General features: G+C 67.7%; 214 protein-coding genes, 3 tRNA genes and 5 pseudogenes (2 of these 222 only partly in view). 111 read left to right on the top strand and 111 right to left on the bottom strand.

Annotated elements, in window-relative coordinates:
• The 3 genes in view from H0B43_RS18240 to H0B43_RS18230 are tightly spaced (at most 20 nt apart) and all read right to left on the bottom strand, a layout consistent with a single transcriptional unit that may run on beyond the window.
• Positions 1 to 886, bottom strand: partial view of an acyl-CoA dehydrogenase family protein gene (locus tag H0B43_RS18240; protein WP_185726645.1) — the 5' portion only. 314 nt of this gene lie to the left of the window's left edge; 886 of the gene's 1200 nt are visible here — the first part of the coding sequence; the start codon lies at positions 884 to 886; the stop codon falls past the left edge of the window.
• A gap of 20 nt (positions 887 to 906) precedes the next feature.
• Positions 907 to 2979 (bottom strand): acetate--CoA ligase family protein, encoded by a 2073-nt coding sequence (locus tag H0B43_RS18235; protein ID WP_185726646.1) that lies wholly within the window; start codon positions 2977 to 2979, stop codon positions 907 to 909.
• A complete protein-coding gene (locus H0B43_RS18230) occupies positions 2976 to 3809 on the bottom strand; it encodes an SDR family oxidoreductase (RefSeq protein WP_185726647.1) in 834 nt (277 codons plus the stop codon). Before H0B43_RS18230 ends, H0B43_RS18235 begins: the two co-directional genes overlap by 4 nt.
• 275 nt (positions 3810 to 4084) lie before the next feature.
• Between H0B43_RS18230 and H0B43_RS18225 the strand changes: the two genes are divergently transcribed.
• From H0B43_RS18225 to H0B43_RS18210, 4 genes are all read left to right on the top strand, one after another.
• Positions 4085 to 4693, top strand: a complete 609-nt coding sequence (locus H0B43_RS18225; RefSeq protein ID WP_185726648.1) for a TetR/AcrR family transcriptional regulator — start codon at positions 4085 to 4087, stop codon at positions 4691 to 4693.
• Between the two features lie 36 nt (positions 4694 to 4729).
• On the top strand, positions 4730 to 5641 hold the full coding sequence (locus H0B43_RS18220) for a DMT family transporter (RefSeq protein ID WP_185726649.1): 912 nt from the start codon (positions 4730 to 4732) through the stop codon (positions 5639 to 5641).
• A gap of 72 nt (positions 5642 to 5713) precedes the next feature.
• On the top strand, positions 5714 to 6355 hold the full coding sequence (locus tag H0B43_RS18215; protein WP_185726650.1) for a GntR family transcriptional regulator: 642 nt from the start codon (positions 5714 to 5716) through the stop codon (positions 6353 to 6355).
• Positions 6352 to 7590 carry an MFS transporter gene (locus H0B43_RS18210; protein WP_185726651.1) on the top strand — a complete coding sequence of 413 codons (1239 nt, stop codon included), beginning with the start codon at positions 6352 to 6354 and terminating at the stop codon, positions 7588 to 7590. The genes H0B43_RS18215 and H0B43_RS18210 overlap by 4 nt, the downstream gene beginning before the upstream one ends.
• Positions 7591 to 7599: 9 nt before the next feature.
• On the opposite strand, the gene H0B43_RS18205 is transcribed toward H0B43_RS18210, so the two are convergent.
• Positions 7600 to 8370 (bottom strand): IclR family transcriptional regulator, encoded by a 771-nt coding sequence (locus tag H0B43_RS18205; protein ID WP_185726652.1) that lies wholly within the window; start codon positions 8368 to 8370, stop codon positions 7600 to 7602.
• A 153-nt stretch (positions 8371 to 8523) separates the two neighbouring features.
• On the opposite strand from H0B43_RS18205, the gene H0B43_RS18200 reads away from it, so the two are divergent.
• From H0B43_RS18200 to dmpG, 3 genes are read left to right on the top strand one after another with little or no spacing between them, the layout of a single operon-like run.
• On the top strand, positions 8524 to 9354 hold the full coding sequence (locus H0B43_RS18200) for a 2-keto-4-pentenoate hydratase (protein WP_185726653.1): 831 nt from the start codon (positions 8524 to 8526) through the stop codon (positions 9352 to 9354).
• A gap of 5 nt (positions 9355 to 9359) precedes the next feature.
• Positions 9360 to 10343 carry an acetaldehyde dehydrogenase (acetylating) gene (locus H0B43_RS18195; protein ID WP_185726654.1) on the top strand — a complete coding sequence of 328 codons (984 nt, stop codon included), beginning with the start codon at positions 9360 to 9362 and terminating at the stop codon, positions 10341 to 10343.
• On the top strand, positions 10340 to 11368 hold the full coding sequence (dmpG, locus tag H0B43_RS18190) for a 4-hydroxy-2-oxovalerate aldolase (protein WP_185726655.1): 1029 nt from the start codon (positions 10340 to 10342) through the stop codon (positions 11366 to 11368). The genes H0B43_RS18195 and dmpG overlap by 4 nt, the downstream gene beginning before the upstream one ends.
• 180 nt (positions 11369 to 11548) lie before the next feature.
• Here the strand turns inward: dmpG and H0B43_RS18185 are convergent, their stop codons facing one another.
• Positions 11549 to 11875 (bottom strand): YtxH domain-containing protein, encoded by a 327-nt coding sequence (locus tag H0B43_RS18185; RefSeq protein WP_185726656.1) that lies wholly within the window; start codon positions 11873 to 11875, stop codon positions 11549 to 11551.
• A gap of 181 nt (positions 11876 to 12056) precedes the next feature.
• On the opposite strand from H0B43_RS18185, the gene H0B43_RS18180 reads away from it, so the two are divergent.
• Together H0B43_RS18180 and H0B43_RS18175 are read left to right on the top strand one after the other, a co-directional pair.
• On the top strand, positions 12057 to 12386 hold the full coding sequence (locus H0B43_RS18180; RefSeq protein ID WP_185726657.1) for a VOC family protein: 330 nt from the start codon (positions 12057 to 12059) through the stop codon (positions 12384 to 12386).
• A gap of 256 nt (positions 12387 to 12642) precedes the next feature.
• Positions 12643 to 13284, top strand: a complete 642-nt coding sequence (locus tag H0B43_RS18175; RefSeq protein WP_185726658.1) for a dihydrofolate reductase family protein — start codon at positions 12643 to 12645, stop codon at positions 13282 to 13284.
• A 313-nt stretch (positions 13285 to 13597) separates the two neighbouring features.
• Here the strand turns inward: H0B43_RS18175 and H0B43_RS18170 are convergent, their stop codons facing one another.
• Positions 13598 to 14245: a PAS and ANTAR domain-containing protein gene (locus tag H0B43_RS18170; protein ID WP_185726659.1), complete on the bottom strand. Its 648-nt coding sequence runs from the start codon at positions 14243 to 14245 to the stop codon at positions 13598 to 13600.
• Between the two features lie 202 nt (positions 14246 to 14447).
• On the opposite strand from H0B43_RS18170, the gene H0B43_RS18165 reads away from it, so the two are divergent.
• Positions 14448 to 14948, top strand: a complete 501-nt coding sequence (locus tag H0B43_RS18165; RefSeq protein ID WP_185726660.1) for a hemerythrin domain-containing protein — start codon at positions 14448 to 14450, stop codon at positions 14946 to 14948.
• Positions 14949 to 15016: 68 nt separating this feature from the next.
• Here the strand turns inward: H0B43_RS18165 and H0B43_RS18160 are convergent, their stop codons facing one another.
• On the bottom strand, positions 15017 to 17155 hold the full coding sequence (locus H0B43_RS18160) for a catalase (RefSeq protein WP_185726661.1): 2139 nt from the start codon (positions 17153 to 17155) through the stop codon (positions 15017 to 15019).
• A gap of 233 nt (positions 17156 to 17388) precedes the next feature.
• On the opposite strand from H0B43_RS18160, the gene H0B43_RS18155 reads away from it, so the two are divergent.
• The 3 genes from H0B43_RS18155 (at position 17389) to H0B43_RS18145 (ending at position 19210) form a co-directional block, all read left to right on the top strand.
• Entirely contained in the window at positions 17389 to 17838 is a 450-nt protein-coding gene (locus H0B43_RS18155; protein WP_185726662.1) for a hypothetical protein, read from the top strand.
• Between the two features lie 170 nt (positions 17839 to 18008).
• A complete protein-coding gene (locus H0B43_RS18150; RefSeq protein ID WP_185726663.1) occupies positions 18009 to 18482 on the top strand; it encodes a PAS domain-containing protein in 474 nt (157 codons plus the stop codon).
• 242 nt (positions 18483 to 18724) lie between these two features.
• Entirely contained in the window at positions 18725 to 19210 is a 486-nt protein-coding gene (locus tag H0B43_RS18145; RefSeq protein WP_185726664.1) for a hypothetical protein, read from the top strand.
• Between the two features lie 255 nt (positions 19211 to 19465).
• On the opposite strand, the gene H0B43_RS42865 is transcribed toward H0B43_RS18145, so the two are convergent.
• On the bottom strand, positions 19466 to 19729 hold the full coding sequence (locus H0B43_RS42865) for a hypothetical protein (RefSeq protein ID WP_312033707.1): 264 nt from the start codon (positions 19727 to 19729) through the stop codon (positions 19466 to 19468).
• 201 nt (positions 19730 to 19930) lie between these two features.
• Between H0B43_RS42865 and H0B43_RS18135 the strand changes: the two genes are divergently transcribed.
• The 5 genes from H0B43_RS18135 (at position 19931) to leuD (H0B43_RS18115) (ending at position 26079) form a co-directional block, all read left to right on the top strand.
• Complete coding sequence (locus tag H0B43_RS18135) at positions 19931 to 21073, top strand: sugar diacid recognition domain-containing protein (protein ID WP_185726665.1); 1143 nt, start codon at positions 19931 to 19933, stop codon at positions 21071 to 21073.
• 100 nt (positions 21074 to 21173) lie between these two features.
• Complete coding sequence (locus H0B43_RS18130; RefSeq protein ID WP_185726666.1) at positions 21174 to 22355, top strand: glycerate kinase; 1182 nt, start codon at positions 21174 to 21176, stop codon at positions 22353 to 22355.
• A gap of 302 nt (positions 22356 to 22657) precedes the next feature.
• On the top strand, positions 22658 to 24007 hold the full coding sequence (locus tag H0B43_RS18125; protein WP_185726667.1) for a 2-hydroxycarboxylate transporter family protein: 1350 nt from the start codon (positions 22658 to 22660) through the stop codon (positions 24005 to 24007).
• 43 nt (positions 24008 to 24050) lie between these two features.
• Positions 24051 to 25451 (top strand): 3-isopropylmalate dehydratase large subunit, encoded by a 1401-nt coding sequence (gene leuC / locus H0B43_RS18120; protein ID WP_185726668.1) that lies wholly within the window; start codon positions 24051 to 24053, stop codon positions 25449 to 25451.
• A gap of 28 nt (positions 25452 to 25479) precedes the next feature.
• Positions 25480 to 26079, top strand: a complete 600-nt coding sequence (leuD, locus tag H0B43_RS18115) for a 3-isopropylmalate dehydratase small subunit (protein WP_185726669.1) — start codon at positions 25480 to 25482, stop codon at positions 26077 to 26079.
• A 26-nt stretch (positions 26080 to 26105) separates the two neighbouring features.
• Here leuD (H0B43_RS18115) and H0B43_RS18110 read toward each other — a convergent pair whose 3' ends face one another.
• Positions 26106 to 26585 (bottom strand): Lrp/AsnC family transcriptional regulator, encoded by a 480-nt coding sequence (locus H0B43_RS18110; RefSeq protein ID WP_185726670.1) that lies wholly within the window; start codon positions 26583 to 26585, stop codon positions 26106 to 26108.
• Between the two features lie 138 nt (positions 26586 to 26723).
• On the opposite strand from H0B43_RS18110, the gene H0B43_RS18105 reads away from it, so the two are divergent.
• Complete coding sequence (locus H0B43_RS18105; protein ID WP_185726671.1) at positions 26724 to 27434, top strand: RraA family protein; 711 nt, start codon at positions 26724 to 26726, stop codon at positions 27432 to 27434.
• Between the two features lie 21 nt (positions 27435 to 27455).
• On the opposite strand, the gene leuS is transcribed toward H0B43_RS18105, so the two are convergent.
• Positions 27456 to 30320: a leucine--tRNA ligase gene (gene leuS, locus H0B43_RS18100; RefSeq protein ID WP_185726672.1), complete on the bottom strand. Its 2865-nt coding sequence runs from the start codon at positions 30318 to 30320 to the stop codon at positions 27456 to 27458.
• Positions 30321 to 30435: 115 nt separating this feature from the next.
• On the opposite strand from leuS, the gene H0B43_RS18095 reads away from it, so the two are divergent.
• Both H0B43_RS18095 and H0B43_RS18090 read left to right on the top strand, forming a co-directional pair.
• Complete coding sequence (locus tag H0B43_RS18095) at positions 30436 to 30837, top strand: SdpI family protein (protein WP_185726673.1); 402 nt, start codon at positions 30436 to 30438, stop codon at positions 30835 to 30837.
• Between the two features lie 21 nt (positions 30838 to 30858).
• Positions 30859 to 31830, top strand: coding sequence for a DUF1648 domain-containing protein (locus H0B43_RS18090; protein ID WP_185726674.1), 972 nt, complete (start codon positions 30859 to 30861; stop codon positions 31828 to 31830).
• Between the two features lie 29 nt (positions 31831 to 31859).
• Here H0B43_RS18090 and H0B43_RS18085 read toward each other — a convergent pair whose 3' ends face one another.
• Complete coding sequence (locus H0B43_RS18085; RefSeq protein WP_185726675.1) at positions 31860 to 32537, bottom strand: FadR/GntR family transcriptional regulator; 678 nt, start codon at positions 32535 to 32537, stop codon at positions 31860 to 31862.
• Between the two features lie 72 nt (positions 32538 to 32609).
• On the opposite strand from H0B43_RS18085, the gene H0B43_RS18080 reads away from it, so the two are divergent.
• Positions 32610 to 33863, top strand: a complete 1254-nt coding sequence (locus tag H0B43_RS18080) for an MFS transporter (RefSeq protein WP_185729914.1) — start codon at positions 32610 to 32612, stop codon at positions 33861 to 33863.
• Positions 33864 to 33951: 88 nt separating this feature from the next.
• Positions 33952 to 34728 (top strand): Mut7-C RNAse domain-containing protein, encoded by a 777-nt coding sequence (locus tag H0B43_RS18075; RefSeq protein ID WP_185726676.1) that lies wholly within the window; start codon positions 33952 to 33954, stop codon positions 34726 to 34728.
• Here the strand turns inward: H0B43_RS18075 and H0B43_RS18070 are convergent.
• The 3 genes from H0B43_RS18070 to H0B43_RS18060 form a co-directional block, all read right to left on the bottom strand.
• Positions 34716 to 34892, bottom strand: coding sequence for a hypothetical protein (locus tag H0B43_RS18070; protein ID WP_185726677.1), 177 nt, complete (start codon positions 34890 to 34892; stop codon positions 34716 to 34718). The genes H0B43_RS18075 and H0B43_RS18070 overlap by 13 nt on opposite strands.
• Positions 34893 to 34994: 102 nt before the next feature.
• Positions 34995 to 35600: a YqgE/AlgH family protein gene (locus H0B43_RS18065; protein WP_185726678.1), complete on the bottom strand. Its 606-nt coding sequence runs from the start codon at positions 35598 to 35600 to the stop codon at positions 34995 to 34997.
• Between the two features lie 77 nt (positions 35601 to 35677).
• Complete coding sequence (locus H0B43_RS18060; protein ID WP_185726679.1) at positions 35678 to 36391, bottom strand: TetR/AcrR family transcriptional regulator; 714 nt, start codon at positions 36389 to 36391, stop codon at positions 35678 to 35680.
• A 139-nt stretch (positions 36392 to 36530) separates the two neighbouring features.
• Between H0B43_RS18060 and H0B43_RS18055 the strand changes: the two genes are divergently transcribed.
• Positions 36531 to 37472: an NAD-dependent epimerase/dehydratase family protein gene (locus H0B43_RS18055; RefSeq protein ID WP_185726680.1), complete on the top strand. Its 942-nt coding sequence runs from the start codon at positions 36531 to 36533 to the stop codon at positions 37470 to 37472.
• 10 nt (positions 37473 to 37482) lie between these two features.
• Complete coding sequence (locus H0B43_RS18050; protein WP_185726681.1) at positions 37483 to 38781, top strand: MFS transporter; 1299 nt, start codon at positions 37483 to 37485, stop codon at positions 38779 to 38781.
• An 8-nt stretch (positions 38782 to 38789) separates the two neighbouring features.
• Here the strand turns inward: H0B43_RS18050 and H0B43_RS18045 are convergent, their stop codons facing one another.
• Positions 38790 to 39200 carry a PaaI family thioesterase gene (locus H0B43_RS18045; protein ID WP_185726682.1) on the bottom strand — a complete coding sequence of 137 codons (411 nt, stop codon included), beginning with the start codon at positions 39198 to 39200 and terminating at the stop codon, positions 38790 to 38792.
• A gap of 286 nt (positions 39201 to 39486) precedes the next feature.
• Here H0B43_RS18045 and H0B43_RS18040 point away from each other — a divergent pair, with 286 nt between their 5' ends.
• On the top strand, positions 39487 to 41001 hold the full coding sequence (locus H0B43_RS18040; protein ID WP_185729915.1) for a DUF4185 domain-containing protein: 1515 nt from the start codon (positions 39487 to 39489) through the stop codon (positions 40999 to 41001).
• Between the two features lie 19 nt (positions 41002 to 41020).
• Here the strand turns inward: H0B43_RS18040 and H0B43_RS18035 are convergent, their stop codons facing one another.
• From H0B43_RS18035 to H0B43_RS18010, 6 genes are all read right to left on the bottom strand, one after another.
• Positions 41021 to 42100 (bottom strand): ATP-binding cassette domain-containing protein, encoded by a 1080-nt coding sequence (locus H0B43_RS18035; RefSeq protein ID WP_185726683.1) that lies wholly within the window; start codon positions 42098 to 42100, stop codon positions 41021 to 41023.
• Entirely contained in the window at positions 42097 to 42903 is an 807-nt protein-coding gene (locus tag H0B43_RS18030; protein WP_185726684.1) for an ABC transporter permease, read from the bottom strand. Before H0B43_RS18030 ends, H0B43_RS18035 begins: the two co-directional genes overlap by 4 nt.
• Positions 42900 to 43709: a molybdate ABC transporter substrate-binding protein gene (gene modA / locus H0B43_RS18025; protein ID WP_185726685.1), complete on the bottom strand. Its 810-nt coding sequence runs from the start codon at positions 43707 to 43709 to the stop codon at positions 42900 to 42902. Before modA ends, H0B43_RS18030 begins: the two co-directional genes overlap by 4 nt.
• Positions 43706 to 44110 carry a TOBE domain-containing protein gene (locus tag H0B43_RS18020; RefSeq protein WP_185726686.1) on the bottom strand — a complete coding sequence of 135 codons (405 nt, stop codon included), beginning with the start codon at positions 44108 to 44110 and terminating at the stop codon, positions 43706 to 43708. Before H0B43_RS18020 ends, modA begins: the two co-directional genes overlap by 4 nt.
• A 107-nt stretch (positions 44111 to 44217) precedes the next feature.
• Positions 44218 to 48351, bottom strand: a complete 4134-nt coding sequence (locus tag H0B43_RS18015; RefSeq protein WP_185726687.1) for a bifunctional nitrate reductase/sulfite reductase flavoprotein subunit alpha — start codon at positions 48349 to 48351, stop codon at positions 44218 to 44220.
• A 205-nt stretch (positions 48352 to 48556) separates the two neighbouring features.
• Positions 48557 to 50008, bottom strand: coding sequence for a CCA tRNA nucleotidyltransferase (locus H0B43_RS18010; RefSeq protein WP_185726688.1), 1452 nt, complete (start codon positions 50006 to 50008; stop codon positions 48557 to 48559).
• A 149-nt stretch (positions 50009 to 50157) separates the two neighbouring features.
• Between H0B43_RS18010 and H0B43_RS18005 the strand changes: the two genes are divergently transcribed.
• The 5 genes from H0B43_RS18005 (at position 50158) to H0B43_RS17985 (ending at position 58599) form a co-directional block, all read left to right on the top strand.
• Positions 50158 to 50724 carry an NUDIX hydrolase gene (locus H0B43_RS18005; protein WP_185726689.1) on the top strand — a complete coding sequence of 189 codons (567 nt, stop codon included), beginning with the start codon at positions 50158 to 50160 and terminating at the stop codon, positions 50722 to 50724.
• A gap of 2 nt (positions 50725 to 50726) precedes the next feature.
• On the top strand, positions 50727 to 53123 hold the full coding sequence (locus H0B43_RS18000) for a DUF6049 family protein (RefSeq protein ID WP_185729916.1): 2397 nt from the start codon (positions 50727 to 50729) through the stop codon (positions 53121 to 53123).
• A gap of 113 nt (positions 53124 to 53236) precedes the next feature.
• Positions 53237 to 57115, top strand: a complete 3879-nt coding sequence (gene murJ / locus H0B43_RS17995) for a murein biosynthesis integral membrane protein MurJ (RefSeq protein ID WP_185729917.1) — start codon at positions 53237 to 53239, stop codon at positions 57113 to 57115.
• 47 nt (positions 57116 to 57162) lie between these two features.
• A complete protein-coding gene (gene sigM / locus H0B43_RS17990; RefSeq protein WP_185726690.1) occupies positions 57163 to 57744 on the top strand; it encodes an RNA polymerase sigma factor SigM in 582 nt (193 codons plus the stop codon).
• Positions 57745 to 57837: 93 nt separating this feature from the next.
• Positions 57838 to 58599, top strand: coding sequence for a hypothetical protein (locus tag H0B43_RS17985; RefSeq protein WP_185726691.1), 762 nt, complete (start codon positions 57838 to 57840; stop codon positions 58597 to 58599).
• Positions 58600 to 58602: 3 nt separating this feature from the next.
• Here the strand turns inward: H0B43_RS17985 and H0B43_RS17980 are convergent, their stop codons facing one another.
• Positions 58603 to 59172, bottom strand: a complete 570-nt coding sequence (locus tag H0B43_RS17980) for a TetR/AcrR family transcriptional regulator (protein ID WP_185726692.1) — start codon at positions 59170 to 59172, stop codon at positions 58603 to 58605.
• Between the two features lie 89 nt (positions 59173 to 59261).
• Between H0B43_RS17980 and H0B43_RS17975 the strand changes: the two genes are divergently transcribed.
• From H0B43_RS17975 to H0B43_RS17955, 5 genes are all read left to right on the top strand, one after another.
• Positions 59262 to 60233, top strand: coding sequence for an NAD-dependent epimerase/dehydratase family protein (locus tag H0B43_RS17975; RefSeq protein WP_185726693.1), 972 nt, complete (start codon positions 59262 to 59264; stop codon positions 60231 to 60233).
• Between the two features lie 52 nt (positions 60234 to 60285).
• Positions 60286 to 61473 (top strand): 4,4'-dithiodibutanoate disulfide reductase, encoded by a 1188-nt coding sequence (gene nox, locus H0B43_RS17970; RefSeq protein ID WP_185726694.1) that lies wholly within the window; start codon positions 60286 to 60288, stop codon positions 61471 to 61473.
• 110 nt (positions 61474 to 61583) lie between these two features.
• On the top strand, positions 61584 to 62567 hold the full coding sequence (gene trxB / locus H0B43_RS17965) for a thioredoxin-disulfide reductase (protein ID WP_185726695.1): 984 nt from the start codon (positions 61584 to 61586) through the stop codon (positions 62565 to 62567).
• A gap of 38 nt (positions 62568 to 62605) precedes the next feature.
• Positions 62606 to 62929 (top strand): thioredoxin, encoded by a 324-nt coding sequence (gene trxA / locus H0B43_RS17960; protein WP_005249122.1) that lies wholly within the window; start codon positions 62606 to 62608, stop codon positions 62927 to 62929.
• A gap of 155 nt (positions 62930 to 63084) precedes the next feature.
• Complete coding sequence (locus H0B43_RS17955; RefSeq protein WP_185726696.1) at positions 63085 to 64284, top strand: N-acetylmuramoyl-L-alanine amidase; 1200 nt, start codon at positions 63085 to 63087, stop codon at positions 64282 to 64284.
• 18 nt (positions 64285 to 64302) lie between these two features.
• Here H0B43_RS17955 and H0B43_RS17950 read toward each other — a convergent pair whose 3' ends face one another.
• The 10 genes from H0B43_RS17950 to rpmH form a co-directional block, all read right to left on the bottom strand.
• Positions 64303 to 65001, bottom strand: a complete 699-nt coding sequence (locus H0B43_RS17950; protein WP_185726697.1) for a GNAT family N-acetyltransferase — start codon at positions 64999 to 65001, stop codon at positions 64303 to 64305.
• Between the two features lie 157 nt (positions 65002 to 65158).
• On the bottom strand, positions 65159 to 66250 hold the full coding sequence (locus H0B43_RS17945; RefSeq protein ID WP_185726698.1) for a ParB/RepB/Spo0J family partition protein: 1092 nt from the start codon (positions 66248 to 66250) through the stop codon (positions 65159 to 65161).
• Positions 66247 to 67260, bottom strand: coding sequence for a ParA family protein (locus tag H0B43_RS17940; protein WP_185726699.1), 1014 nt, complete (start codon positions 67258 to 67260; stop codon positions 66247 to 66249). Before H0B43_RS17940 ends, H0B43_RS17945 begins: the two co-directional genes overlap by 4 nt.
• A gap of 68 nt (positions 67261 to 67328) precedes the next feature.
• Entirely contained in the window at positions 67329 to 68012 is a 684-nt protein-coding gene (gene rsmG / locus H0B43_RS17935; RefSeq protein WP_005249117.1) for a 16S rRNA (guanine(527)-N(7))-methyltransferase RsmG, read from the bottom strand.
• Positions 68013 to 68595: 583 nt separating this feature from the next.
• Positions 68596 to 68838, bottom strand: a complete 243-nt coding sequence (locus H0B43_RS17930) for a hypothetical protein (protein WP_397517460.1) — start codon at positions 68836 to 68838, stop codon at positions 68596 to 68598.
• A 657-nt stretch (positions 68839 to 69495) separates the two neighbouring features.
• Entirely contained in the window at positions 69496 to 70050 is a 555-nt protein-coding gene (locus tag H0B43_RS17925; RefSeq protein WP_185726700.1) for a protein jag, read from the bottom strand.
• A 19-nt stretch (positions 70051 to 70069) separates the two neighbouring features.
• A complete protein-coding gene (gene yidC, locus H0B43_RS17920; RefSeq protein ID WP_185726701.1) occupies positions 70070 to 71182 on the bottom strand; it encodes a membrane protein insertase YidC in 1113 nt (370 codons plus the stop codon).
• A 4-nt stretch (positions 71183 to 71186) separates the two neighbouring features.
• Positions 71187 to 71564 carry a membrane protein insertion efficiency factor YidD gene (gene yidD / locus H0B43_RS17915; protein ID WP_185726702.1) on the bottom strand — a complete coding sequence of 126 codons (378 nt, stop codon included), beginning with the start codon at positions 71562 to 71564 and terminating at the stop codon, positions 71187 to 71189.
• Positions 71561 to 71938 (bottom strand): ribonuclease P protein component, encoded by a 378-nt coding sequence (rnpA, locus tag H0B43_RS17910; protein WP_185726703.1) that lies wholly within the window; start codon positions 71936 to 71938, stop codon positions 71561 to 71563. The genes yidD and rnpA overlap by 4 nt, the downstream gene beginning before the upstream one ends.
• Positions 71939 to 71965: 27 nt before the next feature.
• On the bottom strand, positions 71966 to 72109 hold the full coding sequence (rpmH, locus tag H0B43_RS17905) for a 50S ribosomal protein L34 (RefSeq protein ID WP_005263481.1): 144 nt from the start codon (positions 72107 to 72109) through the stop codon (positions 71966 to 71968).
• A 737-nt stretch (positions 72110 to 72846) separates the two neighbouring features.
• Here rpmH and dnaA point away from each other — a divergent pair.
• From dnaA to H0B43_RS17800, 21 genes and pseudogenes are all read left to right on the top strand, one after another.
• The gene (gene dnaA, locus H0B43_RS17900) at positions 72847 to 74430 is read left to right on the top strand and encodes a chromosomal replication initiator protein DnaA (RefSeq protein WP_185726704.1); all 1584 of its coding nucleotides are present in this window, start codon (positions 72847 to 72849) and stop codon (positions 74428 to 74430) included.
• A gap of 683 nt (positions 74431 to 75113) precedes the next feature.
• Positions 75114 to 76298, top strand: coding sequence for a DNA polymerase III subunit beta (dnaN, locus tag H0B43_RS17895; RefSeq protein WP_185726705.1), 1185 nt, complete (start codon positions 75114 to 75116; stop codon positions 76296 to 76298).
• Between the two features lie 40 nt (positions 76299 to 76338).
• Positions 76339 to 77271 (top strand): annotated as a pseudogene (gene gnd / locus H0B43_RS17890) (phosphogluconate dehydrogenase (NAD(+)-dependent, decarboxylating)); the annotation flags it as partial.
• The gene (gene recF, locus H0B43_RS17885; protein WP_185726707.1) at positions 77272 to 78501 is read left to right on the top strand and encodes a DNA replication/repair protein RecF; all 1230 of its coding nucleotides are present in this window, start codon (positions 77272 to 77274) and stop codon (positions 78499 to 78501) included.
• Complete coding sequence (locus H0B43_RS17880) at positions 78491 to 79054, top strand: DUF721 family protein (RefSeq protein ID WP_185726708.1); 564 nt, start codon at positions 78491 to 78493, stop codon at positions 79052 to 79054. The genes recF and H0B43_RS17880 overlap by 11 nt, the downstream gene beginning before the upstream one ends.
• A gap of 126 nt (positions 79055 to 79180) precedes the next feature.
• On the top strand, positions 79181 to 80095 hold the full coding sequence (locus H0B43_RS17875; protein ID WP_185726709.1) for a metal-dependent hydrolase: 915 nt from the start codon (positions 79181 to 79183) through the stop codon (positions 80093 to 80095).
• Entirely contained in the window at positions 80092 to 81210 is a 1119-nt protein-coding gene (locus H0B43_RS17870; RefSeq protein WP_185726710.1) for a PDR/VanB family oxidoreductase, read from the top strand. Before H0B43_RS17875 ends, H0B43_RS17870 begins: the two co-directional genes overlap by 4 nt.
• 42 nt (positions 81211 to 81252) lie before the next feature.
• The gene (locus tag H0B43_RS17865; RefSeq protein ID WP_185726711.1) at positions 81253 to 82191 is read left to right on the top strand and encodes an alpha/beta fold hydrolase; all 939 of its coding nucleotides are present in this window, start codon (positions 81253 to 81255) and stop codon (positions 82189 to 82191) included.
• A gap of 197 nt (positions 82192 to 82388) precedes the next feature.
• Entirely contained in the window at positions 82389 to 84431 is a 2043-nt protein-coding gene (gyrB, locus tag H0B43_RS17860; RefSeq protein WP_185726712.1) for a DNA topoisomerase (ATP-hydrolyzing) subunit B, read from the top strand.
• A 412-nt stretch (positions 84432 to 84843) separates the two neighbouring features.
• Complete coding sequence (locus tag H0B43_RS17855; RefSeq protein WP_185726713.1) at positions 84844 to 87693, top strand: sensor histidine kinase; 2850 nt, start codon at positions 84844 to 84846, stop codon at positions 87691 to 87693.
• A complete protein-coding gene (locus H0B43_RS17850) occupies positions 87690 to 88106 on the top strand; it encodes a roadblock/LC7 domain-containing protein (protein WP_005249096.1) in 417 nt (138 codons plus the stop codon). Before H0B43_RS17855 ends, H0B43_RS17850 begins: the two co-directional genes overlap by 4 nt.
• 7 nt (positions 88107 to 88113) lie before the next feature.
• A complete protein-coding gene (locus H0B43_RS17845) occupies positions 88114 to 88488 on the top strand; it encodes a DUF742 domain-containing protein (RefSeq protein WP_185726714.1) in 375 nt (124 codons plus the stop codon).
• Positions 88489 to 88501: 13 nt separating this feature from the next.
• Positions 88502 to 89053, top strand: a complete 552-nt coding sequence (locus H0B43_RS17840; RefSeq protein WP_312033708.1) for an ATP/GTP-binding protein — start codon at positions 88502 to 88504, stop codon at positions 89051 to 89053.
• A 10-nt stretch (positions 89054 to 89063) separates the two neighbouring features.
• A complete protein-coding gene (locus H0B43_RS17835) occupies positions 89064 to 89906 on the top strand; it encodes an MHYT domain-containing protein (RefSeq protein ID WP_185726716.1) in 843 nt (280 codons plus the stop codon).
• Positions 89907 to 90056: 150 nt separating this feature from the next.
• A complete protein-coding gene (gene gyrA, locus H0B43_RS17830; RefSeq protein ID WP_185726717.1) occupies positions 90057 to 92579 on the top strand; it encodes a DNA gyrase subunit A in 2523 nt (840 codons plus the stop codon).
• Positions 92579 to 93967, top strand: coding sequence for a DUF3566 domain-containing protein (locus H0B43_RS42860; protein ID WP_312033709.1), 1389 nt, complete (start codon positions 92579 to 92581; stop codon positions 93965 to 93967). The genes gyrA and H0B43_RS42860 overlap by 1 nt, the downstream gene beginning before the upstream one ends.
• Positions 93968 to 94098: 131 nt before the next feature.
• Positions 94099 to 94172 (top strand) — tRNA-Ile (locus tag H0B43_RS17820).
• Positions 94173 to 94291: 119 nt separating this feature from the next.
• Positions 94292 to 94364 (top strand) — tRNA-Ala (locus H0B43_RS17815).
• A 95-nt stretch (positions 94365 to 94459) separates the two neighbouring features.
• Positions 94460 to 95293, top strand: coding sequence for a siderophore-interacting protein (locus H0B43_RS17810; protein ID WP_185726718.1), 834 nt, complete (start codon positions 94460 to 94462; stop codon positions 95291 to 95293).
• 19 nt (positions 95294 to 95312) lie between these two features.
• Complete coding sequence (locus tag H0B43_RS17805) at positions 95313 to 95903, top strand: chorismate mutase (RefSeq protein ID WP_185726719.1); 591 nt, start codon at positions 95313 to 95315, stop codon at positions 95901 to 95903.
• 50 nt (positions 95904 to 95953) lie between these two features.
• On the top strand, positions 95954 to 96925 hold the full coding sequence (locus H0B43_RS17800) for a helix-turn-helix domain-containing protein (protein ID WP_185726720.1): 972 nt from the start codon (positions 95954 to 95956) through the stop codon (positions 96923 to 96925).
• On the opposite strand, the gene H0B43_RS17795 is transcribed toward H0B43_RS17800, so the two are convergent.
• A complete protein-coding gene (locus H0B43_RS17795; RefSeq protein WP_185726721.1) occupies positions 96915 to 97379 on the bottom strand; it encodes a hypothetical protein in 465 nt (154 codons plus the stop codon). The genes H0B43_RS17800 and H0B43_RS17795 overlap by 11 nt on opposite strands.
• A gap of 168 nt (positions 97380 to 97547) precedes the next feature.
• Complete coding sequence (locus tag H0B43_RS17790; RefSeq protein WP_185726722.1) at positions 97548 to 98090, bottom strand: hypothetical protein; 543 nt, start codon at positions 98088 to 98090, stop codon at positions 97548 to 97550.
• 100 nt (positions 98091 to 98190) lie between these two features.
• Between H0B43_RS17790 and H0B43_RS17785 the strand changes: the two genes are divergently transcribed.
• Positions 98191 to 98718 (top strand): peptidylprolyl isomerase, encoded by a 528-nt coding sequence (locus H0B43_RS17785; RefSeq protein ID WP_029539740.1) that lies wholly within the window; start codon positions 98191 to 98193, stop codon positions 98716 to 98718.
• A gap of 13 nt (positions 98719 to 98731) precedes the next feature.
• Positions 98732 to 99649: a rhomboid family intramembrane serine protease gene (locus H0B43_RS17780; protein ID WP_185726723.1), complete on the top strand. Its 918-nt coding sequence runs from the start codon at positions 98732 to 98734 to the stop codon at positions 99647 to 99649.
• Here the strand turns inward: H0B43_RS17780 and H0B43_RS17775 are convergent.
• On the bottom strand, positions 99643 to 100101 hold the full coding sequence (locus tag H0B43_RS17775) for a PH domain-containing protein (RefSeq protein WP_185726724.1): 459 nt from the start codon (positions 100099 to 100101) through the stop codon (positions 99643 to 99645). The genes H0B43_RS17780 and H0B43_RS17775 overlap by 7 nt on opposite strands.
• Positions 100102 to 100168: 67 nt before the next feature.
• Positions 100169 to 100432 carry a cell division protein CrgA gene (crgA, locus tag H0B43_RS17770; protein WP_073366030.1) on the bottom strand — a complete coding sequence of 88 codons (264 nt, stop codon included), beginning with the start codon at positions 100430 to 100432 and terminating at the stop codon, positions 100169 to 100171.
• Positions 100433 to 100551: 119 nt separating this feature from the next.
• Between crgA and H0B43_RS17765 the strand changes: the two genes are divergently transcribed.
• Positions 100552 to 101253, top strand: coding sequence for a DUF881 domain-containing protein (locus tag H0B43_RS17765; RefSeq protein ID WP_185726725.1), 702 nt, complete (start codon positions 100552 to 100554; stop codon positions 101251 to 101253).
• A gap of 55 nt (positions 101254 to 101308) precedes the next feature.
• Positions 101309 to 101962: an aminodeoxychorismate/anthranilate synthase component II gene (locus H0B43_RS17760; RefSeq protein WP_185726726.1), complete on the top strand. Its 654-nt coding sequence runs from the start codon at positions 101309 to 101311 to the stop codon at positions 101960 to 101962.
• Between the two features lie 60 nt (positions 101963 to 102022).
• Here the strand turns inward: H0B43_RS17760 and pknB are convergent, their stop codons facing one another.
• The 7 genes from pknB to H0B43_RS17725 form a co-directional block, all read right to left on the bottom strand.
• The gene (pknB, locus tag H0B43_RS17755) at positions 102023 to 103942 is read right to left on the bottom strand and encodes a Stk1 family PASTA domain-containing Ser/Thr kinase (protein ID WP_185726727.1); all 1920 of its coding nucleotides are present in this window, start codon (positions 103940 to 103942) and stop codon (positions 102023 to 102025) included.
• Positions 103939 to 105324: a protein kinase domain-containing protein gene (locus H0B43_RS17750; protein ID WP_185726728.1), complete on the bottom strand. Its 1386-nt coding sequence runs from the start codon at positions 105322 to 105324 to the stop codon at positions 103939 to 103941. The genes pknB and H0B43_RS17750 overlap by 4 nt, the downstream gene beginning before the upstream one ends.
• A 2-nt stretch (positions 105325 to 105326) precedes the next feature.
• A complete protein-coding gene (locus H0B43_RS17745; RefSeq protein WP_185726729.1) occupies positions 105327 to 106814 on the bottom strand; it encodes a penicillin-binding transpeptidase domain-containing protein in 1488 nt (495 codons plus the stop codon).
• A complete protein-coding gene (locus H0B43_RS17740; RefSeq protein ID WP_185726730.1) occupies positions 106811 to 108265 on the bottom strand; it encodes an FtsW/RodA/SpoVE family cell cycle protein in 1455 nt (484 codons plus the stop codon). Before H0B43_RS17740 ends, H0B43_RS17745 begins: the two co-directional genes overlap by 4 nt.
• Complete coding sequence (locus H0B43_RS17735) at positions 108265 to 109731, bottom strand: protein phosphatase 2C domain-containing protein (RefSeq protein WP_185726731.1); 1467 nt, start codon at positions 109729 to 109731, stop codon at positions 108265 to 108267. Before H0B43_RS17735 ends, H0B43_RS17740 begins: the two co-directional genes overlap by 1 nt.
• The gene (locus H0B43_RS17730) at positions 109728 to 110192 is read right to left on the bottom strand and encodes an FHA domain-containing protein (RefSeq protein ID WP_005249074.1); all 465 of its coding nucleotides are present in this window, start codon (positions 110190 to 110192) and stop codon (positions 109728 to 109730) included. The genes H0B43_RS17735 and H0B43_RS17730 overlap by 4 nt, the downstream gene beginning before the upstream one ends.
• A gap of 256 nt (positions 110193 to 110448) precedes the next feature.
• Positions 110449 to 111729 (bottom strand): FhaA domain-containing protein, encoded by a 1281-nt coding sequence (locus H0B43_RS17725; protein ID WP_185726732.1) that lies wholly within the window; start codon positions 111727 to 111729, stop codon positions 110449 to 110451.
• Between the two features lie 256 nt (positions 111730 to 111985).
• Here H0B43_RS17725 and H0B43_RS17720 point away from each other — a divergent pair.
• The 5 genes from H0B43_RS17720 (at position 111986) to H0B43_RS17700 (ending at position 114761) form a co-directional block, all read left to right on the top strand.
• A tRNA-Leu gene (locus H0B43_RS17720) sits at positions 111986 to 112071 on the top strand.
• A 405-nt stretch (positions 112072 to 112476) separates the two neighbouring features.
• Positions 112477 to 112872, top strand: a complete 396-nt coding sequence (locus H0B43_RS17715) for a DUF6292 family protein (RefSeq protein WP_185726733.1) — start codon at positions 112477 to 112479, stop codon at positions 112870 to 112872.
• Between the two features lie 53 nt (positions 112873 to 112925).
• Positions 112926 to 113579, top strand: coding sequence for a hypothetical protein (locus tag H0B43_RS17710; RefSeq protein WP_185726734.1), 654 nt, complete (start codon positions 112926 to 112928; stop codon positions 113577 to 113579).
• Positions 113576 to 114037 carry an RDD family protein gene (locus tag H0B43_RS17705; RefSeq protein WP_185726735.1) on the top strand — a complete coding sequence of 154 codons (462 nt, stop codon included), beginning with the start codon at positions 113576 to 113578 and terminating at the stop codon, positions 114035 to 114037. Before H0B43_RS17710 ends, H0B43_RS17705 begins: the two co-directional genes overlap by 4 nt.
• Positions 114038 to 114077: 40 nt before the next feature.
• Positions 114078 to 114761: a helix-turn-helix domain-containing protein gene (locus tag H0B43_RS17700; protein WP_185726736.1), complete on the top strand. Its 684-nt coding sequence runs from the start codon at positions 114078 to 114080 to the stop codon at positions 114759 to 114761.
• On the opposite strand, the gene H0B43_RS17695 is transcribed toward H0B43_RS17700, so the two are convergent.
• A complete protein-coding gene (locus H0B43_RS17695; RefSeq protein ID WP_185726737.1) occupies positions 114751 to 115146 on the bottom strand; it encodes a VOC family protein in 396 nt (131 codons plus the stop codon). The genes H0B43_RS17700 and H0B43_RS17695 overlap by 11 nt on opposite strands.
• Positions 115147 to 115257: 111 nt before the next feature.
• Here H0B43_RS17695 and H0B43_RS17690 point away from each other — a divergent pair, with 111 nt between their 5' ends.
• A complete protein-coding gene (locus H0B43_RS17690; protein ID WP_185726738.1) occupies positions 115258 to 115653 on the top strand; it encodes an SRPBCC family protein in 396 nt (131 codons plus the stop codon).
• A 110-nt stretch (positions 115654 to 115763) separates the two neighbouring features.
• Here H0B43_RS17690 and H0B43_RS17685 read toward each other — a convergent pair whose 3' ends face one another.
• The 4 genes and pseudogenes from H0B43_RS17685 to H0B43_RS42855 form a co-directional block, all read right to left on the bottom strand.
• Positions 115764 to 116531 carry a hypothetical protein gene (locus tag H0B43_RS17685; protein WP_185726739.1) on the bottom strand — a complete coding sequence of 256 codons (768 nt, stop codon included), beginning with the start codon at positions 116529 to 116531 and terminating at the stop codon, positions 115764 to 115766.
• Entirely contained in the window at positions 116528 to 117193 is a 666-nt protein-coding gene (locus H0B43_RS17680) for a hypothetical protein (RefSeq protein ID WP_185726740.1), read from the bottom strand. The genes H0B43_RS17685 and H0B43_RS17680 overlap by 4 nt, the downstream gene beginning before the upstream one ends.
• A 70-nt stretch (positions 117194 to 117263) precedes the next feature.
• On the bottom strand, positions 117264 to 118124 hold the full coding sequence (locus tag H0B43_RS17675; protein ID WP_185726741.1) for a glycoprotein: 861 nt from the start codon (positions 118122 to 118124) through the stop codon (positions 117264 to 117266).
• A 305-nt stretch (positions 118125 to 118429) separates the two neighbouring features.
• Positions 118430 to 118575 (bottom strand): annotated as a pseudogene (locus H0B43_RS42855) (aromatic ring hydroxylase); the annotation flags it as partial.
• A 129-nt stretch (positions 118576 to 118704) separates the two neighbouring features.
• On the opposite strand from H0B43_RS42855, the gene H0B43_RS17670 reads away from it, so the two are divergent.
• From H0B43_RS17670 to H0B43_RS17650, 5 genes are all read left to right on the top strand, one after another.
• Complete coding sequence (locus H0B43_RS17670) at positions 118705 to 119253, top strand: TetR/AcrR family transcriptional regulator (protein ID WP_185726742.1); 549 nt, start codon at positions 118705 to 118707, stop codon at positions 119251 to 119253.
• A gap of 306 nt (positions 119254 to 119559) precedes the next feature.
• Entirely contained in the window at positions 119560 to 124188 is a 4629-nt protein-coding gene (gene gltB / locus H0B43_RS17665; RefSeq protein WP_185726743.1) for a glutamate synthase large subunit, read from the top strand.
• Entirely contained in the window at positions 124181 to 125632 is a 1452-nt protein-coding gene (locus H0B43_RS17660) for a glutamate synthase subunit beta (protein WP_185726744.1), read from the top strand. Before gltB ends, H0B43_RS17660 begins: the two co-directional genes overlap by 8 nt.
• A gap of 182 nt (positions 125633 to 125814) precedes the next feature.
• On the top strand, positions 125815 to 126729 hold the full coding sequence (locus tag H0B43_RS17655; protein ID WP_185729920.1) for a cutinase family protein: 915 nt from the start codon (positions 125815 to 125817) through the stop codon (positions 126727 to 126729).
• A gap of 22 nt (positions 126730 to 126751) precedes the next feature.
• Entirely contained in the window at positions 126752 to 127201 is a 450-nt protein-coding gene (locus tag H0B43_RS17650) for a thioesterase family protein (protein WP_185726745.1), read from the top strand.
• Between the two features lie 32 nt (positions 127202 to 127233).
• Here H0B43_RS17650 and H0B43_RS17645 read toward each other — a convergent pair whose 3' ends face one another.
• Complete coding sequence (locus H0B43_RS17645; protein ID WP_185726746.1) at positions 127234 to 127899, bottom strand: TetR/AcrR family transcriptional regulator; 666 nt, start codon at positions 127897 to 127899, stop codon at positions 127234 to 127236.
• Between the two features lie 141 nt (positions 127900 to 128040).
• Here H0B43_RS17645 and H0B43_RS17640 point away from each other — a divergent pair, with 141 nt between their 5' ends.
• Positions 128041 to 128880: an SDR family oxidoreductase gene (locus H0B43_RS17640; protein ID WP_185726747.1), complete on the top strand. Its 840-nt coding sequence runs from the start codon at positions 128041 to 128043 to the stop codon at positions 128878 to 128880.
• 9 nt (positions 128881 to 128889) lie between these two features.
• Here the strand turns inward: H0B43_RS17640 and H0B43_RS17635 are convergent, their stop codons facing one another.
• Entirely contained in the window at positions 128890 to 129798 is a 909-nt protein-coding gene (locus H0B43_RS17635) for an SDR family NAD(P)-dependent oxidoreductase (RefSeq protein ID WP_185726748.1), read from the bottom strand.
• Positions 129799 to 129829: 31 nt separating this feature from the next.
• Here H0B43_RS17635 and H0B43_RS17630 point away from each other — a divergent pair, with 31 nt between their 5' ends.
• From H0B43_RS17630 to H0B43_RS17610, 5 genes are all read left to right on the top strand, one after another.
• Positions 129830 to 130327 (top strand): hypothetical protein, encoded by a 498-nt coding sequence (locus H0B43_RS17630; protein WP_185726749.1) that lies wholly within the window; start codon positions 129830 to 129832, stop codon positions 130325 to 130327.
• Between the two features lie 61 nt (positions 130328 to 130388).
• Positions 130389 to 130682 (top strand): putative quinol monooxygenase, encoded by a 294-nt coding sequence (locus tag H0B43_RS17625; protein ID WP_185726750.1) that lies wholly within the window; start codon positions 130389 to 130391, stop codon positions 130680 to 130682.
• 11 nt (positions 130683 to 130693) lie between these two features.
• The gene (locus H0B43_RS17620; RefSeq protein ID WP_185726751.1) at positions 130694 to 131389 is read left to right on the top strand and encodes a dienelactone hydrolase family protein; all 696 of its coding nucleotides are present in this window, start codon (positions 130694 to 130696) and stop codon (positions 131387 to 131389) included.
• A gap of 134 nt (positions 131390 to 131523) precedes the next feature.
• Complete coding sequence (locus H0B43_RS17615; RefSeq protein WP_185726752.1) at positions 131524 to 132981, top strand: Hsp70 family protein; 1458 nt, start codon at positions 131524 to 131526, stop codon at positions 132979 to 132981.
• 78 nt (positions 132982 to 133059) lie between these two features.
• The gene (locus tag H0B43_RS17610) at positions 133060 to 134274 is read left to right on the top strand and encodes an Hsp70 family protein (protein WP_185726753.1); all 1215 of its coding nucleotides are present in this window, start codon (positions 133060 to 133062) and stop codon (positions 134272 to 134274) included.
• 7 nt (positions 134275 to 134281) lie between these two features.
• Here the strand turns inward: H0B43_RS17610 and H0B43_RS17605 are convergent, their stop codons facing one another.
• Genes H0B43_RS17605 through lysX form a run of 4 tightly spaced genes read right to left on the bottom strand, consistent with a single transcriptional unit; the run spans position 134282 to position 139741 of the window.
• Positions 134282 to 134881 carry a histidine phosphatase family protein gene (locus H0B43_RS17605; protein ID WP_185726754.1) on the bottom strand — a complete coding sequence of 200 codons (600 nt, stop codon included), beginning with the start codon at positions 134879 to 134881 and terminating at the stop codon, positions 134282 to 134284.
• 5 nt (positions 134882 to 134886) lie between these two features.
• Positions 134887 to 135705 carry an alpha/beta fold hydrolase gene (locus tag H0B43_RS17600; RefSeq protein WP_185729921.1) on the bottom strand — a complete coding sequence of 273 codons (819 nt, stop codon included), beginning with the start codon at positions 135703 to 135705 and terminating at the stop codon, positions 134887 to 134889.
• A gap of 14 nt (positions 135706 to 135719) precedes the next feature.
• Positions 135720 to 136400, bottom strand: a complete 681-nt coding sequence (locus tag H0B43_RS17595; RefSeq protein WP_185726755.1) for a DUF998 domain-containing protein — start codon at positions 136398 to 136400, stop codon at positions 135720 to 135722.
• Positions 136397 to 139741 carry a bifunctional lysylphosphatidylglycerol synthetase/lysine--tRNA ligase LysX gene (lysX, locus tag H0B43_RS17590; RefSeq protein ID WP_185726756.1) on the bottom strand — a complete coding sequence of 1115 codons (3345 nt, stop codon included), beginning with the start codon at positions 139739 to 139741 and terminating at the stop codon, positions 136397 to 136399. The genes H0B43_RS17595 and lysX overlap by 4 nt, the downstream gene beginning before the upstream one ends.
• A gap of 110 nt (positions 139742 to 139851) precedes the next feature.
• Between lysX and H0B43_RS17585 the strand changes: the two genes are divergently transcribed.
• A complete protein-coding gene (locus H0B43_RS17585) occupies positions 139852 to 140079 on the top strand; it encodes an RNA-binding S4 domain-containing protein (RefSeq protein ID WP_185726757.1) in 228 nt (75 codons plus the stop codon).
• On the opposite strand, the gene H0B43_RS17580 is transcribed toward H0B43_RS17585, so the two are convergent.
• From H0B43_RS17580 to H0B43_RS17570, 3 genes are all read right to left on the bottom strand, one after another.
• Positions 140070 to 141425 carry a dipeptidase gene (locus H0B43_RS17580; RefSeq protein WP_185726758.1) on the bottom strand — a complete coding sequence of 452 codons (1356 nt, stop codon included), beginning with the start codon at positions 141423 to 141425 and terminating at the stop codon, positions 140070 to 140072. The two genes, H0B43_RS17585 and H0B43_RS17580, sit on opposite strands and share 10 nt — an antisense overlap.
• Before the next feature lie 41 nt (positions 141426 to 141466).
• Complete coding sequence (locus H0B43_RS17575) at positions 141467 to 141646, bottom strand: hypothetical protein (RefSeq protein WP_185726759.1); 180 nt, start codon at positions 141644 to 141646, stop codon at positions 141467 to 141469.
• A gap of 103 nt (positions 141647 to 141749) precedes the next feature.
• Entirely contained in the window at positions 141750 to 143243 is a 1494-nt protein-coding gene (locus H0B43_RS17570) for an aldehyde dehydrogenase family protein (protein WP_185726760.1), read from the bottom strand.
• 318 nt (positions 143244 to 143561) lie between these two features.
• Between H0B43_RS17570 and H0B43_RS17565 the strand changes: the two are divergent.
• A pseudogene (locus H0B43_RS17565) lies at positions 143562 to 144383 on the top strand (helix-turn-helix domain-containing protein); the annotation flags it as partial.
• A 32-nt stretch (positions 144384 to 144415) separates the two neighbouring features.
• On the opposite strand, the gene H0B43_RS17560 reads toward H0B43_RS17565, so the two are convergent.
• Together H0B43_RS17560 and rraA are read right to left on the bottom strand one after the other, a co-directional pair.
• Entirely contained in the window at positions 144416 to 145669 is a 1254-nt protein-coding gene (locus H0B43_RS17560; RefSeq protein WP_185726761.1) for an acyl-CoA dehydrogenase family protein, read from the bottom strand.
• A gap of 270 nt (positions 145670 to 145939) precedes the next feature.
• A complete protein-coding gene (gene rraA / locus H0B43_RS17555) occupies positions 145940 to 146410 on the bottom strand; it encodes a ribonuclease E activity regulator RraA (protein WP_005563989.1) in 471 nt (156 codons plus the stop codon).
• A 41-nt stretch (positions 146411 to 146451) separates the two neighbouring features.
• Here rraA and H0B43_RS17550 point away from each other — a divergent pair, with 41 nt between their 5' ends.
• Both H0B43_RS17550 and H0B43_RS17545 read left to right on the top strand, forming a co-directional pair.
• Positions 146452 to 147297, top strand: coding sequence for an SDR family oxidoreductase (locus H0B43_RS17550; protein ID WP_185726762.1), 846 nt, complete (start codon positions 146452 to 146454; stop codon positions 147295 to 147297).
• A gap of 36 nt (positions 147298 to 147333) precedes the next feature.
• Positions 147334 to 148011, top strand: a complete 678-nt coding sequence (locus H0B43_RS17545; protein WP_185726763.1) for a TetR/AcrR family transcriptional regulator — start codon at positions 147334 to 147336, stop codon at positions 148009 to 148011.
• 30 nt (positions 148012 to 148041) lie between these two features.
• On the opposite strand, the gene H0B43_RS17540 is transcribed toward H0B43_RS17545, so the two are convergent.
• Together H0B43_RS17540 and H0B43_RS17535 are read right to left on the bottom strand one after the other, a co-directional pair.
• Positions 148042 to 148443, bottom strand: a complete 402-nt coding sequence (locus tag H0B43_RS17540) for a hypothetical protein (RefSeq protein ID WP_185726764.1) — start codon at positions 148441 to 148443, stop codon at positions 148042 to 148044.
• A gap of 134 nt (positions 148444 to 148577) precedes the next feature.
• Complete coding sequence (locus tag H0B43_RS17535; protein ID WP_185726765.1) at positions 148578 to 149483, bottom strand: oxygenase MpaB family protein; 906 nt, start codon at positions 149481 to 149483, stop codon at positions 148578 to 148580.
• A 115-nt stretch (positions 149484 to 149598) separates the two neighbouring features.
• On the opposite strand from H0B43_RS17535, the gene H0B43_RS17530 reads away from it, so the two are divergent.
• The gene (locus H0B43_RS17530; RefSeq protein WP_185726766.1) at positions 149599 to 150504 is read left to right on the top strand and encodes an IclR family transcriptional regulator; all 906 of its coding nucleotides are present in this window, start codon (positions 149599 to 149601) and stop codon (positions 150502 to 150504) included.
• Positions 150505 to 150514: 10 nt separating this feature from the next.
• Here the strand turns inward: H0B43_RS17530 and H0B43_RS17525 are convergent, their stop codons facing one another.
• The 7 genes from H0B43_RS17525 to H0B43_RS17495 all read right to left on the bottom strand — a co-directional run bounded on the left by H0B43_RS17525 (position 150515) and on the right by H0B43_RS17495 (position 159102).
• Positions 150515 to 152296 (bottom strand): acetyl/propionyl/methylcrotonyl-CoA carboxylase subunit alpha, encoded by a 1782-nt coding sequence (locus H0B43_RS17525; RefSeq protein WP_185726767.1) that lies wholly within the window; start codon positions 152294 to 152296, stop codon positions 150515 to 150517.
• Positions 152297 to 152321: 25 nt separating this feature from the next.
• On the bottom strand, positions 152322 to 152591 hold the full coding sequence (locus H0B43_RS17520; RefSeq protein ID WP_185726768.1) for an acyl-CoA carboxylase subunit epsilon: 270 nt from the start codon (positions 152589 to 152591) through the stop codon (positions 152322 to 152324).
• The gene (locus tag H0B43_RS17515; protein WP_185726769.1) at positions 152588 to 154210 is read right to left on the bottom strand and encodes an acyl-CoA carboxylase subunit beta; all 1623 of its coding nucleotides are present in this window, start codon (positions 154208 to 154210) and stop codon (positions 152588 to 152590) included. The genes H0B43_RS17520 and H0B43_RS17515 overlap by 4 nt, the downstream gene beginning before the upstream one ends.
• Before the next feature lie 164 nt (positions 154211 to 154374).
• Complete coding sequence (locus H0B43_RS17510) at positions 154375 to 154764, bottom strand: DUF5313 family protein (RefSeq protein ID WP_141476624.1); 390 nt, start codon at positions 154762 to 154764, stop codon at positions 154375 to 154377.
• Positions 154765 to 154813: 49 nt separating this feature from the next.
• Complete coding sequence (locus tag H0B43_RS17505) at positions 154814 to 155575, bottom strand: MerR family transcriptional regulator (protein ID WP_185726770.1); 762 nt, start codon at positions 155573 to 155575, stop codon at positions 154814 to 154816.
• Between the two features lie 39 nt (positions 155576 to 155614).
• The gene (locus H0B43_RS17500; protein ID WP_185726771.1) at positions 155615 to 157468 is read right to left on the bottom strand and encodes a long-chain fatty acid--CoA ligase; all 1854 of its coding nucleotides are present in this window, start codon (positions 157466 to 157468) and stop codon (positions 155615 to 155617) included.
• 332 nt (positions 157469 to 157800) lie between these two features.
• Entirely contained in the window at positions 157801 to 159102 is a 1302-nt protein-coding gene (locus H0B43_RS17495; protein ID WP_185726772.1) for an MFS transporter, read from the bottom strand.
• Positions 159103 to 159173: 71 nt separating this feature from the next.
• Here H0B43_RS17495 and H0B43_RS17490 point away from each other — a divergent pair, with 71 nt between their 5' ends.
• Positions 159174 to 160157, top strand: coding sequence for a GlxA family transcriptional regulator (locus H0B43_RS17490; RefSeq protein WP_185726773.1), 984 nt, complete (start codon positions 159174 to 159176; stop codon positions 160155 to 160157).
• Positions 160158 to 160165: 8 nt separating this feature from the next.
• Here H0B43_RS17490 and H0B43_RS17485 read toward each other — a convergent pair whose 3' ends face one another.
• Genes H0B43_RS17485 through H0B43_RS17470 form a run of 4 tightly spaced genes read right to left on the bottom strand, consistent with a single transcriptional unit; the run spans position 160166 to position 165916 of the window.
• Positions 160166 to 161869 carry a SulP family inorganic anion transporter gene (locus H0B43_RS17485; protein ID WP_185726774.1) on the bottom strand — a complete coding sequence of 568 codons (1704 nt, stop codon included), beginning with the start codon at positions 161867 to 161869 and terminating at the stop codon, positions 160166 to 160168.
• Positions 161853 to 164633: a cation-transporting P-type ATPase gene (locus H0B43_RS17480; RefSeq protein WP_185726775.1), complete on the bottom strand. Its 2781-nt coding sequence runs from the start codon at positions 164631 to 164633 to the stop codon at positions 161853 to 161855. The genes H0B43_RS17485 and H0B43_RS17480 overlap by 17 nt, the downstream gene beginning before the upstream one ends.
• Positions 164634 to 164661: 28 nt before the next feature.
• A complete protein-coding gene (gene ppk2, locus H0B43_RS17475; protein WP_185726776.1) occupies positions 164662 to 165498 on the bottom strand; it encodes a polyphosphate kinase 2 in 837 nt (278 codons plus the stop codon).
• 19 nt (positions 165499 to 165517) lie between these two features.
• Entirely contained in the window at positions 165518 to 165916 is a 399-nt protein-coding gene (locus H0B43_RS17470; protein WP_185726777.1) for a hypothetical protein, read from the bottom strand.
• 213 nt (positions 165917 to 166129) lie between these two features.
• Here H0B43_RS17470 and H0B43_RS17465 point away from each other — a divergent pair, with 213 nt between their 5' ends.
• From H0B43_RS17465 to H0B43_RS17450, 4 genes are all read left to right on the top strand, one after another.
• The gene (locus H0B43_RS17465) at positions 166130 to 166357 is read left to right on the top strand and encodes a three-helix bundle dimerization domain-containing protein (RefSeq protein ID WP_185726778.1); all 228 of its coding nucleotides are present in this window, start codon (positions 166130 to 166132) and stop codon (positions 166355 to 166357) included.
• A gap of 78 nt (positions 166358 to 166435) precedes the next feature.
• The gene (locus H0B43_RS17460) at positions 166436 to 166885 is read left to right on the top strand and encodes a DUF6325 family protein (protein ID WP_185726779.1); all 450 of its coding nucleotides are present in this window, start codon (positions 166436 to 166438) and stop codon (positions 166883 to 166885) included.
• A gap of 33 nt (positions 166886 to 166918) precedes the next feature.
• Positions 166919 to 167203, top strand: coding sequence for an SHOCT domain-containing protein (locus H0B43_RS17455; RefSeq protein WP_185726780.1), 285 nt, complete (start codon positions 166919 to 166921; stop codon positions 167201 to 167203).
• A 29-nt stretch (positions 167204 to 167232) separates the two neighbouring features.
• On the top strand, positions 167233 to 167610 hold the full coding sequence (locus H0B43_RS17450) for an SHOCT domain-containing protein (protein WP_185726781.1): 378 nt from the start codon (positions 167233 to 167235) through the stop codon (positions 167608 to 167610).
• Here H0B43_RS17450 and H0B43_RS17445 read toward each other — a convergent pair.
• Positions 167588 to 169015 carry a hypothetical protein gene (locus tag H0B43_RS17445; RefSeq protein ID WP_185726782.1) on the bottom strand — a complete coding sequence of 476 codons (1428 nt, stop codon included), beginning with the start codon at positions 169013 to 169015 and terminating at the stop codon, positions 167588 to 167590. The two genes, H0B43_RS17450 and H0B43_RS17445, sit on opposite strands and share 23 nt — an antisense overlap.
• Positions 169016 to 169022: 7 nt before the next feature.
• Positions 169023 to 169421, bottom strand: coding sequence for a hypothetical protein (locus tag H0B43_RS17440; protein ID WP_185726783.1), 399 nt, complete (start codon positions 169419 to 169421; stop codon positions 169023 to 169025).
• A gap of 171 nt (positions 169422 to 169592) precedes the next feature.
• Here H0B43_RS17440 and H0B43_RS17435 point away from each other — a divergent pair, with 171 nt between their 5' ends.
• Positions 169593 to 171305: an alpha/beta-hydrolase family protein gene (locus H0B43_RS17435; protein WP_185726784.1), complete on the top strand. Its 1713-nt coding sequence runs from the start codon at positions 169593 to 169595 to the stop codon at positions 171303 to 171305.
• A gap of 21 nt (positions 171306 to 171326) precedes the next feature.
• On the opposite strand, the gene H0B43_RS17430 is transcribed toward H0B43_RS17435, so the two are convergent.
• From H0B43_RS17430 to H0B43_RS17390, 9 genes are all read right to left on the bottom strand, one after another.
• Complete coding sequence (locus H0B43_RS17430; protein ID WP_185726785.1) at positions 171327 to 172157, bottom strand: alpha/beta fold hydrolase; 831 nt, start codon at positions 172155 to 172157, stop codon at positions 171327 to 171329.
• Positions 172154 to 172606 carry a MaoC family dehydratase gene (locus H0B43_RS17425; RefSeq protein WP_185726786.1) on the bottom strand — a complete coding sequence of 151 codons (453 nt, stop codon included), beginning with the start codon at positions 172604 to 172606 and terminating at the stop codon, positions 172154 to 172156. Before H0B43_RS17425 ends, H0B43_RS17430 begins: the two co-directional genes overlap by 4 nt.
• Positions 172607 to 172632: 26 nt before the next feature.
• Positions 172633 to 174330 carry an alpha/beta hydrolase gene (locus tag H0B43_RS17420; RefSeq protein ID WP_185726787.1) on the bottom strand — a complete coding sequence of 566 codons (1698 nt, stop codon included), beginning with the start codon at positions 174328 to 174330 and terminating at the stop codon, positions 172633 to 172635.
• A 16-nt stretch (positions 174331 to 174346) separates the two neighbouring features.
• The gene (locus H0B43_RS17415; protein ID WP_185726788.1) at positions 174347 to 175918 is read right to left on the bottom strand and encodes a long-chain fatty acid--CoA ligase; all 1572 of its coding nucleotides are present in this window, start codon (positions 175916 to 175918) and stop codon (positions 174347 to 174349) included.
• Between the two features lie 40 nt (positions 175919 to 175958).
• Entirely contained in the window at positions 175959 to 176564 is a 606-nt protein-coding gene (locus H0B43_RS17410; RefSeq protein WP_185726789.1) for an alpha/beta hydrolase, read from the bottom strand.
• A gap of 4 nt (positions 176565 to 176568) precedes the next feature.
• The gene (locus H0B43_RS17405) at positions 176569 to 177873 is read right to left on the bottom strand and encodes an MFS transporter (RefSeq protein ID WP_185726790.1); all 1305 of its coding nucleotides are present in this window, start codon (positions 177871 to 177873) and stop codon (positions 176569 to 176571) included.
• A gap of 126 nt (positions 177874 to 177999) precedes the next feature.
• Complete coding sequence (locus H0B43_RS17400; protein ID WP_185726791.1) at positions 178000 to 179052, bottom strand: 3-keto-5-aminohexanoate cleavage protein; 1053 nt, start codon at positions 179050 to 179052, stop codon at positions 178000 to 178002.
• Positions 179053 to 179078: 26 nt separating this feature from the next.
• A complete protein-coding gene (locus tag H0B43_RS17395; RefSeq protein ID WP_185726792.1) occupies positions 179079 to 179993 on the bottom strand; it encodes a TauD/TfdA family dioxygenase in 915 nt (304 codons plus the stop codon).
• A gap of 34 nt (positions 179994 to 180027) precedes the next feature.
• Positions 180028 to 181002, bottom strand: a complete 975-nt coding sequence (locus H0B43_RS17390; protein ID WP_185726793.1) for a quinone oxidoreductase — start codon at positions 181000 to 181002, stop codon at positions 180028 to 180030.
• Positions 181003 to 181141: 139 nt separating this feature from the next.
• On the opposite strand from H0B43_RS17390, the gene H0B43_RS17385 reads away from it, so the two are divergent.
• The gene (locus tag H0B43_RS17385) at positions 181142 to 182152 is read left to right on the top strand and encodes an AraC family transcriptional regulator (RefSeq protein WP_185726794.1); all 1011 of its coding nucleotides are present in this window, start codon (positions 181142 to 181144) and stop codon (positions 182150 to 182152) included.
• On the opposite strand, the gene H0B43_RS17380 is transcribed toward H0B43_RS17385, so the two are convergent.
• Both H0B43_RS17380 and H0B43_RS17375 read right to left on the bottom strand, forming a co-directional pair.
• Complete coding sequence (locus tag H0B43_RS17380; RefSeq protein ID WP_185726795.1) at positions 182128 to 182952, bottom strand: class II glutamine amidotransferase; 825 nt, start codon at positions 182950 to 182952, stop codon at positions 182128 to 182130. The genes H0B43_RS17385 and H0B43_RS17380 overlap by 25 nt on opposite strands.
• Positions 182953 to 182968: 16 nt before the next feature.
• Complete coding sequence (locus H0B43_RS17375) at positions 182969 to 183523, bottom strand: GNAT family N-acetyltransferase (RefSeq protein ID WP_185726796.1); 555 nt, start codon at positions 183521 to 183523, stop codon at positions 182969 to 182971.
• A 186-nt stretch (positions 183524 to 183709) separates the two neighbouring features.
• Between H0B43_RS17375 and H0B43_RS17370 the strand changes: the two genes are divergently transcribed.
• The 5 genes from H0B43_RS17370 (at position 183710) to H0B43_RS17350 (ending at position 189945) form a co-directional block, all read left to right on the top strand.
• The gene (locus H0B43_RS17370) at positions 183710 to 185071 is read left to right on the top strand and encodes an MFS transporter (protein ID WP_185726797.1); all 1362 of its coding nucleotides are present in this window, start codon (positions 183710 to 183712) and stop codon (positions 185069 to 185071) included.
• A 49-nt stretch (positions 185072 to 185120) separates the two neighbouring features.
• Positions 185121 to 186716 carry an aldehyde dehydrogenase (NADP(+)) gene (locus H0B43_RS17365; RefSeq protein WP_185726798.1) on the top strand — a complete coding sequence of 532 codons (1596 nt, stop codon included), beginning with the start codon at positions 185121 to 185123 and terminating at the stop codon, positions 186714 to 186716.
• A 25-nt stretch (positions 186717 to 186741) separates the two neighbouring features.
• Positions 186742 to 187677, top strand: coding sequence for a 5-dehydro-4-deoxyglucarate dehydratase (locus tag H0B43_RS17360; protein ID WP_185726799.1), 936 nt, complete (start codon positions 186742 to 186744; stop codon positions 187675 to 187677).
• The gene (locus H0B43_RS17355) at positions 187677 to 188948 is read left to right on the top strand and encodes a glucarate dehydratase family protein (RefSeq protein WP_185726800.1); all 1272 of its coding nucleotides are present in this window, start codon (positions 187677 to 187679) and stop codon (positions 188946 to 188948) included. Before H0B43_RS17360 ends, H0B43_RS17355 begins: the two co-directional genes overlap by 1 nt.
• A gap of 103 nt (positions 188949 to 189051) precedes the next feature.
• Positions 189052 to 189945 carry a LysR substrate-binding domain-containing protein gene (locus tag H0B43_RS17350; protein ID WP_185726801.1) on the top strand — a complete coding sequence of 298 codons (894 nt, stop codon included), beginning with the start codon at positions 189052 to 189054 and terminating at the stop codon, positions 189943 to 189945.
• A gap of 8 nt (positions 189946 to 189953) precedes the next feature.
• Here H0B43_RS17350 and H0B43_RS17345 read toward each other — a convergent pair whose 3' ends face one another.
• The 4 genes from H0B43_RS17345 to H0B43_RS17330 are packed head-to-tail and all read right to left on the bottom strand — an operon-like array spanning position 189954 to position 192782.
• Positions 189954 to 190172, bottom strand: a complete 219-nt coding sequence (locus H0B43_RS17345) for a three-helix bundle dimerization domain-containing protein (protein WP_185730163.1) — start codon at positions 190170 to 190172, stop codon at positions 189954 to 189956.
• A gap of 24 nt (positions 190173 to 190196) precedes the next feature.
• Positions 190197 to 190679, bottom strand: coding sequence for a carboxymuconolactone decarboxylase family protein (locus H0B43_RS17340; RefSeq protein WP_185726802.1), 483 nt, complete (start codon positions 190677 to 190679; stop codon positions 190197 to 190199).
• Positions 190663 to 191832 (bottom strand): hypothetical protein, encoded by a 1170-nt coding sequence (locus tag H0B43_RS17335; protein WP_252189767.1) that lies wholly within the window; start codon positions 191830 to 191832, stop codon positions 190663 to 190665. The genes H0B43_RS17340 and H0B43_RS17335 overlap by 17 nt, the downstream gene beginning before the upstream one ends.
• Positions 191832 to 192782 carry a metal-dependent hydrolase gene (locus tag H0B43_RS17330; protein ID WP_185726803.1) on the bottom strand — a complete coding sequence of 317 codons (951 nt, stop codon included), beginning with the start codon at positions 192780 to 192782 and terminating at the stop codon, positions 191832 to 191834. The genes H0B43_RS17335 and H0B43_RS17330 overlap by 1 nt, the downstream gene beginning before the upstream one ends.
• A 178-nt stretch (positions 192783 to 192960) precedes the next feature.
• Between H0B43_RS17330 and H0B43_RS17325 the strand changes: the two genes are divergently transcribed.
• Positions 192961 to 193560: a TetR/AcrR family transcriptional regulator gene (locus H0B43_RS17325; RefSeq protein WP_185950068.1), complete on the top strand. Its 600-nt coding sequence runs from the start codon at positions 192961 to 192963 to the stop codon at positions 193558 to 193560.
• Between the two features lie 55 nt (positions 193561 to 193615).
• Positions 193616 to 194089: a DUF1931 family protein gene (locus H0B43_RS17320; RefSeq protein ID WP_312033711.1), complete on the top strand. Its 474-nt coding sequence runs from the start codon at positions 193616 to 193618 to the stop codon at positions 194087 to 194089.
• A gap of 159 nt (positions 194090 to 194248) precedes the next feature.
• Here the strand turns inward: H0B43_RS17320 and H0B43_RS17315 are convergent, their stop codons facing one another.
• From H0B43_RS17315 to H0B43_RS17300, 4 genes are all read right to left on the bottom strand, one after another.
• Entirely contained in the window at positions 194249 to 194473 is a 225-nt protein-coding gene (locus H0B43_RS17315; RefSeq protein ID WP_185726804.1) for an anti-sigma factor, read from the bottom strand.
• Between the two features lie 3 nt (positions 194474 to 194476).
• Complete coding sequence (locus H0B43_RS17310) at positions 194477 to 195115, bottom strand: RNA polymerase sigma factor (protein WP_185726805.1); 639 nt, start codon at positions 195113 to 195115, stop codon at positions 194477 to 194479.
• 94 nt (positions 195116 to 195209) lie between these two features.
• Positions 195210 to 195581: a hypothetical protein gene (locus H0B43_RS17305; RefSeq protein ID WP_185726806.1), complete on the bottom strand. Its 372-nt coding sequence runs from the start codon at positions 195579 to 195581 to the stop codon at positions 195210 to 195212.
• Positions 195578 to 196165, bottom strand: a complete 588-nt coding sequence (locus tag H0B43_RS17300; protein ID WP_185726807.1) for a hemerythrin domain-containing protein — start codon at positions 196163 to 196165, stop codon at positions 195578 to 195580. Before H0B43_RS17300 ends, H0B43_RS17305 begins: the two co-directional genes overlap by 4 nt.
• A gap of 232 nt (positions 196166 to 196397) precedes the next feature.
• On the opposite strand from H0B43_RS17300, the gene H0B43_RS17295 reads away from it, so the two are divergent.
• Positions 196398 to 196613 carry a hypothetical protein gene (locus tag H0B43_RS17295; RefSeq protein ID WP_185726808.1) on the top strand — a complete coding sequence of 72 codons (216 nt, stop codon included), beginning with the start codon at positions 196398 to 196400 and terminating at the stop codon, positions 196611 to 196613.
• A 13-nt stretch (positions 196614 to 196626) separates the two neighbouring features.
• Here the strand turns inward: H0B43_RS17295 and H0B43_RS17290 are convergent, their stop codons facing one another.
• The 6 genes from H0B43_RS17290 to H0B43_RS17265 all read right to left on the bottom strand — a co-directional run bounded on the left by H0B43_RS17290 (position 196627) and on the right by H0B43_RS17265 (position 202464).
• Entirely contained in the window at positions 196627 to 197952 is a 1326-nt protein-coding gene (locus H0B43_RS17290) for an RNA polymerase sigma factor (RefSeq protein ID WP_185726809.1), read from the bottom strand.
• Complete coding sequence (locus H0B43_RS17285) at positions 197925 to 198347, bottom strand: YciI family protein (RefSeq protein ID WP_185726810.1); 423 nt, start codon at positions 198345 to 198347, stop codon at positions 197925 to 197927. Before H0B43_RS17285 ends, H0B43_RS17290 begins: the two co-directional genes overlap by 28 nt.
• 304 nt (positions 198348 to 198651) lie before the next feature.
• A complete protein-coding gene (locus tag H0B43_RS17280; RefSeq protein WP_312034018.1) occupies positions 198652 to 199011 on the bottom strand; it encodes a MerR family transcriptional regulator in 360 nt (119 codons plus the stop codon).
• 499 nt (positions 199012 to 199510) lie between these two features.
• Positions 199511 to 200074, bottom strand: a complete 564-nt coding sequence (locus tag H0B43_RS17275; RefSeq protein WP_185726812.1) for a dihydrofolate reductase family protein — start codon at positions 200072 to 200074, stop codon at positions 199511 to 199513.
• Between the two features lie 185 nt (positions 200075 to 200259).
• Positions 200260 to 201678 (bottom strand): SLC13 family permease, encoded by a 1419-nt coding sequence (locus tag H0B43_RS17270; protein ID WP_185726813.1) that lies wholly within the window; start codon positions 201676 to 201678, stop codon positions 200260 to 200262.
• A 312-nt stretch (positions 201679 to 201990) separates the two neighbouring features.
• Positions 201991 to 202464 carry an Lrp/AsnC family transcriptional regulator gene (locus H0B43_RS17265; protein WP_185726814.1) on the bottom strand — a complete coding sequence of 158 codons (474 nt, stop codon included), beginning with the start codon at positions 202462 to 202464 and terminating at the stop codon, positions 201991 to 201993.
• A 243-nt stretch (positions 202465 to 202707) separates the two neighbouring features.
• On the opposite strand from H0B43_RS17265, the gene leuC (H0B43_RS17260) reads away from it, so the two are divergent.
• The 6 genes and pseudogenes from leuC (H0B43_RS17260) to H0B43_RS17235 all read left to right on the top strand — a co-directional run bounded on the left by leuC (H0B43_RS17260) (position 202708) and on the right by H0B43_RS17235 (position 210091).
• Positions 202708 to 204111, top strand: a complete 1404-nt coding sequence (leuC, locus tag H0B43_RS17260) for a 3-isopropylmalate dehydratase large subunit (RefSeq protein WP_185726815.1) — start codon at positions 202708 to 202710, stop codon at positions 204109 to 204111.
• Positions 204112 to 204117: 6 nt separating this feature from the next.
• The gene (leuD, locus tag H0B43_RS17255) at positions 204118 to 204735 is read left to right on the top strand and encodes a 3-isopropylmalate dehydratase small subunit (RefSeq protein WP_185726816.1); all 618 of its coding nucleotides are present in this window, start codon (positions 204118 to 204120) and stop codon (positions 204733 to 204735) included.
• Positions 204728 to 205504, top strand: coding sequence for an RraA family protein (locus tag H0B43_RS17250; RefSeq protein ID WP_185726817.1), 777 nt, complete (start codon positions 204728 to 204730; stop codon positions 205502 to 205504). The genes leuD (H0B43_RS17255) and H0B43_RS17250 overlap by 8 nt, the downstream gene beginning before the upstream one ends.
• 44 nt (positions 205505 to 205548) lie before the next feature.
• Positions 205549 to 209058: an indolepyruvate ferredoxin oxidoreductase family protein gene (locus tag H0B43_RS17245; protein ID WP_185726818.1), complete on the top strand. Its 3510-nt coding sequence runs from the start codon at positions 205549 to 205551 to the stop codon at positions 209056 to 209058.
• A gap of 43 nt (positions 209059 to 209101) precedes the next feature.
• Positions 209102 to 209512 (top strand): annotated as a pseudogene (locus H0B43_RS17240) (acyl-CoA dehydrogenase family protein); the annotation flags it as partial.
• Between the two features lie 291 nt (positions 209513 to 209803).
• On the top strand, positions 209804 to 210091 hold the full coding sequence (locus H0B43_RS17235) for a hypothetical protein (RefSeq protein ID WP_185726819.1): 288 nt from the start codon (positions 209804 to 209806) through the stop codon (positions 210089 to 210091).
• A gap of 193 nt (positions 210092 to 210284) precedes the next feature.
• On the opposite strand, the gene H0B43_RS17230 is transcribed toward H0B43_RS17235, so the two are convergent.
• On the bottom strand, positions 210285 to 211790 hold the full coding sequence (locus H0B43_RS17230) for a diguanylate cyclase domain-containing protein (RefSeq protein ID WP_185726820.1): 1506 nt from the start codon (positions 211788 to 211790) through the stop codon (positions 210285 to 210287).
• A gap of 1153 nt (positions 211791 to 212943) precedes the next feature.
• Between H0B43_RS17230 and H0B43_RS17225 the strand changes: the two genes are divergently transcribed.
• The 4 genes from H0B43_RS17225 to H0B43_RS17210 all read left to right on the top strand — a co-directional run bounded on the left by H0B43_RS17225 (position 212944) and on the right by H0B43_RS17210 (position 216025).
• Entirely contained in the window at positions 212944 to 213576 is a 633-nt protein-coding gene (locus H0B43_RS17225) for a hypothetical protein (protein WP_185726821.1), read from the top strand.
• Between the two features lie 6 nt (positions 213577 to 213582).
• Positions 213583 to 214860, top strand: a complete 1278-nt coding sequence (locus H0B43_RS17220) for an SRPBCC family protein (RefSeq protein ID WP_185726822.1) — start codon at positions 213583 to 213585, stop codon at positions 214858 to 214860.
• Positions 214857 to 215273: a gas vesicle protein GvpJ gene (gene gvpJ, locus H0B43_RS17215; protein ID WP_185726823.1), complete on the top strand. Its 417-nt coding sequence runs from the start codon at positions 214857 to 214859 to the stop codon at positions 215271 to 215273. Before H0B43_RS17220 ends, gvpJ begins: the two co-directional genes overlap by 4 nt.
• 341 nt (positions 215274 to 215614) lie before the next feature.
• Entirely contained in the window at positions 215615 to 216025 is a 411-nt protein-coding gene (locus H0B43_RS17210) for a PAS domain-containing protein (protein WP_185726824.1), read from the top strand.
• Positions 216026 to 216085: 60 nt separating this feature from the next.
• Here the strand turns inward: H0B43_RS17210 and H0B43_RS17205 are convergent.
• Positions 216086 to 216223 (bottom strand): annotated as a pseudogene (locus tag H0B43_RS17205) (TetR family transcriptional regulator); the annotation flags it as partial.
• Between the two features lie 313 nt (positions 216224 to 216536).
• Positions 216537 to 216797 carry a hypothetical protein gene (locus H0B43_RS17200; protein ID WP_185726825.1) on the bottom strand — a complete coding sequence of 87 codons (261 nt, stop codon included), beginning with the start codon at positions 216795 to 216797 and terminating at the stop codon, positions 216537 to 216539.
• Between the two features lie 830 nt (positions 216798 to 217627).
• Between H0B43_RS17200 and H0B43_RS17195 the strand changes: the two genes are divergently transcribed.
• Both H0B43_RS17195 and H0B43_RS17190 read left to right on the top strand, forming a co-directional pair.
• A complete protein-coding gene (locus tag H0B43_RS17195) occupies positions 217628 to 217984 on the top strand; it encodes a hypothetical protein (protein WP_312033712.1) in 357 nt (118 codons plus the stop codon).
• A 168-nt stretch (positions 217985 to 218152) separates the two neighbouring features.
• Positions 218153 to 218341, top strand: coding sequence for a hypothetical protein (locus H0B43_RS17190; RefSeq protein ID WP_185726827.1), 189 nt, complete (start codon positions 218153 to 218155; stop codon positions 218339 to 218341).
• A 97-nt stretch (positions 218342 to 218438) separates the two neighbouring features.
• Here H0B43_RS17190 and H0B43_RS17185 read toward each other — a convergent pair whose 3' ends face one another.
• The 6 genes from H0B43_RS17185 to H0B43_RS17160 all read right to left on the bottom strand — a co-directional run bounded on the left by H0B43_RS17185 (position 218439) and on the right by H0B43_RS17160 (position 224272).
• Positions 218439 to 219620, bottom strand: a complete 1182-nt coding sequence (locus tag H0B43_RS17185; protein ID WP_185726828.1) for an MFS transporter — start codon at positions 219618 to 219620, stop codon at positions 218439 to 218441.
• On the bottom strand, positions 219617 to 219763 hold the full coding sequence (locus H0B43_RS17180) for a hypothetical protein (RefSeq protein ID WP_185726829.1): 147 nt from the start codon (positions 219761 to 219763) through the stop codon (positions 219617 to 219619). Before H0B43_RS17180 ends, H0B43_RS17185 begins: the two co-directional genes overlap by 4 nt.
• Before the next feature lie 23 nt (positions 219764 to 219786).
• Positions 219787 to 220341: a Chromate resistance protein ChrB gene (locus H0B43_RS17175; protein ID WP_397517461.1), complete on the bottom strand. Its 555-nt coding sequence runs from the start codon at positions 220339 to 220341 to the stop codon at positions 219787 to 219789.
• Positions 220342 to 220596: 255 nt separating this feature from the next.
• On the bottom strand, positions 220597 to 221649 hold the full coding sequence (locus tag H0B43_RS17170) for an ABC transporter ATP-binding protein (RefSeq protein WP_185726831.1): 1053 nt from the start codon (positions 221647 to 221649) through the stop codon (positions 220597 to 220599).
• Complete coding sequence (locus H0B43_RS17165; protein WP_185729923.1) at positions 221646 to 223160, bottom strand: iron ABC transporter permease; 1515 nt, start codon at positions 223158 to 223160, stop codon at positions 221646 to 221648. Before H0B43_RS17165 ends, H0B43_RS17170 begins: the two co-directional genes overlap by 4 nt.
• Before the next feature lie 71 nt (positions 223161 to 223231).
• Positions 223232 to 224272 carry an iron ABC transporter substrate-binding protein gene (locus H0B43_RS17160; RefSeq protein ID WP_185726832.1) on the bottom strand — a complete coding sequence of 347 codons (1041 nt, stop codon included), beginning with the start codon at positions 224270 to 224272 and terminating at the stop codon, positions 223232 to 223234.
• A gap of 254 nt (positions 224273 to 224526) precedes the next feature.
• Here H0B43_RS17160 and H0B43_RS17155 point away from each other — a divergent pair, with 254 nt between their 5' ends.
• Positions 224527 to 227151, top strand: coding sequence for an AMP-binding protein (locus H0B43_RS17155; protein WP_185726833.1), 2625 nt, complete (start codon positions 224527 to 224529; stop codon positions 227149 to 227151).
• Positions 227152 to 227206: 55 nt separating this feature from the next.
• Here H0B43_RS17155 and H0B43_RS17150 read toward each other — a convergent pair whose 3' ends face one another.
• The 3 genes in view from H0B43_RS17150 to H0B43_RS17140 are tightly spaced (at most 48 nt apart) and all read right to left on the bottom strand, a layout consistent with a single transcriptional unit that may run on beyond the window.
• Complete coding sequence (locus H0B43_RS17150; protein WP_185726834.1) at positions 227207 to 228613, bottom strand: FGGY-family carbohydrate kinase; 1407 nt, start codon at positions 228611 to 228613, stop codon at positions 227207 to 227209.
• A gap of 12 nt (positions 228614 to 228625) precedes the next feature.
• Complete coding sequence (locus H0B43_RS17145) at positions 228626 to 229960, bottom strand: TIGR03118 family protein (RefSeq protein WP_185726835.1); 1335 nt, start codon at positions 229958 to 229960, stop codon at positions 228626 to 228628.
• Between the two features lie 48 nt (positions 229961 to 230008).
• Positions 230009 to 230686: the 3' portion of a hypothetical protein gene (locus tag H0B43_RS17140; protein ID WP_185726836.1), read on the bottom strand. The gene runs 24 nt beyond the window's last position; the window shows 678 of its 702 coding nt (coding positions 25-702); its start codon lies off the right edge, out of view; it ends in the stop codon at positions 230009 to 230011.

Here is a 230686-nt window from a genome sequence, read left to right as displayed (position 1 = left end):
GGGTGAGCGCCCGGTTGGTGGTGATGTCGACGACGGAATCCGCGATCATGCCCTGGATCAGCTGACGGTTGATCAGCGGCTCGCCGCCCTGCACCCGCTCCCGGGCCCAGTCGACGGCCAGGGTCAGGGCCCGCTCGGCCGCACCGATCGTGCGGGCGCCGATCATCAGCCGCTCCTCCGTGAACCAGTCGCGGGTGAGGTCGTGGCCCTGCCCGATACCGCCGAGCACGGCGTCCGCGCCGACACGCACGTTCTCGAATGTGAACTCGGGGTGCTCGTACACGAAAGTGTGGGTGTAGCGCGGGATGTGCTTGATCTTCACACCCGGGGTGTCGACGTCGATCAGGAAGATCGTGGCGGCGTGATCGGGTTCGACGTTGGCGAGCACGATGAGGTAGTCGGCGACGTCACCGACCGTGACGAACCACTTCTCGCCGTTGATGATGTAGCCACCGTTGCCGTCGGGGGTTGCGGTGGTGCTCGCCGCGGAGAAGTCCGAACCGGCGTTGGCCTCGGAGATCGCGACGGCGTCGCGGCGATCACCGCGGGCACCGGGGATCAGGTAACGCTCCCGCTGCTCGGGCGTCGCGTGGGTCAGCGGGTTTGCCGGCCGCCACACCGTGTCCCACAGTGCGTTGGTGAGTTTGCCGAGTTCGTCCTGCACGACGGCCTGTTCGAGCACCGTCAATCCGGCTCCGCCGTATTCGACGGGGGTGTTGATCGCCTGCAGTCCCGCGGCGAGGACGGCCGCCTTGATGGTGGCGTGGGATTCGTCGGAAATTCCGTTGTTTCTTTCGCACTCGTCCTCGAACTGCATGATCGTGTCGGTCAGGGCGCGTGCGCGCTCCTTGAGGTCGGCGAGGCGGGGGCTGTATGCGAATTCCATGATGTGAGAACTTCCTTGTGTCAGTTGTTGTTCGATGAGCTGAGGACGATGCGCGCGTCGAGCCCGAGGGCTTGCTTCGGGGTGACGAGCAGCGGGTTGATCTCGAGTTCCGCGATTTCCGGGTGCGCGACGGCGACGGTCGTGATGGCGGCGACAGCGTCCGCCGCGGCGTCGAGGTCGATCGGTGGCCGGCCGCGAACCCCTCGGAGCAGGGCGGACGCCCGCAAGCTGTCGAGGAGACCGCGGGCGGTGTCCGCGTCGACGGGTGCCAGCGCGAACGCGACGTCGGCGAGGACCTCGGTGAAGATGCCACCGAGACCCACCATCGCGACGGGACCGAACCGCGGGTCGGTCTGGACACCCACGATGAGCTCGACCCCCTCGGTCAGGTCGGCCATCGCCTCGACACAGTAGGCGGGCGCTCCGAGTGAGGCGTCCATGCGGGTGAACGCGTCGGCGAGTTGGTCCGCCGACCCCAAACCCAGGGCCACTCCGCCGGAGTCGGACTTGTGCAGCAGACCCATCGCCTTCAACACCACCGGGAATCCCACGGTTTCGGCCGCCGTCACCGCTTCGGCACAATTCTGCACCAGTCGTGCGGCGGGAAATTCGACGCCGGCGTCGCGGAAGAGTTCCCGGGAATCCCAGTACGCGTCGCTGGTGACCCGCTCGGAGGGCACGCTGTCCGTACTCTCCTGACGTTGCGGCGCAGCGGTTTCGGCGATGACGCCCAGCGCGCCCGCGGCGTCCTCCACCGCACGGAAGACGGGGACACCGCTGTCGGCCAGGACACGTGCGGCGGCGCTGTCGGGATGCATGGTGTGCACCACCACCGGTTTGCCGTGGGCGCGGGCCGTCTTCGCCAGTGCGCGGGCGGTGTCGATCTCCGCTCGCGCGAGGTTCTCGCCGTAACTGCCGTAGCCGCCGAAGTATCCGGTGAGCAGGACGGAGTCGATGGCCGGGCTCCGCAGGATGGTGTCGAGAACCGACTCGAACGAGGTGATGTCCTGTTCTCCGGCGCCTGCGAGATCGACCGGGTTGGCGACCCCGGCGGACGGGGGCAGCAGGGCGCGCAGTGCGTCGCTGATGTCGGCGGTGAACTCCGGCACCGCGAGTCCCGCCGCCTCGACGACGTCGGATGCGACACCGGCGTGCCCGCCACCGTCCGCGACGACGCCGACCCGGCGCACGTCCGCGGGGCCGTAGCTGAGGAGGGTAGCCGCGACGTCGGCGAGTTGCCGCGGGCTCGATACCCGGTACACCCCGGCGGCCCGGCAGGCGGCGTCGATGACCGCGCTGTCGGAGGTCAGCGACCCCGTGTGCGACTGCGCCCCGCGGATGGAGGCCTCGCTGCCGCCCACCGTCAACAGCAGAACCGGTTTCCCGGCCCGGGTCGCCTGGGCGGCGGCATCGACGAACGCCCGCCCGTCGCCGAAGTCCTCGCAGTACACGGCGATGAGATCGGTGTCGTCGTGCTCGACGCAGGAGCGGATGAGGTCGGCGGCGCCGAGATCCGCCTGGTTGCCGAGCGAGGCGAACCGGGAGAATCCGTGTCCGCGGGCCTCGAGGAACTGGCTGAGTTCGAGCGCCATGTTGCCGCTCTGCGAGAGCAGCGCAACGCGTCCGGCGGGAAGCGGGTTCGAGGCGAGCGTCAACGCGGTGCCAGAGTCGAGCACGCCGAGGCAGTTCGGTCCGAGCAGCACGGCCCCGGCCGCCCGCACCCGCGCCACGACCCGCTCCTGCACGGCCCGTCCGGCGGCGCCCAGTTCGGCGAATCCGGCGGTGACGCCGACGATGGCGGTGGCGCCCGCGGCGAGCGCGTCGTCCACGGCCTCCTCGAATCCCTGTGCCGGGACGGTGATCACGACGAGGTCCACCCGTTCGTCGAGTTCGGCCAGACTCCGCAGGGAGGGGTGTCCCAGGATGCGGTCGCCGCGCCGGTTGACGAGATGGACCGCCCTCGTGCCCGTCATACGCAGGGCCTGGACGCTGAGCCAGTTGCCGTACTTGGTCTCGTCGTTGCTCGCCCCGAGGATGGCGACCGACCGGGGGTCGAACAGCGCGGTGAGGTCGCGGTCGGCGATCGTGCTCATTCCGTCACCTCGACCTTCGGCGCGGGATGTCCCGTGCCCCAGGCGTCGGCGCCGCCGTCGATCACCAGAGTGGTTCCGGTGACGTAACTTCCGGCCGGTGAGGCGAGGAACGTGACGACGCCCGACACGTCCTCGGCGGTGCCCAGCCGTCCCAACGGGACCGCGGACGTCCACTGGGCGCGGGCCTCCTCGGTGTAGTTCTCCTCCATGCCTTCCGTCGCGATGGTGCCGGGAGCGATGCAGATCGACCGGATTCCGTACCGGCTCCACTCCAGGGACAGTCCCGAGGCGAGGTTCTCGAGGGCCGCGCGCGCCGAGGTCGCATGGACCATCGAGGCGATTCCGCGACGCGGGGAGAACGCCATGAAGAAGATACATCCCGACCGCTGCGGAATCATCGCGCGGACGGCGACCTCCCGGGTGACCGCCCAGGTGGCGTCGACGGCCAGGCGGTGGACGGCGCGCCACCCCTTGCTCGTGATGTCCTCGGCCGGTGCCGCGAACTGTCCGCCGGCGTTGTTGACGAGAATGTCGATGCGGCCGAACGTCTCGAGGGCACGGTCGACCAGGGACGTCACCTGCTGTTCTTCGCGGATGTCCGCGGGCACGGCGAGCGCCCGGGCGCCCAGCGCCTCGATCTCGGCGGCGGTCTTGTCCAAGGGTTCGGACCGGCGACCGCTGATGACGACGTCGGCTCCGCACCGAGCCATGTCGAGTGCGATCGCGCGCCCTATCCCCGTGCCTCCACCGGTGACCAGCACTACCCGCCCGCGATGGACGTCGGGGCGCAGCACCTGCCCGGCGCCTCCACCTGGGTTCTCACATTCCATCGAGCGTTCGCCTCTCGTCGCTACCGTTCGACCACTCGGGTCTGACTGATGCATCAGTTATACCGTGACCGGGGCCACAGATGTCAAGGGTCGAGCGGAAAGCGATTCCGCATACACATTCCTCATTGCCGTTCGAAAGCGCTTTTAGCTGCTTTTATACCTCTACTTCCCGACCGTCGATTATTTCCGGGCAGATCGTTCTAGGTCTGACTGATGCGTCAGTTTGCGGCGTATGATTTGATGGGTCAGTCAGGACGACTACCGAAGGAGGGGCCGTGACCGCTCAACTCACCGAAGACGCGCGACGAACGGCGATACTCGACGCCGCGGCACAGCTGATTGCCGAGCGCGGATACCACTCGGTCCGCATCTCCGACATCGCCCAGGTCGTCGGCACCAGCACCGGGGCGGTGCACTACTACTTCCCCGGCAAGAGCGACGTCCTGACCGCCGCCCTCCGCCACGCCATCGACAACGCCTTCGACCGCCAGAGCCGCGAACTCAAGGCGATCGACAACGCCCACGAACGGCTTCTCCGCCTCATCGACATGCAGTTGCCCCGAGTCGGGCCGCTGCGCGACGAGTGGTCCATCTGGTTGCAGTTCTGGGCCGAGGCAACACTCCGACCGGAACTCCGCCCCTTCCACAACACGTACTACGCGCGCTGGCACGAAACCGTCGTCAAGATCGTCCGGCGTGGGCAACGGCAGGAGATCTTCCGCACCGACGTCGACCCGGAGACGATCGCCCAGCGGCTGACCGCGCTCACCGACGGAACCGCCATCCAGGTGCTCACCGGTGCACCGAACATGACCGTCGCCGCGATGAAAGAGGTTCTCGTGCAGTTCGTCCACGACGAGCTCATCGCGCCGCGCACATGGTGATCCTGCCTTCGCGGGTCGCCCGGCGCGGTCGGGTCCATGACGGTTAGCACCACCACACGGCACACGCGCGGCGGCAGCGCGGTCGCCTGGGGATGCGGTGCGGCCTCGGCGGTCGCCTACGGACTCACCCCCACGTTCGCCGCGATCGGCTACGCCGGCGGCGTGTCGCCGGCGGTCCTCGTCTGCCTTCGCAGCCTCGTCGGTGCCGCACTGCTGTTCCTTCTGGCCTCGTCCACCGGACGGCTGAGGGGCGTGACGTGGAATTCCGCCATCGGACTCTGCCTCGTCTGCGGCCCGCTCTTCGGCATCCAGTTGCTGTGCTTCTTCGCGGCAGTGCGTGTCACCGGCGCCCAGATCGCGGTCGTGATCGTCCACATCTACCCGCTGTTCGTGATGGCACTGGTATGGGTGGTCACCCGGAACAGGATCAACCGCGGTCAGCTCATGCTGGCCCTGGCGATGTCCGGCGGCATCGCACTCGTCGCGGGCGCCGGCACATCCGCGGTCGCCCTGAACGGGGCGATCCTCGCCCTCCTCAGCGCCGCCGGGTACGCCTTGTACCTGGTGGTCGGGGAACGGTGGGTGCACCAGGTCAGCCCAGCCGCCGCGGGCGCACTCGCATCACTCGGCGCCGGAATCGCCACCGGCGCGATCGCATTCGTCGACGGGCAGTCCTGGACGTTCGCACCCAGCGGCTGGGGCTCCATCCTGTTCCAGGGGCTACTCCTGATGCCCATCGGCATCGGCTGCTCCTTCATCGCCGTGCGCGCACTCGGATCGGCCTCCGTCGCCCTCCTCGGACTGCTCGAACCGGTCGTCGGAGTGCTCGCGGCACAGATCCTGCTGGGCGAGCAACTGTCGCCGGTGCAGTGGGCGGGCATGGCCGTCGTCCTCATCGCGTCCGCAGCCCTACCCTTCGTGCGCTCCGCGCCCGGGAGTACTTATTGACCGCCCGACCTCGATAAGGACTCACCCGGGGACTTGTATGCAAGCTTCCATGCAAGGCGTAGGGTGCCTGTCATGACGATGCAAACCGGGTCCGCCGCAGCCGAGCGGGCGTATGCCCACACGAAGAGCCAGATCCTCAGCGGCGATCTCGTCGGCGGCCAGTTGGTGAGCGAGGGCAACATCGGCGCTGAGCTGGGGATCAGTCGAACCCCGGTGCACGAGGCGTTTCTGCGGCTCGGCGCCGAGCAACTCCTCGACCTCGTCTCGCGCAAGGGTGCGATCGTCCGTCCGATGACGCCGACGGAGGCGGCGGACGTCCTCGCCATGCGGAAGGCCATCGAAGCGGCGTCGGCCGGGCAGGTGTTCGCCGCGGGCGGTCCCAACCAGCGCATCGCCGACCGGATCGCCGAGAACCTGAACAGTCAGGAGGCGCTCGTCGCCGCCGGCGACGTGGCCGGGTTCGTCGACGCCGACGACGACTTCCACGCGCTACTCATCGAGGCCTCCGGTAACCCGCTGGCACGACAGTTCTACGAGCAGCTTCGCGGACGGCAGCAGCGACTGCGGAACTTGCTGCTGCGCATCGATCCCGCCAACCTGGTGTCGTCGTTCACCGACCACCAGGAACTCGCAGCCTGCTTCACGAGTGGCGACGAGGACGGGTTCACCGCCGCACTGGTCGCCCATCTCAACCGGTATCAGGGCGCACTGTGAGCACACAGGAGATCACCGCGACCGTCGACAGCCCGACCCGGGCGCGTCCCTGGGTGCTCGTGTTCGGGACACTGTTCGTCTGCGCGTGGTCGGGCAACCAGTTCAGCCCGATGCTGTTGCTGTACCGCGACATCCAGCACTATTCGACGAGCACAGTGACCCTCTTCCTCGGCATCTACGTGGCCGGACTGGCGCCGGCGCTCGTGGTCGCCGGAGCGATTTCCGACCACAGCGGCCGACGGACGCCCATGTTCTACGCGGTCTGCTTCGGCCTCGCGGCGAGTGCGCTGCTCGCACTGGGAGAGTTCGGTTCCGCGCCGATCTACCTCGGCCGATTGTTCGCGGGCATGTCGGTCGGAACCGCGATGTCCGTCGGAACCAGTTGGCTCAAGGAAGTCTCGCAGATGCCCTACGACGTGGGGTCGGATGCCGGTGCCGGTGCCCGCCGCGCGTCGCTGGCCTTCACTCTCGGATCGGCGTCGGGCGCGTTGGTCGCCGGGACCATCGCGCAGTGGGGACCCGCGCCCACCGTGTTGCCCTATGCGATCCATGTCGCCGTTACGCTCCCGTTCCTCTGGCTCACCCGGCGACCGCCGGAAACGGTGCTCCCCTCGGCGCACCGACCGAGCCTGCGCACCCGCCTCCACGTTCCCTCGGTGTCACACCGGCGATTCCTGCGGATCGTGGTGGTCTGCGGGCCATGGCTTTTCGCCGCGTGCGCACTGTCCTACGGATACCTTCCGGTGTTACTGGCCGACGCCGCCGGTTCCCTCAGCCTGGCCTACGCCACAGGCCTCAGTGTCATCGCACTCGTGTCCAGCGCACTGATCCAGCCCGTCGCCAAAAGGATCGACTCCGTCTCCAGCGCACGTGGCACCGTCGTATCGCTCGTGACGCTCACCGCCGGACTGGTGGTGATGATGTTTGCGGTGGCAGCCGACCAACTGCTGGTCGGCGCACTCGCCGGCGTGGTCTTCGGTGCGGGTTTCGGGATCGGCCTCGTCTCCGGCCTGCTCGAAGTTCAGCGCATCGCCCCCGCAGCCGAGCTGGCCCGGCTCACCGGCGTCTTCTACGCCATCGCCTACCTCGGCTTCATCGTCCCGACGATCCTGGCAGCACTCACGCCGCCCTTCACCACGCTGGCACTGCTGGGTGTTCTCGTCATCCTGCTCGGCCTCTCCACGATCGCGGTGGTCGCCGGCTACCGCAAGCACCTCCCCATCGCGAAGCACTGAAGCCGGTTATCACTTCTCGGCGAGCAATCGCGACCGCCGGGCGAGGGTGACACCGATTCCCTCGGCGGCGGTGCGCACCGAACTGGTGTGGGCCTCGGGGCGGAAACGGTGGGACGGCCCGGTGACACTGATGGCGGCGACGACGTTCTCGCCGTCGCGGACCGGGGCGGCCACGCACACGATGCCGGTGGCGGATTCCTCGTATTCGTAGGCCACGCCCTCGGTCGCGATGCGGTCGAGTTGAGTGCGCAGCGGTCCGGGCAGGACGATGGTGCGCGGGGTGTAGCGGGGTAGCGGGGCGGCGAGCACCTGCTCCTGCAGCGCGTTGTCGGCATGCGCGACCAGCACCTTGCCGATCGCGGTGCAGTGCACCGGCATTCGACCTCCGATCCTCGACGGTGCGCTCGCCTGCCGGTGACCGCCGATCTTCGACAGGTACACGACCTCCGTCCCGTCGAGTACCCCCAGGTGCACCGTCTCGTGGGTGCGCACGTACAGATCTTCCATGAACGGGATGGCCACCTCGAGCAGGCTGCGCTCGACCGACGCCCGCATGCCCAGCTCGAACAGGGACCCTCCCAGCCGGTAGCCGGCGTCGGTCCGGTCCAGCATCCGCACGGCCACCATGTCGGCGAGGACGCGGTGCAGCGTGCCTTTGGGGATGGACGTCCGCCGGCACAGTTCGGCGAGTGACACGGCGGAGTCGTCGACGGTGAACGCGTGCAGCACCGACATCACCTTGCCCAGGACGGTTGTCCGGTCGAACTCCTGATCAGACACTGTGCATGCCACCTCCGTTGCCGCTGTTCCCGGCGATGCCGTCCACGATACGGGGCAACGTTCGACTCAGTGGAACGCGATGCTTGGCCCGCGATCGTCCGGCAGCGACAGTGGAACCACAGTCCGTTCCCCACGATCACATCGGGAAGTCAGATGAGCACACCTCAGGGCACCAGCGTGCCCCTCACGGCGCAGGCAGCCGCCGACGCGATCGCCGCCGCCGCCGAGCGGTTGAATGCCGCCGCCGGAACCCGCACACCGTGCGCGCCGATCCGCGACCTGATCGGGCCCGACGACGTCGCGGCCGCGTACGCCGTGCAGGAGCGGAACATCGCCGCCCGGATCGCGTCCGGTGCGAGCGTCGTCGGACGCAAGATCGGCCTCACCTCCCCGGCGGTCCAGCAGCAACTCGGCGTCGACCAACCGGACTTCGGTGTGCTGCTCGACGACATGCGCTGCGACGAGTCCACCCCGATCCCGCTGTCTCGGCTGCTGCAGCCGAAGGCCGAGGCCGAGATCGCGTTCGTCCTCGCCGACGACCTGGTGGACGGACCACTCGACGACGCCCAGATCCGCGCCGCCGTCGACTACGCGGTGGCCGCCCTCGAGATCGTCGACAGCCGAATCGCCGGATGGGACATCACGTTCGCCGACACGGTCGCCGACAACGGGTCGAGCGGACTGTTCGTTCTCGGCGCCGAACGTCGCACCCTCGACTCCTTCGACCCGGTCGCCACGCAGATGCAGATGTCGATCGACGGCACCGAGGTGTCCACCGGAACCGGGGCCGCCTGCCTCGGCGACCCCCTCCACGCGCTGGCCTGGCTCGCGCGCACCGCACGCGAGTTCGGCCAGCCCCTGCGCGCCGGCCAGGTGATCTTGTCCGGGGCGCTCGGACCGATGGCCGCGATCGCCACCGCAGGCACCGTCCGGGCCGACATCACCGGTCTCGGATCGGTCACCGCAACCTTCACCCAGGAGTGACAACCATGAGCGAGAGCCCCCGCAAGGTCACCGTCGCGGTGATCGGATCCGGCAACATCGGAACCGACCTGATGATCAAGGTGATCCGCCACTCCGACGTTCTGCAGATGGGCGCGATGGTGGGCATCGACCCCGACTCCGACGGGCTCGCCCGCGCCCGCCGGTTCGGCGTCCCCACCACCGCGGACGGCGTCCAGGGTCTGCTGGAGTTGCCGAACTTCGACGACATCGACGTGGTCTTCGACGCCACCTCCGCGAAGGCGCACACCGCCAACGCGGCCCTGCTCGAACCGCTCGGCAAACGGCTGATCGACCTCACCCCCGCCGCGATCGGCCCGTTCGTCGTCCCGGCGGTCAACCTCGACGAACACCGCACGGCCCCCAACGTCAACATGGTCACCTGCGGCGGTCAGGCCACCATCCCGATCGTCGCCGCCGTCTCCCGGGTGACACCGGTCGCGTACGCCGAGATCGTCGCGTCCATCGCATCGAAGTCGGCGGGTCCGGGCACCCGGGCGAACATCGACGAATTCACCGAAACCACATCGCATGCCATCGAATCCGTCGGCGGCGCCCACCGTGGCAAGGCCATCATCATCCTCAACCCCGCCGACCCGCCGCTGATCATGCGCGATACGGTCCTGTGCCTGATCTCGGACCCCGACCCGAGCACCCACGACGCGATCCGCGACTCGATCGGGGTGATGGTCGCGCACGTCGCGTCCTACGTGCCCGGCTACCGGCTCAAGCAGAACGTCCAGATCACGCCCGTCCCGGACGGCCAGCCCGTCCACACCCTGCTCGCCTCCGGTGACCCCGCCGCGCCCACCCACCAGGTGTCGGTGTTCCTCGAGGTCGAGGGAGCGGCGCACTATCTGCCGGCCTACGCCGGGAACCTCGACATCATGACGTCGGCCGCCGTGCGCTACGCCGAAAGCATCGCCGACACGATCGCCGCCCCGACGGCAGCACAGGGAGCAACCCGATGACCACCCAACTGTTCATCCAAGACGTCACCCTCCGCGACGGCATGCACGCGGTCCGCCACCGCATCACCCCCGACGATGTCGGAAAGATCGTCGCCGCCCTCGACGCCGCCGGTGTCGACGGCATCGAGGTCGCGCACGGCGACGGACTCGCCGGCGGTTCCCTCAACTACGGTCCCGGCAGCAACACCGACTGGGAATGGATCGAGGCCGCCGCCGCCAACCTCACCCACGCCCGGCTGACCACGCTGCTGCTGCCCGGCATCGGCACCATCGCGGAACTCGAGCAGGCCTACCGTCTGGGTGTGCGGTCCGTCCGCGTGGCCACCCACTGCACCGAGGCCGACGTCTCCGCCCAGCACATCGGGAAGGCCCGCGAGCTCGGCATGGACGTGTCCGGCTTCCTGATGATGAGCCACATGACCGGCCCGGCCGAACTCGCTGCGCAGGCCAAGCTGATGGAATCCTATGGCGCGCACTGCGTATATGTGACCGACTCCGGCGGCCGGTTGACCATGGACGGTGTCCGCGAACGGGTCCGCGCCTACCGCGGCGTGCTCGACGAGGCCACCGAGATCGGCATTCACGCCCACGAGAACCTGTCGCTGTCCGTCGCCAATTCCGTTGTCGCGGTGGAAGAAGGCGTCACCCGGGTCGACGCGTCCCTGGCCGGACACGGCGCCGGTGCGGGCAACTGCCCGATCGAACCGTTCATCGCCGTCGCCGATTTGCAGGGCTGGAAGCACAACAGCGACCTGTTCGCGCTGCAGGACGCCGCCGACGACCTCGTCCGGCCCCTGCAGGACCGGCCGGTCCGCGTCGACCGCGAAACCCTCACCCTCGGTTACGCCGGTGTCTACTCGTCCTTCCTCCGGCACGCCGAAACCGCATCCCAGCGATACGGCATCGACGTCCGCACCCTGCTCCTCGAAGTCGGCCGCCGCGGCCTCGTCGGCGGACAGGAAGACCTCATCGTCGACATCGCCCTCGACCTGATCGCCGCGAACCCAGGCGCCGCGGTGAGCTGAACGTCCGGATGCGGCTGGGCCGACGGCACTCTCGCGACAACGCCGACCTACATCGAATTCCCTAATTCACGTCGCCCGCCTACGCTGTCGCGAAGGAGTTCGTCGGCCAGTCCGTTACCGTAGAACTGGGCCGTATCGAGGTGGGTGATCCCGAGTTCCGCACGGCCTGGTTCGGCCGGCTCATCCCTGATCGAGGGTGTGCCGGCCATCCGGCGATGCCGGCGGAACGGGCACTGCCCCATTCTGCGGTGCTGCGGTGCCGGCGTCCGAGTGCGCGGCGGACCCGTGATGGGTGGCCTTCTTCGCCAGCTCCTCGACCTTGTGCTGCACCTCCGGGGCCTTCTCCTTCACGACGTGCGTCGCGCTGCTCACCTTCTCCTGCACGGCGGGGTTGTGCCAGAGCTCGAGGGACTGATCGCGCATCTTCTCGTAGCCCTGCCGACCGGTCCGCGAACCCACGACGAAACCCACGGCCACCCCGGCTGCGAAGGTCAGTGCTCTCACCATGACGTTGTCCTTTGTTCGATACGTTGACGGTCCTCCCACCGCGTGCCCAGTGCGGGCGCAGTGGAAACATCCGCCGGACCGATCAGGAATCGAGAAGCGCAGACCACCGGGGGCTTCTAACGTGATGGACATAGCCATCACGCGGTCGCCGATGCGACCGCTGTACCTGGAGGAGACGAACATGAGTGCCACCATCCGCAGCCTGGTGATCCCGGTGTCCGACCTGGACGGCGCCAAGGCCGTCTACACCGCGCTGCTCGGCGCGCCGCACACCGACCAGCCCTACTACGTCGGCTACAACGTCGACGGCTTCGAGGTCGCCTTGAATCCGGGCGACGAGAACGGCGGACCGGTGGCGTTCGCCGACGTCGACGACCTCGACGCCACGCGCGAAACCCTGCTCGCGGCGGGTGCGACCGAGCGCAGCGCCCCGCGCCAAGTGGCCCCCGGGGCGCGGGTCTGCGTTCTCGCCGACGCCGACGGCAACCCGATCGGACTGCGAGGAGTGTGACCGGGCTGCGTCGGGGTCTACGCCATCTCTTCTGGGGCTGCAGATCGCGCTGGAGGAACTCGGTGATCCCGAGGCGGACCGTCATCGCCGCGACAGGGCGGGGAGGTAGTGCCTCGGCCTCTGTGCCGCGCAGTTGCGGATTGTGGATGGTGTAGGTCATTCCTACCCTGGTGATTTCACCGCCACCGGCGATGAGTTTCGCGGACGCGGGGAGTCTGATCCTCTACATTGATCAACTGACGGGCGGGAGAATCGAGTGACACAACTACTGCGGGTACAGAACTTCTGCGTCTCGAGCGAAGGAATCGGTGCCGGTGAGCACCAGAGTCTCGAGAATCCGTTCGGCCTCGACCACAGCGAAATGTTCGCCTGGGCCGGCGCCACGGCCAGTTGGGCCATGCGCACCGACCCGGGCGGAAGCCGGGGGCTCGACGACTACTTCACCCGCGACTACCCACGCAATATCGGCGCCGAAATCATGGGCCGCAACAAGTTCGGGCCCTACCGCGGACCGTGGAAGGATCTCGACTGGCAGGGCTGGTGGGGAGACGAACCCCCGTTCCACACCCCGGTGTTCGTGATGACCCACCACACCCGCCCCTCCCTCACCCTGTCCGACACCACGTTCCACTTCGTCGACGGTGACCCTGCCACCGTCCTCCAACAGGCCCGGGAGGCGGCTGACGGCAAGGATGTCCGGCTCGGCGGCGGCGTCACCACCATCCGGCAATTCCTCGACGCCGATCTCGTCGACACCATGCACGTGGTGGTCTCACCGGTCACATACGGATCCGGTCTGCACCTGTGGGAGTCACCCGAGGAACTGCTCGACCGCTTCCACCTCGAGGTGATACCCAGCCCGAGCGGGGTAGTCCACCACCTGTTCTGGCACAAGTGAAATGGCATCCTCGACCGGGTGGTCAAGCAGGGTCCCATCTACCTGGTGGTCCGCGCATCTTTCCGACGATCGTGTTCAGGTAGGGATTATCCAGCTCGGCCGGCAGGCCGAGGTGAAATTCCCGGTCAGACTCGAAAATTCCGACGTAATCTCCTTCGGCCTCCAGCGAGATGATCGAATCGCTCAGCGTCTGGAACTCGGCTTTGCGGGGTTCGCCAGCTTGGCGGCCGCGACCTGACCCCTGGCCTAGATCTGTCCCGGCGCGATCTCACCTGTCACCATCCGCTGCCGGATGACCGCGAGCGCCCGTTGCCTAGTCCGGTTGCCGGGCTCGCTCGTGTGCGGTGAGGACGAGATGGTCGAATCGGGTGCGGAGACGGGTGTCGGGTTCGCAGTCGGTGAGGCCGCCGACGATCTGTTCGGCGATCACGCGGAGGCGGGTGTTGGTCTCCTGGGAACGCCAGACGAGGATGTCGAAGGCGCGGGCGGCAGGAATGCCGTAGGCGAGCATGAGGGCACCCTTCGCCTGTTCGATCACCGCCCGCGACTGGGCGAGTTCGGCGACGGCCTCGTCGACGGAGCCGTTGAGGTCGCTGCGGTACGAGTCGGTGATGTCGATGTAGAACCCGGTGGTACCGATCACCGTCCCGCTGTCGTCGAACATGCGATCGCCGACGACCACGACCTGCCGGACCTTTCCGCTGGTGTCGATGATGCGGTGCTTGCTGCTGAACGGTTCGGCGGCATTGACGGTGCGGTCCAGCACCCGGGCGACGTGGGGATGGTCTTCGGGGTGTTTGTGAGAGAGCAGCAGCTCGGTGGTGGGGGTGACCTCGCTGGGCCGGTAGCCGTGCATCTGGGCGACGGTGTCGGACCATTCCCAGCGTTGTCCGTCGAGGTAGAACCGGAAACTGCCTACCCGCTGCGGCTCACCGCCACCGAGAACCTGCTCTGAATCCACCCCAAATTTCTACCGCACCGTCACCCCGGGGGCGACTGTTGTCCCGATCCAGGTGCAGATCAGGGACCTTTGACGCGCAAGACGGGACCTTCGTCCCTACCGCCGGCACCGCACGGAGGACCATCGAAGCCGGATATTAGCGATGGGCGCGAGTGGGTAATGCGTAGTCACGTCTCCATTCGATCCCCCTTGTGAGGTACTCATGTCGACTGACGCGATCGTGCTCCTGAAAAGCGACCACAAAGAGATCCGAAAACTCTTCCGGGACTTCCGCGGTGCCGGGCCGAACGCCCGTGTGGAGAAAGGCCGCATCGTCGACGCCATCATCGAAGCCCTGACGGTGCACACCTACATCGAGAACGAGGGCATGTACCCGCAGGTGCGCGAACTGGCCCCGGACCTCGAGGACGACATTCTCGAATCCTACGAAGAGCACCACGTCGCCGACGTATTGGTCGTCGAGCTGGCAGGGATGACGCCGGACGACGAGCGATTCGACGCGAAGACGACGGTGCTGATCGAGAACGTCGAGCACCACATCGAGGAAGAAGAGCAGGACTGGTTTCCCAAGGTGCGAGAAGAGCTGGGGCGCAAACAGCTCCAGAAGATCGGCGAGCGCCTGCTCGAACTGAAGGAGAAGGCACCGACGTCTCCCGCCCAGCCGTCGGCGTTGAAGAAGACGGTCGACGCCGTCCTGCAGTAGGCAGACCCGCCGCCGAGCGTCCATGCGTCGACGGCGGCGGATCGCTTATGTCTGGTTCGCCGGGGATGTCACTCCTGGCGTGCCCAGACCCGGTGGGACTTCATCAGCGCGGTGACGCCGTCGAACAGTGCGGACGCCTCGTCGGCGATCACGACGCCGGGGGCGTCGGCCGGGATCCCGGCGACGTCGAGGAGGCCGCGACCGGCACCCCAACCTCCGATCGCCTTGCAGTGCCGGAATGCCTCCGTCAGGAGCACAAGCACCCGCGGGTCCGCCACCTGCGTCGCGACGAGGACGGCGTCGAACTCCACCGACCGCATGGTGAGGAACGTCCGCGACACCGGAACGGCACTCTTGCCCGACCCCAGTTCGCCTCCGTGCGGACCGATGACGAGCGGCACCATGCCGTCCTTGTCGATCTTCTCGACGGCGTCGGCCACCTCCGACAGATCCGACTCGTCGTCGGCGACGATGCCGATGATCCGACCGTCCAACGGCCATTCGGCGCCGACCTGCGACAGCGCCGGGCTGGGCGTCTGCGCCGCGTCATAGGCGACCGTCGGCTCCGGAGCCGGAAGGCCGAGTCCCTCGGCTACCGTCGCGCACAGGCCGGGGTCGATGTTCGCGACGACCCCGAGAGCGCGCTCTTTGATGGCCTGCTCATAACACTTTCCCAGCTCGAACGTGTACGCCTCCGCGACGTGGGACTGCTCGACGGGGGTGAGGCTGGCATAGAACAGGCGGGCCTGCGAGAAGTGATCATCATAACTGGCGGGCGCACCACGCAGCTTCGTGGACTCCGGCATCGGCACCGGCACCTCGACGAACGCCGTGTCCGCACCCGCCAGGAAGGGGCAGCCACCGTCCAGCGAGTTCGGCCGGTACGGGGCCACCCCGGGATGAACCCCGGTCTGGTGCATGCCGTCGCGCAGCATGTCGTTGACCTCGGCGTGAGGCCGGTTGATCGGGATCTGCCCGAAGTTGGGCCCACCGAGCCGGCTGATCTGAGTGTCCAGGTACGAGAAGAGCCGGGCCTGCAGCAGCGGGTCGTCGGTCACGTCGATTCCCGGAACGAGGTGTCCGGGATGGAATGCCACCTGCTCGGTCTCGGCGAAGAAGTTGGTCGGATTCGCATTCAGGGTCATGAGACCGAGCGGCTGCACGGGCGCCAGTTCCTCGGGCACGATCTTGGTCGGATCCAGCAGGTCGATGCCCTCGAACATCTGATCCGCGGTGTCCGGAAACGCCTGGATACCCAGTTCCCACTGTGGGTAGGCGCCGGACTCGATCGCGTCGGCGAGATCGCGGCGGTGGTAGTCGGGGTCCATGCCGTTGACGATCTGGGCTTCCTCCCACACCAGGGAGTGCACACCGAGCTTGGGCTTCCAGTGGAACTTCACGAGCGAACTCTCGCCCGCCGCGTTCACCATTCGAAAGGTGTTGACACCGAAGCCTTCCATCATCCGGTACGACCTGGGGATCCCGCGGTCGGACATGTTCCACAACGTGTGCGCAGTGGCCTCGGTGTGCAGCGACACGAAGTCCCAGAAGGTGTCGTGCGCACTCTGCGCCTGCGGGATCTCACGATCCGGGTGCGGCTTACCGGCGTGAATGATGTCGGGAAACTTGATGCCGTCCTGAATGAAGAACACCGGAATGTTGTTGCCTACCAGATCGAAAGTGCCCTCGGCGGTGTAGAACTTGGTCGCGAACCCGCGGGTGTCGCGGACGGCGTCGGCCGACCCACGCGAACCGAGCACGGTGGAGAACCGGACGAAGACCTGCGTCTCGACGTCCTTGGCGAGAAACGCCGCCTTGCTGACCGGTTCGGCGGAACCGTATCCGCGGAAGACGCCGTGAGCGGCCGCACCGCGCGCGTGCACCACCCGCTCCGGGATCCGCTCGTGATCGAAGTGGGTGATCTTCTCGCGAAGATGATGGTCCTGGAGCAGGGTCGGTCCCCGTTCGCCGGCCTTGAGCGAGTGATCGGTGTCGTACAGCCGCGCGCCCTGCGCCGTGGTGAGGCGTTCACCCTGCTGACCACGGGCCGTGTCCGGACCGTCGACAGGTTGCCCGGTCGCAGTGCTGAGCGCGGGGGCGCGCTGATCCGACTTGGGCGGCAACGGCTCGGTCGGTTCCGTGGGCTCGGCGACCGTCGGCGTGCCCGAACCGGGCGTTCCGGGAATGACAGGGTTCTTCTTCGACACGGCGTACTCCTCGCTGAAGATCTGTGGATTCGGCGCCGCATCGTTGCTGAACGGTCCGCACTTGTCGGAGTGCCCAATCGTTCGCACAACGAATCAGGTCCGGTTCGGCGCCGTGATGTCGCACCGATCGACAGACACTGTTTCGCATTCGCGTTCCAGGGCATAGCTACTGGAGATGTCAACGGCAACCGACGAAAGATCCGGCGTTCCGGTGCGTCGGTGAGGAGAAGATCATGACTACCGAACCAGGCAAGCAATTGCACGAGGAACCACAGTCCGAACGTGGACCCGAGGGCTCCCGGGACGCGGGACCGGATCAGGCCGGCGCAGGTCAGACCGACCGCGAGCCGGGATCTCTGGACCAGGAGGAGGTCCGCTCCACCACGGAAGCAGGAACGAATCCCGCGGCGGCTGCCGGCTCGTCGACTCCCGGCGACGCCGAGCCGGCGATTCCGCCGTACGAAGGCCGGACGACCAGCACGAAAGACGGACGCCCGGAGCACGATGAGCACGTGGATTCCGGCGGAATGCAGTCGCCGAAACCCGAGGAGACACCGCGTGGCGCGGTAGCGTCTCCAGCGGAGGAGAATCCCGCCGCAGGTGGCGCCTCGACCGGGGACAGCGACTCCGGAGTGGGACCCTCACACGAGGGTGGAGTCGGCAAGGCCGAAGACAAGAGGTGACATCCTGACGGGAACCTGCTCGCCGAGGGGTCACACGGAGGCGGCGACGCACCGCGCGGGTGGGCCCGGCAGCGTGCGCTCATTCGTCACCGCAGACGACGGTTAGGGACGTCGCCCCCGCGGGTATACGGCGCATGAGCAGTTCGCGCCGGCAACGAGGAGCACGTTCAGTGGAAGATCAGTTGGTGCACAACATGACCCATGCCCAGGTGATCGGGCCTCCCACCGTTCGCCCGATGGCGCCGGAGGAGCCGGAGACGTGGCGCAGCGAGATGCTGGACGCGTTGTTCGCGGTGTTGCCGCAGCCGCTATGCGTCTACGACGACCAGCGCCGCTTGCTCTTCGCCAACCCCGCGGCCGCCTCACTCGCCGGGTATCCCGTCGAGGAACTCGTCGGTCACTGCGAGTGGTTGTTGCTGCCGTCCGACACGCCCCGATGGCGGCGCTTCCTGCGGAATGCCCTCGAGGGTCACACCTCTCACGCTACGTTCTTCCGCCTACGTCACCGTGACGGGGCGTGGCTGTGGGTCCACGCCGAAGCATCGACGTTCACCGCCGGCGGCGCGCACCTGATCGCAGTGACGTGGAAGGACTGCACCGCCCACGTCTGCGAGGACCCACGGGCGATCTCCGCCGAAACGTGAGCACGGCACCCGGCACCGACGACGGTGGAAGCGCGCCGCTGAAAAACGGTGGTCGCGTGCCCCTCTGGGACCCGCGCCGGTTTCGGCAACCGAGCGGGCGGGCAATCTGGTCGCAAGATCGACTCGATCGCCGGCGGTCGAGTCGATCCAGGTTCCGCGCGTTCACCCCAGCAGCGCGCGGAACCGCCCACCTCCCGCGGTGCGCCTGTGTGAAGAGGGGCGCGGCGGGGAACTCTTCACTCATGGCTTCGACTGCCGGCAACCCGATGAGCCCCGCCGCGGTGGGTGGGCGTCTGACGTGGCTGATCGGCGAACGGGACAGCGCCGCGCTTGCCCACGAGGTGTCCGCGGTCAGCCTCGAGCCTCGTCCCGAGTCCGGCCGCCCCCGCTACGAGGACGTGCTGGCGTGGGTGATGGAGTCGATCGTCGAGGTGGTCGAGGCCCGGCTGGGCGCGGCGCCACCAGGGGAGACGTTCCTGCTGGAAGTCCGTCGCACCGACGGGGCCGCGGTGACCGCGGCGGAACTGCCCGCATCGGGGGAATGGGTGCTGGGGACCGCCGCAGCGTTCCTGGCCGACGACCCCGTCGCGGGACGGCATCGGCTCGCGGTGGCGGCGCGGCAGCTCGAGCCGTTGAGGCGGGCGGAGGCCCTCACCGACGCCCTGATCTGGCTGGATTTCCTTCTCGACGTCGACTTGCCCGATCCACCGGACGTCCCCACTCGCTGAGCGCGCACGTGTCGTCGCATCGTCTATGGAAAAGGGTTGTTGCGCACGCCGAAACGTTCCGTCCCCGGCGGTGGTGACGGCACCTGCCGCGACGAGCCGGTCGAGGTGTAGTTGTGCGGGCGTACACCAGGCGGTGGACCGTGGTGTCGCCCAATGCCTTTGGCTCGCCGAGAAAGTCGAGGAGCCGCTCCTCGCGGATGAACAGTGTGTCGCGGTATGCGGCCAGGCGTCCGCGGAACTCGTCGCTGCCCTCGATCACCCCCTTGTGGTGAAAGGTTCGTACCACCGCGCGTCGATGGTCGCCGCACGGTCGATCGACGCCAGGAAATCATCGATGCTGCTGCCCAGGTCGCCGTAAACTTCCCCGTATTCACCGCCGACTCGGCCCTCGTCGTCTCCGAGAACCGGACGGACCTCCACCACCCGGCGGATCGGCGACGACGGGTCGATGCCGGACCACAACCGGTCCGCGGCGTCACGGCGGGCCGGGAGGTCTGCCGGATCGGCGGCCGGCGGCATCCGCGGGCGCGGTGCGCACCACCACCACCATGAGGTCGGACTGAGATCCGTTGGTAATGAACGTGCGCCGCCGAGCGAACCGCGACAGGCTTGTTCACTGGCAATTTGTTGATTACGACGGATTCACTTTGAACATTTCCGCGGTGTGTCAAGGGTCGCTCTTTCGCGCCCCCTCGATCGAAGCGCGCCTAGTCTTACTGCATGACGTGGGCGGTGCAGGGCGGCGACGAGGACGAGTTCGCGTACGTGTTCACCAACGAACTCGCTCAGCGAGTGGTGGATCAGGTGAGCCCTCGACTGGCCTATAACGTCAATCTGATGGACCGCAAAGGCCGCATCATCGGGTCGGTCGACGGGTCGCGAATCGGCGCAGTGCATGCCGGCGCACTCCAGGCCATCCGGGATGGGCGGCCCGTCCTCGTCGACACCGACGAACAGTCTGCGGACGTCCGAGCCGGGATCAACATTCCTCTGACGCTCGACGGGCGGATCGTCGGAGCCGTGGGGGTCACGGGCGATCCCGGGGAGGTCGAGTCGGTGGGCAACGTCCTCGCGCTCACCGTCGAACTGTTGTTGCGGAACGAACAGCACCGGGACAGTTCGCGATGGCGGGAGACGGCCGTGCGCGAACTACTCCTCGGCCTGGTGAACGGCACCGTCACCGAGTCGGGGCTGCTGGAAGCGTTGCGCCACATCGGGTCACCGATGACACCGCCGTGGAACGTCATTGCGGTCGTCCCGGCGGCGGGTCGCGGGTCGTGGCCTCTGCCGTCGTCGACCTCGGTGGCCCTGCTTCGAAGGATCCAGGCAAGCTCCCACGTGATTGCGGCCGAGTTGCAGGGCGCGGTGTGGGTTCTGAGCGGGTCGGCGACAGACCGCGAGTTGGCCGCGACGTGGGAGCGGCTGCGTTCCGCCGACGTCCGTCTCGTCACCGGCAGGCGTGGCGCCTCGGCCCGCGAATTGTCGGTCGACGCCGCACGAATCGGCATACTCCTTGCCCGGGCGCACCTGCTGCCCGCCGACGACGAGATCGAACTGTCCGCGCTGGCACCCGAAATTGTTGTCGCACAGCAGTCACGAGACATATCGCACGACACCGTGGAGCGCGTCCTCACACCGCTGTCCGCGATTCTGCGGGACACCGCTCGCGCCTTCCTGGCGCAGAACCTGTCGATCGCGGCGACGGCGACTGCTCTCGGCGTGCACCGCAACACCCTGGTCCAGCGGCTCGATCGGATCGAGCAGCTGACCGGGTTGAACCTGCGCACCTTCGACCACGCCGTCGCCATGCGCCTGGCTCTCCTCGCAGCTGCGGTACTGGAAGATTCGCACCGCGAAGCCTGACCCACTATCCGATCTACACACTTCGATGGGCAAGAATCTTTAACAAAACTGTGCGCAATGCACATATTGCTTCGAGCGCAGGCGACCTACGCTTCAACTCATGCGAAAGCGCACATTCACCGTTGTCCTCGCTCCCGACTCGTTCAAGGGGAGCCTCTCCGCCGTCGAGGTCACGGCCGCGATGGCGGCCGGGGTCCGGCTCGCGCTCGGCGCCGATGTTCGGATCGTGGAGTGCCCTCTCGCCGACGGTGGCGAGGGCACCCTGCAGACGTTTCTCTCGGCGGGTAACGCCGCGCCCCGCCTGATCGACGCTCACGACGCCGCCGGGCGCCCGCGGCGTACCCGCTACGGGCTGTCGAACAACGGCACCATCGCGATCATCGAGGCCGCGGAGGCGAACGGTCTGCCGCACGTGGCGGACATTCCACCGGCGCCGATGCGGGCGGACACATACGGCGTCGGTGAAATCGCCTTAAGCGCAATGGAAGACGGGGTGGACGAGATCCTGCTGTGCATCGGAGGCAGCGCCACCACCGACGGGGGCACCGGGATGCTCCGCGCACTCGGTGTCCGATTCCTCGACGAAGACGGGCAGGATGTGGAAGCCGGCGGCGCCGGGCTCGGCCGCATCGTCGCGATCGACGAGTCACACCTTCACCCGCGGGCACGGTCGGTGCGCTGGCGCGTCGCGACCGACGTCGACAATCCGCTCTGCGGCGAGAACGGGGCCGCCGCGGTCTTCGGGCCGCAGAAGGGCGCCACGCCCGACCAGGTTCGCGCACTCGATTCCGGACTCGAACAATTGGCGGCCACCCTCCGCGCCAGCTACGGAACCGACGTCCTCACCGTGCGGGGTGCAGGGGCCGCCGGCGGTATGCCCGCCTGCCTGAGCGCACTCCTCGGCGCGGAGTTGGTGCCCGGGATCGACCTCGTCGCGGACACGGTGGGACTGCGGTCGCTGTGCGCCGACGCCGACCTGGTGATCACGGGAGAAGGTGCCTTCGACGCGCAGTCACTGCAGGGGAAGGTGGTGCAGGGCGTCGTGCGGCAGACCCCGACTGAATGCCCCGTCGTCGTGATCGCCGGCACCGTTCGCCTGCCCGCGGCCGTGATTCGTGCAGCGGGGGTCTCGGCCGCATTCTCCATCGCCCGGGGGCCTGCCGAACTCCAAGACCTGCTCGACAACACTTCCGAACTACTCCTCGACACCACCGCCCAGGTCGCCGGACTCGTCGGCAGTCGTTGGAAGGCGCCGCAAACCACTACCCCATGCCTTCTCTGACACTCCCGAAACGCACGCCGCCACGAACACGGCGCATCTCACCACGGCACCCCCGTCCCGGCGGATTCGTCAACGGGTGATCGCGACGAGTTTCGCCGAGCCAGGGTGAGAGGTCCGGGCCCGGACCATCTGTCCATCCTGGCGCGTAGAGTGCGTCCTAGACCGGACCATTGGTATGTAAATTTCGCTGCCTGTGGCCAGTCCGGCAATGCGGTAGCTAGCGTTCGTGGCCAGTGACGTGAGTCACTTTCCATACTTCCCGCGATCGGCGCAGCCCCGCCGACGCGGCGCAGGAGGCGAACGTGAAAATCAAGGATGCTGTGCAAGGCGCGGAGCCACGACCCGAAGCCCGGCCACCGTCGGAGCGCACGAGGATTCTGGCGATCCCGTGGCCGTGGTATCTCGCCCTGGTCGCAGTCGGACTCGGCGCCGTCTACACCGGTGCACTCCCGGAGAACATCTTCGGCGGCCTGGCGATCAGCATGATTGTCGGCTGCGGCCTGTTCTGGATCGGCGATCGAACTCCGGCGCTGTCCGCGATCGGCGGCGGACCGCTGTTGTGTGTGTTCCTCCCTGCCCTGGTGGTGCATTTCGGTCTGGTGCCGGACAGTTTCTCCACCATCGTCAAGGACTGGTTCACCGGGTACGGGTTCGTCGAGATCCTCGTCGCATCGATCATCGCCGGCAGCATCCTCGGCATGGACCGACGGTTCCTGATCAAGGCCGGTGGCCGGTTCTGCGCGGTGATCGTCGTGGCATTCGCCGTGGTCGTCACCGTCATCGGCGCTCTCGCCGCGGTCACCGGTTTCGGCTTCAAGACCGCGATCCTCGACGTCACCATCCCGATCATGGCCGGCGGCATCTCCGGTGGCGCAATCCCGTTGTCGCAGATGTACGCCGACACCATCGGCGGCGACGCCCAGCAGTACATCTCGGGCATCGTGCCACCGATCATCTGCGCGAACCTGCTGTGCATCGTGCTCGCCTCGGTGTACGCCAATCTGACCCGCCGCCGCACCAAGCTGTTCGTCGGATTCAACGGGCACGGTGAGATGTTGCGCATCAAGGCGACGGCCGAGCAGGTCGCCGCCGTGACCGAGAAGCGACCACTGACGGTCAGCGGCCTCGGCACCGGTCTACTGATGACCGGCGCGATCTACCTCGTCGGCGCGATGCTGCAGGCCGCGGTGCCGGCCGTGCACCTCTACGCGTGGGTCATCCTGCTCACCGCGGCGATCAAGTTGTCGGGCGCACTGCCGCGGGAGGTCGAGGAGTCGACCACCGAGTGGTACCAGTTCGTGGTGAAGTTGTGGGTGCCCGCGGCGCTGGTCGGCATCGGAGTGTCGTTGATCGACATCGATCAGATCGCCGAACTCGTCTCTCGCCCAGCATATCTCGCGTTCACCATCGCCACTGTCCTGATCACGGCACTGACGGCCGGGTTCGTGGGCTGGCTTCTGAAACTGTACTTCGTCGAATCCTCGATCACGGCCGGCCTGTGCATGACCGATCTCGGTGGATCGGGCGACATCGCCACACTCGGCACCACCCGGCGCATGCATCTGCTGCCGTTCGCGCAGATCACCTCCCGGCTCGGCGGCGGATTGGTGCTGCTGTCGGCGTCGGGTTTCCTGGCGTATTTCTACGGCTGAACCGCCGCCGTTCCCGCGTTCGACACAAGGAGAAGGAAGACTGATGGGTAAGACGCTGGCCGAAAAGGTATGGCACGCACACGTGGTCCGCCGCGAGGAGGGTGAACCGGACCTGCTGTACATCGACATGCACCTGCTGCACGAGGTGAACACACCGCAGGCCTTCGACGGGCTCCGGGCGAGCGGCCGGACGGTGCGCCGTCCCACCCTGACCCTGGGCACCGAGGACCACAACACCCCCACCGTCGCGGTGGACAAGGAGATCACCGATCCGGCGGCCCGCGAGCAGGTGTCGCTGATGCGCAAGAATTGCGCGGAGTTCGGCATCGAGTTGTTCCGCCTCGGCGAAGAGCACCAGGGGATCGTGCACGTCATCGGGCCGGAACTGGGCCTGTCCCATCCGGGTTCGACGATCGTGTGCTGCGATTCGCACACCGCGACGCAGGGTGCGTTCGGCGCCCTCGCCTTCGGGATCGGTACCAGCCAGGTCGAGCACGTGCTGGCGACGCAGACGCTGCCGATGGGGCGGCTGAAGAACATGGCCGTCACCGTGAACGGGTCTCTGCCCGAGGGGGTGACGGCGAAGGACCTGATTCTGGCGATCATCGCCCGGGTCGGCACCGCCGGCGGTCAGGGGCACATCATCGAGTACCGCGGTCAGGCGATCCGCGAACTGTCGATGGAGGGCCGGATGACGGTGTGCAACATGTCCGTCGAGGCCGGGTCGCGTGCCGGAATGATCGCCCCCGACGAGAAGACTTACGAGTATCTGCGCGGACGTCCCGCCGCCCCGACCGGGGACGCGTGGGACGCGGAGGTGGCCTACTGGCGCACCCTGTTCACCGACGACGACGCCGTGTTCGACAAGGAGATCGTCATCGACGCGTCCACCCTGACCCCCTTCGTGTCCTGGGGCACCACACCGGCGCAGAGCGCGCCGCTCGGTGATCCGGTTCCGCACCCGCACCAGTTCACCGACCCGGTCGAGCGCGCCGCGGTCGAGCGCGCCCAGACCTACATGGACGTCGCCCCCGGCCGCCCGGTTCGCGGACTGCCCGTCGATGTCGTCTTCATCGGATCGTGCACCAACAGCCGCATCGAGGACTTGCGGGAGGTAGCGCGCGTTCTCGACGGGAGGAAGGTCGCCCCCGGCGTCGAATTGATGATCGTGCCCGGGTCGATGAAGGTGCGGCAGCAAGCGATCGACGAGGGCTTGAGCGAGGTGTTCGAGGCCGCCGGGGCAGGACTGCGGTTCGCCGGGTGTTCGATGTGCGCGGCGTTGAACGAAGACCGCCTCACGCCCGGCCAGCGCGCCGCCTCGACGAACAACCGTAATTTCGAAGGCAGGCAGGGCAAGGGCTCCCGAACCCACATCGTCTCGCCCGCCGTCGCCGCCGCGACCGCGGTCGCCGGCCACCTCGCCGCACCTTCCGACCTGACCTGAACTGTCACACTCTTCGAATCGAGAACCCATGGAACCGTTCACCGTGCACACCGGTGTGGCCGCCCCGCTGCGCCGCACCGACGTCGACACCGATCAGATCATTCCCGTCCGCTTCCTCACGCACAGTTCCCGTACCGGGTTCGCGGACAAGCTCTTCCACGACTGGCGGGAGGAACCCGACTTCGTCCTCAACGACCCCGCCTGTGCGAACGCGACCATCCTGGTCGCCGGCCGTGACTTCGGCACCGGATCGTCGCGCGAGTACGCGGTGTGGGCGCTGCAGAACTACGGATTCCGGGCCGTCATCGCTCCCCGGTTCGGCGACATCTTTCGCGGCAACGCCCTCACCAACGGCCTTCTCACCGTGACCCTTCCGGCCGAGACCGTCGAACGCATCTGGTCGGCGCTCGACGACGACCCGCGGCAACCCGTCACCATCGACCTGATCGCACGGCAGGTGCGTGCCGGGGCCATCACGGCGTCGTTCGACCTCGACGACAACACCCGGTGGCGGTTGCTCGAAGGTCTCGACCACATCGACCTGACCCTGACGCACGCCGAGACGATCGCCGGCTACGAGCATCGGCGGCGCCCCGCGTTGCCGTCCACCACGCAACTCGTGCTCTGACGATCACGCGAGCGGCCGAGACCTCGTCAGGGCGCCTCGGCCCGCTTCTTTTCCAGCAGCGGCACGATGCGCGGGGCGATGCGGCGACTGAGCACCAGCTCGGACTGTGTCCGCAGCACCCCCTCGCCGGCGATCATCTCCTGCAACACCCGTTCGAAGTCCTCGTGATCGATCGCCACCACCCGGCACAGCAAATCACCCTGACCGGCAACGGAATTGACCTCGAGAACCTCGGGGATGGTGGCGAGATGCGCACAGGTGGCGTCCATCATCGCCTGCGCGATGTCCAGGTGCACGAACGCGAGGATGGAGTAGCCGAGCGCGGTCGGCTGCATCTGCGGCCGGTAACTGGTGATCACGCCGTCGCGGGAGAACTTGTCGAGCCGCGACTGCACGGTGCCCCGCGCCACGTTGAGCCGACGGGCGTACTCCCGGACACCCGCCTTGGGCTCCTCGACGATCAGTTTCAACAGGTCGAGATCCAGCTTGTCCAATTCGGTCGGCATCCGTGAACCACTCCGTCCCTGAAGCATGGTCATCGAATCCTAGCGAAACCCGACCGCCCCGCACCCGAATGCCGGCAAGGAAGTACCAGCGGCCCCACCTGCCCGCCCAGACATGACCACACACGAATGGAGATCACGATGTCCCGAACCGAGCGCGGATGCCTGCTCACGTCCCTGGCCACCGTCGCCGATGTGTCCTCGGCCGTCGCCGATGCCCTCGACCACCTCGGCTGCGGTGCTGCGATCGGCGCCGACATCCTGTCTCCCCTGCGGCGCGGGCAGCAGATCTGCGGACCGGCCGTGACGCTGCGCTACCGACGTCTGCCCGGGGAGATGGCCGACAACATGGTCGAGGGGTTCGGCGCCCGTTTGGGCGACCGCGACCTCTACGCCTCCGCGCGCCCGGGGGATGTCGCGGTCTTCGACTGCCCCGGCCCCGCGGACACCGCGGTAATGGGCGCCATCTCCGCGCACTGGGCGCAGCTCGCCGGCCTCGCCGGCTGCATTGTCGGTGGGGCGGTGCGCGATTCGGTGTCGATCGCCGACAGCGGCCTGCCGGTCTGGTCGACCGGCCGGGCCCCGCGAGCGGCACGATTCCGGTTCGTCACCGAATCGATCGGCGAACCGGTACGGCTGTCGGGGCATCTGGTCCACCCCGCCGACATCGTGGTCGCCGACGACGACGGCGTCTGCATCGTCCCCGCCGACGCACTCCCCGACGTCGTGCAGATCTGCGTCGAGGCCGACCGGATCGAACACGACCTGCTCACTCTGCTGCGGCGCAGTGACTCGATCGACGACGTGATGCACGCGATGCGTCAGCGGCCGACGACTGTGTTCGACCGCTGACGCCACTCGCCGGCGCCGGCCTCAGAGGACGATGTTGACCATCTTCCCGGGCACGACGATGACCTTGCGCGGGTCCTTGCCGTCGAGCAGCGCGACGATCTTGTCGTCGGCCAGGGCGATCTTCTCGATCTCCTCGCGCGGGGCGTCGGAGGCCACGGTCACGCGGCTGCGGACCTTGCCGTTGACCTGAATCGGGTACTCGACGGTGTCCTCGACGAGCCACTTCTCCTCCGCAACCGGGAACGGTCCGTGCGCCAGCGACTTCTCGTGCCCGAGCCGTGACCACAGTTCCTCCGCGAGGTGCGGGGCCAACGGTGCCAGCATCAGCACCAGCGGTTCCACCGCCGAGCGGGGAGCACCGGCGGGATACGCCTTGGTGAGATGGTTGGTGTACTCGATCAGCTTGGCCGCGGCGGTGTTGTCGCGCAGGGCCGTGTAGTCCTCACCGACTCCGGCGATCGCCTTGTTCAGCGCGCGCAGGGTGTCTTCCGTCGGGGCGTCGTCGGTGACGCGCAGGTCGCCGGACTCCTCGTCGACCACCACACGCCAGGCGCGCTGCAGGAAACGCTGCGCACCGACGACATCCTTGGTCGCCCACGGGCGGGACGTGTCCAGCGGGCCCATCGACATCTCGTACACGCGGAGTGTGTCGGCGCCGTACGCTTCGCAGATCTCGTCCGGCGAGACGGAGTTCTTGAGGCTCTTGCCCATCTTCCCGTACTCGCGGTTGACCTCGGCGCCCTGGTGGAAGAACTTGCCGTCCTTCTCCTCCACCTCGTCGGCGGGCACGTACACGCCGCGCGCATCGGTGTACGCGAACGCCTGGATGTAGCCCTGGTTGTACAGGCGGCGGTAAGGCTCGCTGGAGCTGACGTACCCGAGGTCGAACAGCACCTTGTGCCAGAACCGCGAATACAGCAGGTGCAGCACCGCATGCTCGACGCCACCGACGTACAGGTCTACGCCACCGGGATCGTTCGGACCGTGGATCTCCGGACGGGGGCCCGTCCAGTACTGCTCGTTCTCCTTGTCGCAGAACACGTCCGGGTTGGTGGGGTCGATGTAGCGCAGCTGGTACCACGAGCTGCCCGCCCACTGCGGCATCACGTTGGTGTCGCGGCGGTACGTCTGTAGTCCGTCACCGAGGTCGAGCTCGACGTTGACCCAGTCGACGGCCTTCGCCAACGGGGGAGAGGGCTCCGAGGACGCGTCGTCCGGATCGAACGACACGGGTGCGTAGTCCTCGACCTCCGGAAGCTCCACGGGCAGAGCCGAATCCGGCAGCGCGTGGGCGTTGCCGTCGGCGTCGTACACGATGGGGAACGGCTCGCCCCAGTAGCGCTGGCGCGCGAACAGCCAGTCGCGCAGCTTGTACTGGATGGTGCCCTTGCCGGTGCCGTCCGCCTCGAGGCGCTCGGTGATGGTCTTCTTCGCGTCGGCGACGGACATGCCGTTCAGGAAGTCGGAGTTCACGATCGTGCCGTCGCCGGTGTACGCATCCTTCGACAGGTCGCCGCCGGAGATCACCTCGACGATGTCGAGACCGAATTCGGTGGCGAACTCGTAGTCGCGGTGATCGTGACCCGGGACGGCCATGATGGCGCCCGTGCCGTAACCGGTGAGGACGTAGTCGGCGATGAACACCGGCAGCTTATGACCGTTCACCGGGTTCACGGCGTACGTGCCGAGGAAGACGCCCGTCTTCTCCTTGTATTCCTGACGCTCCAAATCCGACTTGGCGGCGATCGACTTCCGGTACGCCGCAACCGCTTCGGCGGGCGTCGCGGCGCCGCCGGTCCAGCGGGAATCCACACCCTCCGGCCACTCGGCCGCGACGATCTCGTCCACCAGTTCGTGCTCCGGCGCCAGCGTCACGTACGTCGCGCCGAACAGCGTGTCGGGCCGAGTCGTGAACACCTCGATCTGGTGAGCAGTGGACGTACCGTCGCCCCGCTCGACCGTTGCCTCGAACTTCACCTGCGCACCGTGCGAGCGCCCGATCCAGTTGCGCTGCATGGTCTTGACCTTCTCCGGCCAATCCAGGTACTCCAGGTCGTCCACCAACCGGTCCGAATACGCGGTGATGCGCATCATCCACTGCTGCAGGTGCTTACGGAACACCGGGAAGTTGCCGCGGTCGCTGCGACCGTCCGCGGTGACCTCTTCGTTCGCCAGCACGGTGCCCAGACCGGGGCACCAGTTGACCATCGAATCGGAGTGGTAGACGAGACGGTAGGAGTCGAGGACTGCTTCCTTCTCGGACACGGACAGCGACGCCCAGTCCCGTCCGTCCTCCACCGCGCGCTCACCCGAGACGAATTCCGCCTCGAGTTCCGAGATCCGCCGGGCCTTGCCTGCCGCCTCGTCGAACCACGCGTCGTGGATCTGCAGGAAGATCCACTGCGTCCAGTGGTAGAAGTCGGTGTCGGTGGTCGCGAATGTGCGGCGTTCGTCGTGGCCGAGCCCGAGACGGCGCAGCTGCCGCTTCATGTTGCCGATGTTGGCCTCGGTCGTGGTCCGCGGGTGCGTGCCCGTCTGCACCGCGTACTGCTCGGCCGGTAGACCGAACGCGTCGTAGCCGAGGGTGTGCAGCACGTTGTGGCCCTGCATGCGGTGGTAGCGGGCGAACACGTCGGTGGCGATGTAGCCGAGCGGGTGACCCACGTGCAGCCCAGTCCCCGACGGGTACGGGAACATGTCCTGCACGAACAGCTTGTCGGCGGGAACAGGACCGGCCAGCGGACCGACCGGGTTGGGCGCGTTGAACGTGCCCTCGTCGCTCCACCGGTCCTGCCAGCGCTGCTCGATCTGGCCGGCGAGCTCCGCGGTGTAGCGGTGCTGCGGGGTCGCGTCGGACGGGTTGGCGGGCTGCACGTGCTCGGTCACTGTGGTCGCTATCTACTTGGCTGACATTCTGAATTAGGGGGATACCGTCAACCAGGGTAGAGCCTCACCCCACCCGGGCTCACCTGCGCGTCCGGGTCCGCCGTATCCTGGTCCCGTGTTGATTGCCTCCGTCGTGCTGTTCGTGCTCGCCGTCGCTGTGTCCGGTGTCGCCGTTGCAGGCCTCGCCGAGCGCCTCCCGCGCAACCGGTGGGCGGGTGTCCGCACCCCCGAGACGATGCGCGACGATCAGACGTTTGCGCTGGCCAACAAGGTCGCAGGGCCCACCCTGCTCGCCGCGGCCGGACTCCTCGTCATCGGCGGAATCGCCGGAATCCTGATCGGCGGCGTCTTCGGCGTCGGCGCCGTTCTCGTCAGCGTGGTGGCCGCCGCACTCACCGCGGCGACGGGTGGATCGCTCGGCGCCCGCGCCGCTGCAGCCGTCCCCGCCCCCGACACCGGTGGCTGCGGCAGTTCCTGCGGTGCGTGCTCGCTGAAGGGCGCCTGCCAGCCGTCCTGACCGGCTGGTGACGGCCGTCCGGTGAACTCCTCGCGCGTCGTCGACCCCGCGGGCGCAGTGTTCGGTCTGCTGCTGCCGATCGTCGCCGCCCTCTCGGGAGTGGTCCTGACGACGATCTGGGAACCTCGCCTTCCGGCGGAGATCGCCACCCACTGGACCACCACCTCACCCGACGGCTTCGCCACCCCGATGTCCAGCGCCTGGACGTTCACCCTGGTGACGGTCCTGTTCGGCGGCGGATGCGCCGCGATCGCCGCGCTTGCCCAGGCGATGCTGATGATGCGCCGCACGATGCTCGTCGTCGGACTGTCGGTCGTCGGCCTGATCCTCACGGTGCAAGTGGCGATGCTCTACGTCCAACTCGACGTCACCGACCCCTCCGACACGGAACTCCCGTTGTGGTCCCTCGGCCTCGGCGTCGTGATCGGCGCCGTCGTCGGTCTGATCGGCGCCGCCCTGCTGCGCGACTTCCGCACCCGGGTCGCCGCCACCGACCCGCCCGACTCCCGGTTGCCGCGCGCAAGCGACCCGTCCGTCGTCGCGGACAGTGTGGGGTTCGGCACCGTCGGTTCGCTGGTGCTGCTGCTCCTGTTCGGCGGCGTGCCCGCTGTCGCGGTGTGTCTGCTCACCGGCGGATGGTGGCCGGTGGCGGTGTGCGTTCCGCTCGGACTGCTCGTCGTGAGTCTGCTCCGGTTCCGCGTCATCGTCGACGAGTCCGGCATCCGGGTGGTGAACATGGGCATGACCGCCCTCCGGTACGGCGTCGAAGAGATCGAGGGCGCCCGCGTCGACCTGATCAAGCCGTTCGACGACTTCGGCGGCTGGGGCCTGAAGGTGAAGGGCAGGCGCAACTACGGCGTCGTCACGAAGACCGGTCCCGCCGTGATCGTCACGACCGCATGCGGTGACCGGCTGACCGTCACCAGCCCTCGAGCCGAGGAGATGGCCGGTGCGCTCAACACGTTCGCGGACCGGCGGCTCCGCCGCCCGTGAGGGTTAGGAGTGCAGGGACTCGCAACCGCTCACGGGCCGGAGGCCTTGTGCACCGCCTCGAGTACGCGGTCGAGGTAGCCGAGGGACGCCCGGACGGCGGCCTCCTCGTCGCGCGCGGCGATCGCGTCGACGAGGACACGATGGTCGTCCGTGGTCAGCGACGGCGGGTGGATGCCCTCGGTGTAGTCGTAGGTGGCCCGGGTGGGTTCGAGGATGCCCGCGAACAGGTCGGACAGCACCGGGTTGTGCGCGGCCTCCACGACCCCGAGATGGAATGCGAGGTCGGCGTCCGCGAATCCGGACGGGTGATCCGCCGTCCGCTCCCGCTCGTCGAGTAGCGAGGACAGCGACCGCAGGTCGTCGTCGGTGCGGCGGGCGCACGCCAGCCGGACGGCCTCGGTCTCGAGGGCCCGCCGCACCTCGAACACGTTCAGCATCTCGGCGACCGCGACCTGCCGCCCGAGCAACCCGCCGATGTCGGTGCGCGCCCGCACGAACGTCCCCGACCCGCGCCGGATCTCGAGGATGCCGGTGGACGTGAGCGTCTTGATGGCCTCGCGCACGGTGTTGCGTCCGACCCCGAGCAGCGCCATCAGTTCGGGTTCGGTCGGGATCCGCGCGCCCACGGTCCAGTCGCCCTGGGCGATCCGGCCACGCATCCAGTCCAGGGACTGCTGATACGCGGATTCGCGCCGAACCACCGTCATGTACTCATCCTCACACCTCGTCGGCTCGCCGGGCGCGACCACCCCGTCTACACTACGTAGGACGTCCCATGTATTTGCTCCCCGAGGAGGCGACTCCACACGTCCGCGTCAACCGCTCACTCCGTCACCGCCCCGCCCGCCCTCACCCGCACGACCAGCCGGCACTTCCACGGCCTGAACTACCTCCTCGCCGTGCTGCTCCTCGGCGCGAACATCCCCACCGCGCTGTACGGCCTCTACCGCTCGGAATTCGGGTTCACCCCGCTGGTCCAGACGTTGATCTTCGCCGTCTACGTTGCGGGACTGCTGCCTGCGCTGCTGTTCTTCGGACCGCTGTCGGATGCGCTCGGCCGCCGCTTCGTCCTGCTAGCTGCGATCGCGTTCAGCTTTCTCGGTGCGGTGATCCTGGCGTTCGCGGACTCGACGATGTGGTTGTTCCTGGGCCGGGTCGCGCACGGCGTCGCCGTCGGTGCGTGCTCCGCCGCCGCATCGGCCGCCCTGCTCGAGCACGAACCGTCCCGCGACTTCCGGCGGGCCGGACTGGCCGCCACCCTCACAACCGCCTTCGGCGCCGCCCTCGGACCCCTGTTCGGCGGGGCGATCGCGCAGTACCTGCCGCACCCGTTGACCCTGCCCTACGTCGTCTTCGCGGTGCTGCTCGTGCCGGCGCTGATCATGACCCTCCTGCTCCCGACCACCACGCCGCGCGGTGCCCGGCCCACGCAGCTGTTCCAGATCCCGCACGTTCCGGCGCCGATCCGGCGGGTGTTCTGGCTGTCGTCCCTCGCCGTCGCTCTCGCGTGGGGTGCCGTCGGACTCTTCCAATCGGTGGTTCCGACGTGGATCGTGAGCCTGCTCGGCGTGAGCAACCTCGTGGTCGCGGGCGGTGCGGCGGCGTTGACCATGATCGCCTCGGTGACCGCGCAGATTCTCGCGAACCGACTCGCCGCGTCGACGTCGCTGTGGTGGGGTGTCGGGGCGGTCGGCGTCGGCATGCTCGGACTGCTGGTCGTCGACTTCCTGCCGTCGCTCGCACTGCTCTGCGTTGTCGCGGCGGTGATCGGCGCCGGGCACGGACTGTCGTTCGCCGGGGCCATGCGCGCGGTGAACGCGGCGACGACCGAACACGCGCCCGACGCGCACGGCGGCACCCTCGCCGCCTTCTTCACCGTGAACTACGTCGGTCTGGCGGTGCCGTCGATCTGCGCAGGCATTGCCATCACCCTTCAGGGCATACGTCTCGCGCTCCTCGAGTTGTCGGTGGTGGGGGCCGTTCTGTGCGCGGTCCTCGGCATTCTCGGAACCCGCCGGGCCCGCCACCCCTGAGCAATTGGGCTGCACCGCACGCGCACAGCGTCATTCGACGCGTGATCGCGCGGGGGCAGCCAGTACTGTGGTGTGAGGACGTGCACCCATGCCTCAGTCACTTCGCCGCTGCGAGTTCCGCTTCTACGAGGAGCTGAACGACTTCCTGCCGCCCGTGCGGCGCAAGCAGACCTTCGAGCACGAGTTCGACGGCACGCCGTCGGTGAAGGACCGCATCGAGGCGCTGGGCGTGCCGCACACCGAGGTGGATCTGATCCTCGTCGACCAGGTGTCGGTGGATTTCGGTCATCTCCTCCGCGGCGGCGAACGCGTCGCGGTGTACCCGACGTTCGAGCGTCTCGATCTGACCGGGGTCACGAAACTCCGTCCGCGGCCGTTGCGGGAACCGACATTCGTGCTCGACGTGAATCTCGGCCGCCTCGCCGGGTATTTGCGACTGCTCGGCTTCGACACCCGCTATCGCAACGACTTCGCCGACCTCGAACTGGTGGACATCTCCCTCGCCGAGCATCGCATCGTTCTGACCCGGGACCGGGGTGTGCTTAAACGGTCGGCGCTGACGCACGGCGCGTTCCTCCACGAAACCGACCCGCGCCGCCAGTTGCGGGAAGTGCTGGACCGCTTCGACCTTCGGTCGCGGATCGCCCCGTTCACACGGTGCGCGCGGTGCAACGGTCTGCTCGCGCCGGTGCCCCGGGACGAGGCGCTCGCCGAGGTGCCGCCGGGTGTCGCGCGGCACGGACAGGAGTTCAGCCGGTGCCGGGACTGTGCGCAGCTGTACTGGCCGGGGAGCCACCTACCGAGACTGCGTCGGCGGCTGTCGGAGGTCGGGGTGATGCTCGAGGTGGATTCTCAGGATGCGTGACGCAACTGCACACCGAACTCCGCCGAGCACGCACAGTCACCGAGTTCGTCGCAATCGATGATCAGGGCGTGCCGGACATCGGACAACTCGGTGCACGACTCGTCCGTGCACTCGGCTCCGTAAAGCGTGTGCACGATCAATGTTCCGTGACAGGTATCGATCACGTGTGCTGTCCTCCTCACTTCTCGATCCCCACTTCTGTTGATACCACCCGTCACCGACAGTCCCGGGACGTGCACGGGGTGTGTCGGGCAGTCGCGCGCGGTCTAGTTGCGCTCGACGTCGATCGGGTGGGTGGCGAGCAGGGCCAGGGGGAGCGGCTGACGACGCAGCACCTGCGCCCACACGTCGATGCGGGCCGGAGCGACGACGTCGGAGGCGAGCGCCGAGATGACGATCCAATCGTCGCGCTGGAGTTCCGAGTCGAGCTGACCGTACGTCCAGCCCGAGTAGCCGGCGAAGATCCGGACGCCTTCGACGAGCGGCGCGACGACCTCGGGATCCGAATCGAGGTCCACCATCACGACGCGACCGTGGACGCGGCGCAGACCGGCCACACCGTCGGCCTGGGCGCCGGTGCGCAGCGTCGCGAGGCACAGTGCGGCGTCACGCTTGACCGGTCCGCCGACGTACAGCGCGGGCGGGTGGGCGGCGAGCGGCGCCCACTGGGGCAGCACGTCGTACACCGCGGTTTCGCTGGGACGGTTGATGACCACGCCGAGGCTGCCGGCGTCATTGTGCTCGATCACATAGATCACTGTGCGACGGAATGCGGGTTCGACGAGATCTGTGGAGGAGACCAACAAGCTGCCGGGGCGGACCACCGGTTCCGTCGACGCCGTTCGATCCTCGGGTTCTTCTGCGTGCGCCACCAGAACATCATCCCACCGCCGCGGATGGCGATGTGACGGAGGACGCGACTGCGCCGTATCTGCCACTTACACCGCGGTCACCGTCCGTTCGCGGCTCTACATCGGGGGAGCCCCGCCGTGTCGGCCAGCACGGCGAGGTGGTGCTCGAACAATGCCGCGGGTGCGATGAACGTGTCGGCGCCGAATTGACCGAACACCTCGAAGTTCACCGCCCCGAACAGCGCCGACCAGACCAGCACGCCGCGCGCGAGCAGATGGTCGGGGATGGTGAGCCCGAGTTCGGCGCGGATCCGGCCGAGGTCTGCAGCGAGGCCGTCGTCGATGGGTTCCGCGGGATCCGCCTCCAGCCGGCCCGAGAGGTACGCGTTCTCGAAGATCCCGACGAGCGCGTAGATCACCCGGGTGCCCGGCGTGGTCGTCTGCTCCCCGGGCGCGTCGTAGCCGGGAACCGGGCTGCCGAACAGCAATCCGTATCGGGCGGGCTCACGCAACGCCCATTCGCGTACCGCGCGCCCGAGCGCCAGGAACTGCTCCCGCGGCTCGCCGGCGTCCGCCACCGCCGCCTCGGCCGCGTTGCCGAGTTCGTTGTAGCCGTCGACGAGCAGCAGCGTCAGCAGTTCGTCGCGGCTCTTGACGTACCGGTACACGGCGGACGACACCACGCCGAGGTCTCGCGCGACGGCCCTCAGCGACAGGGCGGCCGCGCCGACCGCGGCCAGTTGTTCGCGACCGATCCGGGTGATGTCCTGCAGCGTCTGCTCGCGCGCGCGTTCTCGTGGTGTTGCTGGCATGGGTCCAGGGTGGCAACGGCAGAGAGCGGTGTCAACAAACGAGAGCACTGCTCTTGACATCGGGCACGAAAGGGAGCATTCTCGAATCACACAGAGAGCAGTGCTCTCGAATCCAGAACCTCACCCAGCGGGAGAAGAAATGTCGAACATCGAAATCGTCACCGGAGCCGGACCCGTCGGCTGGACCGTCGCCCGGCAACTCGCCGAGCAGGGACGACAGGTGCGGATCCTCACCCGCTCGGGCAGCGGTCCCGACCACCCGCTGATCGAGCGACGGAAGGTCGACGTCTCGGACGCCGCCGCACTCCGTGACGCATTCGACGGAGCAGCCGCCGTCTACCACTGCACCCACGCCGCCTACAGTGCCGATGCATGGGAACGTGAACTCCCCGCCGCCGAGCAGACCGTCCTCGAGGCCGCCGGACACGTCGGCGCGGTCGTCGTCTTCCCCGAGAACCTCTACTCGTACGACGCGTCGCAGCAGCCGATGACCGAACACACCCCGCGCTCCGCCGACTCCGGCAAGCGCGGCATCCGCACCCGGCTACTGAAGGCGCGGGCCGAGTCCCCGACACCAACCGTGAGCGTCGTCGCGTCGGACTTCTTCGGGCCGCAGGTGCTGAACGCGCACGCCGGCGAGCGCATGGTGCCCGTCGTTCTCGCCGGCAAGACGATGCGCGTGCTCGGCTCCGCCGACCTGCCGCACTCGTTCACATACATTGCCGACTTCGCGGCCGCGATGATCGCCGCGGCCCACGACCCCACCCTGTGGAATTCGGTGCTGCACGCGCCGACCGGCCCGGCCGTCACCCAGCGGCAGATGGTCGAGGCGTACGCGCACGCCGCCGGCGTTCCGGTCCCGAAGGTGGGCACTCTGCCCGGCTGGGTGATCCGCGGCGGCGGACTCGTGCACCAGGGCAGCCGCGAACTCGCGGAGATGCTGTACCAGTTCGAGGAACCGTTCGTCATGGACTCGTCCGAGAGCGAGGCCCGGCTCGGACTGACCCCGACGCCGCTGGATCAGGCGGCAGAGGAGACCGTCCGGTGGTGGCAGGAAAGAACGGTCGCGGCCGCCGGATAGGGTCCTGTGAATGGCGAAGCAGCTCGGGGACCGGCGCGAGGCGTGGCGCAGAACGGCCTACACGCTCCGGCGGTCACCCGGGCTGGCCCGTCTCGCGACGGTCCGGTTAGCCAGCCAGCTGGGCGACGGCATGTTCCAGGCGGCGCTCGGCGGCGCGATCCTGTTCAACCCGGAACGGGAGACGGATCCCCTCGCGATCGCCGCCGGTTTCGCGGTACTGCTGCTCCCGTATTCGGTGATCGGCCCGTACGCCGGCGCACTCCTCGACCGCTGGGATCGCCGCGCCGTGCTGCTGTGGGCGAATGTGCTGCGCGGACTGCTCATTCTGGTGACCGCCGTGCTGCTCGCGACCGGGACCGGTGAGTCGGCGCTCCTCCTGCTCGCCCTCGCCGCCATCGGCGTGAGCCGTTTCGTTCTCGCGGGGGTCTCGGCCGCCCTACCGCGGGTGGTGCACCGATCCTGGCTCGTGGCCACCAATTCGGTGCTCGCCACCACGGGATCCGTCGTCGCCGCCCTCGGGGCGGCGACGTCCGTCGCGATCATCTCCTTCATCGGAGCCGGCGACCGCGGTTCCGGAATCGCCGTGGCCGCTGCCGCCGGCGGTTCCGCGGTCGCGGCATTCGCGGCCTCGCGATTCCACCATCGACTCCTCGGCCCGCACGCCGACGAGAAACCCGGATACGGGGCGGTTCGCGCCGTCGCCGCCGGACTGCGGAACGGGGCGGTCGCGGTGTGGCATTCCCCTGGTGTCACGACCGCGATGATCGGGATCGGAACGCACCGCATCGTTTTCGGCGTCAACACGCTGATCATGGTTCTGGTGCTCCGCGACACCGCCACCGTCAGCGCCCTGCCCGGCGGTCTCGCCGGCTTCGGCGTCGCCATCGGCGCCACCGCCGCAGGCATGCTGCTCGCCGCGATCTCGACACCGTTCCTGATCCCGCGGATCGGACGGTCCCGCACCATCATCGGTGGTCTGGTCCTCGCGCTCGTCGTGCAGTGCACGCTCGTCGCCACACTCACCCAGCTGTCGCTGCTGTGCGGCGCGCTGCTTCTCGGATTCGCCGGGCAGTCCATCAAACTGAGCGGCGACGCCGCGATGCAGATCGAGATCGAGGACGACCGCCGGGGTCAGGTGTTCGCGCTGCAGGACACCGTGTTCAACGTGGCCTTCATCGCGTCGATCGCCGCGGCGTCCCTCGTCGTCGCCCCGGACGGACGATCACTCGGGTTGGTGCTCATCGGCGGCGCAGCCTACGGCGTCGGGCTGGCCGGCGTCCTGCTCAACTCCCGACGCCGACCCGCCTGAGAACCGCGTTATTTCGCATCCGGCAGTGGAACGTTCTGCAGTCGGACCTGGCCGCGCGCCACTTCTTTGCCGGTGTCGGCCGCAGTGATCACCACCGACCACAGTTGCTGCACCCGTCCCTGCTGGATGGGCACCGCGACCACGTCGACCCGGCCCTCGGTGCGCGCCCGGAGGAAGTCGGTGCCGTTGTGCACTCCCACCGCGAACTGACCGCGGTCGGCGACGGCCGTGCTCGCCCCGATACTCGCGGCGGATTCGACCGCCGTCGTGTACACGCCGCCGTGGACGACGCCCCACGGTGTGTGGTGGTCTGCGGACAGGTCGATGTGGCCGACCACCTTCGTGCCCGACACCTCGTCGAGTTCCAGGCCGGCAGCGGCGACGAAAGCGCTCGCCGCTTCCCGGGTCAGATCGGTCATGGCGGATTCTCCTCGTCGAACACTCGGTTAGTTTGATTTGCCAACCCACCTTGCCCCGCTTCGGTCCCGGCGTCAATGGTCCCGGGCGGAGCGGAGCACGATCGGCCACACCGGCCCGGGGAAGTTCTGTTCTGCGACAGTGAGACCGCACTGTGACCGGACCGGCCGGGCTCGTGCACCGACGCCACCGTCGCCCGGTGTTATCTTCAACCCGAACATGCAGGTCGGTCCACCGTTACTCCGACCACCGATGTGGAGGGGTCCCGTGGTCGAAAAGTCATGGTCTGTGGCCGGAGTGCCGCTGTGCGTCGCAGCTGTCGTGGCCGCGACCATCGGTTTCGGCGCCGCACCCGCCGCGGCCGAAACCCTTCCGTGGCTGCCGGTGAACGCCTGCGGCGAGACCGGATTCAACCCGGCGAAGGAACCGCCGAGTCCGGGCGGCCCGCTGCTACCACCGGTCCCGCCGACGGTGAGCATCCCGATCCCGTACCCGGACTTCGTGCCCGTCCCCGTACCCGGACCCCGAGTCGAACAGACCCGCGTCGCCCAGGACCTTCCCGCCGACCCGTGCGCCGACCCGTGCCCGGACCTCACCGACGAAGTCGACGAACCGGAATCCGAGCCGGGATCCACGGGTTCCGCGGGATCTTCGGGTTCGTCCGGTTCGGCAGCGCTGCCCATCCCGAAGATCTCGATCGATCCGCGCCCCGAGACCATTCCCATCCCCGTCCCCGGCGGTCCGGGACCCGATCCGCAGCCGGCACCCCCGGTCGAGATCAACCCAGCCGAACGTGGTTTCCTCACCGCGTCGATGGAGAAGCCGGGGGTCGGCGACGTCCGGCTGGTGTCGCAGCTGACGGGACGTGGCTCCGAGAACCGCACCGACAAGCGCTGGCAGGTGGACGGCACCGACCTCGGCATCACCTGGGAGACGAAACCCGGCGAGGTGGCGGTCGCGTTCGGCGACACGTTCGGCAAGGACTGGGCGCCGCCGGGTGCGTTCGGCGAGGACTGGCGGAGCAACGTTCTCGGCCGGAGCACCGATACCGACCTGTCCGACGGCATGACCATCGACAGCATGGTCCAGGACAGCCCGTGCCACGCCGCCGAGATCATCGACAGCCGGCACATCAACAACTTCGAGACCACCACCATCCCCACGTCGGGATTCGCGATCGGTGACCGCCAGTACCTCAGCTACATGTCGGTGAAGCGCTGGAGCATGATTCCCGGCATGTGGTACACGAACTACGGGGGCATCGCCTACTCCGACGACGACGGGCAGACCTGGGTCAAGGATCAGCACGCCAAGTGGGACAACATCTTCGGCGCCCGATTCCAGGTGTCCGCCATGGTGCCGCACGGCGACTACGTGTACATGTTCGGCACCCCCAACGGGCGGATCGGCACCATCGGCCTGGCCCGGGTACCCGTCGACCAGGTCCTCAACACCACGTCGTACCAGTACTGGTCGGACGGCACGTGGACCCCCGTGTCCCGGAACCTCGCGACCCCCATCGTCGGAGGTGTCGCCAGCGAATTGTCGGTCCGCTACGACGCGGCCGCGGACAAGTGGCAGATGAGCTACCTCGAGCCCGTCGGCGGGTCGATCATCCTGCGGCAGTCGTCGAGCCCGCAGGGTGCGTGGTCCGACGGGGCGACGCTCGTCGACACGGCCGATTACCCGAAGGCGTACGGCGGCTTCATCCACCCGTGGTCGACGGACCAGGATCTGTATTTCACGATCTCGGAGTGGGACAGCTACAACGTCTACCTGATGCACGCGTCCCTGCACCCGTGAGTACTTGTTAACCGCGGGGTCAAGAAGTACGCACGGCATGGAGGGCGACCTCGGTGGCCTTGACGACGAAGAACACGTCCAGTCCCGGCACCAGATCGAGTTCGGCGACGGACGCCGCGGTCACGTCCGCACTCAGCTCCAGCCGGCCGCCCGCCTCGGCGGCGCGCACCCGGACGGTCGGCCCGCGCACCTCGATCTCCGAGACAGTCACCCGGAAGACGTTGCGCGGACTTCCTTCCGGGGACCGGCGGTGTACGGCCACCGAGTGCGGCGCGAACACAGCGACCGCCGGGGCGTCCGGCACGAAATCAGGGTCGGGCAGGCCGTGCATTCGAATACCGGTCTCGGTCTCGAAGCCGTCCTGTGCCCCGAAGACGGGGACCAGATTGAGACCCGCGATCCGGGCGGCGAACGCACTGCGCGGACGCGTCAACACCTCTCGCACCGAACCGGATTCGACCACCCGGCCGCCTTCGACGACGATCACCCGGTCGGCCAGCGCCAGCGCGTCGAGGACGTCGTGGGTGACCACGACCGCGGTCCGGTCGCCCTCGCGCAGCACCTGCCGGAGCAGCACGCGCAGCGCGGGGGCCGCCGCCACGTCGAGCGCCGACATGGGCTCGTCGAGCAGGAGCGCCTGGGGTTCCGCGGCGAGCGCGCGGGCGACCGCGACCCGCTGCGCCTGCCCCCCGGACAACTCGTGCGGACGACGGTCGGCGAACTGCGTCGCATCGACCGCGTCCAGCCACTTCTCGGCGATCGCCCGCGACTCCCGGCGCCCGCGGCCGGAGCTGCGCGGCGCGAAAGCCACATTGGCGGCCACCGTCAGATGCGGAAACAACAGCGCCTGCTGCGCGAGCAGCGCGATACCGCGTCGGTGCGGCGGCAGCGCGACACCGCGGGCGGTGTCGGTGAGTACGCGTCCATTCAGTTCGACCCGTCCGGCGTCGGGGCGCACCAGGCCCGCGACCACCGACAGCGCCGTCGACTTGCCGGCGCCGTTGGGTCCGAGGACGGCCAGCACCTCACCCTCGGCGAGGTCGAATCCCACCTCGACGCCACGTGCATCGACTTTCACTTCGACACTCAAGCCGGTCACAGCGCGGCCCTCGACGCCCAGCCCCGCGACCCAACCACGATGACCACGGCGACCACGACGAGCACCAGCGACAGCGCCACGGCGGCATCTGCGTCGGTCTCGCGCTGCAAATAGATTTCGAGCGGCAAGGTGCGCGTGACACCCTGCAGGCTGCCCGCGAACGTCAGCGTGGCCCCGAATTCGCCGAGCGCCCGGGCGAACGCCAGCACCGCCCCGGACACCAGTCCCGGCAGCACCAGCGGAAGCGTCACCCGGCGGAAGACGGTGGTGGGGCTCGCGCCGAGGGTCGCGGCGGCGTGCTCGTACCGCCGGCCTGCGGTCCGGAGCGACCCTTCGAGACTCACCACCAGGAACGGCAGCGCGACGAACGTCTGCGCGAGCACCACGGCCGTGGTGGTGAACGCGATGTGGATGTCCGCGACCTCGAGGTGCTGCCCGATGAGGCCCCGGCGGCCGAAGGTGTAGAGCAGGGCGATACCCCCGACCACCGGTGGGAGCACCAACGGCAGCAGCACGAATGAACGGAGTACGTTGAGCCCACGAAAACTGCTGCGGGACAGCACTGCTGCCATCGGCACACCCAGCAGGATGCACAGCGCCGTGCTCGCCGCGGCGGTACGCAGACTCAGTTCCAGTGCCGCGAGCGAGGATTCCGACGTGACCAGTGCGAAGAAGCGCGACCAGTCGACACTCGCAAGCATCGCGAACAGCGGCAGGACGACGAACAGGCCGCCCACCGCTGCCGGCACGAAGATCCAGCCCGGCAGGCCGGAGGGAACCTTGACACGCGGCGCCCGGATCACGGCTGGGCGAATCCGGCCTTCGCGAGCACGGCCTGACCCTCGGGTCCGGTGACGAGGTCGATGAAGCCCTGCGCCGCCTCCGGCTGCTTCGAGGCGGACAGCGCGGCGATCGGATAGGTGTTCACGGCCTGCGCGGCCTCCGGGAAGGCCACGGCCGTGACCTTGTCGCCTGCGCCGGAAGCGTCGGTGACGTAGACCAGTCCGGCGTCGGCCTGCCCGGCCGTCACCTTGTTCAGCACGTCGGTGACCGACGACTCCTCGCTGACGGGGGTGAGGTCGACGCCCGACGCGGTCTCGACCTTCTGCGTCGCGGAACCGCACGGAACCTGCGGGGCGCACGTGACGACCAGCGTCCCCTCACGGGTCAGATCCGCGAAGGACGTGATGCCCTTGGGGTTTCCGGGTGCCGTCACGATGGTCAGCGTGTTGGTCGCGAAGTTCACCGGGCTGCCCGCGACCAGTCCTGCGTCGACGACTTTCGTCATGTTGTTCGTGTCGGCCGACGCGAACACGTCGGCGGTGGCACCCTGGTCGAGTTGCGCGGCGAGGTCGGAGGACCCCGCGAAGCTGAACTTCACGTGGGATCCGGGGTGCGCGGTCTGGTACATCTCGCCGAGTTCGGTGAAGGTGTTCTTCAGCGACGCCGCGGCGAACACGGTGATGTCGCCGCCGTCGGCGGACGCCGACGGAGATTCCGCGGATCCGGATGCGGAGTTGTCGTCGTTGGATCCGCAACCGGTGACCAGGGCGAGACCGAGCGCGGCGGCCGCCAATCCGGTCGTGCCCCTGCGCCAGGACATCGTCATGAATCTCCTCCAGGTGTTTCGACGATCACCGTGGTCGACTTGACGACGGCTACCGCGACCTTCCCAGGCTCGAGCCCCAGGTCGCGGACGGCTTCACTGCTCATGAGCGACACCACGCGGAAGGGCCCGCACTGCATCTCGACCTGGGCCATCACCTTGTCCGTCACGACCGACGTGACGATGCCGGTGAACCGGTTGCGCGCCGAGGATTCGGACCCGAGCAGGTCCGGGGACTTGGCCGCGTTGGCGCGCGCGAAATCCGCGAGCGCGACACCGTCGATCACCTTGCGGCCCGACTCGTCCTTCTCCGCGGCAAGACTCCCGTTGTCGATCCAGCGCCGGACCGTGTCGTCGCTGACGCCGAGCAGTTCCGCGGCCTGGCGTATCCGAATACTCGTCACGCCGAAATCCTTGCCGGAAATGGCGTAAGGAGCCGCAAATACGTCATAGCCGACATACTAGGTCAGCAATTGCGGACCGATCAAGTGTAGATCTCCGCAGCTGCGGATCAGTACACGTCCCGGACGTAACGCTTGTCCGCGGAGAGTTGCTTCATGTACAACTCGGTGTCTTCTTCGTCCAGACGCCCGTGGGTGCGGACGACTTCACGAACCGTCTCGTCGACATCCTTGGCCATCCGGCTGGCGTCGCCGCACACGTACAGGGACGCACCCTCCTGCATCCAGCCCCACAGCTTGGCTCCGTGTTCGCGAATGCGGTCCTGCACGTAGATCTTCTGCCGCTGGTCCCGGGAGAACGCTGCATCGAGGTGCGTGAGGAATCCGTCGCGGTGCATAGCTTCCATCTCCTCGCGGTAGTAGAAGTCGGTGGCTTCGTGCTGCTCGCCGAAGAACATCCAATTCTTGCCTGTGTGACCCAATTCCCTTCGCTCGTGCAGGAATCCACGGAACGGCGCGATCCCGGTGCCGGGACCGACCATGATCATCGGTGCGTCGGCGACCTGCGGGGGACGGAAGTGCGCCGACTTCTGCACGAAGATCGGCACGTCGGCGTCGTCGCAGTGATCGGCGAGGAACGTCGAGCACACCCCGGAGCGGTTCCTGCCCTCGTGGTTGTAGCGCACCGCGGAGACGGTCAACTGGACCTCACCCGGATCGACCTTGGGGCTCGACGAGATCGAGTACAACCGCGGCTGGAGGCGCTTGAGGACGCCCAGCCACTCGTCCGCGTCGGCCTCGACCCCGTACTCCGCCAGCACATCCATCGACTGCCGGCCCCACAACCATTGCTGGAGCGCGATCTTGTTCTGCGGGCGCAGCAGCCGCGCCAACTCGGTGTCATGGGTGCGGCTCTGCACGAACCGCAGCAGCTCCGGGGTCACCTTGGTGATCTCGAGCTTCGTCCGCAGCGCCTCACGCAACGTCATCTCCGGCAGGTCGGGCAACGTGACCGGTGTGTCCGGGATCGATCGGGTGACCTTCAGCCACTCGTCGACGACGGTGTCGCTGTTGGTGGGCCAGACGCCGAGCGCGTCGCCGGCCTCGTAGGTGAATTCCGGATCGCTCACCTCGAAGCCGAACTGCCGCACGTCCTTCGACGATCCGGCCGCACTGAGCGGAATGTTCCTCGTCAACCGGGTGACCAACGGCGACTTCCGCGTGAACGTCGCCGCCTTCTTCGCTGCGGGCCGGACCGGCGCGGTGGCCGCGGCGGCGCCGTCGGTCGCACGCTCGCGGACCAGGTTCTCCACCTGGCTCAACCACTGCCGGGCCTTGTCCTCGTAGTCGGGTTCACAATCGACGCGCTCGATCAGGCGCTTCGCCTCGAGCTGCTCCAGCCGGGCATCGATCCGCTTGCCGTGCCCGCAGAAGTCGCCGTAGTTCGAGTCGCCGAAAGCCAGGACGGCGTACCGGGTCTGCGACAGCTTCGGTGCCTCGTCGCTGCTGAGCGCCGACCAGAAATTGCTGCCGTTGTCGGGGGCGTCGCCGTCACCGAACGTGCTGGTGATGATGAGGAGATCGCGGACGTCGGCGAGGCTCGCGACGTCGTAGTCGTCCATCCCTACCAGGCGGGTGCCGTGCCCGGCCGCTTGGAGATGTTCGGCGCATTCGGCGGCGAACTCCTCCGCGTTGCCGGTCTGCGACGCCCACACCACCACCACCGGTTGCTGGACCGATTCAGCGTTCGCCGGACTCCCGGACGGCACCACGGTGCCGTCCGGGACGTCGGCCCGGGAGAACAGGCCCGCCATCAGGCCGTCCAGCCACACCCTCTTCGATCCGGAGATCGGCGCGGTGCGCGGAAGGACCGGAACGCCCTGCAGTTCGGCGGATTGCAAACCGGCCAGCAGACCCGCGAGGTACGTGCGTTCGTGCTCGTCGAAACTGGGTGAGGCGGAATCGTCCAGTCCGAGAATGCGGCTCATCTCGGCGGCCGGCGAACCCTGCGCGAGGGCAAGCGCACCACCGGATTCCGATTCCCCGGCCGTCGACACGGGTGCCACCCGGGTCAGGGAGACGGCACACACCTTGAACTCCGGCTGGAAGGACGTGGGGTCGACGGCGTCGTTGGTGACGGCGTTGATGCTGAGGTATTCACCGAACGAGTCGTTCCAGTGGAACGGCGCGAAACAGCCTCCGGGCAGCACCCGGTCGCTGACGACCGCGGGAAGCACCGCGCGGCCGCGCCGGGACGCGACCTCCACCTTGTCGCCGTCGGAAATCGAAAGCTTCTGCGCATCGGCCGGATTGATCTCGACGAACGGGCCGGAGTTCAACTTGTTGAGCTTGGCGACCTTGCCGGTCTTCGTCATGGTGTGCCATTGGTGCTGCAGGCGCCCGGTGTTGAGGACCAGGGGGTAGTCGTCGTCGGGCATCTCCGCGGGCAGCATGTGCGGGCGCGGGAAGAAGACGGCCTTGCCGCTCGCGGTAGCGAACGCGAGGCGGGGGAGTGAACCGTCGGGAGCGGACAGCAGATTCTGGCTCACGCCGTCGTTGACGTAGCGGATCGGGTTGCGGTCGGTGCGGTTACCGGGTGGGCTCGGCCACTGCACCGGCGTCTCCCGCAGGCGGTCGTAGCTGACGCCGCGAAGGTCGTAGCCGGTCTTGGGATTCCAGGTGCGCTTGATCTCCTCGAACACGTCCTCCGAGGACTCGTAGGTGAACCCGTCCGCATACCCCATCTCGCAGGCGACGCGGGCGATGATCTGCCAGTCGGGCAGCGCCTGACCGACCGGGTCGACGGCCTGCTGCAGCAGGGTGAGGTTGCGCTCGGAGTTGATCATCACCGAATCCGACTCCGCCCAGAGTGCCCCGGGCAGCAGGATGTCGGCGTACCCGTTGGTCTCGGTGTCGAGGAAGACGTCCTGGGTGATCACGAGATCGGCGGCCTCGAGCCCTTCGATGACGGTCCGCCGGTTGGCTACGGTCGCAACGGGATTGGTGCAGATGATCCAGCAGGCCTTGATGTCGCCCGCCACCATGCGCTCGAACATGTCGACGGTGCCGGTGCCGACCTCGGTGCGGATGCTGCCTTCGGGCAGCTCCCACAGGCCCTCGATGAACGCCCGATCGTCGGCGGCGAGCACCGACCGCTGGCCCGGCAGACCGGGACCCATGTACCCCATTTCGCGGCCGCCCATGGCGTTCGGCTGACCGGTGAGGGAGAACGGGCCGCTGCCCGGACGGCAGATCGCCCCGGTGGCCAGGTGCAGGTTGCAGATCGCGTTGGTGTTCCACGTGCCGTGGGTGCTCTGGTTGAGGCCCATCGTCCAGCAGCTCATCCAGTTGTCGGCCTCACCGATCCACCGGGCGGCCTGCCGGATGTCGGATTCGGGGATGCCGGTGATCTCCGCGACCTTCTCGGGGGTGTACTCCTCGAGGAACTCCGGCATCACCTCCCAGCCCTCGGTGAACTCGGCGATGAACTCGGGATCGGTGTGCCCGTTCTGCACGAGCAGGTGCAGCAGGCCGTTGAGCAGTGCGAGGTCGGTGCCCGGGGCAATCTGCATGAACAGGCCGGCCTTGTCGGCGGTCGCGTTGCGGCGCGGATCGACGACGATCAGCTTGGCGCCGGCCTTGATCCGGTCCATCATCCGCAGGAACAGGATGGGGTGGCAGTCGGCCATGTTGGCGCCGATCACGAAGAACACGTCGGCCTTGTCGAAATCCTGATACGAGCCGGGCGGACCGTCAGCACCCAGCGACTGCTTGTAGCCGGTGCCCGCGCTGGCCATGCACAGCCGCGAGTTCGACTCGATCTGGTTGGTCCCGACGAAACCCTTCGCCAGTTTGGTGATCAGGTACTGCGCCTCGATGGACATCTGCCCGGAGACATAGAAGGACAGGGCGTCGGGGCCATGCTTGTCGAGTTGTTCCTTCAGGCGGCGGGCGGTCTCGCTGATGGCGGCGCCGACGTCCACCGCGGTGGGCGCCTCCCCGCGCTCGTCCCGCACGTACCCGGTTTCCATGCGGCCACCGGCCACGAGCATCTCCGCGCTCGTCGCACCCTTGGTGCAGAGCCGCCCGAAGTTGGTGGGATGGTCCTTGTCGCCGGATGCCCCGAGCACCCGGCGGGCATTCGTCTCGGGATCGATCCCGACCTCGAGCACCATGCCGCAGCCGACACCGCAGTACGAGCAGGCGGTCTTCACTGTGGAAGTCCCGGCTTTCTGCTGCTGCATCGACTCGCTCCTCACCTGCACGGTCGCCGCGTGTCCACCTGGCTCACGACCTGTATCAATGGTGCAGACCGGCGTGTTTCGTCGGGATTAACCCCCGTGAGCGTTCGATGACGTCTCTCGCACCCGGGGTGCGGCGCAGTGGTGAGTCCGTTCGGACGAGTCGATGATCGACGTGACCGTGGTCACACAATGATGGGCGGGCGAGTCACGCCTGCTGAGCGGCCCACCACGACAGCAGTTCGGCCTCGGCCTCGTCACGGCCCAGGGGGCCGCGATCGAGCCGGAGCTCCTTGAGGAACTTCCACGCCTTGCCGACGTCGGGTCCGGCCGGAATCCCGAGCAGCTCCATGATGGCGTTGCCGTCGAGGTCGGGGCGCACCCGCGCGAGGTCTTCCTGCTCGGCGAGCCGGGCGATCCGCTCCTCGATGTCGTCGTAGGTTGCCTGCAGCGCCGCCGCCCGGCGCTTGTTGCGGGTGGTGCAATCGGCGCGGACCAGCTTGTGGAGGCGCGGCAGCAGGGGACCGGCGTCCGTCACGTACCGGCGCACCGCGGAGTCGGTCCACTGCCCCTTGCCGTAGCCGTGGAACCGCAGGTGGAGGAACACGAGCTGCGAGACGTCGTCGACCATCTGCTTCGAGTACTTGAGGGCCCGCATCCGCTTGCGGACCATCTTCGCGCCCACCACCTCGTGGTGGTGGAAGCTCACACCGCCGCCCGGCTCGTTGCGCTTCGTGTCCGGTTTGCCGACGTCGTGCAGCAACGCCGCCCACCGCAACACCAGGTCGGGGTCGCCGTCCTCGAGGTCGACGGCCTGTTTCAGCACGGTCAGCGAATGCCAGTACACGTCCTTGTGCTGATGGTGCTCGTCGATTTCGAGCTTCATCTGCGGCACCTCGGGCAGCACGAAGTCGGCCAGGCCCGTCTCGCACATCACGTTCATCCCGTCGATCGGGAACTCGCCGAGAATCAGCTTGTCGAGTTCGGCCCGCACGCGCTCGGCCGTGATCCGCTCGATCTGCGGCGCCATGTCGACGATGGCCGCATGCACGCGCTCGTGCAGGCTGAACCCCAGCTGGGAGACGAACCGGGCGGCACGCAGCATGCGCAGCGGGTCGTCGTTGAACGAGTTCTCCGGCGCAGACGGCGTGTCCAGGACCCCGGCCAGCAGCGCGTTCATGCCGTTCAGGGGGTCGACGAAGTCCTGCGAACCGTCCGGGCCGATCCGCACGGCCATCGCGTTGACCGTGAAATCACGCCGCACCAGGTCGTCCTCGAGTTTCGTCCCGAACTGGACGACGGGATTGCGCGACACCCGGTCGTACGCGTCGGCCCGGTACGTCGTGATCTCGATCTGCTGACCCGCCTTCGCGGCGCTGATCGTCCCGAAATCGATGCCCGTGTCCCACTGGTTGTCGGCCCAGCCGGACAGCAGTTTCTGCACCTGCTCCGGCCGGGCGTCGGTGGTGAAGTCGAGGTCGGTGCCGAGGCGACCCAGGATCGCGTCCCGGACACTGCCCCCCACCAGGTACAACTCGTGACCGGCGGAAGCGAACTTCTCACCGAGCGGCGTCAGGACTTCGGACAGCTCGCGCAGCGTCACCGCGGCGCCGGCAAGCAGTCGCGTACGGCGCTCGTCGTCGAGAGAAGGGGCAGTCACGTCCAGGAAGCTTACCGAGGTGCGCAAATAGCCGGATACGCATACACGCTGTCACCTCGCAGTTCGGTTCACCACGAGACTGTCACGACGTGTCTCGGTTCGGGTGCGGCGTTCAGGTGGAAACGGTAAAGCCAACTACTATCGATGGGGTGTCTGCAGCCGAACGTGCGAACAGGAGTCGCCGCAACTCGCGGCGGCGCGGCGCCGTCGGCAAACCCGCGAAACCCCACATGAGGACGGTGCGGGAAACTTCCGCGGGCGGACTCGTCGTGAACGGTCTCGGCGGACCGCGGGAGAATCTGTGTGCCGCGCTGATCGGCCGTACCGATCGTCGCGGGCGGCTGCTGTGGTCGCTGCCGAAGGGGCACATCGAGCAGGGGGAGACCGCGGAACAGACCGCGATGCGCGAGGTCGAGGAAGAGACCGGCATCCAGGGCACCGTCCTCGCGTCGCTCGGCAGCATCGACTACTGGTTCGTCACCGAGGGCCGCCGCGTCCACAAGACCGTCCACCACTATCTGCTCAGATGCCTCGGTGGGGAACTGTCGGACGAAGACGTGGAAGTCACCGAGGTAGCGTGGGTGCCGCTCGCCGAGCTGGGATCACGCCTGGCCTACGCAGACGAACGGAAACTCGCAGAAATCGCCGGTGATTTGATCTCCAAGATGACGACCGCCCCCGACCTGAAGCTCCAGAAGGGGCCAGACGCCGGATGAGGATGGCTTTGCGTCGGGTAGGTGCCGTGACGTTGACCGCACTCGCGGTCGTTCTGGCTCCCACCAGCACCGTTGTGGCGACCGCCCAGGATCCCGTGCCGCCCGAGAGCGCCGGGACGCAGATGGTCGACGAGGACCCCGAGTTTCTCGCACTGCACATCGACAACGTCACGCCGTCCACTGTCACCACCACCAGCGACCCGTTCGTGACGGTCACGGGATCGGTGGAGAACATCGGCGACCGCACGGTCCGCGACGTCAGCGTGCGACTGCAACGCGCCCCCGCCGTCGCGAGCAGCGAGGGCCTCCGCACATCTCTGACCCTCGATCAGTCCCGATACGACACGGTCGGCATGTTCGACACGGTCGCGGGACGCCTCGACGAGGGGCAGAGCAAGCAGTTCACGCTGTCGCTGCCGCTCCGCTCCGATACCGACGTGTCCCTCGACATCACCGAACCGGGCGTGTACCCGCTGATGGTGAACGTGAACGGCACCCCCGAGTACGGCGGCGCCGCGCGCCTCGACGACGCCCGCTTCCTTCTGCCCGTGTTCGGCGTGCCCGGCAGCCCGGCCGTGCCCCCGGACATCTCCAGCCCGGTCGCCGTCACCATGTTGTGGCCGCTGGCCGACCGGCCGCGGCTCGCGGCGGGTGTCCCCGGCTCGGTCACCGAACCGGTCCGGCTCGTCGACGACGATCTCGCGACCTCACTGGCGGACGGGGGCCGGCTCGACGAACTGCTGGCCGCGGCCGAGTTCGCGACCCGGGAAAGCGTCGATCGCGACCACGCGCTGCGGGACAGTCTGTGCCTGGCGGTGGACCCCGACCTGCTGATCACCGTCGAGAACATGACCCGCGGTTACCTGGTGGTGGACGATCCGTCCGATCCCACCGGTTCCGTGCACGAGGGCGAGGGCAAGGCCGCCGCGTCCGCATGGCTCGACCGGGCCCGGACGCTGGCCGCGACCATGTGCACCACGTCGGTGCCGTTCGCACAGGCCGACCTGTCCGCGATCACCGAGATCGGGAACCCCGACCTCACCGCCACCGCGGTCGAGGCCCCCGCCGACATCGTCGACAATGTGCTCGGAGTCACGTCGCTGCGCAATTTCGTGTGGAGCGACGCGGGCGTGCTCGACGACGCGACGGCGCAGATGCTCCGCGGCGACGCGGCCACCACCACGCTCGTGGCCGCGAATTCCGTCGACACGACCACACGCCGCGACAGCGCCCATCTCATCGAGGCGACACCGCCCCCGGTTCCCGTCCCCGTCCCCGGTACCGGGGGAAGCACCCCAGCCGCCGCCGAGACGACCACGGCCGCCGGAAGCGTCGACGCCCTGCTGTTCGACCCGTCCGTCGGCACGGCACTCGCCGCCATGGGGACGACCCCGCAAACCCCGTCCTACACCCCCGAACGTGCCCGGTACGACCTGTCCGACGATTCGCAGACCGCGCGACTGCAAGACGCTCTCGGTGCGGTGTCCTGGTCTGCCCTCGAACCGGAAGCAGCGAAGGTCTCCGGCTCACCCCGTTCGCTGATGGTGGTGCCGCCGCAACTGTGGACGGCAGGCGCCGACGACGCGAAGACGCTGCTGTCGACGGTGTCCTCGCTGATGCGGTCGGGGCTGGCCACGTCCCGCCCGCTGCCCGCCCTGCTGGGGCGTCAACCCGGATCACCCGAGGTCGCGTCCCTGGACTACCCGGATCAGGCCGCCGAGGACGGCGTCCCCGCACACCTCCGCGACACCGCGACCACCCAGATGCCGCGCATCGAAGCGCTGAACGCCGCACTGGTCGACGACCCGCAGGCCCCCCTCACACCGGAACGGTTCACGGCGCCCCTGCGTGAGGACATCGTGCGGTCGATGAGCCTCGCGCACCGCCGTGACGACGAGCGACGGTCCGCGGAAGAGGCGGCCGACCTCCGCGCCGACGAAGTGGCCGAGACCATGGACGACATGTTCGCGGCCGTCACCGTCGTCTCGCCCGGCGGCGTGTACACGCTGGCGTCGGAACAGAGCCCGCTGCTGCTGGTGGCCCGGAACGACCTTCCGGTCGGGATCACGGTGCGCCTGCAGGTGGATGCGCCGTCGGGGATGACGATCACCGACATCGGCCCCACGACACTGCCCCCGCGCGGCAGCCGCACCCTCACCGTGCCCACCGAGGCCAACGACTCGCGCAAGCTCGTCATCGAATTCTCTCTGACCACCGCCGATGGACAGCAACTGGGAGAGCCGACCAGCGTGACGGTACGGTCCAACGCGTACGGGCAGGCGTTGGCGATACTGACAGCATGCGCGGGTGCTCTGTTGCTGTTCCTCGCCGGCCGCCGGCTGTGGCATCGATTCCGCGGCCAGCCGGATCCAGCTGACGAAGGGTACGAACGTTCATGACCGGGAACTTGCCCAGTAGGGGCCAGAGGCTTCCCGATCGCTCCCATCCCCGGGTCGCACCGTGGGAGCGGGACCACTGGGCTCGGGAGATCCGGCCGGACGAGGCGCCGACGGTGCAGTTCGCGGCCATCCGGGTCGACCCAACGCCGCCTCCGGTCCGGGACTCCGGGCCGTCGACCGCGCCGCAGAAGCAGAGCAACTCCCGCCTCCTCGCGTCCACCGGTTCGATCGCGGTCGCGACGCTCGTCAGCCGCATCACCGGATTCGCCAAACAGCTCCTGGTCCTGACGCTGCTGGGTGGCTCGGTCGCCAGCTCGTTCACGGTCGCCAGCCAGATTCCGAATATGATCTCCGAGCTCGTGCTGGGTGCCGTGCTCACCGCGATCGTCGTGCCCGTCCTGGTGCGCGCCGAGCGCGAGGACTCCGACCAGGGTGCGGCGTTCGTGCGGCGCCTGTTCACCGCGACGTGCGTGCTGCTGGGGACGGCGGCGCTCCTCGCGACCGCTGCGGCGCCGATACTCACCACCCACGTCTTCCTGTCGGCGGACGGCAAGGTGAACACGTCCCTCACCACAGCCCTGTCCTATCTGCTCCTGCCCGCGATCCTGTTCTACGGACTGTCGGCGCTGCTCACCGCCATTCTCAACACCCGGCAGGTGTTCAAACCCGGGGCCTGGGCGCCGGTGCTGAACAACGTCGTGATGCTCACGGTGCTGGTGATCTACTACGCGACCCCGGGGGAGATCACCCTCGACCCGGTGCGGATGAGCGACCCGAAACTGCTCGTTCTCGGCGTCGGCGTCACCCTCGGTGTCGTCGTGCAGGCGCTCAGCCTGGTGCCCGCCATCCGGCGCGAGGGCATCTCGCTGAAACCGCTGTGGGGCCTCGACGACCGGCTCAAGCAGTTCGGTGGCATGGCCGTCGCCATCATCCTGTACGTACTGATCAGCCAGGCCGGCATGATCGTCGCCACCCGCATCTCGTCCCACGCGGACGCGTCGGGTCCCGCGATCTACAACAACGCGTGGCTGCTGCTGCAGCTGCCGTACGGCGTGCTCGGCGTGACGGTGCTGACGGCGATCATGCCCCGGCTCAGCCGCAACGCCGCCGCCGACGACACCCCCGCCGTGGTCGACGACCTGTCGGTCGCCACCCGGCTGACGATGATCTCCCTCATCCCGATCATCACGTTCCTCACGTTCGCCGGCCCCGAGATCGGCCAGGCACTGTACGGGTACGGCAACTTCGGGTCCGGTGACGCCGAACGCCTCGGTGAGGCCGTCAGCTGGTCGGCCTTCACGCTCATTCCCTACTCCCTGGTGCTCATCCAGCTGCGCGTGTTCTACGCCCGCGAACAGGCGTGGACCCCCACGTGGATCGTCCTCGGCATCACCGTGGTGAAGATCGCGCTCTCGGCGCTCACCCCGATGATCGCCTCGAGCGACGACCAGGTGGTCATCCTGCTCGGCGCGGCCAACGGTCTCGGCTACATCACCGGCGCACTCGTCGGAGGCTGGCTGCTGCACCGCAGCCTCGGCAACCTGCAGATGGCGAACGTCGGGAAGACGGTGTGGGTGGTGGTGCTCGCGTCGATGGCGGGTGCGCTCGTCATGCTCGGCGCCGACCGCCTCCTCGGGCTCGACCGGCTCACCAGTTTGTTCGGCGGTCCGGGCTCCATGGTCCGGGTCATGATCAGCGGCGTCCTCATGCTCGCCGTCACCTTCGTGATCCTCTGGTTCGCGAAGGTCCCCGAGATCGTGTCCATCACCGTCGCCGTCACCCGCAAGGTTCGTGCCCTGCGTGGTCGCGGTGCGGCTCCGGAACCGGAGGTCGACCCGCTCGCCGACGCAGAAACAGAACTAATTCCCGTGGTCCGTGCCACACCGCCCGACGTCGGAGGACAGCCGCGTGGTATCGAACGACCCGGTGGACTCCCGTACCCTGGACACGAGCGGGTCGGATCGCCGCCCGGTACTGGTCGGAGTTGGGCATTCGAGAATGAAGGAGTGAGGGTGAGCGACGACGACGTGGCCGGCAGCAAGAGAGCCGGAGGTTCTACGGTGCAAGCGTCCGAACGCGATTCGGCCGCCACACCCGAAGGCGTCGACGCCCCGACCACCCGGATCTCGTCCGAGTCGGCCTCCACCGCCTCCGCGAAATCCGACAAGAAGGACGGTGCCGGCACCTCGCAGAAGAAGGACGGCGACACGTCCGCGAAGTCGGGCGACGCCCCGAAGTCGGGGCAGAGCAAGGACACCGGCGATCGCAACGGTGCCGATGCCGAGACGAAGGCCGTTCCGGCGACCGCGTCCGACGACGCCGGCGAGTCGCGCCGAGACAAACGTCACATGGGCGCCGCGCCCGCACGGGACCTCAGCTACGACACCGGCGTGATTCCGATCACACCTGCGCCCGGCCGCGAGCCCGGCGCAGGTCCCCGCCGTACTCCCCGTGGCCCCAAGCTCATTCCCGGCGCTTCGGTCGCCGGCGGCCGGTACCGACTGCTGACGCCGCACGGCGGTTCACGGGGTCTGCAGTTCTGGCAGGCACTCGACGTCAAGCTCGACCGCGAGGTCGCGCTCACGTTCGTGGACGCCGAACAACGTTCCACCTCGGCCGGTCCCGAAGGCCCGCAGGCCATTCTCTCGCGCACCCTGCGACTCGGCCGGATCAATTCGCCCGGTCTCGCCCGCGTCCTCGACGTGGTCCGCGGCAGCTCGGGCGGAATCGTCGTGGCCGAGTGGACCCCGGGCCGCTCGCTGCGGGAGATGGCCGACACCAAGCCTTCTCCGATCGGCGCCGCGAGCGCCATCCGCGCGCTCGCCGCCGCCGCCGAGACCGCACACCGCGCCGGTGGGGCACTGTCCATCGATCACCCCGACCGCGTCCGCATCAGCATCAACGGCGATGCCGTGCTGGCGTTCCCGGCCACGCTCGCCGACTCCGACTCGAGCACCGACGTGCGCGGGCTCGGCGCCATGCTCTACGCCCTCATCACCGCCCGCTGGCCGCTGGCCGACCCGTCCGCGCCGGCCGGTGACCCGTCCCCGCGCCCGGGCAGCGTCGGCGGCATGCGCCTGGCCGACCGCGACTCGAGCGGACAACCCATCGGGCCGCGAGTGATCCGGCCGGAGGTCCCGTTCGAGATCTCCGCGGTGGCGCTGCGCTCGCTCGAACCGAACGGTGGAATCCGCACGGCCGCCACCGTGCAGCACATTCTCGATCAAGCATCCGTCGTCAACGACAAGACGGAATTCATCCCCGCGCTGCGGCTCGGACAGCGGGGACCGGGCCCGTCCGGGCACGCTCTCGCCGACCCCGAAGCGCTGGAGGCGGAGAAGAAGAAGTCCAATCGGATGATCGCCGCGCTCGTGGGCCTCGCGATCGTCACGATCATCGTGCTGGCGTTGCTCGGCTTCTGGCTCGCGACGTTCCTCACCGGCAGCAGTTCCGACGCCCCGCTCACCGAGCAGGACTTCGGGCTCACCACCTCGGCCGAGGCGCCGTCCAATCCCGAGTCACCCGCGCCCGCGCCCGCCCCCGCCGCGAACGTCGCACCGGTCAAGCCCTCCGGAGCTACGGTGTTCTCGCCGCAGGGCACCCCCGACTCGGCCGCCAACGCCCGCCTCGCCGTCGACGGCAACACGTCGACGGTGTGGAGCACCGACTCGTATTTCCAGCCGTTTCCCGCCCTGAAGAACGGTGTGGGACTGATGGTCACACTGGACGAGCCGGCCACCCTGTCGAGCGTGTGGATCAATTCGCCGACACCGGGCACCAACGTCGAGATCCGCAGCGCCCCGTCGGAGAACCCGACCCTCGACCAGACGCAGGTGCTCGGTTCGAAGGTCCTCGGCAACGGCGTCACCGAGATCCCGGTGAAGTCGGAGGGACCCACCAAGAACGTCCTGGTGTGGATCACCGGCCTCAGTAATTCGGGTGGCAAGAATCAATCCTCCATCGCGGACATCGGTTTCAACGCCGCGACGTAGCCGGCACCCGATGCTCACCGACCGGCGAACTGAGCTAACATCCGCCGGTGCGAATCTTCCGGGGGGATTCCGAGGGTGAGCCCTCGGACGTCGACCTGTTGGCGGCGCACGTCGCCGGCGACAGGCACGCATTCGAGACACTTCTCGGACGCCATTACGACCATCTGTGGCACGTCGCCAAGCGCACCAGCTACACCGCCGAGGACGCCGCCGACGCGTTGCAGGAGGCGCTGCTGTCCGCGCATCGCAATGCGGGCTCGTTTCGCCGCGACGCCGCGGTCCGGAGCTGGCTCCATACGATCGTCGTCAACGCCTGCCTCGACCGCATCCGAAGGAACAAGGCGCGCCCCGCGGTGTCCCTCTCCGCGGAGGAGGACGACGAACCGCGCGACACCCGCGACTACGTCGCCGAGGTGGAGCTCAGCCTGGTGGTCGAACGCGCACTGGCGCAGCTCCCACCGGATCAGCGGACCGCGATCGTGGCCGTCGATCTCGAGGGCCGGTCGACGAGCGAGGCCGCCGCGCTCCTCGGGGTCCCGGAGGGCACCGTGAAAAGCCGCTGCGCCCGTGGCCGGAAGAAGCTGGCCGCCTCGCTCGAATATTTTCGGGTGGAGGGGAACCGATCATGACTCCGGGGCGTCAAACCCTAGTAGGAGTGGGGGAGTGTCTCGGCGTCCCCGACCACGATGACCCGGACCGCAAGAACTCGGTGAGGAGGTGCCATGGCCGACCGTGAACCCGAGGCGTTCGATGCCGAGCTGTTCGATGCCATGCTGCCCGCACCGCCTTACTCCGAGGACCTGCTGGCCGATCTCCACGCCGGGGTATTGCCGGACTCGGTCAGCGATCGACTGTGGCCGCTGGTCCGGAACGACCCGCAGGCCATGGCCGTCATCGACTCGCTCGACCGGGTCACCGATCAGCTCGGAGCGCTCGGCCGCGATCATTCCGTCTCCACTCCCATTCCCGACGACGTCGCCGACCGCATCCGTCGGGCGCTCGCCGCGGAACGGGACACCCCCACCACGCCCACCGTCGTGCCGCTCACCCGGCGACGGACGTGGGCGGCGGTGGCCGCAGGAACGTTCGCGGCGGCGGCAGCGGTCGTGGTGGCCGTCGCCGTCGTCACGCCGGACGGTCGGGCACCCGCGCCGCCGGTGGCCCTGCCCGGTTCCGAAACCACCTCGACGCCGGCGGTTCTGGATCTGGGTGCCGATCTCGATTCGGGACGCCTGTTGACCGTGATCGGTTCGCGGAAGCTCGGTCCGCTCGAGAACCCCGTGGCGCTCGCAGAATGTTTGCGCGCCAACGGTATCGAGCAGTCCCGTACGGTTCTGGGATCCGGCGAGGTTCGCCTCGACGGCGCCCCGGGGGTCCTGCTTCTGCTGGCGGGTCCGCAACCGCCGCAGATCACGGCTCTCGTGGTGGGCCGGGAGTGCAGCGCAGAGGATCCGGCGACGCTGGCCGTCACCGATATCGGTTGACGATCAGAGGTTTCCGTTCGCCGACCGCGCGACCGGCAGGAGCAGTTCGAGGATCTTCGCACGCAATTGCGGAGTGTCGTCCTCGACGGCGATCAGGCTCGTGAACAGTGCGGCGCCGGCGGCAAGCACCAGGACAGCGGTCGCCGTGTTCGACTCCTGAGACGGTTCGCTTCCGAACAACTGGGTACTGGGCCCGCTGAATCCCCGCCAGAGCGCGGTGCGGAGATCGTCGTGGTCCCGGATCGCGGCCAGCAGACCGGGTGTGGCCGCCCGCACCTCCGGGCGGGAGAAGAGTTCGGCACTGCCGGTCACCACCCAGCGGATCCAGCCTTCGCGATCGGTGCCCTCGAACGGTGTCAGGTCGGGTGTCACCCCGAGGATCGCATCGAGGACCAGGTGCGCCTTCGACGGCCACCGCCGGGTGATGGACGCCCTGCTCACCCCGGAGCGGGTTGCGATGGCCCGCATGCTCAATTGTTCCCAGCCCGCTTCCACGAGCATCGCGCGGGTGACCGCGAGGACGTCGGTGTCGATCCGCGGGTCGCGGGGGCGGCCGGTTCCGGTTGCATTCATCGGTTCGAATTGTGGGACAGAAGTGCCTTCCGCGCTATATCGTACCTATTACGAGACCAGTGGCATCGTAACTCGAACGGGACGGATATATGAAGATCGCGGTCACCGGCGGCACCGGATACGTCGGCGCCCACACCACGCTGGCGCTCCTCGCCGCCGGCCACACGGTTCGACTGCTGACGCTGCCCGACGACACCCCCGACGCTCTGCTCGCAGCGGCCGGGGCCGACGCCGCGCGGATCGAGCAGGTAACCGGCGACATCCGCGACGCCGTGGCGGTGGCTCGCCTCCTCGACGGCTGCGACGCCCTGCTCCACGCCGCAGGGGTGGTGGGCACCGACGATCGTCGCGAACAGCTGATGTGGGAGATCAACACCCAGGCCACCGCCGCGATCCTCACCCGCGCGGCCTTCCTCGGACTCGATCCGATCATCCACGTGGCGAGCTTCAGCGCGCTGTTTCCGTCACCCGACCCCGTCATCGGACCGGACAGTCCGACGGCGGCGGGACGCAGTGCGTACGGCCGCACCAAAGCTGCCGCCGACCGCATCGCCCGGGCACTCCAGGACGCCGGCGCGCCCGTCGTCATCACCTACCCGACCAGCGTCGTCGGCCCCGGCCTCGGCTCCACCACCGGTGTCACCGAACAGGGCTGGGGTGCGATCGTCGGCGGCGGGGTGGCACCGCGCTTCGACGGGGGCATGCAGATGATCGACGTGCGGGACGTGGCCGCCGTCCACGCCGCCGCGATGCGCCCCGGTCGAGGTCCACGCCGATACGTCTGCGGCGGCGAACTCGTCGAGTTCAACCAGCTCGTCGACATCCTGGAACAGTCCTCCGGCCGGCGTCTGCGTCGCATCCCGCTGTCCGGAGGAGCCTTTCGCACGCTCGGCCGCGTCGCCGACGTGATCGGCAAGCTCACCCCGCTCAGCGCCGGACTCAGCTACGAAGCCGCCTGGCTCCTCACCTCCGCCACCCCGACCGACGACTCCAGAACCCGGGAGGAACTGGGCCTCACCTGGCGTCCGGCCCGCGCCGCGCTGGCCGCAACCTTCGCCTGAGCCGCCACCCGTCCGAGTATCCACCACCCAACTCCACCGAAGGCAGACCACCATGACCGTTCCGGCACCGCGCCCCGGCATCTGGGAACCGGCTCGACTGGGCCCCCTGACCCTGCGCAACCGCATCGTGAAGGCAGCGACGTTCGAAGGTGTCATGCCGCGCGGCCGGGTCACCGACCAGCTCGTCGACTTCCACGCCGAGGTCGCTCGTGGCGGCGCAGCGCTGACCACCGTCGCGTACTGCGCGGTCTCACCCGGCGGACGCGTCCACGCGAACACCCTCGTGCTCGACCGCGCCCACGTGCCCGACCTCCGCCGGCTCACCGATGCCGTCCACGCCGAAGGGGGACTGGTCGCGGCGCAGATCGGTCATGCCGGACTGGTCGCGAACACTTTGTCCAACCGCGCGAAGACCCTCGCACCGTCCACCCGCCTCAGCCCACCCGCCATGGGCCTGGTGAAGGCTGCCACCAGGGACGAACTCGACCGGGTCACCGCCGACTACGAGGACGCGGCGCGCAATGCCGTCGACGCCGGCTTCGACGCCGTCGAGGTCCACCTCGGGCACAACTATCTCCTCAGCTCGTTCATGAGCCCGAACCTCAACAGGCGCAGGGACGAGTACGGCGGCAGCCTCGAGCGGCGGGCCGCCTTTCCCCGCCGAGTGATCGAGCGGGTGCGGCGCGCCGCCGGCGATTCGGTGGCCGTGACGGCGAAATTCAATATGACGGACGGTGTCCCGAAGGGGCTGTGGCTCGACGACAGCCTGCGCATCGCCCAGCTCCTCGAAGCGGATGGCCACCTCGACGCGTTGCAGCTCACCGGCGGCAGCTCGTTGCTCAACGGCATGTACTTCTTCCGGGGTGACGTCCCGATGGCGGAATTCGTTGCCTCCCAGCCGAAACTGGTCGGCTGGGGTCTGAAGGTATACGGGCCGCGTATCTTTCCGACCTATCCGTTCGAGGAAGCGTTCTTTCTCCCGATGGCCCGGCAGTTCCGCGCGGCGCTGTCGATGCCGCTCATCCTCCTCGGCGGCATCAACCGACTCGACACCATCGAGAACGCACTCGGCGAGGGTTTCGACTTCGTCGCGATGGCCCGGGCCCTGCTCCGCGACCCCGACCTCGTCAACAAGTTCCACGACCAGCACGTGCCCGAGGGACTCTGCATCCACTGCAACAAATGCATGCCCACCATCTACACGGGCACACACTGCGTCATCCGGGAGACTCTGCGCTGATCAGGGTGCCGAGAGGGGAGCGACCGGTATCACCTGCAGCCCGGGAACAACACCCTTTAGTCTGGTGTTGATCGATACGACTGAGCACCCCTCACTACCGGAAGGCCCGCATGACCACTCCATCGACGGTTCATGAACTCATCATCGTTGGTTCGGGACCTGCCGGATACACCGCTGCCGTCTACGCGGCGCGCGCGGAACTCGAACCGCTGCAGTTCGAGGGGACCCAGTTCGGTGGCGCCCTCATGACCACCACCGAGGTCGAGAACTTCCCCGGATTCCGTGAGGGAATCATGGGACCCGATCTGATGGACCAGATGCGCGAGCAGGCCAAGCGCTTCGGCACCGACATCCGCACCGAGGACGTCGAGGAGATCGACCTCACGGGCCCGATCAAGAAGGTCGTCGTGAACGGCGAGACCTTCCAGGCGCACGCCATCGTGCTCGCCATGGGTGCCGCGGCCCGTTACCTGGGGATTCCGGGTGAGGAGAAGTTGCTCGGCCGCGGCGTCAGCGCCTGCGCCACCTGTGACGGATTCTTCTTCAAGGATCAGGACATCGTCGTGGTCGGCGGCGGCGACTCCGCCATGGAGGAGGCCACCTTCCTCACCCGCTTCGCTCGCAGCGTCACCGTGGTGCACCGCCGCGAGGAGTTCCGTGCGTCCCGCATCATGCTCGAGCGCGCCAAGGCGAACGCGAAGATCCGGTTCGTGACCAACGCCGCGCCCGTCGAGGTGCTGGGGGAGACCAGCGTCACCGGCCTCGTGATCCGCGACACCGTCACCGGTGAGACGTCCACGCTGGACGTCACCGGCATGTTCGTCGCCATCGGACACGACCCGCGCAGCGAACTCGTCAAGGGTCAGGTCGACCTCGACGACGCCGGGTACGTGATCGTGCAGAATCCGACCACCGCCACCTCCGTGGACGGTGTCTTCGCCGCCGGCGACCTGGTGGATCACATCTACCAGCAGGCGGTCACCGCCGCAGGCACCGGATGTTCCGCGGCGATGGATGCCGAGCGCTGGCTGGCCGAGCGCGGCGACATCACCGCCAACACCGTGGCCGCCGCCGGTTTACCGGTCGACGCCTGAGCACCCCCACACACCCACCTCGAGTAAGGGAAATCCCCGTGTCGAATACCGTCACAATCACCGATGATTCGTTCCAGCAGGACGTCATTTCCAGCGACAAGCCCGTCCTCGTCGACTTCTGGGCCACCTGGTGCGGCCCGTGCAAGATGATCGCCCCCGTCCTGGAGGAGATCGCCGGTGAGCACAGCGACAAACTGACCATCGCGAAGCTCGACATCGACGCCAACCCGGGCGCCGCCCGCGACTTCCAGGTCATGTCGATTCCGACGCTGATCCTGTTCAAGGACGGCAAGCCGATCAACACGATCGTCGGCACCAAGGGCAAGGCTGCGCTGCTGAAAGAGCTCGCCGACGTTCTCTGATCGACACCCGAACACCCGGCGCGATTCCCGATTTTGTGGGAATCTCTGAGACAATCGATCGATGTGCTCCAGTCGCATCAGTTAGACCGACCGGGCACATCGATCGTTTTGTTTGTACCGAGACTCGTTTGAATCGGACTGAGAGGCCCCGAAACATGCACCGACTCCGTCACGGCGACACAGGTCCGGCCGTCGCTGAGATTCGGGGCACTCTGGCCAGTCTCGGATTCCTCCACAACGGTGTCGACGGCACCCGCCGCGAGAACATCAACGGTTCACACTGGATCGCCCCCGACGCAGTGTTCGATCATCATCTCGACAGCGCCGTGCGGGCCTTCCAACAGCAGCGTGGGCTTCTCGTCGACGGAATCGTGGGTCCCGCCACCTACCGGTCCATGAAAGAGGCGTCCTACCGTCTCGGGGCCCGAACGCTGATCTACCAGCTGTCCGCACCGCTCTACGGCGACGACGTCGCCACCCTGCAGACCCGCCTGCAGGACCTCGGCTTCTACGTGGGCCGCGTCGACGGATTCTTCGGACCGCAGACCCACGATTCACTGTCCTCGTTCCAGCGGGAGATCGGTATCGCCGCGGACGGCATCTGCGGTCCCGCCACCCTCCGGTCGCTCGAACTGCTCGGAACCCGCGTCACCGGTGGCTCGCCGCACGCCATGAGCGAGGAAGAGATGGTGCGCAGCTCCGGCCCCCAGCTGAGCGGCAAGCGGATCATCATCGACCCGGGTCTCGGCGGCGACACCTACGGCACCATCGTGCGTTCCCCGTACGGCACGATCTCGGAGTCGGACATCCTGTGGGATCTCGCCAGCCGCCTCGAGGGCCGCATGGCCGCAACCGGAATGGAAACGTTCCTCTCCCGTCCACACCACGCGAATCCCACGGACATCGAGCGTGCATCCACCTCCAACGCGTTCGATGCCGACCTGATGATCTCGTTGCGTTGCGACAGCAACGCCAGCCCGGCCGCGAACGGTGTCGCGAGCTTCCACTTCGGCAACTCACACGGTTCCACGTCGATGATCGGGCAGGTTCTCACCGGGTTCATCCAGCGCGAGATCGTGGCCCGCACCCCGCTGCAGGACTGCCGGACCCACGGCCGCACCTGGGATCTGTTGCGCCTGACCAATATGCCGACCGTGCAGATCGACCTCGGGTATCTCACCAACGACCTCGATGCCGCGGTGCTGTCCAACCCGCGGGCGCGTGACGCCATCGCCGAAGCGATCCTCATCTCCGTGAAGCGGCTGTACCTGCTCGGTCAGGACGATCAGCCCACCGGAACGTTCACTTTCGCCGAGCTGCTCGCCGAAGAGCTGTCGGCCTCGGAACGTTCCTGACCCACCCGCCGTGAGCGCTCAGTGCGCTCCGACGGGTGTGCGCTCCCCGATGTCGACCATGCTCACCGACGCGGTGTGAATCAGCCGCTCCAGCGCCGCCTCCACGTCTTCCTTCCACCCGTGATCCCGGTTCAGCTCGAGCCGTAGCCGGGGGAACCGGTGATGGGGTGCGACGATTTCGAAGCCGTTGTCCTCGAGGAAATCGGCAGGGATCATGCACTCCTCGGGGGAGCACTCGCGCGCCGCGGTGGCCGACGCCACCCCGTGCGTGTCGACCAGTCCCGACCCTTCGGTGTCGCGAATCCCGAACGCCTCGAGCGCACGGACACCGCGCCGAACCAGATCGGCCACCACGGCCTGGATCAACGTGGTTCCCAGATTCTGTTCCTCACCTGCCGGCTCGAGCCGGAGGCTGGTGAGGAGGACGGCGTCGGCACCGACCGGGGCGGTCGGGAGAAGTTGCGCGCGGGGCACCGTGCGCGGGGGAGCGTAGAGCGCGCTGCCGACGGGCTTGCCGTCCATGACGGCGACCTGTCCGCACGAGCCCCACTCGAGCATGACCATCGAGAGCCAAGCTTCCTTCTCGAACTCCTGGTCGCAGAAGCCGCGCGAGCTGTGGATGGCCGCCGGGTCCATTTCCCAGAAGACACAGCGACGGGCGTGGGCGGAGAGCTTGTCCAAGCCGTCGAGAGTGAGCGATGTGACGTGAGTCGACACGGGCTAGCTCAGCCTCCCAATGTCACTACCGCAGATCATGCGACATCCTCTGGTATTCAATGTTTTTCGCCCCCGATAGTTTCGCTGCAGTCGGTCCGCCGGCGATCACCGTCACAGTGACGGATCCTCCGCGGGTACTTCTACCTCTCTCAGGCGCTCACGAATCGGCCTTCTGTGCCTCCATCATTCCAACGATCCTCTGAAGATCGTCCACCGAACCGAACTCGACCACAATCTTTCCCTTGCGCTTGCCGAGGCTGACGGTGACCCGGGTGTCGAACGAATCCGAAAGTCGCTCGGCAACGTCCTGCAGACCCGGCATTTGGATCGGCTTGCGTCGTTGCGCGGGCTGCACCTGGTCGTCGCTGCGGTTGGCGAGCGTCACCGCTTCCTCCGTCGCGCGGACGGACATTCCCTCGGCGACGATCCGCGCCGCCATCACTTCCTGCGCGTCGGCCCCCGCCTCGAGCGACAACAGGGCGCGGGCGTGCCCGGCGGACAGGACGCCCGCCGCCACCCGTCGTTGCACCGGAATCGGCAACTTGAGCAGTCGGATCATGTTCGTGACGACGGGCCGCGAGCGACCGATCTTCGCGGCCAGTTCCTCGTGGGTCACCTCGAACTCCTCGAGCAGTTGCTGGTATGCCGCCGCCTCTTCGAGTGGGTTCAACTGGACGCGGTGGATGTTCTCCAGGAGGGCGTCGCGGAGCATGGCGTCGTCACCGGTCTCGCGGACGATCGCCGGGATCGTCTCGAGTTCGGCTTCCTGGCCGGCACGCCACCGACGCTCACCCATGACGAGCTGGAACTTGCCGCCGTCGATCGGGCGCACCACGATCGGCTGCATCAGACCGAACTCACGAATCGAGTGCACCAACTCGGCGAGAGCGTCCTCATCGAACACCTGGCGGGGCTGCTTGGGGTTCCGCTCGATCAGGTCGGGAGCAATCTCCCGATACACCGCTCCGGTGGGGGAGGGGAGGGGTTCCGCGCCATTGCCGGACGTTGTCGCGGCGCTGCTCTTGTCGCCCTTACCTTTGGACGACGTGTTTCCCGTGGACGCAGGCGCCGAGTCGTCGTCGGTCGCAGAGTCCGACGAGTTCGGTGCCGGAGCCGTCAGAACGTTGCGCCGATCCGCCCCGATGACGACGTCAGCGGCTGCGTTGCCCAGACCCGGTCCCGCGGCCGGCCCGGTAGGAATGAGCGCAGCCAGTCCACGGCCAAGTCCACCCTTACGCGTCTGACTCATCGCTGCTCCTGCTTCGTGGTCTTTGCGGTGCGTGCTGCGAGTTCACGTCCCGCGTCGAGGTAACTCATGGCGCCCCGTGATCCGGGGTCGTAGTCGAGCACGGTCATCCCGTACCCCGGAGCTTCGGACACCTTGACGCTGCGGGGGATCACAGCCCGGAGGACGGCGTCGCCGAAGTGCGTGCGAACCTCCTCGGCCACTTGATCGGCCAACTTGGTGCGCCCGTCGTACATCGTGAGCAGCACCGTCGACACGTGGAGTTCGGGATTCAGATGCGCCTGGACCAACTCGATATTCCGCAGCAGCTGTCCCACACCCTCGAGTGCGTAGTACTCGCACTGGATCGGAATCAGGACTTCCTTTGCCGCGACCATCGCGTTCACCGTGAGCAGTCCGAGCGAGGGTGGGCAGTCGATGAGGATGAAGTCCGCGTCCACCTCACCCAGAGCCTTCTCCGACAACGCGCCCTTGAGCCGTCCCTCGCGGGCGACCATGGACACCAATTCGATCTCGGCACCGGCGAGGTCGATGGTCGCCGGAATGCAGAAGAGCCGATCGCTGTGCGGGCTCTTCTGGATCGCCTCCGCGGCCGTCACTTCGCCGAGGAGGAGTTCGTAGCTGGAAGGCACGCCGGAGTGGTGCGCGACGCCCAATGCCGTGCTGGCATTGCCCTGCGGGTCGAGGTCGATCACCAGAACCGTGAGTCCCTGCACCGCGAGCGCGGACGCAAGATTGACCGCGCTGGTTGTCTTACCCACGCCGCCCTTCTGATTGGCGATCGTGAGGATGCGTCGCTCGGGTGGCTTCGGCAGCGTCACCGAATGCGGATGCAGCACCTGGCTAGCGCGATGCGCGGCGGCGCCGATCGGAGTCTCTGCCGCGGAGATTCCGTTGTAGGGGGCCGTGAATCCGTCGTCTCCGTTCTCGGAGCTCGTCGCCTGGTCGGATTGATGGTCGGTTTCACGTGAAACGGTTTCACGTGAAACGGCGGATTCAGGCCCACCCGACATTGACTACTCCTTCGATTGGGGATCGCTCGTTACTCGACATACTCATTCGCTATCCACCGTCCACATCGTCATCGACGCTGACGGCGTTTCGGTACCCGCTCTGCCCGAACGACAACGGTGGGGACGGGAAGCAGACCCACACCGCATTCCACGATATCCAGCTTGCCAGCACCCAACCGAGTCAGGGACGCGCGGTCACGGGAAATCTCTTCGGCGGCGCTCGAACCTTTCAATGCGAGCATTCTCCCATGCTCATGGATGAGGGGCAGCGACCACTTCGCCAACTTCTCCAGAGGGGCCACGGCGCGGGATGTCACGACGTCGGCGCCACCCGCCTCCTTGACGACACCCGACTCCTCGGCGCGCCCCCGCACGACGAGCACGTCAAGTCCGTTGGATTCGACGAACTCGGCGAGGTACACCGAGCGCCGCAGTAACGGTTCGACCAGGGTGATCCGAAGATCCGGCCGCGCAATCGCGAGGGGGATCCCCGGCAATCCAGCGCCGCTTCCCACGTCGACGACCGACTCACCTTCGGCGATCAATTCACCGACGACGGCACAGTTGAGGAGATGCCGCTCCCACAGACGCGGGACTTCCCGCGGACCGATCAACCCCCGCTCGACACCGTCCGTCGCCAACGACTTGTAGTAGCGCTCAGCAATGTCGAATCGTTCACCGAACACCTGGCGTGCCGCCGCTTGTTCGTCCCATTCGGCCGGCTCTCCACCATTCGGTTCCACGTGAAACATCCTCCCGCGAACAACGCGAAATCAACAAACACAGCTTCTCCATTATCCGCCCTCACTCCTGCGTATGTCCGCCAACTCGAACGCGCAACGCCGGAACAGTGTCGAGCCGCACCCTCTCGGTGGGGGAGGGGAGGGGAGGGGAGGGGAGGGACTGCGTCTATTCGCGCCACTCGCGGCCGCATCGGAATCGCTGCTCGGCGACGACCTCGCACACACGACCGGGGGTGATCTTGCGGATCGACGAGCGGGGGGTTGCCGTTCGGATGTTTCACGTGGAACACGCAATTCACTGTTTCACGTGGAACAAGCGGAGATGACCGACCGCGTCCCGAGCACACCCCCACGACGCGCTCCGAGGCCGACGACCTTCCGGCCACTGATAGCCGAGCCGAAGGCCTCCACCGCAAGGGCCCATCCACGCCCACTCCGTCGCTACCACTCGGTCGCCACCCTCCGACGAATCCCTGAATGCGCAATCATCACAGTGACGAAACTTCCTGGGGTAGTGGGGTGGGTGAACCTACAACCTAAAATCTTCGAAAACACTCGAAACGGCGGACTGAGACACCGCATTCGCCGTGCTTCAGACACCGGTGTCCGGAAAGGAGTGATGCTCGTGGGCAACGAGGCAACGACCATCTTCCTTCCGCAATCCCACCGTCAGCCGAAGCCGGTTCTCCGGATTGTCAGCGTGTTCCGCATCCATTCCACAGCGGCGGAGCACGTAGCCGAACGCGACGTCCTTGCCCGCAGTCACCTCCAACGAGACCATCTCGTTGTCGTCGGAGTGGTCCGCGAGAACCCCAGCCTTGTCACCACCGTGCACAGCCTCGAGCCACCGTTCGATCAGATTCCGAATCTGTCGTTCGCCCTCGTCGATCAGTCACTCCATCCCAGTCTGTGGCGCGGTTCGGTCCGTTCGATGTGCGGACTGGGGTGGTCGTCGAAACTCATCGTGCCAAGGCGGGGCCACGAGAGCGGGCGGTGTCTCACGACCTGGCGGACACAGATTTCGCCGACGGTCCGGCACCATGAACCGATGGTGTTGCGACGATTGTCGGTCCCTGCGTCTTGCGATCTTGCCCCGCCCACCGATCCTGGCGCGAGTCGACCAGCCGAGTGGATGTCGTCCGCGGACATCAACGCGGTCATCTCGAAGCGTGGCGTTGGCGAAGAAGTCTTCCAGGCGATGCCGACATGACCGCCATCCTCGACCGGATCGGGACGGGAAACTCCATCGGAACCTCGGCCAGGTGCCCGCGACATCGTCCTCACTCCAGAGCGATTTCTGGCTGCAACGATGGCGCCCTCGGGAAGTCGGAATCTCATTGCAGGCACCGAACTCTCGGTGGGGGAGGGGAGGGGTCTGTGTTTCACGTGAAACGAAAGTGGCCCGGAGTGACGGCACGTGACCGTGGTGACAAAAGAAGGCGGACTCCCGGATGTGAGTCCGGGAGTCCGCCTTTGGTGATGCCTCGGAGGATCAGTCCTTGATGACGACCACACGACGTGACGGCTCAGCGCCCTCACTCTCGCTGGACACGCCATCGACCTTCGCGACTGCGTCGTGGACGATCTTGCGCTCGAACGGCGTCATCGGAGCGAGCTCCTCGCGCTCACCGCTCTCGAGAACGCGGCGCGCTGCGGACGAACCCAGCTCGGTGAGTTCTGCTCGACGTCCGGCACGCCATCCGGCGATGTCGAGCATCAGACGACTGCGCTCACCCGTTGCCTGCTGAACGGCGAGGCGGGTCAGCTCCTGAAGCGCGTCCAGCACCTCACCCTTGCGCCCGACCAGCTTCGTGAGGTCGTCCCCACCGTCGATACTGACCACGGCGCGGTCACCCTCGACGTCCAGGTCGATATCGCCGTCGAAGTCGAGGACGTCGAGCAGCTGCTCCAGGTAGTCGCCGGCGATTTCCCCTTCCTCGATCAGGTAGTCGTCAGAATCGGAATCCACCTCGGTGTCCGGGTTCTGCGTCGTTGCAGTCACGTCTGTCTCATCTCCGTCCACTGCGATGTCAGGCTCAGTAGCCATGCTCGTTCTCTTTTCTGAATCAGCGCCGCTTGCGCTTGGGGGACTTTCCGCGGTTGGACTGGGGGCGGGCACCGGGCTTCGGCTTCGACGTACTCGACGCCGAACCGTCGCCGCTCACCTGATCGGAGGCGCTGTCTTCGACCACGCCCTCCACGATCTCGGGTTCACCGTCCGAGGAAGAACCGTCCGTTGCGGTCGCGGACTTCTTCTTTTTCTTGGCGAGATCCGGGCGCGCACCGGGCTTCGGAGCGTTGTCGGCTCGGCGTGCGATGGCAGCCTGCTTCTTCTCTTCCTCCTCCGCATCGATGCGGCGGAAGACGATGTGCTGCTGTCCGTAGGTCCAGATGTTGTTACTCACCCAGTACAGGAGGATCGCGATGGGGAGGAACGGGCCACCGACGAGGACACCGAGCGGGAAGACGTACAGCGCGAGCTTGTTCATGATCGCGGACTGCGGGTTGGCCGCGGCCTCGGGGCTCTGGCGGCCGACGGACGCGCGAGAGTTGAAGTGCGTCGCGATGCTGGCGATGACCATCAACGGAACCGCGACGACGGCAATGTTCAGGACCGTGGGAATGGGACCGTATGCGGCGAACGCATCGAGCTGCGCCTTCGGCATGGTGATCCAGGCCGAGATGGGGGCACCGAACAGTCGGGCACTCAGGAAGGACTGCACGTCCTCGACGCTGAAGAAGTAGTTCGGCGTGTTCGCGTTGGCCTCGACCGACATGCCGAGCTGACCGATACCGGTGCCGGTGCGGTTGAACGAGCGAAGCACATGAAACAGGCCGATGAAGACCGGCGCCTGCGCGAGAACTGGGAGGCAGCCCATGATCGGGTTGAACCCGTGCTCCTTCTGGAGCTTCTGCATCTCCGCAGCCTGGCGCTGACGGTCACCCGAATACTTCTTCTGCAGAGCCTTGATCTGCGGCTGAAGTTCCTGCATCTGGCGCGTCGTCCGAACCTGCTTGACGAACGGCTTGTACAGCACGGCACGCAGCGTGAACACGAGGAACACCACGGAGAGCGCCCACGTGATTCCGCTGTCCGGACCCAGAAAGGGAATGGCACCGAAGACCTTGTGCCAGACCCACAGGATCCCGGACACCGGATAGTAAATGAAGTCGAGCACGGCTCTATGTACTCCTCTGTTCGTCCACGTTCGCCGGACAGCAATGACGGCTACCCGCATGACGGTCCACGGTTGAATCCCGCCCACCGGGGACCGGGTCCCACCCACCAGGGTGCCAGGGGGCGCACTTCGCCAACCGAACCACCGTCAATACAAGACCTTTGATCGCCCCGTGGGTACGCAGGGCTTCCACCGCGTACTCGCTACAGGTCGGCATGAACCGGCAGGTCGGCAACCTCAGGGGCGACACATACGTCCGGTAGAGCTCGATGAGGAATATGAGGGTGCGCGCCGGTAGCGCACGGACCGACTTCCATGCGGATGCGGCCGAGGAGGTGCCCTCGGCCGTGTCGGCGCGCGACTCGTGGAGTGCGCTTTTCATGTGGAGTTACTCACGGGCGCAAGAAGGTCCAATCGATGGAGACCTGCACGGAGTTGCTTATCCAGGTCCCGGCTACTTGCAGTCGCGGCTCCCGGAAGAGCCCGAATCACCACATCGGTTCCCTGTGGAACGAGGTCCACCAGGTCGATGCAGATATGACGAAGCCGGCGTGCGACTCGATGTCGAATCACCGCCGGCCCGACAGCCTTACTCACAACCAGTCCGAATCGCGGACCGCCGCTACTCACCAGCTCATCTGCCTGTACCCGGTCGAATGCGTGCACAACCAGGTCGCGTCTTCCCATCCGCCGACCACGTCGCACAGTCAACGAAAAATCTGAATGACGACGCAATCGGTACGGCTCAGGCAACACCCCGAGCTCCCGAACCCAGTGTCGGGATCAGGCGGTGAGGGATTCGCGGCCCTTACGGCGACGCGCCGAAACGATTGCACGACCCGCACGGGTCCGCATACGAAGACGGAAGCCGTGAACGCGCGCGCGGCGTCGGTTGTTCGGCTGGAACGTCCGCTTGCCCTTGGCCACGGTCAACACTCCTCGAAGTTCATCGACGCCTCCCGGCGTCATGGATCTAACATTGACGAAAACTCAGGTGTTCATCCACAGGTGGGGATGAAACGCTTCCGAGACTGGACTCGAGCCAGCACGAAACCGCCACCTCACCACAGGGTGACTGTTCGAGAGTACTTACCACTCCCGGTCAGGTCAAACTCGCTCACCTGCGATTCCCCCGCGAATCGGTGGACCGACACGCCGAGGATCGACAAATGCTTGCACCCCACCTTCCAATGTGCCAAACCGCTGTGAGGTTGCCGACACTGTTGCTAGCGTCTATGCATGGTCTCGCCGATGAACCCTGATCGAGTGCCCAGCTCTCGACTTCAGCGTTCTCATCTGCACATTCACCACAATTCATCCACAGGGCACAGATGGTGTGCCGCTTCGGATCGCCACGAGGGTTGTTGACACCCTTCATCTCCCGGGTCCTCGAACCCGGGCATCCAGGTTTCTTAAGCATAGGTGCAGGTCAGCGCGCCCAATCTGGACTTTCCGTCACGCAACGGCGTCTCGACGGGGGACGTCTGCGCTTTGTCCACATCTGTGGATAATTGTGTGGAAACACAGTTCAGATGGCATATTCGTAGGTCCGTACGGGGTCCATCCTCAGGTCGGGGAGCTCCCAAATCCACCTCGACGACGGCACCGACATCTGGGCTCGGCACCACCGGCGCCGAGCCCGCGAAACACTGGGGAGGAACCACGTGAACGACGATCCGAATGCGCTCGCACGGATCTGGATCGACGTCGTCGCCGACCTCACATCCGATTCGCCCGGTGGCGACCTGCCGCCGTTGACGAGGGGACAGAAGGCGTGGTTGGCGCTCGTCAAACCGCTGACACTCGCCCAGGGCTTCGCGCTCCTGTCCGTGCCGTCGCCGTTCGCCCAGGAGGCGATCGAGCGGGATCTCCGTGAGCCGATCCTGCACGCGCTCGGCCGCCATCTCGGTGAGCAGGTGGAGGGCCTCGGTGTGCGCATCGCGGCCCCGGCCGACGACGAACCCGAATCCGAGCCCCCGAGCCGGGAGCACCGCCCCGAGCCCGAACCCATCCACACCCCACGCCATCTCGAGCCTTCCGTCACCAGTTCCGGTTCGTTCCGCCGGCGCCGATTCGGCGCCGAAGATCAGCCGTATACCGACACGACGGACTTCGAGGAGGTCGACGACGACAGCGAGGCCATCGCCAGCGTCCACGAATCCTGGCCGTCGTACTTCACGAAACCGCCCACGGGCCCGGCACCTGCAGCGACGGGGGGCAACAGCCTCAACGCGAAATACACTTTCGACACGTTCGTGATCGGCTCGTCCAACCGGTTCGCCCACGCCGCCGCCGTCGCGATCGCCGAAGCACCGGCACGCGCATACAACCCGCTGTTCGTGTGGGGAGCGTCCGGGCTCGGCAAGACGCACCTCCTGCACGCGGCCGGTCACTACGCGCAGCGCCTGTTCCCCGGCATGCGGGTGAAGTACGTCTCCACCGAGGAATTCACCAACGACTTCATCAACAGCCTTCGTGACGACCGCAAGGTGGCGTTCAAGCGCCGCTACCGCGAGACCGACGTGCTGCTCGTCGACGACATCCAGTTCATCGAGGGCAAGGAAGGTATTCAGGAGGAGTTCTTCCACACCTTCAACACCCTGCACAATGCGAACAAGCAGATCGTCGTGTCGTCCGACCGCCCGCCGAAGCAACTGGCGACTCTCGAGGAACGCCTGCGCACCAGGTTCGAATGGGGCCTGATCACGGACGTCCAGCCTCCCGAACTCGAGACCCGCATCGCGATCCTCAGCAAGAAGGCCCGAATGGACCGGCTCGAGGTGCCCGACGACGTCCTCGAGTTGATCGCCTCCCGGATCGAACGCAACATCCGGGAACTCGAGGGTGCCCTCATTCGAGTGACGGCCTTCGCGTCCCTGAACAGGCAACCCCTGGACCTCACGCTCGCCGAGGTGGTGCTGCGCGACCTGATGCCCGACTCGTCGAGTCTCGAGATCAATGCTGCGACGATCATGGCGGTCACCGCGGAGTACTTCAACATGTCCATCGACGACCTCTGCGGCCCCGGCAAGGCACGTCCGTTGGCGTCCGCCCGCCAGATCTCCATGTACCTGTGCCGTGAACTCACCGATCTGTCCCTGCCGAAGATCGGGCAGACATTCGGTCGCGACCACACCACTGTCATGTACGCGGACAAGAAGATTCGCAAGGAGATGACGGAACGGCGGAAGGTCTACGACCAGGTCCAGGAGTTGACGGCCCGGATCAAGCAGCGTTCCAAGAGGTAGTCGACGCCCACCCCCTCTCCTGTGCCCCTGGTAGCTCGCCTACCGGGGGCACAGGTCGTTTCCGGAGTCCTGCGCTCCGGCCCTCGCTGCGTGCGAGGCGTGCGGCCGGCGCCGGGGACGACTCGAGGGGTGCCTCGAGCCAGTCCTCGAGGGTGGGCTCGAGCGGGTCCTCGAGGTGCCGCTCGAGGGTCTACTCGAGGCGCGGACGAACCGCTGCCGACGCGACACACCGGTGCAACACGCCGACGCCGGGACCTGGGATAAAGCATGCACACCTGTGGATAAATGTGGGGATGAGGTGGAATCCCTGTGGACAGAACGTGCAGAACTTCGAACAACCTCGAGTAGTCCACATGGGGGGCGATTCGGTCCTCGAGTTTGTCCTCGAGAATTCCCCATTCCTCGAGCCGGACCGACCAGCGTCTACAGCCGTTAGTCCACAGATTCCACAGGACCTAATAGTACTTCTCGTTAATTCTTATAGAAAACTCTTTGAAAACAGGGTTGGGGATCGTGTCGGTTCACAGGCCTCCGTCGGAGACTCGAGGACGGGACCGTTCGGCTTTCAAGTTCGTCCTCGAGGGCATACGGTTATGCATCGCCGCTCTGTGAAAGACTGCAGTGCTGTGGTCACGGTCCGACCGTGGCGATCAACCGTGCCTACCGAGAGGAACAACCCGGCGATGGAGCTTGGAAGCCTGAAGTTTCGTGTCTCCCGGGAAGAATTCGCTGATTCAGTGGCATGGGTCGCTCGCAGTCTGCCGTCACGGCCTCCGGTGCCGGTTCTGGGCGGTGTCCTCCTGGACGCGACCGAACAGGGGTTGACGGTTTCCGGATTCGACTACGAGGTATCGGCGCAGGTCAGGGTCGCAGCCGAGGTCGGTAGCGCCGGTCAGGTCCTGGTTTCGGGCAAACTGCTCGCCGACATCACGAAGTCGCTCCCCAACAAGCCGGTCGACGTGAATCTCGAGGGCACCCGCGTCCTGATCACCTGTGGAAGCGCCAAGTTCTCGCTGCCCACGATGCCGGTCGAGGACTACCCCCAGCTTCCGCAGTTGCCGCAGCAGACCGGATCGATCCCTGCCGACGTGTTCTCCGAGGCGATCAGCCAGGTCGCCGTCGCGGCGGGCAAGGACGACACCCTCCCGATGCTCACGGGCATCCGCGTCGAGATCGAGCGCAACGCCATCGTCCTCGCGGCCACCGACCGGTTCCGGCTCGCGGTTCGTGAACTCGAGTGGTCGCCGGCGAGCCCCGACACCACCGCAGCTGTCCTCATCCCCGCGAAGACGCTCTCCGAAGCCGCGAAAACACTTGCAGGAGATGCCACTTCGCCGGTCGAGCTGGCTCTCGGTTCGGGTTCCGCGGTGGGCAACGACGGACTCCTGGGCATCGTCAACGACGGTCGCCGCACCACCACCCGCCTGCTGGACGCCGAATTCCCGAAGTTCCGGCAGCTGCTGCCGTCCGAGCACACAGCGCTGGCCACGGTGGAGATCGCACCGCTCGTCGAGGCCATCAAGCGTGTGGCCCTCGTTGCCGAGCGTGGCGCGCAGGTCCGTCTGCAGTTCTCCACCGAGGGACTTCTCCTGTCCGCCGGCGGCGACGACGCGGGTCGCGCCGAGGAAGGCCTGAACGCGGTCTTCCAGGGCGAGCCGCTCACCATCGCCTTCAACCCCGGCTACTTGATCGACGGACTGTCTTCGCTGCACAGCGAGCAGGTGCTGTTCGGTTTCACGACCCCCAGCCGCCCGGCCGTGCTGCGTCCGGCCACCGAGGACGAGATCGAACCCGACGACTCCGGTAGCTTCGCGGCCCCGGAGAGCGCGTACACGTACCTGCTGATGCCGGTGCGTCTGCCGGGCTGAGTATTCGCGGAAGCGAAACCAGCACTGCCGAACGAAATCTCACGAGTGGACGGAGATCACGATGCAGATCGGGTTGGTCGGGCTCGGAAAGATGGGATTCAACATGCGCGAGCGGTTGCGCGCGCACGGGCACGAGGTGGTCGGCTACGATCCTCGCCCCGAGGTCACGGATGTGGCCTCCCTGGCCGAGCTCGCGCAACGACTCGAGTTCCCGCGGGTCGTGTGGGTGATGGTTCCGGCGGGAAAGATCACCCATGACACGGTCACCGAGCTGGCGTCGGTGCTCGAGACCGGCGACCTGGTGATCGACGGCGGCAACTCGAGATATACCGACGACAAGGTTCACGGTGAACTGCTGGGTTCCCGCGGCATCGGCTACCTCGACTGCGGTGTGTCCGGCGGGGTCTGGGGACTCGAGAACGGCTACGGGCTGATGGTCGGTGGGTCGGATGCGGACGTCGAGCGTGCGCTGCCGATCTTCGACGCTCTCCGGCCCGAGGGTGAGCGGGCGGACGGATTCGCCCACGCCGGACCGATCGGCGCAGGTCACTACGCGAAGATGATCCACAACGGCATCGAGTACGGGCTGATGCAGGCGTACGCCGAGGGCTACGAACTGCTCGAGGCCGAAGACCTCGTCACGGACGTCCACGCGGTGCTGCGGGCATGGTCGAAGGGCACGGTGGTGCGGTCGTGGCTGCTGGACCTCCTCGTCAAGGCGCTGGGTGAAGACCCCGATTTCGCCGAGATCTCCGGGTACACAGACGATTCCGGTGAGGGCAGGTGGACGGTGCTCGAGGCGATCGACCATGCCGTGCCCGCACCGGTGATCTCGGCCGCGCTGTTCGCGCGGTTCGCGTCCCGCCAGGACGATTCGCCCGCGATGAAGGCCGTGTCGGCGCTGCGCAACCAGTTCGGTGGTCACGCCGTGAAGAAGGCAGCGGGCGAGGCAGAAGCCGGTTCTGGAACGTAGGTGTTCGTTCGCGCCGTCTCGCTCAGAGATTTTCGTTCCTGGGATGCGCTCGGTCTCGAGTTGCGCCCGGGATGCACCGTCTTCGTCGGACCCAACGGTCACGGCAAGACGAACGTGCTCGAGGCGCTCGGCTATCTGTCCACCCTGTCATCACACCGGGTGAGTTCGGACGCCCCCCTGATCAGGTCGGGCACCGGTCAGGCGTTCGCGGGGGCCACCGTGGTCAACGCCGGGCGGGAACTGACCGTCGACCTCGAGTTGAACGACGGCAAATCGAACCGGGCGCGGATCAATCAGTCGCCCACCCGGCGGCCGCGGGAGATCCTGGGGATTCTGCAGACGGTGCTGTTCGCGCCGGAGGATCTGTCGCTCGTCCGCGGTGATCCCGGTGATCGCCGGCGATATCTCGACGAACTCCTCACGTCCCGCATCCCGCGGATGGCGGCGGTGCGCGCCGACTACGACCGGGTGCTGCGGCAGCGGTCGGCGCTGCTCAAGACGGCGGGCGGCGCGCTGCGCAGATCCGCACGCGGCGGGCGGCCGAACGAGGACGGTGCGAGTGCCCTTGCCACACTGGAAGTCTGGGATGGACACCTCGCCGCGCACGGGGCGCAGCTGCTCGCCGGGCGATTGGGCCTCGTCTACGATTTGGCCCCCCATCTGGCGGAGTCGTACCAGTCGCTGGCACCCGAGTCGCGGCCCGCAAGCATCCGGTACCGCTCGAGTCTCGGCTCCTCGCTGCCGCCGGACTACACCGACCCGGCGCGGGTGCCGGAAGCGGGCGACATCGCATTCCTCGAGGAGCGGTTCCTGAACGAGCTGTCCGTGATGCGATCCAAGGAGATCGAGCGGGGTGTGTGTCTCGTCGGACCGCATCGCGACGACCTCGAACTGCACCTCGGCGACACCCCGGCCAAGGGGTTCGCGAGTCACGGGGAGTCGTGGTCGTTCGCGCTGTCGCTGCGGCTGGCGGGATTCGCGTTGCTGCGTTCGGACGGCAGCGATCCCGTGCTCATGCTCGACGACGTGTTCGCCGAACTCGACCGGCGACGCCGCCGCGCGCTCGCGAAGGTTGCGTTGGACGCCGAACAGGTGCTGATTACGGCAGCCGTGCCGGAAGATGTACCGGACGAACTCGACGCCGTGCGATTCGGCGTCGAGGCCCGCGACACCGATCGTGGACGGATCTCACGCATAGTGGAAGAGACGGAGGACCACCATGACGGATGATTCCGAGCCCACGACATCCGCGGGCACACCCGAGCCGGAAGTGAAGGGAATCGATCTCGCCCGACGTGCCCTCGAGGAGGCGCGGGCCGCGGCGAAGGCGAGCGGAAAATCCGTCGGGCAGGGCCGTCGGTCGGGCACCGGTGTCCGGGCGCTGCGCGCGCGGCGTCGGCGGGGCTGGTCCGGTCCCGGTCCGGACGACCGTGACCCCCAGCCGTTCGGTGCGCTGACCAGCGCGCTCGCGAAACAACGGGGCTGGTCTCCGAAGGTGTCGGAGGGCACTGTGCTCGGGCGGTGGGTGCAGGTGGTCGGCGAGGACATCGCCGCGCACGCGGAACCGACCGGCCTGCGGGACGGGATCCTGAGCGTGTCCGCGGAGTCGACGGCGTGGGCGACGCAGCTCCGGATGATGCAGTCGCAGATTCTCGCGAAGATCGCCGCGGCGGTCGGCGACGGGGTGGTGAAGTCATTGCGGATCACCGGCCCGACCGCTCCGAGCTGGCGAAAAGGGGAACGACACATCCGAGGGCGCGGTCCCCGGGACACCTACGGGTAGGCCGGAGCGGGCGTTCGGTCCCTAGTTTTGTCTATTACCCAGTGTTACAGTTACCCCGAGTTGTTCGAGTGAACTGTGCCACAACCCTTCGTCGTGGCGCAGCGGCCGGCACGAAGGAGTAATGAGATGTCCGCCCCGACTGCACCCCGGAACCGGAATGCGATCCCCGAACCCGAGCACATCCTGCTGCAGGCCAGGAACGTCGAGTTCGACTGGTCGAACCTCCCGATGCACTGGATCCCGGGCGACCCGTTCAGCACGCACGTCCTCAATGTTCTGCACCTTCTCCTGCCGGCGGGCGAGGAGTGGTTCGTCGAGACGTTCAAAGAGGCCCTGCCGCTGATCGAGGACGAGCAACTCCGCGACGACGTCGTCGGATTCATCGGCCAGGAGGCGATGCACTCCAACGCCCACACCGGGGTGCTCGTGCACCTGAAGGAGAAGGGTCTCGACCCGACGCCCTTCACCGAGCAGATGGAATGGACATTCTCCAAGATCCTCGGACCGCGTCCCCTCACCGGCCTCCGCGAGAAGAACTACCTGATCGAGCGGCTGGCGGTCATCGCCGCCATCGAGCACATCACCGCATTCCTCGGCGACTGGGTACTCAACGCCGACGGCCTCGACCGCGCCGGCATGCACCCGACGATGCTCGACCTGCTGCGCTGGCACGGCGCCGAGGAGGTGGAACACCGCTCCGTCGCCTACGACGTCATGCGGTACTTCGACAAGCGTGAGTCCCGGCGGATCCGCACCCAGGTGATCGTGACCCCGGTCATCGTGTGGCTGTGGGTGCGCGGCACCCGGTTCCTCATGCGCAACGATCCCGAGCTCGCCCAGTGGTCGGCGCATCGGCGCAAGCCGCACCTGACCGACTTCTTCGCGGCCGGGAAACGCGGCACCCTGCCGACCGCGCGGGAGCTCGCGAAGCGGATGTCCACGTACTTCACGCGCACCTACCACCCGAGCAACGAGGGGTCGACGGCGCAGGCCGTGAAGTACCTGGCGTCCTCGCCGGCTGCCCAGGCGGCGGAGCGGTGAAACTCTCACACGTGCGGGAGGCCTTGACCGGGCAGGGGCTGCCCCGCTACGACGGTCCCCCGGACATCAAGGGGCGGCCGCGCCCGGATCGTGCCATGCGCATCACCGAGGCCGTCGCCGCCAAGTACCTCCGGGTCCTCACCGCGTACGAATACGACCCGGTGGTGGCCGGACACAACCCCGATGTCGCGATGACCCTGGTTGTATCCCATCGTGACGTCGTCGCGTCGGACGAGAATGTCGTCCAGCTGCGGTTCGAGGCCGCGAACGGTGCGGAACTGCCTGCGTGGCATCCGGGTTCGCACCTCGACTTCCATCTGCCGTCGGGGCTGCGCCGTCAGTACTCGCTGTGCGGCGATCCGTCCGATCGCACGGGCTACAGCGTGGCCGTGCGGGGGATCCCGGACGGAGGCGGCGGATCCCTCGAGATGCATGCCCTCGCACCCGGGGCGTCGGTGACGGTTCGCGGCCCGCGCAACGGATTTCCGTTCGTGGGCGAGGGGAGTGCGCTCTTCATCGCGGGTGGCATCGGCATCACGCCGATCCTGGCGATGGTACGGGCGGCACGGGAACTGGGGATGGACTGGCAGTTCGTGTATTCCGGGCGGTCCCGGGAGTCGATGCCCTTCCTCGACGAGATCGAAACCTTCGATCGGTCAAGGGTTTTCATACGACCCGACGACGAGTACGGACTTCCGGCCGCCGACGAGTTGCTGGAGCGTGCCGTGGTGGGCGGCGCCGTCTACTGCTGCGGACCGACACCGATGCTCGAGTCGGTACGCCGCGCATTCCCCGGAAGCCCGTCCACCGCATTGCATTTCGAACGATTCGGGGCGCCACCGGTACTCGACGGCACCGAGTTCGAGGTACAGCTCGTGAGCACGGGCGAGGTGCTCACCGTGCCCGCCGACGAATCCGCCCTGACGGCGATCCGGAAGACGATGCCCGGCGTGGGGTATTCGTGCCAACAGGGGTTCTGCGGAACCTGCCGGGTGAAGGTGCTCTCCGGCACCCCGGATCACCGGGAGACGCGGCTCACCGACGCCGAGCAGGAGAACGAGATGCTCATCTGCGTGTCCCGCGCCGACAGCGGCCGTCTCGTGCTCGACCTGTAGTTCCCCTCGATTCCCGACACACCGAACGATCTGAGGACACCCATGACTCCCTCCGCATCCGGCACCGCCCGGCGAATCACCAACGGTTCCGTCGACCTCGCCGTCTTCGAGGACGGCAACCCCGCAGGCGAGACGATCGTGCTGGTGCACGGCTGGCCCGACACCCACGACCTGTGGAGCAGGGTGGTGCCGTTCTTGAGCGAGCGGTTCCGGGTGGTCAGTTTCGACAGTCGCGGCGCAGGCCAGAGCACGGTCCCGGTCCGGGTCGAGGACTATCGGCTGCCCGCGATGGCCGGCGATCTCTTCGCGGTGATCGACGCCGTGAGCCCGGGCGAACCGGTGCACGTGCTCGCCCACGACTGGGGGTCGGTAGAGGCGTGGGAAGCGGTGTGCGAGCCGGGGGCACGCGCGCGGATCGCGTCGTTCACGTCGGTGTCCGGGCCCAACCTCGATCATCTCGGCAAGTGGATGCGCCGCCGCTTCGCGGACCGCAGCTTCGGTGGGCCGCTCGCCCAGGCGGTGGCGTCGGGATACACCGTTCTCTTCCAGATCCCCGGCCTCGCGACACTGCCACTGCGGCTGTGGTTCTCGCGGCACTGGCCGGCGTTCCTGAAATTCTTCGACCGTCTCGACCCCGCGCTGGTGCGTCCGGCGCCGACGCTGGCGGACGACATGGTCAACGGTCTCAAGCTGTACCGCGCGAACATCCGGACGTGCCTGCGGAAGCCCCGCGACCGGTACACGGACGTTCCCGTCCAGCTGATCCTGAACCGGAACGACAAGGCGGTGCGGCCCGTCGGATACGAGGACACCGAGAAGTGGGCGCCCGACCTGCGGCGGCGGGAGGTCGACGCCGGCCACTGGTCACCGATTTCCCACGCCGAGGACATCGCGCAACTCGCGGCGGAGTTCGTGCTGGACATCGGGGAGCGGCGGGTGGCCGATCTCTCCGACGGCCAGTCCGAGAGCGCTTCAGCCTAGGTTTTCACTCCCCAGACGCCCTGAAAATTCGCCTACGGGGCGCTCAGGGGTGTCATAGCACGCTCCTGGGCCCGGCGTACCAGTAAGATGGCCGAGGTAACTAGCGGCAAGATTCCCGATTCTCGTCTCCCGCGTGCCCGACCAGGGCGGTGGGCGCCTGCGTCGGGCATTGGACGGAGAAGGAGAGCTACCCACCCGTGGCTGCCCAGAAGTCAGACAAAAGCACCTCCAGCAAGGACTACGGCGCTTCTTCCATCACCGTCCTCGAGGGACTCGAAGCCGTTCGTAAGCGACCGGGTATGTACATCGGTTCCACCGGTGAACGCGGTCTGCACCACCTGATCTGGGAAGTCGTCGACAACTCCGTCGACGAGGCCATGGCCGGATACGCCAGCAAGGTCGAGATCACGCTTCTCGAAGACGGTGGCGTCCAGGTCGTCGACGACGGTCGAGGCATCCCCGTCGGGATGCACGCCTCCGGTGTCCCCACCGTCGAGGTCGTCCTCACCCAGCTGCACGCCGGCGGCAAGTTCGACTCCGACTCCTACGCCGTGTCCGGCGGTCTGCACGGTGTCGGTATCTCCGTCGTCAACGCGCTGTCCACCCGGCTCGAGGTCGACATCAAGCGCGACGGATTCCGCTGGACCCAGACGTACACCGACTCCAAGCCGGGCGAACTCGTCAAGGGCGAAGCCACCAAGGAGACGGGCACGACGGTCCGGTTCTGGGCCGATCCGAACATCTTCGAGACCACCACGTACAGCTTCGAGACGGTCGCACGCCGACTCCAGGAGATGGCCTTCCTCAACAAGGGCCTGACGATCACCCTCACCGACGAGCGCGTCAGCGACGCCGAGGTCACCGAAGAGGTCGTCAGCCAGGTCGCGGATGCCCCGAAGACGGCCGAGGACGAGTCCGCCGCCGCGGATGCGCCGGCCGTGCACAAGGTGAAGACCCGCGTCTACCACTACCCGGGCGGTCTCGAGGACTACGTGCGGCACATCAACCGCACGAAGCAGCCGATCCACAACTCCGTCGTCGGTTTCACCGCGAAGGGCACCGGTCACGAACTCGAGATCGCGATGCAGTGGAACTCCGGCTACTCGGAGTCGGTCCACACGTTCGCGAACACGATCAACACCCACGAGGGCGGCACCCACGAAGAGGGCTTTCGCTCGGCTCTGACGGCGACGGTCAACAAGTACGCGCTCGACAAGAAGCTCCTCAAGGAGAAGGACCCGAAGCTCACCGGCGACGACATCCGTGAGGGTCTCGCGGCGATCATCTCCGTGAAGGTGGGTGAACCGCAGTTCGAGGGTCAGACGAAGACGAAGCTCGGAAATACCGAGGTCCGGTCGTTCGTCCAGAAGGCGAGCAACGAGCACCTGTCGCACTGGTTCGAGGCGAACCCGGCCGACGCGAAGACCATCGTGAACAAGGCCGTGTCGTCGGCACAGGCACGCGTCGCCGCCCGCAAGGCCCGCGAACTGGTGCGCCGCAAGAGCGCCACCGATCTCGGCGGTCTGCCCGGCAAGCTCGCCGACTGCCGGTCCAACGACCCGAGCAAGTCCGAGATCTACATCGTGGAGGGTGACTCCGCAGGCGGCTCGGCGAAGTCCGGCCGCGACTCGATGTACCAGGCGATCCTCCCGCTGCGCGGAAAGATCATCAACGTCGAGAAGGCGCGCATCGACCGTGTGCTGAAGAACACCGAAGTCCAGTCGATCATCACCGCGTTCGGCACGGGGATCCACGACGAATTCGACATCGCGAAGCTGCGGTACCACAAGATCGTGCTGATGGCCGACGCCGACGTCGACGGCCAGCACATCGCAACGCTGCTGCTCACGCTGCTGTTCCGGTTCATGCGGCCGCTGGTCGAGCACGGCCACGTGTACCTCGCGCAGCCGCCGCTGTACAAGCTGAAGTGGCAGCGCAGCGACCCGGAGTTCGCGTACTCCGACCGCGAGCGCGACGTTCTGGTCAAGGCCGGCCTCGAGTCGGGCAAGAAGATCAACAAGGACGACGGCATCCAGCGTTACAAAGGTCTCGGCGAGATGAACGCCAAGGAACTGTGGGAGACCACGATGGATCCGTCGGTGCGCGTCCTGCGTCTGGTGACGCTCGACGACGCCGCGGCAGCCGACGAACTGTTCAGCGTCCTCATGGGTGAGGACGTGGAGGCTCGGCGGAGTTTCATCACCCGCAACGCGAAGGATGTCCGCTTCCTGGACGTCTAGGTATCGCGCGCAAGAGAATACGGATTCGTGCAGCCACCGGTGGTCGGAAGACGCCGGTGGCTGTTCCCGTCCTCGGTGGATCCGCGGGCCGGGGAGCCCGCGAATCCGTCCTCGACTGTGAACCGCGATTCTGTGTAGCCTGGTCGGCTGATCCACCCCCGTCGGCGACGTATGGGATCAGTGGTGCGCATGTTACTCGAAAGTAAGGATCGGGGAATTTCTGTGGTAAGAACGTTCCCGATGAGGATGTGATGAACTCGTTACATTTCGACAACGGTGCGTCGGGCAGCGCGACTGATCGAACACTTTCCTCTGTCGACGCGTGTCGTCCCGGCCAGTACGTCTGCCGTGCCGTGGGCGTGGTCACGAGCACAGATCGGCGAGTTATGACTGGTTGGAAAGGAAGCGTGGGATGAGCGACGATTCGCCGCCCCGGGCAAAGTTCTGGGATATCGAGGGTTGGGGCCTGCGGTGGAAGGTCACCGCGGTTCTCGCAGTTCCCGTCACCGTCGCCATGGTGCTCGGCGGGCTCCGTGTGCAGGGCGAACTGAGCAACGCCGTCCACTTCACCGAGGCGGCCGACCAGATCGTCGTCGTCCCGGACATCGTGGCCCTCGAGGCCTCGATGGGCACCGTGACCAGTGGTTACGCCTCGGGCACCCTCACCAAGGACGACCGGGCGGACGCGGAATCCCTGATGGACGCCGTGTCCGAACAGGCCCGCAACCCCGAACTGGATCCGGCCGTCGCCAGCTCCATCAACCAGACCGTCTCGGACGGCCGGGCCCTGCTGAATCTGATGGATTCGCCGGGTGTCGCCACCGACCTGCTCGCCGAACGCCAGCGCGCGTTCGCCGCGGACTTCATCCGCGAGGTCGACGACATCGTGCGCCCCATCGAGGACAGTGAGGTCGTCGACAAGGGCTACCAGCTGACCAACGCGTGGCAGGCGCAGCGCCGCCTGTTCGACCAGGCCATGGGTCTCGTCATCGTGAAGGACGCCTACGCCGCTCCCGACGGACGGGAGAAGGCGCGGACGGGCAACATCCCCACGTCCGCCGTCGTCGCGGCCGCCGGCGCCGAGTCGAGCCTCCTCGACGTCCTCGACCGGTACTACCCGAAGGGCGATGCCCGCCTCGAGACGCTGAGAAACAACATCGCCGCCCGCAACGCCCTCATCGACCAGGGTCTGGCGGACGCGTCGCGCGGCGGGGTGCTGCCCATTCTGCAGCTGCGGTCCTCGCTCATCGCGAGCCGTGACGTCTATCAGGAGCTCACCAGCGAAGCGGCGAAGGACATCGCGTCCACCGTGCAGGTCCGCGCGGCCGAGACCCGGTCCGCCGCGCTGCGTGACACCGCGATCGTCCTCGGCACGCTGCTCGCGGCGCTCGTTCTCGCGCTCCTCGTGTCCCGTTCGCTGATCGGCCCGATCCGCCGCCTGCGCTACGGCGCGCTGAAGGCCGCCCGCCGCGACCTCCCGGACGCGATCGAGCAGATCAAGGCCAGCGACGATCCGCGGGCGCTGTCGTTCGAGCCGGTGGCCGTGCACTCCTCCGAGGAGATCGGCCAGCTCGCCCGCGCCGTGGACGACATCCACGGGCAGGCGCTCAAGCTCGCCGGTGAGCAGGCGCAACTCCGCCTGCAGATCAACGACATGTTCGAGACGCTCGCGCGGCGAAGCAAGTCGCTGGTGGACCAGCAGCTCGGCCTGATCGAGAATCTCGAGTTCGAGGAGAAGGACCCGAAGCGTCTCGAGAGTCTGTTCCGGCTCGACCACCTGGCCGCCCGTATGCGGCGGAACGGCGAGAACCTGCTGATTCTGGCCGGTACCCGCGTACGTCGGTCGCAGGCGGCGCCGATCCCGCTCGGTGACGTGCTGCGTGCGGCGATCTCCGAGGTCGAGGACTACCAGCGTGTGCAGATGGGCGCCACCCCCGAGGGTGCGCTCAGCGGAACGGTCGTCACCGACGTCGTCCACCTGCTTGCCGAACTGGTCGACAACTCGCTGCGCGCCTCGCCGCCCGACACGGCGGTGACGTTCAGCTTCGCCCGCGCCGTGGACGGGGGAGTGCTGCTCGAGATCGCGGACCGCGGCATCGGTATCCCGGCCGACGACATGCGGGCCGTCAACGAGCGCCTGGCGTCCGGTGGCGAGGTCGGTCCCGAGACCGCGCGTCATATGGGTCTGTTCGTCGTGAGCCGGCTCGCGAAGCGGCACGGCCTGACCGTGCGCCTGCGGTCGACGTTCGACACCGCGCGGAACCCCGGCGTGACCGTCAGCATTCATATTCCGAACGCGCTGATCGTCTCGCAGGCCGCCCGGCAGGACACTGGATCGCAGCGGAAGATCCCCGCGGCACCGGTTCGCACCGCCATCCCGGCGCCCGCGGCTCCCACGCCGCGGAAGGACAACGGGCAGCAGGCGACCCGCAACGGGCTGCCGGTCCGCACCCCGTCCACGCCGTCCGCACCGAGCCCAGCTCCCGCGAGTGCGGTGACCACGGCCTCCGGCACGAGCCTGCCCCGGCGTCAGCCCGGTGCCAGTGGCATCGCGGCCGGCGCAGGGTCGTCGGCAAGCACTCCGGCCGCGCAGTCCCTGGACACTGTCACCGTCCGAGGCTCCGGAGCGATGCCGAAGCTGCCCGTGCGGCGACCGCAGGCGACTCCGGACAAAGCTTCGGACAAAGCTTCGGACAAGGCATCGGCGGAATCGCAACCGCTGCATGCACCGCAGGCCCCGCGCAGCGAGAACCGCGCCGAGACGCGAAACGTGGAGCCGTCGGCGTCCCCGTCGCGGGACGGCGACGACCAGGCACCGGTGCGGCACCGCTACCGCACGAACTCGGTGAAGACCGCGTCGTTCTTCCAGTCGCGGATCGACCCGCCCCCAACCGAGGCGGCACCCCGCCCCGGCGGCGGCACCCCGATCTTCTCCGACATGGTGTCCGACTGGCTGACCGATCCGACCGGGGCCGAAGGCGCACCGGGTGTCTGGCACTCCGCCGGCGACGCCGGATGGTCCGCCGCGGAACGGATCAGTGAGACCCCGGTCGAGGTCGACCCCGAGATCGGTCTGCCGAAGCGGCGACCCGGCGACCGCCTGGTTCCCGGCACCGTGGAAGGCGCGCACAATACGGGGACACTGCGCCGCGTGCGTGACCCTGAGACAATTCGCGCCAATCTCAGTCGTCACCAGCAGGGCGTCCGAAACGGCAGGGCCACGAGGCTCGCGGAACGTAACAGCATTGAAGGAGACCGATGAACACCGCTCATGGATCCGACGTCACGCGTCCTCTCGACTGGTTGGTGTCGAACTTCGCCAGTGACGTCCCCGGTGTCTCCCACGCCGTCCTGGTATCCGCGGACGGTCTCCTGATGGCGGCCAGCGCCCACCTCCCGATCGACCGGGCCGAGCAGCTCGCCGCGGTCACGTCCGGGCTGGCCAGCCTCTCGGCCGGCGTGTCCCGGTTGTTCGAAGGCGGCGGAGTGCTGCAGTCGGTGGTCGAGATGCAGCACGGGTACCTGCTGCTCATGAGCGTCGGGGACGGCTCCCACCTCGCGACGCTCACCGACGCCGAGTGCGACATCGGGCAGGTCGGCTACGAGATGGCGATCCTGGTCGACCGTGTCGGCGCATCGGTGCAGGCCACGGCCCGCACCCCGCAGGGTCTCTGACCAGACCATGCCCATGGACGATCACCACTCGGAGCGGTCGGGCCCGAACATCGTGCGCCCGTACTCGCTCACGTCGGGCCGCACCCGGCCCGCGGTCGAGCTCGCGCTCGAGGCGTTGATTCAGGCACTCCCGCAGTCGGTGGACCGGCAGTGGGAGCTCGACGACGTCAACGCCGCGATCGTGGCGTTGTGTCAGCAGTCGCCTTCGGTCGCCGAGATCGCCGCCCGTGTGGGTGTGCCGCTCGGAGTGGCACGCGTCCTCGTCGCCGACCTCGTCGAGTCCGGGCATCTGCAGATCCTGGCCACCCTGAAGGAAGACTCGACCGACTCCGAACGTCGTGAACTCATCGAAAGGGTCCTCAGTGGACTTCGCGAAATCTGATCCCCGCAATCGGGTGACCTCGACCAAGATCGTGATAGCCGGCGGGTTCGGCGTCGGCAAGACCACGCTGGTCGGGGCTGTCTCCGAAATCGTCCCGCTGCGCACCGAGGCGCTCGTGACCAACGCCAGCGACGGCGTCGACAACCTGGCTGCCACCCCGCAGAAGGGCACGACCACCGTCGCGATGGACTTCGGTCGCATCAGCCTGGCCGACGACCTGGTGCTGTACCTGTTCGGCACCCCCGGCCAGCACCGGTTCTGGTTCATGTGGGACGACCTGATCCGCGGCGCGATCGGCGCGATCGTCCTGATCGACACCCGCCGGCTGGACGAGAGTTTCGCGGCGGTCGACTTCTTCGAGGCCCGGCAGTTGCCGTTCCTCGTCGCGATCAACGAATTCGACGACGCCCCCCGGTACCCCATCGAGGACATCCGCGCCGCCCTCGCGATCTCCGAGGACGTGCCGATCATCCCGATCGACGCGCGCGACCGGGAATCGGCGAAACGCGCTCTGGTGGCGATCACCGAATACGCACTGACCAGGCTCCACACGGCCGCGTACTGAGGATTCGAACATGTCGGACGACTTGCAGCACTTCTCCATGGGCACCTGGATCGCCGCCCTCGCCGCGGTCACGGCGTTCATCGGCGTCTTCGTCGGTATCGCCGCCGCCCGCAAGGCGGTGATCGCACCGAACCCGCGGCAGCGGTATCTCTGGCTGGGGTGGGGCGCGTTGTCGATCGGGGGTATCGGCGCCTGGCTGCCGCACTACATCGCGATGGTCGGGTTCGAGGTGTACGGCAGCGTGGTGCGTTACGACGTCCTGTGGATCGTGATCTCGTTCGTGGTGCCCGTCGCGGCCGCCGCGGTGGCGTTGCTGATGGTCAGCCCGCCGCCGACGAAACACCGGATGCCGAACTCGTCGGTGGAGATGGGCCGCCTCGCCGGCGGTGCGGTGCTCCTCGCCGTCGGTTTCGCCGGCATGCACCTCGCGATCGTCGCCTCCCTCGAGATCCAGGGCTCGGTGGACTCCGACCCCCTGTACACCGCCGCCGCGTCGCTGATCGGCCTGCTGGTGGGAGCCGGAATCATGTGGTCGATCTCGGCCCTCGAATCCCGCACGCTCCGTCTGATCGCATCGGTGGTCGTGGCGGTCGGACTGGTCGCCATGCATTACACCGGGGTGTTCGGGCTGAGCGCCACCGTCGACCCGGCCGTGGCGCGCCCGGACGGACTCGAGGTGTTCTCGATCCTGTTCCCCGTCTTCGTGCTCGGCATGCTCGTGGTGACCATCCCCATCACGGCGCTGCTGATGGCCCCCGACCGCGTGGCCGCCGAACTAGAGCTCGAGGCCGACATGCTCGCGGCGGAATCGCTCGCCGCCGAATCTCGGGGCAGAGAGCTCGAACTCCGGTAATCGGGCAACTCTCGAGGCACCGATTCCTCGGCGCACCCGAGTCCTTCCGCCTCACAGCTGACCTGCACCTATAGACTCGGGTGGTTGCGCGACGTCGTGCAGGACCGCTCGTCCGCGAGGAGACGTCAAGCCGAGTAGAAGAAGGAGCTCATGACTGACACAACGTTGCCGCCGGAGGGACCGGGGCACGACCGCATCGAGCCCGTCGACATTCAGCAGGAGATGCAGAGCAGCTACATCGATTACGCGATGAGCGTGATCGTGGGTCGTGCGCTGCCCGACGTGCGGGACGGCCTCAAGCCGGTGCACCGCCGTGTTCTGTACGCGATGTACGACAACGGGTACCGGCCCGACCGCGGTTATGTGAAGTCTGCGCGACCGGTCGCCGAGACGATGGGTAACTACCACCCGCACGGTGACTCCTCGATCTACGACACCCTCGTCCGCATGGCCCAGCCGTGGTCGCTGCGGTACCCGCTCGTCGACGGTCAGGGCAATTTCGGTTCCCGCGGCAATGACGGCGCCGCCGCCATGCGGTACACCGAGTGCCGGCTGACTCCGCTCGCCATGGAAATGCTCCGGGAGATCGACCACGAGACGGTCGATTTCACGCCGAACTACGACGGTCGTACACAGGAACCGTCAGTTCTCCCCAGCCGTATCCCCAACCTGTTGATCAATGGCTCCGGCGGCATCGCCGTCGGTATGGCCACCAACATCCCGCCGCACAACCTGGGTGAGGTCGCCGAGGCCATCTACTGGGCCCTCGACAACTGGGAAGCCGACGAGGAATCCACCCTCACCGCGGTCATGGAACGCGTGAAGGGTCCCGACTTCCCGACGCACGGCCTGATCGTCGGTGGTCAGGGCATCCACGATGCCTACACCACCGGACGCGGTTCGGTCCGCATGCGCGGCGTCGTGGAGATCGAGGAGGACGCCAAGGGGCGCACCACGATCGTCATCACCGAACTGCCGTACCAGGTGAACCCCGACAACCTGATCACGTCCATCGCCGAGCAGGTGCGGGACGCGAAGATCGCCGGCATCTCCGACATCCACGACGAGTCCTCGGACCGTGCGGGCATGCGCATCGTCGTCACCGTCAAGCGTGACGCGGTCGCGAAGGTCGTGCTCAACAACCTGTACAAGCACACGCAGCTGCAGACCAGCTTCGGTTGCAACATGCTGTCCATCGTCGACGGCGTGCCGCGCACCCTGCGCCTCGACCAGATGATCCGGCTCTACGTCGCCCACCAGGTCGAGGTCATCCGCAGGCGCACCGAGTACCTGCTTCGCAAGGCCGAGGAACGCGCTCACATCCTGCGCGGACTGGTCAAGGCGCTCGACGCCCTCGACGAGGTCATCGCCCTGATCCGGGCGTCGCAGACCGTCGACATCGCCCGTGCGGGCCTGATCGAGCTCCTCACGGTCGACGAGATCCAGGCCGACGCGATCCTGGCGATGCAGCTGCGTCGCCTCGCCGCTCTCGAGCGGCAGAAGATCATCGACGAACTCGCCGAGATCGAGCGGGAGATCGCCGACCTCAAGGACATCCTCGAGAAGCCGGAGCGTCAGCGCCGGATCGTCCGCGACGAGCTGAAGGAAATCGTCGACAAGCACGGCGACGACCGCCGCACCCGCATCATCGCGGCCGACGGTGACGTGGCCGACGAGGATCTGATCGCGCGCGAGGACGTGGTCGTCACGATCACCGAGACCGGCTACGCCAAGCGCACCAAGACCGACCTGTACCGCTCGCAGAAGCGCGGCGGCAAGGGTGTGCAGGGCGCCGGGCTGAAGCAGGACGACATCGTGTCGCACTTCTTCGTCAGCTCCACGCACGACTGGCTGCTGTTCTTCACGACGAAGGGCCGCGTGTACCGGGCCAAGGCCTACGAGCTGCCGGAAGCGAGCCGCACGGCGCGCGGGCAGCACGTGGCCAACCTGCTCGCGTTCCAGCCCGACGAGCGCATCCAGAGCGTCATCCAGATCAAGACGTACGAGGACGCCCCCTACCTCGTTCTCGCCACCCGCAACGGCCTGGTGAAGAAGTCGAAGCTCACCGACTTCGACTCGAACCGCAGCGGCGGCATCGTCGCGATCAACCTGCGCGGCGAGGACGAACTGGTGGGCGCGGTGCTCTGCTCCTCCGACGACGACCTGCTGCTCGTCTCTGCACAGGGACAGTCGATCCGGTTCTCCGCGACCGACGAGGCGCTGCGTCCGATGGGTCGCGCCACGTCCGGTGTCCAGGGCATGCGATTCAACGGCGACGACGAACTGCTGTCGCTGAACGTGGTGCGGGAAGGGACCTACCTGCTGGTGGCGACGTCGGGCGGCTACTCGAAGCGCACCGGCATGGAGGACTACCCGGTCCAGGGACGCGGCGGAAAGGGTGTGCTCACGATTCAATACGACAAGAAACGTGGCACCCTGGTCGGAGCGCTCATCGTGAACGACGACGACGAGCTCTACGCGATCACGTCGGGCGGTGGCGTCATCCGCACCGCCGCCAGGCAGGTCCGCAAGGCCGGTCGCCAGACCAAGGGCGTCCGTTTGATGAACCTCGGGGAAGGCGACAACCTGCTCGCGATCGCGCGCAATGCCGACGAACCGGACGAGACCGATGACAACGCCGAGAGCAGCGGCAAAGGAGCTAAGGAGTCCTAGTGAGCACTCCCAACCAGCCAGGCAGTGACCGGCCGAATCCGGGTTCCGCCGGGTCGACGACCGACAAGCAGGCCACCCGCACCCCGCAGAACGGGTCTGCGCGACCGAACCCGCAGCAGGGTTCGGCGCCGCAGGGGCCGCAGGCGTCCACCGGTCGTGGCCCCGCTCCGGCAGGGCCGGCTGCCCGGCCGGGCAGTGCTCCCGACGCGAGACCGGCCGATCCGGCCCGGTCTCCGTCGACGCCCCAGCACCAGGGTCCGCGCACGCAGACCCCGCAGGGCCGGCCGGTGCCGTCCCCGCAGCAGGGGCACGCTCCGACTCCACACACTCCCGGGCACCAGGGCCCGCCGCAGCAGGCTCCCGGTAACCGGGCGCCCGCGGGTGGTGCGCCCACCGAGTCCCGGGGAAATCAGGCGCCGCCGTGGCAGCGGGGAATGCAGCGGGAGCCGCAGACCAACCTGAAACGGCCGCTGCAGGGCGGGGCCAAGCAGGGCCCGCGCACGGAGGGTCAACCGAACCCGGCGGCCGCCGCGGGCACGGCTGCCGCGGCGGGTGCCGCCGGTGCTGCCGCAGCGAAGGCTGCCGGCGGTCCGGACGTCCAGACGGCGCCGACGCAGAAGTCGCCCAGCCAGGGCACTCGGAGTCAGCAGGGCACTCAGGGTCAGCGGCCGCAGGGCGCACCGAACGCCGGTGTCCCCACCCAGGCCGTGCCCACGCAGAAATCGCCCGCACAGAAGCCGGTGAACGGTCAGTCCGCGCCGAAGCAGGAGTCGCAGACCCGCCCGTCCTCGTCGGCCGCCACAACCGCTGTCGGTGCGGTCTCCGGCGCGGCTGCGGCCGGTGCCGTCACGCAGCGGGAATCCGCCAAGGCGAAGGCGTCCGCGATCGACGGACCCACCCGGCACATCAACCGCGACGTGCTTCCCAAGGACATGCCGGACCTCTCCGAGGCCAAGCATCCGCTGCCCGGGGCGGCGCCGACGGGACAGCAGCCCAAGGTGGCGGTGGCCCCGCAGCGGGTCGAGGAGGGCGAGGCGCTCCGCGCGACGGTGCAGGTCCGCAAGATCGACCCGTGGTCGACGCTGAAGATCTCGTCCGTCATCTCGGTGTCGCTGTTCTTCGTGTGGATGGTGGCCGTCGGCCTGCTGTACGTCGTTCTGGACGGGATGGGCGTGTGGGACCGGCTGAACAGTGCCTTCACCGACATCGTCGCCGAGTCGAGCTCTGACGGCCTCGTGACGGCCGGGCAGGTCTTCGGCTACGCCGCCGTAATCGGACTCGCGAACATGGTGTTGTTCACCGCACTCGCGACCATCGGCGCGTTCATCTACAACCTGTGTTCCGACCTCGTCGGTGGCGTCGAAGTGACGCTCGCGGATCGGGACTGAGCGCGGAAAAGCACGATGGCTGAGCTGGGAAAAGAGCGTCTCGCCGGACCGGTTTTGGTACTTGCCGGTCCGGTGGGGTAATCTTCCGACTCGGTTCAGGGAACTGTGTAAGGCGAGTTTCCAGACTTCAGGGGCCTATAGCTCAGGCGGTTAGAGCGCTTCGCTGATAACGAAGAGGTCGGAGGTTCAAGTCCTCCTAGGCCCACTCCTGTGCCGGTGAAAGGTCATTCGCATGAAGGTCCTCCTGTTCGTAGGAGCCGGAGTGCTGGTGGCAATCGGACTGACCAAGTTGCTGCGTGGCAACGAGGTGTGGCACGAGGTAACGGGGCCTTAGCTCAGTTGGTAGAGCGCTGCCTTTGCAAGGCAGATGTCAGGAGTTCGAATCTCCTAGGCTCCACAATTACGAATACAGAAACAGTGTGCCCCGGATTCGGAAGAGTCCGGGGCACACTGCTGCGTGGACCAGCTTTGAGTGAGGCTACCCTTACTTTCATGACCGCACTCGATCCCGGAGCCCGTGACCGTCTCGACCCGCGCAGGCGCGTCGAATCCCACCACCGGACGGGGGACGGAACCGCCCGAATCGGCTACCCGATCGGAGTTCGCACGGTCGCGGTCCGTGCCCGCGAGTACGTCACCCCCCGCATGCTGCGCCTGACGATCGGCGGCCCCGGCCTCGACGGTTTCCACACCTACCAGGCCGACGATCACGTCAAGATCGTGTTCCCCGATCCGGACGGCACCCGTCGCCTCCCGGTGGCGAACGACGCGATGATGCTCGACTGGCCGCGACCGCTCCCGACCACCCGGAAATACACCGCCCGACGCTATGACGCCGACGCCCGCGAACTCGACCTGGACTTCGTGCTGCACGACGGCGGGCTCGCATCCTCGTGGGCGACGACGGTCGAGCTCGGCGACGAGGTGACCATCGCCGGCCCGCCCGGCGCGAAGGCGTTCGCGCACACCTTCGACCACTACGTGTTCGCGGTCGATTCCACCGCGCTGCCGGCGGTCGCGCGATGGCTCGACGAGTCCCCGGCCGACGTCTCGGCGCACGTCGTGATCGAGACGGACGACGCCGTCGAGCACGCCTACCCGCTGGCCGCGCGCGAGAACGTGGACGTGACGTGGCTCGTCCGCGACGGCAGTGCGTCTGCCCTGGCGTCGACGGTGCAGTCGCTCGCGCTGCCCGAGGGCCGCGCGTTCCTGTTCGCGGCCGGTGAGGCGACCGAGATCAAGCCTTTGCGCGCGTGGAGCCGGGACCGGATGGAGTCGCTGTTCACCGGATACTGGAAACGCGGACTGGCCGGGCTGGACGACTGACCGGCCCTACACTCGCATCATGACCACGGTCCGGCCCGCACTCGTCCGTCGCGCGGCCGTCGCCGTCGTGTTGCTCGGGATACTGACGGCCGCAGGCACCGCACCCGCGAGCGCGGAAACCCGGCCACTGCAGCCGATCGCCCTGGCCGTGTCCCTTCGCCTCGCCACGGCGGACACGGTCGCCTCGGCCAAATGGGGCACGCCGTCGCCCATCGACGATCCCGCGCGCGAGGCACAGGTCCTGGGCGCGGTGACGGCGCAGGCGGCCGACGAGGGGCTGAGCACCGCGCGGGTGCAGCAGATCTTCCGGGACCAGATCGAGGCCAACAAGGACGTGCAGCGGGCGCTCTTCGCCTGGTGGACGGTCGCGCCCGGCGCGGCGCCGACGGTCCGGCCCGACCTGACGGAGGTTCGCCCGGTGATCGACCGGCAGAACACGGACATCCTCCTGCAGTTGCGCGAACAGGCGACCGTGCTCGCCGGTCCGGACTGCGTGCCGGCTCTCGTCGACGCCGGGCTCGCAGTGGCGGCCGAGCAGCGTCTCGACCCGCTGCATCAGGCCACGCTGGCGCGTGCGCTCGTGTCGATCTGCGGCGCGGTCCGCGCATGACTGGCCGTTTCGACATGGTTCGACAAGATGTCGCCATCTAGACTGGGGGCATGATCTCCACGGTCGCGACCCTCGTCCTCGACCGCGTCTCGATGTTCGAGTTCGGTGTGGTCTGCGAGGTGTTCGGAATCGACCGCACCCGGCACGGGGTTCCGCCGTTCGACTTCCGGATCTGCGGGGTACGGCCCGGCGAACCGCTCGCGTCGATCACGCCGGGACTGACGCTGACCGCCGACCACGGGCTCGACGGACTGCGCGGCGCGGACCTCGTGGTGGTCCCGCCGCCGGGTGTGACGTCCGGCTTCCCCGCCGAGGCGCTCGACGCAGTCCGCGGTGCCGCGGACGCGGACGCCATCGTCCTCAGCCTCTGCTCGGGGGTGTTCCTGCTCGGCGAGGCGGGACTGCTCGACGGACGCACCTGCACCACACACTGGGAGTACGTCGAGGAACTGGCCGCCCGCTACCCGGCCGCGACGGTCGACCCCGACGTCCTGTACGTCGACGAGGGTGCCCTGGTGACCAGTGCCGGGACCGCCGCTGGCATCGACGCCTGCCTGCACGTGGTGCGCCGCGAGCTCGGATCCACGGTGGCCAACACGATCGCGCGCCGGATGGTCGTCCCTCCGCAGCGCGACGGCGGACAGCGCCAGTTCATCGAGCAACCGGTGGTCGCGTGCACGTCGGACAGTCTGAGCGCGACGATGGCCTGGATGAGCGACAACCTCGAGCTGCCGCACACCGTGGACGAACTCGCGGCTCGCGCTTCGATGTCGACCCGCACCTTCGCACGCAAGTTCGCGGCCGAGACGGGCACCACTCCGGTGAAATGGCTGACGACGCAGCGGGTGCTCTACGCGCAACAGCTACTCGAGGGCACCGACCTCGGTCTCGAGGCGATCTCGAGACGCAGTGGATTCGGGTCCGGTGCCCTTCTCCGTCACCACTTCAACCGGGTCGTCGGGGTCGCGCCCGCAGACTATCGGCGCCGGTTCGGCTGCAACGCGGCCGAACTCACGCGATAAACGTTCCGATCGCCGGGTTCGCCTGGCAGATCGGGCTGCTGCCGAGATTGATCGAACCGAACGCCGTCGCCACCACGTTCCCGACGCCGGTGTTCACCGTCGCCGACAGGTAGGGGTAGACACCGCCGAGGTTGACGATTCCGGAACGTCCGCTGTCGGTGTTGACCCAGGCCACCGTGACCTGCGCGGCCGCGGGGAGCGGCGGCGCGGCGGGGTGTGATTCGAAGCGGATGTCACCGTCGGCGATCGGCGGCGAGGCCTCCGGGCCGGACTGCCCGGTGAGCGCGGTCAACGACATCAGGCTGCCCTGGTTCGGGCATCCGATGGTGAGGGCCGGTCCGCCGAACGGATGGGGTGGGTCGGCAGCGGCCGGGCCCGCGGTCAGCACCGCCGCCGTGGCGGCGACCGGGAGAGCGACGACGGCGATGCGATGGACGAGACGTCGGGCGGTCATGTCTGCTCCTCGGAACGGATCCTCGCGCGGGTGCGCATCTCACTGCGGGATACCCCTGGTACAACCCGGGAAACGAAGACACGACAAAGGGACGGAACGCGCGTGGACGCCGATCCTGCAGCCCCCGGCCGGCACGGCCCGCGCCGTGCCGGCCCGGGGAGTGAGAAATCAGCTGGATGCGAGGGGCTTCGTCGCCGTGGGCGGAGTGGGCTCCTGCGAGTTGGGGCTCTCACCGTCGCGCAGCGTCGGGGGAGCGGACGCGACGCGTGGCTGCTCACGGCGACGGCTCTTGAAGAAGACGGCTCCGCCGGCGACGGCGGCACCGACGAGGACGACGATCGCGATGCGGCGGCTCCTTCGCGCCTTCTTCTTCTCCTCGGCGTGCGTCACCGCCGAGGTCAGGGGACGAACGACGTCCTGGGCGACCTTCTTCACGGGTGCGGTGCGGGCGCGGGCGTACCCCTTCTTGGCCAGCGAGGCGCCCTGGCGGCCGAGATACACACTCACGCGCCCGGTGCCGCGGGCCGCGGCGAGGGCGCCCGCCCGCGCGTAGCGCAGGGCCTGACCGACTGCCTCGGATTCCTTCACCCGCGAGGCGGAATCCTCGACGTGGGCCAGCGCGGTCTCGACTCGTTCGGTGACCTGCTCCTGCAGGGCCTCGGCGCGTTCGGTCGGAAGCAGATTCGTGAGGGACTCCGTCGCTCGTGTCATGTCCCCACTTTGTCACAAGAACCGGGACCGCGAACCGATCCGAAGTACTCGAGTCACGGCGGCGGAACCATGCGGAACCGCACAATGGCAACATGGTGGTGTGACTTCACCTCATCAGACCGCAACCGCAACGCTGCACACCAACCGCGGCGACATCAAGATCGCGCTGTTCGGCAACCACGCGCCCAAGACCGTCGAGAACTTCGTCGGACTGGCCGACGGTTCGAAGGACTACAGCACCGCCAACGCGGGTGGCACCGACTCCGGACCGTTCTACGACGGCGCCATCTTCCACCGCGTCATCGACGGATTCATGATCCAGGGTGGCGACCCCACGGGCACCGGCGCCGGCGGCCCGGGCTACAAGTTCGGCGACGAGTTCCACCCGGAACTGCAGTTCGACCGCGCTTACATCCTGGCCATGGCGAACGCAGGCCCGGGAACGAACGGCTCGCAGTTCTTCATCACCACCGGCCCGACGCCGCACCTCAACCGTCGCCACACCATCTTCGGTGAGGTCGTCGACGAGGAGTCGAAGAAGGTCGTCGACGCCATCTCGACCACCGCCACGGACCGCGCGGACCGTCCGCTCGAGCCGGTCGTGATCAACAGCGTCACCATCGCGTAGGGAACCGCAGCACATGACCAACCCCGGCTGGGGCGGTGCCGCGAACGAGGGCACTCCGCCCCAGCCGCGGTGCGTCCGCCACCCCGATCGTCCCACCGCGCTGTCGTGCAACCGGTGCGGTCGTCCCGCGTGCCCGGAATGCCTGAGCGAAGCGGCGGTCGGCTACCAGTGCGTCGACTGCGTCGCGGCGGGTCAGCGTGACGTTCGCGCAGTCCGGAACGTCGCCGGTGCGGTGACCACCCAGCGTCCCGTGCCGCTGGTGACGTACCTTCTGATGGCCGCGAACGTCGGCATCTTCCTCATCACCGCGGCACAGTCCCGCAGCATCATGCAGAACCAGGCAGGGTCCACGCTGTTCGCCGACTGGGCGCTGTACCCGCCGGCGGTCGTGGGTGGGCAGGTGGTCCGCGTGCTCGGCAGCGGATTCCTCCACTTCGGCCTCATCCACCTGGCCGTCAACATGTTCGCGCTGTGGATCATCGGGCGCGACACCGAACTGGTCCTCGGGCGCGCTCGCTACGCCTGCGTGTACTTCGCGTCGATCCTCGGCGGTTCCGCAGCGGTGATGCTGTTCCAACTGGGCGCGGTCACCGCCGGTGCGTCGGGCGCGGTCTTCGGCCTCATGGGGGCGCAGGCCGTCATCCTCCTGCGGCTGCGACGCAGTCCGGCCCCGGTCATCTCGGTGATCGCCATCAACGTGATCATCAGCATTACCATCCCCGGCATCTCGCTGTGGGGACATCTCGGCGGTCTCGTCGCCGGCGCCGCCGCCACCGCGGGCATTCTCTACGGACCGCAGCTACTCGGCGCCGGAAACAACCGGGAGAAGGCCGTCACCATCGGGTGGGTCTGCCTCGGCGTGGTCATCCTGGTGCCGCTGGCCGTCATCGCGGCCCGCGTCCTACAGCTCCGCGCGAGCGTCGGCTACTGACCCCGCCCCACCAGACGATGCACCGCGAGGGCGTCGAACACGTCCTCCGGATTCGTGCCGAGATCCCAGCGGCCGAAGATCAGGAGGCGTTCGGCGCCGTCCACGGTGCGGACGTCGATCTCGAGCATCGGAACCCGGCGGCCCAACCGCGGATACCGCACGAGCCGGGCGCGATCGATCTCCGCGCGGGCGTAGCTGTGACGCCCCGACAGCCGGTGCACGACGATCCCGCCGGCCGCCCTGTCGACGGCCAGCCGCGGTCGCTGCCGCAGCGCCGACGCGGCCGTCAGCAGCAGTCCCAGCGCGGCGACACACACGAGGACGCGTCCCGCCGGTTCGGTCGACACCGCGAATCCCGCCACCCCCAAGGCCACTCCGCCCGCGGCCAGGGCGAGTACCGCGCCGAGGGGCGTCGACCATTCCAGCGGTGCCTCTTCAGCAGACATCAGCACTCGACCTGCGGCTATCCACAGGGGTTGTCCACATTGGGGATGAATGACATGGGTGTAATTGCGGTCGTCAACGCCAGCGCATCGTCATGACCAGACCGACCACCATGAAGCCGAATCCGATGAGGAAGTTGTAGGCGCCGAGGTTGTTCATCCACTCGAGCTGATCGGCGGCCAAGTAGTAGACGAGCAGCCACACCAGCCCGACCAGCATGAACCCGAGCATCACCGAGACATACAGGGTGCTCGAGGGGCCGGCCTTCACCTTCACCGGGGTGCGGCTCGCGGGGTTGATCGTGTAATCGGTCTTCTTACGGACCTTCGACTTCGGCATGACGTCCTCGTTCGTGCGGCTCTACGGGAATGTGGGCAGGTAGATTCGAAAACACCTGCGTGTGTACACGCTAACGTAGCCGCGATTCGCACGGCGAGGACGAGGGGACGGAAACACCGGTGACCAGGTCGATCTTCTGGCGGATCGCGGTGCTGGTGGTCTGCCTGGTGGCCGGTTTGCTGGCGGCCACCACCCGGCAGGTGTCGCACGGCAACGAGATCCGCGCCGGCGACTCGACCCGGTTGTCCGACCTGGTGCGCAACGCGCAATCCGAGACCGATCAGGTGGCCGAGACCCGCGACCAGCTGGCGGCGCAGGTCGAGTCGTTGCAGCAGGACGCCGCGGCCTCCGACAGCGGTGTCGCGCAGGCGCTCGCCGACTCGAAGGCGCTCGCCGCCGACGCCGGACTGACCCCGATGACCGGTCCCGGGGTCACCGTCACGCTCACCGACGCCCCCCGCGACGCGGACGGCAAGTATCCCGTCGACGCGTCGCCGGACGACCTCGTCGTTCACCAGCAGGACGTCCAGAGCGTGCTGAACGCCCTGTGGGTGGGCGGTGCCGAGGCGATCAGCATGCAGGACCAGCGGATCGTCAACACGTCGGCACCGCGGTGCATCGGCAACACCCTGCTGCTGCACGGCCGCACCTACAGCCCGCCGTACGTCATGTCGGCGATCGGTGATCCCGCGCGCCTCGAGGCGGCGCTCGCCAACGAACCCGGAATCCGGGTGTTCAAGCAGTACGCGACGCGGTTCGGGCTCGGCTACTCGGAGGCCGCGTCCGGCCAGTTGACCGTGCCCGGTTACGCGGGGCAATAGAGGAGAACGGTCCCCGGCGGTGCGGGACACGCGGCGGGCAGAATACCCTGCTCCCATGAGGATTCTCGTCGTCGACAACTACGACAGCTTCGTGTTCAACCTGGTCCAGTACCTCGGACAGCTGGGAACCCGCGCCGTGGTCTGGCGCAACGACGATCCGAACCTCACCGGGCCCGACGCCGTCGCGGCGGCAGCGGCCGACTTCGACGGCATCCTGCTGAGCCCCGGTCCCGGCACACCGCAGCGCGCCGGCGCGACGATGGACCTGGTCACGGCGTGCGCCGCAGCCAAGACACCGCTCCTCGGGGTGTGCCTCGGACACCAGGCGATCGGGGCCGCGTTCGGCGCCACCGTCGACCGGGCACCCGAACTCCTGCACGGCAAGACCAGCGTCGTGCACCACTCCGGCGAGGGCGTTCTCGCCGGTCTGCCCGACCCGTTCACGGCCACCCGCTACCACTCGCTGACCGTTCTGGAAGACACCATCGCCGACGAACTCGAGGTGACCGCCCACACCGACAGCGGCATCGTCATGGCGATGCGGCACCGGGAACTCCCCATCCACGGCGTGCAGTTCCACCCGGAGTCCGTGCTCACGGAGGGCGGTCACCGCATGCTGGCCAACTGGCTCACCGTATGCGGCGACGCCCCGAAGGAATCCCTCGTCGCCACCCTCGAAGCCGAGGTCGCGCAGGCACTGGGCGCGTAGCGCCCGTGCGCCTTTCTGGTAGTTCCAGCAACCAGAAAGGCGCACAGGCGGCGGAGCCGCCTACCGTGGGATGCCGAGCGCGCCGACACCGACCGAGACGACACCGTTCTTGGTGATCTCCGATCCCGGCGGCTGTTCCTGGCTGATGATCTTGCCGACCATCTCCGGGTCCAGCGTCGACGTCTGCGTCTGATTCAGCGACGCCGACGACCCGCTCCAGCCGGCGCTGCGCAGTTGGGCGAGTGCCTGCGACACCGTCTTGCCGGTGAGGTCGGGCATCTCGATGTTGTTGCCGTTGGACACCCGGATCTGGATGGTGTCGCCCTTGGCGGCGGTGGAGCCGCCGACGGGGTCGGTGGAGACGACCTGGCCCTTGGGTGCTCCGGAATCGATGTTCTGGATCTGCACCTTGAATCCGGCACCCTCGATGTTCGCCTGCGCGACCTCGACCTTCTGGCCGGTGACGTCGGGGATGCGGATCTGTTCCGGACCGGTGCCCAGGGTGATCGCGACCTCCGAATCGAGGGAGATGCTGGAGCCCGAGGTCGGGTTCTGATCGATCACCTTGTCGACGTCGGACGCGTCCGAGGGTGCGCGGGCGACGGCGGTGTCGAGCCGCAGACCGACGGCGTTCAGTTCCTGTTGCGCCTCCTGCTGGCTGAGGCCGGCGAGCCGCGGGACCTTCACCTGTTCGGGGCCCGAGGACACCTCGAGGGTGATCGTGCTGCCCTCGTCCACTTGCACGCCGCTGACGGGGCGGGTGGTGATGACGTTCCCGGTGGCCACCACGGCGTCCGGTTTCTGTTGCCGGGAGACGCGGAAGCCGAGGTTCTGCAGCGTCGTCTCGGCGTCGTCCGCGGCCTGGTTCGTGACGTCCGGCATGGTGACCTGATCGGCCTTCGATCCCGGGCCGACGGACCACAGGAACGCGCCGACGATGCCGACGACGATGAGGGCGCCCAGCGCCATCAGCGCCAGCCGCATCGGATTCTTCTTCTTGTCGGGTTCACCCGCGTCCGTCTTCGCCGCCGCGGTCGCGGACGTCGCGGGCGTGCGCCGGTAGTTTCCCGCGCCGGAGTCGACGGCACCGAGGATCGTGGTGCGGTCCTCGTCGCTCATGACCATCGGCGCGCTGGGGCGCTGCCCGCCGAGGACCCGGACCAGGTCGCTGCGCATGTCCGCGGCGGTCTGGTAGCGGTTGGCGGGGTTCTTGCTCATCGCCTTGAGGATCACCGAGTCGAGTTCGCGGGGAATGTCCGGGTTGACCACGGACGGCGTCTGTGGGTCCTCCCGGACGTGCTGGTACGCGACCGCGACCGGGGAGTCGCCCTTGAACGGCGGTTCCCCGGTGAGGATCTCGAACAGCACGCAGCCGAGCGAGTACACGTCGGAGCGGGCGTCGACCTGCTCGCCGCGGGCCTGCTCCGGTGACAGGTACTGGGCGGTGCCGATGACGGCCGCCGTCTGCGTCATGGGGCTGGACGCGTCGGAGATCGCCCGCGCGATGCCGAAGTCCATCACCTTCACCGCGCCCGCGCGGTTGATCATCACGTTGGCGGGCTTCACGTCGCGGTGCACGATGCCGTTGCGGTGGCTGAAGTCGAGCGCCGCGCACACGTCGGAGATGACTTCCATCGCACGGCGGGGCGCCATGGGACCTTCGCTGCGCACGATGTCCCGCAACGTGTCGCCGTCGACGTATTCCATGACGATGTACGGCAGCGGTCCCGCCTCGGTCTCCGCCTCGCCGGTGTCGTAGACGGCCACGATCGCCGGATGGTTCAGCGCCGCGGCGTTCTGCGCCTCGCGGCGGAACCGGAGGTAGAACGTGGGGTCGCGGGCGAGGTCGGCGCGCAGGACCTTGATCGCGACGTCACGGCTGAGCCGAACGTCGCGGGCGAGGTGGACCTCGGACATGCCACCGAAGCCGAGAATCTCACCCAGCTCGTAGCGTGAGGAGAGGTTGCGCGGTGTCGTCATGGCAGTCCTTGTGGGGTCGGAGTAACTGACTTCTCCGACGTGGTCGTCGTGGTCGTCGTGTGTGCGGTGGTGGTGGTCGTCGTGGTGGTCGTCGTCGGCTCTGTCGTCGTGGTGGTCGGCGGCGGGGTAGTGGTCGTCGTGGTGTACGGCGGCTCGCTGGTCGTGGTGTACGGCGGCTCGGTGGTCGTCGGTTCCTCGGTCGTGGTGGTCGTCGTCGGCCGTGGCGTCGTCGTGATCGTCCGCAGCGACGAGGTCACCGCGGGCACAGCCGGCGGTTCCTGCGTGTCACCGCCGTCGAACAGGACGAGCGCCAGCGCGATGATCGCCGCCAGCACGAGCAGACCGCCCGCACCCCAGGCCACAGCCTTCTGGCCGCTGGTCAGGCCACCCTTCTTGCCGTCGCCGTTCGAGTCGTCGGGAGGCACCTGCCCGGTGATCGGCCCCGCGTACGCAGTCTGCGACGGCGGGATCATTTGGGTGGCACCGGTCATCGGCGGCGGCAGCACCCGCGACGTTCCGGTCCCCACGCTGCCGGGAGGCGGCGGCCGCCGGCCGGCCCGGACCGCCGCGACCGCGTCGGCGAACTCGCCACCGCTGGCGTAGCGGGTGCTCGGATCCTTCGCGATGGTGATGTCGATGAGTTCACGGATGTTCGGTGGCAGGTCGTTCGGCAACGGCGCAGGTGCCTCCTGCACATGCTTCATCGCGACGGTGATCGCGCCGTCCCCGATGAAGGGGCGACGTCCCGACAGCGCCTCGTAGCCGACGATGCCCAGCGAGTACACGTCGCTGGCGGCCGTCGCATCCTGTCCGAGGGCCTGTTCGGGTGCGATGTACTGCGCGGTGCCCATCACCATGCCGGTGCGCGTGACCGGCGAGTTCTCGACGGCCTTGGCGATGCCGAAGTCGGTGATCTTCACCTGGCCGGTGGGGGTGATCAGGATGTTGCCGGGCTTCACGTCGCGGTGCACGACGCCGGCGTCGTGCGCGACCTGCAGCGCCCGCCCGGTCTGCTCGAGCATGTCCAGCGCGTGCGGCACGGCGAGCCGGCCGACCCGCGCGAGGACGGCGTTGAGCGGCTCCCCGTTGACGAGTTCCATCACCAGGTAGGCGGTGGAATCGCCGGTGGCGTCCCGCACCTCGCCGTAGTCGTAGATCCCGGCGATGCCCGAATGGTTCAGCTGGGCGGTGGTGCGCGCCTCGAAGCGGAAGCGTTCGACGAACTCGGGGTCCGACGAGAACTCGGACTTCAGCACCTTCACCGCGACACGTCGGTTGAGCCGGTTGTCCGTCGCCTCCCAGACCTGACCCATTCCGCCCGTGGCGATGAGCCGGATCAGGCGGTATCGATTGGCGATGAGCGCGCCGTTGTTCAGTGCCACAATCAGCCCCCTTGTAGTCCGGCTGCGATGACGGCACGGCCGATAGGTGCAGCCACCGAACCGCCGGTGGCGGCGAGTGCGCGATCGCCGCCGTCCTCGACGATGACCGCGATGGCGACGGTCGGGTTCTGGGCGGGTGCGAAACCGATGTACCAGGCGTGGGGCGGGGTGTTCCGGGGGTCGGTCCCGTGTTCGGCGGTGCCCGTCTTGGACGCGATCTGGACGCCGGGGATCTTGCCTTCACCGCTGGTGTTGTTCTCGGAACCGATCATCAGGTCGGTCAGGGTGGCCGCCACCTGGGACGACATCGCCTGGCCTTCGGACACCGGGTTGGTGGTCGCGAGGTTCGAGAGGTCCGGCCCCTGCAGTTCCGACACCAGTTGCGGTTGCATCCGCACCCCACCGTTGGCGACGGTAGCCGCGATCATCGCATTCTGCAGCGGAGTGAGTGCCACGTCCCGCTGGCCGATGCTGCTCTGGCCGAGTGCGGCGTCGTCGGGGATCGACCCGATGGTGCTGTTCGCGACGGGGAACGGGACGCCGGGCATCGGGCCCCCGACGCCGAGCGCGGTGGCCTCGTCGCTGACGGCGTCGGCACCGGTCTTGATGCCGAGTTCGACGAACGCCGTGTTGCAGGACCGCGCGAACGCCTCCCGCAGCGACGCGGTCGGTGCGGCGCCGCACGTGGAGCCGTTGTAGTTCTCGAGGGTCGTCGACGTGCCCGGAAGGGTGATCTGCGGGGCGGCGGTCAACTGGGTGTCGGGGGTGGTTCCGGCGGCGAGCGCTGCGGCGGTCACCACCACCTTGAACGTGGAGCCGGGCGGGTACGTCTGCGACACGGCACGGTTGATCAGCGGCTTCTCCGGGTCGGCGTTCAGCGCCTCCCACGCCTGGGTGGTCTCGGTGCCGTCGTGGCTGGCCAGCGAGTTGGGGTCGTAGCTCGGGGTGCTGACCATCGTCAGGATGCGTCCGGTGCTCGGTTCGATCGCCACGACCGAGCCGGTGTAGCCCTTCGCCGTCAGCTGGTCGTACGCCACCTGCTGCATGACCGGGTTGATGGTGGTCACCACGTTGCCGCCGCGCGGGTCGCGCCCCGAGACGAGGTCGAAGAAGCGGCGCCCGAACAGCCGGTTGTCGGATCCGTTGAGCACCGGGTCCTCGGAGCGTTCGAGTCCGGTGCTGCCGTACTGCATCGAGTAGAAACCGGTGACGGGTGCGTTGGCCAGCGGACTCGACGGCGCCGCCGGGTTGGGCGGGTACGCGCGCAGGTACTTGTAGCGGTCGTCGGTCGGGACGGACGCCGCAAGCACCTGCCCGGCGGCGGAGATCTGACCGCGCTGACGGGAGTACTCGTCGAGCAGGACCCGCGAGTTCCGCGGATCGGCCCGCAGGTTGTCCGCCTTGATGACCTGCACGTAGGTGGCGTTGGCGAGGAGGGCTACCACCATCACCATGACGGCGATCGCGACGCGACGCAGAGGTGTGTTCATGAGCGCGGCACCATCTCGGTGGGGGCGTCGGCGATGGGTGCGGGGCCCTTCTTCTTCGGGACGGCAGGCTCACGCGCTGCGTCGGAAATCTTGATCAGGATCGCGAGGAGAAGGTAGTTGGCGAGCAGTGACGACCCACCGTACGACATGAACGGCGTGGTCAGGCCCGTGAGGGGGATCAGCTTGGTGACGCCGCCGACCACCACGAACACCTGCACCGCGATCGTGAACGACAGACCGGCCGCGAGGAGTTTGCCGAAGCTGTCCCGGACGGCCAGCGCGGTGCGCAGACCACGGATGACGAGGATCAGGAACAGCATCAGCACGGCGGCGAGACCGATGAGACCGAGTTCCTCACCGATGGTGGCGACGATGAAGTCGGTCTTCGCGAACGGCACCTGCGCGGGCCGCCCGCTGCCGAGTCCCGTCCCGGCGACTCCGCCGGTCGCGAGCCCGAACAGCGACTGCGAGATCTGATAACCCGTGTTGTTGTAGTCCGCCAGCGGATCGAGCCAGGTGCTGACGCGGACCCGGACGTGGCCGAACAACTGGTACGCGAAGAAGAAGCCGATGCCGAGCAGACCGACACCGATGAGCAGCCACCCGACACGTTCGGTGGCGATGTAGAGCATCACCAGCACGGTGCTGAACAGCAGCAGCGAAGTGCCGAGATCTTTCTCCAGCACGAGCACACCCACCGACACCATCCAGGCGACGAGGATGGGTCCGAGGTCGCGGGCGCGGGGCAGGTCGATGCCGAACACGTGCTTGCCCGCGGTGGTGAACAGGTCACGCTTCGCGACGAGGACGGAGGCGAAGAAGATGATCAGCAGGATCTTCGCGAACTCGCCTGGCTGAATGCTGAAGCCGGGGAGCCGGATCCAGATCTTCGCGCCGTTCACCTCGGAGAAACTGGACGGCAGGATCGCCGGGATGGCCAGGAACACGAGTCCGGCGAGGCCCAGCGTGTAGCTGTAGCGGGCCAGGAGGCGGTAATCCTTGAGCAACACCAGCACGCCCACGAAACCGGCGATGGCCAGCGTCGTCCACAGCACCTGCTGGTTGGCGTCCGGCGACGGGACGGGCAGCCCGAAGTAGGCGGCGGACTGTGCGTCGGCGAGGTCGAGGCGATGGATCAGCACCAGTCCGAGGCCGTTGAGCAGCGCGACGATCGGCAGGATCAGGGGGTCGGCGTACGGCGCGAACCGGCGCACCGCGAGGTGCGCGATGAGGAACACCGCCGAGTAGGCGGCGGCGTACTTGGCGAGGTCCCAGGTGATGCTCTGTTCCTGGCTGGCCTCGACCAGCACCAGCGAGATCGTCGTGATCAGGATCGCGAAACCGATCAGGATCAGCTCGGTGCCCCGACGCGTCGACTGGACGGGGGCTGGCGCGAACCCGCCGGGTGGACTGGGAAACTGCGCCCCCGGTGATGCACTTGCGACCGACATCAGCTAGCCGTCCTGCAGTTCTGACCGGGAACCTGGGTCACGGTCGGCGCCGGGGTGGCGGTCGGGGTCTGGGGTGCAGGCGTCTCCGCTGCCGGCGGCACCGGAGCCGGGGCCGGGGGAGCGGGCGGCACTGTGGTCTCGGGTACGGGAGCGGGAGCCGGACTCGGCGCCGGGGTGGTCGTGGTGGCGGCTGCCTCGGTCTCGCACACGGGAAGCAGGTCGTTCTGGGCGAGCCGCGTCATCTGGTTGCGGACGTCGTCGAGCTTGCCCGAGGGCAGCCCGGCACGCACCTGCTCGCGGGCGGACGGCTGAAGGTCGTCGACCTCCAGGATGGTGCACCCGTTCGGTGACTCGGTCGGCGACATCAACGTCAGGTCGCCGGCATCGCTGACGCAGCCGACGAGATTCGCCTCCTGCAGCGAGTAACCCAGCACGGAGCCGGGAACGCCGCGCAGCACGGTGACGCGTTCGCCGTCGGCGCCGACGTAGTAGTTGTTGCGGACCAGAGTCCGCCCCACGAAGGCAGCGACGGCGACCACGACGATCAGACCGAGCGCGAGTGCCGCCCACCACATGCGGTGGCGCTTCTTCTTCGTCGGCGGTTCCTCGAGCTGCGGGACGACCCGTTTGGGGGTGGCGCGCGGCGGGCGCATCGCGGCCGCGCGACCCGCAGCCGTGTTGGGCGGCGGGGCGTCCTCTTCGTCGTCGGCGGAGGCGGCACCGGCGACGATGGGGTGGCTCTGCCCGTAATCGAGGTCGATGACGTCGGCCACGACGACCGTCACGTTGTCCGGGCCTCCGCTGCGCAGGGCGAGTTCGATGAGCCGGTCGGCGCACTCGTCCTGCGTGCCCTCACGCATGGTGTTCTCGATGGTCTCGTCGCTGACCACGTCCGACAGTCCGTCGGAGCACAGCAGGTAGCGGTCGCCGGCGCGGGCCTCGCGGACCGTCAGCGTCGGCTCGATCTCGTTGCCGGTGAGGGCGCGCATGATGAGGGACCGCTGCGGGTGCGTGTGCGCCTGCTCGGCGGTGATCCGTCCCTCGTCGACGAGGGACTGGACGAACGTGTCGTCGCGGGTGATCTGGGCGAGAGAGTCGTCGCGAAGCAGGTAGGCGCGGGAGTCACCGATGTGAACCAGCCCGAGCTTGTTGCCGGAGAACAGGATCGCGGTGAGCGTGGTACCCATGCCGTCGAGTTCGGGGTCTTCCTCGACGTGGTCGGCGATCGAGTCGTTGCCCTCGCGGGTGGCGGCCTCGAGTTTGCCGAGGAGGTCTTCGCCGGGCTCGTCGTCGTCGAGGTGTGCGAGGGCGGCGATCATCAACTGCGACGCGACCTCACCGGCCGCGTGACCGCCCATGCCGTCCGCGAGCGCCAGCAACCGGGCACCGGCGTAGACGGAATCCTCGTTGTTGGAACGAACAAGGCCACGATCGCTGCGGGCGGCATAACGCAGTACGAGGGTCACGGGCGCAACTCGATTACCGTTTTGCCGACGCGTACGGGAGTACCGAGCGGCACGCGGACAGATGTGGTGACCTTGGCGCGATCCAGGTACGTGCCGTTGGTCGAGCCGAGGTCTTCGACGTACCAGTCGGCGCCTCGCGGGGAGAGCCGAGCGTGGCGGGTGGAGGCGTAGTCGTCGGTGAGGACGAGGGTGGAGTCGTCGGCGCGGCCGATCAGGACGGGCTGGGTGCCGAGGGTGATGCGGGTGCCTGCGAGGCCGCCCTGCGTCACCACCAGATACTTGGCCGTCTTCGTCTTCCCCAGCGACGGCAGCACGTTGCCGCTGCGCGAATAGCGCGGGGGGACACGGACGCCGGAGCCGGCATAGATGTCGCCGCGCAACGCCCGCAGGACCGTCCACACGAACAGCCACAGCAGGAGCAGGAAACCTGCTCGTGTGAGTTGCAGAATCAAACCTTGCACGGCAGTCCACCTCCTTCTGTGGCCGGAACGATCGAAGCTCCGGCGGCTTTTTCTCGCAGCATCATATGGGCGACCCGCACCCTGCGATCAGGATACGGACAGCCCACAACGATACGGAGTCCACACCGTGTTACGTCCGACACGGGCTCCGACGCGATGTCGGTCCAGTATCGAAGGCGTCTCGGTTGTGTCTCGGCGACGGTGTTCGGGGTCGGGTCGTGGCGGAACCTGCTCTGGGTCCTATCTCGGTGGTGCCTCAGAGGATTCGGACCAGGATCTCCGAATGACCCGCCCGGATGATGTCTCCGTCGGCCAGCTGCCAATCCTGCACGGGAGCACCGTTGACGGTGGTTCCGTTGGTCGAGCCGAGGTCGGACAGCATCGCGACCTGCCCGTCCCAGCGGATGTCGATGTGGCGGCGAGACACACCGGTGTCGGGCAGACGGAACTGCGCCTCCTGGCCGCGGCCGATGATGTTGTTTCCCTCGCGCAGCTGGAAGTGGCGTCCGCTGCCGTCCTCGAGCTGCAGTGTGGCCGTGAACGTGTGGCCGTCCGGTGCGTACGCCTGCTGATAGCCGCCCTGGTCGTAGTCGGCGTAGCCCTGGTCGTACCCCTGCTGGTCGTAGCCGCCCTGCTGGTAGCCGCCGCGGTCGTATCCCTGGTCGTAGCCCTGCGGCTGCTGGTAGCCGGCTTCGGCATACGAGCCGTCCGGGTAGCGGGCGGGCGCCTGCTGGTCGTAGCCGGCCTGCTGGTAGTCCTGCTGGTAGCCGCCCTGCTGGTAGTCGTAGCCGGCGTCCGCGGGCTGGTCGTAGGGAGCCTGGGCACCCTGCCCGTACGCAGCGTCCTGCGGGTAGCCGCCGCGCTGGTCGTCGGCGTACGGCTGCTGGTCGTAGCCGCCCTGCTGGTAGCCGCCGCGGTCGTAACCGTTCTGGTAACCCTGCGGGTACCGCTGGTCCTGACCGGCATGGGCATGACCGTTGCGCGCGTACTGCGGGTCGGGCTTGCGATTGCCCGCTGGTTCGCGGCTGGGGTCGTAGCCTGAATTCTGCGTCATGGGGCCAGCTCCTGGATTCGACGTGACGGGTACAAACGGTGCCTGTGGTCGCGGTGCGGGACCGCGTGGCGGTTCGGGTCGCCCCGGCGCGGCCGCATCCGGGCGGCCGGCATCCGGATCCACCGAACCCCGGGTGCGGAACTGCCCGGTGTGCAGTGAAGGCGACGGTTCGAACGCGACATGAATGGGACCATACGTCTGCCAGCCCTGGTCGCGAATGAAGTCTTCGAGGTGTCGGGCGAAGGCCTTGACCGTCAGGTCTCTGTCGGCGGCAAGTTCTTCGTGGTCCGAATTGTTGATGGAGATGACATAGCTGTTCGGCGCGAGCAGGTGCCCGCCGTCCAACTGCTGGATCCGGTCGGAAGCTTCCTGCTGAAGCGCAGCCTCCACCTCCTGAGGCACCACGCCGCCGCCGAACACCCGGGCGAACGCGTCGCCGACGGCTCCCTGGAGTTTCCGTTCGAAACGTTGAACTATCCCCATCGGAACCTCCTCACGGTGCCTGGCTGCCGGGGCCTTCTGTCGTCGGTGTGCGGTGGCTGTGGCGAGACACGTTCGTGTCGCGGCACCTCCGTGCGTGTATCCCACGGTACTGTCATTGCCTCGGGCCACGACACGGGTCTACGCCTTTGCATGATATCGGTCTTTCCCTGAACGGGTGTTTTTGTGGCCTTTCCGCGCCCTGACCTGTACGAATCGTGATTTCTGACGTCCTCGTGTTAATGTTTCCGGGTCGCTCGGGCGAGTGGCGGAATGGCAGACGCGCTGGCTTCAGGTGCCAGTGTCCTTCGGGACGTGGGGGTTCAAGTCCCCCTTCGCCCACCACACGCGATTCTCCGGAATCGCGACATCGAGGCCACGAACTCGCAAGGGTTCGTGGCCTCGTTTCGTTGGCTGTGCCAGTGCCGACCGGGGGCGGATCGGATCGCAGTCGACAGTGACGTGCGTGACGATTCCCTCCTGCGGTCCGCAGGTCGTGAAGGCACCGGTCGAGATCCCGGGCCTGATCGGGGCGGTACCGAATTCTGTCAGCCGCCGTTGCCCGCAGGGTGGTCCATCCCCACCCCAGGGTGGCTACCGGGTGCATCGACGCTGCCCGACGATGAAATAGAAGCCTCGTCACCGACCCGGGACCCGTCCTCTCGGTGGTTCGTGACGAATGACTCGAGTGTGAACCTGACGTCCGGCTTCCTCTGCTGGGTTTCTGCGAACGTCGAGAGTGGGTTGTATATGAGCATCAGCCAGGTCCGGGCCACCAGCTCGGCGAACGTCGGTGAATATGTCGGCTCCGTCGCGGCGACGGTGGAGGCGCTGTCGGTCGACTGGTGGTGCACGCCCGCCTTCGACGCGGTGGTGACGCTCTCCGCCGAAATCCCCTACTACCGTGGTCGGAAAGCAGTTCTGGCCTGGAACCGCACCTTCGGATGGTCGCTCGGCGTGCACGGCCTAACCCCCGGCAACGTGCTGGTGGTCGAGGGACTCGGACTGGGACCGGCACCGGATCCCGTCCGGTGCTCCGATCGGGTCGCCGAACTGATCGCCGAACTCGCCGACTGGGCTCCCCAGCGGTCCGGCGATCGGCCGTCCCCGCGCATCGTGCACGGCCCGCACGCACCGACCGGGTAACCATATTCGGGAAGTCGTGCGGCCCCGGCGTCCACGGGCTTGGATGTCGAAGTATGGACGGCAGGAAAGCCCCCGATCCGCTGCGCCTCGCGGCCGGTGCCGCCGCGACAGCAGGCGGGGCCTTGCAGCGCGTGATCGGATTCGGCATCGACACGGCGCGACGCCTGCCGGGAGTCGACCCGTTCCTGATCACCCTGGAGGAGCGCGGCACCGAGACACTGCGCAGCGCCGACGAACTCGCGGATCGGGTGCTGCACGCGGTGCTGCGGAGGATTGTGCAGGTCGCCCTCCAGGAGGTGGATCTCACCGCGATCGTTCGTGATCACGTCGACCTCGACGTCGTCGCCGAGGGTATCGACATCCAGCGCATCATCGACCGGGTCGACGTGGACGCCATCGCCGCCCGCCTCGACATCCCGCAGATTCTCGATCGCGTGGACATCGACGCCGTCGCCGCGCGGGTGAACGTGGATGCGATCGTCGACCGGGTCGACGTGGATTCCGTCATCGGCCGGGTCGACCTGGTGGTTCTGGCGGACACCGTGATCGAGGGCGTCGACCTGCCGCGGATCATCCGCGAATCGACCGACTCGATGTCCAACGAGGCGGTTCGTGGGGTCCGGACCCAGGGCATGCAGGCCGACGACGCCGTCGCCGGGTTCGTCGGCAAGTTGTTCGGGCGCGGGCACGAACCGGACGATGCATGAGTGCGCCGGCGCACCGTGCGGCCGGGATCGTCACCCGGGGTCTGGCCACCGGCATCGACCTGGCGGTCGTCCTCGCCGCGATGGGCGGCATCTACGTCGGCGCCCTGTTCCTGCGCTTGTTGTTCTCGCCGCAGGAGTTCTCGTTTCCCGACGCCAACGCCGTGCTTTCCGTGACGTTGTTCATCGTCGTGTCGGTGGTGTACCTGACGGTGTGCTGGGCGGTGAGCGGCCGCACCGTCGGTGCCGTGACGATGGGGCTGCGGGTGGTCAGTCGCAACGGTGAACTGATCGGCTGGCCGCGCGCCCTCGTCCGGGCGGTGCTGTGCGTGATGTTCGGTTTCGGATTGCTGTGGGCGGCGGTCGACCGGCGTCGACGCTCACTGCAGGACATCCTGCTGCGAACCGTCGTCGTCTACGACTGGGAGCCGGATCTGCACGCGGGCGAGCCGGAGGTCTGACGCCGCGCCGAATGTCGTAGCGGCTGCCTAGCATGGGGTCATGTACACGGAGCGGCGGTCGGTGTTCCCCGGCGCTGTGCTGTGGCAGAAGACCGCGGCCGGGGGTGAGGCCGCCATCCTGCCCGACGGTTGCATGGACCTCATCTGGATGAACGGCGACGTCGTCGTGGCCGGCCCCGACTCGCGGCCGTATCTCATGCGCAGCCGGGAGGGCGACCGCTATGTCGGATTACGTTGCTCCCCAGGCACTCTGCCGGACCTCCTCGGGACACCGGCCGAGGAGTTGATCAATCAGCGGGTGCCACTCGACGAGGTGCTGACCGACCGCGCCACCACGGATCTCCTCGGCCGGATCGCCGTCGACGCCGATCCCGGCCGGGCGCTGGAGGAGTTCGCGAGGTCCCGCCTGCTCCTCGGACCGTCGCCGGACGGCAGGATTCCCGTGATCGTGCGCCTGCTGGAGCAGCAGGCATCCGTCCGGGAGGTGGCCGACCGGATCGGTCTCGGTGAGCGCCAACTGCACCGCCTCTGCCGACGGCAGTTCGGTTACGGACCGAAGATGCTGGCCCGGATCCTTCGACTGCAGTCGGCGCTGGGGCTGGCGGGTTCCGCCGTTCCCGCGGCGCAGGCCGCCGGCATGGCCGGGTTCGCCGATCAGGCCCATCTGATCCGGGAGGCCCACGAGCTGACGGGCCGCACGTTCGGTCAGCTGGTCACGGCGTGAGCGCGGCGAACAGGTCGACGGAGTTGCCGTCCGGATCGTCGACCGTGGCGTAACGCTGACCCCACGGTGCGTCCCACGGCTTCTTCTTGCCGGTGTAGCCCTCGCCCGTGATCTCGTCGAAGAGGCTGTCGACGGCGGCCGCGGTTCCGCAGTCGAAGGCGAGGGCGATGCAATGCCCGCCCGTGGGTTCGGTCCAGTCGGGTGTGAACGAGCGGATGGTGTCGACCGTGTCCCACAGGAGGCGGATTCCGCCGGGTAGCGCGAACTCGACATGGGGCGCCTGGTCGGCGTCGGCGGGAATGTCGAGGCCGAGTCGCCGGTAGAACGCGAGCGACGCGGGCAGATCGGCGACGACCAGTTCGATGGCACTGAATGTTGCGGTCATACCGAGAACGCTAACGACCGTCGGCCGACCCGCATTGAAGGTTTCGGACATCGAGCGCCGGAGTCCGATTTCTACAATCACCGGTCCGGCACGCCGGGGATGCTGGGAGGCATGACCACCGAATCAACCCATGTCAGTGTGTTCATCGCCCGGACCGCCGCCGACGTGTACGCCTACGCGAGCGACCCCGCCAACCTCCCCGCCTGGGCGGCGGGTCTGAGCACCACCATCACCCGGGACGGCGACCGCTGGCTCGCCGACTCCCCGATGGGGCAGGTTGCCGTGACCTTCGCACCCATCAACGACTACGGCGTCCTCGACCACGACGTCACCCTCCCCGGCGGCGACACCGTGTACAACCCCGTCCGCGTCATCCCCGACGGCGACCACAGCGAAGTCGTCTTCACCATCCGCCGCCGCGACGGCGTCACCGCCGAAGAATTCGCGCAAGACATAGCAGCCGTCGGTACCGACCTGCAGAAGCTGAAGGGATTGCTGGAGGGGTGAGAATTTGGTACCGGCCGTCGCGTTTGCGCGCCAGTCGCCGACAGTTTCCCCCACGACAGCCCCCGATGTCGAATGTCCTCCCCGGCCGGAAGGGTACTGGACGCGCTCGCTCAGACCCGATCCGGACGACCTTCGGCCACCGCCGACGCCGCGGCGGACACCCGTTCGTACGCCATCCGGGTCTGCGGTGCCAGCCGCGCGTGATCGATGACGATGCCCATGCCCAGATGTTCGTCGTAGGGGATGGTTTCGATGCCCCACACCTGTCCGCCCAGGTATTGGCGGAGCAGGTCGACGTCCACCTGCCAACCGGTGGCGTCCTGGTTCGACACGGTGACGTCGGTGCGGGCGAGTCCGGGTTCGCCGAGCGTGTCACCGATCGACTGCAATGTCGCGCGCAGACGATTGAACGCGTCCGCACGGCACGGCACCACGAGGACGATGGGCGACGGAGTGGACAGTAGTGGCGCGAGGTACGCGGCGCGCAATCGGTGACCCAGGTCGTGGACGGCGCTCCCGCCGCGCGCACGCAGTGCCCCTGTGAGAGCGTCGAATTCACGATCTGTCGCGGTCTGATTCCCGATGCGGTTCAGGATGCAGGTTCCGGCGCTCGTGCGGGAGCAGTACCCGTCGAACACGTCGTCCGCGACGGGCCCGGCGGCCACCACCTGCTCGAGCCCGCTCACGGAGAGCACGGCGTCGGCGCCGCGTTCGGCGATGTCGCCGCCGGCGGGTGTCGCGTCCACGGCCACGACCGCGCCGCCCCGCACCGCCGCGGTATTCGCGAGCCCGAGCGCCGTCGTGGTGGCCCCGGCACCTCCGCACGCCCCGAGGACGAGGATCGACATCGGAAGTGGTTGCAGCAGTGTATCGTTCACTTCGCGTCTCCAATGGATGTGATGTAGGTGCGACCGTCGCGCTCGGCGGTGGTCACCACCTGCTCGTACCGAGTCGTCGACCCGTCCGGACGCAGCTCCGACAGCGTCACCGCGTAGCGGGCCGGTGCGGTCTCGGTGATGGCGAGGCAGTGCTCGGTGCCCTCCGGCACCGAGTCGATGCCGCCCTGGATGGTGTCGGCCGATCCGACCGGCGCGTCGGGCGCGACCACCACGCGGGCCTTGGCGCCGCTGCGTTCGGCGTAGTAGGCGTGGTCGAAGGCGAGGATCGCGGCCACGCCGTCGGAAGTCCCGCCGGGACCGTTGCCGACGACCGTCGCGCCGTCCCGGGATTCGACGCACCAGCCCGAATCCGCGGCGGCGACAGGGGATCCCCCGGAGTGCGAGGTGGACACGGCGACCACACCGGCGACGACGGCGATCACCGCGGCGGCCGCTCCGGCGGCGGCGAATGTCTGTCTGCCGCGACCGTCGCGCAGCGGTGGGATGGAACCGGACTCGTCGCCCGGAGTCAGCCACGTCGGAGCGGGAGGTTGTTCGGGTGCCGCTGCGGGAACGGTCGACCCCGGTGCCGGCGCCGACGCGAAGGGCGGGAACCAGTGCGAGAAGCGGTCGAGGGGTGCCCTGTTCGGCGGTTCGGTCACGGTTGAATCCTCCACACCTCGCTCCCTCGCGCGGAGCCGAGCCTTGCGGGCTCCACGCGAGGGAATCGGATCACACGTGCAGCGTTGCCTGGCTGCGTACGTTGACGCCGCCGATCGTGGTGGACGCTGGACCGCTGTCGGTCGACTGCAGCTGCGGGAGCTGCGGTGCGGGCAGCGACGCGATCGTCTCGACGAGCTGTCCGAAGGCCGGGTACCGGTCGGCCGCAGCCGAGATCGCGGCGGCGACGGGTGTGACGTCGACGGGCGCAGACCAGTTCGTGGGGTGCTCGGCGTCGGAATCGGCCGAGAACGCGGAGACGGTCGCGGCCGTCGGCGAGGACGGGTCGACGGCGATGCCCGCGGTGCCGGTGGCTTCACCGACTCGCCAGCCGATGGTGCCGACGTATCCCTCGGGGTTGCCGTACTGACGACCGTTGACGGCCATCGGCACCGCCCCGACCAGGGTGTCGGCGGCAGCGTTCACCTCGACCACCGGCTTCGGCACGGGCAGGGCGGGGGCGACCGGTGCCTGGTGCGCCCTCGGCATGTCGTCGGGGTCGATCCACACGGTCGCGGGCTGCTCGGCGGGTGCGGACTCCGCCGCGAGTGCCGATTCCTGCGCCGGGTCGGTGGCGGCCGGAGCAGCAGGCACAGCCGCCTCGCCGCCCGGGACCGCCAGCGGAGCCTGCAGGGGAGCGGGCGTGGTCGGGGCCGGAGCCGAGGGGTCGGTGACGCCCGGCTGCGACGTGCTGGGCGGGGTGGACGGCGGCGTCGGGACCGTCACACCGGGCTGCGACGTGGTGGGGGCGGCCGAGGGGTCGGTGACGCCCGGCTGCGACGTCGACGGCTGCGTGGTCGGCGCGGCGTGTGCCGTCGCGGCACCGAGCAGTGCGGCGGCGGACACCGAAATCGCGGCTGCCAGAGCGTGCATGCGGATTCTCAAGTCGGAACTCCTGAAGTCGAACGGACAGGTGATCGAACGGACTGGTGCTGATGGCGCAAAAGCAGGAGTGATGCAGATCAGAGGCACCGAAAGAGAGAAGCGAGCACAACAGAATGCGTCCACCGACGAGGTGGATGTGATGCTCCCCCGATGAGATACGTCCGTGCTGGCGGCACACTGCCGCAGCCGTCATTCACCGCCCCCATGACCGCCCCCGGTTCTTTCTCGTCCCCCCTACCGCGGCAAAGTACCAGACGGCCAGGCGTTCCCGCGCGCCCGGATTCCCGTCAGGCCAGGTCGCCGTCGCGCGGTGTGATGCCGAAAAGTGCGTCCCTGTACCAGGTTTCACTCAGGCGTCGCGGTGACCGGGCACCCAGCCGCGCCACGCCGTCGCACCTGTGTACGCGGGCTCGAATGCCTCGCCGAACAGTTGCCTGCGGGCGTGCCGAACGAGATGGTTCCGTCGGCGAGTCCGCCGATGCCGCCGCCGAGGACTGCTGCGGATTGGGTCATGACTCCGACCGCACTACGCCTGTAGTGAAACTTACTACCGCTGTAGTGTGGGGAAATGGCGGGAAAACGGGAGCAGGTGCTCGACGCGGCCATCGCACTTCTCGGCACGAAGGGTGTGCGCGCCCTCACGCATCGCGGGGTCGACGACCTGGCGGGAATGCCACAGGGGTCCACGTCCAACTACTTCCGCAGTCGGGGGGCGCTCCTCGACGGGATCGTCGCCCGCCTCGCCGAACGCGACCGGGAGGACCGGCAGACGTTCGCGCACCTCCGGCCCGGCAACGCCGAGGCACTGGTCGAGGCGCTGGTCGCCTACGTGAGATCTTCCACCGGCCCCGACCGGACCCGCACCAGCGCGCGCTACGCATTGTTCGTGGAGGCCTCGGTGACGCCGGGCCTCGACGAGAAGATCGGTGACGCGCGTCGCACCCTCGTGGAATGGGGTGCTGGCATACTGGGGGTCGTGGGATCGAAGAACCCCGCCGCCGACGCCGTCGTCGTCACCGACTACCTGGACGGTGTGATCCTTCATCAACTCACCGTCCCGGATCTCGATTTCGATCCGACTGCGGGAATTACAGCGGTGCTCGGCGCGCTCACTTAACATGTACTCAGTGCAGTCGGACGAGGTCCGCCCTCGACAATGCCCAGTTCAGAGGGTAAATAGGCCAACCTAAGTTGTGTTTCGTCGGGGGTTCTGAATTATCGTTTTCGTTACACGTTGGACCCACGAATGTCCGACCCGACCGAAAAGCCACGTCGCCTGGTGCGAGGACCACACCCAGCGTGCTGCAAAAGGGCGATAGCCGATCGGTGGTGCCGAGCACGTCGTGACGGCACCTGCATTGCAAGTTGATGGCCATCAGCGCTGCTGGTCGTCGGTGCATCTTTTGGCATACGAAGGCTAGGTATGAAGCAACTTCCAGGCCCCCAGGGGCTGTATCACCCGTCGAACGAGCACGATTCCTGTGGTGTCGCGTTCGTCGTGGACATGAAGGGCCGCCGCAGCAGGGACATCGTCGAGAAGGCGATCACCGCTCTGGTGAACCTCGAGCACCGTGGGGCCGCGGGCTCCGAACCCAACACGGGTGACGGTGCCGGCATCCTCCTCCAGGTCCCGGACAAGTTCTTCCGCGCCGTGGTCGACTTCCCGCTGCCCGCAGCAGGCACCTACGCCACCGGCATCGCGTTCCTGCCGCAGAGCAAGGCCGACGCGCAGCGCGCCGCCGACGCCGTCGAGAAGATCGTCGAGAGCGAGGGCCTGAAGGTCCTCGGCTGGCGTGAGGTCGCGACCGACGACTCGTCGCTCGGCGCCCTGGCCCGCGACGCGATGCCGACGTTCCGGCAGATCTTCATCGGCAGCGAGAACGACGCCCTCACCGGACTCGACCTCGAGCGTCGCGCCTACGTCATCCGTAAGCGCACCGAGCACGAGCTGGGCAGCGAAGGCGCAGGCAAGGACGGTCCCGGTCGCGAGACCGTGTACTTCCCGAGCCTGTCGAGCCAGACGTTCGTCTACAAGGGCATGCTCACCACCCCCCAGCTCAAGGGTTTCTACCTGGACCTGCAGGACGAGCGCGTCGAGTCGGCCCTCGGCCTGGTGCACTCGCGCTTCTCCACCAACACGTTCCCGTCGTGGCCGCTGGCCCACCCGTTCCGGCGCGTGGCCCACAACGGTGAGATCAACACCGTCACCGGTAACGAGAACTGGATGCGTGCCCGTGAGGCGCTCATCGACAGCGACATCTTCGGTGTGGCCGGAGAGGTTGGGCCCGGCAAGGATCGGCGCAGCCAACTCGAGAAGATTTTCCCGGTCTGCACGAAGGGCGCCAGCGACACCGCGCGGTTCGACGAGGTGCTCGAGATGCTGCACCTCGGTGGCCGCAGCCTGCCGCACGCCGTGCTGATGATGATCCCGGAAGCCTGGGAACGGCACGAGAGCATGGACCCCGCCCGCCGGGCGTTCTACCAGTACCACTCGTCGCTGATGGAGCCGTGGGACGGACCGGCGTCGGTGTGCTTCACCGACGGCACCGTCATCGGGGCCGTCCTCGACCGCAACGGCCTGCGCCCCTCACGCCTCTGGGTGACCGAAGACGACCTCGTCGTCATGGCCTCCGAGGTCGGCGTCCTGCCGATCGACCCGGCGACCGTCGTGAAGAAGATCCGGCTGCAGCCCGGCCGCATGTTCCTCGTCGACACCGCCGAGGGCCGCATCATCAGCGACGACGAGATCAAGTCGGAACTGGCCTCCGAGCACCCCTACCAGGAGTGGCTCGACCAGGGTCTGACCCACATGAACGACCTGCCGGACCGCCCGTACACGTACATGTCGCACGAGCGCGTCGTTCTGCGTCAGCAGATGTTCGGTTACACCAACGAAGAGGTCAACCTCCTCGTCAAGCCGATGGCGATCTCCGGTGCCGAGGCGCTCGGCTCCATGGGTACCGACACCCCGATCGCCGTGCTGTCGTCGCGGTCGCGCATGCTGTTCGACTACTTTTCGCAGCTGTTCGCGCAGGTCACGAACCCGCCGCTCGACGCCATCCGCGAAGAGGTCGTCACCAGCCTGGGCGGCACCATCGGTCCCGAGCACGACCTGCTGCACCCCACCGCGGAGTCCTGCCGGCAGATCTTCCTGCCGCAGCCGATCTTGCACAACGACGACCTGTCGAAGCTCATTCACGTCAACGACGACGGCGAATTCCCGAACTTCCGCAGCGTCATCGTCCGCGGTCTCTACCCGGTCGCCGAGGGCGGAGCGGGCCTGCGCAAGGCCCTCGACGACGTCCGCTACCAGGTGTCGGAGGCTATCGCCGGCGGTGCGCGCCTCGTCGTCCTGTCCGACCGTGAGTCGAACGAGACGTACGCGCCCATCCCGTCGCTGCTGCTGACGTCGGCTGTGCACCATCATCTGGTGCGCGAGAAGACCCGCACGAAGGTCGGACTCATCGTGGAGTCCGGCGACGCCCGCGAGGTGCACCACATGGCGCTCCTCATCGGGTTCGGTGCGGCGGCGGTCAACCCGTACATGGCCTTCGAGACCGTCGACGAGGCCGTCCGCAACAACGAGTTGCAGGGCGTCTCTCTCGACAAGGCCATCCAGAACTACATCAAGGCCGCGGGCAAGGGTGTGCTCAAGGTGATGTCCAAGATGGGCATCTCCACTCTGGCGTCCTACACCGGCGCCCAGCTGTTCCAGGTCATCGGCCTGTCGCAGGACCTGGTGGACGAGTACTTCACCGGGCTGAACTCGAGCCTCGGCGGCATCGGTCTCGACCAGATCGCCGCCGACGTCGCGGTTCGGCACGCCAACGCGTACCTGGACCGTCCCGAGGAACGCGCGCACCGCGAGCTCGAGGTGGGCGGCGAGTACCAGTGGCGTCGTGAGGGCGAGTACCACCTGTTCAACCCGGACACGGTGTTCAAGCTGCAGCACTCCACGCGCACCGGACAGTACGAGGTGTTCAAGGAGTACACGAAGCTGGTCGACGACCAGTCCGAGCGTCTCGCGGCGCTGCGTGGCCTCTTCGAGTTCAAGAAGGGCGTGCGCGAGCCCGTCCCGCTGGACGAGGTCGAGCCCGCCACCGAGATCGTCAAGCGCTTCTCGACCGGTGCGATGAGCTACGGCTCGATCTCGGCCGAGGCGCACGAGACCCTCGCCATCGCCATGAACCGCCTCGGCGGTCGCTCCAACTCCGGTGAGGGCGGCGAGAACCCGGCCCGGTTCACCCCGGACGAGAACGGTGACTGGCGCCGGTCGGCGATCAAGCAGGTCGCGTCGGGACGCTTCGGTGTCACGTCGCACTACCTGACCAACTGCACCGACATCCAGATCAAGATGGCGCAGGGAGCCAAGCCCGGTGAGGGCGGCCAGCTGCCGGCGCACAAGGTGTACCCGTGGGTGGCCGAGGTCCGGCACTCCACGCCCGGCGTCGGGCTGATCTCGCCCCCGCCGCACCACGACATCTACTCGATCGAGGATCTCGCGCAGCTGATCCACGACCTGAAGAACGCAAACCCGCAGGCCCGGATCCACGTGAAGCTGGTGTCCGAGGTCGGCGTCGGCACCGTCGCCGCCGGTGTGTCCAAGGCACACGCGGACGTCGTGCTGATCTCCGGCCACGACGGTGGCACCGGCGCCACCCCGCTGACGTCGATGAAGCACGCGGGCGCCCCGTGGGAGCTCGGCCTCGCCGAGACCCAGCAGACGCTGCTGCTGAACGGTCTGCGCGACCGCATCGTCGTGCAGGTGGACGGCCAGCTCAAGACCGGCCGCGACGTCATGGTCGCCGCGCTGCTCGGTGGCGAGGAGTTCGGTTTCGCGACCGCTCCGCTGGTGGTGTCGGGTTGCATCATGATGCGGGTCTGCCACCTCGACACCTGCCCCGTGGGTGTCGCGACGCAGAACCCGGTGCTGCGCAAGCGGTTCACCGGCAAGCCGGAATTCGTGGAGAACTTCTTCCTCTTCATCGCCGAAGAGGTGCGCGAGCTCCTCGCCGAGCTCGGCTTCCGCACCCTCGACGAGGCCGTCGGGCAGGTGGACGTCCTCGACACCACGAAGGCGCTCGAGCACTGGAAGGGCAGCAAGGCCGGAAACCTCGACCTGTCGCCGATCCTGCACGAGACCGAGTCGGCGTTCATGGACCAGGACCTGCACTGCACGGGCACCCAGGACCACGGCCTCGACAAGGCGCTCGACCAGCAGCTGATCGTCTCGAGCCGCAACGCTCTCGACAAGGGCACCAAGGTCACGTTCGAGTCGCCGATCACCAACGTCAACCGCACGGTCGGCACCATGCTCGGCCATGAGGTGACGAAGGCGTACGGCGGCGAGGGCCTGCCGGACGACACCATCGACATCACGTTCACCGGTTCGGCCGGTAACAGCTTCGGTGCATTCGTTCCCAGGGGCATGACCCTGCGCCTGCACGGCGACGCCAACGACTTCGTCGGCAAGGGCCTGTCCGGTGGTCGCCTCGTGGTGCGTCCGCCGCTGGAGACCGCGCCCGGGTTCGTCGCCGAGGACAACATCATCGGCGGCAACGTGATCCTGTTCGGTGCCACGAGCGGTGAGGCGCTGCTCCGCGGTGTCGTGGGCGAGCGATTCGCGGTCCGCAACTCCGGTGCCACCGCGGTGGTCGAGGGAGTCGGCGACCACGGTTGCGAGTACATGACCGGCGGAAAGGTCGTCATCCTCGGTGCGACGGGACGTAACTTCGGTGCCGGCATGTCCGGTGGCGTGGCGTACGTCTACAACCCGGACAAGGTGTTCGAGGACAACCTCAACACGGAACTGGTGGATCTCGAGGACCTGACGGGTGACGATTTCACCTGGCTGAAGGCCGCCATCGAGCGTCACCGCGATGAGACCGGCTCCGAGGTTGCGACGCGCATCCTCTCCGACTGGTCCCAGCAGGTCAATCACTTCGCGAAGGTGATGCCTCGCGATTACAAGAAGGTGCTATTGGCCATCGAGGCCGCGAAGAAGGATGGAAAGAACGTGGACGAGGCAGTGATGGAGGCAGCTCGTGGGTGATCCAAGCGGCTTCCTGAAGCACACGTCGCGCGAACTTCCGGTTCGCCGGCCGGTGCCGTTGCGCCTGCTCGACTGGAAAGAGGTGTACGAGGAGTTCTCGTCGGACACCTTGAAGTCTCAGGCCAGTCGGTGCATGGACTGCGGTATCCCGTTCTGCCACAACGGCTGTCCGCTCGGGAACCTGATTCCCGAGTGGAACGACCTGGTGTACAAGGACCGGTGGCACGACGGCATCGAGCGTCTGCACGCCACCAACAACTTCCCGGAGTTCACCGGGCGGCTGTGCCCCGCACCCTGTGAGGCGTCGTGCGTCCTGGGCATCAACCAGGACCCCGTCACCATCAAGCAGGTCGAGGTCGAGCTCATCGACCGTGCCTTCGACGAAGGTTGGGTCAAGCCGGTGCACCCCACCCGGTCGACGGGCAAGAAGGTCGCCGTCGTCGGTTCCGGTCCCGCGGGTCTCGCTGCAGCGCAGCAGTTGACCCGCGCGGGCCACTTGGTCACCGTGTTCGAGCGGGCCGATCGCATCGGCGGGCTCCTGCGGTACGGCATCCCCGAGTTCAAGATGGAGAAGCGGCACATCGACCGTCGCCTCGACCAGATGAACTCCGAGGGCACCGTCTTCAAGACCGGTGTGAACGTGGGGGTCGACATCACCGCGGACGCACTGCGCGCGCAGTTCGACGCCGTGGTCCTGGCCGGCGGTGCCACCGAGGCCCGTGACCTCCCGATCCCCGGTCGTGACCTGGACGGTATCCATCAGGCGATGGAGTTCCTGCCGATCGCCAACCGCGTGCAGCTCGGTGACCTGGAGAAGCCGACCATCACCGCGGAGGGCAAGAAGGTCGTCATCATCGGCGGCGGCGACACCGGCGCGGATTGCCTCGGCACCTCGCACCGTCAGGGCGCCGAGAGCGTTCACCAGTTCGAGATCATGCCGAGACCTCCCGAGACCCGCGCCGAGCACACCCCGTGGCCGACGTACCCGCTGATGTACCGGGTCGCGTCCGCGCACGAGGAGGGCGGCGAACGCCTGTTCTCCGTGAACACGGAACGGTTCGTCGGCGCCGACGGCAAGGTGACCGCACTGAAGGCCCATGAGGTCGAGATGAAGTCGGGCCGCTTCGAGAAGGTCGAGGGCTCGGACTTCGAGCTCGAGGCCGACCTCGTGCTGCTGGCGATGGGCTTCGTCGGACCCGAGAAGCCGGGCCTGCTCACCGATCTCGGCGTCGACCTCAACGAGCGCGGCAACGTCGCCCGCTCCGCGAAGTGGGCCACCAACGTCGACGGCGTCTTCGTGGCCGGCGACATGGGACGTGGTCAGTCGCTGATCGTGTGGGCCATCGCCGAGGGTCGTTCCGCGGCCGCCGCGGTCGATGCGTACCTCGAAGGGGAGTCGGCTCTGCCGTCTCCGATCGAGACCACCACCGCCCCGCAGCGGTAGCTGTAACTGCTCGTACAATCCGCACCCCGGTAGGTTTTCCTACCGGGGTGCCGGTTTATCGTGCGGAGGTCACGTTCGGTCGGTAACGTTCATTTACCGATCGTGCATCTTTAGGTCACGTCGTTCTGGCAGCATCCCGTCTGCAGAACGGCGAAGGGGAGAACAGGGTTGAGGCCATGGCAATGAGACGGGTTATCGCATTCTTGACCGCAGTGGCTGCTGCGGCGGCCATCCCGGTGGTGTCGGGAGTTGTGGGCACGAGCGCAGTAGCGAACGCAGCGCCATGCCCGAGCCTGTACGTGGTAGCGATTCCGGGAACGTGGGAAACGTCCACCAAGGAGAATGTCAGGCCCACTCCGGGTCTGCTGTCCGCGGTGACGAACGGTCTGCCGTCGTCGATCCGCACCGACTACGTCACGTACGCGGCCACCGCGTTCCCGTGGGAGTCCGACGTGTACGGGCGCTCGAAGGCACAGGCGGTCACCAACGCGAAGGGCATGCTGTCGTCGATGGCGCAGCAGTGCCCCGACACGAAGCTCTCGATCATCGGCTACAGCCAGGGCGCCGACGCCGCGGGTGATCTCGCCGCGGAGATCGGCACCGGACTCGGTGTCGTCCCCGCCGACAAGATCGCCGCCGTCGGACTCGTCTCCGATCCGCGGCGCTCGCCGACCGACGCCCTCGTCGGACCGCCCGTCGCCGGCAGCGGCGCCGGTGGTCCCCGCATCGGTGGGTTCGGCTGGGTCAGCCAGAACACGCGCACGTTCTGCGCGTACGGCGACCTGTACTGCTCGACCCCCAAGGACGACTTCGTGACACGGTTCGCCGGTTTCCTCGCGCAGACGTCGGATCCGACGCCGTCCCTGTTCGGCCGCTACCAGGAAGAAGCCCTCGCGATCTGGAACGATCTCCTCGCGGTCGGCGGTGTGCCCACACTGATGGCTCAGCTGGACGAGCAGTCGAACGAGAAGCGCATCGACGAACTCGAGCAGTTCTACAAGTCGCAGGCTCACCAGGATTACACCAGCTACGCGGTCGACGGATCGGGCACGCCCGCCACGACCTGGCTGAGGAACTGGTTGCGCGACATCGCGTGAGTTCCACCGACGGCGGCAGGGGATGATGTCCATCGTGACCGACACCCCTGCCGCCTTCGTCGGCTACGACGCCTTCGTGACCGTCCGGTGGTCCGACATGGATGCCTTCCAGCACATCAACCACGCGCGGATGGTGACGCTGCTCGAAGAGGCCCGGATCGACTGGTTGCTCAGTGAGGGCAGCGAGAATTCGACGCTCATCACGAGCGCATTCATCGCCGACATCCATGTGAAGTACCGGGCGCAGTTGCGGCATTCCGACAGCCCCCTACGGGTCACCATGTGGATCGCCAAGCATCGCGCCGTCGACTTCACCATCGGCTACGAGGTCCGGAGTGCGCGGGCCGCGCTGACCGACCCGCCCGCGGTCACCGCGACCACTCAGATGGCCGTCGCGGACGTCGAGGCGCAGCGGCTCCGCCGGATCACCGCCGCCGAGCGCGAGTATCTGACCCGCTGGTCCCGCGCGTGAGTGGGAAAGCGTATTCCGGCACGCATTCCCACTCACCTGCGGAGGTCGTCGGGGGCAGGTAGGGGACTGTCGGGGTCGAGGACGGCGCCGCGGCTGCGCAGGGTGGTGTCGACCAGTGCCCATGCCCACGCGGCCAGCTGTTCGGTCAGCACTCCGGCGTCGGTGCCGCCCGGTCGTTCGATCCACTCGGCGGACACCGACTCGACCATCCCGATCAGCGCGGTGGCCAGGGGTGTCGCCGTGGCGGGGGAGCCGAGCGCGTCCAGATACGGGTGGAGCATGTCGGCGACCGCGGTGCTGATGGCCCGCCGCACCTCCTCGGTGGCCGGCGAGAACGACATCAGGTAGCGGTACAGGTTGGCGTGTTCGGTGAGCCAGTCGAGATGGGTGCGCGCGGCTCGGGTGAGGATCGTGTGCGGCGTGCCGTCGGTGGTGATCACCGGGGCGTATTCGATCAGCATCATCGCGGCGATCCGCCGGGCGACGGCGTTCCTGAGGTCGGTGCTGTCGTCGAAGTGGCGGTAGATGCGGGTGCGCGCGACCTGGGCGTAGACGGCCATCGTCGCGACCGACACGTCGGGACCTTCGTCGGCGATGGCGATGAGAGCCCGTTCGACGAACTCCGAGCGCCGCTTCTCGCGTTGCCCGCGCCAACGGGCAGCGCGCCCGTCACCGGCGTCTTGCTGGGGGTTCGTCATCGAAACGAATCGTAGTCTTCCCTGTCGCGACGTTTCCGTATGACGTCGGCAGTATGCGGTACAGCGATGTACCACACACTCTCGCTCGCCGGGACGACGAGCCTGCCGACCCGGCCGGCGCCGACCGAAGGAGAGCATGACGTGGGATTCTCGGTTGCGGGCAAGACAGTCCTGATCACCGGAGCGGCGATGGGGATGGGACGTCTGTTCGCCCGGCTCGCCGGCGCCGACCAGGCGCTGGCGGTGGTGTTGTGGGACATCGACGCCGACGCCCTCGATCGCACGGCGCAGGAACTGCGCGACACGGGGTGCACCGTCAGCGCGCAGGTGGTCGACGTCGCCGACCTCGACTCCGTCCGCGCGGCGGCCGCCGAGGTGCGCGGCGTGTTCGGTCGCCCCGACGTGCTGATCAACAACGCGGGTGTGGTGCGCGGCAAGTACTTCTGGGAACACGACCACGAGTCCGACACGAAATTCGTGATGGACGTCAACACGCTCGCGCCGATGTACGTGACCAACGAGTTCCTGCCCGCGATGATCGAGGACCGCGGCCGGGAGTGCCGCATCTTGAACATCGCCTCGGCCGCCGGGACGGTGGCGACGCCGAGAATGGCCGTGTACGCGGCGTCGAAGTGGGCTGTCCTGGGGTGGAGTGATTCGCTGCGACTCGAACTGGTCCAGGCCGGTCACGGGCACGTCAAGGTCACCACGGTGTGTCCGAGCTACATTTCCACCGGCATGTTCGACGGCGTGAAGAATCCGCTGTTCGCTCCGATCCTGAGCCCGGAAGAGGTCACGGCCCGGTCGTGGCGGGCGATGCAGCAGGGTAAGTCGCTGCTGATGCTGCCGCGGTCGCTGTACGTGTCGCGGGTCGCGAAAGCCGTCCTGCCGGTGCGCGCCTGGGACCGTCTCGCCGACCGGCTCGGCGTCTACCACAGCATGGACGCCTACACCGGCCGGGTGCAGGCCCCCACTCCCTGACGCTCCGGATCAGCCGAGGTCGAAGCGGGCGCCGAGCCGCATGCTGCCCGGGGCGAGGCGGCTCAGTGCGCGCCCGACCTTCGCCTCGGGCGTGACGGGAACGACGGCCTTGTTGGATCTGACCGCCTTCACGATCTGCGTCGCCACCCGATCCGGGGTGAAACCTCTTCTGCGGTAGAGCTTGTCGGCCCGGTTCCGCTTCTTCGCCTGCTCCTCCGGTGTGGTTCCGGCGAAGTCGGTGGCCTGGACGATGTTGGTGTGGACCAGCCCGGGACAGATGGCGCTGACGCCGATGCCGTGATTCACCAGTTCCGCTCGGAGACAGTCCGACAGCATGAACACGGCGGCTTTGCTCGTCGCATATGCGGTGAGTTGCTTCTGCGGTGTGAATGCGGCAGCGGACGACAGGTTGACGATGTGGCCGCCGGTTCCGCGGTCGATCATCTGCTGCGAGAACGCCCGGGACCCGTAGACGACACCCCAGAAGTTGACGTCCATCACCCGCTCGAAGTCCCTCTGCGGGGTCTTCGTGAACGTCCCCGAGTATCCGATCCCGGCGTTGTTGATCACGATGTCGGGGGTGCCGTGCTCGGACTGCACCTTCTTCGCGAAGCGCTGCACCTCGTCTTCCACCGAGACGTCCACCTGGTAGGCGTGGGAGCCGCCACCGAAGATGGCGACGGCGCCGCCGCCCTTCATCTGCGCTGAGTTGATGAGGTCCGCGGTCTGCTGCGCCGATTCGAGGTCGCGGTCGGCGATCACCACGACGGCACCTTCCGAGGCGAACGCCAGGGCCGTCTCGCGGCCGATCCCGCTGCCCCCGCCGGTGACGACGACGAGTGTGCCGTCGAGATCCCGCAGGCGGTGATGCTTCCGGGAACCGCTGCGCCAGCCTTTGACTTCGCCGAGAAGACTCATGTGACCATCTTGTCCGAGTACGGTCGATCGTGTGTTGATCTGGTACGTCAGTTATGGATCGAACATGGCGACGACGCGTCTGACCTGCTACCTGCGCGGCGGTCGCCCTGCCGGGGGCAACCTCGTGCACGCCGGTGCCCGCGACGGCAGCGCTCCCCGTGAGTCGATGCCGGTGGAGATCCCGGGCTCCGTGTTCTTCGCGGGAGAGTCGCGGATCTGGGGTGGCGGCCGCGCCTTCTACGATCCCGACGCGCCCGGCACCGTCGCCGCCCGCGCGTTCCTGGTGACCCAGGACCAGTTCGAGGACATCCACGCGCAGGAACCCGCCTGCTACGACCGTCTCGTCACGCTCGGATCCCGCGACGGGGTCCTCATGTGCACGTTCACCACCCGGGCCCGCGGTGACGTCGTCGCCCGGAACGCGCCCGCACCCGCCTATCTCGCGACCATCGCGGACGGTCTGCGGGAGGCGCACGGCTGGGACGAACCGAGAGTCGCCGATTATTTGACGCGACTTCGGGTTTCCTAGCCGACCCAACTGTGCTTACGTGAGACGGGCCACACGAGGTGGCGTTCACGAAAGGGAGTCGATGTCCGATCTGCATGTCGTAGCGACCATTCCTGCCAAGCCTGGCTCCGAGGACACCGTCCGCGACGGACTGGCCGCGTTGGGGGCGGAGAGCCGAAACGAAGAGGGCTGCATCTCGTACGAGGTGTTCGAATCCACCGCCGTCGCGGGAACCTTCGTTACCGTGGAGGTGTGGACCGGTCAGGACGCGCTCGACGCACACATGAAGTCGCCGCACTTCCAGGCCGCGCTCGGCACGTTCGGTGAGCACCTCGCCGGGGCACCGGCGATCCACACGCTGAAGTCGGTTTCCTAGAGTCGACGTTCGTGACCACACCACTCACCAGCATCGCACCTGAAGGTCCCGTCCGCGGGGGCGTCGTCGTCATCCAGGAGGCGTTCGGCGTCACCGAGCACATCGTCGACGTCTGCCGTCGTTTCGCCGCGGCCGGATATCACGCCGTCGCGCCGCACCTGTTCCACCGCAGCGGAGATCCGGTGCTGGACTACGACGACCTGCAGGCGGCGATGCCGCTGATGGGTGCGCTCACCGCCGCGGATATCGACGAGGACGTCGACGGGGCCGTCGCGGCTCTGTCGGCGGCCTCGATCGCCCCGCGGAACACCGCGGTCGTCGGGTTCTGCATGGGCGGGACCGTTGCGTTCCACACGGCGACGCGGCTCGACCTCGGCGCGGCGGTGAGTTTCTACGGCGGCGGCATCGCGAAGGGACGCTTCGGCTACCCGTCGCAACTCGATGTCGCAGGCCGGCTCGCGACACCGTGGCTCGGCCTGTTCGGCGACCGTGACAAGGGAATTCCGCCGGAGGACGTCGAGGAACTCCGCGGTGCAGTCGCCGGCGCCCGCGTGGACACCGAGATCGTCCGCTATCCCGCGGCCGAGCACGGCTTCCACTGCGACGACCGGCCCGCGGTGTACAACGAGGCGGCCGCGCGGGACGGATGGGCGCGAACCCTGCAGTGGTGTGACGCACATTTCGACGCCACTGCGGGATCCTCCTGACGGAGGCCTGATCGGCGCGAACGGTTCGGGCGGGAACCCGATGTGCGTCAGGGGAGAACGAGTGACAAGCGTCTGACGTGCCGTGCGGTCTGTTTCACGAGCGCGACCTGTGACCGAACCGTTATAGTCTGCTCATGACTTCAGTTCTCGGTGTATCGGTAGGCGCCAGCGCGGTGCGCTTCGCGCGCCACGACGCCGTGAGCCTCGACACGCCGATCTTCGAATCGCGGTCGGTGACCGCAACACTCGAACGGCCGGAGGAGCTGGCCGCCGAATCGATCGGGACGGTGCTCGCCGAGCGCGACGAGGTCGACGAGGTGCAGGCCATCGGTGTCGCGTACCAAGACGAGGCGCAGGCCGGTGCCGTGCAGGCCGCGATGGCCCGGCTGCAGATCGGCAACTTCCAGTTGGTCCCCGAGGTGACGGCCGCGCTCCAGATGCTCGAGATGTCCGGCGAGCTCGGCGACCACGCGACGCTCGTGTTCTACGACCTCGGCAGTTCGGGCCTCACCGTCACCGTGGTCGACCGGGACACCGGCATGGTGCTGAGCTCGGCGCGGTCGGATCAGATCAGCGGAGACCTCGTCGATCGACTGATCTGTGACAACCAACTCGAATTGCAGCGCTTCGCTCACCCCGCCGACGCGGCGGCCGCCCTCGCGCTCGCCGCGCGGTGCCGCGACGCGAAGGAGCAGCTGTCCACCCACGGCGCGGTGTGCATGCCGGGTGAGGGCGGGCTTCTCCTCCTGTCTCAGGACGGTTTCGATTCACTCATCGCCAGTCCCGTCGAAACGTCCGCGCGCCTGACCCGCGAGGTCATTCGCCGCTCGGGCCGCGTCCCCGACGCCGCCGTACTGATCGGTGGCGGCGCGCATATTCCGTTGGTCACGTCGGTGATGGAGTCCTGGCTCGACCTTCCGGTGATCGTGCCCGCGCAGCCCGAGCTGGTGGCGGCCGAGGGCGCTGCCCTGCTGGCCCGTCCGATGGCCGGGGAGTTCGTCGGCGCGGCGCCGCTGCTGCCCGACGAAGAGTTCGATGCTGAGCCGTTGCCCCAGCCGGATGTCGAATCCTGGGCGGACTCGCCGTCGGACGCGGCACCCCCGGCCCGGCGGCGCCGCGGCTTCGTCCTCGCCGGCGGTGCGGTGGCCGTGGTCGCCGCGATCGGTCTCGGAATCGGTGTCGGCACCGACCTCCTGCAGGGTTCGGACGAGGAGGCGCAGCCGGCCGCGACGCAGCAGGCCACGCAGGCGCCGAGCGTGCAGCGCGCAGCGCCCGCCAAGCCGACGACCGCTGCGGACGTGCCCCCGGCCGCGGATCTCGTCCCCTCCGCGGTCGAGGAGCAGCCGGTGATCCCGCCGCAGACCGAGGTGCGCGGCACGTATCAATCACAGATGCAGGCGCAGACGCAGAGTCCGGCTCGCGCGCCGGTCGTGCCCGGGACGCAGGATGCTGTTCCGTCCGATACGTCGGCTCCGACGACGACACCGGAACCCGCCCCACTCATACCGGGTCTGCCGCAGATTCAGCTGCCGACGATTCCTCCGCCCGCGCCGCTCCCCATGCCGGAGCTACCCCGGATACCAGGGCTCTGACGCCGCGCTTGTATAACGCCGACGGAAACGGCGAGGGTCCAACGCGCCGTTCGTGATCAAACCGTTATAGTTGGGCCCATGGTTTCAGTCCTCGGTGTATCGGTAGGCGCCAGCGCGGTGCGGGTGGCGTATCCGGACGACCGGGGGGCCGCCGTCCGAACATTTCCCGTGGATCCCGCGCACGAGCGGCCGGAGGATGTGGTCGCCGATTCCGTCGACACGGTGATTGCCGAGAACGCCGCCGACGACGTGCAGACCATCGGTGTCGCGTACCGGGATCAGGCTCAGGCCGCTGCCGTGGAGGCCGCGATCGCGGACTGCCGGCTGGTTCCCGAGGTGACGGCCGCGCTCCGGATGCTCGAGGCCTCCGGCGAACTCGGCGACCATTCGACCCTCCTGCTGTACGACCTCGGCAGTTCCGGCCTCACGGTCACCGTGGTCGACCGGGAAAGCGGAACGGTGTTCGGGTCGTCCCGGACGGACGAGATCGGCGGCGACCTCGTCGACCGCTTGATCCGCGACCATCAACTGCAGGGCAAACGCATCGCGGCGCCTGCCGACGAGGCCGGGGAGTCGGCGCTCGCTGCCCGGTGTCGCCGCGCCAAGGAGGAATTGTCCACCAACACCGCGGTCTGCGTCCCAGGTGACGGCGGTCTGCTCCTGCTGTCGCAGGACGTTCTCGAATCGCTCATCGTGCGCCCCGTCGAGGCCTCCGCCCGCCTGGCCCGCGAGGTGATCGCGTCGTCCGGGCACAGTCCCGACGTGGTGGTGTTGATCGGGGGCGGCGCACACATCCCGCTGGTCGCCTCGCTGATGGAATCGTGGCTCGCGCTACCGGTGATCGTGCCCGCGCAACCCGAACTGGTGGCCGCCGAGGGCGCCGCGCTGCTGGCGCAGGAGCACTCGGGAACTTCCGTGAAATTCGCCCGGCCCGTGCTCCGGGGTGGTGCGCTGGCCGGCGGTGCGTTGGCCGTCGTCGCCGTGATCGGTCTCGGCCTCGGGGTCGGCGGCAGTCTTATGCAGGGTTCCGACGGCGACGCACGCCCCGTCGCCACGCAGCCGAGCAATGTCGAGGTGTCGCCGTCGCCCGCGCGGCCGTCGGCGGCGACGCTGCAGCCGTCGGCAGCGGTGTCGGTCCCGGACGCGTCCCAGCAGGAGGTGAGCGCGCCGGAACCCGCTCCCGTGCCTGCCCCCGCGCCGCGCCCCCTCATTCCGGGGCTGCCGCAGATCCAGCTGCCGACACTCCCGCCGCCTCCGCCGCTGCCCCCGTTGCCGCGGATTCCCGGCCTCTAGCGACCGCTCATCGGCGCAGCATGTCCCGGACGTGACCGGTCTCGTTGACCGACGCCACCCGTCGTTCACCGTTGCGGGAGACGAGCACACGGGTGACGGACACGTACTCAATCGGGAACACGAGAGGCCGGTCGAGGCCGAGCACGTCCTGGAGGAAGACGTTGATGACGCCGCCGTGCGCGAACACCGCGACGGTGTCCTCGTGGCCGGATTCGTCGACGACGCGGCCGAGGGACTCGAACACGCGGGCCCGGAAGGCGTCGGCGTCGACGGACTTCGGGAACTCGCCGGCGCGGATGCGGGCGAACGCCTCCGGCGCCCGGGCCTCCGCCTCGTGGAACGGGATGTAGTGGTCGAGGTCGTAGTCGTACTCCGCGAGCCCGACGTATTCGGTGACGGGAAGGTTGAGTGCCTCCGCGACCGGCGCGGCCGTCTCGAGCGCGCGTCGTTGCGGGCTGCTGACGATCCGGGCGATGCGGTACGGGGCCAGCGCCGCGGGCAGGCGCTTGGCCTGGGCATGACCTTCTTCCGTCAGTGCCGGGTCCGCGCGCCCGTCGGACGCGGTGACGAGTTCGGGCAGCGCGTGGCGGATCAGTAGCAGTTGCACATCGATCAGCTTGCCAGCTCCCGTGCGAGGGCCGCGATCTGGCCGGGCTGATCGATCATCGCGTGGTGGTGGGCGGGGGACACCACCCGGAACGCAGCGCCCAGGAACTCCGCGAACTGTCGCTGCGTACGGATCCACGCCGAGCCCCACGGCGTGGCGCGTCCGGTGTGCGCGGCCGCGACGACGACGGGTGCCGTCAGAGTCGTGGTCTCGCGGAGCGCGGCCAGTTCCTGGGCCAGCGCCGGATACGACGCGTTCTCGACGATCGAGGATTCGAGGTATGCGGGTTCGCGGTAGATCCGTTCGATCCAGCGCCGGGTGTCCGGCGCGATCCCGTACGGGGGTGTCGAATGGTTCAGGATCCGGCGCACCGTGGGTCCGAGAAGCCGTTGCAGGCCCACCCGGCTCGCGAATCGGGCCACCCGGCGACCCGTGCCGACGCGCCACCGGGTCGGAATCACGCGGTGCGGCCGGGTCGTGACGGTGGCGTCGAGGAGGATCACTGCGGCGGTGCGCGCCGGGTACAGCCGGGCGAAGGCCTCGGCGTAGATGCCGCCGAGGGAGTGTCCGACCAGCACGGCCGGGGCGCTCACGTGCAGGGCATCGAGGACGCCGGCGATTCTCACGGCCTCGCCGCGGGCGGACGGCCGCTCGCCGGACGGTGGGCTGAGTCCGTACCCGGGCCGGTCGATCCGCACGACGAGGTTGGTCCCGGACAGTAGATCGACCACCTCGTTCCAGTCGAACCAGTTGCCGCCGAGGCCGCCGCAGAGGACGACGGGTGGTCCGTCGCCGTCGACCACCACGTGCACTCCCGCGGCCATTTCCCCAGGACGTTTCACGTGGAACCATCACTTTCCGGGGTGACGTGAATCACGGTGAGCGCCACGAAGATCAGCCACCCGGAAAAGGCGGCGAGCTGGACACGCTGCCCGAGCCCGAGCCAAGCGTCCTGCTGCCCGCGCAATCCAGCGGCCGTCAGCGTCCAGACCGTGCCGCCGATGAACACGAACGCAACGACTACCCCGGTCAGTTTCAACCAGATGGGCCAGCCGTAGCGGAACGCGGCCAGTAGGAACGCAAGCGTCGACACCACCGCTCCCGTCGACGCGGACGCGCTGGTGACGGCGTGCAGGTCATGGGTGAGCGGCAGGTCCCCGGCGTTCTCGCGGGTGGCGCACACGACGTCGGTGGTGGCGGCGCAACTCATCGGCAGACGAGAATCCGCGATCGTCGCGAGCGCGAACACGATCAGTGCGATCCACCCGACCGACGTCACCCAGCTGCGCGAGTACCGCGACAGTCCCAGCACCCCGGCGACGGCAACGATGCACCCGGTCACCAGGTCGCTGGTGCGGAACCAGAATCCGTACGGCTGATCCGCGGCGGCGAGTTCGCTCGCGAATCCGCGCAATGGATCGATGCCGGTGTCGAGGACGAACTCGAGCAGCCACGACGCGTACCCGACCGCACCGAGGATCAAGAGCGCCGCGACGGCCACCCGGCCGCGGGCGATCATTGCCTCGGCTTGGCCAGGGGGAAGGCGAGGGTTTCGCGGATGCTGCCGCCGGTGATGAGCATGACGACCCGGTCGACGCCCATACCGAGCCCACCGGTCGGGGGCATGGCGTGTTCGAGGGCCTGCAGGAAATCCTCGTCGAGTTCCATCGCCTCTTCGTCACCGCCGGCGGCGAGCATCGACTGCTCGGTGAGCCGGTTCCGCTGATCCACGGGGTCGGTGAGTTCGCTGTACGCGGTGCCGAGTTCGACGCCCCACGCGACGAGATCCCACTTCGCGGCGACCCCCGGAATGGTGGGGTGGGGACGTGTCAGTGGTGACATCGACGTCGGGAAGTTGGTGTAGAAGGTGGGGAATTCCGTGTAATCCTCGACGAGGTGCTCATACATTTCCTGCGCGACGGCACCCGCGTCCCAGGTGGACTGGTACGGGATCTCGTGTTCGTCGCACAGCCGCTGCAGTTCCGCGAGCGGTGTCTCGGGGGAGACGTCGACCCCGAGTTTCTCGGCGACCGCCTGATGCATCGTCTTCACGGGCCACTCGCCGGAGATGTCGACCTCCACCAGTGTGCCGTCGGGGCCGGGCCGCATGATGATCTCGCGTCCGTATGCGGCGACCGCCGCGGTCTGGATGAGTTCGCGGCACAGCACCATCATCTTCTCGTAGTCGCTGTGCGCCTCGTACGCCTCGAGGATGGTGAACTCCGGATTGTGCTTGAAATCGACGCCCTCGTTGCGGAAGACGCGGCCGATCTCGAAGACCTTCTCCATGCCGGCGACGCAGAGCCGCTTGAGGTACAGCTCGGGAGCGATCCGCAGGTAGAGGTCCAGGTTGTAGGCGTTGATGTGGGTGAGGAACGGGGCGGCGTTGGCGCCGCCGTGGACCTGCTGCAGGATCGGGGTCTCCACCTCGAGGAAACCGCGGCCGCCCAGCGAATCGCGCAGCGACTTCACGACGGCGCTGCGGGCCTCGAGCAGGCGCCGGGCGTCGGAGTTGATCGCGAGGTCGACGTACCGCTGCCGCACGCGAGTCTCCGGGTCGGACAGTCCCTTCCACTTGTCCGGCAGGGGGTGCAGGCATTTGCCGGTCATGCGCCATTCGTTGGCCAGCAGCGACAGCGCGCCCCGGCGGCTGTAGCCGATGACGCCGGCGACCTCGACGAGGTCGCCGAGGTCGAATTCGGCGGCGAACGCCCGGATGCGATCGGTTCCCACGCGCGCTTCGTCGACGAGGACCTGGATGTCGCCGGACCAGTCCCGGACCACCGCGAACACGACGCCGCCGTAGTCGCGGATCCGGAGCAGGCGGCCGGCGATGCGGACCGTCGTGCCCTCGGGGGATTCCACGGCCTCGGTCACCGTGTGGCTGGGTGGGAACGCGACCGGGTAGGGATCGATGCCCTGTTCGGCGAGACCGGCGAGTTTGTCGAGCCGGACGCGGACCTGCTCGGGGCGTTTCGGTCCGGTCGCCGTCGGTGCGAGGCCCTCGCCGGGTGCGCTGCCGTCGGAGTGCAGACCCTCGGCGGCGACGAGTGCGGCGGGAACCGCGGCGTGGTGGCCGGTGTGCTCGATGGCGTCGTGGGTCCCGGAGCGGCCGAACCGCGGCAGCGTCACGAATCCTTCCGCGACGGCCGAGGCGAAGCCGACGCGCAGCAGTTCCCGGTTGTCTTCGAAGCAGAGGAAGCGCGGCACCCACTCGGGCTGGTATTTCACGTTGGACCGGTAGAGCGCCTCGAGCTGCCACCAGCGGGAGAAGAAGACGAGGATCGAGCGCCAGATCCGCAGGATGGGTCCCGCTCCGATGCGGGAGCCCTCCTCGAAGACCGAGCGGAACACCGCGAAGTTCAGCGATACCTTGGTGATGCCGAATTGGTCGGAGGTGGTGGCCAGTTCGGACACCATCAGCTCCACCACCCCGTTGGGGGACGTCGGCTTGCGGCGCATCAGATCGAGGGAGACACCCGTCGGACCCCACGGGACGAGCGACAGGATGCCGTCGATCTCGCCGTTCTCGTCGATGGCCTCGACCAGCAGGCAGTCGCCGTCGAGTCGGTCGCCGAGCCGGCCGAGGGCCATGGAGAATCCGCGCTCGGTTTCGGTGTCCCGCCACGCGTCCGCGAGGCGGATGGCCTCGGCCATCTCGTCGGCGGGCACGTCGCGGTGCCTGCGGATCCGGACGGTGACGCCCTGGCGGCGGACGCGGGTGACGGCCTGGCGGACCTGCCGCATGTCGCGTCCGCTGAGGTTGAATTCGCGGGTGCGGAGGATGGCCTCGTCGCCGAGTTGGAGCACGGTGAGACCGGCCTTGTTGTAGGCCGTGGCCCCGGTTTCGCTGGCCCCCATCACGGCGGTGGCCCAACCGTATTGGGACGAGAGGGCCTGCCACGCCTCGATCGCGTGCGGCCACGCCTCGGGGTCGCCGATCGGATCACCGCTGGCGAGGCACACGCCGAGTTCGACGCGGTAGGTGATGGCCGCCTTCCCGCTGGGTGCGAAGACGACGGCCTTGTCGCGGCGGGTGGCGAAGTAGCCGAGGGAGTCGTCGGCGCCGTACTGCAACAGCAGTCCGCGCAGCGCCGATTCGTCGTTGCCGGTGAGGGCGTTGTGGGAGCGCTGGGCGCGGAACAGGGTGATGACGGCGGCCAGCAGGGCGAGGGCGCCGAACAGGCCGAGGAGGGTGTTGACGAATCCGTGTGGGCGTCCGCTGAACTGTTCGTTGTCGGCCGCGGCGAGGGCGGTCACGCGGTTGAGGGCCCACAGAAAGCGCTCGCCCTGCGGCAGAGTGCCGGGGAAGAGTTCGACGAGCCCCCACCCGACGAGGGTGCCGATGGCGAGTCCGACGACGAGCACGCCGAGGGCTTTCCAGCCCGCGCCGCGCCGGACCCGGGTGTAGAACTCGGGCCGGGCCGCGATGAGGATGCCGATCAGCACCACCTGAACCACGGCGGCGACCATCGCGTTCACGTTCCGGTCGGTGATGCTCACGATCACGTTGGTGATCAGGATCAGCGTCAGGTAGATCGTCAACAGCCACCAGGCGATGCGTTTGCGGCTCGCCAGCGCCGCGGCGAGTAGCGCGACCACCAGCGCCCAGGACAGGCTCGTGTCCGGAGCGTCGAAGTAGTACATGTCGACGTACTCTCGCGGCACGTGCACGTAGTAGCGCAGCACCGGCGAGATGCTCCACAGGAACACCAGCACCGAGAACACGCCCAGGGTCAGTCCCGCGATGTGGGGAACCTGGTGAAGGCGCCCGTTCTTCGATCCGAGGGCGGGGCGGGGCCGTGGTCCGGTGGCGACGGCCGCCTCGGACGCCTGGTGTGTCTCGGTGCTAGCTGACATCGAGTGTTTCCTTCCCGGCAAGAGATACGTACCGATCACGGGAGACAGATGTTCCAGTGTTCAGTGTGAGCCGTCGGGCCGCGATTTGGGTGGAGAGGGAAGATAGAGGCATGTCCGACATTCACGACGCCGTGCCGATCCGAGACGAATCCATTCGTCTCGGCCAATTCCTCAAGCTCGCCAACCTCATCGAGTCGGGGGCCGAGGCGAAGGAAGTGATCGCCGACGGACTGGTGTCGGTGAACGGTGAGGTCGAGGTGCGGCGGGGACGGCAACTGCGGGACGGGGACGTCGTGGAGATCGGCGGGATGACGGCGCGGGTGAGCGCTCAGGCCTGACGGTCCGCGGACGCGAACTTCCGCAGGAACAGTGCCTCGGCGACGGCGAGGTTCTCGATTTCGCGGGGATCCACACTCTCGTTGGGGGCGTGGATGAGGCAGTGCGGTTCCTCCACGCCGATCAGCGCGATCTCCGCTCTCGGGACGACGGCGGAGAAGACGTTGCACAGGGGGATGGAGCCGCCCTGTCCGGCGGTTCCGAGTTCCTTCCCGAACGCCTCTTCCATCGCCGCGCCGAGGGCGGCGTAACCGGGACCGTCGGTGGTCGCGCGGAACGGGGAGCCCACCGCCTCGCGTTCCACTTTCACCCGCGCGTTCCACGGGGCGGCGTTCTCGAGGTGCGCGGCGAGTGCGTCTTGCGCCTTCCGCGGGTCCGTGCCGGGCGGGACCCGCAGGTTGAGGCGGGCCGATGCGCGCGGCGAGATGGCGGCGGCCGATCCGACGACGGGCGGGCAGTCGATGCCGAGAATGGTCAGCGCCGGCCGCGCCCACACGGCGTCGGCGATCGAGGCAGAGCCTGCGAGGCGGACCCCGTCGAGCACACCAGCGTCCGCGCGGAACTGCGCCTCGGGGTAGTCGACACCCGTCCACGTCTGGTCCGAGTCGAGACCGTCGACGACGGTGTTGCCGTCCCGGTCCCGGAGGGTGGCGAGCATCTGGACGAGGGCGGCGAGAGCGTCGGGGGCGGGTCCGCCGAACATGCCGGAATGTACTTCCCCGGCCAGGGTCTCGACGTGGACCACGACGTTCGCGATGCCGCGGAGTGTGGTGGTGACGGTAGGCAGGCCGACCGCGGCGTTGCCGGTGTCGACGACGAGGATCATGTCGGCGTCGAAGAGTTCGGGCCTGGCCTCGACGAGGTTTTCGAGCCCGCCGGTGCCCATTTCCTCGGACCCTTCGGCGACGATCCTGATCCCGACGGGGAACGGGGTGCCGAGTGCACGCAGCGCCAGCAGGTGCATCACGATGTTGCCCTTGCAGTCGGCAGCGCCGCGCCCGTACCAGCGCCCGTCCCGCTCGGTGAGCGTGAAGGGGTCGGTGTGCCACAGCTTCTCGTCGCCGGGCGGTTGAACGTCGTAGTGGCAGTACAGCAGCACGGTGGGCGCGCCGTCCGGTGCGGGCTGATGCCCGACGACGGCGTGTGAACCGTCGGAGGTTTCGATCAGTTCGACCTGTCCGATCCCGGCTCCGAGGAACGCGTCCCGAACCCACTCGGCGGCGCGCACACACTCCTCCGGCGGGAACTGCCGCGGATCGGCCACCGACCGCATTGCCACCAACTCGGCGAGTTCGTCACGCGCCGTCGGCATCAGCCCGGCTACCTTGGAACGGATGTCGTCGGACATGTGCGCCTCCTCGGGGTTTCGCTAATTCTCGTCCACGAGTTTCAGATCGTCGACGGCGGACTCGAATTCCGCCGACTTCCCGGGCAGTACACGGCGATCACCAGGCGCCCGCTGCGCATCACACCCGTGGTGAGCGACGGTTTCTCGGCGGGCACTACCCAACTGATCGCGACGGCCGGAAGGATGAAGTTGCCGAGCACCAGACCCGTGGCCACGAGCATCGCGCGGGGGAACGGCTTACTCCGGATTATTGCGTCGGTATTCGGAGCCTCGCGGCGGTTCGGTACCGATGGATACCGAACCGCCGATCGGTGCGAGTCTCCGTCACTTCCTGAGGATCACGGTTTTCGTCTCGGTGTAGGCGTCGAGCACTGCGGCGCCGTGCTCACGACCCCAACCCGACTGCTTGTACCCGCCGAACGGCAGGGCCGGGTCGAGCACGTGGTAGCTGTTGATCCAGACGGTGCCGGCTTTGAGCTTCGCCGCCACGGTGTGCGCCTTCGACACGTCCGACGTCCAGACTCCGGCAGCGAGCCCGAAGTCGGTGTCGTTCGCGGCGCGGACGATGTCGTCGGCGTCGTCGAAGGGAATGGCGGTGACGACGGGCCCGAAGATCTCCTCACGCACGACCCGCATCCCGGGGGTGGTGTCGACGAGGACGGTGGGTTCGACGAAGTAGCCGATCTCGCCCTTACGTCGGCCGCCCGTCACCGCCGTGGCGCCTTCGGCGCGGCCGCTGTCGAGGTAGCCGAGCACGGTGTCGAGTTGCTTCTGTGACACCAACGGCCCCATCTGGGTGTCCGGGTCGAGGCTGTCGCCGACCTTCATCTCCGCTGCGATCCTTGCGACACCCTCCACGACCCGGTCGTACACCGTCGACTGCACGAACAACCGGGATCCGGCCTCGCAGGCCTCACCCTGGTTGAAGAAGATCGCCATCGCGGCGCCCTCGATCGCGGCGTCGATGTCGGCGTCGTCGAAAACGATATTCGGTGACTTGCCGCCGAGTTCGAGGGTCACCTTCTTCAAGTTGCCGCGGGCGGCACCGACGATGTGCCGACCCACCTCCGTGGAGCCGGTGAACGACACCTTGTCGACGCCGCGGTGGGCGGCAAGGGCGGCGCCGACGTTCTCGCCGTCACCTTGCACGATGTTCACCACCCCGTCCGGGACGCCGGCCTCGCGGAGCACTTCACCGAGAAGGGCTGCGCTGAGCGGGGTTTGCTCGGCGGGCTTGAGGATCACCGTGTTGCCGGCGGCGAGGGCAGGGCTCAGCTTCCACGCGGCCAGCAGCAGCGGAAAATTCCACGCGACGATGGCGGCGACGACGCCGACGGGCTCCCGGACCGTGTACGCGAGGTAGTCACCGGGTGCGGCGGCGGAGGTGACGGGAATCGTGGTGCCCTCGAGCTTGGTGGGCCAGCCGGCCATGTACCGGAACCAGTCCGCCGACAGCGGCACGTCGACCAGACGGGCGTAGGTCAGCGGTTTTCCGTTGTCGAGCGCCTCGACCAGCGCGAACTCCTCGACCCGCTCTTCCAGGAGGTCGCCGACCCGCCACAGGATCCTGCTCCGCTGCGCGGGTGTCATCCGACCCCACGGTCCCTCGAGCGCGCGTCGGGACGCGGCGACCGCCCGATCGACGTCCGGCGTCCCGCCGAACGCCACCTGCGTCAGCGGTTCGCCGGTGCAGGGGTTGTACGTGGTGAAGACCTCGCCTGAGGCCGCGGGCACCTGCAGGCCGTCGATCAGGTGCAGAACGGGTGCGCTCAGGAACGCGGATACCTCCGGCAACAGTGCCGTCGACGTGGTTGTCATGGTGGTACTCCTCGATGGTGTCGGATTTTCTGGGGCGGTGGGTGAATTGGTGTGAGGGGCGGCGCGGTGGGCCACCTCTCACGGTCTCGATCCATTGACAGGGGTGGGTGAAGGCGCAGAATCTAAGTCGTGCGTGCTGGTCCCGCGCACGTCCCGGCACCCGCGAACTCGGAGGACGATGTGCCCTATTGGTCTACCTCCAGCCTGAGTGCGCGCGATCAGGCCGGCTACTGGGGTGATGTGGTGTGCGAGGCGTTCACGCCGCTGTCTCCTCATCGGGGGCGTGCACAACTCGATCGCAGTGCTACTGCGGAGGGAATGCCGGGATGGGTGCGGTCGGAACCACTCGCCGAGACGAACTGCGCAGAAATTTCCTCCTGCACTCAACTGCTGACCCACGGGCGCGACGAGGTCCGCCGGACGCCGTTGGATGCGCTGTTCGTCAACCTGCAGCTGTCGGGGTCGTGCTACGGGGAACAGGACGGCCGCCGGTGCATCGTCCAGCCGGGTAGTTTCGCGGTATTCGACACCACCCGTCCGTACTCCCTCGAGTTCAGGGAGCCGGCGAACGACACCAGTTGGCGGGTCCTGTCTTTTCGGGTTCCCCGGGAACAGTGGAATTCGACTGTCCGTGTCGACGACGCGACGTCGTGCGCCGTCGACACGACGTCCGGAGCGGGGCACATCGTCGGAACGATGATGTCCGCACTGTGGAGCGAACGACCGAATCTGGACGACATCACGGTGAAGGCGCTGGAGCGATCGTTCGCCGACGTTCTCACTGCGATCGCCGCCGCCCGAGGGGGACGCTCCGCACAGTCCGACGACGAGCGCCGAGATGCGGCGTTACGCCGTATCGTGCGGCACTATGTCCGCTCGGCCATCCCACTCGGACGGGTCACCGCGGACGGCGCCGCGCGGGAGGCCGCGATCTCCGTCCGCACGCTCCATCGACTGTTTCAGTCCGTCGACACCACCTTCTCGGCGTGTGTCCGGGACGAGCGGCTCCGCGGGGCGATGGGCGATCTCGAGATGGCACCGGATTCGGTGAGGCTCAGTGAGATCGCTACCCGCTGGGGATATTGCGACAGTTCGCATCTGACGCACACGTTCCGGCGCCATCTCGAATGCACACCCTCCCAGTACCGGGAGTCGTGCCGCATCCCGGCGGATCAGCCGGCCACGATCCCGCCGGCGGACTGCATCGGATCGAAATCCGGGCGCTTCAGCAACGCGTGCAGTTGGCGACGGCGGACACCCATGTTCCCTCCGTCGTACAGCGGGAAACACAAGACGTCTTCCATGATTCCGGCGATCGGGGTCTGGTCTCCGTACGCGTTCACCCCCACCACGCGCATCGTGTCGTACACGGTCTGCACCGCGAGCTCGGACGCATAAATTTTCACCATGTGACCGAGTTCCTCGTCTGCGCCACCGGTCTTGTCGTAGAGGTCGCAGGCCTTCCACGTGAAGTAACGCGCAGCTTCGATGCGGGTCTTGATGTCGACGAGCATGTAGCCGACATTCTGGTAGTCGATGATCGGGACGGGCCCGGATCGCTTGTCGGTCCTGGCGAATTCGTACGCGTAGTCGAATGCCGCCCGCATCCGCCCGACGCACGCCGCCCCGATGAGGGAGGACGTCCAGTTGAACGTCTTGCGGACGATCTCCATCCCGTCACCGGGTCCTCCGATGAGGTTGCCGGCGGGAACCCGGACGTCGGTGAACGTGATGCGGGGGGAGGCGGTCGCCCGGTGGCCCATGGTGTCGATGTAGGACTCGATCGTGATACCCGGGGTGTCGCCGGGGACGACGATCACGGCTGCCGATTCCTGCGGCGGCAGGTTCGGGTCGGTCCGGCACAGAACGCTGATCAGTGCGGCACCGTTCCCATCCCACCCCGAACCATTGGTGGTGAAGTGCTTGTCACCGTTGATGACCCACTCGTCCCCGTCCAATCGGGCGAAGGTCTGTATCCCGCCCGACGTGTCGGTGGTGTCGAAGTTCGCACCCCCGCTGGTCTCGGTGAACGCCCATGCCGCCAGGAGAGGTTCCTCGCCCGCGAAAGGTGGCAGGAAGGTGGCCTTCTGTTCGGCGTTCCCGAAGTGGATGATCGGCTGCAGCCCCAGACCTGTGCCGAGGAGTGCGCTCGGAACATTGATATCTGCCCGCGTCAGTTCCTCGGCGGCCAAGGCGAAGTCGAGCGACGGCATTGCCGTTCCGCCGTATTCGACGGGGAGCAGTGCCTTCAGGAAACCGGCATTCACCATGTCCTGGTAGAACGGTTTGATCGCCGCGAACCGCGCCTCCGGCGTGGCCAAGGGTGCGATCACGCCCTCGACGAGGCTGAGTCTCTCTTCGGCGAACGATCGCGCCGCCTTCTGCAGGCCGGCTTGTTCCGGGCTCAGGTCAAAGTTGATGGCCATGGTGATCGATTCCTCCGCTGTTGCCACACTACGACGATTGTGTGAGCTCGAACACATCCCGAGCTCGGTAATCAATGGTGGCGCGGAGTACGTCCTCCAGGCTTGGACCGATGCGCCGACTGCGCTGGACAATTGCGCCAGAAGGATCGGACCGGTGTGGAGGCGGAGGGAATGTGGGTCGTCGCCGCGCCAGGAGAAGGGGCGGCTGGGATTGCCTGCCGGCCTATTCCTGGCGGGCGACGCACGGATAGGGGTGCTCGCTCTCTCGAATCAGCGGACGACGACGCCGTCCTGATCGCTGTAGACGGTCTCGCCGGGGTTGAACGTGACGCCGCCGATCTCGATCGGGACGTTCTTCTCACCGGAGCCGGTCTGGGTGCTCTTGCGGGGGTTGGTGCCCAGCGCCTTGACGCCGATGTCCAGGGTCTTCAGGATCGCCGAGTCGCGGACCGCGCCGTTGACGATCACTCCGGCCCAGCCGTTGTCGACGCCGCGGCCTGCGATGATGTCGCCGACGAGGGCGGTGTGGATGCTGGCATCGCCGTCGACGACGAGGACGCCGCCGTTGCCGGGCTCGCCGAGGGTCTGCTTGACCAGCAGGTTGTCCTGAAAGCACTTGATGGTCGTGATGGGGCCGGAGAACACTTCACGGCCGCCGAACTGGATGAACTGCGTGTCGCAGCTCCGGATGTCGGGTCCGATCTCGTCTGCCAGGTCGGCGGTTGCCACGGGTTCAGTCATACGCGCCAGGATAGAGGGCGGTCGCTGGGAGAATGCGGGCCATGACCATTGCAGTGACCGGAGCGACGGGGTCCATCGGCGGCAAGGTGCTCGAGCGGCTCGGCGGCGGCGCCGGTGTCCGGCTGATCGGGCGTGACGCGCAGCGACTCGCGCCGCTCGCCGAGCACTTCGACTCGGCGTTCGCCGTGGCCACATACGCCGACGGTCCGGCGATGACCGCGGCGCTGGACGGCGTCCGGTTGCTGTTCCTCGTCTCGGGTCACGAGAGCGCCACCCGACGGGACGAGCACCGCACCGTCGTGGACGCCGCCCGCGCCGCCGGGGTGGAGCGGATCGTCTACCTGTCGTTTCTCGGAGCGGCGCCGGAGTGCACGTTCACGTTCGGACGCGACCACTACTTCACGGAGCAGCACATCCGGGAAAGTGGGCTGAAGTTCACGTTCCTCCAGGACAGCTGGTATCAGTCGATGATCCCGCTGATGGCCGACGAGCAGGGCGTCATCCGCGGTCCCGCCGGGGACGGCCGGGTGAGCGCGGTGGCGCCCGACGACGTCGCCGATGCCGTGACGGCGGTCCTCACCACGGGTAACGGCGACCACGACGGCGTCACCTACCGCCTGACCGGTCCGGAGGCGTTCACCCTCACCGAGGCCGCCGCGACGATCACCCGGGTGACCGGACGTTCGGTGAGTTTCGTGAACGAGACACTGGACGAGGCGTACGCGTCCCGCGCTCGCTTCGGGGCGCCGGACTTCGCGGTCGCAGGGTGGGTGACCTCGTACGCAGCGATCGCGGCGGGTGAGTTGGCGGTAGTGACGGGAGACGTCGAGACGCTTACCGGGCGCCCGCCGCAGACCTTCGCCGACTACCTTTACAGCTACACTTGAGCCGTCCTGGCATAGCGAGCGGTAGATAGGTCTTTGATGGTCAGCTCATCCAATGGTGCGACGCCCACCGCGGCCGGCAACGTCGCAGACTGGCGTCGCCTCGAACCCACGAAGTTGACGCCGATCCTCAGCGCCTCCCTCGACGCGTTCTACGAACACGGTTTCCACGGCACATCGGTGCGCGACATCGCCCGACGGGTCGGTGTCACGGTACCCGCTCTCTATTACCACCACGAGAACAAGGAAGCCGTTCTCCTCGCGCTTCTCGAGCTGTCCACCAGCGACGTCCTCGAGCGGGCACACGCCGCGAGCGCCGACGGCGGCGACGATCCGGTGCAGCGGCTCGCCAATGTCATCGAGGCGATCGTGCTGCGGATGACCATGCGGTCCCGGCTGGCGGCGCTCGAGAGCGAGGTCCGGTACCTGAGCCCGGAGAACCGGCAGCGCTACCGCACCGTCCGCAAGGGCGTGGAGGAACTGGTCCTCGAGATCGTCAAGGAAGGCAAGAAGCGCGAACTTTTCGACGTGTCGGATGCCGCGGAGACGACGCGGGCGCTTCTCGGCATGTGCCAGTCGATTCCGCGCTGGTATCACGCCCAAGGCAAGCTGACCCCGGATGCCGTGGCGCGCAAGTACGTCGAGATCGCGATGAAGACGGTGGGATCTACCGAAGACCCGGTGAAGCCGAAGAAGAAGCGCACCGCCGACGTCTGACGGCGATGCGCCTCGGCGCGGCAGGTGCCGTCAGCTCCCCAGTCCCAGCCCGGATCCGACGGCGTCGAACTCCGTCGTCGTCTCGGTCGGCTCGCCGTTCGGTGGGGCGAACGTGAACACGGCGGTGTAGCGGCCGGCCTCGTGGGTCCGGATCGCGGCCGTCCCGGCGCCCAGGGTGAGGGGGATCGTCCGCGCGGTCACGTCGCCGGAGGGATCGGTGAGTTCCAGCTCGAGCGGGGTGGTGCCGTCCGTGCCCGTCGGGGTGGGGGTGACGATCGCGCCGAGGGTCACCAAATTGTTGGCGTAGACGGTTCCGATCGGTGGGACGACGTTGATCTGGTACGTGGTGGCGGCGGTTGCCGTGGGGGCCAGAGCGAGTGAGGCCGCTCCTGCCAGTGCGGCGATGGTCAAGGTCCCTCGCGAGAAGTGCACAGAATCCCTTCCTGTCGACGGTCTCTACGCGCGGCCACGTTACGGCAGTACCCTCCGATACCCGCCCCGACTCACCGTGCATCCGAAAATAGTTCGAACACACGGCTTTCCGGCGATTAGGATCTCGAAACGGTTCAGGATGAGGTGTTTTCCCGCGCGAGCGTACTGTCGGTGTGCTGCACGGGGCACGTTCTGGGGAACGTGCCCAGTTTCTCCACTTCGTACCCGTTCGGGTAGCTGCGAATGTTGGGCAGGTCGCGCGCGAACTTGGGCACGGTGCGCACGGGGTAGAACCGGACCAGGCGTGCCCGTGCCTTCAATGCCGCACGGGACAGCGTCCGCACGAGGCGGGATGGCCTCCGGTAGGCGAACGCGTCGAGAAGCGGGTCGTCCATCAGCGCCCACGAGAACCGTTTGATCAGGGGCGCGGGGGCAAGGTTGTTCGGTGGGAAGGTGCAGAGGAGGTCGAGTGTGGAGTCGGCGACGGCGCGGCCGCCCTCGTCGAACAGGAAGTGCTCCCCCTCGTAATCGTCCAGGAACGTCTCGAACGCCTCGAAGGTCTCGGGTATCTCCTTGATGCCCATGTACTTGCCGAGCGCCCGGTAGTAGTTGGTGGATCCGACGATCTCGTTGCGGGTGAGTTTCCGCCAGCCGAAGTCGTCGATCCAGCGCACCGGGGTCACCACGAACGTCGACAGCACGTAACGCATGTCGTCGTTGGAGATGTCGTAGGAACCGTGCATCTGGTTCATCCGGCGGATGGCGGCGCGGCCGGGGTCGCTGGTCAGGCCGTTTTCGAGGACGGCATCGAGGATCAGGCCGGTGTCGTCGTAGCGTTTCTGCACGCGTTCGGTGAATTCGCCCGTTTCGAACAGCAGCCTGCCGATGCTGGGCACCGCGTACGTCCGGAACAACGCGAAGCTGAGGGCTTGGTTGATGTCCCACGGAAACTCCTGCGTTGCGAGAATCCGGGCGATCTCTTCGTACTGCGTCTCGGGATCGAGGCGGTCGGTCCGGCGACGTAGATCGAAGCGTTTCATGGGTTTCACTTCCTGCAGCGGCTGTGACAGATGGCCAGGCAATTTAGCGATCGTTCAGATGGCTAGACTGTATCCCCTGTCACAGTGCGACGCCAGAGTGGCATTATGCGAACACATGGCACGAAATTCACCGCAGACCGAACGCATCGTGATGCTCACGGAACTCCTCGCCGATGAGCCGGAGACGCCCCGCAGCCTTGCCGACATCGCCCGGCACCTGGGTGTCGCCAAGGCGACCTGCTATCCGATGGTCGTGGCACTGACCGACGCCGGCTGGCTGATCCGGCACCCCACCCGCAAGACCTACCGTCTCGGCCCGGCGCTCATCCCGATCGGTCGCGCCGCCTCGACGGCCACGGACGTCGTCGACCTGGCGCGGTCCGTGATGCACGAACTGGCCGACGCGTCCGACATGGCGTCCATCGCGTTCGTGCAGTCCGGCGCCGACGTGGTGGTGGCCGAGGTCGTGCAACCCGTCGGCGGACGACGCGGGACCCTCGGCCTGCGGCTCGGCGACAAGGTGCTGCTCGCGCCCCCCATCGGTTCGGGACTCGCGGCCTGGTACCCGCAGGAACAGCGCGAGGAGTGGTACGCGCGCGGCGCGCAGGATCTGGGGGTCGGGGCGGACGATCTGCGGGCCACGTACGAACCGGCCCTCGCGCTGGTCCGGGAGCGCGGGTATGCGATGGAATCGATGCAGCAGCAAGCACATTCGCTTGCCAGTGCCGTCTCCGAACTCCGCGGTCGCGGAGTGGGCGGGCACCGCTCGACGCTCGCGCTGCGGGAGGCGCGCAAACTACTGTCGGCGGATGCGGTGGTGGGTGACATAGACCCGGAAGGCAGCTATCAGCCGCTGTCGATCAATGCGGCGGCATTCGACCGGGACGGTGAACCCGCGGTCGTGCTGTGTGTCGCCGACGCGTCCCGGCCGATGTCGGGAGTACGGACGGCGGAAATCGGCGAACTGGTCCGCGACGCCGCAGCCCGGGTGACGGCCGCCATGCACGGCCGCCACCCGTAGTACTGACAGGCTATTTCAGTTCGGCGAGGACGGTGCCCTGGGTGATGGCGGCGCCGGGTTCGACGGCGAGGCCGGTGACGGTGCCGGCCTTGTGGGCGTTGACGGGGTTTTCCATCTTCATGGCCTCGAGGACGGCGATGAGGTCGCCCTCGGCGACCTGCTGGCCTTCTTCGACGGCGACCTTGACGACGGTGCCCTGCATGGGGGCGGTGACGGCGTCACCGGACGCGGCGCCGCCGTGGGCGCCGCCGCGGGTGCGGGCCTTGGGCTTCTTCCGGACCGCGCCGGCCGCACCGCCGGTGCCGGTGCCGAGGGTGAACTGGCCGGGCAGGGACACCTCGACGCGGCGGCCGCCGACCTCGACGACGACGTTCTGCCGGGGCAGGTGCTCGTCCTCGTCGATCGGCTGGTTACCGGTGAACGGTTCGATCTGGTTGTCCCATTCGGTTTCGATCCACTTGGTGTAGACGTCGAAGGACTGGCCGTCGCCGATGAACGCGGGGTCGGAGACGACGGCCCGGTGGAACGGGATGACCGTCGCCAATCCTTCGACCTGGAATTCGGCCAGGGCGCGGCGGGCGCGGGCGAGGGCTTCGTCGCGGGTGGCGCCGGTGACGATGAGTTTGGCGAGCATGGAGTCGAATTGGCCGCCGATCACGGACCCGGTTTCGACGCCGGAGTCCATCCGGACGCCGGGGCCGGTGGGGGGCACGAACTTGGTGACCGGGCCGGGGGCGGGCAGGAAGCCGCGGCCGGCGTCCTCGCCGTTGATGCGGAATTCGAAGGCGTGCCCGCGGGGGGTGGGGTCCTCGAGGATGTCGAGTTTTTCGCCGTTGGCGATCTTGAACTGTTGCAGCACCAGGTCGATGCCGGCGGTTTCCTCGGTGACGGGGTGTTCGACCTGCAGGCGGGTGTTGACCTCGAGGAAGGAGACGGTGTCGCCCTGGACGAGGTATTCGACGGTGCCGGCGCCGTAGTAGCCGGCCTCCCGGCAGATGGCCTTGGCGGAGGAATGGATGCGGGCGCGTTGGTCGTCGGTGAGGAACGGGGCGGGGGCCTCCTCGACGAGTTTCTGGAAGCGGCGTTGCAGGGAGCAGTCGCGGGTGCCGGCGACGACGACGTTGCCGTGCTGGTCGGCGATGACCTGCGCTTCGACGTGCCGGGCCTTGTCCAGATACTGTTCGACGAAGCATTCGCCGCGGCCGAAGGCGGCGACGGCCTCGCGGGTGGCGGAGTCGAACAGTTCGGGGATTTCCTCGATGGTGTGGGCGACCTTCATGCCGCGGCCGCCGCCGCCGAAGGCGGCCTTGATGGCGACGGGGACACCGTATTCCTGGGCGAAGGCGACGACCTCGTCGGCGTTCTTGACGGGGTCCTTGGTGCCGGCGGCCATCGGGGCCTTGGCTTTTTCGGCGATGTGGCGGGCGGTGACCTTGTCGCCGAGGTCGCGGATCGATTGTGGGGAGGGGCCGATCCAGATCAGGCCGGCGTCGATCACGGCCTGGGCGAAGTCGGCGTTTTCGGAGAGGAAGCCGTAGCCGGGGTGGATGGCGTCGGCGCCGGATTTGGCGGCGGCGTCGAGGATTTTGTCGAACACCAGATACGATTCGGCGGAGGTCTGTCCGCCGAGGGCGAAGGCTTCGTCGGCCAGGCGCACGAACGGGGCGTCGGCGTCGGGTTCGGCGTAGACGGCGACGCTGGCCAGGCCGGCATCGGCTGCGGCCCGGATCACCCGCACTGCGATCTCACCGCGGTTCGCGACAAGCACCTTGGAAATACGTGCACTACTCATCGAAATGTCTTCTCTTTTCTACAGTTCAGTAGCCTGCGTTGACCAGGACGGCAGCGGCGGCCACTTGCCGACGCAGAATGAGTGCGGGCGTTCCCCACGAATCGGTATCGGGCGCGGGCGTTTCAGCCGCGGATGCCGACGAGGCGATCGCGGCGAACACCGCGAGCACCGCCGCGATGTCCGTGTCGCTGGGGTTGCCCGTGAACGTCACGGCCGGTGCCGCCGGCGACTCGGCGAGCCCGGCATCCAGCGCGATCTCGTCGAGCACCTCGTCGACGACCAACTCCGCGGTCATAGCGGGATGTTCCCGTGCTTCTTGGGCGGGAGGGTGACCATTTTGCGTTCGAGCAGGCGCAGGGCGGCCACGATCTGTCCGCGGGTGTGGGACGGGGGGATGACGGCGTCGACGTAGCCGCGTTCGGCGGCGACGTACGGGTTGACGAGGGTGTCTTCGTATTCCTGTTGCAGTTGCAGGCGCAGGGCGTCGACGTCGTCACCGTTGCGGGCGGCCTCGAGCAGTTGTTTGCGGTAGACGAACCCGACGGCGCCGGAGGCGCCCATCACGGCGATCTGGGCGGTGGGCCAGGCCAGGTTGACGTCGGCGCCCATGTGCTTGGAGCCCATCACGTCGTAGGCGCCGCCGTAGGCCTTGCGGGTGATGACGGTGATCTTCCCGACGGTGGCCTCGCCGTAGGCGTAGAGCAGTTTCGCGCCGCGGCGGATGATGCCGTTGTATTCCTGGTCGGTGCCGGGCAGGAATCCGGGGACGTCGACGAGGGTGATGATGGGGACGTTGAACGCGTCGCAGGTGCGCACGAACCGGGCCGCCTTTTCGGAGGCGTCGATGTCGAGGCAGCCGGCGAAGACGGTGGGCTGGTTGGCGACGATGCCGACGGAGCGGCCGTCGACGCGGCCGAAGCCGACGACGATGTTGCCGGCGCGTTCGGCCTGGACCTCGAGGAATTCGTCGTCGTCGAGGATGCGGCGGATGACCTCGTGCATGTCGTAGGGCTGGTTCGCCGAGTCCGGGATGAGGGTGTCGAGTTCGAGGTCCTCGGCGGTGAGCGAGTCTTCGAGGGCTCCGGTGATCGGGTCGGTGGGGATCATCCGGGGGGCGGCGGCCTGGTTGTTGGACGGCAGGTAGGACAGCAGGTCCTTGACGTAGTCCAGGGCGTCCTGTTCGCCGGAGGCGACGTAGTGGGCGACGCCGGACTTGACCATGTGGGTGTGGGCGCCGCCGAGATCTTCCATGGTGACGTCTTCGCCGGTGACGGTCTTGATCACGTCGGGGCCGGTGACGAACATCTGGGAGGTCTGGTCGACCATGACGACGAAGTCGGTCAGGGCGGGGGAGTACACGTGGCCGCCGGCGGCGGGGCCCATGATCAGCGAGATCTGCGGGATGACGCCGGAGGCTTGGACGTTGCGGTGGAAGATTTCGCCGTACAACCCGAGGGAGACGACGCCTTCCTGGATGCGGGCGCCGGCGCCTTCGTTGATGCCGATCAGGGGGCGGCCGGTCTTGAGGGCGAGGTCCATGACCTTGACGATTTTTTCGCCGTAGATTTCGCCGAGGGAGCCGCCGAAGACGGTGGCGTCCTGGGAGAACACGCACACGTCGCGGCCGTCGACGGTGCCGTAGCCGGTGACGACGCCGTCGCCGACGGGGCGGTTGTCGGCGAGGCCGAAGTTCACGCTGCGGTGCCGGGCGAGGGCGTCGAGTTCGACGAACGAGCCGTCGTCGAGCAGGGCGGTGATGCGTTCGCGGGCGGTGAGCTTGCCCTTGGCGTGCACCTTCTCGACCGCGGCTTCACCGCTCGGGTGCTGCGCCTGGGCCTGACGATTACGCAGGTCGGCGAGCTTTCCCGCCGTCGTGTGAATATCGGGCGTGACCGCCGAATCTGTGACTGTCATCTATGACTGCTCTTCCCGTCGAGGCTGTCGGAACCTGCGCTGAACCTGTGGGTGCGCGGTTCGTGGGGTTACCCACCGGACGCCGCCACTTTAACGCATTACTTATCGATCGCTCACGTGTAATTCATCACTCCGGGTGGGTCGTGCGATGCGTCACGCTGCGACTACTGCTCTTCGGTGCGGCCGTGGCGGCGCTCGTAATCCTCGCGAGTGCGGTCGGCGCGGCGCTGCGCCTTCTCGCCGACGAGGTCCGGATCCAGGCCGTGGCTGAGCAGTCGGTGCCGGCGGTAGATGTTCATCAGAGCGACCGCAAAGTAGAGCAGGGGGAGCAGAAGGAGAGCCATCATCGCCAGCGGAATCCAGATCGGACCGGGGATGAGGAGGAACAACGCCAGCACCGCGACCACCGGCAGCATGAACCGGAGGACGTACCGCACGGACGCGCCGGGGCCGACGAGGTCGTTGCGGACCCAGTCCTGCATCGAATCCGGCAGGGTGCGCCCGAACAGATACCCGACGTACTGACTGGGGCTGGGACGCTGCGAATCGGACATGGGTTCAGGATAGTGCCGAGAATCGGAGCGAACGTGAACCCCGGTCCTGCTACTGCCGCTCCGCGTTCGCGACGACGACGTCCCGGACGTACTGCGCCAGACCGGGGGCGACGTCGTCGTAGTGCCGGCGGAAGCGGTCGTCGGCGAGGTACATCTCTGCGAGGTTCACCTGCATCGCGTGATCGCAGTCGTAGAACCGTTCGATGCCGGCGCGGTGTTCCTCGGCGAGAGCGTTGGCCCGCTCGGATCCGGGTTCGACGCCGTCGGCCATCGCCCGCGCGAGTGAGGCCTCGAATGCGTCTCCCTCGGCCTTGATTCGCTTCCAGTCCTCCTTGTTCATCTTCGCGGTGCGCCGCTGCGACTGCTTCCACGCGTCGGTGTCGCCCCAGCGCTCCTCGGCCTCGGCGGCGTACTCCTCGCCCGGCCAGTTGTCGCCGAAGATCTCGTTCTGCTCTTCGGGGGTGAGCTGAATGCCCATGGTTCTCGCCTCCATCATCTTCTCCACGGCGGCAGCCATCTCGTGTAGGCGATCGATCCGTTCGCTCAGCAACGCGTGCTGACGTCGAAGATGCGCGAGGGCATCAACGTCCGGATCGTCGAGGAGGGCTGCGATCTCCCCGAGGGGAAACCCCAGTTCGCGGTACGTCAGCACGCGGTGCAGACGTTCCACGTCGGCATCCGAATAGCTGCGGTATCCACCGGGTGTGCGGTCGGACGGTGCCACCAGGCCGATTTCGTCGTAGTGGTGCAGGGTGCGCACACTCACTCCGACCAGCGTGGCGACGACGCCCACCGTGTGTTTCTCGCTCACGTCTTCTACCGTGCAGCCTTACGTCGCGTGAGGGTCAACTCAGTTGTAGAGGTTCTCGAGTTCGGCGGAGAAGTTGGTCATCACGACCTTGCGCTTGAGTTTCATGCTCGGGGTGATCTCGCCGTTCTCGACGGTGAGTTCCCGTTCGAGGATGCGGAACTTCTTGATCTGCTCCCACCGGTTCAGGCCGGAGTTGAGTTCCTCGACATACCCGCCGATGAGGTTGCGGGTCTCCTGCGCGTTCGCGATCTCGGCTAGCGACTTGCCGCCCAGGTCGTGTTGCTGCGCCCATTCGCCGATGGATTCGGCGTCCAGGGAGATGAGAGCGACGCAGTACGACTTGCCTTCGCCGTCGACGATGATCTCGCCGACGTACGGGCAGATGCCCTTGAACGTGGCGGCCAGTGCGGACGGCGCGACGTATTTGCCATTGGACGTCTTGAACATGTCCTTTTTGCGGTCGGTGATCCGCAGGTAGCCCTTGTCGTCGATCTCACCGATGTCGCCGGTGTGGAACCAGCCGTCGTCGGTGAGTGCCTCGGAGGTGGCGTCGGGATTCTCGTGGTACCCGCTCATGACACCCGGGCCCTTGATGAGGATTTCGCCGTCGTCGGCGATCCGCGACTCGGTGCCGGGGATGGGCCAGCCGACGCTGCCGAACTGGTATGCCGACGGGCGGTTGACGAAGGACGCGGCGCTGGTCTCGGACAATCCGTAGCCCTCGAGGACGACGATTCCCACGGCGTCGAACCATTGCGCGACATCACGATTGAGGGCCGCGGAACCGGAGATGAAGAACTTCAGGCGTCCCCCGAAACGCTCGCGAATCGTGCTGTACACCAACCGATCCGCGACGGCGTGCTGGACCGAGTCGAGCAGCGACGGGCTCTTGCCGGCCTGTTTGGCCTTCGACACCCGCAGCCCCACCCCGATGGCCCAGTCGAAGATCTTCTCCTTCGGTCCGCCCTCCTCCCGCACGGTGGACAGGATGCGGGCGTACGCCTTCTCGAAGATTCGGGGGGCAGCGCCCATGAAGGTGGGTTTGACCACCGCGAGGTTCTCGACGATCTTGTCGACGCGACCGTCGACCGCCGTCGCGAAACCGATCTGCAGCGGCAGCGTGAGCAGGACCTTCCCGAACACGTGCGACAGCGGAAGCCACAGGTATTGCAGGTCGTCGGCGTCGAGGATGCCAATGGCGTCGATCGCGGCGGCCTCGTACGTCCACGCGGAGTGCGACAATCGCACGCCCTTGGGCTTGCCGGTGGTGCCGGACGTGTAGATCAGGGTGGCGAGGTCGTCGGGGGCGATCGCCTCGATCCGGTCGTGCACGGCGTCGGGTGTCTCGGCAAGCAGTTCTTCGCCGAGGTCGTGCAGCTGCTGGAACGTGATCACCCAGTCGTCGCCGTCTCCGGGGGCGCCGTCGATGAGGACGACCTTCTCCACGTCGCCGAGTTCGCCGCGGTTCTCGCGGAGCTTGGCGAGTTGCTTCTCGTCCTCGGCGAAGACGACCCGGCTGCCGGAGTTGGCGACGATATACGCGACGTCGGCTGCCGTCGTGGTGGGGTACACCGTGGTGGTCGCGGCACCCGCGCACATCACCGCCAGATCGGCGAGCACCCATTCGTAGCGGGTGGCGGAGGCCAGCGCCACGCGTTGCTCGGGCTGCACCCCGAGGACGATGAGACCGGCCGCGAGATTGCGCACCCGGTCCCCCGCCTCGGACCAGGTGACGCTGACCCACTTGTTCGGGTCCTGCGCGTCGACGTACCGGAATGCTTCGCGATTGGGGGAGTGCGCCACCCGATCCACGAACAATGCGGCTACCGACGGAGCCCGATTCTCGATCTTGGAACGGTCAATGACCTCGTCCGACGCGCGCTGAGCTGCCATGTATCGATCTTAGGAACCGGTGCGGCTCGCGGGAGCGGTTTCGCCGACGCCGAAACGCGCGAAGCGCCGTCCCCGGAACAGGCCTACGGTCGGTAGAGGGGGCGGTGCCAGGGTGAATTTCGGTTCTGCTGGTACCGGGCAGGGTCGCAACACGAGGTGAGAACGATGTCGCAGAACATGATGGACATGATGCAGATGTTCATGGCGTGGATGCACAGCATGGGCTGGTCCATGCCGATGTGGATGCCGATGCCGATGATGTGAGTTCGGCGCCGACGACCTGAGGGCGCCCGGAGATCCCGGCGCGGGGGAGGCCTGTGCCGCCTCGAAGCTCACGTGGCCACGGGGGCGCGGTTCGCGACGATGGCCAGCGACATCACGGCGGCGATCGCGCACAGCCCGCCCGCGACATAGAACGCGGCGTCGTAGCCGCCGAACTGGTCGCGGACGAGTCCGGCGAGGAATGCCACCAGGCCGGCCCCGATCTGATGCGACGCCAGCACCCAGCCGAACACGATGGGGGCCTCGTCGCCGAAGTGCTTGCGGCACAGCGCGACCGTCGGGGGAACGGTGGCCACCCAGTCGAGTCCGTAGAAGATGATGAACGCGATCATCGGCGGATGCACGGTGTCCGCGAACAGGATCGGCAGCAGCATCAGGGAGATCCCGCGCAGCAGGTAGTAGATGCCGAGGAGTTTGCGTGAATCGAACCGGTCGGTGAACCACCCGGACGCGACGGTGCCGACGACGTCGAAGATGCCGATCACCGCGAGCAGGCTCGCCGCCGCCGTCACCGGCATGCCGTGGTCGTGTGCGGCGGGAACGAAGTGGGTGCCGACGAGCCCGTTGGTGCTGGCCCCGCAGATCGCGAACGTGCCGGCCAGCAACCAGAACACCCGGGTCCGTGCCGCCGAGAGCAGTACCGCGACGGCCCGGCCTGCGGCGCCGCCACGGCCGGTCGGTGCGGGTGGTTCCACCATGTAGTCGGGGCCGGCGCCGTACGGGACCGTCCCGACGTCCGACGGACGGTTGCGTAGGAACAATAGGACCAACGGCACGACGGCGAGGGCCGCGAACGACACGGTCAGTGCCACCGTCTGCCAGTCGTAGTGCTCGGCGACCATCGCGAGGATCGGCAGGAACACCAACTGCCCGGCGGCGCTGCCCGCGGTGAGGATGCCGGTGACGAGGCCGCGGCGCGCGACGAACCAGCGGTCGACGACGGTGGCCACGAAGGCGAGCGCCATCGAACCGGTGCCGAGCCCGACGAGCACGCCCCACAGCAGCACCAGTTGCCAGGTGGCCGTCATGAAGACCGTCAGTCCGCTGCCGGCCGACACGAGGATCAGCGCCGCTGTGACCACCCGCCGCATGCCGAAGCGTTCCATCAGTGCCGCGGCGAACGGCGAGGTCAAGCCGTACAGCACCAGGTTGATCGACACGGCCGACGAAATGCTTGCCCGCGACCAGCCGAAGTCCTCGTGCAGGGGGTCGATCAGGATCGACGGCGCCGCCCGGAAGCTGGCGGCTCCGACGAGGGCGAGGAACGCGACGGCCGCGACGAGCCACGCGTAGTGCAGACGGGGTGGGGCCGCCTGGGCGGAGGGTGCGGGAGGCGCGATCTCGGACGTCACGTCGGTAAGTCTGCGGGACGGCGTCCCGTCGGAACAGTTGCCGGAATGACAATACCTGAAAGAATCTGGCCATGGTGGAACGTCATCGGGTGGTCGTGCTCGCGCTGGACGGGGTGATCCCGTTCGAGCTCGGCATCCCGTCGCGCGTGTTCGGCCGCGCCCACGACGTCGACGGACACCTGCTCTACGACGTGCTGACGTGCACCGCGGACGGCGGGCCGGTGCGTACCGACGCCGACTTCTCGGTGGCCGTCGACCACGGGCCCGAACTCCTGGCCACCGCCGACACCGTGGTGATCCCCGCGACGTACGAACTGGGCCCGGCCTACGACGAGGGCCGTCTGCCCCCGAACCTGGAGGCCGCGCTCGCACTCGTCCGGCCGGGCGCCCGGTACGTCTCCATCTGCACCGGCTCCTACGTCCTCGCCGCGGCGGGGCTCCTCGACGGGCTGCGCGCCACCACCCACTGGCGCAACACCGAGCACTTCCAGCGCACGTATCCGCAGGTGCGGGTCGACCCCGACGTGCTGTTCGTCGACGAAGGGGACATCCTCACGTCGGCCGGAGTCGCCGCCGGTCTCGACCTCTGCCTGCACATCGTGCGCCGCGACCACGGGTCGGACGTCGCAAACCGGGTCGCGCGCCGGTGCGTCGTCCCGCCGTGGCGCGACGGTGGGCAGGCCCAGTACATCGAGCGGCCGATCCCCGAGACCACGTCGGAGTCGACCGCGGCGACCCGGGAGTGGGCGTTGCAGCGCCTGGGTGAACCGCTGTCGCTGAACCGGCTGGCCGGGCACGCGAACATGAGCGTGCGGACGTTCACCCGGCGCTTCGGTGAGGAGGTGGGCACCACCCCCAACCGCTGGCTGATCACCCGTCGCGTCGACCGCGCCCGGCAACTGCTCGAGACGACGGACCTGTCCGTCGACGCCGTCGCGCGTGAGGTCGGGTTCGGAACCGGCACGTCCCTGCGGCAGCACATGGGCGCGGTGCTGGGCGTTCCCCCGTCGGCGTATCGCAGGACGTTTCGGGGCCACGCGGTTCGGGCGGTCTGAGCGGCGGTTCAGTCGCCATGATGGTCGGCCCGGCTGTGGAATGCGTCCACGGCGGCGTCGATGGTCGGGTAGAAGTGCGTCGAGTCGAACCTGTCGCCCACCCCGAACCTGATGAGCTGGTCCTTGATCGGACCCTTCATCTCCGCGAACGCCAACCGGATGCCGTTGCTTTCGAGATAGATGTCGAGGTCGACGAGTTCGTCGACGGCGGTGGTGTCGAGTCCGGTGATCGGTTCGGCGGCGACGATCACCCACTCGACCGGGTCGGGCGCGGACGCCACCACCGAGCGCACGTATTCGTCGAAGATCTCGCCATTTGCGAAGAAGAGGGGAGCGTCGAAGCGCACCAGCACCAGTCCCGGGATGCGGTGCCCGTCCGGGTGACGTTCGATGTCGTGGAAGCCGGGGCGATCCGTCGTCCGGACGAGTTCGGTGCGGTACGGCTGCCAGGCGTGCGCGACGACCGCGACGAAGGACAGCCCGATCGCGACGAGGATGCCCTGCAGCACCCCCACCAGGGCGACGCCCAGGAACGCGGCTGCGGCGAGACCGAATTCGACGGAGCTCATCCGCCACATCCGGACCATCCCGTCGACGTCGACCAGAGCGGTGGCCGCGACGATCACGACGGCGCCCAATGTCGCGTCGGGCAGGTAGGCGGTGACGCCGGGGGCGACGAGAACGAAGACCAGCACGGCGAGTGCTCCGACGACACCCGCCAGTTGGGTGCGGGCGCCGGCCTGTTCGGCGACCGGGGTCCGCGAGCCACTCGCCGAGATCGGGAAGCCGCCGAACAGTCCGCCCGCGATGTTGGCGACGCCGATGGCCTTCATCTCGGTGCTGCCGTTCACGTTCTCCCCGTGCCGGGCCGCGAACGTGCGGGAGAGAACACCCGTGTCGGCGAACGCGATCAGGGCGATGCCGGCGGCGGGACCGATCAGCTGGGCCACGTTGTTCCAGTCGACACCGCCGAACGACGGCAACGGCAAACCCTTGGGTAGCGCGCCGACCATGCCGATGTCGTCGTCGAGACCGGCCGCCGCGGACAGGATGATGGCTCCGACGACGGCGACGAGGACGCCGGGGATCTTCGGCAGCCACAGGCGGAACGCCACGATGACGGCGAGGGATCCGAGACCGACGGCCGCGGCGAGGCCGTCGATGTCACCGGCGAACACGGACCGCACGATGCCGCGGATCTCCCCGATCAGCCCGGACGCGTCGACGGAGAAGCCGAGCAGTTTCGGGAGTTGGCCCACCACCACGATCAGGGCGATCGCGTTGAGGTACCCCAGGCGGATGGGCTTCGACAGCAGTTCGGTGACGAACCCGAGATGCAGGAATCCGCCGATCACGAGGATCGCGCCCATCAGGACGGCCAGGATGCCGGCGAGGGCGAGTGCGCTCTCCGGATCATCGACGACGGCCAGCGGCAGCACGGCCGCGGCGATCAGCGGAGCCAGCGACGAATCCGGTCCGAGGACGAGGATTTTCGACGGACCCACGACGGCGTAGGCGAGCAGCGGCACGATGGTGGCGTAGAGGCCGGCGTAGGCGGGCAACCCCGCTGCTTCCGCGTAGCCCATCCCGGCGGGGATGAGCAGGGCGGTGAGGACGAGTCCGGCGGTGATGTCGGGTCGCAGCCACTCCCGCCGGTACGACCGGGCCGTCGCGATGCCCGGCAACCGCGCGAGACTACCGGTCCAGGGCATGGTTCGCGTCTCGGCGTGCGCGGTGCGGGTCGACCGCGGCGGTCGCGGGTAACGGTGTGCTCGGTCGCGTGTGCCGCCGCCGGCGGATCGCCTTCTCCGCCTCCACCACGACCGGAATGATCAGCGACCAGCCGAGGCAGGCGAGCCACTGGCCGCCCGTCAGCGACGTGGTCATGAGGAGGTCCTGGAGGAAGCCGATCTCGACCGCGAAGACGGTGACGACGACCGGGACCGACAGGATCTTCAGCGCGGTGAGGATCGGTGCGGTGAGCCCGGATTCGGGATCGCGCCGCATGACGAGCCCGGCGAGGATGGAACCGAGCGACAGCACCACGAACGCCGTGGTCATGGGGACGCTCGCCTCGGTCGTGCTCAGATCGCCCGGTGCGAGGAGCATCGCGGCGAGCGTGACGGCGAACTGCAGGACGCCGTACGCGAGCCACTGCACGAACGCTCCCCGGTTGGCGATGGGCAGCCGAGGGTCGCGTGGGGGCTTGTTCATCAGATCCGGCGGCGCCGGGTCGAGCATGATGACGGCGACCGGGAACAGCGTGATGAAGAAGTGCTGGAACAACACCATCAGCGGGGTGAGCGCGACCCCGTCGTTGATGTCGAAGATGCTCGCGACGAGGAACAGCAGAACCAGAGAGAAGAGTTTCGACATCTGATACCGGATGTACGACACGATCTTCTCGTAGATGCTGCGGCCCAATTGAATCGCGGTGATCAGGGTGCCGAAATTGTCGTCGGTGAGGATCATCTTGCCGGCCTGTTTGGTGACCTCGCTGCCCGATCCCATCGCGACGCCGATGTCGGCTTTCTTCAATGCCGCCGCGTCGTTGACGGCGTCCCCGGTCATCGCCACCACCGCGCCGCTCTTCTGCATGATGTCGGCGAGCCGGAGCTTGTCCTGCGGGGTGACGCGGCCGAACACGTGCAGGCGAGGCAGGGCCGCCGCCAGGTCGTCGTCGGTCATCGCCTGGAGTTCCGGCCCGCCGATGGCGCCCGGTCCGAGACCGAGTTCGGCACCGATCGCGGATGCCGTGATCGCGTGGTCGCCGGTGATCATGCGGACGTCGATGCCCGCCGCGTGGGCAGTGCGTACGGCGTCGATCGCTTCCGGGCGGAGCGGGTCGATGATGCCGACCATCCCGACGAACGTGAGGTCCTCCACGAACGACATGGGGTCGGCCACCACTGCGTCCTCCTGCCCGTCGAGCCGGCGAGCGGCGAATGCCAATACGCGCAGGCCCTTCTCGGACAGTGCCCGGTTCGCTTCGGTGAGTTCCTCCCGGACCTCGTCGAGCGGCACTGCCTGCCGACCCGGGCGGAAGGCGCTCCCGCAGCGGGCGAGGACAACGTCGGGTCCGCCCTTGACGAGTTCCGCGAACTGGGTGCCGCCGTCGACCTGGAGGTGGTGGAACGTCGCCATGAACTTGTATGCGGAGTCGAACGGCACCTCGGCGACCCGGGGATACTGTCGCCGGGTGAGCGGGGCGTCGACACCGACCTTCGCCGCGAGCACGACCAGCGCGGCCTCGGTCGGATCGCCGACGACCTCCCCGGTGTCGGAAACGGTGGCGTCGCTGTCGAGGCACAGCCCGTACGCGAGCAGGGTGAAATCGGGGACGGCCTCGCCCGCGGCGTGGGTGATCCGCCCCGTCTTGCTGTAACCCTCGCCGTCGACGGTGTACCACCGGCCGTGGAAGTACAGCGACCGCACCGTCATCTGGTTCATCGTCAGCGTGCCGGTCTTGTCCGAGTTGATCGCACTGGTGGCGCCGAGTGTCTCGACGTCGGTGAGGTTCTTCACGACGGCCTTCGCCTCGGCCAGCCGGCGGGCCCCGAAGGCCAGCATCGCCTGGACGAACGTCGGCAGGCCGGTCGGGATGGCCGAGACGCCCATCGAGATGCCCAGCAGAAGGAGCGTCGTGACGCTGTCCCCGCGCAGCAACCCGATGATCACGATGATCGCGACCGCCGTCCAGGCGATGATCCCGAGAACTTTGGTGAGCGAATTCAGTTCGCGCTGAAGCGGAGACTTGCTCGGCGCGACGGCCGAGAGCATCGACGCGATCTCGCCCATCTGGGTGTTCATGCCGGTTTCGGTGACCACCATGGTGGCGGTGCCCCGGGTGACCGACGTGTTCTGGAAGACCATGTTGGTGCGGTCGCCGAGCGGGACGTCGGCGGCGTCGAGGGTCCGAGGGTCCTTGGGGACGGGGGCGCTCTCACCGGTCAGCGCCGCCTCCTGGGTCTCGAGGGTCGCCGACGTCAGTAATCGTCCGTCCGCGGGAACCACGTCGCCGGCCTCGAGGTGCACGATGTCGCCGGGCACGAGGTCGGTCGCGGCGAACTGGACCAGCGCCCCGTCCCGGGTCACCCGGACCTGCGGTGTCTGCATCTTCGCGAGCGCGTCGACGCTGGCGCGTGCCTTCAGTTCCTGCTGCGTCCCCAGCACGACGTTGAGCACGACGAGGGCCGCGACGATGATCGCCGTCGGGACCTCGCCGATGACGACGCTGACGACCGCCACCGCGACCAGCATCAGGTTCATCAGATCCTTCAGCTGATGCAGCGCGAGCGTCCACGTCGACGGCGCCGGCTCGGAGGCGATCTCGTTGGGACCGTACCGTCGGCGCCGGTCGTCGGCCTCGTGGGCCGTCAGACCGGACGTCCGATCGGAGAACGCGGCAGCCACTACGGCATCGGCGTCCTGGGCATACCAGGCGCCGCGCGCCTGCGCGGGTTCCGTGGAGACCATGACCGCTCGTCCTTCCGGGCTCGAATCCTCAATAGGGGGTGGGGATCCAGTGCAATGGTTGCCTCGGCGCCTCGTAGCCGTGCGGATCCCGGCGCTCGGGCAGCGTGATGTCGGGGAGTTCCAGCGGTTCGTAGGGAACCTGGCTCAGCAGGTGGTTGATGACGTTGAGCCGGCCGCGTTTCTTGTCGTCGTTGACCGCGACGTACCACGGCGCCCAGCCGGTGTCGGTGAAATGGAACATCTCGTCCCGCGCCCGCGAGTATTCGTACCAGTGGCTGTACGACTTCAGATCCAGCTCCGACAGCTTCCAGATCTTCCGCGGGTCGTCGATCCGGCTCTGCAGGCGGAGGGTCTGCTGTTCCTGGCTCACCTCGAGCCAGTATTTGAGCAGGATGACGCCCGAGTCGACGATCGCACGCTCGACCGTCGGCACGAGTTGGAGGAAGTACTGTGCTTCCTCCTCGGTGCAGAATCCCATCACCCGTTCGACGCCCGCCCGGTTGTACCAACTGCGGTCGAAGATCACGACCTCCCCGCCGGACGGCAGATGGGGCAGGTACCGCTGCACGTACATCTGCGACTTCTCGCGATCGGTCGGCGCGGGCAGGGCGACGACCCGGAACACGCGCGGACTGACGCGCTCGGTGATCGCCTTGATCACACCGCCTTTCCCGGCGGTGTCACGACCTTCGAACACGATGCAGACGCGCGCACCGGACGACTTCACCCACTCCTGCAATGCGACGAGTTCACAGTGGAGCGGACGGAGCAGGTGGCGGTACTCCTTGTTCTTCATCGGTGGGGCGGGCTGGTCGGTGCCGGGCGACGGCAGGTCGAGCCTTGCCGTCCTGTGCTTCTTTCCCATGATCTCTCCGGCCGGCGGATCAGACCCGATCCGGCTTCCAGGTCGACACTGCCCAGATGACCACGATGTCGAGCGCGATGATGAGCAGCGACCACCATGGGTAATACGGCAGCCACAGGAAATTGGCGAGGATCGAGACGGCTGCGATCACGATTCCCGAGACCCTCGCCCACCCCGCTCCGGTGAACAGTGCGAGGCCGATCCCGAGAACCAGAACGCCCAGCACGATGTGGATCCAGCCCCAGGTGGTCAGGTCCAGCTTGTAGACGTACTCGATACCGACCACGAACATTTCGTTCTCGGCGACCGCGGCGATGCCTTGGAAGATCTGGATGATGCCCACTGTCACGAGGATGAGAGCCGCCCCGATCGACGTACCTGCCGCGACGCCTTGCTTGACCGACGATGTCTCGGACATGACCGTCCCTTTCCCTACCGCGGGCCGGCCGGCCCGGTCCGTCCATTGTCCGCCGAACCACCCCTGCGAGGTCACGAAACAGAGTTTCCGGGCAGGCGTGAATACTGGATTCATTCCAGGCTCAGCCGCATTCGCGCACCGGGACCGAACCATGTTGGTCGAGTGGCCGTTTCGTGTCTTGACGGTGGATCACGGCGGGATGACGATGTATTGATGACCGGGGACGACGAGTTGCTCCGGGTCGAACAGGTTATCGAACGGCTGATCATTCGGTACCCGTCCGCCTCACCCGTAGACATAGAACACACCGTGCGCACTATTCACAAGCGGCTGGCAGAAAGCGCTGTTCGCGACTACATCCCACTCCTCGTCGAGAGGGCGGCCGTCCGCGACCTCGCCGCCCGCGCGACCCCGAATCGATCGGGTGACTTTCTGCTCTAGCGCCGGCGCCCTGCCCGGTGGATACTTGCCGCAGGCCCGTGTGGCCGCCTCTGCTGTCTTCAGAAGAGAGGTCTTGCAGTGAACGACACCGATTTCGACGAACTCGGGCCCATCGACTATCTGGTCGTGGAGTTCCCCGCCGATCGGAAACCCGACGGATCGGCCCTACCGCTTCTGATCGATCTGGTCGAACGAAACATCATCCGGGTGCTCGATCTGGTCTTCGTCCGCAAGGAATCCGACGGCTCGCTGGCCGGGATCGCCGTCGAGGACCTCGGCTTCGAGGGCGGTGTGGACGTGACGCTGTTCGCCGAGGCGGCGACGGGTCTGATCGACCGCACCGACCTCGAGGAAGTCGCGGCTGTGCTCGAGCCCGGGTGTTCCGGGGCGATTCTCGTCTACGAGAATTGTTGGGCCGCACCGTTCGCCTCCGCGCTGCGGCGCGAAGGGGCCCAGCTCGTGGCGTCGGGACGCATCCCCGTCCAGGGCATTCTGGCGGCGCTCGACGCGCTCGACGCCTCCAGCTGACAGGCCGCCGAATCGAGAGCTGAGGAGCACATCATGCCAGGACTTCTGCGCGGGATCGCCCGGACCGCGCTCGTGGCGGGCACCGCGACCGCCGTCTCCAACCGGGTGTCGCGACGACAAGGCCAGCGATGGTCGGCGAATCAACCTGCCCCACAACAGGCGGCGCCGCCACCTCCCCCGCCGCCCGCGCAGCCCGCTGCGCCGTCCGGGGGCACGGATCGCATTGCGGCCCTGAAACAACTCGGTGAACTCCGCGATCAGGGAGTCCTCACCGAGCAAGAATTCGCCAACGAGAAGGCCAGAATCCTGGCTTCCTGACCGCAACACCGACTGAACGGAGCGCGACAATGGAAGGTTTCTGGGAGTTCTTCTGGTTCATCTTCGTCTGTTTCGCCTTCGTGGCGTACCTCACGGTGCTGTTCTCGATCATCACCGACCTGTTCCGCGATCGCGAGACGTCGGGCTGGGTGAAGGCGGTCTGGATCTTCTTCCTGTTCTTCGTGCCCTTCCTGACGGCCCTGATCTACCTGATCGTCAAGAGCGATGGCATGGCGAAGCGGTCGATGGCCGCCGCCCAGCAGGTCAGGCACGCGCAGGACACCTACATCCGCGACGTCGCCGGACAGTCGCCGGCGCAGCAGATCGCGGATGCCAAGGCGCTGCTCGATTCCGGGACGATCACGGACGCCGAGTTCCAGGCGATCAAGGCGAAGACGCTGGCGTAGCGTCCGTCGGTGTGGTGTCGGTCGGCGTCGCATCTGCAGCCGCGTCGGATGTGCGGGCCGGACGGATGAGCAGTTCCAGTGCCGCGAGTGCCACCACGGCGACGAGCACGATCCACAACACGACCATCCCGGTGGGGTAACGCCAGAACACCAGCAGCAGTGCGGCGACACCGATGATGCCGCACCGCAGCGGAACTCGGAGCTGGTGCGCCCACCGTTCCACCTCGTTCGGCGGGCGGCCGCTTCCGGATCGCCGGGCGAAGTCCAATGCCTGCCCGTAGCCGCGACGTACCGCCTTCGCCGAGGACGAGCCACCGACGAGGTAGGCGCCGATCGCGATCACCAGGCCGAGGACGGCCACCGCACGCAGACTCGTGCGCAGCGGCACCAGCACGGTGTCGATGACCGCTGTGGCCGCGTCGGGCGACAGGATGTCTGTGGGCACGCTGTCGAGGTAGATCGCGCGTCCGATGAGGATTCCGATCGCCAGGACGAGCATCCCCAGGGCGATGGACAGCCCGGCGAGAGCGAGGGCGCGGAGCCTCCGTCCGGTGGGTGCGACGGCGACAGCGGCGGCTGCGCAGGCGATTCCCAGCCACGGCAGGATCGCCGAGGCCTTGTCGAGTGCGGAGACCGCCCGCTGCGCCTTCACCAGTTCGGGAGACTGGAACAACACGAATTGCTTGTCCACGGCGGGGATTTTGTCCGCGAATGCGAAACCGCGCTCGGTCAGTGCGGCCTTCACCTTGTCGATGATGGTGCCGAGGGAGATGCTGACGGTGCCACTCTGGTCGACTTCGACGGAGCTGAGTCCGTAGTTTCCCGTCATCACCGCCACGAGCGCGTTGTGCGCAGACCGGTTTGCCTGGATCCACAAGTCCTCGAACTGCTGGGACTGCACGAGTGAGCTGACGGTGTCGTGGACGAAGCTCTTTGCCTGGCTGGTGATCACCGGGGCGAGGCCGACCACGGCCTTGTCCAGGCGGGGGGCGTTCGTGGACAGGTTCGAGACGTCGGTCAGCGCGGTGAGCGCGTCCGCCGTGAGCCCCTCGATGTCGACCCGGGTGAAGATTTCGTCGGTGATCTGGTTCGTGATCTCCGCCTGGATGGCCGGATTCTCACCCAGGGGTGCCACCGTGCTCACGTAGCGATCGGTGTCGAGAATCTGGCTCCGGGTGAAGCGGGCGGTGACCGAGACGATCGAGAGAACCGCGACCAGCACGAGCAGGATCGTCACCGCGACCCAGCGCAGTCCGTGCCTCGGAGGGCGGGAAACCGGTTCGGCGGGAACGCCGGCCGCCGCGCCCGCGGCCTGTGAGCGCAGCGTCGCGACCTCGCCGCGCAGCCGGAGAAGCTCTGCGCGTTCGTCTTTGTCGAGCGGGTCGGTGTTCGTTCCCTCGGTCATTCGTCGCTCAGATCTCGTCGGGATTCCAGGTTGCTACCGCCCAGATCACGACGGCGTTCAGCGCGATGATCGTGATGGCCCACAGCGGGTAATAGGGCAACCACAGGAAGTTGACGAAGATCGACAGCGCACACAACACCATGGCTGCTACTCGCGCCCACGTCGCCCCGGTGAACAGCGCCGCACCGACGGCCGCAACGATCACACCGAGCACGAGATGGACCCATCCCCAGGCAGTGACGTCGAATTTGTAGGTGTACTCGATGCCCACGACGATCACGTCGTCCTTGGCTATCGCGGAGATCCCTTGGAGAAACTCGAGCACACCGACGGTGACGAGCAGAACCGCCCCGCCCATCGAAGTTCCCTTTGCCACGCCTTGCTTGACCAGTGATTCGTCGGACATGACCGATCCTCTTTCGTCAGAATACGAAATGAACTGGCGTAATGAATTATCCCCCCGGAGAGTGACCGTTGTCAGGTAGATGCCGGGACGCGCGTGCAATTGACCTTGCTCTGCGTGGCAGCGGAAGATGAAAACCCCCGAGTCCGCCTGCCGCGGAGAGGACGAGACGCCATGACGACCGAAGTGATCGACGGCGCGCCCGAGGAAACGAGTACTGACCGGCAGCCGGGGTACCGGCGCCGACTGCCCGACCGGTATGCGTTCGGCGGACTGGTGATCGCCGTACTGTTCGTATGGCTGTCGCTGACACCGACGCTTCTGCCCCGCGGTCCGTTCTTCCAAGGACTCGTCACAGGCGTGTCGGCGGCCGTCGGCTACGCCCTCGGGTTCCTGGGCTCCAAATTGGTGCGCTATCTGGTGCAGCGCGAGGCACCGGCCCACGTGAAGGTCGTGGTTCGCCGGGTGTCGATGGTGATCGGACTCGTCGGAACCGCAGCGATGCTGGTGTGGTTCGGGAACTGGCAGTCCCAGCTGCGGGAGATCATGAGTGCCGCCCCGTTCCCGTGGACGGGATACCTGGTCATGGTGATCGTGGCGATGCTGGTCTTCGTTCTGTTCGTTGCGCTCGCCCGGGTGCTGCTACGGGCGGTGCGGTGGGTCGAGCGCAAGGTCAGCCGGGTGGTGCCGCGGCGGGTGTCGGCGACGGTGATCGGCGTAGTGGTGGTGGCGCTGCTCGTCGCGCTCGTCAACGGCGCGGTGGTGCGCGTGATCATGACGGGCCTGAACAATTCGTTCGCCGCCGTCAACCAGGAGACCAAGGCGGGCGACGAGCCACCGACCTCGACACTGCGGTCGGGCGGACCGGAGTCGATGGTCACGTGGGATTCGCTGGGACGGCAGGGCCGCTCCTTCATCTCACGCGCGCCGACCGTCGACGAGCTGTCCGCGTTCAACGGGGGACGGCCGGCGCTGGAGCCGATCCGGACCTACGCCGGGCTCGCCAGCGGCGGCGATTCGATCCGCGAGAACGCGCAGGTGGCGGCGGACGAACTCGAACGCGCCGGCGGCTTCGATCGTGCGGTGGTGGGCGTGGCGACCACCACCGGCACCGGGTGGATCAACGAGAGCCTCGTCGCGTCTCTGGAATACATGTACAACGGCGACACCGCGATGGTCGGGTTGCAGTACTCCTATCTTCCGAGCTGGCTGTCCTTCCTCGTGGACAAGGAGCGGGCGCATCAGGCCGGGGAGGCGTTGTTCGACGCGGTGTACGACAAGTGGAAGGTATTGCCACCGGAGACCCGTCCCAAGCTCGTCGTGATGGGGGAGAGCCTCGGCTCCTTCGGCGGCGAAAGCGCATTCGGCAACGTCGACGACGTCGAGGCCCGCACCGACGGCGTCCTGTTCACCGGACCGCCCAACGCCAATACGATCTGGACCGACGTCACCACGAACCGCGACCCGGGTTCGCCCGAATGGCTTCCGGTCTACGAGGAGGGCGAGACCGTGCGTTTCGGCGCGCGGGCGCCGGAAGACCTGCCGCGCCCCGACGCCCCGTGGGGGCTTCCGCGAATGGTGTATCTGCAGCACCCGTCGGACCCGATCGTCTGGTGGTCGCCGGAGCTGCTGCTGAACAAGCCCGACTGGCTGCGGGAGGATCGCGGATACGACGTCCTCGACAGCACGCAGTGGTTCCCGTTCGTGACGTTCCTGCAGGTTGCGGCCGACATGGCGGTCTCGACGGGGGTCCCCGACGGGCACGGGCATTCCTACGTCGTCGACATCGCCGATGCGTGGAGCGCGATCCTGCCGCCCCCCGGCTGGACGCCGTCGGACAACGACCGCCTCAGGACCGTCCTCGCCGAGATGGGAGCGGACGGCTGACCCGTTGTGCACAGCCCACCGCTACGGCGCCGAAAGGAAGGATGTGACCGCCGGGGCGAGATTCTTCGGATCGGTGATGATGTCGACGTGACCGCCGGGGTGGACGTGCAACGTCGCGTGTGGCAGAAGGGCATTCATGATGTGTGCGTTGAGGAGCGGAATGATGGGGTCGTCGGTGCCCGCGACGATCAGCGTGCGTTGCCGCACGAGCGGCAGCACCGGCAGGCTGGTCCACATCGCACCCGCGAGAAGCTGGTGGACGTAGCCGGTCCGCGAGCCGGCGTGCGCCTGTTTCCGGAACACTCGTGCCACGTCGTCTCCGCCTCGCCGGGCGGTGCCACCGTACAGTTCGCCCGCGATGGCCGCCGCGTAGCGGGTGTCGGTGAATCGCCTCGGTGTCAGCATCTTCGCGAGTACGCGCGGGTGGCCGGGAACCATCAGGGCACCGGTCCCGGTGGCGACGAGAACGAGGCGCCGGCACCGTCGCGGATTCTGCACGGCGAACTGCTGAGCCAGTGCTCCGCCCCACGACAGCCCGAGGACGTCGACGGCACCGACTCCGAGCTCGGTGAGGAGGCGGCCCAGACCGCATGCGAGCGAGGGAATTCCGTACGGGACCGGTGATGCCGGCGAACGGCCGGTGCCCGGGACGTCGAAGCGGATGATCGTCGCCTTCGGATCGAGCGCGGCGACCAGCGGGTCCAGCACTTCCAGGCCCGCACCGATGCCGTTGCAGAGAACCAGGGGCACACCGGTGCCGGGCCGGATACGGACCCGGATCCGCCGCCCGCGGACGCGAACGACACGGTCGTCGAACCGGTCGCTCCCGCCGAACAATTCGGTCACGGTCACGTGTAGAGCACCACGACGTCGGCGACGCAGACCGGCCGGGTGCCGCCGTCGATCTCGCAGGTCACCCCGAACACGACCTCGATACCGGCGGGCTTCTGCTGGGCCGCGGTGACGGACACGGTGGCGCGCAACGCGGAGCCGACCGGCACGGGCGCCGGGAAACGCACCTTGTTCAGCCCGTAGTTGAGGGCCGCGTCCATGCCGTCGACGGTGAGTACCTCGGCGAGGATGCTCGGTACCAGCGACAACGTCAGGTAGCCGTGCGCGATGGTGCGGCCGAAGGGGCCGGATGCGGCGCGTTCCGGATCGGTGTGGATCCACTGGTGGTCCCCGGTCGCGTCGGCGAACAGGTCGACCTGGCTCTGCAAGATCTTGAATGTGCCGGTGGTGCCGATGGTCTGTCCGACCAACGCGAGAAGGTCGGTGGGCTGGGTGAGGTGCATGGTCATGGTGTTCCTGTGATCGTGGCGAGGGGTCAGCTGTGGTGGACGTAGGTGCCCGGTGCGGGTGCGACGGGTGGGAATTGCCGTGCGCCGAGGGTGTGGGGTGCGTCGACATCGGGTCCGCTGCGTTCGGCCAGCCAGCGACCGTAGTCGGGCCACCACGAGTCGGTCGCGGTTTCCGCCGCGGCCAGCCACTCGTCCGGAGACTGCGAGTCGGGCTGACCGAATCGGAAGGACGCCCGCGGATTGCCCGGCGGGTTCACGAGTGAGGCGATGTGACCGTTCGACGACAGCACGAACCGAGAGTCCTTGCTGCCGAGGAGGCGAGCGCTCCGGTAGGTGGACTGCCACGGGCAGAGATGGTCTGCGGAACCGCCGACGACGTACGCGTCGGCAGTGACGGAGGCCAGGTCGACGGACGTGCCGAGCATGGTCGCCGCGCCCGGAGTGGTCAGGGCGTTGCGCAGACCGAGCAGGACGAGATCGCGGTGCAGTGCCGCCGCCATACGGGTGGTGTCCGAGTTCCAGAACAGTACGTCGAAGGCGGCGGGAGACCGTCCTTGCACGTAGTTGTTCACCCAGTACCGCCAGACCAGGTCGGTCGGGCGCAGCCAGGCGAACATCTCGGCGAGGGTGTGGCCGTCGAGGTATCCCCGGGCGGCCGAGTCACGGAGCGCGGCCGCGGCGGCACGCTCGCTCATCATTGCCGCCGCGGTACCGGCCCGCGTCTGGTCGAGGACGGTGACGGCGAGGGTGAGGCCGGCGATACGGTCGCCCTCGCCGATGTCGGTGAGATGCGCGGCGACCATTGCCGCGAGGATCCCGCCCGAGCAGGTGCCGAGGAGGTGCGCGTTGTCGGTCCCGGCGACGCACTGCACCGCGTCGAGCGCCTCGACGATCGCCGCACCATAGGTGTCGGCATCCCAGTCCCGGTGCCGGGCGTGAGGGTTGCGCCAGGAGATCGCGAAGACCTGCTGGCCCTGCTGCAGCAGGTACTCGATCAGGCTGCGGCCCGGAGCGATGTCGAGGATGTAGTACTTGTTGATGACGGGCGGGACGATCAACAGCGGTGTGGCGTGGACCTTTTCCGTCTGCGGCGTGTAGTGGATCAGTTCGAAGATGCGGGTTTGCAGCACCACTGCACCCTGTGTCGCCGCCACGTCCTCCCCGACGGTGAACGCGTCGGGCTCGACCATGGCGGGCACGCGAGGCCTCGACCGCAGGTCGCGGACGAGCGCGCGGACCCCGCGTGCCGCGCTGAGACCGCCCGTGTCCACCATTGCCTTCCAGCCCAGCGGGCTGAGGAGGGGATTGTTGGTGGGGGACAGGCCTTCGACGAGGTTCTCGAGGACGAAGCGCATCCGCTCGTGGTCTCGCCAGTCGAGTTCGGCGTCGTCGAGGAGGGCGGCGGCGGTGTGCGACGTCGCGAGGTACGCCTGCATCGCCCGGCGCAGGCCCGGATTCTGCTGCCACGCGGCGTCGCCGAAGCGTTTGTCCGCCTTCGCGGGCGAACGGTCGGAGCTGCCGACGGCAATGGCGCCGAGTTCGCGGGCGAGGGCGCCGCCGCGCCGGGCGACGGTACCCGGGCGGCGGGCGAGACTGCGCCCGAGACGGGCCCACGAGCTGTCGGGGAGCATGCGCGCCGCGACATCGCGGGTTCCGCTGGTGAGGAGGAGGTCGAGGGGAGCGGTGAGCTCATCGGGGACGATCGGCAGGGAAGTGGTGCTCACGCTGGTGCTTTCGGTGTCAGAGCGCGGCCGGGGTGCGGCCGAGTTCGCGTTTGAGGATCTTGCCGGTCGCGGTCATCGGCAGGGAGTCGACGAATTCGACGGTGCGGGGGTATTTGTAGCTCGCCATCTGCTGCTTGGACCAGGCGATCAGCTCGTCGGCGGTGACTCGTGCACCCGCCTCGAGGATGACGTACGCCTTGACCTCCTCGCCGTGGCTGTCGTCGGGGACACCGACGACAGCGGCGAGGGAGACGGCGTCGTGCCCGATGAGGACGTCCTCGATCTCGCGGGGGTAGACGTTGAAACCGCCGCGCACGATGAGGTCCTTGGCGCGGTCGACGATGTAGTAGAAGCCGTCTTCGTCGACGCGCGCGAGGTCGCCGGTGCGGAACCAGCCGTCGCGCAACACTTCCGCTGTGGCCTCGGGACGGTTGTAGTAGCCCTTCATGATGTTGTGGCCGCACAGTGCGATCTCACCGATCCGGTCGGTGCCGGTGACGGTGTTCCACTCCTTGTCGACGAGGCGCGCCTGGATGCCCCAGACGGGAACGCCGATCGAGCCGGGCCGGGGTTCGAGAGCGGGATCGCTGAACGTCGCGAGCGGCGACGTCTCGGACAGGCCGTAGCCCTCGAGGATCTGCACGCCGAACCTGTCGGCGAACCGAGTGAGGATCTCCACCGGCAGCGCGGCGCCGCCGGAGATGGCACGGCGCATGTTCCGTGCGATGCGGTCGATGTCGACGGGGTGCTCGTCGAGGGCGCCGAGCAGTCCCCAGTACATGGTGGGCACCCCGGCGAAGACGGTGATGTCCTCCCGCTCGATGAGGTCGAGTGCGGCGCGGGCCTCGAACCGGGGCAGCAGCACGAGGGTGGCACCCACCGAGATGCCGGCGTTGAGGGTGACGGTCTGGCCGAAGGAATGGAACAGCGGCAGGGTCACCAGGTACCGGTCGTGGGTCGCGGGAGTGCTGTCGAACAGCCGGTTGGCGGTCAGCGCGTTGAGCGCCATGTTGGCGTGGGTGAGTTCGGCGCCCTTGGGTTTTCCGGTGGTGCCGCTCGTGTAGAGGATGACGGCGGTGTCCCCGGGTTCGCGGACCACGGCGTCGAAGTGACCGTCGTGCCGCGCGAGGGCGTCGGCGAGTGTCCCGACGCCGTCGATCATGGCGGGGGCGGCCGGGTCGGTGGTGATGCGGAACAGGGCGCGGCAGCGCGGACTCTGCGCGAAGCCGGACAGTCCGTACTCGCCAATCGGTAGTTCGGGGGTGCCCTGGTAGCAGAAGTAGGCCTTGGCATCGGAATCGTCGAGGTGATACGCGATCTCACGGTCCTTGAGCAGGACGTTGAGCGGTACGACCACCGCCCCCGCCTTGAGGATTCCGTAGTAGACGACGGGAAACTGCGGAATGTTGGGGCACGACAGCGCAATCTTGTCGCCAGGTTCGATGCCCGCCGACACCAGCAGGTTCGCGACCCGGTTCGACTGGGCGTCGAGTTCGGCGTAGGTCATGCGCTGGTCACCGAGCACCAGGGCGACGCGGTCGGGGAATCGGCGGGCCGAGTCTTCGAGAAGTACGGAGAGGTTGAGCACGGGGAACTTTCTCGTCGGGGAGCGGAACGGTGGGGTGGCGCTACGCGAACGACGCGGCGGGGGTGGCAGTCGAGTTGATCAGCTCGCGGAGCAGCTCTTCGGCGTACGGCCAGTACCCGTAGCCGGCGACGGGATTGAGGTGGCCGACGGCGCCGAGGTCGACGAGCTTGCTGCCCCACGACTCGGCCATCCCGGCGACCCGCCGAAACCGGGCCATCGGGTCGTCGGTGCTCGCGGCCACGATGCTGGGGAACGGGAGCCGGCGCCGGGGAACGGGATTCCAGCCGCCCTGTTCGAGGTCCGCGGGGGTGGGGTAGCCCGCGGGCAGCGGTTCCTCGAGGTCCGGCGGGGTGGCCAGCAGGGCGCCCTGGACGGGGCGGGACGCCTGCTGGGCCCAGTGCACCGTGATCGCCACGCCCGCGCTGTGCGCGACGAGCACCACCGGACCGTCGATGTCGTCGAGAACGGTGTCGAGGGCGGCGATCCGCGCGGCGAGACTGAGCTTGTCCCGCTCGAGCGGCGGCACCGTCCGCACGGCGTCGAGTCGCTCCGCGAGCAACGTCTGCCAATGGTCGGCAACGTGATCGCGCAGCCCGGGCACGATCACCACGGTCGGTTCGGGGGAGGAGGTCACAATCGGCTCCATTTTCCTATGAGATGGCGGTGAGGGCGGCGAGCTTGCGGCGTCCGGCCGGGTAGGCGCGTTTGCCGAGAATCAGGGCGGCGATCGCGACGACGTAGATCAGGGGCGCGATCTGCAGGGCGGTGACGAGGCCGAAGCGGTCGGCGAGCAGCCCGACCACGAACGGGCCGAGTGCCAGTCCGAGGAGGTTGTTGGCGAGTGTGAGGGTGCCGAAGGCCGAGGCACGCACCGACGAGTGGGTGAGGTTCGCGACCATCGCGGCGATCGGACCGGACGAGCCGGCGGAGAAGAAGGCACCGATACCGATCAGGATCAGCTGGGCGGACCCGGAAGGCATCTGGAAACCGGCACCGAGGAACACGAGCGAGAGCACCCCGTACACGACGGCTGTCGTCCATTTCTTCGCCGGATCGTGCCTGCTGACGCGGTCGGTGATGATGCCGCACACCACCATGCCGCTGCCGACGGCGAGGACGAAGATCGACGCCATCGCACCGGCCTTGTCGGGGGCGAGGCCGTACGACCGGTTGAAGAAACTCGGCAGCCACGCCAGCAGGACACCTGCGGTGAACATCTGCAGACCGCCACCGACGTATGCCAGCAGGACGGCGGGTGTGGTGAAGAGGCTCGAGAGCGGTGCCCGGAAACCGGTGGGGGTGTCGGCGGGGTCTTCGTGGACGGCGGCGTCCGTCAGCTTCTTTTCGGACACCAGGACACGGAACAGGGCGACGAGGATGAGGCCGAAGACGGCCATCGCGGCGAACGACCAGCGCCAGCCGAGGTTGACGGCGATGACGCCGCCGAGGGCGACACCGATCACGGAACCGAACGATCCGCCGCCCATGAAGGCGCCACTGAGCGCGGAGTGAACACGCGGGGCGAACACGCTGAGCACCACCGCGATGCCGACACTGCCGTAGGCGGCTTCGCCGACACCGACGAGGAATCGGGCGCCGAGCATCTGCTCGTAATTGGTGGCGAGCGCACAGAGCAGGGTGGCGGCGCTCCACAGGACGGCCATGAGAAGCAGGCTCTTGACCCGGCCCCACCGGTCGGCCAGCAGCGACAGCGGGAGGGTCAGCAGTCCGACCATCAGCGCGACGATGCTGCTGAGCGATGCCAGCTGTGAATCGGACAGCGCCCATTCGGTTTTGAGGAGGGGGAAGACGGCGCTGAGAACCTGCCGGGACATGTAGTCCGACAGCAGCAGTCCGAAGGTGAGTGCGAAGACGATCCAGGGATACATCCGGGACCGTCGGGCGGGTGCAGTGGTCTCGACGACCGCGTCCGCGGTGGTGGTGGGCAGTCCCATGAGGGCCTCCTATGGCCGACAGGAGTGATAAAGGAGTGCGGGGAGGGAGCCGGGCGTGCTCACCAGGAGCAGCGCATCATCCGGCTCCCTCCCCGGTCGTGACCGAAATCCCCCGGGTGCGGGAACTCAGGCGTGCTGGGTGAAGCCCACATGGCCGGGGCGGCGGTTGGGGGCGTAGCCGAGCTTGGCGAGCGTCTCGTCGGCATTGGCGTAGGAGGTGCCGATCTTGTAGATGTCGCGGGCCTCCTTGCCGGTGGCGACCTCGCGGCCCAGCTCGTTCGCGACACGGACCAACTGCTGGATCTGCGCGACGGAGGTCATCTTCTCGCCTTTGCGGCCCCAGATCGTGTCCTCGTTGCCGCAGCGGGGGTGCAGGCCCATCGCGATCGCCATCGCGTTGACCGGCAGCACGCTACGCATCAGCGTCTCGAGGGTCAGGCACGCGCCGTCCGGGACACGCTGGACGAAATTCATGATGTTGTACGGGTTCGGGCCGTCGAAGCCGCCGCCGATGCCGACCCAGGTCAGGTTCAGCGGACCGGTGTAGACGCCGCGGCGGATGAGCCGTTCGACGGTCTCGAGCTGGGGGATGCTCGAGAGCTGGAAGTGCGGCTGAATCCCGGCCGCCTGCAGGCGACGCAGGTGCTCCTCGACCCACGCCGGGCCGGCCGGAACCGTCATCTCCCGGTACGCCTCGGCGAGTTCGGGCCGCTGCATCGAGGTGCCGGCGATGTCGTCGGCGGTCATCAGTTCCATGATGTTCATCTGCGAGGTGTTGATCGCGATCGTCACCTGGTCCGGTGCCGGATCGAGGTCGGCGAGCATGTGCCGGGTGTCGTCCGAGAGCCACTTCGCGTCGGCGCCTTCGCCTTCCGGCGCGAACGAGATGGAACCGCCGACCTGCAGGATCATGTCCGGCACCGCCTGCCGCAGTCCGGCGAGCAGCTCGTTGAACTTGGATAGCCGCTTGGAGCCCTTGCCGTCGAGTTCACGGACGTGGATGTGCAGCACCGTGGCGCCGGCCTCGTAGCAGTCGACCGCCTTCTGGACGTGCTCGTCCATCGTCAGTGGCAGGTCCTCGCGGAAGTCGTCCGGCTCCCACTCGGGACCGTACGGGGCACACGTGATGACCAGCTTCTCCTGGTTCTCGGGGAAGAGGGCGTCGTCGTGGAAATGCATGGAAATACTCCTGTCGGGTGGGGTGGTCAGAAGGGGCGGTCGCCGATGATCCCGGCGCGTTCCATCTTGCGAACGGCGGGCCAGTAGTCCTGGACCGCATAGTGTTGCGTCGAACGGTTGTCCCAGATGGCGACGCTGTTCGGGGTCCAGCGCCAGCGCACCTGGTATTCGGGGATCGAGGCCTGGCTGATCAGGTAGTTGAGCAGGCTGCTGCTGCCGGGCGCGTAGTCGATGCCGTACCGGATGTTGTCGGGCGTGTGGTAGTTGACGAAGTGCGTCGCGAAAGCGTTGACGAAGAGGATCTTTTCGCCGGTTTCCGGATGCGTGCGCACAACGGGGTGTTCGGCGTCGGGGAAACGATCGTGCAGGGCGTGCCGCTGTTCCTGCGTCTGGGCGGCGCCGAACGAGGCCTCGATGCTGTGCCGGGCGCGCAGTCCGTCGATCTGCTTCTTCACCCCGGCGGGGAGCTTCGTGTACGCCTCGGCCATGTTCACCCAGATCGTGTCGCCGCCGACCGGGGGTGTCTCGACGGCCCGGAGTACGCATCCCATGGGCGGGTTGTCACGCCAGGTGGCGTCGCAGTGAAAGGCGTTCTCGTAGTGCTCGGCGGGGCTGTCGAGGTCCTTGTAGATCCGCACCAGCCCGGGATGCTCGGGGTCGCTGCCCGCGACAGGATGATCCTCGAGCGGCCCGAAGCGCTCGGCGAGCGCCACGTGCTCGGCGCGGCTCATGTCCTGGTCGCGGAAGAACAGAACCTTGTATTCGAGGAGCAGTTCCCGCAGTTCGGCGAACAGGGCGTCGTCGCGAGAGACGTCGCCGAGGTTCACGTCGAACAACTCGGCGCCGAGAGAGCAGGTCATCGGCGCCAGCCGGAACGAACCGGAGGGGGAGAGGATCGCGTTCCGCTCGGGCGAATACGTCAGTTGCGCGGTGTCGTTCATGATGGTGTCTCCGTCGTGGTGAGGGTGCCGCGGCTCAGAGCCGGAACACCGAGGAGCCGATGCTGGTGCCGGCCTCGAGATCGCGGTGTGCCTGGACGGCGTCCTCGAGTCCGTAGCTCTGGTTGATCTCGATCCGGATGCGGCCTGCCTCGACGTGATCGAAGAGTTCACCGGCGAGTTCGGCGCGCTCCGCGGGGTCGGCGATGTAGTCGGCGAGTGCGGGCCGGGTGACGAACAGGGATCCCTTGACGGCCAACTGCATTGCGTCGATCGGCGGGATCGGTCCGGACGCCGTCCCGAAGCACACGAGCAGTCCGCGGCGGGAGAGGCAGTCGAGCGAGGTGTGGAACGTGGACTGCCCGATGCTGTCGTAGACGACGGGGACGCCGGCGCCGCCGGTGATCTCCCGAACCCGCTCCGCGACGTTCTCCCGGGTGTAGACGATCACGTGCTCGCATCCGTGGGCGCGGGCGATCGCCGCCTTCTCGTCCGTGGACACCGTGCCGATCACGGTGATGCCCAGCAGCTTTGCCCATTGCGTGAAGATCAGGCCGACGCCACCGGCGGCGGCGTGGAGGAGGACGGTGTCGCCTTCCTTCAGTGGGGCGATGCGGCGCAGCAGGTAGGCCGATGTCAGTCCGCGCATCGTCATCGCGGCCGCGGTGTCGAATCCGATCGCCTGCGGCAGCGGGATCAGCGGGGCGGCGGGCATCACGCGCTCGGTGCTGTAGGCGCCGAGGGGGCTTCCGGTGTAGGTGACGCGGTCCCCGACCTGCACGTGGGTCACGCCGGAACCGACTTCTTCGACGACCCCGGCGGCCTCCACGCCCATCCCGGCGGGCAGTGCGGCCGGGTAGAGACCGGTGCGGAAGTAGGTGTCGGCGAAGTTCAACCCGACCGCCTCGTGCCGGATCCGGACGCCGTGCGGTCCGGGCTCGCCGACCTCGACCGTTTCCCACTTCATGACGTCGGGGGCGCCGTGCTCGTAGAACCGAACAGCCTGTGCCACAGTACTTCTCCTCGTAGTTGTGATGACCGCCCTAGCGGCCCTTCCCTGTGATGCACCTAACAGTAGGGCGGCGACGACGCGATCGCTTATCTTGCCGGGACACATGACCTATCATTTCGGGACAGACGGAGGAGGTGGCGTGAAACCCCTTGCGCGTTACGCGTCGCTGAACGGATACGTCGAGCTGTGCCGGTCGCTCGACGTCGACCCGGTGCCGTTGATGAGGGCCGTCGGCCTCGACCCGATCGGGCTCGGCGTCCAGGACCGCTGGATCCCGGCCGCGTCGATCGCGCGCCTCCTCGACCGGACCGCGGTGGCGTCCGGCTATGCGGACTTCGGCGCCCGGCTCGCCGAACGCAGGCAGTTCTCCAACCTCGGGCCGCTCAGCCTGGTCGTCCGCGAGGAACCGGACGTCCGGAGCGCCCTGCGCGTCCTCACCCGCTACGAGCACACCTACAACGAGGCGCTGCGGACGCGGATGTCCGAGTCGAACGGCCTCGTGACCCTCCGCGTCGACCTCGACGTGGGGGAGGCGGTCGAGACGCGGCAGTCGATCGAACTCGCGGTCGGGGTGCTGTACCGACTGCTGCGCGGGTTCCTCGGCGGCGGATGGAAACCCCTCGCAGTGTGCTTCCCGCACAGCCCCCCGGCCGACGCCGCCACGCATCGGCGGTTGTTCGGCCCGGCGCTGAACTTCGGCCACGAATTCGCGGGCGTCGTCATCGAGTCCGGCGACCTGGACGCGGTGAACAAGATGTCCGACCCCCTGCTGCGCCCCTACACGCAGCAACTGCTCGACTCCTGGGAACCGTCGGACGACGTCACGATCGTGAGCCGTGTCCGAGAGCTGATCGAACTGCTGCTCCCGACCGGACGCTGTTCGGTCGAGCAGGTGGCCCGCAGTCTCGGCGTCGATCGGCGAACCGTGCATCGGCGGCTCGCCGAGAGCGGGGCGTCGTTCTCGACGGTCCTGGACGCCACCCGCGTCGAACTCGCCGAACGGATGGTCGCGAATCCGCGGCTGAGTCTCACCGAGATCGCGGACATGCTGTCGTTCTCGGCGCCGAGTAACTTCTCCCGCTGGTTCAGCGGCCGGTTCGGGTGCAGTCCGAGCCGGTGGCGGGCTCAGCGGGTGGGTGACACCGGCTGAAACGGCCGCATCTCGTCGTCGCCCGGGCGGATGATTCCGGCGTGCGACTCGGGTACCTCCTGCCAGGCGCCTGCGAGGTCGCGAAGCGGTTCGGACACCACGAAGCGGGTCTCGTCGCCGAGGCGGTGCAGCACCTCCACCTCGGGGTGGAGGGCTCGGACCTTGTCGATGGCGGTGGAGTAGAACAGCGACCGCGTCTGCTGCTCGGTCGAGTACCGGAAGATCCAGACGCAGACTCCGTCGGTGGTGGCGATCGTCGCCTGCACCGGATTCTCGACACCGTGCCGGGCGCCGACGTCCTCGACATACCCGACGGCGCGCGCAACCGCGGTGAGCGGGTCGTCGGTGAGACCGAACGTGAGGGCGAGGAAGAAGAGGGTCTCGGAATCCGTGGAACCCTCGAGGTCGGGGTAGAGGCTCGGGTCGACGGCCATCGTGAGGTCGCGTTTGACTTCGGGGAATCCCCGCAGCGCACCGTTGTGCATCCACAGCCAGTTACCGTGCCGGAAGGGATGACAGTTGCTGCGCTGCACGGGAGTTCCCGTCGACGCACGCACATGTGCGAACATCAGTGGCGTCCGGATCTGCCGGGAGATTTCCTGGAGATTGCGTTCGTTCCACGCGGGTTCGATGCACTTGAACACCGCCGGGGTGGGGCCGTCGCCGTACCAGCCGATGCCGAAGCCGTCACCGTTGGTGGTGGTCGCACCCATCCGGGAGTGGAGGCTCTGATCGATCAGGGAATGGACAGGACGGAACAGCAGGTCCTCGATGAGGATCGGATCGCCGGAGTATGCCATCCATCTGCACACCTTCTCATTGAAGCAGGTCGAGCCTGCTGATGTAGTGGGATCCGTCGTCGACCGGATTGTCGGGCGGCAGGTAGCCCTCGCCGACACGTCGGAACCCCGCCTTCTCGAGCGCGCGCCACGACGCCCGGTTGGGGACGACCACGGGGACGACGATCGCAGTGGCGTCGGGGAGGTCCGTGCGGCACCGGTCGACGAAGGCGCTGATCATTGCGGTGCCCAGACCGTGACCGGTGTGCTCCGGATCGCCGACGAAGTAGTCGATGGAGATGCTTCCGGGCGGGATCTCGACGAGGGCGGTGAGGAGCGCGAGGTCCTCGGGATAGTCTGCGATCCGGTAGCGCTGGATGAATCCGAACGGCATGCCGCTCCGGAGGACGAGGAAGTCCTCGCTCGCTTCGGTGCCGTCGATGCTGCCGCCGAAGTCGCGTTCGATGTCCGCGTCCGCGGTGTCGTGGTTCCAGAATCTCGCCACGTGCGGCTGGCGGAGCCATCGTTGCAGCTGAGGGAAGTGCTCGCGGCTGGTGCGGACGAACTCGAAGGTGACTGCGTCGACGCTCACGACAGCGAAACTAGCAGGAACGCCGTCGATGCCGTTTCGGCATCGATCACGCGAAACTTTGACTTGGACATGTATCGAACGCCGCCCTAGCGTGATTCCTATGACTCAGGTCACGCTTCCGAACAGGGGCGTGATCCGAGGCCCCCAACGTTCTCAGCCATCCGAACCCAGAGAGAGGAGTCACCGATGACCCTCCCCCTCGCCGTGTCCCCGGCAGTCGACAGCGCGGTCGCCAAAATCTTCCGCCGTGTCGTGCCGCTCTTCATCGTGATGTTGATCTGCAACCAGCTGAACCGATCGAACATCGGATACGCCCAGACCCATCTCGAGGCGGACGTGGGCATCGGCGCCGCGGCCTACGGGTTCGGAGCGGGCCTGTTCTTCATCGCGTACGCCATCTTCGAACTGCCGTCGAACGTGCTCATGGAGAAGTTCGGCGCCAAGGTGTGGCTGACGCGCATCATGATCTCGTGGGGCCTCGTGTCCGCGGCCATGGTGTTCGTCAACGGCCCGGAAATGTTCTACGCGCTGCGGTTCCTCCTCGGTGTCGCCGAGGCCGGCTTCTTCCCCGCGATCATCTTCTACTTCACCCGCTGGCTGCCGAACAATCACCGCAGCCGCGCGACCGCCCTGTTCATCGCCGGCTCCTCGATCGCCGCCGCGATCTCCGGGCCGATGTCCGGACCCCTGCTGTCGCTGGACGGTCTCGGCGGACACCACGGCTGGCAGTGGATGTTCGGGCTCGAGGGCCTGTTGTCCGTCGTCGTCGGGCTCGTCGCCTACCGGCTGCTCGACTCGAAGGTCGACGACGCCAAGTGGCTGACGGCCGACGAGAAGCACGATCTGCAGGCCGTGATCGCCGACGAGGACGTGCTCCGCAGCGAGGCGTCCGCCAAGCGCGGTGAGTCCGGCTCCCGCTGGAAGCTGCTGCTGCAGCCGCGAATCCTGGTGTGCTGCGCGATCTTCTTCGCCATCACGATGGCGATCTACGCCAACACGTTCTGGCTCCCGTCGATCATCCGTCGCATCCCGGGCACCACCGACATCACCGTCGGCCTGCTGTCGTCGCTGCCGTGGATCTGCGCGATCTTCGCGATGTATTTCTCCAACCGGTCCGCCGACCGCACCGGCCGGCACAAGCCCTACCTGGTGGTGGCACTCCTCATCGGCGGTGTGGGCACGATGGCGGCCGCGTTCGTCACGCCCTGGCTCGCGCTGCCGCTGCTGTGCATCGCGACGATGGGTTTCAAGAGCGCGAGCCCGCTCTTCTGGTCCATTCCGCAGCGCACCCTCCACCCGATGGTGCTGGCGCCGGCGATCGCGATCATCAACTCCCTGGGCAACCTGGGCGGCTTCGTGGCCCCGTTCGGCTTCGGTGTGATCAAGGAGCAGACCGGGACGGTGACGATGGGCCTGGTCGTGCTGTCGCTGTTCGCCCTGGCCGCCGCCGCGGCGGTGGCGTACTTCCGGCGTGACAAGGAAGACATCGACGAGGTCGCGGACCTGACCGGGCCAGCCCCCGACGAGACCACCGTGCCGGCCAGATGACCTCTCACCGGACCATACGAAACGCAGACGAGAATTCGAGGATCGCATCATGACAGCAACGGTGAACCGGACCGACGTGACCGGGCAGATGATCATCGCGGGCAAGCCCGTCCAGGGTTCCGGCGCGACCGTCCACGGCATCGACCCGACCACGGGAGCACAGCTGGAACCCGGTTTCGCGCACGGTGACGACCGGGACGTCGACGCCGCCTGCGCCGCCGCGGCCGAGGCGTTCGCACCGTTCCGTGCCACGACGTCCGAGGAGCGCGCCCGGTTCCTCGAGGCGATCGCCGACAACATCGAGGCCCTCGGCGAGACGCTCGTCGCCCGGGCGTGTGCCGAATCCGGACTTCCCCAGGGCCGCATCACCGGTGAGGTGGGCCGCACGTCCGGCCAGCTGCGGCTGTTCGCCGGCGTCCTGCGCGACGGTGGCTGGAACGGCGCCCGCATCGATCCCGCGCTGCCCGACCGGACTCCGTTGCCGCGAGCCGACATCCGTCAGCGGAAGGTCCCGCTCGGCCCGGTCGCCGTGTTCGGTGCGAGCAACTTCCCCCTCGCGTTCTCCGTCGCCGGCGGCGACACCGCATCCGCACTGGCGGCGGGCTGCCCGGTCGTGGTGAAGGCTCACGACGCGCACCCCGGAACGTCCGAACTCGTCGGCCGCGCCATCGCCGACGCCGCCGCGAGCACCGGCATGCCTGCGGGGACGTTCTCGCTGCTGTTCGGTTCGGGCCGCGGGCTCGGCACCACGCTGGTCACCGACCCGCGGATCAAGGCCGTCGGCTTCACCGGATCCCGTTCCGGCGGAACCGCTCTGGTCGCCGCAGCCGCGGGGCGCCCGGAACCGATCCCGGTGTACGCCGAGATGAGTTCGATCAACCCGGTGTTCGTTCTGGAGAACGCGCTCACCAACCGGGGCGCCGAACTGGGGCGCGCCTTCGTCGGATCCCTGACACTCGGATCGGGGCAGTTCTGCACCAATCCCGGTCTCGTCATCGCGGTCGACGGTCCCGGACTCGCCTCGTTCGTCGACTCCGCGAGCGCCGCCGTCGCCGAGAGCACCCCCACCCCGATGCTCACCCCGAACATCGCCGGCTGCTACGCGGACGGCGTCTCCGCGCTCACCGGAGCCGCGACCGTGGAAGCCCGCGGCACCGAATCCGACGCGCCCAACACCGCCCGGGCCGCACTGTTCAGCACCGACGGCGACACGTTCCTGGGGTCGAAGGTGTTGCAGCAGGAGGTGTTCGGTTCTTCGAGCCTGATCGTCCGCTGTCGCGACGCCGAGCAGGTGCGTGCCGTCGCTGCCGAGCTGGAAGGTCAGCTGACCGCGACCGTCCACGTCGACGACGCGGATCTCGACGAGGCCGGGCGACTGCTGCCCGTCCTCGAACTCAAGGCCGGACGAATCCTGTTCGACGGCTGGCCCACCGGGGTCGAGGTCGGTCACGCGATGGTGCACGGCGGTCCGCACCCGGCGACCTCCGACTCCCGCACCACGTCCGTGGGCTCGCTCGCGATCGAACGCTTCCTGCGTCCCGTTGCGTACCAGGATGTTCCGACTTCACTGCTCCCCGCCGCCATCGCCGACGGCAATCCCGAACAGTTGTGGCGTCGCATCGACGGCCGACTCACCCAAGCCTGATTTCCCCCTCGTGAAGGAGTTTCCCATGCTCGACGGCGTCCTGTTTTTCCCCGTCACCCCGTTCACCACATCCGGCGACGTCGACTACGACCGGCTCGCCGAACACGTCGCCAAGGGTGTCGACGCCGGCCCCGGCGGTGTCTTCATCGCCTGCGGCACCGGCGAATTCCACGCCCTCGGGCTCGAAGAGTTCGGCCGGATCGTCGCCACGGCCGTCGAGGTCGTCGCCGGGCGGGTCCCTGTGTTCGCCGGCGCCGGCGGTTCGGTGCAGCAGGCCAAGGAGTTCGCCGCAAGCGCGAAGGTCAACGGCGCCAACGGTATCCTACTGCTCCCGCCGTACCTGGTGACGATGCCGCAGGCCGGTCTCGTCGAGTACACCCGCAGCGTTGCCGAGACCACCGACCTTCCGCTCGTCGTCTACAACCGCGGCAACGCCCGGTTCGACGAGGCGTCGGCCGTGGAGGTCGCCCAGTTCCCGACCGTCGTCGGGTTCAAGGACGGCACCGGCGATCTCGACAAGGTCGGGCGCATCGTGCGCGCCGTCAAGGACGCACTCACGCAGTCCGGCAAGCCGTTCCTGTTCTTCAACGGCATGCCTACCGCCGAGGTCACGCAGCAGGCGTACCGCGCGATCGGTGTGACGCTGTACTCGTCCGCCACGTTCGCGTTCGCCCCCGAACTCGCTCTCGGCTTCTACGACGCCCTCGAATCGGGCAACGACGAGCTCACCGACGCACTGCTCCGCGACTTCTTCCATCCTCTCGTGCGCCTGCGTGACCAGGTGCCCGGATACGCGGTGTCGCTGATCAAGTCGGGTGTCGCGATGGAAGGCATCGACGCCGGGCCGGTGCGTCCGCCTCTCGTTGCGACCAGTGAGGTCCACCGGCAGGAGCTGGCGCGGATCACGGCCGCGGGTCGCGCCGTTCTCGCCGACTCCTTCGCCGTGCAGGCGGCGGTCTGATGTCGGCCGCGCCCATCCGGATCACCGGAGCGCGGATCACGCCCGTCGCGTTCGTCGATCCGCCGCTGCTCAACACCGTCGGCGTGCACCAGCCTTACGCACTGCGCGCCATCATCCAGCTCGACACCGACGGCGGTCTCGTCGGACTGGGTGAAACCTACGCCGACACCGCCCACCTCGCCCGGCTCGAGGCGGCCGCCGAGGCGATCGTCGGACTGGACGTGTTCGCACTCAACGCGATCCGCGCCGCGATCGACGAGAAGATCGCCACCCTGTCGGTGACGGGCGGTGACGGCGTCGCGGGCATGATCACCACGGCCAGCACCACCGACCGCGTGTTCTCCCCGTTCGAGGTGGCATGTCTCGACGTGCAGGGCAAGGCCCTCGGCAGGCCGGTGTCCGACCTGCTCGGCGGCAAGGTGCGCGACGCCGTCCCGTTCAGCGCCTACCTGTTCTACAAGTGGGCCGGGCATCCCGGAGCCGAGCCGGACGAGTGGGGCGAAGCGATCGACCCCGACGGTCTGGTCCGGCAGGCGCAGAAGATGATCGGCGAGTACGGCTTCGAGGCCATCAAGGTGAAGGGCGGCGTGTTCTCGCCCGACGAGGAGATCGCCGGAATCAAGGCGCTGCGTGCCGCATTCCCCGACCTGCCGTTGCGTCTCGACCCCAACGCCGCGTGGACCGTGGACACCTCGATCCGGGTGGCGTCGGAACTCGACGGCATCGTCGAATACCTCGAGGACCCCACACCGGGCCTCGACGGCATGTCCGAGGTGGCCCGGGAGGCGAAGATGCCGCTCGCCACCAACATGTGCGTGGTCGCGTTCGATCAGCTCGAGCCCGCCGTGCGGAAGGATTCCGTGCAGGTCGTGCTGTCGGATCATCACTACTGGGGCGGACTGCAGCGGTCGCGACTGCTCGCCGGCATCTGCGACAACTTCGGCCTGGGCCTGTCGATGCACTCCAACTCGCATCTGGGTATCAGCCTGGCCGCGATGGTGCACCTCGCCGGCGCCACCCCGAACCTCACGTACGCGTGTGATACGCACTGGCCGTGGAAGACCGAGGACGTCGTGAAGCCCGGCGTGCTGAAGGTCGTCGACGGTGCGGTCGCGGTGCCGACCACGCCCGGGCTCGGCGTCGAGATCGACGAGGACGCCCTCGCCGCTCTGCACCAGCAGTACCTCGACTGCGGGGTGCGCGACCGGGACGACACGGGGTACATGAAATCGGTCGACCCGACGTTCGAGAACACCTGCCCCCGCTGGTAGCGGTCTCGACGGAAGACGCCGGCCGACACTCGGTCGGCGTCTTCCCGTTGAGTTACATTGAGTCCTCGGGCTCGGGCCCACCTCGAGGCAAAGGAGTGGACAGATGTTCTCCCTCGCACGGCTGTCGTGCTTCATCGCCGTAGCGGAGGAGTTGCATTTCGGTCGCGCCGCGGAGCGCCTGCACATGACGCAGCCGCCGTTGAGCCGTCAGATCCAGCAGCTCGAAAGCGAACTCGGCGTGCAGTTGATCGACCGCACCAGCCGCTCCGTCACCCTCACCGCCGCCGGTGCCGCGTTCCTGCCCGATGCCCGGCGGATCCTGAGCCTGTCGGAGAGCGCCGCCCTCACCGTACGACGGGTGCCCGCCGGCGATCTCGGCACCGTCGTCGTCGGATTCACCGGCGCCTCGGCGCACGCGGTGTTGCCGCGGTTGCTCGGTGCCGCCCGCGAGCGGCTGCCCGACGTGAAGATCGTTCTGCGAGAAATGGTCACGTCCGTGCAGATCGAATCGCTGATCAGCGGTGAACTCGATCTCGGGCTGATCCGCCCGATTCTCACCCGGCCCGGCATCGACACGCGGCCGATCCACCACGAACGTCTCGTCGCTGCACTGCCGGCCGGTCACCCGCTCGCGGATGCGGAGGAATTGGCGGTCGAGGATTTCGACGACCAACCCGTCGTGATGTATTCACCCGTCGACGCGCGGTACTTCCACGAACTGCTCATCAGCACGTTCACGATCGTCGGGGCGTCCCCGCGTTACGTCCAGTACGTCACCCAGGTGCACACCATGCTGGTGCTGGTCCGCTCGGGACTCGGCATGGCCCTCGTCCCCGAATCCGCGCAGACGATGCACCCGGAGGGGGTCGTGTTCCGGCCCGTCTCCGCCGTCCGCGACCGGCCGGTGCAGATGAACGCCGCCTGGCGCTCGGACAATCGGAACCCCGCACTGCGCAGGCTGATGGAGGACGTCCTGCCGCCGCGTGAATGGGAATAATTCCTGAGTCAGGAACCGGCGAGGGCCGCGATCTTCCGCTGGGCGGCCCGTTCGACCAGCAGCGGCACGAAGTCGCGCACCGTTCCCGCGGCGAATTCCGTGTGCGCCTGATGCACGATCTGCTCGACCGTCTGGTGCGGGACGGCGTCGGGGACGCACACGGCCGAGGGGTACACGAGCGAAACGGCGAGACGGCGAGTGCCCCGGGTATGAACTGTGCGCTTCACCTGCGAGAGCAGGGAAGACCCGTTCTAGAGCGTCAGCTTGCACGTCTGGCCGATGTCGAGCACCCGCAGCACCCGACCGGTTCCCAACCACAACGCGCACGACAGCGCCAGGTCGGTCAGGATCTCGTCGGAGAAGTGCTCGTGGCACCGCGCCCAGAAGTCTTCGTCGTCGCGCAGCGCCGTGTGGTCGGTGGCGAACCGGTAGGCGAATTCCGCTGCCGTCCGCTCCTCGGCGCTGTATCCGGGCCACGACTCCCACTCGAGGACGTGATCGTAGAAGTGCTCGTCGATGCCCACCTCGGCGGCACTGCGGTCGCGGGTGCCGAGGCACACGGCGCACTCGTTGGCCTCGGCGACCGCCGTCCGGGCGATCTCCCGGACCCGCAACGGTAACCGGTTCCGGTTGTACACGGCGTCCGTGAAACCGCCGAGCGCACCACCCAGCTCCGGCGAGATCGACAGCCAACCTGCCACGTCATCGTCACTGTAGCTACCTACTCGACTCATCCCCGAATGCTACAGCGGGAGGTGTGGCCGGCGGTAGATCTGACACGTGTTCTACCGGTCGTGGCACTGTGAAGGTCGCGGTGACGCAGAGGATTGCGATCGCGAAGCAGGCGATCGTGTACCAGACGTTGCCGATCGGGTCGCCGTTGGTCGTGACACCGTCGACCGCACCGAGGTAGTCGGGCAACGCGGTCACCCACAGCACACCCATCACGCCGAGGTACACGACGCTGTAGACCCGGACGAAGTCGTTCGAGTACGCGGGCACGTCCGACGTTCTGCGGCGCAGTCGCGCCCACTGCCGGACCAGGATCGGGACCGCGACGAGGGCGACGACGACCAGTTCCACCGCGTAGACGATTCCCCGGACCGCGGTGCCGCCCATTCCGAGGATCGTCGCCGGGAGCGGAAGGATGAACGTTCCGGCCGAGGCGAGGAGGCCGATCACGATTGTGCGCCACACCAATTCGAGCCCGGAGAAGGTCCGGCCCCGGTCGGCGTGACGACCGACGAAGAACTGGACGCACAGGGCCAGCGACATCGGCCACAGGGCCGCGAACACCACCACGCTGGGCAGCGGGACCGAGTCGAACATGGGCTGGTTGATCGGGTTGCCGGTCGACCATTCCCACCACCGCAGCTGCGGCCCGAGTTGGTCGAAGATCTCGTAGAACGCGTGGTGCACGAAGCCCACACAGATTGCGCCGACGAGCACACCGCATTTCCGGAAGACACCGAGCATTCGGACGATCTCGAATGCCAACGTGGCCATCAGCGGATAGATCGCGATGATGTACAGCGGTAGCCGGCCCCACAGGAAATCGACCGTGAACACGTTGTGGGCGAACATCGTGTCCACGTGCTCTTCGATCCCGAAGGCCGCGGGAAAGTACAGCGGCGGTTCGATGACGAACAGGTACGCGGTGGCACCGAACCAGAGGGCCAGGGTGGTCGGGTCACCGCCACGCCAGCGCCGGATCGCGAACACGAGCGCGAGCACCGACCCGACGACGACGGTGAGCTCGAGCACCGGCAGGGTCCAGTTCTCCAGCGCCGACGGGTTCCGGACCTCCACGAGACCGCCGGCCTCGGCGCACGAGAATCCGAGTGCCGCCGAGAGCTGGTCGAAGGTGGGTGAGCAGAGGTCGGCCATCAGTTGGCCACCGCCGGTACGGATTCGACCTGCCGGTCGCGCGACTCGGCGGTGTACCAGCGGGTGCAGTCGTAGCCCGCGGCGTATCGGCGGAACCACTCGTCGGCGAGCGCGGGCAGCTTCTCGTGGGTGGGGTCGTGCTTCGGCAGCTGACTGCGGACGATCCCGGCGAGGGCGGTGAGCTGTTCACCGAGCGGGAGGCCGTCGAACGCGCGCGGCATGGCACCTTTGCTCAGGTACGGAGCGAATGACGTCAGCAGCTTCTGCTTGGTGCGGTGTGTGGCGAACATCGACATCGCGTCGACCTTCCGTTCCCGGATCGGGACGTGCTGGTTGAAACCGGCGCTCGCGATCCGCATCACCTTCATCACGTGGGCGAAGATCGACGGAGCCATCCTCATCCGATACAGCTCCTCTCCGACAAGGGAATTGAAGATGATCAGCGCCGAGCTCCGGTGCTCGACCTCCTCGACGAAGTGCCAGATGAACAGGGATGCGACCCGGTCGTCACCCGGCCGGAAGAGGGTCGCGTCGTGGTCGAGCATCAGCTTGAACACGGGGGTGAAGGTGGCCTCCAGATCCGCCGTGTAGGCGAGTCGGTAGTTCAGGCTCGTCGCCTCGGTGAGGAGGTCGTACTCGCCGATCACCGCGTCGAGAGTGTTCTGCAGTCCCGGGTATCGCTTGATCAGGGCCTTGACGTGCTGGCGGTGCGCGGTCGAGTGGTGCCCCTCCTGCCGCATGAACGCCACGGCCTCGTCCGCGACCTCCGGATCGGACATCAGCGGCTTGGCCTGCATGATCGCCTTCACGATCATCTTCTCGAAGCCGACGGCCAGAAACGAGATCGCGTTGGACATGCTCGACCAGGCCGGGTTGTCCGGGTTCCAGAGGAACGGGACGTCCTGTTCGTCGAACGCGAAGTCCATCTTTCTGGGGTGCAGGTCGGTCATGGGCGATACCTCGTCTCGTACGGCATGAGTGGGCTGCGGCCTCGGTATTCGACACCATACACATAGAACGACGATTGTATGATCAAGATTTCGTAGATTCCCGAAACGGGGGCCGGACGCGAGACGTGCCCGCGGTAACCTCTGAGCTCAGGTCGGTGTGACAGGCAGGGGACAGGGAGTGGCAGGCAGGCGGGGGTGGGGCGGCAGCCCGCCTGCGAGTGACGAGGAAGCGTCCCGGCGCATCGTTGCCGCCGCCGTCGAACTGATCGGCCGGAAAGGCACGGCGATCAGCATCGCCGACGTCGCGGAATCGCTCGGCGTCATCCGTCAGACGGTGTACCGGTACTTTCCCAGCACCGATTCGCTCTTGCGCGCCGCCGCCATCGCCGCCGTCGACGGGTTCCTCGACCGCCTGACCCGGCACCTGGCCGGCATCGAGGATCCGGCCGACGCGGTCGTCGAGGCCGTGATCTACACGCTCCACGAAGCGCCCCGCATTCCGCAGCTCGGCATCATGCTGTCCGGTTCCCATTCCCATGCCGAGGGGATCACGTCCGACGAAGCCCTCTTCTTCGGAATGGCGATGATCAGACGCTTCGACGTCGACTGGGAACAGCACGGCTACGGTGAGCTGGACCTGCGTGAGCTCGTCGAATACCAGCTGCGGACGATGCAGTCGTTCTTCATCTCGCCGGGAAACCCGCCGCGAAGCCAGGACGAACTGCGTGCATACCTGCGGCGGTGGGTGGGAACGACCGTCGCCGTCCCGCGCGATTGACGGGCCTGCTTCCGGTGACTTCCCCGACCCGCCGCGACGGGGGGATGATCACCGGGTGGAGACTGCGGGATCCGTGACGGTGATGACGTTCGACCAGTTCCAGGACATCTTCCGGGTGGTCGCCGGTGTGGGTGTCGGCCGCGACGATTTTCGTCCCTTCGACGACATCGTCACCGGCAAACTCTACGACCTGCTCCTCGTCGCGCAGCAGAGCGCAGCGGCCCAGCACCGGTCCGTCATCGACGTCACCGACCTGCCGATCACGAAGGGGGTGCAGGAGAACATCGGGTTGTTTCACGAACTGGGTCCCCGATTGCGCGTCGAACCCGTCCTGGCGCGGCTGGCAACCTATCCACCTTTCGACCGGGCCCTGGCTCCCGAAACCGAAATGCGACTCCCCGAGATCACCGGCGGGCTGACTGCAACGCTCGCACTGACCTTCCGCACCGTGTATCCCGACGTGCGGTTTCTACGGTCCCACGGCCGACACTGGTCGACGATCAGCGCGATCGCCGACCTGTACCTCTGACATCGTCGGGACCGAGGTCGCCCCAATTCTCGGGCATACCGAATGTGTCGTGCAGGCCGCGTCGTCCGGTCCGTTGAGCAGTCCCTCGTCCAGAGCAGTGCAGCCATGCCGGAACATTTCGGGGCCACACCGCCACGATGAGCTGCGCCCGTTCTGCCGTCAGCGCCACTCACGGAACGCGGCGAGCAGGCGGTCCCGCAGTGCCGGATCGAGTTCCTCCGCGGGCAGCGCACCCAGGGTGTCCACCGTCTGCCGCATCTGGTCGAGGTAGTTGGCGCATCCTGTGCAGATGTTCAGGTGCGTTTCGAATCGGGCCCGGGCGTCCGGGTCGAGGTCGTCCTCGAGGTACGCCGTGACGAGTTCGACGAGTTCCTGGCAGTCCATGTTTCACGCTCCCGTTCCAAGATAATCCTCGAGGACCTGGCGCACGTGTGAGCGACCCCGGTGCAGCAGCACCCGCTGGTTCGCCGGCGTGATAGAGAGCATCGAGGACACCTCCTCGGCGTCGTAGCCGAGGACGTCGCGCAGCACGACGACGGCCCGCTGCCGGTCGGGGAGGTGCTCGAGTTCCCTGTTCGTGACGTCGAAGACCTCCGCCCCGAGGATCGAGCCCTCCGGGGTCCGCGGCCAACTGGCCGGCGGGTTCGCCCAATGGTGTGGATCCTCGGGATCGGTGGTCGGCCGGAATCGGGCCGGGTCGACGGTGGCGCCGCCCGTGAAGGCGGCGAGGGTGGCGTCGGAATCGTGCCGGTCCCGCAGACCCCGCTTCTTGGCGATGTTGACGAGGATCCGGAACAGCCAGGTCCGCAGTGTCGAGCGTCCTTCGAATCGGTCGATGCCCTCGAGCACGGCGATCCACGTTTCCTGGACGACGTCCTCCGCGACCTCGTTGCTGGCCACGTATCCGCGCGCCACGCGCAGCATCATCGGCGTGTGCCGGTCGACCAGTTCGGCGAACGCCGCCTCGTCCCGCGAACGCAACGAGTCGACGAGGCGTTCCTCGTGCGAGGTGTCGGTCTCCGTCATCCGCTCCTCCTGCGCGATCGAGGCGCTCCGGAAGGGTGGCCGCCGCAGCGGCCGGATGACATCCCACCCTACTGATCACGGCGGCGGCCGTCGATCATTCTCGGGTCAGTCGGTGCTCGTTCGCGCGGCGACGACTGTCGACCCACTCGTCCCGCGTGTACGTCCGTTCCCAATCGAAACGCCACTGTTCGGGGGCACCGAACCCGGACACCCAGCGAAACCCGTCGGCGGCCTCGTCGAATATCGCCTGATACATGTTCAGGGCGGGCCCCGACGGCGGCACCGGGAACGGCGAGTCGGGCACCACGCGCCGGTAGGCCGCCGGGGCGCGATACCTGCGCCGCCTTCGCTGTTCCGGTGACCGGATCCCGCACCCGATGTCGACACCGAACGATTCGGCCATGGCACGGGCCCGATGCGGCGGAGGTGGTGCAACGGGCATGCGACGGTTTGCCGAGAAACTCATTGCACTTGCCCCTTCAGGCTGCCGATGTGGAGTGAACCCGAGTCTGCGCTGCCCTCGTCCTCGTCCCACTCCTGTTCGACGTCCCGGACGTACTTCTCGGGATCCTTGTCCGAGGTGTCGACACCCGACGTGGACGGGTGCACGACGAAGAACTCGGTGAAGCTCCGACCGAGCGACACCCGAAGGTCCTTCGGAGCCGTTCGGAAGTCGGCCAAACCCTCGCGTTCCTCCTCGGCCATGTGCTCGCCGTTGGCCACTCGGGTGCGGGCGACCGCAGCCCACCACTTCTCGGACGCGACGGGAAACTCGGCGGCGTCACTGACCCCGTCGCGGATGTCGTTGTGATCGCCGATCGCATCGAGGGTCTCCGCTTCGGCGTCGTCGTCGCCGACGCGGAGGAGTTGCGGATAGAAGATCTCCTCCTCCGCCGAGGCGTGAAGATCCAGGCGCTTCGCCAACGACGACCACACCGCCTCGACTGCGGCGACGTCGAGCCTGCGGCCGGCTTTCAGTTCATCGAGCCTGGCAAACTGCTGACGGAACCACACGTGATCTTCGAAAATCAATTCGATGATGTCAGGCATGATTCGACGATAGTTCCGCGCAACTTTCTTCGTTGTCGTTCGTCGTCGGGCCGACCACGGCGGCTCTTCTCGGGGGCGAGCAGAGGTGGTAGGGCCGAAAGGCCCTGTCCGGGGTTCGGGGTGCGGTGGAGACTCGATGCGGTGGGGTGCGGATCGCGGCGAGCGTGTGACGGTCGCCGCGGTCCGGGTTCCCCGGAGACGATCTGACCGCGCAATCCCGGGAGGGCGACGCATGGACGTTCGGCGAACTCCGCAGGCGCGGTCGGAGATCTACTGGGAGCAGCAGGCTCTGACAGAAGACCGAAACGTCGACAGCCATGTCGACTGGCTCGAGCGGCGCCCGGCGGCTCCGGACGAACAGGTCTCGCTCGTCGATCACTATCGGGCCGCCTCGTCCGAACCGCGCAGAGATCGTGAGTACCCATACCGGGCCTGGGCGGCGGGATAACAGGTCGTGCAGGTCAGGGGAGGCCGGCGAGTTTACGTTCGAGCACCGTCCGCTCGCGTTCGTTGCCGCACAGCCGCACGGCGGCCTCGAGTTCGGTGCGCGCCTCGTCGGTGCGGCCCAGTCGGATGAGCAGTTCCCCGCGCACGCTCGGCAGCAGATGCGAGTTCGCCAGCTCACCGGCGACCACCAATTCGTCCACGATGGGCAGTGCTGCGGCCGGTCCCTGAGCCATGGACACCGCCACGGCCCGATTGAGGTCGACCACCGGGGAGGGCGCCAGCCGGCCGAGTGCCTCGTAGACGAGGACGATCCGCCCCCAGTCGGTCGCGTCGACCGACGGGGCGACGGCATGGCATTCGGCGATTGCCGCCTGCAGTCCGTAGGCCCCGAGGCCCCGGCCGACCTCTTCGGCCCGGGCGAGCGCGGCGCGTCCCCGGCGGATCGCGGCCTGATCCCAGCGACGGCGGTCCTGGTCCTCGAGCAGCACCGGCTCCCCGTCCGGCCCGGTGCGCGCCGGAAAGCGCGCCGCGGTCAACTCGAGCAGCGCCAGCAGTCCGTGGACCTCCGGTTCATCGGGCATCAGCCGGCTCAGCACCCGCGCGAGGCGCTGCGCCTCACTCGCGAGGTCGAGGCGGATCAGATCATCCCCGGAACTGGCCGACGACCCTTCGGTGAAAATCAGATAGATCACGCTGAGCACCGAGCCGAGACGTTCGGACCGCTCCCCGGCCGGCGGCACCTCGAACGGCACCCGGGCCGCCCCGAGCGTCTTCTTCGCCCGGGTGATGCGCGCCTGCACGGTCGCAGTCGGAACGAGGAACACCTTCGCGATCTCGTCGCTGGTCAGACCGCCGACCACCCGCAGGGTGAGTGCCACCCGCGCTTCCCGTGACAACACGGGGTGGCAGGAGATGAACATCAGCGCGAGCATGTCGTCGTCGATCTGATCCGGATCCCACAACACCTCGCCGGCGTCCCTGGCCGCGTCGGCGGGCGCGCTTCCCGACGCGGCACCGCCCTCGCCCAGGTCGTGGGCCAGGGCCTGGTACCGCTCGTCGAGGGCGGAGCGCCGTCGGAACGCGTCGATCGCGCGGCGTCGGCCGACGGTGAGCAACCATCCCGCGGGGTTGTGGGGGATGCCGTCGCGGGGCCAGCTCACGAGCGCCTCGGCCAGCGCCTCCTGGGCGAGGTCCTCGGCCAGCGCGAAGTCGCCGGTGTACCGGGCGAGCGCTCCGACGATCCGGGCCGACTCGATCCGCCACACCGCGGCGACGGCCTCACGCCCGGTGTGGCCGTCGCCCGTCGACCCACTCAGAGTTGACCGGTCTCTTCGCGCCACGCCCGCTCCTTCTGGATCCACACGTTGTCCTGCGGAAATTCGTCGATCGTGGTGACCCGGCGGATCTCCGCCTTGGCACCGGGACCGGCCATCGGCGCCCGCTTGGCCCACTCGACGGCCTCCTCCCGCGACGCGACGTTGAGCATCCAGAAGCCGCCGAACAACTCCTTCGTCTCGCCGTAGGGACCGTCGGTCACCACAGGAGTTTCGGAGGAGTAGTCGACCACCACACCCGACTCGGGGTCGGGGTCCAGACCCTCGGCAGCGAGCAGCACACCGGCGCGGATCATCTCGTCGTTGAACTTGCCCATCGCGTCCATGATCTCGTTGAAATCGACGTCCTGGAACGCCGCGAACGTCTCGTCAGTGGCGCGCATGATCAGCATGTACTTCATGGTTCCGTCTCCTTGGATGTCGGGGCCCTCTCGGACCTTCTCATCCTCAGGTCGAACGGGGAGGGTGATGGATCGACACACCCGCAGAAGTTTTTTTCCAACCCGGCGCTCGGAAGGTGCCGCGTCGCGCCTGAGCCGTTGCTGCGGGCACGTTCGCGCACCGGCGAAGGGCGGTGATCGATGTGGATCGATCGGGGGGGTGGAGCATCACGAGTCACCAAAATTCGGCTGCCGGAAGACGACCTTCACACGGCGAACCGGTGAAGGGTTGCCTCCCCACCTCGCAGCGCTGGCGCAGCCGGTTTCAGTCGAGTGCGGGTCCGGCCTCGTCCGCTGGGGGGCGGTGGGTGTGCTGGAGTTCGGTGTTGATGCGGCGAGCCTCGGCGAGTTGGTCTTCGAGGATGATGATGCGGCAAGCGGAATCGAGTGCGGTGCCCTGATCGATCAGCTCACGGGCGCGGGCGGCGAGACGGAGTTGGTATCGGGAGTAGCGGCGATGCCCGCCCTCGGAACGCCCGGGGGTGAGAAGCTTCGCGGCGTCGAGGCTGCGAAGGAATGCTTGTGTCACGCCGAGGATCTCGGCGGCGTGGCCCATGCTGTAGGCCGGGTAGTCCTCGTCGTCGAACTTTGCGGCCGGGCCGCGGTCGCGCGAATCTTGCTGAATGGGGTGACACCTTTCACATGGTCAGGGCCCCCGGCGCCGTGAGGCACCGGGGGCCGGAGCGGTTTCCATTTCTCTATTCACTGCACTTCTTCCGGCGTTCGGGCTCGTTGTGCCACCCGGCCGCCGGAAGAATGCGCCGGGGCCTTACACACTCACATCAACCCATGCCCCGGCACGTCTTCTTCTGCGGTACTTCTCTGCGGGCAGTTCATCCCCTCCCGCACCCCGTGAACTCTTTCCTTGCGACGAGAGAAACGATACAACGCCGACACTTCAATGTCTACAGTGGCGACTGCAGAAATTATGGAGTGGGCTGACCAGGGATTTCCCATCAGGTCAGAAGGCGCGCACGATTCCTCGGTTGTACTGCGATCGATAACCGGTGGGATCCCTCACATACACGGCCTGTGATCCGGGACGGGTATCACGATCGCCTCGAAACACAGCGCCACGAGATCCTCGGGCGGTCCGAAGCCCGGGCCGATTCGAGGTGGGGTACTCAGCGCCTGGTCTCGTACCTGGTCAGGACCACGCCGTCGGGGAACGTCCGGGTCTCCGCCAGGGTCAGGTTCACCCAGTTGTCCAGGGGCGCAAAGAACGGCGTGCCGCCGCCTACCAGGACCGGATGGGTGACCAGCACGTACTCGTCGATCAGCCCGGCCCGCATAGCCCCTGCGGCGAGTGTGGCGCCGCCGATATCCATGGGGCCGCCGTCCTCGGCCTTGAGCCGGGTGATCTCGGTGATCGCGTCGCCGGTGACCAGGCGGGTGTTCCAGTCGACCGTGCGGCTCGTCGAGGAGAACACCACCTTCGGCATGTCCCGCCAGCGGCGGGCGAACTCGATGTCCGCCGGTGTGGCACCCGGCTGCTGGTCGGCGGTCGGCCAGTGGGAGCTCATCGTCTCCCACAGCTTGCGCCCGTACAGCGCCGTGCCGGTCGCCCCCACCCGGTCGGACCACCACTGGAACAGCTCGGCGCTCGGCACACTCCAGCCGAGGTCGTCGCCGGGCGCGGCGATGTAGCCGTCCAGGCTCAGGTTCATGCCGAAGGTCAGTTTTCGCATGGTGTCAGCCTCCCGTGACTCGGTACTCGGTGTACAGACCAGCATGGCGCGAAAGAATCATGGTCAGGTCACACCGAGGACCGGTTCACCACCACGCCAAGCGGATGTGCGTGCGGAAGCGAACGATGAGCGGCACATCCGGAAAGCGGCCCATGACAGGAAGCCCTGACCTGCCGTTGTCCGGACTACATGGAGGTGGGGAGTACCACGAGGAGCCACGCAAGGATCGGCGCGACGAGCACGATGTAGCCGGTGTATTTGAAGAGCGCGCGTTGGAACTTGTCCCGGTCGGGGACTTGGGCGTTGGCCAGGACCATGACACCGTTGCTCGACAAGGGGCTGACGTCGACGATGACGGCGGAGAACGATACGGCGGCAACGAATCCGATGAGGCCGACCTCTCCCATCATCAGCAGCGGTGCGGCGAGCGGGAGGACGATGCCGAGGGTGCCGATGGACGAGCCGACCGCGGACACGGCGGCGACGGCGTAGCAGAGAATCAGCGCGGTCAGTAGCGGGGATCCCAGTGACGCGGCGGCGTCACCGAGGAATTCGAGGGTGCCGTTCGCCTTGAGCACGCTCATATAGGTAAGCATTCCGCAGACGAGGAGGACGGCGGACCAGGTGACATTGTTGACGGCGGGCTTGTGCTTGTTGGGGGCGAGTACGAGGAGGATGGCCGCGATGACCATCGAACACACGCCGACGTCGATCTGGAACACCGCCGATCCGATGAGCAGGGCAACCATGCCGAGCAGGGTGGCGACGCGAATCGGGGTGAATCCGGTGGCTTCGACTTCTTCGAGCCGATCGACGTCGTTGGTCGGCTGCGGCGACCCGGTGGTCAGAACCATCGGGCCGGCGCCGGGCCGTGCGGAGGCAGCGTGCTGGCCGGCGCTCGCGCCGGAGTGAATGAGGTCGCCGCCGCGGGGCTGCGGCGCGGAGCCGCCGGCCACAGAGGGCTGGTCGGGGCCGCTGAGGTCGTCGACGTCGATGACCTGGTCGTCCGCGCGGAGCAGGTCGCGGCCACGGACGAGGAAGAGGCCGAGGGCGAGCACGAAGCTGAGACCGAGCGGAATCAGGTACAGGGCAAGGGGGTTGGTCGGTAGGCCCGCGGACTGGAGCCAGCCGTTGGTGAATGCCCCGTACACCGTGATCGGGGAGAAGGCGGCACCGAGTACGCCGTGACTGATCATCATGCCCATCAGCAGCGGATCGATCTTGTAGCGTTTGGCGATCGGCATGGCAATGGGGGCGAGCATGCCGACGGCGAGCACCGAGCCCATGGTCATCAGGCCGGCACCGAGGAAGAACATCAGCCAGACGATGGCCCAGCGTTTGCCCCGGACGAGTTTGAGGGCCCCGGAGACGATCAGATCGACGGTGCCGTTGACCCGGGCGATGCCGAACAACAGGGTGATTCCGACGATGATGGTGAAGATGCTGCCGGGGAAGAACCCGAAGATGTCGTCCATGGACAATCCGGACAGCCAGCCACCGATGACGAAGGCGGCGGCGAACGCCAGCACACCCATGTTGATGGGTGTCATGGTGCCGATCGCGAACAGCGCTATCAGCGCCGCGATCGAGACGAAGTAGACCATCGGAGATAACCCTTTCGGTGATGCCCGGGAATCCGAGCGCCTGCCGGCATGACGCCGGTGGCAGTGAGCCGATTGCGGCGGCGCCCGATCCCCGAAGGTCCAGGTGGCGCCGCTGCACACCGCTATTGAAGGGTGATGGCAGTCACAGAATCAACCGACGAGGTCAGAAAGCATCCAGATGCTCAACAGGGCGCACCGCGATCGTGACCGGTTGAGCCAATGGCTCAGCATTCGAGTTCTCGTCATCCTGATCGTTCAGCTGTTTTCCGCACACCGGGCCAGAGGCTCGACCGGCCGCGCATCTACAGCAGTTCAGCTCTCGGCTCGGAGCTTCTCCACGATCGGAACGGTTCGCGGCCAGATACGTCGGCTCAGGACGATCTCGGAGCGGGTGCGCAGCACGCCCTCGGTTTTCATGACGGCCTGCAGCACATCCTCGAAGTGGGAGTTGTCGCGGGCGACGAACCGGCACAGCAGGTCCCCTTCGCCGGAGACGGTGTTGGCCTCGATCAGTTCCGGGATCGCGGTCAGCCGTTCGAGGGTTTCGTTGACCTGGCTCTGCGCGATGTGGACGTGCACGAACGCCATGACGGCATAGCCGAGTGGGGCGAGGTTGATCTGGGGGCGCCAGGTCACGATCACGCCGGCCTTCTCCAACTTGGTGATCCGGGCCTGGGCGGTGTTGCGGGCGATGTTGAGTCTGCGGGAGTACTCGCGAACGCCGGCTCGGGGCTCTTCGACGAGGAGTCGGAGCAGGTCGAGGTCGAGTTTGTCGAAGCCGTCCATCGGTGGTCCTGTCGCGAGGGTAGAAATTGGTCCAAATGCGCACTCGGCTATGCGCTCGGCCGTTGCCGTTGAGCACTTGGCAGCAATTTCTCGTTGTCGGTTTATCTCACGGTACAGGTCTGTCTATGTTGTGTGTCACATCGAGCAACGGGTGGTCGGGCGACGAGTGATCGCCCGACACGCCGCCGACCGCGACCGTCGTCGGTAGCGGCCGCGGGATACGGGAAGGAACAGGCGCTGACCATGGGTTACACGCTGGCGGACAAGATCTGGAGGAGCCACGTCGTGCGCTCCGCCGAGGGTGAGCCGGATCTGATCTACATCGACCTTCACCTGTTGCACGAGGTGAATACTCCGGCCGCATTCGCGGGCCTGCGCGCCGCCGGCCGCACCGTCCGGCGACCGGACCTGACCGTCGGTACCGAGGACCACAACACCCCCACCGACGATGTGCTGCGCCCCATCACCGACCCGGCCGCAGTCGAGCAGCTCGACCACATCCGTCGGAACTGCCGCGATTTTGGGATCGAACTGTATTCGTTGGGTGATTCCGCCCGGGGCATCGTTCACGTGATCGGGCCGGAGCTGGGATTGACCCAGCCCGGAATGACGCTGGTCTGCTGCGACTCGCACACCAGCACGCACGGTGCATTCGGAGTGCTCGCCTTCGGCATCGGCACCAGCCAGGTCGAGCACGTCCTCGCCACCCAAACCCTGCCGATGGCGCCGATGAAGAACATGCGCGTGATCGTCGACGGGATGCTGTCGGCCGGGGCGACAGCGAAGGACCTCATCCTGACGGTGATCGAGCAGATCGGCACCGGCGGCGGGCAGGGCTATGTAATCGAATACCAGGGTGAGGCGATTCGCGCCCTGTCGATGGAAGGCCGGATGACGGTGTGCAACATGACCATCGAAGCGGGTGCCCGGGCCGGTCTCATCGCACCGGACGAGGTCACCATCGAGTACCTGCGCGGTCGCCCGCACGTGCCGGCCGGTGCGGCGTTCGAGGACGAGGCCGAGTACTGGCGCACCTTCCATTCCGACGACGACGCAGTCTTCGACAAGGAAGTCCACATCGACGCCGCCACCATCGCCCCCCGGGTGTCCTGGGGGACGACCCCGGCCCAATCCGTCCCGCTCGACGGCTGCGTCCCCGATCCGAACACCTTTCTCGATTCGGTGGACCGAGCCGCCGCCGAACGCGCTCTGGCCTACATGCAGATGACCCCGGGGGCTTCGCTGCGCGACATCGAGGTCGATGCGGTGTTCATCGGCTCGTGCACCAACGGACGGATCGAGGACCTGCGGCAGGTCGCCGCGGTGTGGGAAGGTCGGCGGATCGCACCAGGAGTCGAAGTCCTCGTCGTCCCCGGGTCGGAGGCCGTCCGCGCCCAGGCCGTCGAGGAAGGTCTCGACGAAATCTTCGCCGCCGCCGGTGCCCCGCTGCGGTACTCCGGATGCTCGATGTGCGTGGCCCTCAACGACGACCGCCTACGGCCGGGTCAACGGGCCGCGTCGACCAACAACCGCAACTTCGAGGGCCGTCAGGGACGAGGCGTGATGACGCATCTCGTCTCACCCGCGGTGGCCGCCGCGACCGCGATCACCGGGCGCCTGACCGCGCCCGCAGACTTGAAGGACTGACAACCGATGGATGCTTTCGCCGAACACACGGGAATCGCGGCGCCGCTGCGGATCTCCGATGTCGACACCGACCAGATCATTCCGGCGCGTTTCTGCGTCGGAGTCACCAAGGAAGGGTATGCGGACGCCCTGCTCCACGACTGGCGCCTCGACCCGGAGTTCGTGCTGAACCAGCCTGACTTCCGGAACGCGACAATCCTGGTGGCAGGGGAGAACTTCGGGGTCGGGTCGTCCCGGGAGATGGCGGTCTGGGCGCTGCAGAACTACGGCTTCAAGGTGGTCCTCGCCCCACGGTTCGGGGACATCTTCCGCGGCAACTCCCTGAAGAACGGACTCCTGACCGTCACCCTCGAGCAGTCGGTGATCGACGAACTCTGGAACCTGATCGAGGCCCGCCCGGATTGTCCGGTGACCGTCGACCTGGTTCGCAGGGAAGTGCGGACCAGCGGTGCGAGCTACCCGTTCGAACTCGACGACAACGCCCGTTGGCGGCTGCTCCACGGCTACGACGACATCAGCCTGACTCTGCGTGACGTCGAGGACATCGACACCTACGAAACCACCCGCCGTCCCACCCTGCCCACAACGGCCCGTCCTATCACCGCGGAGACCAGCCATGCCTGAGACCGACCTGACCGACACCAGCGCCCGGATGACGGGCACCGTCCCGCCGTCGAAGATCCTGAGCACCGAGATCCCACGCTACGCAGAAGACTATGCAGCACGGTTACTCGCAATCCCCGACACCGCGTCCGCCGTTGCCGATGCTCTGGACGAGCTCGGCGTCGGTGCGGTAATCAATTCCACTGACCTGAAGCCGGTTTCGAGACAGTCGAGAATGTGCGGCCCGGCAGTGACCTTGCGTTATATCCCGCTCGGTGGAGATGTGAGCGCGAACCGCGAGGGCGGGAACGGTACGACCTTCGGCGACCGCGACCTCTACGGGCTGGGTCGCCCCGGCGACGTCGCGGTCATGGACTGTTCGGGTTCACGATCCGGCGCAGTGATGGGCGCACTGTCCGCCCGCTGGGCGATCAAGGCGGAAATCGGCGGATGCCTCGTCGACGGCGCGATCCGCGACACCGCCTCGATCATCGCCACCGGTCTCCCGGTATGGAGTGCCACCCGGCATCCGGCCGCCGCCCGCTACCGCTACGAGACGATGCAGATGAACGGCCCGGTGTCGTTGTGCGGGCATCTGGTCAATCCTGGCGACTACCTCGTCGCCGACATCGACGGCGTCTGCGTGATTCCGTTCTTCGACGTACCGCGGGTCGTCGACTTCTGCGAAAACGCACACCAGGCCGAGATCGCGTTCATCGACCGCATCGATACTGCCGCGTCCCTGGAAGAACTCGTCGCCGGGCTGACTCCGGGCACCACCCCAGCCTGACCCACCCCGCGCCGCCGACAGACATCACACAAAGGAAGCCAGCCTTGTTCTCCACCCAGCAGACCCGCCCGTCGACGTTCTCCCTCGACGACCGCTACGTCCTCGAAGAAGGATCGGTATACCTGACCGGTATCCAGGCCTTGGTGCGCGTGCTGCGGGACAGGGCCATCCTGGACCGCCGCCGCGGCAACCGCACCGCGTCGTTCGTCTCCGGCTACGAAGGATCCCCGCTCGCCGGCTACGACCTCGAGATCGCGCGCAAACGCACAATCCTCGACGAACACGATCTCGTGCACCGACCTGGCGTCAACGAAGAGCTGGCCGCCACCTCCGTGCTGGGCACCCAGATGGCCCCGCAGATCGGGCACCTCCGCCCCGACGGGGTCACCGGCTACTGGTACGGCAAGTCACCCGGCCTCGACCGCGCCTCCGACGCCATCCGCCACGCCAACCTCGTCGGCACCGATCCGCGCGGCGGCGCCGTCGCCCTCGTCGGCGACGACCCGGGCGGAAAGTCCTCGAGCCTGGCGTGCGCATCCGAGGTCGCGATGGCGGACCTGCTCATCCCCACCCTCTACCCGGCCGACTCGCAGGAAGTGCTCGACTACGGGCTGCACGCGCCGTTCCTGTCCCGGTTCACCGGCCTGTGGTCGGGGCTCAAGATCGTCACCGCCGTCGCCGACGGCGCAAGCTCCGCCGTCGTGCACCCGGACCGGATCGACCCCAGCTTCGGTGACATCGGACCGAGCACCTACACCCCGAACGCCAACCTCGTCGGCCCCAACCTTCTCACCCTCGAACGCAGCCAACTGATGGACCGGTTGCCTCGCGCCCTCGACTACGCACGCATCAACAAACTGAACGAGATCGTCCAGTCGGGGCCCGACGACCGCATCGGCATCATCACCTCCGGCAAGACGTATCTCGATCTGCGCGAGGCACTGTCGACGTTCGGACTCGGTCCGGCAGACCTGCGCCGGTACGGGATCCGGATCCTCAAACTCGGCATGATCTTCCCTGTCGACCCCGAGATCGTGCACCGATTCGCTGCGGGGCTGAACGAGATCATCGTCGTCGAGGAGAAGCGGGCGTTCCTCGAGACCGCGGTCCGCGACATCCTCTACCGGCGCGCCGACGCCCCGGTGGTCATCGGGAAGACCGACCCGAACGGCAAGTCCCTGGTCAACATTTTCGGTGAGCTCGACGCCGATCTGATCGCCAACGCCCTCAGCCGCCGTCTCGGCGACGAGTACGGCATCGAACCGGTGCAGCAGTGGAAGCAGCGCCCCAAAGCCTCGAAAATCGCGCTGCCCCTGCTGGGCCGCACCCCCTACTTCTGCTCGGGGTGCCCCCACAACTCCTCGACCAAGGTGGCACCCGACACGCTGATCGGCGGCGGAATCGGTTGCCACGCCATGGTGATGATGATGGACGACAAACAGGTCGGCGATGTCATCGGACTGACCCAGATGGGTGGCGAAGGCGCCCAGTGGATCGGCATGGCCCCCTTCCTCGAGGAGAACCACCTCATCCAGAACATCGGCGATGGTACCTTCATGCACTCCGGCAGCCTGGCGCTGCGCGCCGCCGTCGCCTCCGGCGAAAACGTCACCTACAAACTGCTCTACAACGCCACCGTCGCCATGACCGGCGGCCAGGACCCGGTCGGTGCCATGCCGCTGGACCGGATCACCCGCCTACTGCTCGCCGAGGGCGTCGAGAAGGTCGTGGTCACCACCGAAGACCGTAAGCGCATCACCTCACTGAAACTGCCCAAGGGCGTCGAGGTCCGAGACCGGGACGACCTCGTCGACGTCCAGCAGGAACTCGCGACGATCCCCGGAGTCACGGTCCTGGTGCACGACCAGGAATGTGCCGCCGAGAAGCGCCGAAAGCGCAAGCGCGGCAAACTGCCCACCCCCACCACCCGGGTGATGATCAACGAACGCATCTGCGAGGGCTGCGGCGACTGCGGCGAAAAGTCGAACTGCCTCTCGGTGCACCCCACCGACACCGAATTCGGCCGCAAGACCACAATCCATCAGTCCTCCTGCAACGTCGACTACTCCTGCCTGAAAGGCGACTGCCCCTCCTTCGTGACCGTCACCCCCGGCCCGAAGGAACAACGCACACCCGTACCGGCCATCCCCGCCGATCTGATCACCGCCCCCACCGTTCCCACCATCGACACCGAATTCGGGATGCGGATCATGGGCGTCGGCGGCACCGGCGTGGTCACCGTCTCGCAGATCCTGGCCACCGCCGCCGTCATCGACGGCAAGTTCGTCCGCAGCCTCGACCAGACCGGCCTGGCGCAGAAGGGCGGCGCTGTGGTCTCCGACCTGAAGATCAGCGCCGAATCCCGGGAGAGTGCCTCGAAGATCGGGCAGGGCCGCTGCGGTCTCTACCTCGGCTGCGACTCCCTCGTCGCCACCGACCCCACCAACCTGAAGGTGGCCAACAACTCCGACACCGTCGCGGTGGTCTCGACCACCGAAATCCCCACCGGGCAGATGGTCGTCGACACCTCCGTCCACTTCCCGGCGATCAGTACGATCCGCACGGCCATCGACGGCGCCACCGCCCGCGCGGTCTACCTCGACCCGGCCCTGCTCTCGCGTGAGCTGTTCGACGACGAGCAGTACACCAACATGCTCCTGATCGGTGCCGCCTTCCAGACCGGCGTCCTGCCGATCACCGCGGTCGCGATCGAGCAGGCGATCACCCTCAACGGTGTCTCGGTCGAGGCGAATCTGCAGGCATTCCGTCGCGGCCGCCAGGCCATCTCCGATCCCGGCGCCCTCACCGCCGCCATCGAGGGCAATCGGCGGGCCGTCGTCGAACCTGCCGCACCGTCCCCCCAGGCCCTCGCCCTCGCCGGCACCGTCCGGGCCGCAGCCGATTCGGAACTCGCCCGCGTCGTGGGACTGCGCACCGCTGAACTCATCGACTACCAGGACACCGATTACGCCCGCGACTACGTGCACTTCGTCGAATCGGTACGCCAACGCGAATCAACGCTCATCGGTGCCTCCACCGCCCTGACCGAGGCAGTCGCGAAGAACCTGTTCAAACTCATGGCCTACAAGGACGAATACGAAGTCGCTCGCCTCGCACTCGATCCGACGTTCGACGCCGCGGTAGTGGACGCGTTCGGCAAGGGTGCGAAACGGTCCGTCCGCCTGCACCCCCCGATGCTGCGCGCCATGGGCATGAAAAACAAACTCTCCCTGGGCTCCTGGGTGAACCCCGGCTTCCGGACCCTGCACCGGATGCGCCGGGTCCGCGGCACCAGGTTCGACGTGTTCGGCTACCACCACATCCGCAAGATGGAGCGTGAACTGATCACCGAGTACCGCGAGACGGTCGAGCAACTCCTACACCCGCTGAACCAGCACAACCTCGCGGCCGCGGTCGCGATCGCCGAACTGCCCGACCTCATCCGCGGGTACGAACAGATCAAGGTGGCCAACGTGCAGACCTACCACCAGGAACTGGCCGCACTCTTGAAGACGTACCCGCACAAGGCACTGGCCGAGAAGCAGGTCGTGTGACACCGACCCTGTCGAACACAACACAGATCGAGAAGGACCATGGATCAAGAAGTTCGTTCCGTCGTGGCACGACGACGACGCCCAGCACCGCATCGACCGCGACGTGTGGATCGAGGCAGGCAAACTCGGCCTCCTCTGCTGCTCGATCCCCGAGGAATACGGCGGCGGGGGAGGCGCGTTCGCTCACGACCTCGCCGTCTTCGACGCGCAGGGCTACGCCGGCGATCTCGCCCTCGGCATCTTCGTGCACTCGGGCATCGTGGCCCACTACATCCTCGAGTACGGCACCGAGGAACAGAAGCAAACCTGGCTGCCCGGTATGGCGACCGGAGAGATCCTCGGCGCCATCGGCATGACCGAGCCCGGCACCGGTTCGGACCTCGAGGCCATCAAGACCACCGCGATCCGGGACGGCGACGAGTACGTGGTCAACGGATCCAAGACGTTCATCACCGTGCCTGCTCGTCGAGGTGGGATTGCGCGATCCCCTCGATCAGCTGGAGGGGTACGCGCAGCAGCCGGTAGCGGAACCGGAGAAGAGCCATCGTGAGACCGCCGGACGTCACACCGCGGCTCGTAACCTGATCGATATGTCTTGTGGACGCCTTGGGGATTATTGAGGCGGAACCGGGGTCGGCTCGCAGCCGATCCAGGGCTGGGATTCGAGTCGCGCTGTCGCGGGTAACCCGAAAACCCCATCCGAGGCAACACCCGCGTACCCCTGCTCCGAACCAGGACCATTCCAATGACCTCACACCGGCACGTCACCACCGATCACGACGAGATCCGCGATTGGATTCAGGCGCATCACGGCGCACCGGCACGATCAGCGGCGACCACTGACACCGCAGGCGCCCTGCATATCGACTTTGTCCGGACCGGCGAGCTCGAGCACATCTCCTGGCAGGAGTGGTTCACCGCGTTCGATGCGCAAGGCCTCGCCCTGTGCTACCCGGATCCGCATCTGCGCGGCGGAGCGAGCGCGTGGTTCGAACTCGTGCCCCGCGGTCTCGGCGACGGGATTCACCGGTGACGTGAGCGGAGTGCCCACCGACACTCCGCGCCCATCGTGGGCGGTGGGGAGGTGTCGGTTGCGTCTACGTACCGGGATACGCCTCGCGAAAGACCACGTCGATCCGAAAGTCGGGGCGCCGGAGGATGTCCGCCGATGGTTCTGCGGTAGCCCGACCACGCCTGTCCGGGAGTTCTCGCGTTGTCTGCGCGGTTCAGCGGCCCGTTCCGTGGGTATCGGGATGGTGCAGTGCGTAGCGGCCGGGCCCGGTGGCCTTGGCCCGGTACATCGCCCGGTCGGCGTGATGAATCAGTTCGTGCGGGGAGACGGCGGCACCGGTGACGGCGATGCCGATACTCGCGGTGATCGGCCCGTCACCCGGGTGCGGGTCCACGGTGGCGATTCGGTCGGCGATCGCAATCACGTCCGCGGGACCGGTGACGGCCGGGCACAGGATCAGGAATTCGTCGCCGCCCAGGCGCGCCACGGTGTCGGTGGGCCGGACCGCGGACCGCAGGCGGTCGGCGAGTCGGATCAGGGCGGCGTCGCCACCGGCGTGCCCCAATCGGGCGTTGAGGTGTCGGAAGTTGTCGAGGTCGATCATCAATACCGCCACCCGGCCGCCGGTGTGTGCGGCTCGGTCGAGGGCGGCACGCAGACGCTCCAGGGCCAGGGTGCGGTTCGGTAGCCCGGTGAGCGGGTCGTGCAGGCTCCGATGCCGTAATCGCTCTTCGGCCTCGATGCGGCCGAGCGCGGTGGACAGCACCGCGGCCACCGCGCACACGAACGCCACGTCGCGTTCCCGTGAGGGGCGTGGTCGGGCGAAATGGGCGGTCAGCACCCCCCAGATCGTGTCGTGGCCGATCGGCACACCGATGCCGCCACCCAGCCCGTGCGCGGCCATGTCCGCGGTGGCGAACCGGCGCTCGCGGGCGCGGTCCGGACAGCACACCACCGCCGCCTCGGTGGCCGCGTACCCGGTCAGCGAGCCGCGACCGGCGGCGACGGTGGTCGGGCGTGGCCCGGGCCCGTGGTAGCCGAGCACCGTCAGCGCCGCCCCGCCGGTCTCCGGCACCCGGGCCACCGCCGCGGACCGCACCCCCAGCAGTGCGGTGACCTCAGCGGTCGCAGCGGTCAGCAGCGTGTCGAGGTCGGCGGTGACGGCGAGCCGGCTCAGCTCGGCGAGTACGTGTTGTTCCCGGCACCGGCGGTCGGCTTCCTCCAGTGCGGCGAGCAGCGGGTGTTCCTGCTCGCCGTCGGTGGACGGCTCCCGGCCGATCACCCCGATCAGCAGCGGGTGTCCGTCCTCGTCTCGCTCGGTCACAAAGACCGACAGGACTGCCGGGATCGGCGCACCGGTGCGCAAGTGCCGCAGCTCCGTCCGCCCGCACCACCGGCCCCGTTCGGTCAGGGCAGCCGAGACCTCGGGTGCCTGCGCCACCGCGGCGTCGGTGCAGACGTCGGCCGTCCTGCGCGCGGACACCTCGCCGCCCTCCGGGAACCCCACCAGGGTGGCCGCGGCGGGGTTCAGATACCGGAGACGGCCCGAACCGAACTCCCACAGCCCCATCGGGGCCGGCGCGCATTCCACCGCGGCGACCAGCTGCGCCGACAACGCCGCGCCCGGGAAGGATCCCGGCTCGGATCGGGTCACCTCTTCTGGGAACCCGGATCGTGCGGCGCGCTCCGGCACCCGGTACGGTTCGAACAACTCAGTCACGACTGGTCGGTTTCATTCTTGCACAACACCTTTCAGTGAATAGGTATGTCGCACCGGCTACCGCATTCGTTTCACCAGAAGACTCGGGCAAGCCGCACTGGTCAACGATTCTGACGACGACACCGCCGTATCTGGTGTTCATCCGCGTCGTCTCCGGGGGGTGCCCAGTGCATGCTGCGCGCCCGGGAGGTTTCCGAAACCCGTCACACCCGTGCGCCGTGAGACGAAAATGCAGACACGGGACTCTCGGATATCCGGTGTCGGCATAATGACGCGTACATACGGTGAGAAGCCGCACATTATTGGGCGCGCTCATTTCGGGGCGCCCCACCTTCTCGAACCGCGCTTCGCGCAAAATTATTCCGGATCGACTGGCCCGATTCCGGGGTGACGATATCGACTCATCTGCCCGGTCGCCTGCCGACCGGGCACCCCGTAGGCCGAGCTCGATGCTTGGCCGCGGACGGCGGCGAGGGGCGCCCTAGCCGGTGATCGCGCAGATCAGGGCGGTGGCCAGGCTGCCCCCAGGTGAGCCGGACCACCGCTGTCGCGAATTGCTCCGTCGGTCGGCTCAATCCGATGCCACCGACGGTGACACTGAGCCACTTCAGGAACGCCTCGAACGGACTTTGAAGTCGAGTCCTGCAGAATCCATCGGAATACACGCCTTACTGGTGATGAATCCCCGGGATCATCGATCGTCGGTTACGGTGTCTATCGCGCTCGAGGTCGTAAAATGTTTCACAAAAAAAGTGTTCTTCTCACATAATGAAATTAACAACCGCCCATAATGTTTTGGGAAAAGGCAATGGGAGTGACTTCGAATTAATCGGCGCATTTGTTTCTCGTGCGTACGTGACCCACGAGGTTGCGGAGGTGGGCCGCGCGCGGCCAAGGCGGAGCGGGCCTGGCTGCCCGGTCCCGCCATCGCGGCGCGGGCAGCGTAGTCAGCGGGTACCCGCTTGCAACTGCGCTCCGCGTGTTTCCCTGCAAGCCGGCCCCGGCCTGGGGGGATTTGGTGTGCGGCCGGATTGAGCGTCGCCGCCCCAGGGTAGTCGGCGGGAACGCACCACCCACCGACCACGGCCCTCACCCTTTTCGCCGCCGCCGGCGCCGAGGTGCACCACTTTTCACTCGACAAAGGGGTTGGGCGATGTCAGGCAAGGGTCAGATGGCGTTGGCCGTCGGTGCGGGATACATGCTGGGCCGCACGAAGAAGATGAAGTTGGCGTTGATGCTGGCCGCCGGCGGGGCGTCCAGACAATTGTCCTCCGGCGGGTCGTTGGGTCTTCTCAACGAGGGCCGCAAGTTGCTCGCGGATTCACCCGAGGTCGCCCAGCTCGGCAAGACGGTCCGCCACGAGCTGATGAACGCGGCGAAGACGGCCGCGGTGACCGCGGCCAGTCAGCGCATCGACTCGCTCAATTCGCGGCTGCAGTCCGGGGAGGGCCTGCTCGGCGACGCCGGGGGCGGGAAGAAGTCGACGCGGCGCCGCGGCGAGGAACCCGAGGACGACTACGAGGACGCGGAGGTCGAGTGGGAGGAATCGGACCAGGAACCGGGCGAGGAGCCGGATGAGGGGGAGGAGCCGGATGAGGACACCGAGGACAAGCCCCGGGCCCGGAAGCGCCCCGCTCCGCGCCGCCGGTCCTCGGGTAGCGGCACGTCCCGGCCCGGCCGGTCCCGGTCGTCCGCCGACGACGATGACGACGAGCTCGCCCGGGTCCGCAGGACGCGTGCCAAGGCGAGCACCGATTCCACCCCGGTACGACGGACCCGGAGGTGATCAGCGATGACTTCGAATCTCGACAGTGCGGCGAAGAAGCTGCGCAAGAACGTATCCGGGGTGTCCGGTGAGGCGGCGTCGGTGTCGCCGCTGCAGAAGGCGGCGCAGGGCCTGCTCGGCACCGTGACCGACAGGGCGGTCTCCGCCGTCTCCGACAAGGTGGCGGGCGCCACCGGTCGGCTCAACGACTACGCCGAGGGCGGCGGCGGAAGCCTGCTGTCCGCGATCACCGGCACCGGCAACGGCAACGGGGACGGGAACGGCGACGGGAACGGGGACGGTGACGGCAACGGTGACGGCAAGTCGTTCCTCTCCGGGCTGACCGACACCGTGAAGGAGAAGGCGTCCGACCTCAAGGACAAGATCACCGGCGGCGGTGGCGGTGGCAAGGGCAAGAAACTCAAGCTCACCAATATCGTCGAAACGATCGATGTCGGGGTGCCGGTCCAGTTGGCCTACAACCAATGGACCCAGTTCGCCGACTTCCCGTCGTTCATGAAGAAGGTCGAGCGGGTGGAGCAGGAGGCGGATGAGAAGCTCGAGTGGAAGGCTCAGATCTTCCTCTCGCACCGAACTTGGGAAGCGTCGATTCTCGAGCAGGTTCCCGACGAGCGGATCGTGTGGCGGTCGAAGGGTGCCAAGGGTTTCATCGACGGTGCGGTGACGTTCCACGAGGTGACCCCCGATCTCACCCGCATCGTTTTGATCCTCGAATATCACCCGAAGGGGTTGTTCGAGAGGACGGGGAACCTGTGGCGGGCGCAGGGGCGACGCGCGCGTCTGGAGTTGAAGCACTTCGGACGCCACGTCATGACGCAGTCGATCCTTCATCCCGACGAGATCGAGGGCTGGCGCGGAGAGATCCGGGACGGCAAGGTAGTCGAACCCGAGGAGTCCGAGGACTACGACGAGGAACCGGCCGAGGACGAAGCGCAGCCCGACGAGGACGAGCAGGACGAAGCGCGGCCGGACGCGGGCGACGAGGACGAGTACGACGAGCCCACCGAAACGGACGAGTCTGAGGAGCCGGAGGAGGACGAGGAACCCGAGGAGCCGGAGGAGACAGACGAGGACGAGGCCGAGGAGCCGGAAGAGGACGAGGCCGAGGAGCCGGAAGAGGACGAGGCTGAGGAGCCGGAAGAGGAGGAACCATCGCCGCCGGTACGCCGGGGCCGCCCGCGCAAGACGGCGGCCGCGAGTGAGGACAAGGCGCCGGCACGCCGTGGCCGCCCGCGCAAGACCGCGGCCAAGTCTGCCGGCTCGAAGCAAAGAGCGCGGCGATGACGTCGATACAACCCGCAAGTCGTGGCGGTGGCGGCGGAGGAGTCAGCGGCGGGCCCAGCTCGAGCAGCCTCGCCGACGTCATCGACACCATCTTGGACAAGGGCCTCGTGATCGACGCGTACGTGCGCGTGTCGCTGGTCGGCATCGAACTGCTGACTATCGACGCCCGTGTCGTCGTCGCCAGTGTCGACACCTACCTGCGGTTCGCGGAAGCGGTGAACCGGCTCGAGATCGGCAGCGAGCCCAAGGGGCTGACGGACCTGGCCGGGGGCGGCGGCGAGAGCGACACCGAATCGAAAACCCAGGGTGCACTCGGGGCGGCCGGTGAAAAACTCGGCGACCTCCTCGGCGGCGGGAAGGAAGAACCTGAGCGCGAACGGGTTTCACGCAAGTCCACGCGAGAGGACCAGTGATGTCGACGTCGGGACAGACCAACGTGCACCCGAAAGCCGACCGGTCGGACCGTTTCGCGCGGGGTGTATTCGTCGAATTGCTCAGTCCCTTGCGGTCTTTGATCGATTGAACAACTGCCGTTCCGGGTGGTCCAGTAGTCCGCACTTTCGTCTTCACTTCGGGCATGCCACACGGGCTGCCGGGTCGTCGAAGGTGGCCCGAGTCGCTCCTCGCGCCCTCGGCCGCGAGGAATGACCGGGCGGCGTCAGGGTGGCGACGTGGCCCGATCGAGGGGTCGCCGCCGCTGCCGGTGTTCCGGCGTCGGCGGGTAACAGCGAGGCCGCACCCTCGATACATCATTATGGAGAGACGACGTGTGGATCCGGATACCGCACTGGGCTACCTCGAAGGACTTCCTGCGCTGGTGCTGCTGGAACGGCTGCCGGTGCCGGTGCTCGCCGTCGACCGCGACGGTCTGGTCGTGCACGTCAATCGCGCGTTCGAGGTCATGATGGGGTATCCGCACGATGCGCTCACGGGGCGATCGATGCGCGACCTGCTTCCGACGTCGTTCCCTCCGCGGCCGGTCGCAGAGGATCTGCAGCAGTCGGCGGGGACGATCGTGACGCTCACGCACCGAGACGGTTCTGCAGTGCGGGCGGCGATCAGCAGGTCCGTGCTGACACGGGTCGACGACCCCGTGCTGCTCGTCTGCTTCCAGGACGTGACCGAGCAGCTGTGGGACGGCGGAAACGCGCCGACCTTCGGGTGAGGCCGCGATCGCGTCGGCCGCCGGCCTGTGCCCGATGCGGCGGGGCGCGGGAAGCCGTCCCGTGAACGCCGTGCGCATCGACTCGCTGGTGGCGAGGATCAGGCTTTCCGCCATCTCGGTGAGAAGTTCTTCCTTGTCCTCGAAGTGGTAGTGCACCACTCCGAGCGACACACCGGCGACCTCGGCCACGCGGCGGATGGCCCGGCACTGTCGGCAAGTCGCCGGAGACGTTGCTGCGAACTCCAGCTTCGACCGCGTTCCGCCGTTTCACCGTAGGTTTTTCGGGGCGATCCTGACGTGTTCACAAGAACGGGTGCCCGAATCGGCGCCCAGAGATGCTGCGGGGGCTGGTCCGCCACCCGTTCGCTGCAAGAGTCGGGGACTCAAAATGAGGTGAGCATCATGAAGAAGATCGCGGTACGCGCCGCAATCGCTCAGCGTATGGGCGACCGGAGACGTGGTGGTGACGGTCCCCGCGGAAACGCGACCGTCTTCTGCTTCGGCGGCCGGTCTACCCGGTGAATCCTTGCGTGCCCGGGTCCGCGGTCAGGTCGTCGGTGTCGGCGAACACTAGGCGACCGTCGTCGAGGGCGACCGCCCACCGGTGCACCGGCGCCCAGGCGTGCCCGCGTTCGTCGCTGTCGGTCAGCTCGGCGTAATCCTCGATGATCCGACCGGTCTGGTCCGCTTCGGATGGCCGGCGGACCAGCACCCGTGCGCCCGTGCCCAACGGGCCGGGCTCGGGTTTCGGGTTGTGTTTCTTCTCCGGCATCGGTCTGCACCTTCCGCTCGCACCGACTCGGATCATAAGCACCTCACCGGCGAAACCTCACCCGGCGCTCCGGGGAGGTGGCGCCGCCCACCCCTGCTCACAATTCACTCCAATAAACACGAGAAACACACGAACTCTCACTGGAATAACGATTTTGATCAATTGTCCAGCAATGTGGACGGTTGTTAAATTTCAATATGTGAGAATATCTCGGGTTTGGTGAAACGTCCTGAGATTGCGAACGCGATAAATGGTGTAAGCGGCGATCGACGATCCCGTGGATTTTCATCCCCATGAAAGGAGTGAATTCTGATGGGTTCTGCAGGAATCGACTTCAGCGTCGCATTCGAGGCGTTTCTGAAGTGGCTGAGCGTGACCTTCGGCGGCGGCATCGGCCTGAGCTGACCGACGGAGCAATCCGGGACAGCGGTGGCCCGGCTCGCCTAGGGGCAGCCGGACCCCCGCCCTGATCAGCACGTACGTGTACGTCGGCGGATCCACGCCGTCGCGGGGACTCGGGCGCAGCAGCTCGCATAACCTTCGCGCCGCGGTACCCGTATGTCGACGGGGCCGGCTAGAAGAGTCGACGTCGTGACCGGATGCGGGCGCACTCAACCCGAAATGCACGATTGTGCGGACAATTCGATTCGACCGTCACGGTTTTTGCCCATGCGACCTTGGATGTGGTCTTCGGGCATTCCGGTGCCACCAAAGGTGGCCGGTATTTCCTTTTCAGAGAGGAGCGTTATGTTGGTCAGACTCGACCCTGCAACGGCCGCCGAGGCCGATCCGCCATGATTGTTCATCTACACCAGCTATCGTCGCCGACCGTGACAACCTTGCGTGGCCCGGCGCTGGCCCTTCTGCGGTTCAATTACCACCTGGTCCGCATACCGTTGCAGCTGGCGGAATGGGGCGTGCTGTCCCGGTTCGACGAGCAGGCCTCGACGCGACTGGCGTATGAGCAACTCCTCATCGACTGCGACCGGCTGGCCGCGCGGCTACTTGGCGACGAGGAGGCGGCCCGGCGAGCCGACGACCTGGATCGGCACATCGTGCTCGTCCGGACGGTGATCGCTCGCAACTCTTACGAGACACAGCGTCGAGGGGTCCTGCTCCTCGACGAACAGCGGGAGCGCTTCCAACGTCGGCGTCGCGAGCGCAAGTACCCGGGCGCACCGCTGTGAACGGGTTGCGCTAGTGGGGCCCTTCCTGGCCGGGGCATCAATTGATCTGAATCACGCTTCGAGGTTGGATTTCCTCGTGCCAAGCGAATTACCTGTGCAGGTGGCGGAACCGATCGCGGTGAGCCACGGGGACACCACACGCAAACAGGAAGATCCGAAGTGCCTGGTATGAACATGCTCTGGACGGTCGTGGTCCTCGTGGCCACGCTGGTGGTGATCGTCGTGTTCGTCGGCGTCGCGGTCACCGCGGACGTCTTATCCCCCCGCCGAGTGCACCGATCAGCTGACACTGCCGCCGCGGATCCGGAGTCACCGCTGCGCGCCGTCGACGCGGCGTCCCGGGTACGCATTGACTGACTTGCCCCGGATAACGGGGTCGCTTCGTGACGGGTTGTGGTAGTCGCGTGGCGGCGATAGCTCCGGGGCGGCTCTGGCGTCGAACGTGCCGGGTTGATCACCGATGCCGTGACCGTCCAGCCCTGACGAGCCCGGCGAGGACGACCAGCAGGACAGCGAGGACGAGCAGTCCGAGGTCGAGGTTGGCGGCGGTGGCGATGACGCCGACCAGGAGCGGGCCGCCCGCGTCGCCGAGCTCACGCCCGACCTCGGCGGCGCCCATGGTTTGACCGAGCCGCTCCGGTGGAGCAGTCGCGGCCAGGTACGCGAACCCGAGCGGGGTGATCAGCCCGGTGCCCGCGCCGATCAGGAGCGCGCCGACCGTGATGGCCGCGATCGGGGGCAGCACGGTGGCGGCGGCGGTGCCGAGCGCGGCCAACGCGAGCCCGGTCCCCATCCCGGTGCCGTCGCGCAGGCGTCCTGCGTCTCGGGCACGTCCGACGCGCGGTTGGACGAGGGCGGCGGTGGCGGCCAGCAGCGAGACCGCGGCGCCGGTGGCCAGCGGACCGAGCCCGGCTCCGGCACCGACCACCGGTAGGAACCCGACCCCGACCGCGAGGGCGGCGGTGGCTCCGGCCAGTGCGGCGGTCGGGCGCAGGAAGCCGGCCGATGAGAGGCGCCGGGCCAGGTCCAGCACGGTTTGCCGCGTTCGCGGCAGGATCGGGACGGCTGGAACGGCCAGCGCGGCCCAGATCGCGACGAGGGCGGCCAGGCCCGCGAGGGCGGCGAACAGCAGCCGGTAGCCGCCGCCGGTGACCAGGACACCGCCCAGAAGCGGACCGAGGGTGTAGCCGAGTCCCTTCCAGGCGCCGTATCCGCCGAACGCGCGCCCGTGCGCGCCGCTCGGGGTCAGGCGCGCCACCATCGCACCGGCGGCCGGGGAGAACGCCGCGGCGGCGGCGCCCTGGCCCAGGCGCGCGACGCCGACGAGGGCGGGGTTACCGGCCAGCACGAACGCGCCCGAGGCGAGGGTGAACGCGATCAGGCCACCGAGCAGGACCGGGCGCGGTCCGATCCGGTCGGACAGTGATCCGAACACGGGTTTGAGCAGCACTTCCGCGCCGTCGTAGACCGCGAGCAGCAGGCCCAGGGTCAGCAGGCTCGCGTGCTCGGATTCGGTGTAGCCGCCGAGACTGGCCGCGATGGAGTGCGCGCCGAACGCGGTGACGAACCCCGCCGCGTACAGCGGTGCCAGCCGCGCCCGTGACGCGGTGGCCTGCTTCGGGGATGCCGTGCTCATTGCGGATCCGACTGCCCGGCCACAAGTTCGGCGAGCGGGGCCGGCGTGAGCAGGATGCGCAGCGGCGTGCGGTCGGCGAGCGTGAGCAGCCACGGGGTACCGCCGGCGAAATCGTTGATACCGAGGAAGATTCGCGTATCCACGCGCACGACGGTGTCCTCCGCCGTCACATCTGGTGCAGGGCCGAAAAGACCCGCTCGGTGTAGTCGGCCAACCGGTCGGCGCAGAGCTCGAGCTGCTGATCGGCCGCGGCGACGGCCGCGGCGCCGAACACGTCGCGGGCCTTGATATCGCGATGCCAGCGCCGCAGCCGCTCCAGGCTCTGCTCTTCCTCCTCGAGCTCTGCCAGGGTGAATTTGGCCTTGCCGATCTCCTTGTCGATCTCGGCGTCGAACCGGGCGCAGTCGGCGAGGAACTCGGCCCATTCCTCGGCCCGCTCGGCGGTGAACAGCTCCTCCAGCCGCACCCCATCGGCGTTCGCGCGTCCGGTCGCGTCCAGCACCAGCACCTCGCCCTCCCCGCGGCGGGCGAGCTCGGCCACGCGCGCGACCCCGTCGGCGAACACCGGCACATCGGGCACCACCCACACGCCTTGCCCGATTTGCAACGCCCCCACCCGGCGCAGCTCCCGCCATACCGCCACCCGGTGCCGCGACGGCTCGGCCGGCACGCGCACGGCGAGTACCAGCCACCGCACACCACCATCATGTATATCTGTCACGAAGAAAAATGTAACAGCTGTTACTTCCATCGAGGTAACGGCGTGGACGAAGTGGTCAGAACAGGGTGTCGCGGACCCGTAGGGACCGGTATCCGGTGGGACCCGAATCGGTGTCCGCGGCAACGACCGGGCAGATTTCCGCAGGCGTCGTTCGACGGCATTACCGCATGGTTCATTGACAGGATGGTCGCATGATCGACATCGAGATCGGGCGAACCCCGACCGGGGCAGGGTTTCCTCCCGGCCGCGCACAGATCATTGAGGTCTGGACGTTTGGTAGACAACACCCCTACCGAGCACGCGGATGCCGACCCGGTCCCCGGGCGATAGAGCGGTGGCACCGAATCGGCGCACGGTGACCCGCTCGGAACCGACTCCGTCCTCGGTGTCGAGACGGATGCCCAGCATCATCTCCGATCCGAGATACTCGACATCGACGACCGTCCCGGCTACCCCCGCACCGTCCGTGGTCACCTCGATCTGCTCCGGCCTCAGCATGACTCGCGCGTCGCCGTGGATGCCGTTGGCGGCAACGGCGACGTCCCCGAGCGCACACGTGGCGCGCTGCCCGTCGACGTGGGCCGCCAGGACGACGGCGTCGCCGATGAACTCCGCGGTGGGGACGTCGACGGGGGTGGAATAGATTTCCCGGGGCGTGCCGATCTGGGCGAGCCTGCCCGCGCTCATCACCGCGACCCGGTCGGCGAACGAGAGCGCCTCGGGCTGATCATGTGTGACGAGGATGGTGGTGATGCCGGCTTTCGCGAGGATGTCGGCGACGATTCTTCGGGTGTTGGCCCGCAGGCCGGCGTCGAGGGCGGAGAACGGTTCGTCGAGCAGCATGAGTTCCGGTTCCCGCGCCAACGCCCGCGCGAGCGCCACGCGCTGCTGCTGCCCGCCCGACAGCTGGTCGGGCCGCCGTGAGGCGTACGAGGGGTCCAGTGACACCATGTCGAGGAGCTCGGCGATCTTCGAACGGGTGCGCGCCTTCCGCGGGAGCCCGAACCCGACGTTCGCGCCGACGGTGGTGTGCGGGAACAGCGCCCCGTCCTGCGCCACGTAGCCCACGGACCGGCGGTGCGCGGGTGTCCACCCGCCACCGGCGACCTTCCGCCCGGCCAGGGTGATGGTGCCGGCGTCCGGCCTCTCGAACCCGGCGATCAGGCGGAGCAGGGTGGTCTTGCCGCAGCCGGAGGGGCCCAGGATGGCGGTCGTGGATCCCGCCTCGACGGTGAACCCCACATGCCGCAGGACCGGCGCGGCACCGAACGACTTGTCGACCCCCTCCACTTCGAGTGCGTATGTCATAGTCCGGCAACCTTTTTCGACTGGGTGAAGAGCACATAGGTCATGGGCAACGACATCACGATCATGATCAGCGCATACGGTGCGGCGCCGGCATAGTCGATCTCACTGCTCAATGACCAGAACTGCATGGACAGGGTGCGGGTACCGGTGGGCGCCAGCAGCAGGGTGGCGGTCAACTCGTTGACGATGCCCAGGAACACCAGCGCCCCACCCGCCGCGGTCGCCGGCGCGGCCAGTCGCAGCGTCACCCGGACGAACGCCGCCCACGGCGAAACACCCAGCGACTGCGCCGTCTCCTCGAGCCCGACGGGGGCCTGCGCGAGTCCGGCTCGCAAGTTCACCAGGGCACGCGGCAGGAACAGCAGCGCGTAGGCCGCGATCACCACGGTCACCGTCTGGTAGAGCGGATGTAGATACCGGATGGTGACCGTGACGAAGGCGAGGGCCACCACGATGCCCGGCAACGAGCTGGAGATGTAGGTACCGCCCTCGAGGACACGGCTGAGGCGTCCGCGGTGACGAATCGAAATCCAGGCGATCGGGAACGCGAGCACACACGTCACCACGGCACCGGCGATGCCGAACCCGAGAGTCTGCCCCAGCGCGGCCGAGACAGCGTCGAGCTTCCACACCGCGGAGCCGCCGATGACCAGCCACCGCGCAACACTGACCAGTGGTACACCGACCGACGCCGCGATCAGCATCCCGAGGAACAACAAGGCGATCGGCGAATACCGCCAGCCGAGTTCGGCCGGCACGGCCCGGCGGGCCGCACCCGACCCGATCCGGGCGTACCGGGCGCTACCGCGGACGACCGATTCGATCACCAGCAGGGTCAGGCACAACAGCACAAGGACCCCGGCGAGCATGGTCGCGGCGGAGCCGTTGAACGTCGACTGGTACTGCTCGAAGATCGCCGTGGTGAACGTGTCGAACCGGATGAAGACGAACGCGCCGTACTCGGCGAGCAGGTGCAGCGACACCAGCAGAGCGCCGCCGGCGATAGCCAGCCGCAGCTGCGGAACCACGACCCGGCAGAAGACCACCACGGGGCCGGCGCCCAGGGCGCGTGCGGACTCTTCCACGGCCGGATCCAACCGGCGCAACGTCGCGGCCGCCGGGATGTACACGAGCGGGAAGTAGGACAGGGTCGCGATGAGGACGCCGCCGAACAGCCCGCCGAGCGACGGTACTGCCGTCACCCACGAATAGCTGTTGACGAACGCCGGAACGGCCAGGGGCGCCGCGAGGAGGACGGCCCACGCCTTCGCGCCGAACAGCCGGGTGCGCTCGACCAGCCAGGCGGCCGCTACACCGACGACGACGCAGATCGGCACGGTCACCACGACCAGCATCACCGTGTTCTGAAGCAGTTCCCGGACCCGGGGCCGGAACAGCAACGCCGACGCGGTATCCCAGCCGGTGTCGATGCTCGCCGCGATCACATATCCGAGCGGGAGCAACGCCGCGGCTACCACGATCACCGCCACGGCGGCGAGCGGGAACGGCAGCCTCGGCCGGGCGGTCGGGCGACGCGTCGTGTCCGCGTCCCCCGACCGCGCGCGGCCGATCAGTGCGAGATTCAGAGCAGACCTGCTTCCGTCATGAGTTCGGTGACCTGTGGGCTGTTGAGCTTCGCCGGGTCGACCGGCGGGGCCTGCAGGTCGGCGAGGGGAACCAGCTTCGGGTTGGCGGGCACGCCGCTGCCGACCGGGTACTCGAACGACGTCCCGGTCTGCAGGACTTCCTGACCCTTCTTGCCGGTGACGAAGCGCAGGAACTGCTGCGCCGCGTCCTGCTTGGTGCTGGACTTCAGGACACCACCACCCGAGACACTGACGAACGCGCCCGGGTCCTCGTTCTTGAAGTAGTGCAGCGCCACGTTGTTGCTGTTCTCACCCGTCTTGGCCTGATCGCCGAACCAGTAGTAGTGGTAGATCACGCCACCCGGAATCTCCCCGGCGTTGACGGCCTTCATCACGGTTCCGTTGCCCTTGTACGTGCGGACGTTGTCCTTCATCCCGGCCAGCCATTGCCGGGTGGCGTCCTCACCCTTGAGCTCGAGCAGTGCACTGACGATGGCCTGGAAGTCGGCGCCCGACGGGGACGCGGCCCAGCGGTCCTTCCAGGCGGGATCCTGCAGGTCGAGCAGCGACTTCGGCAACTGATCCTCGGTCAGTTGGTCCTTGTTGTACGCGAAGACGGTGGAGCGGGCCGCGATGCCGGTCCACTTGCCGCTCGACGGCCGGTACTGGGTCGGGACCTGGGCGAGGACGTCCTGGTTCACGTCGGCGAAGAGCCCGGCGTTCTCCACCAGCGTCATCGCCGGGGAGTTCTCGGTGAGGAACACATCGGCCGGCGACTGAGCACCCTCCGCGACCAGTTGGTTGCCGAGTTCGGTGTCACTGCCGTTTCGCAGTTCCACCTCGATGCCGGTCTCCGCGGTGAACGCGTCCGCCCACTCCGTCGTCAGCGACTCGTGCTGGGCGTTGTACACGGTGATCGTGTTGGCGGCACCCGAATCGGCTCCGCTGCCGGAACCGGAATTCGAGCACCCCGACACCGTCAACGCCGCGGCGGTAGCGAGCGCCACCCCCGACATCAGTCCGAACCGCATCCTCATCGTTCGACCGCCCGTCCTCGTTCGCAGCGGGACCGCTCCCGACTGTCTCCCGAAAATACTGCCACCTGCAGGGTTGCCAACCCTAACCGGGCGGGGTGCGAATGGGTGACTGGACCCCGCCCATCGGTCCGACGGTGTCGGGAGGCCCTGCAGGCGCGGACGATTCGACTCTTCCGCCCAGGGCGTGGTACGGCTGCGGACCTAGATGCGAACACCCCAAGGGTTAGGTACGGCATGCCTTATACACTGGGCCGATGCCGAGCCCGTCCGACCGTGTGGAGCGCCCCGGCGTGCCTCTCGCACGCCGGCTCGGAGGCTACGGCGACGCCGTCGCGCTGCTCACGGAGGACTGCACGATCTCGTACCGCGACCTGGCCGGCAGGGTCGAGGCCGTGGCCCGGCAGTTGGGCGAGACCCGGCGTCTGATTCTGATCGCCGGCGCCCACAAGATCGATCTGCTCGTCACCTACCTCGCGGCCCTGTCGGCCGGGCACCCGGTGCTGCTGGCACCGGGCGACAGACCCGAGGGCCTCGACAGTCTGGTCGCCGCGTACCGCCCGGACGTCGTGGTGCGCGGGTGCGACAGTGCCGGACACGCGGTGCTCGAGGAGGTCCGCGTGGGCTCGGCGCACCTGCTGCATCCCGACCTCGCGCTGCTGCTGACCACCTCCGGGTCGACCGGATCCCCGAAACTGGTTCGCCTCTCGCACCGCAACGTCCAGGCCAATGCCGAGTCGATCGCGCAGTATCTCGACATCGCGAACACCGACCGTGCCGCGACGACGCTGCCCATGCATTACTGCTATGGCTTGTCCGTCATCCACAGCCACCTGCTCCGCGGTGCAGGCGTGATCCTGACGTCGCGCCCGGTCACCGACCCTCGGTTCTGGGATCTGTTCCGGACCGCCCGCGGCACCTCCTTCGCGGGTGTGCCGTACACCTTCGATCTGCTCGACCGGACCGGCTTCGATCGTGTCGAGCTGCCGGACCTGCGCTACATCACGCAGGCCGGCGGCCGGCTCGCTCCGGACCGGGTACGGGCCTACGCCGAGCTGGGCCGGCTGCGGGGCTGGAAGTTGTTCGTCATGTACGGGCAGACGGAGGCGACCGCCCGGATGGCGTACCTGCCACCGGAACTCGCCGCTCGCTGCCCGGAGGCGATCGGCCGGCCGGTTCCGGGTGGAACCTTCCGCCTCGAGCCCGTCGCCGACGGCCCAGACGGCACGGGGGAGCTGGTCTATGCGGGGCCGAACGTGATGCTCGGCTACGCGCATTCTCCGGACGACCTCCAGCTCGGCGACGTCCTCGGCGGCGAACTCCGCACCGGTGACCTCGCCCGGCAGCGCGCCGACGGGCTGTACGAAGTGGTCGGCCGGCGCAGCCGCTTCGCCAAGATCTACGGCCTGCGGATCGATCTGCAGCAAGTCGAGTCGAGGCTCGCGGAGAAGGGTCTGCGGATCTGCTGTGTGGGCGGTGCGGACGAACTCGTCGTGGCCGTCGAGAACGGCGACGAGGCCGCCGCCCGCGAGGCCGCCGCGCACGCCACGGGTCTTCCGGTCGGCGCGGTCCGAGCGTGTGTTGTCGACGAGCTGCCGCGCACGGCCACCGGCAAGCCCGACTTCCACGCCGTGCGCGAACTCGGCCGCAGCCACGACCCGGCGCCGGTCATCCCGCCGAAGACCGGCGCCGATACGGCCGCCCTGCGCGCGATGTACGCAGACATCCTGAACTGTCCGAACGTCACCGACGACAGCTCCTTCGTCAGCTTGGGCGGCGACTCGCTGTCCTACGTCCGGATGTCCGTGCGGCTCGAGCAGATGATCGGCCACCTCCCCGAGGACTGGCACACCACACCGATCGGGGATTTCACGCCGCGCCGCCGACACCGGTGGCCGGCGGTGGAAACCAACGTTCTCCTCCGCGCGGTCGCGATAGTCCTGATCGTCGGATCACACATCCACCTCTTCGCGGTCCTCGGCGGGGCGCACGTGCTTCTGGGCGTCGCGGGCTACAACTTCGCCCGGTTCCACCTCGGCGATGCACAACGATCCGAACGTGTGCGCCGCACCCTGCGGAGCGTGGCCCGGATCGCCGTCCCGAGCATGGTGTTCATCGGGTGCGTCATCGCCGTGACCGGCGAATACCGTGTCACCAGTGCGGTTTTGCTCAACGGGATCCTCGGTCCGCCCGGATGGACTATCGAATGGCGGTACTGGTTCGTCGAGGCGATCGTGTACATCCTGCTCGCCGTCGGTGCCGTTCTCGCCCTCCCGCTCGCCGACCGCGCCGAGAGAACGTACCCCTTCGCCTTCGCGATGGGACTCGTCACGCTCGGCCTCCTCACCCGTTATGCGGTGGTCCCCGTCGACGACGGCCTCAACCGCATCCTCACCGCCTCGGTGGTCTTCTGGCTGTTCGCTCTCGGCTGGGCCGCCGCCAAGGCGACGACGGTGTTCCAGCGCCTCTGCGTCACGTCGGCGATCGTGGCGACGGTTCCCGGCTTCTTCTTCGGCGACACACAGCGGGAAATCGTCGTCATCGGCGGACTGTGCCTGCTGGTGTGGGTGCGGTCCGTCCGCTGTCCGACCGCACTGCTCCGGGTCGCCGGCATCCTGGCGAGCGCGTCGCTCTACATCTACCTGACCCACTTCGAGGTGTACCTGCCGCTTCGCGACAAGTACCCGTGGCCTGCATTCGCCCTCTCACTCCTGGTCGGCATCATCTACTGGCAGGCGGTGACATTCACTTACCGGCTACTGTCGACTGTTTCGAGGACTCGAATGTCCCCGCGCCGAACGCCATCCGACTACGCGAACGACCGGCCGACCCGAGACGTGGTCTCGTCCGCCGCCGTCCTGGAAAAACCTGGGGTGTCGTGACCTGTTGAACGGCGATTCGGGCCGGACGTCCGACCGGGGTGCGTTGATCGGGGTGTCAGGATTCTGATCCGGGCTCGGCGGAATCGCTGGGTTCGGGAGCTTCGGATTCCGGCGCGACCGGCGGGTCGGTCTCCGGAGGTTCCGTGGTCGGCTCGGGTGGCGTCGCCGGCGGCTCGCTCGTCTGCGGGGGCGTGGCCGGTGTCGTCTCGATCGCGGGCGGCGTCGGGGGCGTCCAGCGCACGGTCGCCGGCGCGGACGACGGTGTGGGGAGGATTCTCTCGGTCTCGACCGGGGTATCGAGAACGACCTGTTCGGCCGGGGCGGCGACCGCCACGAGCGCCGGCGACTCGAGGGCAGGAACCCGCGCGAGGACGTAGTCGACCTGCAGGGGTGCCGGGGCGGGTGCCAAGGCGACAGCGCTGCCCGCCGGGATATGCGGTCGTTCGGCCTGTTCGACGATCCGGACGCCGTGCCCGGCGACCGGGCGGGGCGCGGCGACAACGGGGGAAGCCGGGTTCGGCGCCGCCGAATCGGCGAACAGTGGGACGGCCACCAGAGTGGCGGCCGCGACCGCGGCGACCGCGGCGGCGCGCGTCCAGGATCGCGATGAGTCGGGTGGGGTGGTCGGCCCGATCGCGGCACGGTGCGACGCCGCCGCGAGTACGGCTGCACCCAGGGCCGTGGTGGCGGGCTCGGGTGCGCGCACCACCGGTGTTGCCAGTCCGGTGGACAGCAGTTCCCCGACCGCCGGAACGTCGGCCGCGCCGCCGGTGAGGACGACGACGTCGAGGTCCGCCGCGGACAGGTGCGCGACGGCGAGGCAGTCCGCGACGAGTTCGAGAGTTCCGGACAGTGCGGCCGCGACCGCGTCCTCCCGCTCGGCGGCGAGGCCGCGAGCACTGAACTCCGTCGACCGGAGGGGCCGCCCCACGATCGGATCGGGTCCGCCGGCGGCGCCGAACGTCACGATCGTCAGGTCCAGGCACCGGTCACCGAGGTGGTAGACGAGCGCGACGCCGTCACCGAGCGGACCGTGTTCCCACTCCGCCCAGGCCAGGGCCGCAACCGGCTCCGGGACGAGGCCGACCCGCGTCAGCCCCGCGCGATCGAGCGCCGCCCGCTGCGCCGCCACCATCCGGGGCGTGTGGACTGCCGGGTGGGTGAGGACGATCGGCGTCTCGTCCGGTGCGGCCACCTCGGCGATCAGGCAGTGTGCCGCGGCGGCCACCAGATCCTGTCCGGTGTACCGGGATCCGTCGCCCGCGACGACGACCCGGCCGACCCGATTCGCGAAGGCCGCCACCACACCCGCGGTATCCGGAGGGTCGCCCAGCCGCACCGTCGAGGGTGCGCCGAATTTCAGGGTGGCCGAACGGATCAATCCGGCCCGGACGCCGTCCTCCCCGGCGACGGCGGCGACGGCGTGAACCGTTCCGATGCTCAGCCCGAGTCCTCGTGTCATGGTGTGGCCCCGTCAGTGCGTGGCTCGTAGACGGCCGAAGACGCCGTCCTTCTCGTCCGCGGGACCGGCTGTGAAGTAGAGCGAGTCGCTGTCGCCGAGGCTCTCACCGTTGCCGAACAGCAGTCCCCACAGTCCCTCGACGGCGACGATGTCACCGGCTTCGTCACGCACGTAGTCGACGAAGGCGCCGCTCTGGTCGTCGAAGGCCGCGATCCGCCCGGCACCACCGAAGTTGCCGACGAGAATTTTCCCGGCGAGTGCGCCGAACTCGGCCGGTGCCACGGCGACACCCCATGGGGCGTTGAGGCGGCCCTGATCGTCGAGGATCCGCACCAGGGTGCCCTCGGCGTCGAACTCGGCGACCTTGCCGCGGTCGGGGCGGTCACCGGTGGCTGCCTCCTGCTCGGCGTCGAGTGAGTCCTCCTCGCCCGCATCGAAACCCGAGCCGTCCTCGGCGGCCTTGGTGGTCGCGTACGTGACGAAGACACGGTTACCCGCTGTGGCGATGTTGAACGGTGCGGGATCGCCCGGGCGGGCCTGCTTTCCCTGTGCGGGGTCGGTGGGATCGATCAGGTCGCCGGTCGCGAACGGGTTGGCGAAGCCCTGGGTGGCCACCGGCTGCCAGGTCTTGTCGAATTGCCGGATCTGCGGCGCCGCACCGAAATCGGCCACCCACAGCGCGTCGTCGCGTCCGGGGGCGAGAGCCAGTCCGAAGAAGTTCATGCCCTGCGGCCCGCCGTCGAACATCTCCTTCGCAGGGCCGTCCTGCCGGACGATGCGGCCGTCCGCGCCCTGTTCGGTCCAGCCGGAGATGCGGCCGGAATCGGTGGCGAAGAGGAATCGGGACGAACCGGCGAGCAACTCCTGCCGGCCGTCGACCGCCACGGGTTGGCCGGTGACGACGAAGCTGTCGGAGTTCAGGGGCGCGGGGTTGAACACGACTCCGGTGGTCTTTCCGACGCTTGCGTCGGAGGTGTCGGCGTCCGCGCCGGGAACGGCCACCTCGTGCAGCATGTCCTGGTGCAGGGTGCGCAGGGCGGGGTCGGGTGCGGCGCTCACGTCACCGACGAACTCGAAGGAGTTCCCGCCCGCGCCGACCCAAAAGTGTCCACCTTCACCCTGAGGCCGGATTGCCACCCCCCACGCATTCACCATCTCGGGGACCGTGGCGGCGGCCGCGTAGTCGGCGTCGTTCGCGACGAGAGTCGTGCGCGCGTAGTGATTGCCGGGGACCGGGGTCAGGGCGGTCTCCGACGATGCCGCCGGTGCACATGCTGCCGTCGACGCGACTGCCGTCGCGAGCAGCGCGGCCCAGGGCAGCGCGGGACGAGCACAGAAATTCTTCATCGGGTGGGGCCTCTCGGGTGTTCGGGGAAATCGGTGGTACGGGGACGATCAGTTCTCGGCGTTCCAGAAGCCGATCCACACGGCGCCCCACCAGCACAACTGGGAGACGAGTGCGGTGGCCGCGCCCCACAGCGTCAGCCGGGCAGGCAGATGCGTCGCATCGCTGTGCGCGATTCGCCGACCCAGGATCAGCGCCTGCAGCCCGTTGACGGTCAGGAGCAGAACCAGCACCAGCTTGGTCCGGGTGAGCGCGGAGGCGAGGTTCGGTTCGAGGAGGGCGCCGCTGGCCACGAGCCCGGCCAGGCCCGCCCAGATCGGCAGGTGCAACCGCTCCGCACCACCGATGGCCTCGGCGAGTGTCGAGCGACCCGAGATCCACAGCAGCACCAGGTAGTCCGCGATGAGGACACCGCCGAAGCCGAGGACCAGCGACGCGAGATGCACGAAGAGGGCCGCCGTGTGGAGTGCGGAATCGACCTCGACATGCACCGAGATCCACGCGGCGCCGGCCAGGGTGAACCCGGCAAGGACCGCGGCGGCCACGACGGCGAGCCACGAGTCATGCAATGCGAGTGGGCGTTCGGGCTCACCCGCCGGGGTGGGCAGGCGACGGGTAAGACCACGACCTGGTGGTCGTCCACCATGCATCGCGCCCCACGACACGGTGTCGGCGCGAACCTGTCGCGGGGCCAGTGGTGTGACCGGCGAGATCAGGGTGGGCGACTC

The organism is Rhodococcus sp. 4CII (assembly GCF_014256275.1).
GTDB classification, from domain to species: domain Bacteria; phylum Actinomycetota; class Actinomycetes; order Mycobacteriales; family Mycobacteriaceae; genus Rhodococcus_F; species Rhodococcus_F wratislaviensis_A.
This window is presented reverse-complemented; position numbering and strand designations above follow the sequence as displayed.

Excerpts from the sequence above, each read along its gene's own strand:
- H0B43_RS17210 (WP_185726824.1), top strand. The coding sequence starts at position 215,615 with ATGGAGAGACGACGTGTGGATCCGGATACCGCACTGGGCTACCTCGAA.
- H0B43_RS17645 (WP_185726746.1), bottom strand. The coding sequence starts at position 127,899 with ATGACGAACCCCCAGCAAGACGCCGGTGACGGGCGCGCTGCCCGTTGG.
- H0B43_RS17500 (WP_185726771.1), bottom strand. The coding sequence starts at position 157,468 with ATGGCAGCTCAGCGCGCGTCGGACGAGGTCATTGACCGTTCCAAGATC.
- nox (WP_185726694.1), top strand. The coding sequence starts at position 60,286 with ATGACCGTTCCGGCACCGCGCCCCGGCATCTGGGAACCGGCTCGACTG.
- H0B43_RS17200 (WP_185726825.1), bottom strand. The coding sequence starts at position 216,797 with ATGCCGGAGAAGAAACACAACCCGAAACCCGAGCCCGGCCCGTTGGGC.
- H0B43_RS17575 (WP_185726759.1), bottom strand. The coding sequence starts at position 141,646 with ATGCTCGTGGCCACGGGTCTGGTGCTCGGCAACTTCATCCTTCCGGCC.
- H0B43_RS18045 (WP_185726682.1), bottom strand. The coding sequence starts at position 39,200 with ATGACCGATCTGACCCGGGAAGCGGCGAGCGCTTTCGTCGCCGCTGCC.
- H0B43_RS18230 (WP_185726647.1), bottom strand. The coding sequence starts at position 3,809 with ATGGAATGTGAGAACCCAGGTGGAGGCGCCGGGCAGGTGCTGCGCCCC.
- rraA (WP_005563989.1), bottom strand. The coding sequence starts at position 146,410 with ATGACTGAACCCGTGGCAACCGCCGACCTGGCAGACGAGATCGGACCC.
- H0B43_RS17585 (WP_185726757.1), top strand. The coding sequence starts at position 139,852 with ATGTCCGACATTCACGACGCCGTGCCGATCCGAGACGAATCCATTCGT.
- H0B43_RS17940 (WP_185726699.1), bottom strand. The coding sequence starts at position 67,260 with ATGTCGGGTGGGCCTGAATCCGCCGTTTCACGTGAAACCGTTTCACGT.
- H0B43_RS17610 (WP_185726753.1), top strand. The coding sequence starts at position 133,060 with ATGGTTTCAGTCCTCGGTGTATCGGTAGGCGCCAGCGCGGTGCGGGTG.
- H0B43_RS17810 (WP_185726718.1), top strand. The coding sequence starts at position 94,460 with ATGACCGCACTCGATCCCGGAGCCCGTGACCGTCTCGACCCGCGCAGG.
- H0B43_RS18180 (WP_185726657.1), top strand. The coding sequence starts at position 12,057 with ATGAGTGCCACCATCCGCAGCCTGGTGATCCCGGTGTCCGACCTGGAC.
- gyrA (WP_185726717.1), top strand. The coding sequence starts at position 90,057 with ATGACTGACACAACGTTGCCGCCGGAGGGACCGGGGCACGACCGCATC.
- gltB (WP_185726743.1), top strand. The coding sequence starts at position 119,560 with ATGAAGCAACTTCCAGGCCCCCAGGGGCTGTATCACCCGTCGAACGAG.
- H0B43_RS17450 (WP_185726781.1), top strand. The coding sequence starts at position 167,233 with ATGGAAGGTTTCTGGGAGTTCTTCTGGTTCATCTTCGTCTGTTTCGCC.
- gvpJ (WP_185726823.1), top strand. The coding sequence starts at position 214,857 with ATGACGTCGATACAACCCGCAAGTCGTGGCGGTGGCGGCGGAGGAGTC.
- H0B43_RS17360 (WP_185726799.1), top strand. The coding sequence starts at position 186,742 with ATGCTCGACGGCGTCCTGTTTTTCCCCGTCACCCCGTTCACCACATCC.
- H0B43_RS17185 (WP_185726828.1), bottom strand. The coding sequence starts at position 219,620 with ATGAGCACGGCATCCCCGAAGCAGGCCACCGCGTCACGGGCGCGGCTG.
- H0B43_RS17340 (WP_185726802.1), bottom strand. The coding sequence starts at position 190,679 with ATGAGTCGAGTAGGTAGCTACAGTGACGATGACGTGGCAGGTTGGCTG.
- H0B43_RS17485 (WP_185726774.1), bottom strand. The coding sequence starts at position 161,869 with ATGCCCTGGACCGGTAGTCTCGCGCGGTTGCCGGGCATCGCGACGGCC.
- H0B43_RS17155 (WP_185726833.1), top strand. The coding sequence starts at position 224,527 with ATGCCGAGCCCGTCCGACCGTGTGGAGCGCCCCGGCGTGCCTCTCGCA.
- H0B43_RS17985 (WP_185726691.1), top strand. The coding sequence starts at position 57,838 with ATGGCCGACCGTGAACCCGAGGCGTTCGATGCCGAGCTGTTCGATGCC.
- H0B43_RS17425 (WP_185726786.1), bottom strand. The coding sequence starts at position 172,606 with ATGACCATGCACCTCACCCAGCCCACCGACCTTCTCGCGTTGGTCGGA.
- lysX (WP_185726756.1), bottom strand. The coding sequence starts at position 139,741 with ATGTCAGCTAGCACCGAGACACACCAGGCGTCCGAGGCGGCCGTCGCC.
- dmpG (WP_185726655.1), top strand. The coding sequence starts at position 10,340 with ATGACCACCCAACTGTTCATCCAAGACGTCACCCTCCGCGACGGCATG.
- H0B43_RS18155 (WP_185726662.1), top strand. The coding sequence starts at position 17,389 with ATGACTACCGAACCAGGCAAGCAATTGCACGAGGAACCACAGTCCGAA.
- H0B43_RS17435 (WP_185726784.1), top strand. The coding sequence starts at position 169,593 with ATGACGACCGAAGTGATCGACGGCGCGCCCGAGGAAACGAGTACTGAC.
- H0B43_RS17170 (WP_185726831.1), bottom strand. The coding sequence starts at position 221,649 with ATGACATACGCACTCGAAGTGGAGGGGGTCGACAAGTCGTTCGGTGCC.
- H0B43_RS17150 (WP_185726834.1), bottom strand. The coding sequence starts at position 228,613 with ATGACACGAGGACTCGGGCTGAGCATCGGAACGGTTCACGCCGTCGCC.
- H0B43_RS17330 (WP_185726803.1), bottom strand. The coding sequence starts at position 192,782 with ATGACCGACCTGCACCCCAGAAAGATGGACTTCGCGTTCGACGAACAG.
- H0B43_RS17250 (WP_185726817.1), top strand. The coding sequence starts at position 204,728 with ATGCCTGAGACCGACCTGACCGACACCAGCGCCCGGATGACGGGCACC.
- H0B43_RS17535 (WP_185726765.1), bottom strand. The coding sequence starts at position 149,483 with ATGAAACGCTTCGATCTACGTCGCCGGACCGACCGCCTCGATCCCGAG.
- H0B43_RS17370 (WP_185726797.1), top strand. The coding sequence starts at position 183,710 with ATGACCCTCCCCCTCGCCGTGTCCCCGGCAGTCGACAGCGCGGTCGCC.
- H0B43_RS17275 (WP_185726812.1), bottom strand. The coding sequence starts at position 200,074 with ATGCGAAAACTGACCTTCGGCATGAACCTGAGCCTGGACGGCTACATC.
- H0B43_RS17465 (WP_185726778.1), top strand. The coding sequence starts at position 166,130 with ATGACCGGGGACGACGAGTTGCTCCGGGTCGAACAGGTTATCGAACGG.
- H0B43_RS17510 (WP_141476624.1), bottom strand. The coding sequence starts at position 154,764 with ATGTCCGATTCGCAGCGTCCCAGCCCCAGTCAGTACGTCGGGTATCTG.
- H0B43_RS17655 (WP_185729920.1), top strand. The coding sequence starts at position 125,815 with ATGAGACGGGTTATCGCATTCTTGACCGCAGTGGCTGCTGCGGCGGCC.
- H0B43_RS18200 (WP_185726653.1), top strand. The coding sequence starts at position 8,524 with ATGAGCACACCTCAGGGCACCAGCGTGCCCCTCACGGCGCAGGCAGCC.
- crgA (WP_073366030.1), bottom strand. The coding sequence starts at position 100,432 with ATGCCGAAGTCGAAGGTCCGTAAGAAGACCGATTACACGATCAACCCC.
- H0B43_RS17380 (WP_185726795.1), bottom strand. The coding sequence starts at position 182,952 with ATGGCATACTCCGGCGATCCGATCCTCATCGAGGACCTGCTGTTCCGT.
- H0B43_RS17405 (WP_185726790.1), bottom strand. The coding sequence starts at position 177,873 with ATGGGACTGCCCACCACCACCGCGGACGCGGTCGTCGAGACCACTGCA.
- trxB (WP_185726695.1), top strand. The coding sequence starts at position 61,584 with ATGACCACTCCATCGACGGTTCATGAACTCATCATCGTTGGTTCGGGA.
- H0B43_RS17615 (WP_185726752.1), top strand. The coding sequence starts at position 131,524 with ATGACTTCAGTTCTCGGTGTATCGGTAGGCGCCAGCGCGGTGCGCTTC.
- H0B43_RS17675 (WP_185726741.1), bottom strand. The coding sequence starts at position 118,124 with ATGCACGCTCTGGCAGCCGCGATTTCGGTGTCCGCCGCCGCACTGCTC.
- H0B43_RS18195 (WP_185726654.1), top strand. The coding sequence starts at position 9,360 with ATGAGCGAGAGCCCCCGCAAGGTCACCGTCGCGGTGATCGGATCCGGC.
- dnaN (WP_185726705.1), top strand. The coding sequence starts at position 75,114 with ATGGAGCTTGGAAGCCTGAAGTTTCGTGTCTCCCGGGAAGAATTCGCT.
- H0B43_RS17635 (WP_185726748.1), bottom strand. The coding sequence starts at position 129,798 with ATGAGTCTTCTCGGCGAAGTCAAAGGCTGGCGCAGCGGTTCCCGGAAG.
- H0B43_RS17220 (WP_185726822.1), top strand. The coding sequence starts at position 213,583 with ATGACTTCGAATCTCGACAGTGCGGCGAAGAAGCTGCGCAAGAACGTA.
- H0B43_RS17700 (WP_185726736.1), top strand. The coding sequence starts at position 114,078 with ATGTACACGGAGCGGCGGTCGGTGTTCCCCGGCGCTGTGCTGTGGCAG.
- H0B43_RS17715 (WP_185726733.1), top strand. The coding sequence starts at position 112,477 with ATGAGCATCAGCCAGGTCCGGGCCACCAGCTCGGCGAACGTCGGTGAA.
- H0B43_RS17480 (WP_185726775.1), bottom strand. The coding sequence starts at position 164,633 with ATGGTCTCCACGGAACCCGCGCAGGCGCGCGGCGCCTGGTATGCCCAG.
- leuD (WP_185726669.1), top strand. The coding sequence starts at position 25,480 with ATGGAACCGTTCACCGTGCACACCGGTGTGGCCGCCCCGCTGCGCCGC.
- H0B43_RS17925 (WP_185726700.1), bottom strand. The coding sequence starts at position 70,050 with ATGGCTACTGAGCCTGACATCGCAGTGGACGGAGATGAGACAGACGTG.
- H0B43_RS18015 (WP_185726687.1), bottom strand. The coding sequence starts at position 48,351 with ATGCAGCAGCAGAAAGCCGGGACTTCCACAGTGAAGACCGCCTGCTCG.
- H0B43_RS17865 (WP_185726711.1), top strand. The coding sequence starts at position 81,253 with ATGACTCCCTCCGCATCCGGCACCGCCCGGCGAATCACCAACGGTTCC.
- H0B43_RS17445 (WP_185726782.1), bottom strand. The coding sequence starts at position 169,015 with ATGACCGAGGGAACGAACACCGACCCGCTCGACAAAGACGAACGCGCA.
- H0B43_RS17980 (WP_185726692.1), bottom strand. The coding sequence starts at position 59,172 with ATGAATGCAACCGGAACCGGCCGCCCCCGCGACCCGCGGATCGACACC.
- H0B43_RS17740 (WP_185726730.1), bottom strand. The coding sequence starts at position 108,265 with ATGTCGGTCGCAAGTGCATCACCGGGGGCGCAGTTTCCCAGTCCACCC.
- H0B43_RS17520 (WP_185726768.1), bottom strand. The coding sequence starts at position 152,591 with ATGACCGCGGAGTTGGTCGTCGACGAGGTGCTCGACGAGATCGCGCTG.
- H0B43_RS18105 (WP_185726671.1), top strand. The coding sequence starts at position 26,724 with ATGTCCCGAACCGAGCGCGGATGCCTGCTCACGTCCCTGGCCACCGTC.
- H0B43_RS18055 (WP_185726680.1), top strand. The coding sequence starts at position 36,531 with ATGTCGAACATCGAAATCGTCACCGGAGCCGGACCCGTCGGCTGGACC.
- H0B43_RS17650 (WP_185726745.1), top strand. The coding sequence starts at position 126,752 with ATGATGTCCATCGTGACCGACACCCCTGCCGCCTTCGTCGGCTACGAC.
- H0B43_RS17235 (WP_185726819.1), top strand. The coding sequence starts at position 209,804 with ATGACCTCACACCGGCACGTCACCACCGATCACGACGAGATCCGCGAT.
- H0B43_RS17365 (WP_185726798.1), top strand. The coding sequence starts at position 185,121 with ATGACAGCAACGGTGAACCGGACCGACGTGACCGGGCAGATGATCATC.
- H0B43_RS17670 (WP_185726742.1), top strand. The coding sequence starts at position 118,705 with ATGGCGGGAAAACGGGAGCAGGTGCTCGACGCGGCCATCGCACTTCTC.
- H0B43_RS17395 (WP_185726792.1), bottom strand. The coding sequence starts at position 179,993 with ATGAACGACACCGCGCAACTGACGTATTCGCCCGAGCGGAACGCGATC.
- H0B43_RS17850 (WP_005249096.1), top strand. The coding sequence starts at position 87,690 with ATGAACACCGCTCATGGATCCGACGTCACGCGTCCTCTCGACTGGTTG.
- leuC (WP_185726815.1), top strand. The coding sequence starts at position 202,708 with ATGGGTTACACGCTGGCGGACAAGATCTGGAGGAGCCACGTCGTGCGC.
- H0B43_RS17560 (WP_185726761.1), bottom strand. The coding sequence starts at position 145,669 with ATGGCCATCAACTTTGACCTGAGCCCGGAACAAGCCGGCCTGCAGAAG.
- rsmG (WP_005249117.1), bottom strand. The coding sequence starts at position 68,012 with ATGTTTCACGTGGAACCGAATGGTGGAGAGCCGGCCGAATGGGACGAA.
- H0B43_RS17690 (WP_185726738.1), top strand. The coding sequence starts at position 115,258 with ATGACCACCGAATCAACCCATGTCAGTGTGTTCATCGCCCGGACCGCC.
- H0B43_RS17350 (WP_185726801.1), top strand. The coding sequence starts at position 189,052 with ATGTTCTCCCTCGCACGGCTGTCGTGCTTCATCGCCGTAGCGGAGGAG.
- H0B43_RS18000 (WP_185729916.1), top strand. The coding sequence starts at position 50,727 with ATGGCTTTGCGTCGGGTAGGTGCCGTGACGTTGACCGCACTCGCGGTC.
- H0B43_RS17780 (WP_185726723.1), top strand. The coding sequence starts at position 98,732 with ATGACCAACCCCGGCTGGGGCGGTGCCGCGAACGAGGGCACTCCGCCC.
- H0B43_RS17845 (WP_185726714.1), top strand. The coding sequence starts at position 88,114 with ATGCCCATGGACGATCACCACTCGGAGCGGTCGGGCCCGAACATCGTG.
- H0B43_RS18085 (WP_185726675.1), bottom strand. The coding sequence starts at position 32,537 with ATGACGGTGGTTCGGCGCGAATCCGCGTATCAGCAGTCCCTGGACTGG.
- H0B43_RS18135 (WP_185726665.1), top strand. The coding sequence starts at position 19,931 with ATGACGTGGGCGGTGCAGGGCGGCGACGAGGACGAGTTCGCGTACGTG.
- modA (WP_185726685.1), bottom strand. The coding sequence starts at position 43,709 with ATGACGATGTCCTGGCGCAGGGGCACGACCGGATTGGCGGCCGCCGCG.
- H0B43_RS17470 (WP_185726777.1), bottom strand. The coding sequence starts at position 165,916 with ATGTCCGAGACATCGTCGGTCAAGCAAGGCGTCGCGGCAGGTACGTCG.
- H0B43_RS17545 (WP_185726763.1), top strand. The coding sequence starts at position 147,334 with ATGGTCAGCTCATCCAATGGTGCGACGCCCACCGCGGCCGGCAACGTC.
- H0B43_RS17300 (WP_185726807.1), bottom strand. The coding sequence starts at position 196,165 with ATGCCTGACATCATCGAATTGATTTTCGAAGATCACGTGTGGTTCCGT.
- H0B43_RS17190 (WP_185726827.1), top strand. The coding sequence starts at position 218,153 with ATGAACATGCTCTGGACGGTCGTGGTCCTCGTGGCCACGCTGGTGGTG.
- H0B43_RS17270 (WP_185726813.1), bottom strand. The coding sequence starts at position 201,678 with ATGGTCTACTTCGTCTCGATCGCGGCGCTGATAGCGCTGTTCGCGATC.
- H0B43_RS17705 (WP_185726735.1), top strand. The coding sequence starts at position 113,576 with ATGAGTGCGCCGGCGCACCGTGCGGCCGGGATCGTCACCCGGGGTCTG.
- H0B43_RS17335 (WP_252189767.1), bottom strand. The coding sequence starts at position 191,832 with ATGGCCGACCTCTGCTCACCCACCTTCGACCAGCTCTCGGCGGCACTC.
- H0B43_RS42865 (WP_312033707.1), bottom strand. The coding sequence starts at position 19,729 with ATGCCGCCGGCCGCCGATCCGGCAGACCTCCCGGCCCGCCGTGACGCC.
- H0B43_RS17410 (WP_185726789.1), bottom strand. The coding sequence starts at position 176,564 with ATGGAGCCGATTGTGACCTCCTCCCCCGAACCGACCGTGGTGATCGTG.
- H0B43_RS17805 (WP_185726719.1), top strand. The coding sequence starts at position 95,313 with ATGACCACGGTCCGGCCCGCACTCGTCCGTCGCGCGGCCGTCGCCGTC.
- H0B43_RS17790 (WP_185726722.1), bottom strand. The coding sequence starts at position 98,090 with ATGACACGAGCGACGGAGTCCCTCACGAATCTGCTTCCGACCGAACGC.
- H0B43_RS17760 (WP_185726726.1), top strand. The coding sequence starts at position 101,309 with ATGAGGATTCTCGTCGTCGACAACTACGACAGCTTCGTGTTCAACCTG.
- H0B43_RS17580 (WP_185726758.1), bottom strand. The coding sequence starts at position 141,425 with ATGTCCGACGACATCCGTTCCAAGGTAGCCGGGCTGATGCCGACGGCG.
- H0B43_RS17945 (WP_185726698.1), bottom strand. The coding sequence starts at position 66,250 with ATGAGTCAGACGCGTAAGGGTGGACTTGGCCGTGGACTGGCTGCGCTC.
- H0B43_RS17455 (WP_185726780.1), top strand. The coding sequence starts at position 166,919 with ATGCCAGGACTTCTGCGCGGGATCGCCCGGACCGCGCTCGTGGCGGGC.
- H0B43_RS18235 (WP_185726646.1), bottom strand. The coding sequence starts at position 2,979 with ATGAGCACGATCGCCGACCGCGACCTCACCGCGCTGTTCGACCCCCGG.
- H0B43_RS18145 (WP_185726664.1), top strand. The coding sequence starts at position 18,725 with ATGGCTTCGACTGCCGGCAACCCGATGAGCCCCGCCGCGGTGGGTGGG.
- H0B43_RS17265 (WP_185726814.1), bottom strand. The coding sequence starts at position 202,464 with ATGGACGGCTTCGACAAACTCGACCTCGACCTGCTCCGACTCCTCGTC.
- H0B43_RS17795 (WP_185726721.1), bottom strand. The coding sequence starts at position 97,379 with ATGACCGCCCGACGTCTCGTCCATCGCATCGCCGTCGTCGCTCTCCCG.
- H0B43_RS17695 (WP_185726737.1), bottom strand. The coding sequence starts at position 115,146 with ATGACCGCAACATTCAGTGCCATCGAACTGGTCGTCGCCGATCTGCCC.
- H0B43_RS17515 (WP_185726769.1), bottom strand. The coding sequence starts at position 154,210 with ATGACAGTCACAGATTCGGCGGTCACGCCCGATATTCACACGACGGCG.
- H0B43_RS18215 (WP_185726650.1), top strand. The coding sequence starts at position 5,714 with ATGACGATGCAAACCGGGTCCGCCGCAGCCGAGCGGGCGTATGCCCAC.
- H0B43_RS17145 (WP_185726835.1), bottom strand. The coding sequence starts at position 229,960 with ATGAAGAATTTCTGTGCTCGTCCCGCGCTGCCCTGGGCCGCGCTGCTC.
- H0B43_RS17975 (WP_185726693.1), top strand. The coding sequence starts at position 59,262 with ATGAAGATCGCGGTCACCGGCGGCACCGGATACGTCGGCGCCCACACC.
- H0B43_RS17835 (WP_185726716.1), top strand. The coding sequence starts at position 89,064 with ATGTCGGACGACTTGCAGCACTTCTCCATGGGCACCTGGATCGCCGCC.
- H0B43_RS18185 (WP_185726656.1), bottom strand. The coding sequence starts at position 11,875 with ATGGTGAGAGCACTGACCTTCGCAGCCGGGGTGGCCGTGGGTTTCGTC.
- H0B43_RS17855 (WP_185726713.1), top strand. The coding sequence starts at position 84,844 with ATGAGCGACGATTCGCCGCCCCGGGCAAAGTTCTGGGATATCGAGGGT.
- H0B43_RS17800 (WP_185726720.1), top strand. The coding sequence starts at position 95,954 with ATGATCTCCACGGTCGCGACCCTCGTCCTCGACCGCGTCTCGATGTTC.
- H0B43_RS17160 (WP_185726832.1), bottom strand. The coding sequence starts at position 224,272 with ATGAGGATGCGGTTCGGACTGATGTCGGGGGTGGCGCTCGCTACCGCC.
- H0B43_RS18050 (WP_185726681.1), top strand. The coding sequence starts at position 37,483 with ATGGCGAAGCAGCTCGGGGACCGGCGCGAGGCGTGGCGCAGAACGGCC.
- H0B43_RS17570 (WP_185726760.1), bottom strand. The coding sequence starts at position 143,243 with ATGACAACCACGTCGACGGCACTGTTGCCGGAGGTATCCGCGTTCCTG.
- H0B43_RS18165 (WP_185726660.1), top strand. The coding sequence starts at position 14,448 with ATGTCGACTGACGCGATCGTGCTCCTGAAAAGCGACCACAAAGAGATC.
- leuC (WP_185726668.1), top strand. The coding sequence starts at position 24,051 with ATGGGTAAGACGCTGGCCGAAAAGGTATGGCACGCACACGTGGTCCGC.
- ppk2 (WP_185726776.1), bottom strand. The coding sequence starts at position 165,498 with ATGGGAAAGAAGCACAGGACGGCAAGGCTCGACCTGCCGTCGCCCGGC.
- yidD (WP_185726702.1), bottom strand. The coding sequence starts at position 71,564 with ATGAAAAGCGCACTCCACGAGTCGCGCGCCGACACGGCCGAGGGCACC.
- H0B43_RS17745 (WP_185726729.1), bottom strand. The coding sequence starts at position 106,814 with ATGAACACACCTCTGCGTCGCGTCGCGATCGCCGTCATGGTGATGGTG.
- H0B43_RS17625 (WP_185726750.1), top strand. The coding sequence starts at position 130,389 with ATGTCCGATCTGCATGTCGTAGCGACCATTCCTGCCAAGCCTGGCTCC.
- H0B43_RS17955 (WP_185726696.1), top strand. The coding sequence starts at position 63,085 with ATGCACCGACTCCGTCACGGCGACACAGGTCCGGCCGTCGCTGAGATT.
- H0B43_RS17400 (WP_185726791.1), bottom strand. The coding sequence starts at position 179,052 with ATGCATTTCCACGACGACGCCCTCTTCCCCGAGAACCAGGAGAAGCTG.
- H0B43_RS17880 (WP_185726708.1), top strand. The coding sequence starts at position 78,491 with ATGACGGATGATTCCGAGCCCACGACATCCGCGGGCACACCCGAGCCG.
- H0B43_RS17725 (WP_185726732.1), bottom strand. The coding sequence starts at position 111,729 with ATGGGGATAGTTCAACGTTTCGAACGGAAACTCCAGGGAGCCGTCGGC.
- H0B43_RS17875 (WP_185726709.1), top strand. The coding sequence starts at position 79,181 with ATGTCCGCCCCGACTGCACCCCGGAACCGGAATGCGATCCCCGAACCC.
- H0B43_RS17305 (WP_185726806.1), bottom strand. The coding sequence starts at position 195,581 with ATGAGTTTCTCGGCAAACCGTCGCATGCCCGTTGCACCACCTCCGCCG.
- H0B43_RS17550 (WP_185726762.1), top strand. The coding sequence starts at position 146,452 with ATGACCATTGCAGTGACCGGAGCGACGGGGTCCATCGGCGGCAAGGTG.
- H0B43_RS17525 (WP_185726767.1), bottom strand. The coding sequence starts at position 152,296 with ATGAGTAGTGCACGTATTTCCAAGGTGCTTGTCGCGAACCGCGGTGAG.
- H0B43_RS17710 (WP_185726734.1), top strand. The coding sequence starts at position 112,926 with ATGGACGGCAGGAAAGCCCCCGATCCGCTGCGCCTCGCGGCCGGTGCC.
- leuD (WP_185726816.1), top strand. The coding sequence starts at position 204,118 with ATGGATGCTTTCGCCGAACACACGGGAATCGCGGCGCCGCTGCGGATC.
- H0B43_RS17490 (WP_185726773.1), top strand. The coding sequence starts at position 159,174 with ATGGTGGAACGTCATCGGGTGGTCGTGCTCGCGCTGGACGGGGTGATC.
- H0B43_RS17225 (WP_185726821.1), top strand. The coding sequence starts at position 212,944 with ATGTCAGGCAAGGGTCAGATGGCGTTGGCCGTCGGTGCGGGATACATG.
- H0B43_RS17530 (WP_185726766.1), top strand. The coding sequence starts at position 149,599 with ATGGCACGAAATTCACCGCAGACCGAACGCATCGTGATGCTCACGGAA.
- H0B43_RS17440 (WP_185726783.1), bottom strand. The coding sequence starts at position 169,421 with ATGTCCGACGAATCACTGGTCAAGCAAGGCGTGGCAAAGGGAACTTCG.
- H0B43_RS18060 (WP_185726679.1), bottom strand. The coding sequence starts at position 36,391 with ATGCCAGCAACACCACGAGAACGCGCGCGCGAGCAGACGCTGCAGGAC.
- H0B43_RS18220 (WP_185726649.1), top strand. The coding sequence starts at position 4,730 with ATGACGGTTAGCACCACCACACGGCACACGCGCGGCGGCAGCGCGGTC.
- H0B43_RS17355 (WP_185726800.1), top strand. The coding sequence starts at position 187,677 with ATGTCGGCCGCGCCCATCCGGATCACCGGAGCGCGGATCACGCCCGTC.
- H0B43_RS17295 (WP_185726808.1), top strand. The coding sequence starts at position 196,398 with ATGGACGTTCGGCGAACTCCGCAGGCGCGGTCGGAGATCTACTGGGAG.
- H0B43_RS17595 (WP_185726755.1), bottom strand. The coding sequence starts at position 136,400 with ATGATCGCCCGCGGCCGGGTGGCCGTCGCGGCGCTCTTGATCCTCGGT.
- H0B43_RS17310 (WP_185726805.1), bottom strand. The coding sequence starts at position 195,115 with ATGACGGAGACCGACACCTCGCACGAGGAACGCCTCGTCGACTCGTTG.
- H0B43_RS17315 (WP_185726804.1), bottom strand. The coding sequence starts at position 194,473 with ATGGACTGCCAGGAACTCGTCGAACTCGTCACGGCGTACCTCGAGGAC.
- H0B43_RS17285 (WP_185726810.1), bottom strand. The coding sequence starts at position 198,347 with ATGAAGTACATGCTGATCATGCGCGCCACTGACGAGACGTTCGCGGCG.
- pknB (WP_185726727.1), bottom strand. The coding sequence starts at position 103,942 with ATGACGACACCGCGCAACCTCTCCTCACGCTACGAGCTGGGTGAGATT.
- H0B43_RS18075 (WP_185726676.1), top strand. The coding sequence starts at position 33,952 with ATGCCTCAGTCACTTCGCCGCTGCGAGTTCCGCTTCTACGAGGAGCTG.
- H0B43_RS17600 (WP_185729921.1), bottom strand. The coding sequence starts at position 135,705 with ATGGCCGCGGGAGTGCACGTGGTGGTCGACGGCGACGGACCACCCGTC.
- H0B43_RS18110 (WP_185726670.1), bottom strand. The coding sequence starts at position 26,585 with ATGCCGACCGAATTGGACAAGCTGGATCTCGACCTGTTGAAACTGATC.
- H0B43_RS18130 (WP_185726666.1), top strand. The coding sequence starts at position 21,174 with ATGCGAAAGCGCACATTCACCGTTGTCCTCGCTCCCGACTCGTTCAAG.